Raw genomic sequence first — 230,686 nt, forward strand, 5'->3', positions numbered from 1 at the left:
ATAAAATAACCATACTCCGCATACCCTGCTGACAGCTCATCTTTTATATAAGGAAGATTTGTAACCAGCGTTACCCCTACCCCAAATTGCACGAAAGTAAGAAAGACACCGAGCCAAACGATAACTGGTTTTGTGAAAAAATATGTAAAACCGTGAAGAAACTGTTCTAGCCATGTTTTCCGAATGGATTGTGTTGTTCTCTTTTCTTTTATATAAAGTAAGAAAGCACCACTAACAAATAGACAAATACATACGAAAGATAGTGTAAGTTCTACTCCAATCAAATGAATGACTACTCCACCTAATACGGGCCCAAGAAACATCATAAGTCGAGTCATTCCATCAATATACGCATTTGCTTTTTGAAGTTGTTCTTCACTTACAATGCTCGGTGTAATTGCTTGACTTGCAGGTGTATACAGCGGCGTAATAAGCCCAATTATTATTTGTACGATATACACATGCCAAACTTCTATACTACTAGTAAGTAACATGATTAACGGTAGTAAGAAAACCGAAGCTCGCACCCATTGTGAAAAAATCATAATCCACTTCCGGCTCCATTTATCAATAAATGGGCCGCTTATTAGTTGTAGTATGAGCGATGGAATAAAGTATAGTAACCACATACTACTTAATGCTGTTTTTGACCCTGTTAATTCGTAAACAAGAATTGAATTACATAACGTTCCGAAAGCCCCGCCCAATTCTGAAATCGCGCTACCAATCCACATAAAAAAAAACGAACGATTTTTCAACACATTTTTCAATTCCATACACCAACTTTTCTCTTAAATTCCTCCCTTTATGTACATTCTCGTTGTTAATTATCTATTCAAAAACAGATCTAATTCTTTCGCTAAAGACTGTACTGCTTTCTTTCTTAATACATATTTCCCGTCATGTATATCCACTAACTTCGCTGCACGTAACAATTTCAAATGATGGTGTACAGTCGATTTACCAAGTTGCAGCCTCTCCGTTATTTCCTGCAATGTTCGTTCTTTTTCAAACAACATTTTTACAATACGTAATCTCGCTTCGTCCCCGAGTGCTTTATGTTTTTGGACTAAAAAATAATTCGGTTCATACGGATCTTCAGGATGGATGCTTTCGTTTGCTACTGGGTAATGAAATACTTTCGTATCTTCAATATCCGCCTCAATATTCCACGGTCTGTATGTCATTTGTGGGATAAGAAGTACGTTGTGAACACTTGGTTCTGGCATATAGTTCACACCGCCAGTCGCCCACTCGACAAACTCTTCTGGTTTCATCTTTTTATTCATTTCATTTTTCGCTTCATAATCTCGTTTTAATATTGTTAGTATTTGCTCTTCCTCTCTCTGAATAACACTCTCATACCACCCTGTCATAACAGCGATTAAATGAGATTTCAGCAATTGTACATGAACATCACATATAAAACGAATATACGCGGAGAAAAACGGATGATCATGTGTCAGTTCCATTAGTTCATGTATTGCAATTACGTCTCCACTTGCTGCTAAATGTCTTTTCTCTTCATACTTCTCGCCTAAAAATGGTAAACATATATACTTCAAATCTTCTTCTGAAATCGAATCGATTTTAGCATGAAACTGTGATAAATCCTGAAATTCTCCTTCATACAATAACTGAAGCAATGCTTTCCACGTATTATGCTCTTCAACAAACTGTAAGTGCTCTCTCATTTCTTCTGTTAATGATTGTCTAATTTCTTCCCATTCACTTTGAGACTTTTCAAGAGTATCGATTAATCTCTTATGAGTAATTGCTGCAATGCCTAGTGAACATTCGAAAAGTATCGAATACTTTATTTGAACGTTGTACGTTTCCCTCTTTCTACTCGTTACGTGAAAGACTTCCATTCCATCCCCTCCTTGTTTGTTATAAATTAAATTCTATTTTTATCGAATTATCCCTTCTAATTTTTTAGAATTCATAAAAATATAAATTGAAATACACTCATTCTAAATTAGGAAGAATAGGAGCTTTTTTATATACAAATAATAACTCTCAAGGAGTTGTTGAGATGCATTTCATATTAAATATGTTAGGGATTTTCGTTGTCATATTAATCGTTTTTCTATGTTCGCCTAATAAAAAACATATAAAATGGAGACCGATCGTTATTCTAATCATATTGGAACTCTTTATTACATGGTTTATGTTAGGCACGAAGCTCGGCAGTATTATCATTAATAAAATTGCGTCATTTTTCAGTTGGCTACTGGCATGTGCGAATGAAGGAATTCGATTTGCATTTCCTTCAGCTATGGACAGTCCACACATTGATTTCTTCTTTAGTGCATTACTTCCTATCATTTTTGTTATTACTTTTTTCGATATTTTATCTTATTTCGGAATCTTAACTTGGATTATTGATAAAGTAGGTGCAGTTATTTCAAAGATTTCTCGTTTGCCAAAGTTAGAAAGCTTCTTTTCCATTCAAATGATGTTTTTAGGAAATACGGAAGCACTTGCAGTTGTTCGTGATCAATTATCTGTTTTAAAAGAAAATCGTTTGCTGACTTTCGGAATTATGAGTATGAGTAGCGTCAGCGGATCCATTCTCGGTGCTTATTTATCAATGGTGCCGGCAACATATATTTTCAGCGCAATTCCATTAAACTGTATTAACGCATTAATTTTAGCCAATGTATTAAATCCTGTGGAAGTTTCGAAAGAAGAAGATGTCGTATATACACCTTCAAAACATGAAAAAAAGGATTTCTTTTCTACTATTTCAAACAGTATGTTAGTCGGGATGAATATGGTTATCGTTATTTTAGCTATGGTAATTGGATATGTAGCTTTAACAGCATGTTTAAATGGGATTTTAGGATTTTTTATAACAGGTTTAACAATTCAAAAAATCTTCTCCATTATCTTTAGTCCTTTCGCTTTTTTACTCGGTTTATCGGGCAGTGATGCTATGTATGTAGCTGAACTAATGGGGATTAAAATAACGACGAATGAATTTGTTGCAATGATGGATTTAAAATCGAACCTAAAATCTTTACAACCACATACGATTGCGGTTGCGACGACATTTCTAGCTTCTTTTGCTAACTTTAGTACAGTAGGTATGATTTACGGAACTTACAATTCATTATTTGGCGGAGAAAAATCATCCATAATCGGTAAAAATGTTTGGAAGCTTCTTGTTAGCGGAATGGCAGTTTCCTTATTAAGCGCTATGCTCGTTGGGCTTTTTGTATGGTAAATACTCTTTAAAACAAAAGACACCCAAGCAAATTGAGTGTCTTTTATTATTATCGAATCTGACCATTTCCACGAATCACATATTTTGTAGAAGTTAATGCAGGAAGTCCCATTGGTCCCCTTACGTGTAGTTTTTGTGTACTGATGCCAATTTCTGCGCCGAATCCGAATTCAGATCCATCAGTAAAACGAGTTGATGCATTATGATACAGTGCAGCCGCATCAACAGATGTGAAGAACTTATTGACGTTTTCCTCATCCTCTGTAATAATCGCTTCAGAATGCATAGATCCATACGTATTTATGTGATGAATTGCTTCTTCTATAGAAGAAACTACTTTAACTGCCAGCGTGAGTGATAAAAATTCTGTTTCCCAGTCTTCTTCTGAAGCAAGTACAATTGAAGAATCAATTGCCAGTGCTTTCTGATCACCACGTAATTCCACGCCTCTTTCCTTCAAAGAAGAAAACAGCTCGCTACCATATTGCTGCGCCCACTTCTCATGAAGCACAATCGTTTCAATCGCATTACATACAGATGGACGCTGCGTTTTTGCATTAATAATAATATCAATTGCCATTTGTTTATTCGCTGTTTCATCAATGAAAATATGACAATTTCCTGCACCTGTTTCAAGTACCGGAACAGACGCTTCTCTCACTACCGTATCAATTAATTGTTTGCCTCCTCTTGGAATAAGAACGTCTAGATAATCATTCATTGTAAACAACTGCTTTGCACTATCCCGCGTTGTATCTTCTATAAGCTGTACACTTTCTGGAGGCAAGCTTGTTTCTTTGAGCGCTCGGTGAATAACGGCAACGATGGCTTTGTTAGAATTGATAGCAGAAGAACTACCACGTAAAATGACTGCGTTTCCTGTTTTCAAACAAATTGTAGCAGCATCTACTGTTACATTCGGCCTTGCCTCGTAAATCATTCCAACAACACCAAGTGGTACACGCATCTCCTGAATAGATAGTCCATTTGGTCGTTCCCATGCACTTACACATTCTCCGACAGGATCACGTAAAGCAATTAGCTGCTTAATCCCCTCTGTCATATCAATGATACGCTGTTCAGTCAGCATAAGACGATCAAGAAGAGAATCGGAAAATCCTCTTGCCTTACCTTCTTCAATATCCCGTTTGTTTTCCTCTAAAATATAAGCTGTTTCTACTATTAGCCTTTCAGCAAGTGCAGCAAGTGCTTCGTTTTTTTGACTTGTAGATTTTAGTACAAGTTCTCTAGCAATTTCTTTCGCTTTTTTTCCCTTTGCCAACACTTCATTCATTTTTATTTCCTCCTTTTTGATCTCTATTCTTAAAATGAAACCCAATAATCCCTATGGATGACTTCATAACTATGCCTTTCGCCTCTTGCTTGAATATCTTGGCTTTGCATACCTTTTAAATCTCTTAGTTCCTCTGCGCTATATGTGCATTGGCCTTTCCCTATTACGCGTCCTTGTTGCGTCATTACTTCTACGACTTCGCCAACTTTGAAAAATCCTGCCACATTCGTAACGCCAGCAGGAAGAAGACTCTTACCATGCTGAATGATAGCAGTAGCTGCTCCTGCGTCTATTTCAATTTGTCCGCTAACAAGTGAATGTAAGGCGATCCATTGCTTGTTCATCTTCATTTCTTTTTGAGGAGCATTACCGATATACGTTCCATCACCTTTGCCCTTCAAAACATCTACAAACTTCTCTTGTCCACGTCCTGTTCCAATAAATACACTCACACCAAGAGAAAGTGCCGTCTTCGCAGCATCGATTTTTGATTTCATACCGCCAGTCCCAAGTTTTGAACCAGCATCTCCAGCAAGTGAAACGATTTCTTCTGTAACTTCAGGAAGGAAATAATATTTTTTCGCATCCTCATTTTTCTGAGGATTTTTGTCATATAAACCATTCACATCCGTAAAAATCATAAGCATATCCGCCGAAACAAGCCCACTTACTAAAGCTGAAAGCATATCATTATCACCAAACGTTAGCTCCTCTAAAGAGATGGAATCATTTTCATTAATGATTGGAAGAGCAGAACGGTTTAGTAACTCTCCTAAAGTAGCGTAAGCGTTACTATATTGTTCTTTTCTAGAAAAATCACTTCTCGTCAGCAATAGTTGCGCAGTAACGATACCATATTTACGGAATTCTTCCGTGTACGCCTGCATTAACAAACTTTGTCCGACAGCCGCAGCTGCCTGTTTCCCTTTAATTGTTACAGGTCTACTAGGATACCCTAGAGCACAAAAACCTGCAGCGACGGCCCCAGATGTAATTAACAAAACTTCATGCCCTTCTTCTTTCAGTCGAGCCAATGCGGCAACGTGATCTGAAAGCTGTTCTTTAGAAATGCCTCCGTGACTATCTGCCAAGGAACTGCTCCCAATCTTTACAACAATGCGTTGTTTTTTCACTTTTATATCCCCCAAGTCTAAAATCAAAGTTTTTTATAAATTACACTTCTATTCTCATCAGTGCTGTACCTAGCCTATTTAAGGGCAAAATAAAAATGACCGCTTCGCCCTTAATAAAATAAAAAGGACGAAACGGTCATTGTTCCGCGGTACCACCTTAATTGATATACATAGATATCCACTTGGCGCCTATAACGCAGGCGAACGCCTAAACTTTCATTTAAGACTCAGGGATAGGTTCGATATATTCTATACGAGGAATCTTTCAGCCGGTGAATTCCACTCTCTTTCGCAAGAAGACATATGTACTATTTCCCTTCAACGATTTTCGATCTGATTTTTTTATATTATGCGATATAGTTCAATTTGGTGTCAAGTGGTATTTTTAAAAATAAATAGAGCCGCAAGTTATTTGTATGAAATTATTGTCCTAATGAATGAAAATACAAATCGATATAAGTCTAACACATATACTTAAATATAAAACCTCAAATTAAAGTGTATATATTTACATAATATCGAATATAATTGATTTTTATCTTTTACTGTTGCAAAAAGGAATATATTCTCTTAGAATGTTTCTTTATATTACATAAAGATGTTATTGTTATTTTAAGATAGCAATTTCAAAATGATATAATTTATTATAAAAGGAGCAAGATTAAGTTATTATGGATAAACAAATTGGATTTATCGGTTGCGGGAATATGGGAATGGCTATCATTGGCGGGATGCTAAACAAAAAGATAGTGTCTGCAAATAATATTATTTGTTCGGATTTAAACACTACGAATTTAAAACATGCTAACGAAAAATATAGGCTAACTACAACTACTGACAACAATGAAGTAGCTAAAAATGCTGATATTTTAATTTTATCAATTAAACCAGACTTATACGCATCAGTAATTAACGAAATAAAAGATGTGATAAAAAATGACGTTATTGTCGTAACGATCGCTGCTGGAAAAAACATCAAAAGTACAGAGGATTCTTTTGATAAAAAGTTAAAAGTTGTACGAGTAATGCCTAATACCCCTGCTCTCGTTGGAGAAGGTATGTCTGCTTTATGCCCTAATGAAATGGTGACAGAAAAAGACTTAGAAGATGTGCTAAACATTTTCACTAGCTTTGGTCAAGCAGAAATCGTAAGCGAAAAATTAATGGACGTTGTAACATCTGTAAGTGGTTCGTCGCCAGCATACGTATATATGATTATAGAAGCGATGGCAGATGCAGCTGTATTAGATGGTATGCCTAGAAATCAAGCATATAAATTCGCTGCTCAAGCTGTGTTAGGCTCTGCAAAAATGGTACTAGAAACAGGCATTCATCCAGGTGAATTGAAAGATATGGTTTGTTCTCCTGGTGGAACAACGATAGAAGCTGTAGCAACATTAGAGGAAAAAGGATTACGAACTGCAATTATTTCAGCAATGCAGCGCTGTACGCAAAAGTCTGTTGAACTGTCTGGTCAAACGAAAAAGTAAAACGATAAAAGAGGTTACGTTAGCTATAAATTCACATGAGTTCAACTAGAAAATAGTGGATTACATACTCTCCGGTGTTCACTAAATAATAAATGGACAAACTCATAGATACTTGAGTTTGTCCGTTCTTTTGATTATATTACAATAATTTTATTTATATCTTCTTTTGAGATTTTAGTTTTATCCCTTCCTTATTCCCTACTATGATTGTGTAATTTTATTAGAAACTAATAATTTTTCAATGCATTTCGGTAACATATCTAATAGCGTTTCAAATGCGTAATTTACATCTAAACGTTCTGTCCATTGATGTGCATCTTTTCCTACCGGCCCCATATTTAATACCGGAACGTCAAACTCTTCTAGATCCTGAAGTGGAATCGAATAACCTTTATCCCATAATGGCATATTGTCTACAAGTGAACTCATTGAATCTAGTGGATTCTGTAAGCCCACATAGCTCAAATCTGAAATTCCTCCAAAATAGTTTTGGTTTTCAAATGTAATATTATGATTGTAGTGAGCATACTTTTCCATTTCTGCAACTACTTCTTTAATTAACGAGTTGTTGCGTGAACTTACTGCTGGATAATATGGCGGAGCAAAGAAAAGTACAATCATCGGAGCCTTTTCTTTACATAAAATAGCTAGTTTATCCACTAAATCAATTGTTACCGCACGATCATCTTTATCTTCTCTATTTTTGATTATACTAGATTGAATATCATCTATTTTCTCTTGCCCATGTTGTTCAATTGCATAAGCGATAAGCTCTTCATACGTTAATATATTTACTTTCATATTAGGCGGTATAAACGGATTATATTTAGAAAAACGATATGCTTGCTTCTCGTATGATTCTTCTATTTTCTCTGCTACTTTCGTTACTTTTTGACGTAACAATGAAACGACATCTGTCATCGTTTTTTCCAGTAAAAACAAATTGAATAATGTGACTGCACGATGCGGAATTTGTACAGAATAATCCTCCTTTAAATCACGTTGAAGTAAGTTAGTTGGGGGAGGACTTGCTTCTCCTTCTACAACATCACAAAGGTCCGTATTCAATTCTAATTCAGCCGTTAATAAAGCAGCCATATAACTCCCATTTAAGCCTGCAAATGGTTCACCCACATGTGTTTCTTTACCATAGCAAAGAAATCCAGGTAACACTTTACCAATAGAACCAGTATAAATATACTTATTTTGGTCACCAGGATGTCGTGAAAACATAGGCTCTGAATTTAATACCGTTTTATAATCCAAGTTATGTTCTCCTGCTAACTCTAGTAGTCTTGGAACAGCAGCCCTCATCCCTACAGAATTTACTTCTTCATCTGGAACGGCTAATAAAAGAACATTCCCGTCAAACCTTCCTTCACAGGCTTGCTCAATCATTGCCATTTGTAATGCGAGGCCGCATTTCATATCCATTGTTCCTCTGCCAAACAGCCAATCTCCTTGTTCTATATCTTCACGTACTTGATCTGGTAATTCATCTTTATGAGAATAAAACATAGACGTTAACTTTTTAGGATTGAATGCATCTTCTTTCCACACTCCGTAATCTTGTACATCTACAACATCAAAGTGACTAACTAGAATTACTGTATTTTTCGTACTATCGCTTTTCTTTACTAGGGCTGTAACAAAAAATCGTCCGTCCCCCGTCGGATTTTTTTGCAAATGATGCGGGTTTTCTTTGAAGTACTGTAAATCAGATAATTGTTCCACAACAAAGTCTGGCAATATCACTTCAGCTTCTGTACCTGTAATACTAGGAATTTCAACAAGACTGCTTAATAATTGAATCAATTGTTTTTTTGATTGCCACTTTGACATATAAATCCCCCTATTTTTCCGCATTATGAAATTGAATTCCAGTATATGAATAAAAAATGACGACAGTTATCAAAATTATAGTTCTGATGTACTGCCGATTTTTATTGATATTTCATGAGCTGCTTGTTTTACCTTACTAATAAGAAAAGATAGTCGATCATCATTTATACGATGACTAATTAACCCAACACTTAATGCTCCTACTACTTTATGATTAAATCCGATAATAGGTGCAGCTACTGAAGCTGTCCCTTCTGTTTTTTCACCATAACTTACCGCATATCCTTCAGTTTTTATTTGCTTTATTTGATCTAAAAGAATGTGCTTTTGTTCTGGTAATGAAGAAAGTAAATGTTCTACAATATGTTCCATTTCATTCGTTTTCATATTGGCCAGCATCGTTTTATTTGCGGCACCAATTGAAAGTGGAATTTGTTCCCCTAAGTTATCAATAACTCGAATTTTTAAAGGGCTATCCATTCTTTCAATGATAATAGAATGTGTTCCATTTGGAATGTTCAAATAAACACTTTCTTTCACTTCAGAGGCTAACCGCTTCATCACTTCTCTTGCAACTGATCTGTAGTCTACTTTCTCCAGTTGACGTAATCCTATTTCCATCCACATTGGCCCAATTTTGTACTGTTTCGTTTCTGAAATTTGCATGACTAACCCATGCTCGATTAAAGAGTTAAGCAACCTATGTACTGTACTAACTGGGAGATGTGTTCTATCCGCAATATCAGAAATAGCCCAATACTCTTTTTCATTTGTAGAATTTAACAACTTTATAATACTTATCGCTCTATCAATGGACTGTACCATAACTCACCTCAACTTGACTTGTAATATGCTAGTTCGCTCAATTACCTATCAATTTAACAAAAATTTGAAATGAAATCAATCTGTTTATTCAATTTTCTAAAAATAAAAATATACCACTGATAATAATTTGTAAGCGCGAACAAAAAAATATTGACTTTTCTTTTTTAATTACCTGAAAATTAAACTATGGCTGTAATTAAACTCCACTTAGGATTTGAACTCCCCTCATAAAAACTATTATTTAAATAAAAACTCTCCTTAAATAAAAAGAATTAAGGAGAGTCTTTTATAAACGATAAAATTATAGTTCAGATTTCACCCGAACAGAAACATTATTTTTAATTATATTTTTGACTTCTTTAAAGCTAACAAAATTGTTACTTTTCTCATCCCAAAGACGGAAGCGAAGTGAACGTAAGCTTGTAAAATGAAGTGGCTCCTGCCTTTCTAAAGAAATTCTCCTCACGAGGAATCCCTTTAAACGCTTTAATTATGACGATCGCTATTTCTGCTTTTTCTCTTTTGACGAGCGTTGTAACTGCCGAAACAGTTTACTTATGGTTAATTTCCATTTCTGGCGTCATAACTATCATTGTTTGGATGTCAATTTGTGTTTCTCAATTCTTTTTCCGTAAACATTATTTAGCCGAAGGTGGAAAATTACAAGACTTAACATTCAAAACTCCACTTTATCCTCTTGTACCTATTCTTGGCTTTGGATTGTATGGCATTATATTAATTAGTCTTATCTTTATCCCTGAACAACGACTTGGAATCTATTGCACTGTACCGTTTATCATCTTTTGCTACACCTACAATCACTTTAAAGTGAAGAAAAGAATTGCTACTAACACTCGTAGTGAAACTAAAATTATCGAGACTATGTAATACTATACTTATATAAAAGATCGCACATGGCTTTCATTTCATATGCGGTCTTTTATCATAGTCATTTGTTTTATTCCCTTTTCATTCATTACCTCATACGAGTCAGTATTACTATATACCTTTACTTGGATTGCAAGTTCTTTGAAAAGTGATACCGATTTCCATAATGCGGTAAATACTACAATACTAGTAATTGGAATTTCCCACTTTTTATACGTTATTGATTTTCCTTACTGTTACTGTTTTGATATATTGAATATATATTGCTTAAAATTTTAAAAAGACAGGAGTTATCTACAATGATAAAAGGTTTCGGGGGAATATTTTGGAGGACTAACAATCTTGATGTTATAAAAAAATGGTACAGTGAAGTGTTGAAAATTGAAATAGAAAATTGGAATGGGACTGTGATTAAACCCCAATTAGGAAATGAGACTATTTTTTCTTTCTTTACCGAAAATGATAATTATTTTCCAATAGAACAGCAAGTGATGTTAAATTTTGAAGTACATAATTTAAATGAGACTATTCAGCATCTTGAACATATTGGTGTACCTCTTGAAAAGAAAGAAGAAATTAGTGAGTTCGGAAAGTTTATTTGGATTAAAGATCCTGAAGGTCGATTGATCGAGCTTTGGGAGAAATAATGGGTTGTAATCATTTGCTATTAAGGTAACGGTTGCTTTCATTCAACAAAATAAATAAAAAAGTCGATTTCTTTACTCCACTGAAAATCGACTTTTTTCTATCCCATCCGCCATAAAATGAAACTACTTCCCTAGATTAGATTGCTTCCAAACAAAAGATACGAAAAATAATTTTTCTGGCTGCTTATTTCTCCCTTCTAATTCGCTTTAAAATTATATAATGGCTTAATAATGTGCTTTATATCTATTGTTTCTTTTGTATTTTCGATAATTTCATCCATTGGCTTGTATGCCATTGGTGCCTCATCAATTGTGCTCTCTACTACCGATGTAGTCCAAACCTCTTTCATCGTATTTTGGAAGTCCTCTAGACTCAATAATTCTTTAGCCTTCTTACGACTCATGATACGCCCTGCCCCATGCGGACCAGAAAAGTTCCAGTCTGGATTACCTTTACCAAATGCAATAATTGAACCATCTCGCATGTTAATTGGAATAATTACTCGTTCATCTTTCTGAGCTGAAATAGCCCCTTTTCGTAGAATCATATTTTCCATGTCAATATAGTTATGTATTGTAGTAAATTGATCAGTTACTTTCCAATCCATTTTCGTAACAATTTCATCAATCATTGCTTTACGATTGAACTCAGCATACTTTTGGGCTATATTCATGTCATTCATATAATCTTTGAATCCTTTTCCTTCTAAATAAGCTAATTCTTTACGAATCTGTGGCTTCTTAATTCCACGTAAAGTTTCTTGTATTTCTTTTTCTCTCCCCTCTTTAGTTAATCTCTTAATAATCTCATCTTTCATTGATGTAACATGAATGAGTTGTTCATACGCGAAGTTCTGGTAATACTCTGCTATTTGTTTACCTAAATTACGAGAACCACTATGAATGACAATATATACATTTCCTTTATCATCTTCATTTAATTCAATGAAATGATTTCCTCCTCCAAGAGTACCTATACTTTTTTGGGCTCGTTGTAATGTATATGGGGCCTTCACACCATCAAAATCAATCATTTTTGAGAATCGATGTTCTTTATCTCGGATACGAAAACCACTTGGAACAAATTTACGAATCGTTTCGTCTAAGTAATCGAAATTAATTTCTTCTTTTTTCTTATCAATCACAACAACTTCCATACCACAACCAATGTCTACCCCTACAAGATTAGGAACAATTTTATCTTGTATTGTCATTGTTGTCCCAATCGTACAACCTGCTCCTGCATGTGTATCTGGCATAATACGAATTTGACTATCCTTTACGAATTCTTGGTTACAAAGATCAATAATCTGCCCAGTTGCAGTCTCATCAACGTTATTCGTAAATACTTTTGCTTCATTGTATTTCCCTTGTAATTTCAACATCTTTCATGTCCCCTTCCTTTTGAAAAAATTATTTTATTACGTTGTATGTGTTTATAATTACTATCATCCACTTCCTGCTTTCCATTATATATGCACTATATCCTTCACTATAATAAAAAATTAAAATGATTCATTTTGTTTACATAACATAATTACTGTCTCTTTATATTTATACCTACACATAAGCATTCCCCCCCTCCTCAATATCGGTCATATAATAATTAAACAAAAACTCCCCTTAAATCGAAAATGATTAAGGAGAGTTTTTTATATACGATGAAATTATAGTTCAGATTTCACTCGAACAGAAACATTGTTTTTAATTATTTTTTTGAATTCTTTAAAGCTAACAAAATTGTTACTTTTCTCATCCCAAAGACGGAAACGAAGTGATTGTAAGCTTGTAGCAAGTGTAATCGTTGGTACATTTTTTAACGGAAGCGTATTATTGTGTGCTTCTTCTAGCTTATAATTAGGTACTCTTGGGCTTAAATGGTGAACATGATGGAATCCAATATTACCAGTTAGGAATTGCAAGATTTTTGGAAGTTTATAAAATGAACTTCCTTCCACTGCCGCTTTCACATATTCCCAATCTTTATCCTCTTCAAAATAAGAATCCTCGAATGTGTGCTGTACGTAAAACAGCCAAATTCCTACTGAACCTGCTATTAAGAATATCGTACCATGCACTAACAGAAACGATTGCCACCCAATTGCCCAGCAAAGTATAGCTATTAAAGCAACGATTATAATATTCGTCAAATAAGTATTCATACGTTCTTTCTGTCTAGCACCTTTTCGGTTAAATCTATTTTTAAGCAAGAAAACATAAATTGGACCTAATCCAAACATAACAAATGGATTGCGATATAAACGATATGCTAAACGAAGTCTAAATGGCGCAGCTACATATTCATCCACTGTAAGCGTCCAAATATCTCCTGTACCTCGTTTATCCAAATTACCACTTGTAGCGTGATGAATAGAATGCTCATGTCCCCATTGATCAAACGGGAATAATGTTAACACACCCATACATGTCCCTACTATTCTATTTGCAGGTCGACTTTTAAAGAATGAATAATGGGTACAATCATGAAAAATAATGAAAATCCGTGTCATAAAACCAGCGGCTAACAGAGATGGAACTAATGATAACCAATAAGAAACGGACAAACTTTTATAAGCAAGGTACCATAAAATAATAAAAGGTACGATTGTGTTAATAAGTTGCCACACACTTTTTTTAATCGTTGATTTTTCATAAGGAGCAACTTGTTTTTTTAAATTTTTAGTATTTTCTAATGTCATTGGTCTAATTCCTTTCCTTTATGTTGCTAATTCACATTATAGCATACTATTAGTATCAGGTGTTAAAAGTAGATGTAATAAATATTATATAATATAAAAATCTCTTTTTTCTTACTCATTAGTTACAAATTACTTACGTCCAAAATAGCCTATATAATCGGACAAATGGAACATTTCATTTATAAAAGAAACTTCTATTTTTCCCAATAAATACATAAAAAACAGAGAGCTTTTTCACAAGAAAAAAAAAGAGCTGCCACAAGTCAAGTTTCACCGACTTATGACAGCTCCTTTTCATTTTATTTTAGCGATGGATCCAAACTGCACCTGCAGACTTGTCTTCTGCTTGACCTACTACTTCAAACTTTAATCCTAGTTTCGGTAACTTACGTCCTGCATCTGGAATCATGCTATTGATGTACTGCTTAGAATCATCAAATTTCGCAACACCTGGTAATCCTTTATAGTCAAAGATACCGCGAGTTGGCGAATCTACTCTCCATGCTGGCGTTTGATCGAATGAGAATGCAGCATCAGCAATTTGATAACGCGTACTGCTCTTCACAGTCGGTTGTCCGTTTAATGTCCCTACGATTGCCTCTGGATGAGAATCTACTACTCCTAAGAATCCTTCACCTGGATGAACCCCTACCCAGTTATCTGTAAAGCTTTGATCCGCATACCATACAACCATTCCTGTATTAAATACTGGACCACGCGCATGTTGTAACGCCGTGTCAGAACCAGCGTAATTTCTCCACTCTACATAGTAGTTATGTTTCTTCTGTTCAAATCCGTTAGACACCGTAAACCCTTTTAATGTCATTGCTGGTTGGCCTTCTGCATCATCTGAGAAAACAACTTTGCCATTTACAGTTAATGCAGCATTATCTAATGCAAATCCTTTATAAGCTACTGCAATATCTGTTACATACTCAAATTGCAGTTTTACTTTTTTCCCTTTGAATTGGCTTAAATCGTATGATTTATCAACCCACTTACCATCCGTTGTATCCACGCCGCCTTTTACATCTTTTTCGCCCATTCTATCAATGCGTGTCTTCGTTCCATCTTCTGCAATCGCATATACGTCAAGGAAATCATACTTCGCTTCCAGTTCGTAGAATGCTTTATAATCGAACTTAGCATCCGTTGCATTTGTTAAGTCAAATACTGGTGTCTCAAGTGTTGTATGAATGTCATTTCCTTTTGTGCTGTAGTAAAACTTCTTACCAAATGCCGATTCGATATTTTTAATATCTTTGTCTGGCAAGTTAACACGAACGATTCCTGGTCGTTTTGATTTTGTAACACTTTGATCTAAATATGTTGCAGTACCGATTCCTGTGCGAAGTTTATCATAATCCACCTCAACGATATTCGCCCAGTTCCCCTTCATATTCTTTTGGAAAAACTCTTTATTTTGTGGTGAGAAACTTGTTGGCTCTGTGCCTGCAATTTTTCCAGCCCAGCTACCGCCGCTCATAATAGACCATGATTCAACAGGTTCACCTTGTCCAGAGTACTTTGTATCATATTCATCTGGTAATCCTAAATCATGACCGTACTCATGCGCAAACACACCAACTGCTCCATCTTCAGGCTCAATTGTATAATCATATGCAGCCATCTTTCCGCCCCAGTTTGATACAGAAGATTTCGTACCATCAATCGCATATGGCTTTGATCCTAGTTTTGAACGATGAGACCAAATCGCATCATCTTTCAATTTACCGCCACCAGCTTCTTGACCTACGCCAGCATGTACAACCATTAAGTGGTCAATAATTCCATCTGGCTCGTTTTTATTTCCATCACCATTTTGATCGTATTGATCGAATTGGTCATAATCTGCTAAATTTATCCCTTTTGCTACCGCTGCTTTTAATGCTTCTTTTACAAGATCACGTGGCCCTAAAGGACCTTTGTTATCATGACCAGTTCCCGCATCCGCACCATAATCTGACGCTTTTCCTGGAACAGTAAGCCATTCTGTTACAGTTCCATCAACTGTGTAGCTACCACCAGATTGTTCTTCATAATACTGTTTAAATGTATTAATCTTCGATCCATCAAATAACGTAAATGGCTCATCGCCAAATAACATTTTTTGATAATGTTCACGATTAAAGTCCTTAGAATACATGTAACCCGGTTCTTGATCAATATTATTATGCTTAAAATCGCTAAATTCTACGAGTAAAACAAGTACTTTATCTTTTCGAACAGCTCCATTGTACTCAGCTTGCTTCGCTGGTGTAGTCGGTACTTTTCCATTTAATTTTCCAGGGTTCAATCCTGCACCTTGTCCAGCTACCGGTCCTACTTCGGGTTGCTGCGCCTGTTCATTTTCCTTCATTTTTGCATCTTTTACTTTTTTCAAAAAATCTGAAGCTTCTTGCGTAAGATTATCCCCTGTCATGATTTCTTTTCCAGGGTTTTCCCCTTTCTTTTTCTCAACATATTTTTCGACAGCCTTTGATGTCTCGGCTTGTGATGCAGATTGATCAATTACTCCCCGTTGTTTCAGCGCTTCTGCCAAACGCTCCTCAGGTATTAAATGCTCATCTATTGGTAGAGATGGTGGCGTATCAGCATACGCTGCATGACTTCCAAAAGCAAACGTACTACTTAGCACTGCCGCTGTTGCTAAAACTGATAATGGTTTTAACTTCTTATTCTTTTTCAATGCTCTTCCTCCCCAGTGGTTGCAAATTATCGTTTTTTTTGCCGATAGGAACATAATATTCGTTATAATACGAATATTCAATCTTTTTAAAGGTCTAAAATGTTGAGAAATATTTTTTGAAGGGTGAAAAACATAAAATAGGTACATTTACAGAAAGTCCATTCTAGAAATTATGATTCTCTTTCCTTTTTTTCGAGTGAAATCTCACCTACACAAAAAAGCCAATCCCTAAGTATTAGCTAAGGAATTGGCTTTTTCTAACGAGAATACTTTATGAATAAACGGCTTGCTTCTTCTGGTACATAGAACTTACCATCGCTTTCTACAACAACACTTCCTAATTCATAATCTTTATTCTTAATACGAATTATATTTTTGTTAACAAATAATTGAGCTTTTATATTATTACGTTTTACTATGAGCACCGGGTTTGCTGTATCAGTATTATCTATAGTGACTGTTGCACCGTTTTGTTTAAAAGCTGATTCACTCTCTACAAATAATTTGTTTGTTACTTCTTCAAGGTTAAAGCCCATTGCTTTCGCCATCGTTTTCGCAACGTCCGTGTTTTGGATTAAACCGGATGGCTTTTGAGGTCCGTATGAATATAAGAATACATCCTCACCTGTATGCCCGCCTGTTGTGAAGCCTATGTTCGCACGATTGGCCAATAATGTAGTAAGTATTGGACCAATATCCGATTTCTTTTGTACAACTTTTAATTTTTCCTTTTCAACTTCAGTTAAGTTATTTAAACCGTAAAGAGCAGCAACTTCTACTATATTCGATAAATCATTATTTATTTTTTCAGTTACCCCTTCAAGTGTCATTTTCGCTTTTTTTAATGGCTCTATGTAAGCATTTACTGGTGTTATATTATACCCCTTTGTCGTATTCATATTTCCAATAGAAATCCCACTATTACCATGGTCAGTTAAGGCGATGAGCAGTGTGTTCCCATCATTTTTTGCAAATTGTAATGCTTTTGCTACCGCTTCATCAAATGCCAATACATCGCTAATCATCCCAATTGGATCATTCACATGAGCTGCCCAGTCTGGCTTACTTCCCTCTACAAATAAAAAGAAGCCATCTTTATCTTTTGATAACGTTTGAATTGCTTTTTCCGTCATTTGCGAAAGTGTTGGTTGCTCCGGATTTGTTGCTTCACGATCCATATCAAACGCTAAAGCATTATGTGAAAAAGAGCCCCAAATTTTATTAGATTTAGAGTTCAATAATGCACCTTTCGTTTCAACAAAGTCGTATCCTTTATCTTGAATCACCTTTACTAAATCTTCACCATCTTTTCTTTTTATAGGCAGGAGTGCCGCTTTTCCCCCGCCTAGTACGACATCTATATTTTGATACACTTGCTGCTCCGCAATTACGTCAAAATATTTGCGGTTGACATGATGAGCAGAGAACCCGGCCGGAGTAGCATGCTGAATTTCAGCTGTAGCAATAATTCCAGTTGCACGACCAGTACGTTTGGCACCTTCTAAAACATTGGCAACTGGCCGTAACTTGTCCTCTTCTTTTATTGGTTTTACGCCGGGTGAACTTACAATAGAAGGTAATACGCCTACATATCCTGAATTCGATTTATTCCCCGTCGCTAAAGCTGTAGCTGCTGGTGCTGAATCTGTTATAGCTGATTCAGCCGAATATGTACGAACTCCTCCTGTTACCATTTCATCTAATGCAAGTGGTTTCCCTTTATACAAGCGTGATAATGTCGTTGCTGAAGAACTCGTTCCGTCCATAACCATTATGATTATATTTTTCGGTTGACGTTCTACTTTTTTCACTTTCGCTTCCACCGAATAATAATTCATCATGCTTTCCGTACATAACATACTTAGTGTGATTGTTCCTACTAACAGTAACTTCTTCATCAGTAAACCCAATTTCGACATTGTTGTTCCTCCGTATGTTTTACATTCATTTATATATGTTTTATTAGTCCCCAATTTTCATGAAGCTAACAATCATTATCTTCATTTTCTTTTATTAGTAAAGTAACCGTACATATCATAGCTTTTCATTTTCAAATAACTAGAGGCCACATCTATTTTATTAATACGTCTTGTCATTCTCTTCACTAAAATTTATTTATCAATAAAAGTTCGATTGAAATAAATAATAATTTATTGTTAAACGATAAATTTCATGTTAAATTAAAAAGATAATTTAAAAATGAGGTGCTTTATATGAAACAAGGATCAACACTCTTTTTAAAGACAGCTATTATCCTTATCGGTATGCCTGTTTTTGCTTTGTGTATATTTTTAATTCCTAATATCGGGAATTACGCAGCAGAATTGTACCCGGATATTGCATATATAAAATATCTTGTTTTAATCAATCTTTATGCAACCGTGATACCTTTTTATTTTGCTCTATATCAAGCCTTTAAACTTGTAAGCTACATTGACAAGGGGAACGCCTTCTCGAAATTATCTGTTAGAGCTTTAAAAAAGATAAAACAATGTGCTATTACAATTTGTGTATTATATGTAGTAGGTATGCCACTTTTCTATCTTGTAGCAGAGAGAGATGATGCACCAGGTATTATAATAATTGGCATGATCCTTATCTTTGCTTCAATGGTTATCGCAGTCTTTGCTGCCGTTCTCCAAAGACTTTTAAAAGATGCGATAGATATAAAATCAGAAAACGATTTAACGGTCTGAGGTGAATAACATGGCAATAATAATTAATATTGATGTAATGTTAGCGAAACGAAAAATGAGTGTAACTGAACTTTCAGAGAAGGTTGGAATTACAATGGCTAACCTTTCTATATTAAAAAATGGAAAAGCAAAAGCAATTAGAATTACAACTTTAGATGCTATTTGTAAAGCGTTAGAATGCCAACCAGGGGATATTTTAGAATATCAACCAGAAGATACCGAATAAAAAGAGTCCTTCATACGAGAAGGACTCTTTTTATTCGGTGTTACGGTGCAAAACTCACTCGACCAGTCAAAACTAAAATAATCGCGATAATCCAAAATATAAAAAATGATGAGGACAATATTAATGAAAGAATAGCAATCCCCTTCTTCTCTGTTTTTTTCGTCATCGTAATGACAGAAAGTATGATTCCTGCAACTGTGAGGGCGACTGTAATATAATCTCCCACTATATTACCTGCATTGGCTATCCTTGTCGGTGTTATAAAAACGAAAAGAAAACATAAAATGCCGATGAGTAAAGATATATAACTGATTATACTGTATTTCTTTTTAGGAACTATTTCAGTTTTCATACTATCCCCCTCTTCTCTATAGCTATGAGTTCATATTAGCACAAATAACCATAATTTGGTTAACATAAAAAACAGATACAGTGAGAACTTCCACTGTATCTGTTTTTTAGTTAATATATAAACCTGCTATTTCTTCTTTATCATTATAAGTTATAATGAATGTCCGTTGTTCTTTACTATATTTCGCTACAAGAATAACAGTATATGAACCATCTTTTTCTTCAATCGATTTTTTCTCAATTTTTTCGAACGTACCGGCTTTCTCAATTACAGGTGTCAGATCTTTCATTTTTTCTTCTGGCAATCCAGCTTTCATTTTACTATCAAATTTTTCATGTACTTCTTTATACTTCGCTTTTTGAATATTAGTAATAATGTTTTCACTTTTACTAGTTACCTCAATAAAATCAAAAGGCAACATATATTTCGCACAAATCTCCTCAACTAGCCGCTTCATTTGCTGTGCTTGTATGACATCATCTTCTAAAATAAAAATACTCATGTGATCACTCGCTTTATTGAAATCTTTTCATCTATCTATTTATCTATAACTATATGATTCAAATTGTTATACTAATCTCCTTCTAAAGAATTGAAATAATTAATTTGCTATTACATAGGAAAACCTCAACTTTTCAGGCAAAAAGTTGAGGTTTTCTTCAAATTACTTATAAAGAAATTTTCTATCATTCACTACCTTAAAAAATTCCGAGTAATGCGCTAAAGAATAATCCGCTACATCACAATTCCCTTGAAACATGCATGTTGAAATACCTAACTCTTTTGCAGGTAATAAATCTAATTCTCTATCCCCAATAGCTAAATCAATATTGTGCTTTTTATGTAGATGATCATAAGCTAAAGAGTTCGGTTTTCGGGGAAAGCCATCGTCAATTGTAACCATGTCTACGAAGTATTTGCCCCAGCCGTAATGGTCTAAAATAGATAATACCCCTGCCCTATGTTTATGGGTCATAATCACATTTTTATCGGTAAACTTTAAAACCTCTTCTACTTTTTCAAATGGTTTTATATCTTCTATAATAATCCGACTCTCTAATACATCAATTTCACTTAATTGGTTTTTAGATATTTTGTAATAATCGATTGCGTGAGAAAATGAAACTTTTAAATTTGTATAGATTTCTTCTTCACTTATCTCCTCTCCTAAAACTTGAGAAAGAATTTTTGTATAAACTGGATACGTATCAAATAACGTCCCATCAAAATCCCATAAAATATTCATTGTATTCACCTTTCTATTTTCTAATCATTGTATAAGTAAGTTCGCTCTTTTCTGTGGTGTTTCACTTTCTAAATAGTAATCCTCGGCTTTCCAATACCTATTCTCAAACTTTGAAAGGTTTTTCTGCGTTTCTTCACTCTCACGTAGAAACCTTGTCTCTCTTGGACAATCCAAGTACACCATATAATGAAAGAAATCTCTCCATTCTTTTCGTTGTAGAAAAACACCTTCAATTACAATTACGCCTACTATAGGGATCTGTACTTTTTTCATTTCACATAAGTCTGTCTCATCATAATAGAACGGCAATTTCAGTTTTGTTTCAGTTTGTAGCTTTTGAAAAAACTTCTGCCGAATCCACTCAACATCCCATTGTAAATAATAGTACTCATACCATTCTTCATATCCAGTATGATATCGTTTATTACGCTCTACTATATGATTATCAATATGAAAAATATGAAACGGGATACCTTCTTGTTTCATATTTTCTTTTAAATTTGCCACGAATGTCGTTTTACCAGATCGACTTAAACCATCTATACCTAGAATAAACCTATTTTCTTTATGTTTCTTCATTATATTTATAAGCTCATTTGTACTCATTACTTCTTCCACTCTTCTTTTAATAAAGAATATAAAATCGTATCATGAGCAACTTCATTTTGAATCATATGTTTTCGAAGTAATCCTTCTTCTTGAAATCCTGCTTTACTTAATAATTTTTGAGAAGCTTTATTTTCTACATATACAACAGCTGCAATTCTTATCAGTTGCAGCGTTTCAAATCCGTAAGTTAAAATTGCCTGTAACGCTTCCGTTGCATACCCTTTGCCCCAATATGTATCGTCTAATTCATAACCAATTTCAGCTCGCTTATGATGCTTGTTTATTAAGTGAAATCCGCACGTTCCGATTAATTGGCCCGTGCCTTTTTTCTCAATTCCCCAGCGAAATACTGTTCCCTCTTCATAACGATTTTTAAACGTTTGAATTGTTGTTTTCGCTTGCTCAATATTTTCAAAAGAATCCATTCCGAAATAACGTATAACAGATTCTTTTGAAAAATAACGGAACATCGTTTCTGCATCTAACAGTGTTAATTCTCTTAATTGTAAACGTTCTGTTTCTAGTTTCGGAAACCCCATCTCTTTTTCTCCTTCTATTCTAATGAACTGCAAATTTCAATATAATTCCCATCTGGATCGGCAATGTATGCAATTGTTTGTCCCCACGGTTTCACAATTGGTTCAACTAAAATTTTAATACCTTGCTCTCTAAATTGTTCGATTGTTTCTTGTACATGATCAACAACGAATCCCAATTCAAAATGAGAAGATTGTAACTCACCTTCTGTAAGTGATAGTCCTGTTAATTCTTTCACATCTTGCCTCGTGTTCATCGCTAAAATTGTAGAACCAGTATTAAACTCAATATATGTACCATGCTCTGCTTTTATAGGTAACTGTAAAATATCTCTATAAAACCTTAAACATTCTTCAAACTTTTCTACATATAAAATAATGTACTTCATTTTTAAATTCATTTTATATCCCCCTTTATATCCATCCCTAAAATTTCGACAAAAGTCTCATAAAAACCTTGTTTCCTATAGTAATGAGCACAAAAAAATGAGGCCGATTTCTCGGCCCCCCAGCTTATTGGCATAAAACAGGAGATTTGGTTTGGACATAACCAGTTCGTACCCTTATTATATTTTATTTTTTCTGAATTTTGAATACTTTAAACACCCATTTATATTGAGAAAGTTTTTTTGCTTGCATAAAATTAAAGAGTTTAAGAAATGCTACAAATGGAGGTGTATACATATGGAACCAATGCTATGTCCAAGCTGTAAAACGAACCGTACTCGATTTAATATTCTTGAGCAACAAGTAAAACCAGTTAAATTAAATCCACAAACTGGCCAAGTAGAAGAGGAATACACAGATGAAACGATGAATGCTTTTCATATGGCCTATCAAGGACCGACTTACCGCGTCCAATGCGCTGTCTGCGGGCTTGTTGAAAACCCGGAGCAATTTATTAAACCTGCTCAAAATCAATCTTTTTCATAATATTGTTACCACCCTTTATAGAAATAGGTTTTTCTATAAGGGGTTTTTCTGTTTATACGTCAATAAAAAACGTATTTCTTCCTTATTATAAGTTACACCTCACACCTGTTAGCTATCTTTTATTTTTGGATCTTCAATTGGAAGAAAATAATGACTCCTTCCATTCTAGCAATATGGATTGTTTCTACTGTTTGCAGTCTTTTACTTTGTTACTATTTTAAATATAAAAATTCAAATAAAATTAATTGGTAGTTCATTATTATGAATCGTTACTTATTTATTATCTTCCAGGTATTGTCCTCGTTTATCATTCTACCACTTAAATATACAGTCTTTTATTATATAAAAAAGAGTTAACAAAATAAACATACATAGAACTTAAAAAAGATGTTCCCCATATAATCTTCAATATAATCTTCTTTAAGAATTCTGCTCTTTGTTACAATATTTCCTTTTTTAACTTTTTAATTTTCCAAAATAAATTAATGAATATATATAAATATAAACAAACAAAAAAACCTACCATACCTTGATATAATCTAGATTCTTCCATTCTAAAGAAACATAAGTAAATCGCTGGAATTAACGTCGCAAACATAATTGCAATGAACTGTAACACCTCAGTAAGTTTTTGTATCTTCGTTTCCTTATCTGAATATATATCAGGTAACTCATTTTCCTCTTCTACTTCTTTACAAAAATAATTCCATTTCGCAAAACTCGTTACATGTTTCCAACCACACATTTCATATATTTCAATATACTCTTTTTGTTTTTCTTTTGTATCTTTATAATCTAACCTAAAATCCGCTTTATATATTACATCTTTCGGCTCGGTTCTATTAAACGTATACATTATATTATACTTTTGCAGTGCCCAGCCCTGTTGATGCATTTTTCTTAAAAAGGCTTCCTCTTTTTCCAAACTCCATCCAGCGAAAAATTTAAATATCTTCTTTGTCTCCATCACCCATTCACTCCCCTAATATACTGTTTCCATTTCTTACAGATCTCTGCAACCTGTTATACTCTAGCTCTAACACTTCTCTCCCAAACGTTGTTAACTCATAGCACTTCTTTCTGTCTGTAGAGGCAACTTCAACTATTAACTTCTCTTTTAATAATTTCGTCGTATTCCCGTATAAAGTACCAGGGCCGAGCTTTACTTCCCCATTTGTCATCTCTTCTACCATTTGCATAATTCCATAACCGTGCATTGGCTTCACTAGTGACAACAGAATGTAATATGTCGCCTCTGTTAACGGAATATACTTTTGTACTTTCTCATTCATTATAACTACCTCCGATACATCGTTTCCTGATATATCGACTAACGATACATCGTATATCGATATTGTATAATCACATTCCAAAATATGCAAGTATAATTTAATAATTAAATATTTATTTCTTTGGATTGAAAAATCATACCAATTTTCTGAATAATTTGTTAAAATATAGAAATATCCGTTTATATTTTGAAAGGAATGATACATATGATACATAAATTAAAAGAAAATATAGGATCAGTTTTTGTAGGTAAAGAACATGTTATAGATCTATTAATCGTTTCCTTGCTTGCTGACGGTCATGTGCTTCTTGAAGATGTGCCTGGTACTGGGAAAACACTCCTCGCAAAAACACTTTCTAAAAGTATTGGTGGTAATTTTTCTCGCGTCCAATTTACACCGGATGTACTTCCAAGTGATGTAACAGGTATTGAATATTTCAATCCGAAAACGAGTGAATTCGAGTTAAGACTTGGACCAGTTATGACCAATATTTTGCTTGCGGATGAAATTAACCGCGCTATGCCTAGAACACAGTCTAGTTTATTAGAATCGATGGAAGAACGACAAGTAACGCTTGAAAAGCAATCTACTCCTCTTCCGAAACCGTTCTTTGTTATTGCGACGCAAAATCCAATTGAATCACAAGGAACTTTCCCTCTACCAGATGCACAGCTTGATCGTTTTTTAATGACAATTTCAATTGGTTATCCATCTCCAGAAGATGAACTACAAATGATGCGACGTTTTCGTAGGGATATACCACTAGAAAGCGTCAAATCTGTTATTTCTTTAGAAAATATTTTAGAAGCACAGAAACGAGTAAAAGAAATTTTTGTATCAGAACCGTTAGAACATTACATTATTAAACTTGCTCATGCTACAAGGAATCATGATTACATCGCTAACGGTGTAAGTCCACGTGCCACACTTGCTTTAGTGCGTGCAGTTCAAGCTTTAGCCTTTTTACGCGGGAGAGAATATTGTACACCTGAAGATATACAATTTTTAGTTCCTTCTGTTTGGAATCACCGTATCGTCTTATCAATGGAAGGCGCATTACGTACGACAAAAAATGAAATTATGCAAAGAATTTTAAAAGAAGTTGACGTACCAGTGGAGATTGAGCAAGCATGAATGGACAGCGCGTTGTAACTGTACCTTTATTTTTCCAACTTCATATTATTCAACTAACTGTCCCAGGCGCTATACTATTTACGTTTTTTATGCCGCAACGAATCATAATGTTTCTCTTTTTCTTCTATTATTTATTTGCGATTTTTATTTATAAATATGTCGCTTACATAGAGAAAACATTTGAAGTGGTAAATGAGAAACAAACAACTCGGCTATTCCCTAATGAATCTGGACAATTTTTTATTCATTTGAAAAACGGTGCAAACATACCACTCGTTAATGGTGTTTGTTATTTTCATTTAGATCCGTCACTACTACCACAAAAAGATCAAGGAATTGATCAAATATCGAAAACGTTATTTTCTTTTCCGTTTTCACAACCTGCTCATTCGGCGCAAAAATGGGATTTAACATTAACCGCTACGAAGCGTGGTGTATTTCAAATTGAACAGTTCGAATGTGTCTTAAAAGATCCTTTTCATCTTTTAACTGTACATTTACCCATTTTTGATAAATTACGGACTGAAATTATTGTGTACCCTTCTCCTAAAGAAGTAGCAGGTTTGCAAGAACTACAGCAACTTTTAACGGGATCTTATCGAACGAATTTTTCTTTTTACAATGATGAAACATCTATTATCGGCGTTAAACGATATGAACGGGAGTCTTTCCGTTCTATTCATTGGAAAGCATCTGCTAAAATGCAGGCATTACAGGCAAAGCAATATGAACCTGTAAAAAATTATAGTTGGACGATCTGTCTTTCTTTAGCTGCTGATCGTGGATTTGGTTGGAAGGATAATATAGAAGATCTTATATCATTTGCAACATACATTTGCCAATACGCAACGAAGCATCAAATACCATTTGAATTATTTATTAGTGTATTAGCTGAAGGTGGTCCTCTGCACTTACCATTAAATGAAGGGCAAACACACTACGGAGTATCTTTAGAGGAATTAGCGCGTATTTCAGATGACAGTACGTTGCTTCCGAAACAAGGATTCCTTCATTATGTAGCGAGAAAAAGGGAACGATCGTCTACAATGATATACATTGGTTTACAGAGAAATGAACTCCCTCTTCTCTCTCAGCCTACGTTTCTCATTAATAACGAAGGGATGGTGGAAAAGCTTGAAGACTTGGCTCTATCACGTTCATGACTTTATTCTGCTGCTCCTCCTTTCGTTATTAACGGAAAGAGATGAACTCATCGGTATTACTATATTTTTAGCAACAGGCTATACTGGATTATTTCTTATCCATAAACTAATGAAGAAAAAAACGACAGGTTTTGTCATTCTGTTAATGACTCAAATAATCGGTTGTTCTATCTTTCTCTCTTTCTCTCTGTTTGGCACAATTATGTTACCGCTTTTCTTCTTTATCGTACATGTAGTTGGGCCTGGATATCCAGTTCAAAAGTCATTAGGTGGTATTGTCTGGTTTGGTATTTCAGCTATATTTTATACGCCCTTTCCACCTTTGTGGAAACTATTACTTTTAGTTTTACACATTATGATTACTTTTTGGTTAACTGGTGCAAATCGTAATCAACAGTTATTACGTTTCGCTTCTCTTATCACGATTGGAATAATTAGTGCTTTCCTTATTCCTATTTTCCCATACATTCGGCTTCTTTTTTCTTATGTCGTACAAGTAGTTGCTTTAGGATTTGGATACGCCATTAATCCGTTATTTTCGGCAGCTGAATCAAAAGAAACTGACGATTTTTGGTCTAATAAAGGGAATTTAAAGGATCCTCAAATTAAAGATGAATTGGGGCAACACTCTTTTGATCCAACACTCATAAATAGCATTACAATAATAGCCTGTGCATCTATCGCTATTTACGTCGTTTGGAAAATAATAAAAAAACGAAAATATTTAAGTTTACCAAATATGCCTGTCTTCGAATCTACTATCATCACTGATAAAGAAGGAATGAATCAAAAACGTTTGAAACGAAACATACCGCCACATAACGAAATTCGAAAAGAAATTTTTAAGCTTGAAAGTAAGTTAATTCCTCCTTTAAATAGAAAACGAGGAGAAACTGTTGAAGCATGGCTAGGAAGAATAAATCGTGAAGAAGATGTAAATATTGAGAGTCATATTGTTATAGATGCTTATAATACAGTGCGTTATTCAAATGGTGAGGATATGATGCTACTTCAGGAATTTAAGGAAGAGGTTCATAAGCTTTATGTGTATCAGAAGAGTTTAAAGAAAAGAAAGAAATAACACAACAAAAAGACTCCTATTTTCATAGGAGTCTTTCTATACTTCTACGTTATTTTTTAAATTGAAGCGTTTTTCCCTGCTTCTATTTCTAATGACTCTTCATGCCACCAAAGTGTTTCTTCAGGGTCTTCTTTAGCAATCTGGTGTGCTTCTTTTTTCGTTTCTACTGTAGGATATGAACCTTTTAGTGCGCGTCCTGAAGTTGTAACGAATAATACACTAAATACGACTAACCCAATAATACTTACACCTGCTAAATAAAATGCCGGTGCTAGCGGGTTACCGGTTGCATGAACTAAGTATGAACATACGAGCGGTGTTGTACCACCGAATATCGATACAGAAATATTAAATGAGATCGAAAGTGCTCGATAACGTACATCGGTGAAAAATAGTGATGGTAATAATGAAGGTAATGTTCCTTCATATACGCTTAGGAAGAATCCTAAAACGAAAATACCTGCAAATATAGCTGCAATATGTCCGTTACCTATTAGTAAAAATGCTGGAATTGCAAATATTGTTAAACCAAGTAAACCAATTTGCACGACGCGTTTATTACCAATTTTATCACTTAATTTACCGAAATAAAGTGCTAGCGGAATCATAAGTGCCATCGTAATAGAAATAATTAATAAGCCAGTTGTTTCTTTGACTTTAAGTACTTGAGTTAGATAAGAAGGAATATACGAAAGGATCATATAGTTTGTAATGTTAAAGAAGGCAACAATTACTGTGCTTAATAAGAAGTCTTTTTTGTGATATTTTAATATGTCCATAAATGAAAATTGTTCGTTGTCTTCAGATTCCTCTTGTGCTTTTTCCATCTCTTCAAAGATGGGAGATTCATCTAAATGACGGCGTAAATATAAACCGACCAAACCAATTGGTGCAGCTATTAAGAAAGGAATACGCCAGCCCCAGCTGAGCATTTGCTCATCTGTTAACAATAACGTCAAAATGGTAACAATTACCGATGCAGCAATGTAACCTGAGAGTGTTCCAATTTCAAGACCACTACCGAGTATACCACGCTTTTTATCTGGAGAAGATTCTGCGATATAAACCATTGCACCTGAATATTCGCCGCCTGTAGAGAAGCCTTGAATCATTCGGGCAACTAAAAGTAGTATTGGTGCCCATACACCAATTTGTTCATAGGTTGGTAGTAATGCGATGAATAATGTAGAAAGTGCCATTAAAATAATAGTAGTACTTAACACGATTTTTCGGCCGTACTTATCTCCTATTCTACCAAAGAATACACCTCCGATTGGTCGAACGAGAAAGGCCACTGCAAAAGTAGCAAATGTAAGTACAAGTTGCAATCCACTATTATCAACACCTGAGAAGAATAATTGACTTAAGATAACCGCTAAATACGCGTATAATCCGAAGTCAAACCACTCCATTGCATTTCCTATACCAGTAGCAACAACTGCTTTCCTGGCTTGTTTAGGATTGACAATATTAACGTCTTGAGGTTCAAAATTTAAATCATTATTTTGTTGCATATAATAAAACAGCTCCTTATTTAATTTAACTTCTTTAAGCACACCTTCTCTTATTGAATAAAATTAATTCGAAGCACTTAAGGAAAATTAATGTCTCCTTATCTGTTATTATTGTTTCACATAATTAATTATTTGTCCAATGAGATGCTCTTTAGGTTAAGTAATTTACTATTTTAAAAAAGCTGAAGAAGGCGCTATACGAGTACCTTTTTCAGCTTTTTATTTTAATATGCAAATTTATTTTTCCCACCCCTATTTTCCTCCTATTTGAGTTGTAAATAAGGTGTTTTTTTATAACGGTTTTTAAACTCTTGTAGCTGCTACATTATGAATACAGGAAATAAACTCATAGACAAATGTATCAATCTCCTCTTTCGTAATAATATACGGCGGAAGTAATCGAATAATATTCCCTTGTGTAACGTCAACTAACATCCCTTTCTCCATTAATTCTGCCTGTAATTTCTTCACATTTTCATTCGTATCATTCAAACTAATTCCAAACATCATACCAGCATGACGTACTTCCTGCATATAATAAGAATTTTCTTTCTGAATTTCTTGCAATTTATCATTTAAATATAGCGACGTTTCATACGCATCTTGCATTAAACCCTCGTCAATCAATGTTTGTAATACCGTTAAACCTAAAGCCGTTCCCATGGATGAATGAGCAAATGTTGTGCCATGATCTCCCGGTGAAAATACATCACATAACTTTTCACCTACAATAATTCCACCTAGTGGTATCCCGCCTCCTGCTCCCTTACCAATTTGAATAATATCTGGTGTAATATTGAAATTTTGATAAGCAAATAGTTTACCAGTTCTCCCCATACCACTTTGAACTTCATCAACGATAAGAAGTACATTATATTTCTCACATAAGTTTTGAACACCATGTAAATATTCACCTGATAAAGGGTAGATACCACCACTTCCTAATACAGGCTCTAGCATAATCGCAATTGGATTTTCTTTAACAATTGTTTCTTCTAATTGCTCTATATTCTCGCGCTCTACTTCATATACAGGAATCGATGTTTTAGGGAAATTTTGATATACACTTTCTTGTCTCGTGAAATGAAGTGCCCCTAACGTCCGCCCGTGGAAACTATTCTTCAGCACTACGATTCCTTCACGTTTTTCATGCGTAGTAGCTCTATATTTATCAATTAATTTCAACGTTGTTTCTGTCGCTTCCGTACCAGAGTTTGTAAAAAAGACTTTTCCATTTTCTAAAGAGCACTCAACTAATTTCTTTGCATACTCAATCGCAACTGGATTTAAAAAATGAAACGGTAGATGCAACGATTTCGTAACTTGATCCATTGTTGTTTGCACGATTTTCGGGTGATTGTATCCTAATACGTTCACTCCGACACCAGAAAATAAATCTACATACTCTTTACCATCCACATCATACAGTTTACAACCTTCTCCTCTTTCTATCGCAACCTTCGTACGACAATACGTAGGCATCATATATTCTTTATCTAATTGAAACCAATCCGACATGTTAAATTCCTCCTAGTTATTTTCCCTGTTTATTTCTATTCATTCTCTATAAAGTCATGTATAAATTCATTTTTAAGATTGAAATTTTAATTGTAATTTTCTTCCCGATATTCATTTTTCCATAATTTCTTCTATTTCAACAGGTCCACTACATACGCGTTTTTTTCATCTAGCGGTCTGTTACTAGTTTGAACTTTGCGTGTCATACATAATCAACGCTATAAAATCATATTTAGTAACAATGGACAAAAAAGATTTGGAGGCTATATCGATGGATGAAAACTATGATAAACAGAGGCAACCTTTACTAGGGAAAGACTTTAACGAAGATGGAGAACGTAATGAACAAGCTATTCTTCACTCTCAAACAGTTGGTTCACGTGGACCTGTTCTAGAGCAAGATAGTGTGCTTCACGAGTCGTTACAAGAATTTATTCACGAAAAAATTTTAGAAAGACCTGTTCATGTAAAAGGATTTGGTGCGTTCGGTTATTTTCAAACGATCTATCCAATGTCTGAACATACTAGACTACATTTTTTACAACATTCTAATGAGAAAGTTCCTGTTATGGTGCGGTTTTCATTAGCTGTCAGTACGAAAGGAACACCTGATACTTCTAGAAATGTACGCGGTTTCGCTACAAAATTTTATACAAATGAAGGCATTTTCGATCTTTTATGTAATCACATTCCTGTCTTTTCTGTTCGTGATCCGATGCGTTTCCCAGAAACGATTCAAGCATTGTTACCTTCACCTAAAAATAACTTAATAGACCCTAATCGATTTTGGAGCTTTGTCGCTAGAGCACCCGAATCCATTCATTTCGTTGTCCATTTATACTCTGATGCTGGTACAGCCAAAAGTCTTCGCCACATTCCAGGGCATAGTGTAAATACATATGTTTGGAGAAATGCTGAAGGTAATCGAAAGTATGTAAAGTATCATTGGTACCCATTTGAAGGTGTACAATTCATTACTAGTGAGGAAGCAAATAAACTCGCTGCCGAAAATCCTGATTATAGCGGGAAAGATTTATATGATGCAATTGCAAATGGTAAACCAGTGGAATATGGTTTATATGTCCAGCTCATGGACCCGAAAGATGAAGAGCATCTTTCTTATGACCCATTAGATGATACAAAAGTATGGGATGAAAAAGCGTATCCTCTTATACCAGTCGGCAAAATGGTATTAAATAAAAATCCTGAAAATTATATGGAGCAAGTAGAAAAAGTCGCCTTCTCCCCTTCTAATTTACTGGACGGCGCCGAATTATCAGATGATAAAATGTTGCAAGGACGTGCGAACATTTATAGTGATTCACAAAGAAGAAGAATTGGATCTGAATTCCGTAAATTGCCGGTTAACCAACAGCAAAATTGGACACCTGCTAATCAAATTACGAGCGGTGACGGAAGATACGTTGAAGGTAAACTTGAAAGAACTTCTATTACGAAACAGGATGACTTTACGCAGCCTGGTGAATTTTATGCGCAGTTACAACCGATTGAAAAAGAACATCTTGCTAAAAACTTAGCTAGTGATTTGGAAGTTATCTCCAAAGATATTAAAAAGGTCGTTTTAGGGTATTTTCATAAAGTGTCAGCTGATTTGGTGAAGAGGATTGAAAGTGCGATGCAAAAGCTTTAAGTATATAAAAAAACGTCATTTTTAAAATAAAAAATGACGTTTTTTATGGCGAAATTACTAGGAATTTCTACCGCTTCATTTACAATTATTAACGAAATTTTTCTCCTTCAAAATTTCCGTTATTTCATTTTAGATTATGGTACTCATTTCTCTTTTTCAAATAATCTTTTTCACATTGTAACGGCTTGAATTTCACTTTTTTCCCTTTCTTCTTTTTCGTTTCTATAACGATCCATTCCCCTTTTTCACCATCTAGCTTTAAGTGTTTCATTACATTGATATTATCTTTTTCTTTATAAAGAAAAAATGCTTCTTGCACTGCCACAAATAAACTAGGCTGCTCTCTAAATCCACCACTATCATAAATTTTAGTTAACGAATTATAATAAGAATCATTTTCTCTTCCGCCATACATTAAATGTGCAGCATCCAGGTCTCTTTGGCTAACTTCCCAAAAACTGTGTTCATCAATATTTAAATCAAACGTAGATTGAATGTCCCTCATAATGTGTTTCACATACTTCTCATCACGAATTTTCCTTTTTTCAAGACAATCAGAAGATAATTCTGGCGCATCCGTTTGAGAATGTACAACGTGTTGAATAGATACACATAATACAAATACGCTTAAAATGTACAATATTTTTTTCATACTTACGTTTCACCTCAAATAATTTATATACTATATTATTTGAGGTTTACAATATTCTTATGCTAACAATGTGAAAGGCCCTATAAATTGGACTTTTATAGGGCCTTTCACATTAAAATTGCTTTATCAAATTCACCGGTGAAGCAATTACCTTACTACTTTTCACATCAAATAGTCCTATTGGCGTTACCCGTATAAATGGCAAGTGCGTTGCAGAAAAGAATAAAATGGTAAATGCCGGATCGTCATACGCATAACCACGCTCTTGCAATAATTTCACCATCTGTTTCTCTTCCTGTATTAATTCACTCATTTTTAACTTAGACATAATCCCGAGCAATGGTAATGCGATTTCGTGTAATACTTCATTCTTTTCAGTTATTACCATTCCCCCGCCAATTTCTTTTACTCTATGAAAAGCTGTAAGCATATCTTCTTTGTTCTTCCCAATTAGAATGATGTCTCCGGTACCAGAATAAGAGCTAGCAAGACCTCCTAATTTATTTGCAAAACCTTTTACAACTGTATTCACTCGCCACGTACCGTCACGAGCAATCATCATTAAAAAACACTCATCATGATCTAGTGAAAGTTCATCACGGTTTAAATCAATTTCAGTCGTGTATGGTTTTGTTATAACATTATTCAATAATTGTATACCCATTTTATGCGGGAAAATCATATCCTCTTTTTCTATGGACCAGTCTAATAATAATGGAGTTACTTTGAATTTACTCCAGTCTATTTGTACTGATTCATTTTTATTTACTCCGTCGTGCTTCACCCATTTCCCCTTTGCAATTACACTTATTGGAACCGGGTTTTCTTTACTTTCTAAAATATTAATATTAGCAATTCTACCTGTCGCAATTGAACCATGTAGATGCTCCATATTATAATAACGGGCGATATTATAGCTTGCCATATGATAAGCATCTATAACTGGCACTCCTTGTTTTATCGCGGTAGATATCATTACGTTTGTCATTCCATTTTCATAAAATGAAGGATGTGAGCCGTCTGTAGTAAGAATGAATCTATCAAACTGTTTTACTCCTAGTTCCAACAATTCTTTCAGTAACACTTCTAAATCTGGGCGGATTGAAGAATTTCTTAAGGAAACCGTGTAACCGTGCATAAGACGAGAAAAAGCTTCCTGCCCTGTCATCGCTTCATGATCACAATCTGTACCTAACAGTTTTAACTTCGCTAAAGTCGTTTCAGATGCTCCTGGAAAATGCCCTTCTACTTTTTTATGTAATCGTTTCGTTTCCTGCACCCAATGTAACATTTCATCATCGCCATGTAATAACTTTGGCCACGCTGTTAGCTCGCCGCCTTGAAGAACTTCTTCGTGCTTAAGCCACTCTATTATTTCCTGACGATTAAATAAAGATTCCTCGTTTTGCAATGCAGTTTGTCCATCAAAACGACACCACCAATACATACTTGCTGGAACCTTTTCAAATTCATCTAATAAACGAAATGCTTCTTCACGTTGTAATGTGAAAAATAAAGTTAAATTATCATTAATAAAAGTCGTCGTCCCAAATTGCATCGCATGATTCGCTAACATCTCTGGATTATATAATTGATATGGATGTGCATGCGGTTCTATGTAACTAGGAACTACATAATTTCCATCACAATCAATGATTTCACATTCATGTAATTGCTCTGGCAGCTTTTCTCCTACATATATAATACGGTCATCATAGATCCAAATATTCGCTTGCATCCATTCACGTATATAGGAATTTAAGTATGTTACATTCTTTAATAATTTGTGTGGGCTTCTTGTGCCGTCTATTATTTCAACATGCTCTCGTAATTGCTTGTTACTCCATCTAAACTGATTTTCTCCCAATGAATTTCACTCCAAATCAATTTACTTTTATTTATTAAAATAAAAACAATTAACAAACTAAAGTATTCACCATTCATAACTCCCCTGTATAACCCCTATACCTTTCATTATATGGAATGATTGTAAAAATAACAATTTTCAAAATCCAAAACAAACCTCTTTGATTCTCAATAAAAAAGGATGTCATGTAACCGACATCCTTTTTATACTAAACTATATGATTGAATTACAATTGATGTCATACTATGAATGCTAATACTGTCCTTTAAAACAGGAGCCTATTCACATTCTATTCAATTATTTCTGAAATTCAATTTGCATCATTTTATTAAACTGTGTAAGAATATCAATCGGACCTAAAGAGTTAACATTGACAGCAAATGTATGCTTACCTCCAATTACTCCACCTGCAAAAGTCATAAACCCAGGGATTGCTCCTCCGTGACCCCAAACTGAAACACCGTTTGGAAGTTTAGTCTCATAGATTCCAAGGCCATATGCATCACCAACACCTTCTCCCTCTGTAGGAACTGTAGTAAGCATTTCTTTTAGCTCACGTTCCTTCAGTAACTTACCACCAAGTAATGATGAAAAGAACTTATTTAAATCGTCCGCATTAGAAATCATATCTCCAGCTGAACTACCTATACTCGGATTATAATACGTTACATCTTTCAACTCACTCGTTCCGTCAATTTTCAAATACCCTCGAGCATGATTATTGCCTGGAATAACGGTTGAATTCCCTGGTAAAAATGTGTTTGCCAAGTCCAAAGGTTCAATAATTCTCTTTTCAATTTCTTCCGCATAACTATTTCCAGTTATTTTTTCAATAAGCATTCCTAGTATTACGTATCCTGTATTTGAATATGACCATCCCTTGCCTGGTGAAAAATCTTGCGGATAAGAAAGTCCAATTTTCACTAGTTCTTCAGCTGTATACGATTTTCTTGTATTCGTAAAGTCCGCGTCTTTTGACTTTAAATATTCAGCTATACCACTCGTATGATTCAAAAGTTGACGTATCGTAATTTGATTGCCATCATACCCATTTCCTTGTACGAGACCCGGTAACCATTTTTCAATTGAATCGTCAAGTTGCACGCGATTTTCTCCTACTAATTGAAGAACAGTCGTAGCAGTAAAAGTCTTCGTCACACTAGCAATCCGAAAGCGATAATCTGATTTCATCGATTTCTTTGTACTTAAATCCGCGACGCCAGCATTATAACTACTAATTTTTCCGTTATTATACGTCTTAACTAATACCCCTGGCGCTCCAACTTGGATTGTTTCTTGCATGACTCGTTTCCAGCCATTCCGACTCTTTTGATCATGTGCTTCTGACGAACTAGAAATATTTTGAGTAGACTCTGCTTTCACAGTAAAACCTGGTGTGAATAAAGTAGTACCCGCTAATAAGACTGCCAAACTCGCTAACTTAATTGAAGAACATTTTTTCATAAGGCTTTCTCTCCTCTATTCATATCGTATTGATTCAAGCTATACTTTCATCCTATATGATAAACCTCTCTTTTTTCTTATCCATTCCTTACGAAATACTTACTTTCAAAATTAGACGACCAGATGGGGAAAAATAATGTATGAAAATAAAAAAAGAACGTGTTTTCAATTTATCAAAACACGTTCTCTTACATACTTAAAACCCTATATCAACTTTTTAGTTCATTCACTTTTACCATCCTGCACTAGCGTTCATGCCATTCCCGATAATAGTAAGAAGTAATGGCCACAGCACTGGCGCTAACATAAGAAATAGATTAAACAGTATAAGTATTCTATATCTCCCAGGGATATTATAATTTTTACGATTAACAAATACTACAAAAACTAATAATATTATGGTCGTTACAAATAAAAGTAACACTAACAACCAATACCAAACCATTAAACTGAGACTCCATGGCTGTAATAGTTCGTGTACAATACCAAATGTAATTCCTAATACTGCAAAACTAAAGGTAGTAATTGTTGCTTTGATAAACAATTTACTTAATTTTTTATCGTATGTATACTTACAATATAAATCTATTAACGTGTATAAAGATAAAAAGGCCATTATTACACCTATCCAAGACAATAACCAGTCTCCGCCTCCTCTAACTAACATAAACAGAAACCAACACATCCCTGCTGTAGAAAAAATAAAGGAAAGGAGTATGTTTTTCAATACCGGTTTCATTCTATTTTCACACCCTTACAAAAATTTAAATATAAATTATATTTTTTATTTACATGATACCCGTAATTGATTCATCTCTTTTTCATTCTATATTGATGAAGTGAAGATAACCTCAAAAAAAATTCAACGAGCAATACTCTACTAAGGCTACCTTTTTCCATTGGTAGAGATATAAAGTGAAACTTTAATCAGTGGGGGTTTTCTCCATCCCCCACTGATTATTAGTTGAACCAATCGGACTTTTATGGGCAGTTGATCCCCCACCTAAATTCTTTGCTTTCGCTGCATTTTGAGGTGGGGGTCTTACTGCCCATTAAAGCGGGATAAAAAAGTAAGTATACATTACCATGTAATTAAATATAAGTAAATGAAATTAATTTACAGTTCATTTCATTTACTTATATTAATGTCACGCTTTCCCGTCTCGCTCTATCCATCGTACAGTCTTCTCTACATCTAACTCCGTATACGTCTTTTCTCCATATCGGACAGACTCATATATCGGAATAATATCCCCCGTTCTACAAATTCTGCTTAACCATTGTTGCATCGTTTCATAGGACCTTCTCTGTTCATGAAATGGTAAAGTTCTTTCCCATTCAACTAACGTTTTCCTTATCGTATCTTTAGGTAACGGCTGTTCAAACTGATGCATCACTTTCTTGTTCTTTTCGGTTCTATCCGTATTTTCTTTTGTTATCGATTGTTTATCCTGTTCTATTTCTGATTTCGTTACCTTTTTCCTCATTAATTTATAAAAAGCATATAGAATGATCACTGCAATAATTACATAAAAAATGATACTAATCCATGCATTTGAAAGAACAGAAAACACGTCATTCCATGAATTCCCCTGTTTGAAAAGCGGGATTTTCCTATCTATTTTCGTTCTGGTGTCTACAACTCCTGTTTCTTCATCTATAATTCTTTCAGGCTCATCAAACTGTTCGTTTATACTAGTAAAATCATAATTTCTTTCCGATATTATCTTAGTCTTACTGGAAAAACGTTCTTTTATTATTTCTTGCACATGCACAACACCTTGTGATAACGTTATCGCACTAACCGTAAAGAAAAGTATGATGAAAACTCTAATACTCCAAGTTTTCACTTTCATATGTCGCTCTTTATTAGCCATGTCGTAAACCCCTTCTTATTCTTTAATTACGACCCATTTATTCGTTCTGCTGTTTTTCCTTGGTGAAGTACCAAGAATTAAAGGAACTGCATCCAGTTCCTTACGACGAAAGCCTGCTGTGTAAAAATAAGAAGAAGATACAGGCGTATCCTGATCCGATATTGAGGCAAGTACCTTTAATACATTTTGCAAATGTTTCCGGTTATCCCCATTTTTTATATGAAGCAAACCGTTATCTTTTACACTATTGATCCATACTTCAAATGAACAGTTTTGCATGAGCAGCTGTTTACATATGCCTGCCGTTAATTCGATTAGTTCCTCTGTATCATTTCGCAAAGAAACACCACTTTTGTTTTGCAGGTTGAGATAAATCGCGTATTTATCTAATTGCGTTCGCTCATACTTTTTCGCAGTTATCGTCCCTGTTTTCGCTGTTGCACTCCAGTGGATAGAACGAAAATCTTCATTTTCATACGACTTCACTCCCATTACTTTCGTTTCATCATATAGCGGTGAAGACATCGCTTTTCGAAATCCCCGTGACCATTCTTGTAATTCAGGCACTTGTATTTTCGGCACAGCTGGTAAAACTAAATAGGAGGGCGTATCAACTTGTTTATATGTTATATGGTTCGTTATGAATCCAAAGAGATCAGTAATGACAATTTCAACTTCTTCCCATTTCGCAATTCCTCTTTTTAACGCTACAGCTTGCAAATTAAATGAAATTGACTCTCTTCCTTTTAAATTAAAATTCATATAATAATTTGAACCTGTATTATGATTTTTGTTTATTTCATCATGATTCCAAGTTAGCTTATTTTCACATTTAAATCGAAATACGATATTAAGAATAGGAAATATCGACTTGTTTGAAACTTTCATTTTGCACATATTCGTTTCACCTATAAAAACATTTGCATTCCCTTGACTGTATTCCCATTCAACACGAGATACTTTACGAATGTATACATGCATCGCACCTATTAAAATTACATACAAAAATACGAGAGATAAAAACAGTAGATTACTTGAAAATACACATAAAATAACGGCTACAGCTGACATAACTCCCATTACGAAAGGCTCCGCTAAAGGTGTATACACAAGTTGTTGATTCATCGTACATTCTCCACTGGCACACTAATCGCACCAAGAATTTCTTTCATGATTTGTTCTTTCGTCGTTTTCATCTCCCCCTCAATCGTTAACGTTAAACGATGAGCGCAAACAGATGCAGCAAGCGTCTTAATATCATCTGGCGTACAATAATCTCTTTCATTTAATATTGCCCGTGCTTGAATCGCTCTCATAAATGCCAACGTCCCCCGCGGGCTTACACCAATTTCAATTAACTCATGTTTACGCGTTGCCTCAATAATTTCAAGTATATAATCTTGCACATCATTCCCTACTAACACTTCTCTTGCACGTTTCTGCACTGTAATAATTTCTTCAGCTGAAATAATTGAATGTAACGTTTCTAACGGATCATTCGTTTGAAAACGATTCATCATCTCCTTTTCTGCTTCTCTCGTAGGATAACCTTGACGTATAGTTAGTAAAAAACGGTCTAGTTGAGCATCAGGTAAAGGAAATGTACCAGCCGATTCAAGCGGATTTTGCGTTGCAATAACTAAAAAAGGCTCTGGTAATGAATGTGTCTGTTTCGCAATTGTAACAGTACGTTCTTCCATCACTTCCAGTAGCGAAGATTGTGTTCTCGGTACAGCACGATTAATTTCATCCACTACTACTATATTTGCAAAAATAGGACCTAACCTCGTTTTAAATTCCGATTCCTTCACATCAAAATATTCAAGACCAATAACATCTCCAGGCAAAGTATCCGCTGTGAATTGAATTCTTTGAAATTTAGCGTCTACACTTTTAGCCAAACTTTTCGCTAATGTTGTTTTCCCAGTCCCAGGTACATCCTCTAATAAAATATGCCCTCTTGCTATAAGAGCTATAGCTGCAAGTTCAATCGCTTCATCTTTTCCTATAATAACCTTTGAAATATTGTTCGTAATTTTCTTTAATGTACTCATATATGTATCTCCCACCTTTATTTATTCTGAAAATTAAGAATTATTCATTTCCAAATTATAACACATCGTAGTAGAAGTAAATATATTCCTATCAAAATAAAAAAAGATACCCCTAGCAAACGCTTAGGATATCTTTTTCACCATATTATTTTACTAACTCTCCATTATAAGCTTTTATATCTAGAGGAGCGGTTAAAAACTGTTTTACTTTACTGACGAAAGATGTGAAGTGTTCACTCGTATTATGACTCGCAACTGCTGCTTCATCTTTCCAAACTTCTATCATCGTATAAACATTTTCATGTTCTGTATCTTTGTAAAAGTCATAGGATACATTTCCACTTTCTTCTCTTGAACCATGAAGTAGTGGCTGAATTTCTTCTAAAAATGATTGTTGTTTCGCTGGATCTACTTGAAATATTGCGTGAATTATAATCATGGTGTTTCCCCTCTCATATCTCACTTATTTCTGTCTTGTTATAAAATTACTTCCACTCAGCAACTTTTTCAATTGGAAGGCGTACTGATTGGTAACCACTGTCAGCAGCTTTTCCGATTGAAATTAACATTACTGGTACGTGACGTTCTTTGTCTAGTCCGAAAGCTTCTGCGATTTGATCTTTCTCAAAACCACCAATTGGACAAGTGTCATAGCCGTGAGCACGAGCTGCTAGCATAAATTGCATCGCTACAAGACCACCGTCAATAAGTACTGTGTCTTTCATTACTTCTGGTGTAACCATTGAGAAGTAAGCTGAAAGTTTTTTCATTTGATCTTCTTTTACTTCAGCTGGCATAAGTCCGCGCTCTACTGCTGTACCGTAAATTTCTTCTGCGTTATCAAAGTTGTTTAAGTCACCAAATACAGCAATCATTGCTGAAGATGTTTCTACTTGAGATTGATTGAATTTCGCAAGTGGCGCAAGTGTTGCTTTTGCTTCGTCACTTTCAATCACAAGGAATCTCCATGGTTGCATGTTTACAGATGATGGTGCAAGCGTTGCTTCTGTAAGAATTTCTGTCATTTCTTCTTTGCTAATTTTCACTGCAGGATCGTACTTACGAATTGAACGGCGTCCTGTTAAAATTTCGTTAAAATCATTTGTTTTTACTGAGTTAGTCATAGTTGTATTCTCCCTTTTTTAAAGTTCTTTTATATTTTCTTGAATGTGATTTAACATATTTAAAAGATTGTCGCGTTCTTCCTCACTTAATCCTTTAAATGCAGATGCTGCAAAACGTTCTTTTTCCTCTTGAAACGCTTGAATTTTATTTCGTCCCTCTTCAGTAAGAGAAACTAACGTAATTCTGTTATCGTCTGGATTTTTACGTCTTGTAATCATTCCGTTTGCTTCCAGTTGCTTTAAATGCCTTGTAATCGCAGCATTATCAATATTCACTTCTTGTTGAAGTGCTTTTTGACTAATTTCACCTACTTCATATAACTGAAGTATAAGCTCTAATCGAGACTGGCTCATACCCGTACATCCTTCAAACTTCGAACTTACTTCTTTATTTAGAAAGTGTAATTTATATAAAATAATCGCTTCTTTTGAGCATGAACTTGTCAAATTACCCCTCCTTTACATCCAACCCAAAAATGTTTGATGTATCAATAGTTGATATGTCAATTAATATAATCTATATCGATTTAGAATGCAAGCTTTTTGTTTTCATTTATATTTTTCCAAATTAAGGCGCTTTGTCACGTTACAAAAAATGTAAATTACATTATAATAGTAATAATTTAAATGACTGGAGAGTGATTGTAATGCGGCAATACACAAATAGAAATGAGGAAATGAAAATGGAAAATGAAATGAGGATATTTATATATGACAACAATAAATATAGGGATTGTCGCGCACGTAGACGCTGGCAAGACGAGTTTGACTGAGCGTATTCTTTATGAAACAAATGTGATTAAAGAAGTTGGCCGAGTTGATAGTGGAAGCACGCAAACTGACTCAATGGAATTAGAAAGACAACGCGGAATTACGATTAAAGCATCTGTCGTTTCTTTCTTTATTGATGATGTAAAAGTAAATGTCATTGATACACCTGGACACGCTGATTTTATCGCTGAAGTGGAGCGATCATTCAGCGTTTTAGACGGTGCAATCTTAGTGATTTCTGCCGTTGAAGGTGTGCAAGCACAAACAAAAATTTTAATGCGAACATTACAGAAACTAAACATACCGACTATTTTATTTGTTAATAAAATTGATCGTAGTGGCGCAAATAGTGAAAAAGTTGTAAAGCAAATAAAAACGATTCTTTCAAATGAAGCATTCCCCTTCTACTCTGTCCAAAACGAAGGAACAAAGGAAGCTCGTATTATTGAATATAAATCATATGACGATTGTATTGAACGATTAGCACCTTATAATGAATCATTACTTGAGTCATATGTAAATAACGAAATCGTAACGGACGCACTATTAAGAAAAGAACTAGAAAAACAAATACAGCAAGCAAATGTGTATCCTATCTTTTTCGGTTCAGCAATGACAGGTATAGGAGTAACTGAATTGCTTAAAAATATTTCAGCCTTATTTCCAGCTAATAAATCGGCAGAAAATGAAATATTATCCGGTGTTGTTTTTAAAATTGAACGTGAATCTTCCGGAGAAAAGATTGCTTATGTAAGACTTTTTTCAGGTAGTTTACACGTCAGAAAATATGTGGATATACAGCGTGGAGAGTCTCTACCGCATAAGGAAAAGATTAAAAAAATGTGCCTATTTCATAATGGAGATGCCGTTCAAACTTCTACCGTTCCAAGCGGTGATTTTTGTAAAGTGTGGGGACTGAGTGATATTAAAATTGGTGATATTATTGGTGAACGGACGGATTATATAAAAGATATTCACTTTGCCGAACCACAAATGGAAGCTGCTATTGATGCAGTACCTACGGAACGAATTCATGATTTATACGCTGCACTTATGGAACTATGTGAAGAAGATCCACTCATTCAAGTGTGGAAAGATGATGTTCATAATGAACTATATATTCGCCTTTTCGGTGAAGTACAAAAAGAAGTAATTGAAACGACTCTTTTTGAGAAATATAATTTGCAGGTTACTTTTTCAGATACGCGAGTTGTATGTATTGAGACACCAATTGGCGTAGGTAATAACGTTGAAGTAATGGGTGAAAAAGAGAATCCATTTTACGCAACTATTGGTTTTAAAATTGAACGTGGTGAACTTAACTCTGGCATAACGTATAACTTAGGTGTTGAGCTTGGATCACTACCTTTAGCATTTCATAAAGCAATTGAAGATACAGTATTTCAAACGTTAAAACAAGGTTTATACGGATGGGAAGTTACGGACATTTCCGTCACACTTACACATACCGGTTATGCTAGTCCTGTTACAACAGCGAGTGACTTTAGAAACTTAACACCGCTCGTTTTAATGGATGCTTTAAAACAAGCTGAAACATATGTATATGAACCAGTTAATGAGTTTGAATTAACTGTACCGGAGCAGGCAATTAGTACCGCAATGTATAAGCTTGCTGCTATTCCAGCAACTTTTGCAGAGCCTATATTATATAATGATTCTTACCAATTAACAGGAGCGTTACCTATTGCAAAAACAGAGAATTTTAAAAGAATGCTCCATTCATTTACAGAAGGAGAAGGCATCTTTACAACAAAACCAGGTGGTTTTACAAAACTAAAGGAGCCCTTTCCTACTCGTAAACGTGTTGATTATAATCCACTGAATCGTAAGGAGTATTTGCTTTATGTGTTGAAGGCTTATTAAAGTAAAACGCGCTGGGTTCTCCTCAGCGTGTTTTACTATTAAAAATAGTTTGATTAAATGACTGAATTTTCTGAATTATTTTGAGAAATTTTTAAATTCCGTATTTACAATTTATTTTCGCCAACATATTTATTACAATAATTGGTATATAGAATATAAATGAAAGAAGGGGTTTGAAATGAGCATCCAGCTACAGGGCTACGAACAAGTAACTCATCTTTTACATACTTGGTACCATGAAATACGCGCTCAACACATATCGACAGCTACCAAAATTAAACATGAAATTGAAGAAATGATTGACACAATTGAAAAGGATCAAAATTTATTACTCTATTATTATCTTCTTGATTTTCGCTTTAAGGTTTTAAATGATAACTTAAGCATCACTCCAAATAGTTTTGACAAAATTGAAACGTTATATCCTGAAACAGATAAAACACTATCTTACTATTTTCACCTTTTCAAAGCAATTCATTCTACAATTCTCTCAAATAACACTGTAGCAAAAGAGCAGTACGAAAAAGCGGAAAATTCTATAAACTCATCGTTAGACGAACTAGAGAAAGCAGAGTTTAGCTACCGTTTTGCTAACTTTTATTTACATACATATCAGCCACTATTAGCTATTCAATATGTAAGTAAAGCAAAAGAGATTTTTTCTAAACATGTCGGACACGAAAATAATGTAGCCGGATGCGATAATATATTTGGCGCAGCTTGTATTGATATAAAACAATTTCCACAAGCTGAAGAAAGCTTTAATTCTGCAATAAACATTTACAATAAACAACATGAAGAAACACTTCTTTTAAGAGTACGTAATAATTTAGGATTCCTATATGCAAGTCAAAATTTATCTGAATTAGCTATACGTCAATTGACTGATGTTACGAACAAACTTCCAAATCATTTCAAAGCAATTTTTCTTAAAGCAAGAGAGCACTTTAAACTAGAAGAATTGCATGTTGCTGAAGAACTAATTACTCGTGGATTAACTATTTGTAAAAACATAGATAATCAAGAATACTTGTACCATTTTACAATTTTAGACCTGATAGTGAAAGGAAGTCCTGCAGAAGTTCTCGAAGAATGTATTATCAATGCTATTAAGTTCTTCAATAACGAGCAATTGTTTAATTACACTCAAGAATATACTGAAAAATTAGCACTTGCATTCCATGCGGAAGACAATCACTCTAAAGCAAGCGAATATTTTTATTTGAGTCATCAAACGAAAGAAAAAACTTTTGAAAAGGGAGCGTTAAAATAATGAAAAAACTTACTGGAATTTTAATGGGGTTATCTCTTTCAGCTATCTTATCTTTTGGATTCACATTCTCTGCACAATCAGAAAATGTGAAAGATTCAAAGTCAAATGCACCGGTTATTCAGTATAGTCATGCTGATACTTGGTAAAAACAATTTGTAATAATAGAAAAAGGTTACGGTATATAATCGTAACCTTTTTTATTCCGTTGAGAAATCCTTTAGGTTCCCCTGATTTCTAACAATTCTTCAAGTTTTTCTATTACTCTTGATAAAGCTAAAATTGAATTCTCTGTTTCCAATCCCCCAACATTTACAGAATGATTTGCATTTTTAACAACATCGATCATTAAATTCGTTTTATGTAACTGATCAATTTGAGCTGCATTGTATTGGTGATCTTTATCCCCAATAACTAAAAGCCCTTCGTGTCGACTATGTAAGATAGAATCAAAAATTGTATCAAACGTCAGTAAAGGTGTAAGTAGTATCATTTTTGACTGCGCGAATTCGTCTCTCTTCATTAAATCATTTGCAATCGGAATTGTTCCGAGTGACTTCCCTAAAAACATCGTATGAATGTATTGCTCACCTTCTAATACTTCCTTCATTAAAGGATTAATATCATCCATCATTATTTTCGTTACTTCTTCCATTGGTTGATTCATTAATTGTCCATCATAAGAATAATGGATATGTACAACATCAATTTTATGTTCAAGCATTAACATCGTTGCAAAATAAAATAACGGTTTATCGTAATTGTATCCTGAACCTGAGAACATAAAACAAACTGTACTAGAACCTTTTTCTATATGTGTATAATAAATTACTTTGTCATTTATATGTATCTCTTTTTTAGTCCCCTTCACCGTTTTCCCCTCCGAATACATTTAATCTTGTAAGACGATATGTTCTGTATGAACTGCTATATCCTTTACTTTCTCTTTTATAAACGGTGGCTGTAAGTTATATGCATGTAGCTCTTCTACCGGCACCCACTTAAACAAATACGTTCTGCCCTCTTCTTCCAAAATATATTGATCCGCTCCATTCGCAGGCAATTCATGTAGCTCTACTTCATAATAAAAACTAATTTCATGAAACTTTCGCTCAGAAAGTGTAAAGAAATTTTCTACTGACCATATTAATCTCTTCCCATTAATAGGAACACCTATTTCTTCTGCCAGCTCCCGTTTTAACGCATCTTCACTATTTTCTAGCATTTTCACTCGTCCACCTGGTACATACCAAAAATCTTCACCGTTACCTTGCAGAATGAGTATTTTATTATCGTGTTTACAAATTGCTCCGACTCGGTAATTAAAACATGTTTCCTCAACTTTAAACGTAAGATCCACACCCATTCCCCCTTACATATTTTTTAAATATCGAACCATTACAAAACTAATATGTATGTACTGTACAAATAAGATTACTAAATTTCTCTAGTTCGCCCAATAATTTTCGAACTTTCCAAAAACAATACACATCATTTGTCATCACAAGTATAAATACATATGTCACAATTACTGCGCACACTTTGGAAGCATTATGGGGGACGAATGCATCTCTATCAATATACAAAACTGAAAAATCAAATATTTTTCAAGAAATCATTATAAAAGATAAAGTGAAACATCAATAAGTGGAGTTTTTATCTTTTTCCTGTTGTTTTTAAATATAGTTAAGACATTATTAAAAAGACGCAAGGTCAACTTATGTGCTAATTAATTCTTTTTCTAGAAAAAGCGTCTTTTATTGCACTTGTTACTACATTTAGGAATAATAAAATAGCCATAACTGCCGTTAGTACATTAAATTGCTTTGTTTTATAAGGAGCGAACCATTCCGTAAAGAACTCTGAATTAACGAGACGATCCCCAACTCCTCCTTCCTTGAAGTTCGGTATCCACGAATTCATATCAAAGATGATAAAAATTAGTTGCATAACGAAAAATGCTCCAATAGTTCTCAGCCAATTTCGTATTCGACTAGGACGCTCTTTTTTTGATGTCATTTAAACCGTCCTCCTTTTAGAACTTGCTATTAAAGAGCCTTGTTCTGATAGATACGAATAGATAATATCCATGAAACCCCATAGCATCCCACTGCTATGACAGCAACTAAAAGAAATAATTTCAAATCTGAAATCTCTTTTAAAAAGGTCAGTACGCCATTAGCATATTTATTTAATAAATATGGAGTATTTCGCATTAAATATATAACTCCAATAGATAAAAATATAAAAACTGGTACAAGTGTTTTCACTTTAAATGCAACAAAAAATGGGATGTAAAATGCTGTTATCAGCATGACTGCCAAGAAGCCTAGTATGTAACTTTCTAAGGAAAGTTGAAATTCCATGCTGTCTAAAATAAAATATTTTCCAACTAAACAAAATGGGATGATTCCTATTGTAAAAAGTAAGGTTCCAACGTATTTTGAACTTATAATTTCCTTCCTAGTATACGGTAATGAGTTTACTAAAATATTAGCATTATCTTTATCATCAGATTGATATGTGTTAATTACAAAAACGGCACTACAAATGATTATGACATATGCTACATCCATGCCGGCCCACAAATAGGTAACTAGAAATAAGAGATAAGCAGGCAAGAAAGTTTTTTGTAAAATCAAATCCTTTTTAATTAAATTAAGCATCTTGAATCCCCCTTTTTCATGAAATACATAATATCCTCTAAACTTGGCTTTTCAATCACCACATCCTTATCAAATAAGTTTTCGATAGAATGTGTATTTTCAATCAATCCCTCGAAACCTGTATTTGCCTTACGTACAGAAATAAATTCACGCTCAGTATCAAACTTTAACAAATCTAGTGGTCCTTTGACTAAAACATAATCCTCTGCAATGGCATAAATATCTTTTGTGAAAATATGCTTCCCATTTTGAATAAATGTAATATAATCGGCAATGCGGTCTAAATCCGTTGTAATATGTGATGAGAAAAAGATAGTTTTCTCTCCATCCTGCATAATATTTTGTAGAACATCCAATAATTCTCTTCTGAATACAGGATCAAGTCCAGATGTAGGTTCATCCATAATAATTAGTTCAGCATGATGTGAAAGGGCAATTGCGAGAGAGGCTTTCATTTTCATTCCTTTGGAGAATGTTTTCATTTTTTTATTTAATGGTAATTCGAACAGATCTTTATAATATGTAAATTGGTTAAAATCCCATTTTTTATAAGCAGGCGCAATAATTTTAGTAATTTCCTTTAATGTGAGTTCATCATAAAACACATTATCGTCATAAACGAAGCCAATTCTTTCTTTAATTCGTTTCGCATCAGTCGAATAGTTCATGCCAAATAAGGAGACGTTTCCACTATCCGGGTTTATTAGATTCATAATCATTTTAATCGTTGTAGATTTACCTGATCCATTTCCTCCAATAAAACCCGTAACAAATCCTTTTTTTACTTCCATCGAAAAATTGTTTATTTGAAACCCTTTAAAAGATTTACTGACATTTTGAAGTTCTATTACGTTTTCCAAGAGTTTTCCTCCTCGTATAAAATTGTAAGCATTTCTTTTAGCTCATTTAAAGAAACATCCATTTGCTTAGCATTTTGAATCGCTTCACATAACTTTTCTTCAACTGTTTTTAATTTTTCTTCTTTCATAGTTTCAATGTTTTGTTCTGCTACAAAGGACCCTCTTCCGACAATTGAATTAATAAAACCGTCTTTTTCCAGTTCTTCATATGCTCTTTTCGTTGTAATAATACTTACTCGTAAATCTTTTGCTAACTGACACATTGAAGGAAGGGCATCTCCTTGTTTTAAATCACCTAGTAAAATAAGTTTTTTTATTTGGAGTCCAATTTGTTCGTAAATGGGTTCCTTTGAAGTGTTCTTAATAATGATTTGCATGCAAATACCTCTTTTAAAAAATATTGTATATATACTTTATATACAATATTTACTATCGCATATTTTAAATCAACAGAAAATTTCCAAAATATAGTTACAAACACAATCTAATAATGTAATTAATACAACTTATTTATACGGGCCTTCCTTGTATTAGCTGGATTTTGAGGTGGAGGTCTTGCTACTAGCTAATACACGATAAAGACTTCGTTGTGTTTTACAGAAAAATCGGCACAACTGATAGTGTGAAAGAGAAGGAGTTTGAAATAGAAGAAAAATTTAAGGACGTTGATATCAAGTTAGACTAGGTTGAGGATGAGGATGACGAAGAAGAACTGAAAAATATGTTTTCTAAGCTGTGGGAAATGTACGGGGAAGAACCAATTGAGTTATAAATTTACATACGAAAAACACCTAGTTTCTTTAGTAACAAGGCGTTTTTCTTCATACTATGTTTAAATTGTTATCTTTCCACTCTCCCACCACTCCATAAAAGTCTTTAAAGAAGGAGCAACCCACGTTCTACTATCATTTTCATGATTCCATACATATATATCATCTCTTTGCACTTTTCCATTCAAAATGGAATAGCCAAACAAATCACCATTTCCGCCATCAGCAAAAAATAATAAACAGTCAAAAGGCATATATAAATCCTTAAAATCAACTATATTTCTCATATTCACATTTTCAGTATTAATTTTTGAAGCAGCCCATATAAAGTCTCCGTATTCACCTGCTATACCGTTTGTTTCCTGTAATAATTGATATAAATCATTCGGTAACTCCACCTGCAAATTTTTTTGAACTTCAGCGAGTGCATCCTTTGTAGCTGGATTTTTCAAGCTTAAGTTTGATGAGATACTGTGAATGGTGTCTTTCCACATCACCTTTCCTCCTCCTTATGTGCAATCAAGTATATTCAAAGGGCCCATTTAATTTATTGATACCACTTTTCTAACAATTCCTTCTCCCTTTCCCCTGAAATCCCTGCTTTTAATTCCCATTTCTCCATACTCTCCATCCACTTATACACATCTGTAACTGTATCTTCTAACCTTCTAAAAATAAGCCCTGCTTTAATAGCACTATCGATACGAATAGAAAACCCACCTTTCCATGGCTTCGTTTCCCCTTCTAATGGAAAAATTTCCGGAAGCCATAAAGGCATTTCCGTCCAAGGCTGCACTTTATGTTCCTTCATAAATGCTTCATCTACCCAAACAAATTCAGCATCGCTATTCGTAACCTTTTTACACGTATTTAGTAGTTCTTCCATCGTTAATTCATAATTTGGACCTGTAACATTGAATATACCTGCTTTATTGTTTTCTGCCATGTTTAGTCCCCAGTTTGCAACGTCTTTTATATCAACTATCTGCACTGGACGGTCTTTTCTTCCTGGAACTAACACTTTACCTCCTTTTGCTACACGCTGAATCCAGTATGGAAGTCGATCAGTATAATCAAACATTCCTGAAAGAAGTCCTGCTCTTACGTGTAAAACACGCCCCGGCCAATACTTCTCTGCTTCTTTTTCACATAATACTTTCAGCGCACCATAATGCTCATACGGAGATATTTCACCATTCTCTACAGCCTTTATTTGATCCTCCGTTGGTTCAGGTTGTAATATATAGTCTTCTTTTATGTCATGCGGAATCCAATCTTTATATACGGAAAGGCTTGAGATGAATATATAATGTTTTGTATTATCTTTTAAGACATCTCCAATATTCCGAATGTGATGCGGAGAAAAACCACATGTATCCACGACAACATCCCATTTTCGATTTTCTAAACTTGATACATCACCATTTCTGTCACCGATTAAATGTTCCACTTCTGGAAAAATTTCATTGTTTGTTCCGCGGTTAAATAATGTAACTTCATGCCCTCTGTTCAAAGCCTCTTCTACAAAAGCTCTTCCTAAAAATCGTGTACCACCTAGTATTAAAATTTTCATGGTTCTCCCCCATTCATCATTAAAAATCCTTTCTTTTGTTAAACGAATTTCTATCATAAAAAGTTACGGGGAATTTGTTGTTTTACTTTAATTCTACAAATAAAAAGAATCCATTTTGAAAAATTAATCAATACGGATTCTTAAATTAGATATAATTTGCAATATATTTGTTGAATTACTAACTCCCCACAACTTCCCCATCAACTAACTCAATAATTCTATTACACTTATTCGCTACTTCAATATCATGCGTTACAATAATAATCGTTCGTCCTTCTTCATTCAGTTGTAATAGTAAATCCATAATTTCTTCTCCTGTTTTTCTATCTAAATTCCCTGTCGGTTCATCAGCCAAAATTATTTCTGGTTCACCTACTAACGCTCTAGCAATTGCGACGCGCTGCTGTTGTCCACCTGATAGCTCGTCCGGTGTTTTATGCATATGTTCTTTTAACCCTACTTTTTCTAAATTGAACTTCGCCTTATTTTCTCTTTCTCGTTGCTTTAACTTTCTATATGTGAGTGGTAGTGCTACATTATCTAGTACAGTATGTTCTTTTAACAATGCAAAGTATTGAAAAATAAATCCTATCATTTCATTTCTTGTTTTATGAACTTTATTTGCTCTAATTTCAGTTAATGATTTTCCATTTAACGTATATTCACCCTCATTTGGCAAATCAATTAACCCTATAACATTTAATAGCGTACTTTTCCCTGAACCTGATCGACCCATTATCGCTATAATTTCGCCCTTATTTATCGTTAAGTTTATACCGTTTAACGCGAACGTATTATGGTTCTTGTTACTATACACCTTCTTAATGTCTTTCAATACAATTAAACTCATTATTCCATCCCACCTATTAATGTTTTCGGTTCAAGCTTTCTAATAAATAAGAAGACAATTACATTCGAGACAATGATAATCAATAATAAGAAAAGAAATACTAAAAACAATATAGGCATATCCAATTTAAAGTCTAATACCGTTGCTTCCTTTAAATCCTTCGACATTTGTAATAGAACCCCATACCTCCATGAAAAGTAAGCTATTGACATTCCTAAGCCAGTTATTGCTACAATAATGTTCTCTAAAACAATTTGAATAAACATACCAAATTTACTTTCGCCAAAAGCTATTTTTATACCAAATTCCCGCTTTCTCATCAAGATAGAAACAATGGTCGTTACTACAATTCCGACGATCGAGAATACAATGAATAAGATTCCTACTATAAGTTGAGGTATTTCAGAATAGCCGTTAAGAGTAACATCTTCATTTATTTCATCACCTAAACTTTTTAAATGAAACGTACCGCCGTTTCCTTTAAGTTGAATTGATTCTTCTAGTTTCTTTACATCTGCACCTTTTTGTAAATATAAAACTGTACTTTGATGTAGTCTTAAAAACATTGCTTCATATTTTTCAAATTTATCAAATGACATAGGCATTATCATTGCGTAATCCAACTTCAAATATGTGTTCGTCGTATTATTATTTACGATAAATTTATTTTCTGGCAAAAATCCTGTAATTGTATATTGATTATTAATTGTATCCCCAACTTGAAAATATTTCTTAAAGTAAGAACCCATTAAAACTTTTGTTTTTTCTTCACTATTTTTTTGAAAGTCATCATGCGAGAAACCTTCTTCAGGTTTTAAAGGTAAATGTAACATTTTATAGTAATTTTCATCTACAAAAATTGTTTTAATGGTAGGTCTTTCATCGTGAAACGTTTTATGTTTCAAATCAGTAATCATACTATTTTGAAATGGTCTATTACTTGACTCTATTTCAATAACTCGCTCCTCGTATGTACCATACGAAATCACATCTTTATTTTGATGAATTGTATTATAAACCGCTTGAATTTTCTCTTTATTAAATTGATTGCTTTGTAATCTATCTGTCGTCATTTCAAAAGTAACTAAATATGTTTTATCCACATTTAATATCGAGCTGGATTTATCGTTTAGATGGTGTAAATTATAAAATACATTAATTGAACTCGTTATAGTTGCTAATCCAAATGTAATCTGTATTAGAAGAAGTACTGAAAATAGAAATCTCTTTTTTAATGCTAGGAACGCACTTTTTATTCTCATCATTTTTACTCCTTTAATGCTTTAGCAGGTTCACTTTTAAGCACATATACAAATGGTATTACAGAGAGGATGAAAGCTATAGTAAGTGAAAGAAATACACACATTACAATATGAGTAGACTGTAAACTAATACTATAACTTGTAAACTCTATAATATTTTCACTCAAAATACTAAAAATCCATTGTATGCATATTGCACAGGCTGATGCAGTGATTGCACATAAAAATAATTGACTAAATATAAAAATAAAAAGATTTACATTACTTGCTCCCAAAGCTTTCCTTAACGACAAACTTTTTTTCTTCGTATAAATCCAATAATAACTTACTATTATACTGGTAATTAAAGCTATACATAAAAGCCTATATGGAAAACTGAGTAACTCTTCTACGGCTTCACTTGAGTTTTTTTCCTTCTCATAGTTCTCTTTTTCACTAATCACTTTGGCATTTATATCTTTATTGTTCTGTTTCATATGCTGTATGAAAGTTTCTATTTCCTTGATAGGGTTTTCGTTAGAACGAACAATCATTTGGAATGTATTATCTTTTTGTATCATCTGTTTCACTTCATCTGGCATGTCATTTAGAGAGACGTAAATTTTAATATTATACTCATATCCAGTATTTTCTCCAGCTACGCCTTTAACTGTATATTCTTTATTAAATAATTTTATTGTTTCCATATCCTTATAAATTTTCTTCCCCACTATTACACTGTTTTTTTCATCTTGTCCTATCTGAGAACCTTTTAGCAAAGGTGGAGACCAATTTTTATTAAGGAGACCATTCATTATTACGTGGCCGATATCCGGAATAGTAATACGAATATCATTTGTAATAACACTAGCGTTTTTAAAATCAGATTCTACTAACGTCTGAAATTGTTCGAAATTGATTGCCCCCATATTAGTAAGTTGAACAGAGTAGTAATAATTAAAATAACCATTTTTACTATCATAAAATTTCTCATCATAATAATCTCGCGTCGACATTGCGATCAGGATTGGCCATATTGTCAATACAAATCCAATAAATAACATAATGAATATTGTTTTGTTCACCGCTATTTCTTTTAATATTAGATTCATATATCCTCCTCATTTTAAAAACCGTGAAAAAGGTATTTATCCTTTTTCACGGTTTTTGTTGATATTTATTTAATTACCATTTCCTTAGAAGTGTACGCACTATCCCCTACCATTATCCATTCATGACCCGAATAACCTCTGGTCACCGGTCCTTTGGATGCAACGCTAACGTTTATACGATCTGAAATTTTAGCATCATACAATGCTAACTCTTTAGAAGTCCCATCATCAAAGCTAGCTCTTACAGTCATCTTGTAAAAATGAGGTTCGTTCTTTTTCGCAGTATAGGCAGTTGCCTTAGCTTTTGCTCCGCTTCCTGTCCACGTTGCATTATTATCCCAACTAATCGAAGCAAATGAAACGGAAGAAACCATACCTAATAAAGAAGCAGTTAATCCTGTAACAGCTAAAGTTTTTTGAAGTAAGCTTTTCATATATCCTTAATCTCCCTTTTTAAAATATTCACTTAAATATTTAAGTATTTTTAGGCCTTGTCCTCATTATACATAAAAAAATACTTTTTATATCAAAAAACCCTAATATTTACATTTTTAACAAAACCCTTACATTCCCATGAACTTTACGTCATAAAACAAAAAGATTGTATAAAACCCAAATTTACCCCATCTTTTTGCTACCATTATTTATTTGACTGTATACCAGGAAGAATATATTTCACAATCAATTCCCATCTATCCCGTGCATTCGGTATAATTTCAGAAGCAATTACTACAACCAAATCCAGCTTCGGAATACAACAAATCACATTCCCACCATCGCCCATTGCACAGTATGAAAAGATTCCAGCCTCTTCTCGTAACCACCATAAGTAACCATATTGATTTTGGTTCATTTCTGTCGATTCTTTTATCCATGATTTTGATAGTATTTGCTTTCCATTATGAATACCTTCATTCAAATACAGCTGTCCAAACTTAGCCATATCTTTAACTGTTAACGTTAGTCCCCAGCCACCCGTCGAAATACCATTTGGATCATGAACCCATCCCTTTACATCTTTTCCGAATAAGTCATCGAATCCAAATTCCTTCATATTGTAGTTTGGAATTTCTCTCATACCGAGTAGTTGAAATAAGTACTCATTCGCAAATTCACGCGCGCTTTTTCCTGTTGCGTTCGATATGATCGCTGATAGTAAATGAGCTCCTGCAGATGAATATTTAAAAGATCCAATTTCTCCGCCGTTACCTATTCTATTAAGTGTATATTTTACCCAATCCTCTTGTGTACATAATTCTTCTAACGATTCCTGCCAGTCTACGAAAGGATGTGGAGCTGTCATCATAAGAAGATGCCCTACTGTTATTTCAGTTGAATGAACGTTATATTCCGGGAAAAATTCTATTACTTTTTGATTAACACTTTTTATATAGCCCTTATCTATACATATCCCAATTAACGCAGAAACAATCGTTTTTGTGACTGACGCTATATGAAATGCATCATTTGGACTGTGACCGTTATAATAGTTTTCAAAAATAACATTACCTTTTTGTACTACTAACATCCCATTAATATTTTTGTATTCTTCTTTTATAATTAGATCTAACTTTTCAGCAGTTTTCATTATTCATTCCCCTTTAACCCATGATTAAAAAGGTTCGATAGGTACATATATATCAACTATATGTTTATTTTCTGGGTGCTGCCTTGGGTCATTTTTATACATTTCAAAAGGATACGAATCTCTCGGTTTATGTCCGCTATTTGGAAGCCACTCACCGTATAAGAAATCCCATGCTCCTTTATATTCATCTTGGAATATTTCAAAATGACCTACCGCATACTTTCCAGAAGGTATTACCATTATTCCAATGTCGCTCGTTTCTACTGCAGACCCATCCGGAATTGTTATACATAAACTAGTTCTTAAATGATTGTCCTCAGTAAATTCATGATGATCGTGGTAAATGGTTAATACTTTCGTATCCTCAAATACATGATAGTTTTCCTCCGCTGCGTAATGAAATAATTTCTTTATCATTTTTGGAAAAGCTATCGTTAACTCTTCATATGTACCGATATGTCTTATGTATGCGACCTTTATATCGTCCGCTGTTACAATTTCAACATTTCCTCGAACCTTCTTACATTCATTGTATTGAGGAATTCCCCTTACGTCTTTGCAATTCTTGCTATTATCGTTACGATAGTGAGATGGACTTACTCCGTAATAATTTTTAAATGTACGGGAGAAAACGGCTGAATCTGTGAAACCAAAATGGTAAGCGATATCCGTAATCGTCATATCTGTGCGATATGTAAGTAGATGTGTTGCCCTTTCTAACTTCAATCGGTTTACATACCGTGATAATGGCTCGTCTACTATCCCCTTAAAAATCCGATGAAAATGAAACTTTGAAAATCCTGCTACATCTGCTAACTCTTCAATTGCAAGTGGATTATCTATGTTTGATTCTATATAATCTTGTACTTTATAAATGCGTCTTAAGTACTCATCTTTACTTTGAACACTCTCCATATACTTTCCTCCCCACACCAAAAAGGCTAACTTCACGCTAGCCTACTTTTACACATTTTTCAAAAACAAAACTCTACTACCGCCATTCCCGTCATAATTAGTATGTACCGATACACCCTCTACCTCATCATCCCCAGCCTCAATTCGAAAACCGATTTCTTGATGAAACTGTATCGACTTTTTATTAGTTGGTGACGTAATTGCTTTTACAACTTTACGATTATTTGCACGAGCAACATCAAAGAAATAAGAATACAATGTCGATGCGATTCCTCTTCTTCTATACTTCGGATTTACACCGATAAAATGAACGTATGCTTCATCTTTATATGTTTGTGAAAAAAATCCACATAAGAAACCTAACGTTTCGCCATCTTCTTCAATGATAAAACTCGTTTCTTGAAAGTGAACGAAAAACAGTTTTGGCAACATGGCAGCCATGTCTCTTCCGCCCCACCAATCATTTAAAACAGAATGAATCTTTACATAATCTTCCCCTTGGATGTTTCTTACTCGCATATGTTTCTCCCTCTCACTCACTTCATTTTTTCATAAATTTTAATGACTGTTTCTACTAATAAGATGAATACCCATATCCCGCAAAATACAAGAACAGACTGGAATAAAGAACCTAGCATAACAATACTTATTAGACCTAATTCTGGACCTGAAATGGACATTTCATCAAATCCTATATTATGTATAAATGGACCGGTTGAAAAAGCCATAAAAATAGATGCTATTAAATAAATCACACTCATTATTTTTAATATTTTTATAGAAAGATAAGAAGTTTGTTCTTGCTCCACTTGTGATAATTCGATTTCTCCGTTCGCAATTCCTTTTTGCAGACAATCTTCACATAAAAATTCTTCCTTTATTTTTTTCCCCCCATGTATTGTACCCGTTATTTCTTTACATCTTGAACATTTTCGATTTATCATGTTGTTACCACTCCAATCTATTAGGATTATACTTATATAATTCTATATTTACCTTAATATCCCTTTTATGTATTTTATAGAGAAAGGTCGTGTTTTATGATTTCAAAACTCACGTTTGGCTCGAAAAAACGTACCGTTCACTATGTATTAAGACCTAGTTGTTATGCGATTATTTTCCATTCGTCTTCTTCAATGATTGCTGTTATCCAAAAAGGAGACCGTTACTTTTTACCTGGTGGCCGTATGGAAGGTAATGAAACAAAAGAAGAATGTTTGCACCGTGAACTACTAGAGGAATTGGGATGGGCAATTGAAATTGATCAGTATATCGGTAATGCAGCACGATATTTTTATGCAGACAAGGAAGATACATATTATTTAAACGATGGGTTCTTTTATATTGCGAACATGGTGCAGAAACAAACTGAAAATTGTGAGGAGGATCATGTTTTACGATGGATGTCTCCTTTACTTGCTGTCGAGCTTCTCCTTCACGATCATCAAAAATGGGCTGTTGAACAAGCGCTTTTATTACAAAGCCAAAAAGGATCTCCTTCTATATGAAAGAGATCCTTTTTACTGTTAGCTTACTTTTTTCAAATTGAGAGCAGGCTTTTTGATTCCGCCTTTTTTTACAACATATAAACCGATGAAGATAATAAATCCGCCAACGAGTTGCATCATATTAATTTTCTCTCCGATGGTTACTGCCGCGAAGATAACTGCGAACAATGGTACGAGATACATATAAACCATTACTTTCGTTGAGCCTATTTTACTAATACCGACATACCACATTGCAAGTCCGAAGATGGTCGCAAAGACGATTGAATATGCTAGTGAGCCCCAGCTTGGCGTATCTACTGGCCATGTTAAAGAATTTATGTTGAATAAACAGTATATAACTAGCGGTACAATTCCAATTAAAGTAGACCATGATGTGACTCTCATTGCGGAGTATTTTGTAATAAGAGGTTGCGCTAATATTGGGTACCATCCCCACGCAATTGCTGCTACTAATCCAATTACATTTCCGAGCCAAGCATGTTCGTAAGTAGCTCCTCCTGTATGCCCTGTTAATAAAACGAATGCTGCACCAATAAACGCTACTATTGAGCCTATTTGTACTTTCATCGAAAAACGTTCTTGTTTGTGCAATACTGCTAATATCCCTGTAAAAATAGGTGACATCGCAATTAATAATGAGGCGTTCGTTGCTGAAGTATATTTCACAGATAACATAAACATCGTTTGATACATTGTCGTTCCAACGATGCCGACTGCTAGTAATCGTAACCAATCTTTTCTTTCAATACGTAATGAGCGTTCCATTAAAAATGTAATAAGTAATAATACCGGTGATGCTACTAAAAATCGTAAACTATTAAATTGAATGGATGACATATATGCCACACCATACTTTCCTATTGTATAATTTGCTCCCCATACTAATGCTACTGATACTAGGAGCCATTCCATTTGCCATCGTTTCATCCGAATCTCCCCTTCCCTATTTAGCATAGTAAAATTGGCTGGATATAACACCGTCCAATTGGCTGTTTTTTTACCCAGCCAATTTGCTATACTTGATGTATATAAGAGATACGGAGGCGTTTTTTATGGAATGGAAGCTAGATAACGACAGTAAAATCCCTATTTATCAGCAAGTTGTTGACTTTATTGAAAAACGTATTACATACGGAGAACTTCCTCCAGGTAGCTTCCTTCCTTCCGAACGGAAATTAGCTACACAGTTAAATGTAAACAGAAGTACAGTAACGACTGCTTATAATGAACTACGTGCTATGGGAATTGTAGAAAGCACGACCGGTAAAGGTACACGTGTAAGTACACATATGTGGGGCGTTTCTCCAACATTAACGCCGAACTGGAGAAATTTCGTAGAAGGTGGCACGTTTTTACCAAACTTACCGTTACTTCGCCATATTCGTGCGGAAGTACAACAAAATGAAAATATTATAGATTTTGCAAATGGAGAGCTCGGTTGCAACCTCTATCCTCACGATCAATTACAATCAATTTTACGAGAACAACCGTTAACGCAATCATTAAGTTACGATCACCCGCAAGGCTATCTCCCGCTAAGACAAGCGGTCGTAAAGTATATGAAGGAATATTTAAAAGTTGAAGCAACTGAACAATCCATTATGATTACATCTGGCGCACAACAAGCACTTCATCTTATCGTACAATGTTTATTAAATCCAGGTGATGCCGTCGCTTTCGAAAGTCCTTCACACTGTTATTCCTTACCGTTATTCCAATCAGCAGGTATTCGTATTTTCCCGTTACCTGTCGATGAACACGGTATTAATCCAGACGATGTGCAAGAACTATATAGAAAGCATCGTATTAAAATGATCTTTTTAAATCCAAACTTCCAAAATCCTACGGGCACAATGCTTCATCCAAACCGTAGAAAAAAATTATTATCACTTTGCGCAGACTTACGAATTGCAATCGTTGAAGATGACCCGTCCAGTTTACTTACGCTAGAAAAAAAACAACCTTGTCCTACGTTGAAATCAATAGATGAAAATGGAACTGTCATTTATGTACATTCCTTATCTAAAATGATTGCACCAGGTTTACGAGTCGGCTGGCTTGTCGCCCCTCAGTCTGTAGTAGAAAGGTTATCTGACGCAAGGCACCAAATGGAATTAGGAATGAGCATATTCCCGCAGTGGCTTATGCAACAATTTTTTGAAACTGTACCATTTCAGTCTCATATCGTACCGTTACGAAAACAATTAGCAGAAAAAAGAGACGTTATCGTTCGTGCCCTAAACGAGCAACTTCACGATAAAATCTCTTTTTCAAACCCGACCGGTGGTATATACATATGGGGAAAATTAAACGAACCGATAAACGAAAAACAACTTATTATGCAAAGTTTAAAACAAGAAATCGCATTTATGCCGGGTAGTATTTTCGGTGCGAAAGATGGTTATATTCGTTTATCTTATGGAAAAGTGAATATTGATCAAATTGAGGAAGGTATTTCTCGTTTGCGTAAGGCTATTTTAGTTTGTGAAAAATAACATTATATAAAGCTTTCTCGTTTGACAAAACCTAAATCTACCATTATTATCAACTCGAACCTATTTATAGGAGTGATAAAATGAAGATTTACGTTGATGCAGATGCTTGTCCTGTAAAAGATGTGATTATTTTTGAGGCTACGAATGTGGAAATTCCTGTTACCCTCGTTACTAGTTTTTCACATTATTCTAATGCAGAGCAGCCAAAAGGTGTCGAAACAATTTATGTTGATTCTGGAGCAGATGCTGCAGATTACCGAATTATGCAGTTAGCAAAAAAAGAAGATTTAATCGTAACACAAGATTACGGTCTTGCTTCGCTCGCTTTAGCAAAAGGCTGTATCGTTCTTCATCATAAAGGTTACAAGTATACGAATGATAACATTGAACAATTGTTACAAACACGATATTTAAGTGCAATGGTTCGAAAAAGTGGTAAACGTACAAAGGGACCGAAACCATTTACAGCAGAAGATAAAGAGAAATTTAGAGTGCTCTTTAAAAGTATGATTGCACTTCAGAAATAAACCTTCTATTTGTAGAGAAAGAAAAGAAGAGAATATCCAAATGAACATTCTCTTCTTGAGGTTTACCCTTTTAAAATGAAGGTAAATTATCTAAGTTATTTTCCTTTATACCATCCGGTTCACTACGTATAATATCTCTACCATACTTATGAAATACATCCACATGAGCTAACTTCCCTGATTTCACTTCACTAAGAGCAGTCATATAATCTAACTCTCTCCCGCTACTTGTCTTAAAAGCAATTAAATCTCCATCATCATTTTTACGAACGGCAACAATTTGTTCTGCTCCTGAATTGACTTCATGAGCTACTTCAACTTGAGCTTGCTCTTCTCCTTGATGTAAGTAATCATTATAAACTTTTTCAAAGTCTTTTTTGTCCATAAAATGCACCTCCAACACATTTTATTAGTATGGTTGGGAGGTAGTGGTTTTATGTACCTTTTTATTACCTTAACGAGTCTTTAGTACTCCAAATAAAGAATACAGGCCATTTTTTGTAGCCTAATACAAATCTATTTATAGTTCCTTACCTTCTTAATTTAAGCTAAATTTAAGTGTTAATATTTTCCTGACAACTTTATAATTGATTATATCGAAACGAAATTTGAAATGGAGAATGGCAAAGATGAATATAGATATTAATCGTTTAACTGATATTTGTTTAGAGTATCAGCAATCTAGATTTTATGTTACTAGACTCCCTAAAGATTTCTTATCAATTGCCCAAAAACGTTTTTCTATACCGACGGATGACCAAGTTATTGCTTTTTTAAGTTGTAATTTATTTAGATCAGGAAAATATGGTATTTACTTTACGAGTTCGGGTTTATACTGGAAAAATTGGTTATTAGGTAAAGGAAGTTTGAAATGGGATCAATTAATTGAAGTGCAACAAATTGAAATTGATAAAGATGGTTTCTTATCTTTTGATGCACAAAAAAGCTTCAATATTAACGGGAGTGATTATCCCCCACTGTTATTTAAAGAATTACTTATAGCTCTTAAGAATTCATTCCAAAATTCTAAACAACATGATATACATCCAGTTATAAAAAATAATGAGATAAAATCAATTTGCTCATTATTTGAAACGTACAATGAATTATTAGAACCCGATAACGGATTATTTGTAGACACTCATATTTCAGACAAAAAGTTAAAAGCAATTGAGGCACGATTTATCGTTCCAAAAGAAGAACAAATCATTGCTTTTTTAGATACATCTGTCCTTGGCAATATGGGGAAAGGATCTGATGGAGTATTAATTTGTGAATCAGGTATATATTTTAGAGAAACCTTTGTACACTTATATTTCCCATGGCATGTCTTTAAAAATATCCCTATTACTTTAACTTCAGATGAATTTGAAATTGGGAAAGGAAACATGTTTCATCTTCAACATGCTAGAATGGCTAGTCAAGATATTTTATTGTTCATTAAGAATTTAAAACAGTATATGAATAGTTTATATGAAGAAAATCCACAATTACATATTTAATACATTTCTTATTACATACAAGCACATGTATAGTTAAGTCTAAAATTTCAATTCAACTAAAAAACCGATTATTTTTGTAGAGAGCCTACATGTATAATCGGTTTTTACGCTTATTCTTTTCTTATATTTCTCTTTTTTAATACCTTCGCAAACCCTTCAAAGTCTCCAATATATCATCTGTAAAGGCTGTACTACCTTCTGTCTCTAAAACTCTGAAATAAAAACTTCTTAGGAAAGTTCTAATATTTTGTACTAAAATAGCATGCTGCGGATGCCGGATGTCTTCAACAGTTGCTATGCTATGTAGCCAATTGCTCCACTCTTCTTCAATTAAAATATTTTGGTGTCGTAACGACATAATTGGCGCTACTAATCTTTCATCCTCAAAGTGTACATATACGTAATCACTCAAGCGAACCTTCTGACGAACAGCTGCAAGGATCGCATATGAAAACTCACGATTTTGTATTGTACGTGCTAAAGCATCAAGTGCATCCGCTGCATGCGCCGTAGAGTGTGCCCATCCTTTTCCTTCTACGTAGCCTCTTACATCTTCTTCTAAATATACATATTCCAGCACTTGTTCTGCCACACTGTACAGTTGTTCTTCAGATAACAGTGGTTCTCTTTCATGAACAGATAAAATAAGTGGTGGAATTAATACGGAGAATGCACGTTTAAAAACAGAGTCTGTTCCCTTTTCACCAATTTTATAAAATAAATAATCAGGGCTAATTGCTTGCAGCATTAATCCTCGTAACTCTTTTTGTCTAAACACATCATTTGTAATCCATTTGTGAAGCGTACTATAAATTAAATCATCACGTAATTCAGCATCAGGTGATCCGATATAATCTAGCATCCACTGCGCATATGGATATGCATCTACGTCTTCTGGTACAGCATAATTGTTACTTTTAATTTGTAGTAGTTCTTCTTTTAGTTCTAGTACTTCATTCATTATATTTCTTATCCCCTTTTTACCTTTTTTAACTTATTTTCCCTTGTCCCCTATGATTTTTTCATAAAATCAATTCGAGTTTTAATATAGGTTAAGTACCTATCCTTATATGAACTTGATTCAATTATATAAAATTTATCCTAATAAATAAAAGTAAATACATATAAAATAAGTATTGGCATTGCACTAATACTTTGAACAACCTAAATATCCCACTTTATTTACATGCAGTTTATATATGTTTAGGTTATAAAATAAAATATAGTTTTTTTATCTGTATTCAAACGCAGTTACAATCAAAATTCCCATCATTTTAGAACTTGTTTAATAAATTCCGTTTTAGCTTTTGTATACGCTTCTCTATCTTGTTTAAACTTTTCAGCTAACTCTTGCTTAAGAATTGAATAATCATAAACTAATTGTGGATTTTCTCGTAAACGGTTACGAAATAAAAGTTGATGCTCCCATCGCTCAGTTCCTTTAACCATCAAATGCAGGTGCGCTACACGTCTATTATTCTTAACTTTCACAAAGAACCTTCTCCACGGTCTTTCATCTAATTCTGGGCTTACATAATGCCAATTATATATGGCCAATTTCGCTGAAATATGTAGTACTCTATCAAATGAGTCTATTTCAGCCATTAGATCAATGATAGGTTTTGCAGGTAAACCAGGTATGGATGTACTTCCTATATGTATTACTTTGCTTATACCGAGAGGAGCAAGCAGTTCATATAGTTGCTGCTCTTCACATCGGCCTTTATCTTGCCAATCAGGATTTGCATTCACTATCTCTACTGACTCATTCGCCCATACAGGCCAATCGTTTGGATTATCTTTTTTATCCATCCAAAACATCTCCTTTCACGAATTTTTTGCTGTATAAACAATATTAAATTTCTTTAAACACAACTACTGGATCATCAAAGTTATTATTCCGAAATATAACATCCGCACAACTTTTCGGATTATGCTCATCTATATACATCTTACAGGCCGCATGATATCTGTTTAAAAACATTTTCTCTGCTTCTTCATAACTTCCAAAAGTCTCAGTCTCTCGCTTTGCACCACGTTTTCTCGCCATCTCAAAATCTGTATCTACAAAGATTTTGTAATCAAATAAATGCTCAACATCTTTTTTCAATAGAAACGTTCCATCTACTATTAATATCATATTTTGCTTGGCCACTTGTGGCTTATTATGTACAGGCATATCCGTTATTAAGTTATGAGAAATCGTTTCATACTGTAAATTCCCGTTAAGCTCTAAAGGCTTTAATAATCTTTCTTTAAAAGCTTTATAATCGTGTGCATCTTCGTAATACCCTCTTGCAGATTCTTTTCCTTTTGCATAGCGAACCGCTCTCGGATTATGAAAATCATCAATGCTGGCGCGTGTTACTGGTAATCCTCGTTTTTTTATTTCTTCAGCTATTTCGTTTGCAAATGTTGTTTTTCCTGAAGCTGTAATACCACTTACTCCAACTCTTGTTGGATGGGTTAAGTTTAAGTTTAATTTTAAAATATGATCTACAATTTCTTTCATGCGTTGTATTCGGTTCATGATATTTCCTCCTACAATTAGTTTACATAACATAATTACAGGTAACAATTTGTGTCATTATTTGTCGGTAAGTCGATATATTGAAAGTTACGATAGAGATATTTTTATTGATTTATATTTTCCTTATTTCCCCTTAAACCCTCGATACAAAGCAGTACGTAATTCTTGTTTGTATTCTTCAATTTCTGGCATATCAAGTTCTTCTGCTAGTCTGATAGCTAATTCAATATCATACGGTACTCGTACGAGTTGAATAGAAAAGCTTGCTGCTTCTTTTTCATTGTAAGTTCCTTCAAATATTAAATAGGAAGCTTGCGTTATTTCAAGTGGATTGCCTACACTACCTGCATTACATAACGTTTTCCCTCTGAAATTTTGAACAACTGCTTGGTGAACGTCACCGTAACAAACGACATCTGGTTTTCTTTCCCCTTCTATATTCTCTGTGAGATCACTATTTTCGAACATACTAACACGCTCTTCTCTTGAAGCGTGTGGCTGAATTCTTTCATATAAACTTCTTGGTGAAGCGTGGAACATACGAATGAGTTTGCCGCTCATAAAAAATTCGATTGAAAATGGTAAACTTCTTAAATAATCATTTTGTTCTTCCGTTAATTGTTTTTGATGCCATTTTAACGCTTCAAATTCAGTCGGTTTTGTAATAAAATCATCCCAGTTTCCCATTACGACTACTTCACATTCTTTACGAATGATTTCAATCACTTCACTAGAATGAGGTCCTTTTCCGACTAAATCTCCAAGACAAATGATGCGCTTGATTCCTCTCAATTTAATATCTTGTAGTACAGATTCTAGAGCCGGAATATTACCATGTATATCTGAAATTACTGCTATTTTTTCCATATAAATTCCTCCGTTATTTATTAAATTCACTTGAATGGTACCATTTTGGAATATAGGATGAAAAATGATTATGATCTTCTAAAATTCCGTTCAATCTTTCCTTCATATCATCTACTAAATGCGGTGTGCTTCGGTTTGTCCATACGATATCAGCTGGGAATGTCATTGCTGCATATAATGTGTACAATTTCCAAAAATGAAGCGATGGTTCTCCCTCGCAATAACCGTGAACTTGTCCAACCGCAAATGGTTTGCTTATCCTTGTAGTAAAAATCGCTACGTTATAAAAATCGTGTATTGGATCGCCAAAATCATATCCACCAAAATCAATAACGATAAATTCCTTATTATGAATCATACTATTTGCTGGATGGAAGTCATCGTGTAAAAATGTGATTGGACGATTTTTTAATAAGTCTTTATGATTTTCTACAAAGGTTAATACTGACTTCAAATCTAGAAAATTCACTTCGTAATCTGCTAATGCCTCTATGTATCTTTCGTATTTATTCCATCTAGATGTTTCCCATTTACTACTTGCGCTTTCTTTTTCTATCGAATGAATCCCCTTTAATATTTCTCCTGCTTTCCTTCCTGCATGATACTGTTCTTCCACCGATAGCTTCCCTAAGCCTTCTTCACCATTTACACCTTGAGCCCATTCAAATACTTGAACACATTTATTTAATTCCTCAAGTTTTATGAAATAAATTAACTTGGGCGTTGGAATATGTAATAACTCTAATTGTTTCATATACGTATATTCTTCTTGTTTACGTTCAAAATGAACAGCATCACATACTTTTACAAAATATGTTACTCCGTTTTCTAATTCAATTTTATATTTCTCTTCATGTGAAAAACCTTTTGAAATAGCTGTACACTTTACAATACGAGGCCATTCTAATTTTTTCTCTATCTCTTTAAGCATTTCCTTCACAACGTTCACCTCTATTAATATATGTACAAACTACCTAACACTTCATACTCTCGTTTATTTTTCCCTTTAAACTCGACTGCAAATGGATATTCACCATGATTCTTCAAACGTTCTAGCACTAATCCTTCTCCAATTGGTTCACAAAACTGTACATGAATGTCACCAAATGATACACTTTGACACTCCGCATTCCATTCTTCATTTTTTACGACTGAACTTACAGTTAGCCCCATTACTTCTTCCCATTTCCGCACTGTTTCTCGAACGTCTTTCACTGCGTAATGAATTGTATCAAGTTGTTTTACTTTGTTTTTATGTTCCGTGATTGTTCCTATATTACGTAAATCGTTTCTTCTTTCTTCATCCGTTTCATTCCACTGTATAAAGAAAGGTAATTTCGGTCCGTTCTCTTCTTGCTTAACAAATAACATTTTCCATTCTAAAAGTCGGCCATCTTTTCTCATGCGTTTCCCTTCAAATGGCCCTATCGTATGTAAACCGTACTTATTAAAGTTAACTGCTAGCTCCTCAATTGCATCTGTTCGGATTGCGATTTGTAGCATTCCTTCTCCATTTTGTAGTTTCACCACTGTTTCTTGTACTAATGGATTTTCTGCTTCTTTCGCTTTTTCTTCATGTTGAACTGCCAGAAATTCTATATATGATAAGTCAAAATAGCTTAAACTATTCCAAGTACCCCAAGTAGTATGCTCTCCGCCTAATACAGTATGAAATCCAAGTTCCAGCATTTGTTTTGCCGCTTCCTTCGGTGTACCATGAACTGCGTGAACGAGATGATCAAATCGTAACATGTCTTTCTCCCCTTTCTCTCCATCCTTTTATTGTATATTTTATTTTTCTTTCATTCAATTCAAAAACTTTAAAACCTAGTTGATTTATACGATTAATATGTATTATAATGAAACAAATTTAATTATTGCTGATTGGAAAAACCAAAGGCACTTTTCTCATACGGGAAAAGTGTCTTTTTCATTTATTATTACAGGGGGATTATTTATGCAGAAATTAATTGTCTTTGCTATTATTGGATTTTTCGCTCAATTGATCGATGGAGCACTTGGAATGGCGTATGGGGTAACGTCTACTTCACTATTATTAATGTTTGGTATTGCACCGGCTGTAGCTTCCGCATCGGTTCATTTAGCTGAAGTCGTTACAACTGCCGCTTCTGGCGCATCTCACATCAAATTTGGAAACGTTGATAAATATACAGTTTCCAGGCTTACATTACCTGGGGCAATCGGCGCATTTGTTGGGGCATGTTTTTTAAGTAATTTACCTGGCGATGTAATTAAACCGTACATTTCCATATTTTTATTTACTTTAGGGGTTTATATTTTATTACGATTCCTCATTCAAAAACAAATTGTCACTTCAAATAAGCGTATGTCTGCAAAACAACTGGTGCCGCTTGGTTTATTTGCTGGATTCGTTGATTCAACTGGTGGCGGTGGTTGGGGACCGATTACTACACCCGTTCTTCTAGCAAGAGGAAATGAAGCTAGAAAAGTTATTGGATCTGTAGATACGAGTGAATTTCCTGTTTCACTTGCTGCAACAATTGGCTTCTTCATCTCACTTGGCTGGGAACAAGTAAGCTGGGTTTGGGTATTTTCGTTAATGCTTGGTGGTATCGTTGCGGCACCAATCGCTGCATGGCTAGTACGCATCGTTCCTTCTCATTTACTTGGCGTATTAGTTGGTGGCCTCATTATCTTTACAAATATTCGTACACTGCTTACTACATTTAAAGTGGATCCAACTATTATTTCGCTTTCTTACGTGGCAGTTGGTCTTGTCGTTATTATTTCTATTTTCATTGCGGTACGTAATCATTCCAAGCGTTCTAACGCATCGACAGCCGGATACCCGAATGATCAAAAACAAATGCTACCATAACGATAAAAATACCGCCCAATATACTTCGAGCGGTATTTTTTATTTTTCTATTTTCCAATTAATTATCGTTTCTGTAGTGCCAATTTTCTTCATATGTAATATCTCTAATACACGAATCGAACTACTATTTTCAGGGAGTGTCTCTGCAATAATCGTTTCTACCTCTCCTGTTTGAAAAGCCCAATTTAATAATTCTCTTACAGCTTCTGTCGCATACCCTTTATTCCAATATTTCTCAATAAATCCGTAACCAATTTCTACTGTATGTTCCTCATTTGGTTTCCCTTTAAATCCTATATCACCTAGAACGATGTCATCTTCTTTTCGAATGACATACCACGCTCCCCAAGGTAATAAAGCCTCATCTTGTTTTACAGTTTCTACATGCCCTACAATATGTGGACCACTATTATATCCTTGCTCGCTAGCAACGTGCACCCTTTCTTCTGTACACGGTACTATATAGAGTCTTTCTGTTTCTAATTTCATATTGATTTCCCCTTTTCAATTAAACAACACTTTAATTTTATCAGAAATAAAAAGAATATTCATTCTATTTATCGGATTTATACTTATTCTTTGAAACGAATTTAAAGAATAATTCTCTTTTGATAGTTATGTCGAATTATATTTTCTGAATTTTCTTTTAATTTTAAAGGGTTTTTCAATATTTTTTGCGAAACATTTGTATAACAATTTTTTCTTTGCTTATTGCTACATAATAGTAGGTTCGGGTGGAGTTGTGCAAGCGTTTCCTATACAATAACCGATATTTTTTGACTTTTCCTAACAAAATATCTTGCAATATATTCAGAAAGTCATTACAATTGCCATATATTAAAAATCTTAGTAATATATCAAATCCTCATCAATCCGATGAGGTAGAGGTTGCAACTTTTAAGAGTAGAACGGCCGAGACACAGAGAATGTCACCGACTCCGTTTAAAAGGAAAAGTTGCCGAAGTTTCTATTTCTTCTCTGGAAATATGAGCTGGGGCTGTCTCCGAAAGGAACAGAACTGTCACGTTTACAAAATTACCGTGTAAACGTGGGGTGCTATCTTAACGGAAGGGTATGATGGGGTGGTTATTTGTGAAACGTTCCGCCAAATTCCTTTGGCGGTTTTTTGTATTTTTCTCCCCCGCTCCTTCCTATCTTACAAGAAAAGGAGTGTTGAACATGAATAGCGCAACGAATCAAACTACCTCTGAAACAGAAACTACAAAAGGAAAAGGTGAACTAAAACGTAGTTTAAAATCAAGACACCTTACGATGATTTCTCTCGGTGGTACAATTGGTACCGGACTATTTCTTGCCAGTGGTAGTGTCATCCATTCAGCTGGACCTGGTGGTGCATTAGTTGCATACGCCGCAATTGGAATTATGGTTTACTTTTTAATGACGAGCTTAGCTGAACTCGCTGCTTACATGCCTGTTACTGGATCTTTTAGCACCTACGCAACAAAATTTGTTGATCCATCACTTGGCTTTGCACTTGGATGGAACTATTGGTATAACTGGGCAATTACGATTGCTGCTGAACTAGCGGCTGTAACATTAATTATGAAATTTTGGTTCCCAGATACCCCTTCTCTTATTTGGAGTGGATTATGTTTAGCTATTATTTTCCTTTTAAACTATTTATCTGTTAAAGGGTTTGGTGAATCTGAATATTGGTTCGCACTTATTAAAGTAGTTACTATTATTATCTTTTTAATTGTCGGCTTCATGATGATATTTGGAATTATGGGCGGCGAATCTGTTGGCTTTAAAAACTTCACTGTTGCAGATGCACCATTTAATGGCGGCATTATGGCAATTATCGGTGTATTTATGGCTGCTGGTTTCTCCTTCCAAGGAACTGAATTATTAGGAGTAGCCGCTGGTGAAACTGCTGATCCAGAGCGTAACATTCCAAAAGCAATTCGTTCTATATTTTGGCGTATTCTTTTATTCTATATCCTTGCGATTCTCGTTATCGGTTTATTAATTCCTTATACAACTGAAAGCCTTGCCGCAAGCGATGTAACAGTAAGTCCATTTACACTTATTTTTGAAAAAGCGGGCGTTGCCTTTGCTGCTTCTGTTATGAATGCTGTTATTTTAACGGCCGTACTATCTGCTGGTAACTCTGGTATGTATGCTTCAACTCGTATGCTTTGGGATTTAGCACGCCAAGGAAAAGCACCAAAGTTTCTTGGTAAATTAGATAGCCGAGGTGTACCTGTTAACGCATTAATCGTAACATCGATTGTCGGTAGTATCGCTTTCATTGCTTCTTTATTCGGTGACGGTGTTGTATACATTTGGTTATTAAACGCATCTGGAATGTCTGGCTTTATCGCATGGGTCGGAATTGCAATTAGTCATTACCGTTTCCGTAAAGCATATATCGCACAAGGTAAAGATTTAAAAGACTTACCATATAGAGCGAAATGGTTCCCATTCGGTCCAATCTTCGCATTTGCACTTTGTGTCATCGTCATTTTAGGTCAAAACTACGGCGCATTTATGGGCGAAGCAATCGATTGGAACGGCGTACTCGTTTCTTATATCGGTTTACCACTCTTCTTAGTACTATGGTTAGGATATAAATTTACGAAGAAAACGAAAGTAATCCCTCTTGATAAATGTGAATTGAAATAAAGTGAAACGAGCAAACAAATTTGTTTGCTCGTTTTTTTATTTCGATGCTTCTCCCTTTCCTATTGCTCCTGTTTTTGCAATAATAAAGGAAATATACATAAAGGTTGGGATATCATGAACATTCGCATTACTGATGAAACAAAAGCAGCTATACATAGATTAGAGCGCGAAGACAAAAAGATCATTCGCATTAGAGGGACAATGACAAACTCTTGTAGTATTTTCGTTGATGTGGATTTAATTTGGGATACATATAATGCAGATGACGTTGTATATGAAGATGCTAATTTTATCGTACAAATGGATTCATTTACGAAAGACTACACTGGTGATACGGTGAAACTTGATTATAAGACGACTGGTTTTAGCATTACGACTCCAAGTGAGACTTTAGTTTATGGGTTGTCGATTAAAAAATAAAAATTTTTTCAACTGACAATTGGGGTGAAAAAATGGGTAAATATGTTCCGTTAAAATTTTTATTTAATGAAGAATTAGCCGAAAAAATGGCTGATTCTATTTGTAAACACGATCCTACTTTCTCTAAAAGCATCTTTGTAGATTCTGTAACATGTAAAGTTGAAAGTTTAGAATTAAAGCAACGTATTGAAGTAATGGCAGATGAATTACACAATGCTTTACAAAAAGATTTTAATGCAGCTATACATATATTACTGAAAACATTGGGACCAGAAAATACAACAGAAGTAGGCACATTTACAAACGGATATATGTACATGCCTATCGCAAAATACGTTGAAAAATATGGGCTTAACGATTTTGAATCCTCTTTCAACGCCATGTATGAAATAACAAAAAGAAATACTGCTGAATATGCCATTCGGCCTTTTCTTGAAACATACCATGAAGACACACTAGACATATTACAACAGTGGATTCATGACGAAAACAGCCACATTAGGAGATTAGTTTCCGAAGGTACAAGACCAAGACTTCCTTGGGCTAAAAAAATGGGAGCTCTGAAAGGTGACTTTAAGAATAATTTACAGCTTCTTGAACCATTAATGAATGATACTTCTAAATATGTCCAAAAATCTGTAGCCAATCATATTAACGATATTACGAAAGAAGATAAAGAACTCGTTTTTCAATGGTTACAGCAATTACGTGATAAACAACATCCTGTTAACCCTTGGATTATAAAACATGGGTTACGAACGGTTATTAAAAATGATACTTTACCACAAGATTTTTCTTTTTGAGTATTTTAAACAAAAACGCTATCCTTTCCTATGATTCTAGAAAAAGAATAGCGTTTTTTTACTCGTCCAGTACTTAGTAGGTATAACTTTTTATATTTCAAAAGACTTTTCTCTCTAAAAATATTTTTCATACAAATTTTCAGATTCTAAAAAATCTATAAATTTCTTATAATGTGTCACTGTTCTTTCTAAAGCAATCATTAAAACAAAAATAAAATAAATTGCTTGGATTCCATTCATATAATTAAAGAGTGATTCAAATATATATACAATACTTGCAATCATAGAACAAAACCATAAATAAAATTTCATTTTCAGCTTTTTAATTTTTTGCTTAGTTGTCTTACAATACTGGCCATGAACTCTTATAAACAAATAAATTGCTGTATGTAAAATAATAATTGAAAATTGGAAACTTCGATTGTCTTCCGAACTAAATTCAGAAAAATCTATTTCTAATGAATGTAATACTATCCAAATAGAAAATAAAGATAGCAGAAATACATATAAAAAACCAAATAATAATTCAAAAATAAATAGCCAAGGTTTATTTATTATTGAGTAAAATGGATTTAGATATTTTATGGTTAATAAAAATTTTCTCACTAAATCAGTAATAATAATTGATGTATTAGTTATATTCATATAGAAAAGTAATGTTATTGGAACTAATAACATTATAGTGATGCCCCAAACAGTAATCTTAATGCCTGACAAAAAGAAAACAGCTCCATAAATTATAACTGAAAAAATAAAAGTTGATACTGGAACAAACATTAAAAATATAAAAGTTCTTATTAAGATTAAATCTCCTAAAAAATCTTTTATTATGGAAACGTGTATTTTTTCCTCCTTGTATTTTTTCACAGTATCAACTATTTCTTTCTCAGATAAAAGAAAACACTTCAATCTATTAAACATAAAAAAACCCCTTTATATTAAAAAGATTAAAATATATACCAAACTGTTATTAAAATTTCATAAAAATAATTGTAAATTTTGTATAAGCATTTTTTTCACTTTCAACTGTAATTAAGGCGTGATGTGCCTCTATAATAGCTTTGACAAGTGCCAATCCAATTCCGGTCGAGCCGTGCTTTTTAGAACTACTTGATTTATAGAATCGTTCAAAAATATGAGGTAATTCTTCAGCTGAAATTCCCTCTCCAAAGTCTTGGATTACTAGTTCTGTATAGATTGGAGAATTTTTGGCCTGAATCATTATTTTACCACCGGGTTTAGAATGTTCGATTGCATTCTTCAACAGGTTTAACAAGGCTTCCTGCATCCATAATTTGTCGTGAATAACGACTATTTCTCTTGGTGCATTCCAATCAATCAAAATATTTTTATCACTTATCATGCTTTGCAAGCGATTTAGTACTTCCTCAGTCGTATCTACTAAATTCCCTGGCTCTTTATCAAACGAAATCGCTTTTGCATCAATTTTTGCTACTTTTAACAAATTCTGAATTAAGACATTCATTCTAGAAATCTGAGTATCATTATTTTGTAGTAATTGAGCTTGTTGCTCTCGGGATAGTTTCTCATTTAACAACATTTCATTATAGATAGAAATAGTTGAAAGCGGCGTTTTTAACTGATGAGATATATCCTGCAACATTTCTCCTAAAAACCGCTTCTCTTCAAGCAAATCATGCATATTTTTTCTAATGATATCCCTCATTGAACGAAATGAAATCGCCAGTTTCGCGAAATCCCCTTCTTTATTTTCATTGATGACAACCGAGTAATCTCCCTCGATTATCTTTTTTGCAGCTCTAGTAAGCTGGCTAATCTTATTGAAAATATTTTTTTGTTGCATGTAGTTTGCAACAAAAAGTAAAAATCCAAAAGCAATCAATCCCCACATCATAAATTGATTGTGATTAATAATTAGATTATTTAAGTGAGGAAAAAATTTTGATTCCAAGTCTTCATATAATCCATACTGCTTTAGGATCTCTGTCCCTTTTTCCTGATATTCACTTAAGTGAGACGAATGACTTGATAAGACTTTCATAATTTCCGCTTCATTTTCTGGATTCTGCTCTACCAACCTAGCTGTAATTTCACCCCATGTTGCAATAGAGTCTCTTTTCAAATGATCATAAAATAATTGTTGAATAATAAATTGGTAAATCACAAATATAGATAAAAGGACGGCCAGTATCGTCATATAGCTTTTTAACTCGGTATTTTTCATTATCTTGCTCACCCAATCACATCCTTGCTCCAACGATAACCATATCCTCTTTCGGTAACGATAAACTGTGGTTTTTGAGGATTGTCTTCAACTTTAGCTCTTAAACGCTTTATGTATACAGATAACGTGTTTTCATCAAAAAAAACATTATCTCCTTCTGTTATTTGTTGTAGGAGTTCATCTCTTTTTAATGCTTTGTGAGAATTCTTCATGAAATTCAATAGCAGTTTGTATTCTAAATTCGTCAATGTAATACTTTCACAATTTTTATAAACCTTGACTAGGTTCGTATCGATTCTTATATTCTCAGATTTTAAAATTTGAGATGGTGTTTCTAGCGACGCTTGTTTACGCAATTGTACTTTCACTCTGGCCATGAGTTCCCTAACCCGAAAAGGTTTGGTTATATAATCATCACCGCCTATATCCAGCCCCATTACCACATTTGCTTCTTCATCTAGTGCAGTTAAGAAAATAATAATCGAATTCTCATTTTGCTTTTTAAAATACAAACATAAGTCATAACCATTACCATCTGGTAGGCCGATATCAAGGATGGACAAATCAAATGTATTGTGAACAAACTGGTGTTTAGCTTCTTTTACACTGGACGCTCTAATCACCTCATAACCTTCATTCCTCAATGAAAATTCGATGGCTAGCCCAAGAGCTTCATCATCTTCAACTAGTAATATTTTTTTATTCAAGTATGTCCTCTCCTTTTTCTTCCCCTAGCTTATTCTCCAATCAGAATAGCCTGACTATAATCTAGCCAGGCCTATAATATTACTCTTCTCTGATAGTATCAATGATATTATCTTGTTGAATTTTTTTCAATGGATTTAAGACTGATAAATAACTAATTATTAAAGCTAAAACAAACGTAATAATACAAGCTTCATAGGGAATCGTCCATGCCATTTTCAACATATCAGATATAGCTAAATATATAATATAAGACAATATACAACCAAAAAAGATTCCTTGTAAACTTCCAGAAAAACCGTAAATCAGAGCTTCATAGGTAATCATTTTTTTCAAATCCTTTTGTGACATACCAATGGATTTCAACGCGGCCAGTTCTTTTCGTCTAGTCATAATGCTTATAGTTATAGTATTAAAAATATTAACACTACTAATTAAAGAAATGACTGTAATAAAACCATATGCAAGCACTTGTAAAGTAAGTTTTTCTTCTTTTTTTGTTTTATTTTCTTGATAATTATTTACGATTGTAATGGCATGATTTTTTCCAATCGTATTTTTTATTTCCAAAACTGTCGCGGTAGATTGAGTTACATCCTTTAATTTAGTTTCAATTTTATTGCCCTTCTTTTCGTATGCATCAGATATATTTCCAAGTGATTTTAACTGATTCAAAACTTGTGTAATTTCAGCTAAATGATCTGGATTCTTATCTTCTATCTTAATTGTAATATCCGATTTAACAGATAATTCATTGAAAGACTTAGATGCAAATGCAACATTCATTAAATAAGAGAAAGTAATAAATAACACACTACTTATAATAATTGATAAGATTGTAATGGTATAGCGATTTTTATTTCGCTTCACATTTTTCATAGCCATGCTCAAAGGAAAAGATAAAGGTTTTTTCAACATGGAATTCTTTTTCTTTTTGATTTGTTCCTTTTTAATTGACAACCTGCTGCTGATTGCTAATAATGGGGAGATTTTGCCTGCAAAATAAGCTGGGTACAAACTTGACGCTATTATAGAAAGGAAGGTAATAATCGAACTGATTAATAAAATCTTCCAATCAACATGGAATATCGAGACCTCTTTACTATTTTCCATTAAAAGTGAAAAAATAAACTGAAGAGAGGCAAGCCCTATTAGGCTGCATATAATTCCAATGGGTATAGCGATAGCAGCCAGAAAAGTAGCTTCTCTCAGCACAATTTGTCTAATTTGCTTTCGTGTTGCACCAATGCTTCTCAACAAACCAAACTGCCTCGTTCGTTCCACGACACTGATTTGAAAAGCGTTGTAAATCACAACAACTGTCGCTATCACAACAATGCTGATTGTAATAATTAGCGTAGCCATAATCGAATCATTATAACCTAGTTTCTCTAATTGAATTAATTCATTACTTATTTCAATATTATTTTGTCCGGCAATGGTCTTAATTCCCTCTAAAACCTCATTAAAATTTGCTTTTGAGTTAATTCCAACTAATATTTTTCCTTCTCCAGCGCTAAACTCGCGCTTATAAGTTAGTACCCGTCCCACTTTATTTTCCTGTGTATATGCACTATCACTTAGAAAACCAACCAGTTTGTATTTTTTTTCATTCAATTCAAATGAATCACCTATTTGGATATTTTCTTTTATAAAAGGTAATACCCAGGGATCCACAGCAGCTTCTCGATCATTAGACGGCACTCTCCCCTTAATAATACTGTATTTTAAAAACTCCAAGGCGTTATCATCAGCAAAATTCATTTGTACAGCAGCCTCTCCGACTTGAACTGTTTCTCCCTGTGACATTAAACCAAATGATTCAATTTGCGGGTTATATTTAATTTTCTTTAATGTCAATTCATCGTAATTAAATACAACAGCATGAAAAGAATACCCTTGATTCTTTTTCGTATTCTCGATTTGAGAAATCTGAGTGCCGTTCATAAATAGGCCGATTGTAGAAATTAAAGATACAGAGAGTATAATTCCGATCAAAGTGAAAATTGTTCGTTTCATATTCCCCTTTAAGTATCTCCTGCTTAATTGTTTATAATGACCAATCAAAATTAATTTCCTCCCGTCTTAGACTTATTCGTGGATAGCCACTGATCGGAAACGATTTGGCCATCTTCAATTGTAATAATACGGTCAGAAGTTGATGCAATATTTAAATCGTGGGTAATCAATACAATAGTTTGATTATATTTCTTTGCTGTCAATCTTAATAAATCCATGACTTCTTTTGTATTTTGAGTATCCAGATTTCCTGTAGGCTCATCAGCTAAAATCAAATGTGGGCGATTTATAAGTGCTCTCCCAATCGAAACCCGTTGTTGCTGACCTCCTGATAATTCAGATGGTAAATGATTTTTTCTTTCATGAAGTCCCAGAATTTCAATAATTTCGTCCATATAAGGATTATCTACAGGTTCATTATCCAGTAAAGTAGGTAAAGCTATATTCTCCTGCACGTTCAATACAGGAATTAAATTGAAGAACTGAAATATAAAACCAACTTTTCTTCTTCTAAATATCGAAAGTTCATTATCTGTATAATCATAAATATTATTCTCTCCAATAAACACGCTTCCTGAGCTTGGGCAGTCCAACCCTCCTAAAATATGCAGTAATGTACTTTTACCTGATCCAGAAGCTCCTACGATTGAGACAAATTCCCCTTGCTGTATAGAAAGATTTATGCCCTTCAAAGCATCTACCCTACTATTTCCTTCACCATAACTTTTGACTACATTCTCTATTCTTACGATTTCCATTTATATCACCTTCTTATCATTTTAAGTTAGTCTTGTACCTCTACAAAGTTTATTTTATGCTGATTATTCGATGAGACCTTATCAATCTCTTGTAAAACTTTATCTACTTCTTGTTTGTTTTTATAATCAAAATCACGTTTTTTAAATTGAATTAATTTCATTATTGACTCTGATTCAGAAATTGCATTATAGTCTTGGTCTTTTAGAATAACAAGGTCCATTGGGGCATACCCAATCCAAATTTGCTGTTTCACATACTGGGCAGATACCGTCTTACCGTTCAAATTCAACTGGTTATTTTCAAAATTATCAACCATAGAATCCTTAGCCGCAAAAGAAAATAATAGATTCTGATCACTAGATACTTTATTTTTATCTTTCACCATCTCAGAAATAGTAGTCGTTGAATTTGGATCTTTTCTAGCTCTTAGAAGTCCCTTATTAAATAATTTTACAGCGGTCGAACTATTAATAACCGTATATTCTGTAGTATTGATTTCAAATTCTTCATTTGTATCATTTTGTTTCTTATCTTCTTCTGATAATGGGATCCTTTTTGTTGTTGTGACATACTTTACTTTATAGTCTATCGATTGTTTAGTATCATCTTTAAATTCTTGTTTGACTTTTTCTACATCAGCTGCAGTACCACTAACTAGAATCCCATCGACTGGTTGTCCTGGACCTTGTACAAAACGTTTTACTCCTAGTCCTATTCCTATAAAAATAGCAATAACTACCGCATAACTTATAATTCTTTTCATTAGAATACTCCTTTAATAAATGGTTTATATCTGAATTATAGATGAGATTTTTTCATAAGTTAATGACTCCTATCTAACTATGTCAGAAGACTCCCTCCTTAATTTGTTTGATGGTTGGGTAGCGCTAGGAAATAGATGGGAGATACTGTCGAAAAAAGATAAAAATGACTCGATTATTTTTCGTGGATTTTATGCAAACTTTTATGTAAAATGTTTATATATAACCAAACAAAATCAAAATTCATCTAGTAACTTACACAAATCCCAAATGAAAGTGATGAATATTATGAATACCAATAACAACATGAATCAGTACAGAAAACATACTTTCATAATTGAACTACTAAAAAATTGAATAGAAAACATTATGAATCCTTGAAAAAGTCACAACCCTATAAAAAACAAGATTGTAACAAAAAATAACCTGAAAAGAGGGAGAAAATTATGGAACAAAGGAAATATTCAGTAACACCTCAAGATCGAATGAATTATATACTAGGTCTTTATTCCGCAAACCAACAAATTAATGCCGTTCTTTATTTTCCTATAGGTATATCAAAAAAGGTACTTGAACAATCAGTAAGAATAACGTTACAATTACAGCCCGTTTTAAACAGCCGTTTTGTAGAAAGTGATATGCCTTACTGGGAGGAACATTCATCTAATTCTAACTCACCAATTTGTTTTTTTGCAGAAGGAAATGATCAAAATCTTGAAATGATGGCAATAGATTTTATAAAGAAATCTGGAGATCCTATTCAGGGGCCTATGGTTCAGACAAAATTATTTCAAGGTACTTCAATAAATATGTTAGTTGTGAAATTATCTCATCTTTGTTCAGATGGCGCTGGAGTCAAGGCATATATTCATTTGCTGGGAGCAATTTATACTCAACTTTCTATGGGACAGTCTAAGGATGAAATTATAATGAGATATAATGCAGAAAATGAGGGTTTTCGCGATCAATCACCTGTTTTCAAATATACTGGAATAACAGACATAAAAAGTGCGTATCGTCCCAGCCAAGAACAACAAGCTGCGTTATGGGCTTTTCCATCTCAACCTAACAAAAATGCTCATCCAGAAATGGCCGTGCAACGGTTAAGCCGTGAGCAAACTCTACGTTTAATCCAGCGGACAAAGGCACAACAAGCTGCCTTAAATGATGCAATCCTGACTGCATACTTCCGCTCTTTATCACATTTCGCTGTGTATGCAGAACCTCGTACCGCAAAAAAAATGGTTGGTTTAACAATTGATTTACGCCGATATCTCCCTAATCATACAACTGGTTCAATTTGCAACTTATCCGGGATGGAAATGCCAGTGATTAAAATGGAAAATGATGATTCATTTAATCAAACTCTAGTTCGAGTCAAAGAATCAATGGATATAATAAAATCTCAAAATCCAGGTCTTTCTTCAGCCGCAGGAATGGAGTTACTGGCAAGTAAAAAGCTATCTGAAGTGAAGGAAATGTATAAACAGCAATACGAACGGGCTTTACAAATGGGCATGGCTTTACCGTTACTTACTAATTTCGGATCGATAGCAGATGAACCTATTAAGTTTGGTGAAGTTCAGGCTCAAGACGGGTATATGACATCACCTATTATGTATGCACCATTCTTTACAATGGGAGCAAGCTCTTATAATGGAAGACTTACATTTACGATTGGGTATCATTCGCCAGATACAACAAAAGAAAAGGTATCGCAATTTTTAGATAGCGTGGTCAATCAACTATCGTGTTTGTAAGAGGAGTATGCCCCATGCTCAACAAGCTAAATTTATATAATAATAATCTTATACATTATTATTCTCTTTTTTATAGAAACAGGTCGAATCACAGGCAATAACACAACCTATAATGATTAATGTTACAGATAATAACTTAAGGCCCGTCTTATATATAATCTAAATCTTTAAAGTAAACAAAGGATATTACTAACTATCCCTAGCATCAAACCCTTATACTTTTGTATAAACATCTTATTCCTCTTTTCGTACAAATAAATTATTCCATATATAACAATACTAAATTATAGAATGTTTTCAAAGAATTAAAACGTTTTTATATTCAGTTTATATGTCTACTTCTTTACTTATCCCATAGATAAGTAAATCCAAAGAGATACAACAACGTCACTTCTTTTATAAACAGTACGACTTTATTGTTACTTAATAGTAGTGAGAAATATCACATATCTCATAAAAGGGCTGGGCGAAAATTTAAGTTTACTAAATACCTTTTCTAAAGTTTGAGTGCACCCTTTTTCTGTACACTCCATCCAATCTTTCATTAAATAACTATCTTCCCCCATAATTTCAAAGGATTTCCACTCGGTTATCCCGAATATATAAATTACCATTCTCACAAGGAGCGAATTTATATGCATCTATTCGAACACGAAACGTAAAACCGTTCCCCTTTCATAAGAGGTCCTCCTTTTTTCTTTTCTCACCATATCATTTACTTACAAAATAGGAGGATACCATTATGAAACGTGATCCATTATTTTTAACTTTATTAGAAAATGCTAATACAAATTTTAGCGGTTGGGATTTTTCTTTTATTTCAGAAACGGGTCGAATGAAGAGCGAGCCTTTATCGTGGTCATATGGCAGTACAGCTTTCCAGCTTATGCAGCATGCAGAATCAACGCTCGATATGGGGACTGGCGGCGGAGAGTTTTTATCTAAGTTACAACCGTTCCCGTCAACTATTTATGCTACTGAGGGCTACGCTCCAAACGTGCCAATTGCTCGAAAGAAATTAGAGCCTTTAGGGATTACTGTTGTAGAGGTGAGCGATGATACTGCATTGCCATTTCAAGATGGTCAGTTTAATCTAATCCTAAATCAACATGAATCATATGCTGCTTCTGAAGTAAAAAGAATCCTTTCTCCTAATGGAACCTTTCTGACACAACAAGTTGGCGGTCTTGATTGCGCTGAACTTAATGAGCAGTTTGGCTCACCGCTAAATAGCGAATTTGCAAGTTGGTCGCTTGAAGCGGCATGTAGTGAGTTAGAGGAAAATGGATTTACTATTTTAGAAGAAAAAGAAGAGTTCCCTTTTCAACGCTTTTATGACATTGGCGCTATCATCTATTACTTAAAAGCAATTCCGTGGCAAATTCCTGATTTTACTGTCGAGGGTTACTATGAGGAATTATATCGTATACATGAGATCATTTTGCAAAAGGGATATTTTGATGTGAAGCAACATCGATTTATGATTAAGGCGATTCGAAAATAAAAAAGAGATGGATATACCATCTCTTTTTTATTTTCACTCAATATTTTCTATATTTAAACACTTTGTTTCACAGTAATAGCCTTTGCCACCAACATAAACTTTTTCTATTTTATTCTCGCTATCGGTTGCTAATTTAACTAATATTTCGGAAGGCGAGTGTAAAGAATAACCTTGTTCAAATACATAGACTTCTTTTTGTAAGTAGTGCTGTTCATAAAGATAGCAAGCTAATGCACCATTTGAAGTTCCAGTCGCTGCTTCTTCATTAATGTCGTATAGTGGAGCAAAGTTTCTGCATATAATTCGATTGTCATTAAAAGTATATAGATGCATCCCGACAACATTATAATACTTGCTGATTTCTTTAATTTTTTCAAAATTAGGTTGCAGTGTATGTAATTGTGTTTCGCTTTTTATAGGAACTAAAATATCTTTTAAGCCCGTGGAGACAATTTGAATTGGGTATGTATTGTCTATATCTTCAATGTCAAAGCAGTCGATAAACTCATTTGGAGATATAACATCATAGAATATCGGTTCGTTTTGTTCCATGAATATAATATCATCTTTTATGGTAATAGTAAGAACACCGCTGTTCGTTTCAATCGTATAGCGATTCTTGAAAAGTTTATTTACATGCATCAGTATCGCGAAAGAGCCAATTGTGGCATGACCACATAAATCAACTTCCTCTTTTGGTGTAAAATACTCAATTTTATAATCAGCAACTTCAGATTCTGATATAAATGCGGTTTCCGCATAGCCCAGTTGTTTGGCTATTGCCATTTTTTGAGTAGTAGTCAATGTATTCTCCATAAATACCACTCCTGCTTTATTTCCGCCTTTATGATCCTTGCTAAATGCACTTGCAACATAAACAGATATTTTCATAAGACACCTTCCTTCCTCACTTATAGTAAATTGTAGCATAGAACGTACTACGTATATATATTGTTGGATAAATTCGCCATACAGCAAGAGACAAACTATTTTTTAGCATCTGAACTCTCCAAAAATAGTTTATCTACAGCCTGAGAGTTGGGTCTACCATCACTTTTTCCCGTTTATTTAACAAAAGTTTGTGGTGCCTTCTAGATTGTTAAGTAAGTTCACGCCTTGCAATCGCATCAGCTAATGTAATAAGTTGCTTGTGCGTTATCTTTCCTGTTACCTTCGCTTTAATAATTTTTTCCATTTCTTTTGTAATAATCATACTCTCTATTGCTAGACTTGCTTTAGCTTCTTGGATAGCTTCATTTAGTTATTCCTCACTATTGAATGCCATAATTTAAGTTATCTCCTTCACATCATTTTATTTACTCTTTCAATACGAGAAAAGTAATATCATCCCATTTTTCATCTAATTTTAAAGTAGTCTTTTCAATACTAGCTCCAGTTAACACATCATATCCTTCAATCTCAGCTACCAATTGTTTCGTTTTACTCTTTGGATTCATATCTTTGTATAAGATATACACCTTATTACCATGTACTTGTATATCTGAAATCCCTTTATCCTCTCTATTGATTTTTGTATTTTTGTCACTTTGTAATGAATATGTGCGTATGATGTTCAAATTCTCATCTAATTCTTTCATTTTCTCATCATTATTTAAAACATACACCTTATTATCAATTATCTGCACTAGAACAGGTATGAATTGCTTTTCGTCTAATATCGTTTCTTTTTCTACTACTCTAGTCTTCGTATTTACCATAATTAATTTAGGTGGTAACTTTTGATTCACATTATCACTTAATACGAGTAATAATTTATCTTTATACTTTTGAAAAATTACTTTTTGAGCAGTTGGTGCAAAATACACATTTTCATTAGGAATTTCAAATTCGTTTATCTTTTTATTTGTCGCCAAATCTATTTCTGAAATATATACTTTATCTAACGTTTGTGAAAATGCGTACATGTTATTCTGAATAATATGCGCCCCTTGAATCGTTCCTTTTAGTTCTACACTTTCTTGCTTTTTATCACTCTCTTTCCAATATACAAGTTCACTTGTATATCCCTTCTTTTCGTCCACCAATCCAATATTTACATCATAATATACATACCCTTGCTCTGCATGGATGAAATATGCCCCTGCGTTTACATCTTGTAATTCTTTAGGTCTATTTATCTCTTGTATCTTGCCTATCTTATCAATAGCATAATGATTGTTATTTCTATTTGATGAGAAATAGTACCCCTTTTCATCTTTTGCATTACTCATCATACTTTGTCCATCTATCTCTATTTTACTAATCTCATTTCCTTTCTTATCATATCCATATATGTAACCACCGTCTTTCATTGCATTTGAATAGGAAACAAGATAATCTGCTTTTTGAATATTTTTAAGTTCTTTATTGTCATTAATATTTTTAGAACAACCTACAAAAAGAAACATTGTACATATTATAACTTTAGCTATTAAAATATATTTCTTTAGCATGTAATCACCCCACATATATAGTGAAAGCAATCGACAATTAAATGCCGATTGCTCTATAAAATATTGTTTATCAATTAGAATAGAAAATAGTAGTATTTGATGATTTTACTAATTCCATTGGTGTAACAACAGTGTCCCAAGTAACATTATCAATATCAATACCTTGATTTTTCCAAGAACGCCATGCCAATTGAGAACAATAAAACTTATCCGTTCTATTTTTATCGAAGAATGACCAATTATAACCTTTTCCAATTTGTCCCTGAGCATATGAAGCTGCATTTAAATATTTTGTATTGTTAGCTCCCTTCACCCATAGACCATAAACTTTAGAACGTCCTTTCCATGTATTAGGGTAATATTGGACTCCATCTTTTCCAGTTGGACTCCAACTTTTTGCAAATGATTCTATTGTACGACTACTATCTTTTGATACGATCGCTGTGTGTCCTACACCGATAGAAGAACTTCCAGAATTAATTTCATAACTGACTAAAACATCCCCTTTTGTACCTAAAGCAGATCCTGCTAACGCAACAAGACCATTTAATTCATTTTGACTATATGCAGGATCATCAATTTTAGAATACAATTCTTTCGCTTCTTCTGGATGTGTTGTTTTTAACTCATCAATCTCTTTCAAATCGTTTTCCGCTTTAATTTTCGCATCTTTTTCGAAAAACTCTTTTCCTTCTTTAGAAATTTCAACAAATTGTTTTACCTGTTCCAACGTCATGCCACTATCTTTCATCATCTGAATCTCATACTCTACTGACTTTGGCTGAAAAACTTCCGTTTCAGCTCCATACGCAGTTTCAGCTACAATACCTCCCCCAGCAAGTATTCCACCTACTAATAACAACGGTACTATTTTTTTCTTTGCGACTTTCATCATAACAACTCCCATCCCTTGTGATAAGCGCATTTCCCTATATTTGTAAGCGTTTCTTCATATTACAACAAGAAATGGTAAAAATACACATTTTATTTTTTCTCAAGAGTTATCAGGAAAACCGAACAATTTAATAATTTTCATATAAAAATGCAAATTTCATATTTTATTGTAAAACAACACTATACTATTAAAAAAATTATATAGAATAAAATTTTCCCCTTGCAAAAAGCCCAATCCTATAAGGCATTCGGCTTTTTATTTCTATTCAATAAGAGTATTTCATTTCCTTTTCTAATGAAGCAAATTGTGTACTTATACATACGTCCATTACCTTTCTTTACACATGAGTTATTTAGTTTATTTTTAAGTAAAAACACTCGCCTTACAATTCCTTACTACATAATATATAGTACAACTTTCATACGTAAACACTTTACGTAAAGCGAAAGAATCCTTTTTAGAAAGGAGAATTAACATCGATACTATAAGCAATGAATTTCTAAAACTTTATTACGACAGCAATGTTTGGTTACATGATACACATTGGCTCGGGGTCCCCATTCTCAAGCTTCCCTCTGATCTTTTTTTGTATCAAGAAATTATTTACGAATTAAAACCCGATTTAATTATTGAATGCGGCACTTGTTATGGTGGTAGCGCATTGTATTTAGCTTCTATATTAGATTTAATCGGGAAGGGTCACGTTGTTACTATTGATATATTCCCTCAACCAAATCGTCCATCCCATGACCGAATTACGTATGTAACAGCTTCTTCTGTTTCTGTACAGGCCGTTCAAACTATATTAAATATGCGCAAACCTGCTGATGTAATTTTAGTTATTTTAGATTCAGACCATAGTAAAGAGCATGTAGCAAAAGAACTTTTACTTTATCAATCTATCGTTACGACTGGCAGTTATATTATTGTAGAGGATACATCTATTAACGGAAATCCTGTTTATCCTGATTGGGGTCCTGGTCCAATGGAAGCTGTTGAAGAGTTTTTAGCTACAAATAAAAATTTCATAATCGATGAATCTAAACATAAGTTTTTCATATCATTTAATCCAAAAGGTTTTTTAAAGAAAATAAAGTGAAACGTTAAGAAGTGGGGTTTTGTTCATCCCCACTTATTCTATGATCTTCATCTTTGAAAAAGGATAATATACAAACTCCACTTTGCCTATTATGTTATCTTCTTCAATATATCCTAGGCCATTTCGACTATCTCTACTAAGTTCACGATTATCTCCCATTACAAATAACTTATTTGGCGGGATTTTTGTCTTTTGAAAGTTGTAAAACACCTGCGTATTATTGAATAAATCTTTATTTGTATACGGTTCTTCTTGCTTTTTATCATTCACATATACTGATCCATTCGTTATGCTAATTACGTCACCTGGAAGTCCTATTACTCGTTTCACATAATATTTCGACTCATCCTCTTCCTTTATAATGACAATTTCTCCGTGCTCTAAATTAGAAAAATGTACTGCTGCTTTATTTACAAATACGTAATCTTCTTCATATAAAGTTGGTTGCATCGATTTCCCTTCCACTTTACATAAAGTAAAAGAATGATAGGCTACTACCAAAACAAACACGAAGAGTATGTATTTCCCCCAGCCTCTTTTAATTTCCTGTTTCATATCCATTCCCACCTTATTTAAACGCTTTTTAACTCAAAAAATAGATCACTGCACAATATATCTCCATGCAGTGATACTATTTTTACTGGGCCTTGTTCGGTTGTTCTACTGGGACTGGATTTCCACCCGTTCTTTTCGCTTTCAATTCAAAATACGCATCCAAAATCTCTTTACCAATCGCGGAATTAATTCCTGATTTGTCATCATTCACCCATGGTACAACAACTGAGAAAGCTACTTCCGGATCAGCATCATATGGTGCATAACCGGCAAGAGTTAAATTATAACATTTTTTTCTGTTATTGTTTTCATCTCTTCCAATATCACTTTCCCCACCATATACGGTTTCAGCTGTTCCTGTTTTTCCAGCTGGTTTATACGGTAATCCTTTAAACGTTGCAGTACCTGTCCCGTCAGTCTCTTGAAATACTCTTCTAAACCCTTCTTTTACATGATTAATATATGAAGTGTCCATATCCACTCGATTTAAAATAACTGGTTCTATAGACCGAACAACTTTTCCAACATCCTCTGGTCTATGTGGTTGCTCTCTCACTTCTTGTACAATTTGTGGTTTCATTCGGTAACCGCCGTTTGCAATTGTTGAAATATACTGAGCAAGTTGCAGCGGCGTATATGTATCGTACTGTCCAATCGCATAATCAAGTAAAAAACCAGGTATGTTATCTGTTCTACCCATTTGACCAATCGATTCATTCGGCAAGTCAATTCCAGTCGGTACACCTAATCCGAACTGTCTAAAATAGTAGCGCATTTTATTAAATGTCTCTTTTTTAATATCTAGCGGATTGTTTGGTACATAATTTACACCTGCCATTTTTAATGCTGTATTAAACATATAAACGTTTGATGAAACTTGTAAAGCTCTTAAATCATCAATATCACCAAAATCTTTCCACGATTTCTTTGGCTTGACACTTCCTTTAAAATACATCGGTGCATCAAAGAAATGCGTATACGGCTTAATTGTTTCAGTTTGATATCCGGCTAATAACGTAGCGCCTTTCACAGTTGACCCTAACTCATAAGAACTTGTCATCGTTCCTAAAGCAAAGTCTTCTATCTGCATTCCACCATCTTTATTTACAATTTTCTTGCCACCCATTGATAAAATTTGACCGTTTTTCGGGTTCATCATTACAACGAACGCACGATCCATCATTGGCTCTGCAGAATGAAATGCTCGTAAATTCTTTTCAAGACTTTCCTCTACTTTTTTCTGTAACTCCATATCAACAGTTAACATTAAATTATTTCCGCTTTTTCCTTCAGTCACTTTTTCCGTCCGAATAATATTCCCTGCTTTATCCGTAATATTTTTAGACTGTTCTTTCGTTCCATGTAATGCATCTTCGTATTGTTTTTCGATGTAGCTCTTACCAATGCGATCATTTCGGTTATAATCACGCACTAAATAATAATCTAACTGCTCTCTTGGCAAACCCTCATTTTCAGTAGAAACGCTACCAAGAATAGAACGAAGTATTTTATCATTTGGGTATTCACGTTCCCAATCCACTGTCGTATCCACTCCTGGTAAACTTGCCAACCTTTCACTTACGATTGCATATTCGTTTTGACTTACATCTTTTTTAACAATTTGCGGCGTCATTTTATATCCCGCATTCATCCTACTTTTAATTGCTAGTACTTCTAGATCCTCTTTTGATAGTTCGCTTAATTCTTCTTGCGTAATTCTTTCACGGCGCAACTCTTCAACTTTTTTATCTAATTCTTTCCCCTCTATCTCTTGCTTCCTAAATGCACTCTCATCTTCTTTCGTTACTTTTTCTGCTGCTCGTTTTTCATTTAACTGCATCCAAAAATCTTTTTTATCTGTTTCTGTCAACTTATTTATATCTTCTGGCGACATTTCAATTAGCTGGGCTAAATTTTTTGCTACTTGTAAAACTTCTTTCGAATCTGCTCCTTTCATTTTCGTATATGTTACGGTTCGTAGCGGTTTATTATTTACAATAACTTGACCTACCCGATCAAACATTTTCCCTCTAGGAACAGGAGTGCTTACCGTTACATCTTCCTTTTTGTTTACTTCATTTCTATACGTTTCTCCATCAATGATTTGTACTTTACCTAATTGAATTATAATAGCTGAAAATAAAAGAAAGACGATAAAAAATAGTACATTTAATCGAAATGGAATATGAGTCTTTTTCTTTTTCGATTGTTTCTTCTGCTCCTTTTTCTGTCTCATTTCGCTCCCTCGCTTCATTCTATTAACATTTCTACATAGAATCATTATGTATCAAATTTATTTATATGATATATATAGAATTTTATATTAATTACTAAAGAAATAAAAGATTTAATTTTCAGTTTTTTAATTTTACATCCTATTTATTACCATTCCCTTATTAAAGAATAACATGAATGTTATTCAAACAAAAAACTGAGGTGTTCTCTATACACCTCAGTTTTTCATAAAAATAATAACTTATTTAACCGACGATACCCCGTCAATAAAATCACCAATCTTATTTTGAAAAACAAAATCAAAGTTATATTCTTGCCCTGTTAACTCTTCATTTACTAAAATGGTCGTTGCTCCTATTTCCCTCTTTGCGATTTGCGGGAATGAAGCGACAGGTTGCACTTTTAATGACGTTCCCATAACGATAAGTACATCTGTTTCATATAAACGTTTTATCGCATTTTGATATTGCGGCAATGTATCTCCGTATAAAACAACGTCTGGATTTAAAATGAAATTACACTTCTCGCAGCGCGGCACTTCATGATCAATCATGTACTGCAAATCATATCCCGCTTTACACTTCGGACAATGTGCTGTTTGAAGCGTTCCGTGTAGATCAATGACATGTTTACTACCACCTACTTGATGCAAACCGTCAATATTTTGCGTTAAAATCGTAATATCTTTCCCATGTTCTTCTAATTCAGCTAAAAAGCGATGACCACGATTTGGTTTATATTGATGAAACGTATTAATTTGAAAGATTTCTTTATAATGCTTCCAAAATTCTTTCGGGCTTCTATTATAATATCCCCTTGATAAATACATCTCCACATTCGCATCAGCATACAATCCATTTGCTGAACGAAAATCTGGAATACCACTTTCCGTACTTGCACCAGCACCTGTTAATACTGTAATTTTCTTTGCTTTTTCTAAAATTGAACGTACTTCTTCAAATTGTTGCACAAAAATCACCTCTATGTATATTGCTATACTTATTATACCAGTTGTTTACAGGAGGTGTTGTCTTTGTATAACGAACTCTTTAAACTTCCTTATTTTATATAGTTTTTCTTAATGATATCTTTTGCATTTTTGTAAAGAAATACAAAGAAGATAACTGCTAGGATACCGTTTACCCAGTAATATGTATTTCCAGAGGCAAACCTATTATAAAAGGATTGAGCATTATAATATAATAGGCCCGCTGAAAGCACGGTAGCGATTACTAACATACCAAAACTTTTCAAGATACCCACCTCAATTTTAAAAATTCAGATTTTTAAAATAATTATACATGAAAATGGGAGAATTTGAAATGTGCAATGTATCCTATCATTATCAAGCTAACGATACATCCTTCCTCCAAACAAAAATAACAACTACATACGCACTTCGGTACTACCTAAGAATCTTACTTAATGTGTCGTACCCCCAACTTCTACAATATCTACCTCAACTGTCGTCATTACCTCAACTGCCAACTCTATCCCCTTACTAATAGTAGAAAGTGACATACTCGGTTGACCTGGATAGTTACTCGCTTGTTCTGGTAAAAACGGAATATGAATAAATCCGCCTTTTATTTTCTTATCATGCTTTTCTAGTTCATGCATGAGACCGTAGAATATATGATTACAAACGAATGTACCTGCTGATTGTGAAACGGAAGCTGGTATGCCCTCTGCTTGTAGTCTTTTTACAATTGCTTTCATCGGAAGCGTAGACCAATAGGCAGCCGGTCCTTCTTCTACAACTGGTACATCTACTGGCTGATTCCCTTCATTATCAGCAATCCTTGCATCATCAATATTAATTGCGACACGCTCTATCGTAATATCTGGTCTGCCCCCTGCTTGCCCAATGCATATAATCATTTCAGGATTTAGTTCTTCTATATATTCTTTTAAAACTTGTATTGATTTATGAAATACAGTTGGTACCTGTTTACTAATAATCTTGTACTCTCCGATTGTTTTTTCATGTAAACTTTTTGCGACTTCCCAAGCTGGGTTAATACTTTCTCCGCCGAACGGATCGAATCCTGTTAATAATACTGTTTTCATAGTTTTCCCCTCCTAATTAGAAACGATATACTAGGCCGTACATAATAAACATATTGATAATGAAAATGGAAAGAGCAATTGGTACTTGAGCCTTAATAACGGCATTTTTATCTTTCAATTCTAAAAGCATTGCTGGAACGATATTAAAGTTTGCTGCCATTGGTGTAAGCAGCGTTCCGCAATATCCAGCAAACATACCGAGAGCTGCCATAATTGCTGGGTTCCCGCCGTGCATTTGTACAATTAGAGGTAAGCCAATTCCGCCAGTAATTACGGCAAACGCTGCGAAAGCATTTCCCATCACGACTGTAAATAGCATCATTCCTAAACAATATGCCATAACAGCAACGAACGGATATTCTGTCGGTAACACTTGTCCAACTAAATCAGAAACGACTTGTCCAACGCCAGATTTCGCGAAAATCCCGCCAAGTGCAGCTAACATTTGTGGTAAAATTACAGCCCAGCCGACAGCTTGTAATAGTCTGCTTCCTTCTTGAACAGGCGTTGTTATTTTCGACTTTGTAATACGCATCGCCGCAACGAACGCAAGTAATGCTCCTAGTGCTAATGCTACTAGCGTTACTTTATCTGGATCAACAAGTGAGACATTTCCCCATTTGATTTTCCCTAACGTTAATGTACCGATAATCGTAAAAATAGGAATTAATAGTGCAGGCATAAAAATTTTATTTTTCAATTTCTCAGCATGTTTCACACGTTCTTGTACTGGAACTTCTTTCTCCTCTGATTTTGTTACTTTGTTTACTGAAGCTAACACGACCATAGCGAGTACGATACAACCAACGTAAAACGAAGGGATTACATTTCCAAATAAAAATGTAACTGCAAATAACGCCCAAAATAAGCTAGAACCAAATCGATTTGGATGTTCACGATCAAATGCAATACGAACAGCGATAAAGGCAACGATTATACCTAATACGTAATAAATTGTATCCATTGTGATAATGTTCATTTTATATTGCCTCCTTCTCTTCTTTTTCTTTTGATTCCATTGTTTTCGCTATATATTTATCAAATCTTCTAAATCTGATCCAGCTTACAATAAGTGCAGATATTGCGGTTGGAATACCCCAGAGCGCCATATCCCACACACCGACATGCATACCTACTGAATCAAAGAATCCTTTCATTAATAAAATCGCACCAGTTGCGATAAAAATATCTTCTCCGAAAAACCAAGCTGTATTTTCCGCAGCTGCTGCGTTTGCTTTAATCTTTTCTCTTAACTTTTCAGGGAGCTTACCGTATTTGCCTTGCGCAGCCCCTTCTGCCATCGGTGCAACGAGCGGTCTTACTGTTTGTGCATGACCACCAATATTCAGTCCAAGTGCTGCTGATGATTCTCTTATCGTAAAATACGACATTAATACTCTTCCAGTTGTTGCGCCTTTTGATTTCGTTATAAGTGCTTCTGCTCTTTCTTTTAAACCGTAACGCTCTAAAATTCCGATTACCGGTAAAGTTAATATAATCGGCATAGACATATATCTGTTTTCTATGAAAAATTTACCGAACATACTGATCACATCATAAAAACTTAATCCTGAAACCATACCAGTAACAATACCAGCGACCATAACGACTAACAGTGTATTTAGCCTAAATAAAAAACCCACTGCAACAAGTAATATCCCGATTAATTTAATCATTTCTAGCACTTCCCCTCATTTTTCATTTCGGTGCACAAATAGAAATACCATTAATTTCGAATGTTCTGTATATTTTTTTCGCAAATTGGACTGCTTTCTCTCCATCACCATGTAAACAAATCGTCTGTGCGTGAACTGCTACTTTCTCTCCGCTCACCGCTCTTACATAGCCTTCTTTCACCATTTGAAGCACTTGCTTTATCGCTTCGTCTTCATTTTTTATAAGTGCATTCTCTTCTGTCCGGCTCGTTAATGTTCCACCTTGCTTATACGTACGATCTGCAAAAGCTTCTTGTACGAGAGTTATATTGTATTTTTCTGCAGCCTGTATAAATGCCTCGCTATTTGCTAATCCGTAAAGTAATAGACTTGGATTAATACGATACATTGCCTTTGCGATTGCATCTGCAATTTCCAGATTAGTCGCCGCCATATTATATAGAGCACCGTGCGGCTTTACATGTTGCATTTTCCCGCCTGCCGCTTTCACAAATGCGTCTAATGCGCCAATTTGATACAATACATAATCGTATACTTCACTCGCTGACACATTCATATTTCTTCTTCCAAATCCAATTAAATCTGGAAAACCAGGATGTGCGCCTATTGCTACATTGTGCTGCAGAGCTTTTCCAACCGTTTGCCTCATTACAACCGGATCACCCGCATGAAAACCGCAAGCAACATTTATAGAGGAAACGAACGGAAGAATTTCATCATCATTCCCCATTTTATAAGCTCCAAAACTTTCTCCCAAATCACAGTTTAAATCGATTGTCGTCACGATATTTCCCTCCTAGTGTCAGCTTCGTAAAGCGATGAATTTCTTTAATAGATTCATATTTACTTCTTGTTCTATGTACAATTGTTCCGCTTCTCCAAGCGTAATTTTCTCAAAAGAAACATATTCCCCCGGTTTTAACTGAGCAAGAAGTGGTAAATCTACTGAAATAATATTCCCCATTCTCGGATAGCCACCTGTCGTTTGCCTATCTGCCATTAATATAATCGGCTGTCCTCCATTAGGAACTTGAATGGTCCCAAACGTAACGGGACTCGATAAAATCTCTTTTTCTTCCACTCTATTTAAAACTTCTCCTTCAACTCTATAGCCCATGCGGTCAGCGTGATTAGATACTTTATACTCTTTCATAAAAAATGCCTGTATACTTTCTTCTGTAAATTGATCATATTCAAAATCAGTTATGACGCGAAGCTTAGGGTATTTCTTATACTTTGGCAGTATGCTGCTGCTAATTGCCCATTTCGTTTTGATTCGCTCATCCTTTTGTAAGTCTTGAATGAAACGACTCGCTATTTCTGAGTGGGTACCTATTTGAAAATAATCTCCTTTTTTCAGCATTCTTCCTTCAATACCACCAATCGCAGCACGTATGTAAGTACTTTTGCTTCCCATCGTACGATCAATATGTATACCACCTGCAAATGTTACATACGTTCTGCAACCACTTTTCACTTTCCCAAAACAAAGCATGCTACCTTCTTCCGCTAAAATGGGACGCCATAACGGGATACGTTCTCCATTCAATAACGGTTCCATATCCGCACCGCCAATCGCAAGTAACGTCGTTTTCTTTATTAACAATTTAGGCCCCATGATCGTCATTTCGAGTCCCGCTTCATTCTCGTCATTACCAACTAACATATTGATTATCCGAAGTGCACTTTGATCCATAGCCCCGCCAACAGGTACACCGTATTGCTGATAATGAGATCGCCCTAAATCTTGGACTGTTGTAAACATACCTGCATGCAAAACCTCTACATCCATCCTTTAGCCCCCTCAAGTGATACGTACTCTTCCTTCGTTATTGGGATAAATCGTAAATACATACCGCTTTGGATATACGTTGGTGTTTCTTCTTCCGGATTAAATAAGGAGATTGGTGTTCGACCAATAATATTCCATCCACCCGGTGTTTCAAGCGGATAAATACCTGTTTGATTTCCGCCAATACCTACTGAACCAGGAGAGATTTGTAACCGCGGTATTTCTTTTCTAGGTGTTTCTAGTTCTTTTGATAGTCCTCCTAAATACGGGAACCCTGGTGTAAAACCTAACATATACACAAAATATGTTGTTTCACTATGTATGCGAATGACATCTTCTACTTGCAAACCGTGATAATGTGCGAGCTCTTCTAAATCAGGTCCATATTCTCCTCCGTAACAAACTGGTATAGAAATATGTTTCACATCTCGTTTCAACTCCTCCTTATACGTATCGAACATTCCTGTTATGTATTCGCATACGTAATCATACGGTCTTATCTTTCTATCATTTCCTTTCCATACTTCATATAAATTGTAGTAAACGGCTAATGAAGTAAACGACGGAACGCATTCAATCATTCCTGCAAATGGATGTTGCTGCAACGCTTGAAATAGTCGTTGTACTTTTCCGTATACATCCATCCCGATTTCTTCACCAAATGTAACAATAATTGCTTGATCCCCTAACGCAGAAAATTTCATCCCACTCCCTCTTTCTATGCCAAAAAGCCGAGTTCTTTCGAAATGCGATTCGCTGTTTCTTTCACCTTCGCGATAAAATATGAAATATTACTTTCGCTGTACTCAATTGCTAATCCCGAAATACTAATACCCGCTACAACCGTTCCATCGCTTGTGAAAATGGGTGCTGCTATAGCCGCTGTATGATTTTCTAACTCCGAGTAGCTAATTGTATGTCCTTCCTTTTTCGCCAATTGCAACACTTCTAGCAATTGTTCCTTATCCACAATTGTTCCATCTGCAAACTGTTTTAAATCTGTTTCCTCTATGTATTTCCGTTTCTCTTCCTCAGAGAAATATGATAGTAAAATTCTCGGACATGCACCCGCATAAAGTGGTGCTCTTCTTCCAACTGCCGTATACACGCGTACAGGCTGAACGCCTTCCATCTTTTCCGCATAAATCGCGTCATTACCATCTTGAATAATTAAATTAACTGCCTGGCCTAAACTATCTCTAAGCCCTTTCATATATGGAATCGCAATATTCCTTACTGATAATCTTTGTGAAACAAGTTGACCGAACCGTAAAAATATGACCCCTAAACGATATTTCCCCTTCTCGTTTTTTTGTAAGAACTCCATTTCTTCTAACGAGCCAATTAAACGATAAACAGATGTTTTCGGCATACTCGTAAGCTGAACCATCTCTGTTAAACTTAGCTCTTCATACTCATAAAACAACTCTAAAATATCCATTGTCTTAACTGCCGTTTTATTTATACTCATTCTATCTCCCTCTCGTTCCGAAATGCGGAACTTGAATTCCGTTTTTCGAAACAAACATATAATTTAAAATTATAAAATATTCTTTCAATTCTATCAATATTTTTTTCAAGCACATAATCCGATATATTTTGTCAGTAATTTAAAATAAGCATAAATAATTACATACATCTGTAAATTTTTATATTAGACTATAATCCTTTCGAACCATTTGATTTATTATGGTATATGTACAATAAAATGTGAGGAGTGTTTCTTTTGAAAAAACTGCTAGTGATTCCTGCCATTATGTTATCTTTTTGTATAGGTTATAATGTGATTTTTGCGACAAATGAAGATACTCATTCAACCGCTAAAGTTGCACAACATCATAAAATAGCGAACGAAGAAATTCATTTTTTCGGATCAAGTATTTCTGGCTTTAACTACTCTCATGGGGATGACTTAAGCGTTCTTGTAAAAAATATAGGCGATTCTCCTCTTCGTTACACTTTATATAACGCTAAAGATTCTTGGATGATTGATGGAACTTTAAAACCTTGGGAACAAGCAATAAGTGAATTTAGTATAAATTGGAGTGATTGGCTTCCTGAGGGTGAATACAAGATCAATTTTAAAAATAATGATGGTTCTCTTTCAAAAGTTCAAGTTATAGCCAAGCCAAACATTTAAATAAATAAGACAAAAAAGTATGGAAGAATATTTCTCCCATACTTTTTCTTTATAACGCTCTTACTTGTTTCAACGGCCAAAAAACAGCTTGTCCTTTTCCGACAATCTCATCTTCTGAAATAAATCCGAACATACGACCGTCTTTAGAAACTTCACGATTATCTCCTAAAACAAACACTTGGCCTTCTGGCACTTTCGTTTTTCCTGTGATTTGTTCTAACGTAAAGTCTGGAGTTAATACACGACCTGCTGCTTTTTCTTTAAACTCTTTTAAATATGGTTCTTCCATCGCTTTTCCGTTTACATATAACACATCGTTTTTATACTCAACTGTATCGCCTGGTAAACCAATTACTCTTTTTACTAAATCGTATCCTTCTTTTCCGTGGAAGACGATAATATCAAAGCGTTCTAATCCACTTATACTATAACCAATCTTATTCACAAGAACTCGTTCGTTATTTTCTAAAGTGGGCATCATCGATTCACCTTGTACTAACGACGGTGTAAATAAGACACCGCGAATAATAGCGATTAATACAAGGGTAAATCCTATCGTTTTAGCCCATGAGAATAATTCTTTCTTCGTATTTTCCTTCATCGTTTCTCCTCTTTCTTACGTGTTTATTGTATGATTTGAACTAATTCCTGTACTAAATTAGGATCAATTTCAGCAAAACATGATTTCCCTTCTCTTACCGCTGTACCGACATGAGCTTGCGAAATTCCAGTTTCATCTAGCAATCGCTTTATATTTTCTTTCGTCACGCCAGCTCCAGCTACAAGTTGAATTTGACCATCGCTTACCTTTTGCATTTCTGTAAGCATCGGAATATTATCAACTATATTTCCTTGCCCACCTGAAGTTAAGACGTGAGTCACTTTATGAAACTTCTTTAAAGTTCTCATCGCTTCTACTGGACTTTCTGTGTCGTCTATTGCTCGGTGATATGTGACATTTATCCCCTCTACCACAGATAATAAATCCGCTAGTTTCTCTTCATCCACTTCATTTCGTTCATTTAATACACCTAATACCACACCAGCTACTCCTAATTTCTGAGCAACTACAATATCTTCTTTCATCATTTCAATTTCTTCTTCCGTATATGTAAAAGACTTCGCATGCGGACGAATCATAACGTGAATCGGTATATGTACTGCTTCTACCGCTTTTTTAATAAATGCATAACTCGGCGTTAAACCGCCTTCTGTATAAGATGAAATTAATTCAATTCGCTTCCCGCCAGCTCGTTCAATTCGTTTTACATCTTCTAAACATGTTGCAATAACCTCTAGCATGAGATGACCTCTTTTCGTGCTTTTTTCTTATTATAACATTAGTAAAAATAAGAAACCTAGCTTTCTCCTTTAAAACTATAAAAAGAAGAATGAAAAGAAAGATTTTTTAAATTGATAATTCTATAAAAAAGAGTAACCTCCTAGAACTTCAGACTAGGTGTTACTCCTTTTTATTTTACAAAAACACTAGGTTTCCCCTATATATTTAGTTATTTTTCTTAGTTACTTCATTATAATAGTGGCTAAATGCTTCTACTAACGCGTCAACGGAAGCATATAATTCTTCTGGTGTATTATCTACCCCTCCCATTTCAATAAGTAATGCATTTGGAGATAGATCTTGATTATATACTCCGTTACCGCTTTTACGATCTTTAATAAAAATCCCTCGGCTTAAACCGTAATACTTCTCGTCTAAATATGAATTTATTGCTGTTACTATTTTTTTATTTTTTTCATAGTTAGGATTTTCTCGTCCTAAAATAAAATAGAGCCGAGCATAATTCTTTCCGTTAATATTTTTTGTTGTAGTATTTTTTCGCGCATCGTCCCTATGAAGGTCCATTGGAAACATAATATTTTTATCTTGTGTTAATTTATCTTGTAATATTTGACGGGACCCTTTGTAAGATTGGGCCCAATTTAAATTTTTATTTCGCAGAAAATCCCTCATATTTGTCGTATCATGTGAAACACCGATTCCTTTTTCTTCTAACTTTTGTTTTAAATAATTTCCAACAAACGTAATATTTACTTCATTATTTGTACTAGAAGCATCATCGGGTATAGCGGCACCTGGAATTAGAGGAATAAACGACTCCCAACTATGTGTATGATAAATAAAAACCTTATTTTCACCGTTATTTTGTGTATTTGAATTTTCACCAGTAGAATTGTTTTCTTTCCCACTCTTTGGGCGTTCAATAGCAGATCCTTTATCTTTAATATTCTCTAAAGGAATACTGGATTCTTCAGGAATGTTCGTATAATCTGTTCCTTCCCCAGCAATCAATATTTCCGAATAAAATTGATTCATATTAGGAAGTTCTCGAGTTAATAAACTTCGGAGATCATTTACATTAATGTTTGTAGAAAGTGAAAGTAAAAAAGATTCCAGAGACGCTCGTCCTTTTTCTTTATGAAATTCTTCTGCAAAATAACGATTTTCACTTCCTATCATGTACATAAGACCTTTAGTAGAATTCGTTCCCAATAACTGATTAATATAATACGATTTAAATACGTTTGAATTACTAGAAATGAAGAATGAAGTGAGGATACATATAATCGTGAATAAAATACATATCACTACATATCTTACATTTAATACTTTCAGCTTCACTTTATTCATTTTATATCTCCCTTCATTTACTATATTCTTACGCATAATTTCCAATGAATATGATTACTAATTTAATAGAGTTGCTTCTACTACTTTGTTTTCATTTAGCGTCTTTCCGTAAAGCGAATGAGGCTAAAGTTGCCGTGCGCAAATATCATCAAAGACTTTTAAACAATTTAAATAACCTGAGTCTATATAAATATAGAACTCAGGTTATTTCATACTGTTTACTCGACAGGAGGCACTGCATTTTGATGGACTTTTTTATTTTCCATGTCAATGCCTAATTGGTCTTTCAATAACTTCATACCTTTTTTTGTAAGATGGACGGCTCGAGTTTTATCCGTTTTTGTAATCCATTCTTGTTCAAAAAACAGTTTTGCTATCGCAGATCCTAACCAACCAGAAATATGGTAGCGTCGTTCACTCCAATCAAGACAAGGTTTTGCAAATATCCTCCTCTTTATATTTGCCGTTTCAACATTTATCCCAAAATTCAGAAACCATTGTTTACCTTGTTCCGTTACAATGTATTCTCCTTCCTTTAAAATTATAAATTCCTTATGTAGTAATTTTTCAGTTATCTCTACACCGAGTCTGCCTGCAAGATGATCATAGCAAGTCCGAGCATAACGAATTTGTTTTAGTTGATCCGATTGTTTTAAAGACCGAACTTGGACTGTGGGTGCAATTGTTCCTAACTTTTCAAGAACTTCTGCTACCTCTTGATTAGCAAGTCGATAGTAACGATGTCTACCATGTTGTTCAACTGTAAGTAGATTCCCCTCTACTAATTTAGAAAGATGAGAACTAATCGTTGGATGTGACACTTTTGCCATATAAGCCAATTCACTGGCAGGTAGTGCCTGATTATTCATTAAACAATCTAAGATGATTGCTCTTGTAGGTTCAGCAATTAGTTTAGCTATATATGAGATATTCGGATATACATTCATATTTCGATGATACCCTAACTGTTAAATTGATACAATTATTTTAAGTTAAATAGTAAAGGAGAATGTATTATGAATACAATTGATCTTAGTATATTAAATTTGAAAGAAACCCGAAGGCGCTCAGAAAAATTATGGAATTCTCTTCCCGATAAATTTCTTAATTGGAAGCCTGATAATGAAGCGATGTCCTTTGGTGAGATGATTCGTCATGTATGGAGCTCAACTTTTTATTATCATATGATTTTAAAAAACAACGGCTCAATAAACGACATACACATCCCGTATAATGACGAGCCAATTACTTGTGTAAAAAAAGAGATTGAGTTGGCACAATCATACTTTACTGACTTCATAGAATATGTTCAATCCATAAGTATAACTGAGCTAGATTCAACCCTTATTGATCGAAGCGATGTTGGCTATCAAAGATATTTAGGTGATATGCTATTACGAATTGCCTATCATGATGCGGTCCATGCAGGGCAATTTTTACAATATTTACGAATGGTTAACTTGGAAAGACCTTTAATTTGGGATTAGATACGACAAATGTTTACAACGCTTCTATACTGGCATTATAATAATACGCAACCAATTATCTAACTAGTCAAAATCCTTTTCGTTAGTTAAAAAGAGCAGTTTAGTTTTTGTACAATAATTAATATATGGGGCTGATCACGTGAAAAAGCATTCTGAATTAAAAAAGCATTTATGTGAACTAGAGGAAAAGCTATTAGAACCTAAAACTCGTACAGCACCAGAAGAACTAGACAAATTACTTGCAGACGATTTTTTTGAATTTGGTAGTTCGGGGAATGTTTGGTATAAGAAAGATTTTGTTGGTGGAAGTGGACTTAGCGTGAGAGAAATGACTCTTTCTAATTTTGAAATATACTCTTTATCAGAAGGTACCGTGTTGGCGACATATCGTGTAAGAGATGAAACTAGAATGCAGAATACTTTGCGAAGCTCCATTTGGAAACTGATAGATGGAAAATGGCAAATGTTTTTCCATCAAGGAACACTTACAAAATCATAATGATTATTTATATTAAAACGCTGCATTTTAAACTAGTATATCAAGCGAATAAAAAGCACGGATTTGATTACTAATCAAATCCGTGCTTTCAAAACAACTATATTGTCCATAAACAAAAAAATGTAAGCTTTAAAAATTACGATTGAAACGCCGCATCCGCTAATATAGATAATGTTGCATCATCCATCGGCGGATTGTGTAGTCCTGCTCTGACGTTTAAGTAGTAGCGATGCAGCGGATTTTTTTCTGATAAACTTTTTGCTCCTACGATGCGCATTGATTTATCAACTATGGATATCGCCGCATTTGTTACGGCGTATTTCACTGCTGCTAGCTCTGCCTGTAGTGAAAGCTTATCTTCTGCTTCATCGTACTTTTTCGCAATTTGATATAAAAAGACGCGAGCTTGCATAAGCTCGAGTTCTAATTCTCCAACTAATCTTCTAACATTCGGTAATAAACTAATAGAATGATTTAAACTATTTGGCTTGTATGATCCCGCAAACTGAACTGCATAATTTCTTGCTGATTGTGCAATTCCTAAATAACATGCTGGTATATGTAGCAACCAGCCAATACCCTTTTGTTTCACTTTTCCGCCCTTCACATCCGTAAAAAAGCGGTTTTCTATCTCTACATTTTGTAAGACAAGGTCGTGACTAGCAGTCCCTCTCATCGCGACGCTATCCCATGTTTCTTCAATGGATACACCGAGCGTATTTCTCGGAATGATAAACTCACCAACTTCTTCCCGGCCTTCAATACTCGCTGAAATAATAAAATAATCAAGTATTGGCGCCATCGTTGTAAAAGTTTTCCTTCCATTTACAACCCACTTCTCGCCTTGTTGAACCGCTATTGTTTCTGGTTTACCACCACGCGTCGGACTCCCTGTTTTCGGCTCTGTTGCTGCCCGGTTAAAGAGCGCACCATTACGCACTTCTTCGCAAAACCATTTGAACATCTCATCATTCCAAGAGCGATTTTCCGCTAGCTCTTTCACAATACCAAGATGCCAGCCAATCGATAATGCAGTAGCTCCGCAGCCTTCCGCGATTTTCTCTTGAAATAAAACGAAGTCATATAAAGAAATTGCACTACCACCAAACTCCTTCGGTAACGTTAATTTCGTATATCCGATATCTTTCAAATCATTCATATTTTCATACGGAAATGATCCTAATTCACTTAATTGATGCTCTCTTTCCATGAACTTCGGAATCAATTTATTTATTTGTTCAATAATGAAAGATTGTTCTTCTGTTTCAACAAATGAGAGTGCCATACTATAATCTCCTTTATGTTCGATTCATCAACCGCTCACTTTTTCATTATGATTATATGAAGCTACCTCTCTATTGTTTCACTATTCCGATAAAAATACAATGTTTTTGACTAATAAGAAAAGTTCCTATTTTAAGATAGGTTCTTTTCTTATGTTAGTCTCCCTTCAATGCCTTTAATGGCAAAGAGGTTACATATCCAATGTACGAGAATAATTCTTTAAAGAAGAATGGAATTTCTGTATCTAACGTTTTATATGCTGATGTCGGCGTTGGTGAAGCATACGCTTCAATATTAATATGTTTTGCAATTCTCATTGCGCGTTTCATATGAAGTGGATCACTTACAATCGTGTATGTGCGTATTCCGTTCTCTATTCCAACTTCCTTCGCATTTTTTAAATTTTCTTCAGTGAAAAGGGACTTTGTTTCAATTAAAATATCTTCCTCTTTTACACCTTGTTTCATTGCATATACTCTTGCAGTACGCGCTTCCTCAAGCTCTGCCTCGAACTTTGTACCACCTGTAAAAATAATCTTTTTAATATTTCCGTTCTTATATAAAGAAATCGCATGATTAATTCTTTCTTTAAATACAGGAGATGGTTTTCCGTTCCAAGAAGCTGCTCCTAGTACGATACCAGCATCCGTTTTCACGCTATCATCTGTTTTAAAACGATAACTCCAAATATCGTAAGCTGCATAACTTACATATAAAATAGCAGAACAAATCATTAGTAAAAATACTTGAAAGATTCGTCTTTTCTTACTCTTCTTATATTCTTTCATTTGTAATTGCCTCCGTACATCATCCATACTTCTATAAAAAAACATTTATATCAAATCATTTTGTTTGAGTTTATTTAAAAGAAGGAACTTTACTTGTTATTTATGTATAAAAGGGTTTTCATTTAAAATTGAGGATTATCAATTCATTTTCATTTGCGGTTTTCATTACATTTTTTAAATTCATAAGTTTATTACCATACAACTACATTGTAACGAATTTTTTCTCAGAAGGGAACGATGAAACAAAAGGAATTAAAATAAAGTAGCATTTTGTAAGAAAAAAGGTATATTTTTCATGCATCACGAACAATATACCTTTCAAAACACGAATTATAGCTTTTCTTTATACAACTCTAATTTTTCTAACAATTGTTCTTTTACGCCTGGCCATTCACTTGAGATAATACTGTACACAACTGCATCTCTCACATAACCATTCGGTAACTTTCTTTCATTTCTAAGCACACCCTCTTTTACTGCGCCTAACCTTTCAATTGCTCGCTGTGCTTTTTCATTTCTTGCATCCGTCTTAATTTGCACCCTCAGCATATGCAGTTTTTCAAAAGCATACTGGAGAAGCATATACTTACACTCTGTATTTATACTCGTACGTTGCACACTTGGATGATACCACGTTTGCCCTAACTCGACTGTTTTATCTTCCACTGAAATATTATATAGACGTGTACTTCCTACAATCATATTCGTCTGTTGATCCACTACAACGAAAGGCATTTGCATTCCCTTTCCATAACCTTGTATCGCTTTTTGAACATATTGCTGCATCTCTTGAACACTATCCATTTTAGAGATTAAATACGCCCAAATATCCCGATTTCCTTCTACAATCGAAAACAAAGTTTCGACATCATCACTATCCATTAATCGTAACTTTGCTCTTTCGTGAATCATTTCCATTTGTAAGCCCCCTCTTTGTTATTACTATATCATATGAAATAAAAATTAATTATAAGAATAAATGAATATAATTAAAAGAATCCCTTCTATAAAAAGCGACTCTCATGTCATTTTATCTTTACTTAGCCTAAATCAATTTCACTCAACATCTCTTCCTTAGAACCAAACATATGAATTCTTCTTCGAATATAAACATCCCATATAGGGTAGGATGGCTCATTGATAATCATTAATATCGCATCTACAAAAAGAAAATTCTGGAAATACCTAATAAATACTATATAATAATAAACGGGAGGGGATAAAAATGCTAGATCAAATTACTTGGGGAACGCCAGGCAGCTTATTATGCTTAGGATTCTTTTTTGCAGGATTAGGAATCTTTTTAAGAAGCGTTACGTCATATACGAAAGATAAATAAAAGTATCCAAAAACATGAAAGTTGTACATTTTCACGTTTGGGATATTTGATTTTCTTAGCGTACCCTGCTTTTAAACAAAAGAATCCTTCCTTTTACAGAAGGATTCTTTTGTTATAGCTTTATCTTTTTAACACTTTAAAGCAACAAATAAGCAATCGGCGTAATAATAAGTAACGTTAAGATCGTTCTTTGTACATACAGAATAATAAGTTCCGATACTTTTAACGGAATATCTGTCGATAATATACAAGGAATGGAAGCTGAGAAAAACAATATTGATGAGACCGAAACAACCGCAATAACAAACTTTGTCACGAGCGGTGCACTTACTACTAATAATGATGGCAAAAACATTTCAGCAATACCAACGGATGCCGCTTTAGCAGCTAGTTCTGCTTCTGGAAGCTGTAAAGCCCATGTAAAAGGATAAAAAATATAACTGATCCAATCAAATATTGGCGTAAACTTCGCCAATACGATACCGAGTAACCCTACTGACATAATCGATGGTAAAATTCCCATCGTCATAATGAAACCGTCTTTTAAGTTCACTGCGATATTTTTCATAACGCTCGGTGCAGTTTTTGATACTTCTAATGCATCTTCCCAAGCACGTTCTAACATTTTCTCCTTATAAACAGGCTCTGGAAACCCTTCTTCCGTTACGTATGTATCTGGTTTTCTACTAAGTGGCGGGATTCTTACGGTGATAGCGGTTACGATGAATGTTACAACAAGAGTAGTCCAAAAATAAACATTCCATAAATGCATAATATCTAATGTTTTTGCGATGATGATCATAAATGTTGCGGATACTGTAGAAAACCCTGTAGCGATAATGGCTGCTTCTTTTGTCGTATACTTTCCTTCTTTATAAACTCGGTTAGTAATGAGAAGCGCTAGCGAATAACTTCCAACGAAAGAAGCAACCGCATCAATTGCTGATCGTCCAGGTGTTTTCCATAACGGTCTCATAATCGGACGGCAAAACGTACCGATAAATTCAAGTAATCCGTACCCGACTAATAATGCTAAAAAAGCCGAGCCAATTGGAACGAGTAAACTTACCGATATGACTAGTTTTTCATACAAAAAGGGCCCTACATCTGGTGCAAAGAACCAAGCTGGTCCTACTTTCAAACAATATAATACACCAAAGACAACACCAACTACTTTTAAAATAGAAAAACAAATATCTACGATAGATGCATTCCATTTTTTCGTATAAAACGGATAAATCGCCCCCACTACCATAACGAGTAGAGCGTAATAAGGTACTATGCTCGGAACAGAAGTCCTAATCCATGATACGATATGATCAATCATAATGGAAGAAGCACCGTTTATCGTAACTGGTACGAAAAACATAAACACCCCAACTAGACTAGTGAGTATAAAACGAAAAATGATCCCCTTCTCACTCCCTGTCTTAATTACATTCCTTTTTAATTCAATTTCACTCAAAATTCGACACCTCCTATTATCTAAATATTCTGTATAATTACATTAGATTCCTTCTTTCCATTTCTAATATTTCATCATATAAAAACAGCCTATTTTAAAATAGGCTGTTTCTACTACCTCTCATAATCATCCACAATCACTTGAATCACACGATACGATTCCTCTGCCACTATTTTATTACTAGTCTTATTCGCATCATATGTAATTAACGCCTTCCAAAGCGCCCATCCTCTCGCTCGATTCCACGTTTCTTCATCTATGCGCAATATTTCTTTAAATACGTTTCTACTATTTTCATCAAAAAATGTCCAAGCCATCGCTGCATCACAAGCCGGATCTCCTACTCCTAAAATACCAAAATCAATGACGGCACAAAGCTTTCCGTCCTTAACGAGTAAATTCCCCGGGGCAACATCCCCATGAATCCAAACTGGCTTACGCTCCCACGTTGACTGAAGTGCTACATCCCAAAGATGCTTTAATACTGTTTCATCAAAAACATCCTTATTATTTTCGATAGCAGCTCTCGCCTCTTCATCATATACGGACATAAGCCCACCTCGGTAAAAATTATGTGCTCCGGCTATCGGCCCATTACTCGCATCAATAAATTGCAATTCTACTAGAAATGATCCTAAATTCGCCGCAAATTCATTTAAGTCACGTACATTTCCTTTCGTAACTGTCTCTCCTTCTATCCACTTATTAATAGACCAAGGCCACGGATATTCTGCAGAAGGATTCCCTTTCGCAATTGGAGAAGAAATTGGTAAAGAAAGTTCCTTGCTTAATAGCGGAAGCCATTTGTTTTCTTTCTCTACTTGTGGTGCATATGCTACATCACTTGGTAATCTTATACTCATCTCATCCCCTAAGTGAAACGTTCTGTTATCATGCCCACTAAACTTTACAGGTTTCACTTCTAAATGTGCCCATTCAGGAAACTGTTCCTGTATTAACTTTTCAACTAAACTTACGTTAATTGGATGCATTCACATTCTCCTTCTCTTTTGAAACTTACTAACTCCTTCTGTACTCCCAACATATTCAAAACCATTTTTCTTATAAAAATCATTCAACGTACGATTATGTCCCACACAATCTAGCTTCAAAAACTCTTTGTCATGTTGTACATTCTCTTCTATCCACCGTAAAATCCATTTTCCAATTCCATTCCCCTTATACTTCTGGTTCACCGCAAATCTATGAATATATAATGAATTAGAAACTTCCTCTTTACCAAAAATACGTTCATCCCATTCATTTTGTTTAGGAGATACCGTAACCGTACCAACAATTTCCTCTTCTTTCATTACAACATACGTATATTTCTCTTTTATGCCTTCTAATATTTCAGCCGTAGCCTCTCCGCCTAACAGATACTGCCACTGATCTACTTCTTTATATTGTAGCCACTGTGCTACTTCTTTTAATAGCGTAATAATACTATCGCTTTCCTCTTCAGTAGCAGTTCGAATTGTATATTCTTGAACTGTAGTTCTCTCCATATTGCCGTTCTCCTTTCATATACTTACTTCTTTTACTAATTTTCGTTTTATACATTATATACCAAAATTAACCACTACACTTTCAAGATATATATTTTACAGCTTGTATTCCACAAAAAACCGTCTCACTACTAGTGAAACGGTTTTAATTCCTTAAACATTTACTTCGTCTTCACAAAATAATATAAAAACCACACCGCATGATTTTGTTCATCAGCAGCTATTCTGCGTAATAACTCTTTCATATGCGCATCCGATGTCTCATCTGAAATTTCCAAATAAAAATCCACTGTCTTCTGTTCATCTTGTATTGCAAATTCTAATCCTTGTAAGTACGTATTCGGGCATTCTTCCGTAATTTGTGGTTTAGGCTGCTGACCTGTTAAATTTGTATAGATTTGTACAAAATGATGAAAATGCTTTATTTCATCATTACGAATTTCAAGAATTTGATTTCGTTCTGCCGCATTTGGAGCCATGTTAGCTAATTTCGCATAGCAATTTATAGCACTAAACTCTCCATTTATCGCTTTCTCAATATCACGAATCAGCTTATCATTTTGCCTATACCAATCATAATAATTTGAATTATCCATCGTATCCCCTCCATTATTTCGCATAACATTTTATGCAATTTAAAATAGTAGGAGCATGTATACAAAATGAACCACAAATGCGAACTCTTCATTTTCCTATAGACTAATAATCATTTCACCACAAAAAATAACGCTTCACTACGAGTGAAACGTTATTTTGTCTAAGCGTTTAATTCTGTTGTATGTTCCTTTATTATACTACGTTTGAAAGCAGTCATTAAAATAATAACCATACTTACCGCACCAATCCAAACGAGCGCAGTAACAGGTGTACTCCAGCTTAACCCTTTTCCAAAGAAGAATATTTCTCTAAGTCCTTCAATCATAAATCGCATCGGCAACCATGTATACACCCAGTCTTGGTAAAATGGCGACAACATTTCCGGTGCTAATGATAATAACGGTGCCCCAAAGAATAGTAAGAGAGCGAATAAACCGATCCCATTTAGTCCAACTAATGAAAGCACTGCAGAAATCATTAAGAAGAAACTAAAGGATGTAATAGATAAAAACAGTGCCGTATCTGTGAAATTCGAAATGTTTAGTCCTACCATTCCGTCCGCAATCCATGTTAGTCCAAATCCGATTACAAGTGCCGCAATAGCCCCTGTTACGATTTGTTTTACTTTCAATATAAAGTTTTCTTTTCGTGAGCCAACTGGTATTTTACGAATTGCAATAAAGATGATTGCTGCGCTCGCTAAACTTGCAATCCATAACGGCTGGAATAAAGAAATTGGTGAGTTACCATTTGCACTATTTTTGCCGGTTTCATTCACATTTGTTACTTTCTTCGTAATCGGTGTTACTACATTTGAAACTTGGTCTGCTGTTAAAGTAGCTCCTTTTGCTTTCAACCCTTCTAATAGTTGCGCGCGAACAGTATTGTTCACATTATCAACGATCGCATTTAACATTTGTCCTGCCATAGTTGAAGCTGCTGTATTCATTCCTTGATTTATAAATATTTCTACCTCTGGCGAAGATGGCTGTTGTGTTCGTAACGATGCCTGCTTCGTACTAAAGTCTTTCGGAATGACTAACGCCGCGTAATACTCTTGATTATTTAAGCCTTTTTGCACGGATTCCTTATTTTTTACTTCTATCCACTTTACCGCAGGTTCTTCCTCTGCTTTTGATGTCTTTTTCATATTATCAACAATCGTTTGCCCCATATTCATTTTCGGTTGATTCGGAATTTCTACCCCTTGGTCCTCATTTACAATTGCGATTGGCAAGTTTTTCGGTTTAGGTTGAACAGTTGGAAATAATGTTAATGAAAAAATAAAAACTACAAGTAGTGCAATAACCGGTGATAACAATAAAAGTTTATTTTTAAACATTTTCTTTTCTCCTCCTTTAATTTGATTTATAATAACCAACAACGTGTTGTATATCTATATTTTGAATTATATGTTCGAGTTGAACCTTATACAATAATCAAAAATCGTGAATGTGTCGGTTATAAGACACATTTTTAAAATGTGTTGACTAACATTAAGGAGGGATCTACTTTGCGTGATAGTAATTTAGATTTACGTGTTGTTCGTACGAAAACTGCCATACGAAATGCATTGGTGGAACTAATTGAAGAAAAAGGTTTTGACGCCATTACAGTGAAAGATATTACAACGAAAGCAAACATTAATCGCGGTACTTTCTATGCGCACTATCAAGATAAATTTGATTTAATGACGAAATGCCAAGAAGATATTATGTACGAGTTTTCTAAAATTGCCAAAAAGAAATTCCCGGAAGTCATTGCTGACCTTGGATCAAACCCTTCTCCAACAATGCCATTTATACTTATCACTTCTATTCTTGAATTTCTAAATGAAAATAGTGCTTTTATTAAAGCTGTACTTAGCCCGAAAGGAGACTTGTCTTTCCAAACAAAATTGAAGGATTTTATGTGGAAAACACTATTTGAAGATACGAATGGTGCTCTCATTAATAAAGAAAATTTACTTGTCCCAAGCCAATACTTAACTTCTTATATGGCATCAGCTCATATAGGTGTCATCCAGCAATGGTTAAATAGTGGCCAAAAAGAAACACCTGAGGAAATTGCTCGTATTTTATCTACAATCGCAGTTCATGGGCCTTTTTATGCGGCTGGTTTAAAGAAATGAGCCCATATGCCTGGAAACATGTTTTGATCAATCTGAACATCAACAAATTTCCATATGAAAAAAGCTGTTGAAAGGTATTCCCTTCAACAGCTTCTCCATTATTAACGATATAAACGAACTGCACCTGCAGAATTATCGTCTGCTTGTCCAACTACTTCAAATTTCAGTCCCAGCTTCGGTAATTTACGTCCTGCATCTGAGATTAAATCATTCATATACGATTTAGAATCATCAAACTTCGTTACACCTGGTAATCCTTTATAATCATATGTTCCGCGTGTTGGAGATACAACTTTCCATGCTGGCGCTTGATTAAAGGAGAACGCAGCATCTGCAATTTGGAATCGTGTACTATTTTGAACAGTTGGTTTACCATTTAGTGTGCCAACAATTGCCTCTGGGTGAGAGTCAACAACTCCTAAGAAACCTTCTCCTGGATGCAGACCAACCCAATTATCTGTAAAGCTAGAGTCTGCATACCATACGACAAGACCTGTATTATATGGTACACCACTACTATATTTTAACGCTTGATCCGCACCAGCGTAGTTTCTCCACTCTAAATAGTAGTTATGTTTCTTCTTATCAAAACCGTTTGATACAACGAAACCATTTAATTTTAATTTCGCTTCGCCTTCTGCATCATCAGAGAACACAACATTTCCATCTACTGTTAACGTAGCGTTATCAAGTGTAAAACCGTTCGGTGCTAAACCACCATCTGTAATGTATTCGAATGCTAGTTTTATTTTTTGACCTTTAAATGTGCTTAAGTCATATGACTTATCTACCCATTTACCATCCGTTGTATCTAGACCATTTTTCACATTCTTTTCACCAATGCGATCCACTAACGTTTTCTTACCATCTTCTGTCACTGCATGTACTTCAAGGAAGTCATACTCCGTTTCAATTTCATACAATGTTTTGTAATCAAATTTCGCCTGTGTTGCATTTGTTAAATCAAATACTGGCGTTTCTAATGTTGTATGAAGGTTATCGCCTTTTGTACTATAGTAATATTTCTTACCGAATGCAGGCTGAATACCTTTTACATCTTTATCAGGTAAGTTAACGCGAATTAAACCAGGACGAGCTGATTTCGTTACACTTTGATCTAAGTACGTCGCCAGACCGATACCGCGATTTAATTTATCATAGTCAACCTCTACAATATTTGCCCAGTTCCCACCCATGTTCTTTTGAAAATACTCTTTGTTTTGCGGAGAGAAACTCGGTGGCGTTGTACCTGCAATTTTGCCAGCCCAACTGCCGCCGCTCATAACTGACCAAGAGTTAATTGGCTCACCTGCTCCTGAGTACTTCGTATCATATTCATCTGGAAGGCCTAAATCATGACCAAATTCATGTGCGAATACACCAACTGCTCCATCTTCTGGTTCAATTGTGTAGTCGTATGCTGCCATTTTACCGCCCCAATTGTCAACCTTTGCTTTTGTTCCTTCAATTGGATATGGTGTTCCAAGGTTCCAGCGATGTGACCAAATTGCGTCATCACCTAGTCTACCACCGCCTCCATCTTGTCCAACTCCCGCGTGAATAACCATTAAATGATCAATTAGACCATCTGGCTCGTTTTTATTGCCATCGCCATTATTGTCATATTGATCGTATTGGTCAAATTCAGATAAATCAATTCCACTTTCTACAGCTGCATTTAATGCCTCTTTCACAAAATCACGTGGTCCTTTTGGGCCTTTATTATCATGACCACCATCTCCTGCATCTGCCCCATAATCCGCTGCATTACCAGGAACTGTTAACCACTTTGTTACTGTCCCATCGACTGTATAACTACCACCAGATTGCTCTTCATAATATTGTTTAAATGTTGGGACTTTTGAGCCATCAAAGAGTGTAAATGGCTCATCGCCAAATAACATTTTTTGATAATGTTCTGGATTAAAATCATTTGAATACATATAACCTGGTACTTGATCAATATTGTTATGCTTAAAATCAGCAAACTCTACTAGCAATACTAGAACTTTATCTTTACGAACATCACCATTATATTGTTTTTGCTTCGCTGAAGTAGTTGGTACTTTGCCGTTTAATCCCCCTTTAACCGGCGCTTCACCTACTACTGGACCACCAGCAGGCTGGTCAACTTTCTCTTTCGCATCTGCTTTTGCATCTTTAACTTTTTTCAAAAAGTCAAAAGCTTCTCTTGAGACACTATCCCCTGCTGCTGGTTCTTTTCCAGCATTTTCACCTTTTTTCTTCTCTACGTATTTTTCAACAGCTTTTAATGTGTCCTCTTTCGACGTAGATTCACTAATTACACCGCGTTTCTTGAGTGCATCTGCTAAACGATCCTCTTGAATTAAATTTTCATCAATTGGACTTACAGTTCCTGTATGAGACGGCGTTGCCGCATAAACAGATTGACTACTAAATCCAAATGTGCAACTAAGCACAGCTGTCGCCGCAAGCGTAGACAGCACCTTAAAAGGTTTTTTCTTCATCCCTATTCCTCCCCAATATTAAATACGTTATAACGTTTATATAATAATGAAAATTCAGATAACTTACAAGATGTTGTCTGAATTTGTAATATTTTTGAAAAGATTCTTTAGTTCGAATTGGTATACATTCTGATTCATCAATGTTCCAGGTGGTAATTGCTAGCTAAAAAAATAAAGAGATTAGTCACTAATTATAGTGATTAATCTCTTTATTATCTAAGCACAACTACAACACTTCAATATACCCTTCTGTTCCATGTACCCGAATTCGCTGTCCATCTTTTATTAATTTCGTAGCATTCTCTACCCCAACGACTGCCGGTAAGCCATATTCACGTGCGATAACTGCTCCGTGCGTCATGAGTCCGCCGACTTCAGTGACTAATCCTTTTATAGACACAAATAACGGTGTCCAGCCTGGGTCAGTAAAAGCAGTAACTAATATATCTCCTTCTTCTAAATCCGCTTCTTCCATGTTTAAAATAACGCGTGCTCTCCCCTCAACTACACCTGAAGAAACAGGCAAACCTATGATAGCCTCGACTGGAAGATTTCCACGTTTATACTTACCTGTAATGATTTCTCCATCAGACGTCATTACACGCGGAGGCGTTAGTTTTTCATATAATTTATAATCATTTTTTTGTTTATGAATAAGCTCGTAATCTAATTTATTCGTACGAACAACTTCGTGAAGCTCTTCAAAAGTTAGATAGTATATATCATCAACTTCATGAATGACACCGCTCTGCACAAGTTGCTCAGCTTCTTTCAGTAACGCCTGCTTATATACAAAATAGCGATTAATCATGCCGTATTTCGGGTATTCACGATAACCGATGAAATTCCGGATGTTACGAATCATATGCTTCGTCTCTTCTACTTTTTGTTTACCATCCGGCAAATGCTGCAATCGCTCTACTAACTCTTCTTCTTTTTTCAAAGCTTCTTGCAATCCTTCTTCAAATTTCCGTTTACTCGCACCATATTCAAAGTCTCTAATGTTATTTAAAATCATCGGGATAATAGTAGTTGGCTTTTCAATCCAGCGTATTTTCGTAATATCTATTTCTCCGCTGCATCTCATTCCGTATTTATTTAGAAAAGCAGAGATGGCATCTCGAGCTTTCTCCCCACCTTTTAACTGAACTAGTTCGTCTAAAAAGCTATCATCTTTTACATGTTGTAAATACGCAATAACTTCTGGATACGGCCGAATCACATCAGCAACATCCATTAATGCTAAACCCATTTCTGACGTAATATTGGTTTGTACCGATTGAGAAAGCGTATCTGCTGCATTCTTTTCGCCTAGCCATTGCTCCATATTTTCATTAATCCATGTTGAAGCATTCATACCCGCCATAATGGCAGCGATACTTTGCGGATTAAATAATACTTTCTTTAATTGCTGAATATCTTCCACAATAAAATCAAGTACATCCACCCCTGATTTCGTTTGCATGTTTCGTTTTAACTCTTCGATTGATGCCTCACTATTCTTTATTAAATTCGTAACAATTGCCGGATCATTTTCAACTTCGGGTTGTGAGCTTGCAGGTGACACACTTTTACCAGCACTCTTTCCTATTTTATCATCCGGTAACAATGTAATAAAATCATCTCGCTCGACTACAGTCGTTAATGCATCTCTTATGAGTGGATCCGATTTCCCTAAAGTATTTATTAAGTAATCCCTGCTAGCAGGTGAAGCTAATCTTTGTGTAGCATCCACAAATAGCCTTCCTCCCGCTTTACGCATAGGGGCATTAGTCGTTAACAAGAAAAAAGATAATCCTAGTGGTTTCATCGCATCGGTCATCATTTGTTGATGACCAACTGATATATACACATGATTTTCCCCATCATTTTCTTCAGGAATTGGATATAAAGTCGTGATTGGTCGACTTTGAACTATATAAAATGTATCATCCACTAAACACCATTCAATATCTTGTGGACAGCCAAAATAAGCTTCAATCTGTCTTCCGCTGTGTGCCAGTTGTAATATTTGTTGCTCTGATAATGTTTGAAGCTTTTGCTGAGCCGGATCAATGTGTTTTTTCTCCGTTCCGCCCTCTTTTAAGGCATAGATAGCTACTTTTTTAGTTGAAATCACCTTATCGACGATTTCGCCTTCTTTTACTTTATAATTATCAGCAGAGACAAGTCCTGATACTAACGCTTCACCCAGTCCAAAACTGGCATCGATTGATAATACCTTTCGGTTAGAAGTAATCGGATCAGCCGTAAATAAAATGCCCGAAGCCCGTGGGAAGACCATTTTTTGAACGACAACGCATATAGAAACTTGATTCTGCTCAAAACTATTTTGCATGCGGTACATAACTGCTCGCTCTGTAAATAAAGAAGCCCAGCACTTTCTTATATGCTGCAAAATCGCTTCTTTTCCGGTAATATTTAAATACGTATCTTGTTGACCAGCAAACGAGGCATACGGTAAATCTTCAGCCGTAGCACTAGAACGCACAGCATACGCATGTTCATTTCCAAAACGTGAGAGATATTGAAATACCGATTCCACTACATCGGAAGGGATTTCTACTCCCATAATGACTTCTCTAATCTTCTTACTCATTTCACCAATTTGAGCTCGCTCTTCCTTTTTCAGTTTTGTTAGCTGCTGCAATAAAGTTTGAAGCTCTTCATTTTGCTCGATAGCCTTTTCATATCCTATCGTTGTAACACAAAAACCTTCTGGCACTTGTATCCCTTGCATGTTGGATAACTCCCCTAAATTCAATCCTTTTCCACCAACGAGCGAAAGCTGTGTTTTTTCTATTTCCTGAAAATCGAGAACGAAAGAACTCATGTAACATCTCTCCTTATTTTGCATGTGCTCTTGATTGTAGCAGTAGTAAATACGAATAAACAGTCTATTTCGAACTTGATTTACGTGATATAATTAAGTTAGGAAGAGATATTTCTTTTTACTTACTAAAACAGAATGGTTCAGAATTCAACTAATGTTATGTACTTATAAATAAGATTCTATATACGATACGGGTATATAAACCCAGGCAGTATAAAAAAATACACCTTCATTTATTGAAGGTGTATTTTTTTATTTTTATCACTTTTAAATGGGTTATTACATTCGTTAATTTGATTCATAAATAATACATATTAAAATCTCTTTCGAGACTTGTATAAAGATTAAAATAGTAACCTTAAATTCATTTAATTAATGCCTAGTCCTGCACTTGCATAACCCGTAATAGTATTAACAAGTGAAAGACCAGAAGCTGTAGCGGAAAAAACAAGCAAGAGTCTTGTTGCTGGAGTTACCGGAATATTCAATCCCGTTATTATCCCAGATGATATAGTTCCTAGAGCTAATGCACCCGTTAAAGAAGGTGCTAAAGTAACTGTTGCCCCTGGGATCGGGCTAAAAGTATTATCCGGCGTAGTTGACTGATACAATTGCGCATTTAATGTCACCGTCGTACCAACCAAGCTTAATGCGACAGTAACACTAAAATATGCTGCTAACGAAGTAATGGTACCACTACGCGGCATTGAAAATGCAAAATTTATAATAGGGCCTAATGCCGTACCGGTCAAATCAATATTGCCTCCAACAACCGTTATACCTGTCGCCGAACTCCCAAATCCAACTAAACTTGTTGTTCCTACTAATCCACCTGCAATTGTAGTCAAAATAACCGGGCCGCCAGAAGCAAATGGTACAATTGCTCCACTTCCGGTTGCTCCCGTTCCTCCGGTTGAACCTGTACTTCCTGTCGCTCCCGTTTCTCCGGTTGAACCTGTATTTCCGGTCGGTCCCGTTCCTCCGGTTGGACCCGTATTTCCAGTTGTTCCCGTTCCTCCGGTTGGACCCGTATTTCCAGTTGTTCCCGTTCCTCCGGTTGGACCCGTACTTCCAGTTGCTCCCGTTCCTCCGGTTGGACCTGTACTTCCAGTTGCTCCCGTTCCTCCGGTTGGACCCGTACTTCCAGTTGCTCCCGTTCCTCCGGTTGCCCCTGTATTTCCAGTCGGGCCTGTATCTCCGGTTGAGCCTGTATTTCCGGTCGGCCCTGTGTTTCCAGTTACTCCCGTACTTCCGGTCGGCCCTGTGTTTCCAGTTACTCCCGTACTTCCGGTCGGCCCTGTGTTTCCAGTTGCTCCCGTACTTCCGGTCGGCCCTGTACTTCCGGTTGCTCCCGTGTCTCCGGTCGGGCCCGTATTTCCGGTTGAACCTGTATTTCCAGTTGCTCCCGTACTTCCGGTCGGCCCTGTATCTCCGGTTGAACCTGTGTTTCCAGTTGCTCCCGTACTTCCGGTCGGCCCTGTATCTCCGGTCGAACCTGTATTTCCAGTTGCTCCCGTACTTCCGGTCGGCCCTGTATCTCCGGTTGAACCTGTGTTTCCAGTTGCTCCCGTACTTCCGGTCGGCCCTGTATCTCCGGTTGCCCCCGTACTTCCGGTCGGCCCTGTATCTCCGGTTGCCCCCGTACTTCCGGTTGCTCCCGTATTTCCTGTCGGCCCCGTAGGAAATGTTATTGATGGAATTGGCGGAAAAGTAGGTCCAATTAAATCAGGATCTATTGCATGAGCTTGAAGCAATTCATATATTTTTTGCATTTCATTTTTATCAGCCACATCATCAACTCCTATAATACGACTGCATTATATTGATACGCGAAATTATATTACCCTTCATTTGTCTTTATATAATATGTGTTCCCGCTACTATTATGCTTCTTATACCAAAGCTAACTTTTTAAGTACTATTAAATTAATTTATTAAAATCACATCAAATGTCATATCAACAATACGTATATCTTTTCACTGATATTTATTGGCGCATTATACAAATCCGACATCTCTAGTTCAATCTTGTAAAGTATTTAAAGGTAAAAAACGCCATTCTTTCCTATTAGAAATCGGCTATTAAATTTCAACTTACATCCGTCATCAATTCAATATTCATTGAAAGTTATGTACTAAATAAATTGTTCCGATACAGCTATCCGTAAAAATAGGTAGCCCTTCACCTATATCAATCTAGGATAGCAATTACACCCTATGAAGAAAAGACACCCACGTGAGTGTCTACTTCAACCTTCTTGTAGATTTTGTATGAAATGATTTTATATTGATTCGTTATCGGTCTTTTTAGTTACTAGTGGTTTTTTATTCTTTTTGGCTTTTCACAATTTGATAATGCCAGCAGAGTACGTCCACTTACATGTGCGCCCCTTTTTGTTTTCAATTAACGCATTCGTATACAATTATTTAGATACCTTTATTGTTATTTCATATATAAATACTTCCTCCATATATTATAAAGAACCATCAAAATATAAAGGGAGGCAAAAAAATGCCTATCACAAATATTTATGATTTTATATCCAAGTATGGGCGTCCCCCTCATTTTCACAAAGACTTTCCCCTAATCTTATTTTGGAGCCAAAAAAGCGGCTGCACTTCACTTGTATATTGGTTCTTTTATCACATTAATTTATTTAAAGAAGCGGTTAAATATAATCCATTTGTTCATCACTATGAATTTGATATTTATAAAAACTCCATACCTTATTTCACTGATTTAGCCAATGCATTACAAAAAAAAGAAAAAGACACCTATAAATTAGTAAGAAATCCCTTCAAAAGGGCCGTAAGCTCCTTTATTTCTCTGATTCCTGCTCCGTATTACGAATCCACTGAATGGAAGCCCGTCCGTCGTTATCTTTATGGTGATGAATCCTGTAATAAAAAAATTTCCTTTAAACTTTACTTGTACTATTTAAAAGCACATGCACCGGATTTTGAGGGCGTAAATCCACACTTCACACCACAGTATATACAAGGAGAAGAAGAGTTTGTAACAAATTATATTTACCTGGAGAATCTCTCTACGGAACTTTCTAATTTAGAAGACAAATACGGATTAAAAAAATCTCCTCTAAATGGATTGATTAACTCGTGGCACCACCAAAACAAATTAGCAGTTTACAAGGGGATATATGCAGATGGGGATATTACTGATCCTTTATTCCCAAGACATCCCACCTACGATAGTTTTTATGATGAAGAAACAATTCAATTGGTCAAAGATATTTTCAAAGATGATTTCAAGACATATGAATACTCATTAAATCTAATTTAAAAAGATAATAGATCATTAGAAACCTTTTCATATATGATAAAGAAACTTAAATCCAGCTAATTAAATTTCCTCATACAGCTCTTATAATAATTTAGGACACTGTGTAACAGTGTTCTTTTTTATGAAATTCTAATTTCGTCATTCATTAAAATCACTATATTTTTATAATACGTTTTATTTAATAACACTTTTATCTCTACTATTTATATATCATTAAATTGAAAATATCCAATTTTTTTGCTTTGCGACATAATATTTATTGATGCTGGAAAATCACCTAGCTTTTTATTATAAGAGCATTTTAATTAAACGTACAACCACTTTCTTATTTATAGCTTTTCTATACCTTTATTTTTATATTATTAAACCCTGTAACTTATTTTCACTTTAATTATTAAACATGCATATATTATTTATAATAATTTTTTAAGAACATAACCCTTTCCTTATTAATTTTTATTTAACAATCAACTACATTTACCCTTTAATGGAATTTACTCATAGAAATCACTGGGTTTTAAATGAAATACATTAGTTAGTTTATTCAATAGAGGATGATTATATTGGAATTCAAAGAGTTACATGGATTATACGATGATGTTATTAGTTTAGGTGAAAACTGTTATACTGCCATCAATTTACAAAAATACAAGCTAAGGAAACATTCTGGTCCTCTAGATTGGTTTACGTCGCCAGATCTCTCTTCCATAAATGGTTTATTAAAAAATGATTTCATAGATTTTATGGATTTAAATAATATGTATGCAATGGTAGATAAAAATATTGTTTTTAATGATGGAGTGATACAACCTGTATCCTCCCATATTGTAAAAGATATAAAATATAACATAACATCCTATCATGATTTCCCTGTTATCTCCAATAAAGAATGGTCTACCACATATCCTGAATTTAAGCAAAAATTAGATCGAAGAATTAATAATTTTTATAAAATAATGGAAAAATCCCAATCTATTTTATTTGTTAGATGGGGTGGTAATCTCATTGAGACACTAGAATTACAGTCTATGTTATCAAGGATTGTTAGAAATAACTTTAAGATACTTCTACTCTCTCCAACAGGAGCAGAAAATGAAATCACCACATTAGAATGGGGTATCGATCACGTTTGTACACTTCAAGTTTCAAAGAATTATTTGAATAAAAGAACATGGTATATATTATTAAAAGATATACACCTAAATTCAAAAATATAAACATATAATCTCATTGAATGTGAACTACATTAGCTTTCTCCTCTTCGCTACTCACATACAATTCATCCCTAATCCAACTACACGTTCTACTTCTTTCTGCGTGATTTCTTTTTCATATTTAGTCAAAATAGACACGTAATTGGCATAGAAATCGTACACGATTTGATGTGGTATATTTTGCATTATCTCCCACCTACCGCTAGACTATCGTCTTTCACACGCTTGAACTTCCTTCGGATAATACATTAAAAAGTCCGGTTTCAAGTAAAGATAACAAAAAACCCCAAATTGAATAAATAAAATGTTTTCGGCCTATTATCTTTCATGTCATTCCTCTCATGTAAATTTATTCTTTGTTAAAAATACTGCTTGATACTCTGGATTTAAGCGAAGGTCTTGCGTATGCTCTGCAGTTCCTATAAATTTCTCCTCCAGTTCTTCTAAACTTGTTCCATAAAAAGATGTTAAAGCACTCCAACGTTTAGATAAGGTTGGAGCAATTTGTAACCTTCGCCTTTTCATTTGATCGTTCCATGGACTAAAATAGAATTTCAAAACAAAAGCCGGTGAAGGATACAACTGGAATGAATACGCTGATGAATGTCTCCCTGGCGTATATTCCCCGCTTTTATAATCGTGGATCAACCTCCAACTTTTTCCGGGATGTGGATTGTGTGGAAAATAACCATGAGATCTTTGTTCTACCAATGGAATAGAGTATCTTGGATTACGATATTCATAATTTAAAGGATCGACCATTAAGATCATTCGAATTGCATACATCCTCTTTTTTAATTCATCTAGCGAATTAAAAAATTCAGTTTTATTTGGATAACAAAGAAATTCGGTAGTATTTAAAGTCATTTTCCACCCCGTCACTTCACTTTCAATATCCATAACTTCATTATCCACTTGTTCCGCGTCGAACTCTGGTACTCTTGAATTCCTCACTTCCCAGTTCGGTGCGAATATTCTACACATCTCCACTGATCGATCTGTAGAACCCCTATTTATTAAAATACCATGATCAAAAATTTGTTTATGATGCATTAACCACCAAGGTAGTAAATATTCTTCATTATAAAAGTGCGAGATTAATGTAGTGATAATCAACACCCCTTAGTTGTTTTAATATCCCACGCTACTCCCTATCCTCATATCATTTATAAGCATTTTTTATGTCCACTATGAAACAATATTAGACATAAAAATAATTATTTTTTAGTTATAAAAATGGTAATAACACCATACGGTATTATTGCAGATTATTTTCCAAAGGATGTCATACAACTTCCTTTTTTGGGTAACCATATTTGGTTCCTTTTTTCTTTGTACATTATTATTTAGTTTATTACATTACGATTGTCTAATATTTTTATGCAACGTTAGAGAACGTCTATTATCAAATATTTTTACTTCAATAATGGTTCTTAGATTTTATATAAAAATGGTAAAGAAAAACATCTAAAGATTCACTGTAATTATAATACTCTCATTTCATGGTCTTATATCTGTGCAGCAGGCTTTAATCAATCTCAATTACATCACCAAACTTAAACATTCTTTGATTATGAAAAGCATCGGTACAAATAATTGTCTCATTTAATGGATTTATATCATGTACTGTTATGTAATTTTTATATAGATAGCCGTCTTTATAATATGTAAGTAAAACCTCTTCCTCACCTAAATATGAAAGTAACAGCTTATTTTCAATCCTCTCTTTTGCATCTTGCGTTAAGGTTGGACGAGGAACTTTTGTTTGCTCCTGCATCATTTCTTTAATACAGGCGAACTGCTCCGGCATACTAGCAAACGGTTGCCACTTTACCATTCCTCTTCCTTTTGGCATATTCGCATTCCTCACGATTTGTGTCCTCCTAATAATGTGTTTCTATATCTTGCTGTTGCGACGCTTGTGTAGGAAATTCCACGTAAAATACTGTTCTTACCAAATCGTGTTCGAATTTCGTCCATAACCTTCGTTAATCGCATTTCTTTTTCCCTTTGTATAATGTTATCGAAAAGTGAAATTTGCTCTTCTCCTTCATGTATTAAATTAGTTAGCGAAACACTTATCGATCGAATCGGTTCTCCTGTATGTCTCTCGTATAAAAAATAGGTACAAACATTATAAATATCCATCGTTAAATTTGTTGCTCTATTTAACGTATGTGCTTTTTTTATTCCTCCTCCGTATTCCTTACTATATCCAACTGAAAAGTGAATCGTTTGCGCGTATTTCTTTTCTCGTCTCAACCTATAACAAACTTCTTCTACATGCTCTAATAAAATAACGATGAATTCTTCTATCGAATAATCACGAAATAATATTTGGCTTTTTGCTATAGATGTTGTCGCTGGAACATATTTCTCTGCTATTCTGCTAAAATCAATCCCATTACTATGTAAATGTAATTCTTCTCCTATTACACCAAAGGATTGCTTTAAATACTTCAATGGGTACTGCGCTAAATCCCCAATCGTATGTATACCTTTTCGATTTAATTTCATTTCCGTTTTATACGATATACCCCAAAATTTACTGAGCGGTCTAATGCTCCATAACTTCTCGGGTATATCGTCATACGTCCAATACGATATTCCATTTTTATTCTTTTTCGCTTCCACATCCATCGCTACTTTACTTAATAATAAATTCGGACCAATACCAATCGTACTTTCAATCCGTGTACGTTCATATATTTCTCGTTTGAACTTTAATGCGAACTCGTGCGGATTACTCGCAAACAAATGAATACTTGCGGTCATATCCATGAAAAATTCATCAATACTATATTGATGAAAATCTTCCGGCGCAACATACTTTAAAGCTAAGCCTGTTATATAAGTTGAACATTTCATATACGTATGCATAATTGGATTCACAATAATAATATCTGGCCGCTTCGGTATTTCGTACAACCGTGCCATCTTCTTAATTCCTAGCGCTTTTAATGGCGGGGTTGTTGCTAATACGATTGATCCACTGCGGTTTACATCTCCTACGACAGCCAATTTTGTATATCGTGGATCAAGTCCCTTTTTAATACATGATACGCTTGCATAAAAGCTACGAAGATCTACACAAAGAATAATACGATTCGGTAAAAGAAAATAATCATACAAGGTAATCACTCCTAAACAAAGAACGTTTGTTCTTATTATACACGAACTCTTGTTCTTTTTGAAGGTATTTCTATGAAAATTTCGGTTAAAATAACCGTTATTAAAACCTTTTTAAGAAAATCTTAAAGAATTTCCCTCTGTATTCATAGGAATTGTTTTCTATACAAAAAAATATAGATAGATACAGGGAGCAACAACTAAATTCTTCGTGAATAGGTACGGTATTTTAGAACTCATTTTTTAGTAGTGTTTTTTTATAGAAAATAAAATAGTATTGGTTATTTTCTCAACGTTGTTTTTCTAGTTTTATCATTCAAATTTACATACATATTTATTTAATCTACATAAACTAAAAATATATAAGTGCATACTTTATGAATTTTTTATAATAACATCTCGAACAGACTATCATAAGTCGTAAGTTTAATAACTCGGATACATTAATCACCTCCACTAAAGTTCTGAATAGCCAAGTACTATAGCTTGTATTTCTTTTAAAATAAACATTCAAATCTCTAATTATATAATTTTGTACGAGAAAGGGATTGAATTTATGCACAATCTTAATTTCATTTGTGAACAATTTGCTACAATACTTAAAGGAAAAAGTAAAATAAGTCAAGGTGGTTGTTCGGTGTCTTTTCACCGCGATTTTAGCGTGCTTGTTCAAGGAAAACGGAGTACCAATGTAGTACCCGTCGGAGTAAGTTTTGAATCGTTGGATCAAAATGGTAATGCATTAAATTTAGGCGAAATCGCTGTTCTACAAGAAGAGATTCCTGCATTTATGCAATCAATTATACAACAAGGAATTATTGTCAGTGCTTTACATAATCACTGGCTGTACATGAATCCCTTAATTATGTATATTCATATCCAATCGGTAGAACCCCCATTACATTTTGCACAAAAGTTGGCGAATTCTTTTTTATCCTTAAGTAGCTATCCTATTGCTAATAATGAGGGACAATGATTGGTGTTTGGAATAATTACATTTTCTATATGTGTAAACGTAATAAAATCATTTCACTTTGTGCCAAAAAGTAAAAAAACTGCCTATCAAATTTTTAGATAGGCAGTTTTTGAATCTATTAAAATAAAGTACCCTACTATTTTATAAAATAGTATTCCCTAAACAAAAAATACAGATTTTCAATTCACTGTGGCTTTCTTATCTCATATATTCCTCTAAAGTTAGTTTTTCCTTATATATTTTTTAGCAATATCTCCTACATAGCGAATATGCCAAGACTCATGCGCATAACCAGTCACATTTCTCTATTCTTTTGGGTAACAAATGATATATCCTGCACGATGCATATTTTCTTTCGACCAATTCCCTTCCTTCGTCTTAGCACACCATAACGCTAATTCATTATTTGTATCTTTAACATCCATCGTTAAGCCTATTTGATGTTCACTATGCCCCGTTTTTTCAAAAAAGCCCCCCTGTAGGTTCAGGATATCGACTTTTGTTTACTTCACTTTTTTTCGGCACTCTGCATCTAGATGGTATATCCATTAACCACGGTAAGATTTATTTCAAATCCACAAAAACTAGATTACCTGCACACTAAAAAGTATAGCGCACAGGTAATCTAGTTGTTTTTGAGATTAATAAAAAACTAATTTATTTTTTGAATTCTTCCATCAATAACTGACTGAATTGGTTCTTTTGATTTTTTTATATAATCTACTAATGCTTCAAAATCAGTTGGTCCTGTTTCAGCATCTTTACCGTTTTTAAAGGATACAAATCCATCTCCACCTGAAGCTAGAAATGCGTTAGCAACGACGCTGTAAGTTTTAGAAGGAATAATTTCTTCTCCATTTGTTAAGCGAATACTTGTTACTTTTTCTCCATTAGGCTTGTTCACATCCCAAGTGTATTGGATCCCTGAAATTTGAAGCATTCTTGTTATGTCTTTTTGCCATTGTTGATTTAAAATATCACGAATGTCTTGACCTGTTAAATTTACTTTTATTAATTGATTTCCGAATGGTTGAATACCATAGATCTCTCCCCATGTAATATCACCAGCATCTAAGTCATTACGAATACCACCAGGATTCATAAGTGCAATTTGAGATTGCATTGTTGTACGCTGGGCATCAGCAACTAAATTTCCAAGAGTAGATTCACCAGCCGTATTTAGTTTGCGATCTAGTGGAGCAATAGACTTACCTACAACTTCATTAACAAGAGGTGCGATTTTTGCTTGATATTTCTCCATCTTCTTCTTTATTTTTTTATCAGGCTCCATGCCTTCATGGTAAGTTGTAACAATTTCTGCTTTTTTCTCAACAATATCTTGTGTTTTACGATCAATCTTTACATCAACATCAGCAAAAGCCATACCATAAGAATTTGCTTGTACGACAAGTTTATTATTAACAGTTCCATTTACATAAGTGTGGCTATGCCCACCAAAAATAACATCGACTTCTGGATCAGTCTCATTTGCTAATCGAACGATATCACCATTTGTTACGCCATTTCCATCTGTTGTCCCCCCGTTATGCGCAAGAACAACGATAGATTTAACGCCTAGTTTTTTTAATTGCTTTACGGATTTGTTAATAGCTTCAACTTCATCTGTAATTTCTACATTCTTTAGCATAGTAGGCATAACAAGGTTAGGAACATCCGTTGTTACGACTCCGATAAATCCAACAGGAACTCCTTGTACCTTTTTTATAGTGAATGGTGGTAAAAATAAACGCCCGGTGGATTTATTATAGAGATTTGCAGCAACATATGGGAATTTTGCTCCTTTAAAATTTCCTGTTTTCTCATGGTATCCACCATAAATAAGGCGGTTCATTTCTTCAACACCTTCATCAAATTCATGATTTCCTATAGTTCCAACATCGAATTTCAAATCATTTAGAAATTCAATCGTAGGTTCGTCTTGTAATAATGCTGAAACAGGAGTACTCGCCCCAACAACATCGCCAGCATGTACCTTTAATGTATTTGGATTTTGTTTTTCACGATCACGTAAATAAGCCCCTAAGTACTCAATTCCCCCTGCATCTTTATTGTTAATTTTTTTTACAGTGTCTAGTTGCCCATGAAAATCGTTAATACCGAGCATTTGTACATCTATGTAGCGGTTTGATTCTGTACTTGCTTGGATTGAAGGCGCAGCAAATACACTAGTAAAAGTAACTGTACTTAATGCTAAAGCAACTGGAATGATTTTTTTCAACATAAAATTTCTCTCCCCTAATTAAAATCTTACATAATACAATGTTATTTTAATATATTAAGAGAATTATTTCTATAAAAATTCTACTAATTATAAAAATTAATAAGATTTTATCATTTCCCAACAAAACACTCCTTCTTCAAAAATTTGAAGATGTAAAACAACAATTTCAAGAGGAAGATGATTATTTGTAGGCTGTAGTCTACACTTTTAGATTAGGATATAAAGGCCCCCTCTCAACTTAAGAAACTTCACTACACAAACAAGAAAATGTACATTTCTTTGTTTTGAGAATTATTCAAAATATTATCTTGATAGTAATATAGCAATCTATCTAAAAGACCTAAAAAAAACTCTAATCAATAAGTTTTTGCTGTTAAGAAGAATATTCAATTCGAAACTAATGAAGATTTATCAACCTAACATATCAATACCACCATTTAAAAATGAATAGAAATTTCGTTATAGAAGATTGCTATTCTTTGAATTGATGACGGTGGTGCACTACTCCGCATTTAAAAAAGATGCTCCTGGATTTATCCAAGAGCATCTTTTTTTAAGATTTATTTTTACTTGTTTACAATTTATCAATTAACAATTATATAGTTGTAATCAGTCCTTTAAAAATAACAGGAGTGCGTCATTAAATTCTTTGGCATGCGTTGCATTTAGCCCATGTGGACCACCCTTTATTAATGCTACTTTAGAATTAGGAATTGCTTCGTGTGTTAATTTCCCACTATATTCATATGGTACAGTTGCATCTGAATCCCCATGAATAACAAGGATAGGTATATTAATCTTGGCTAAATCGCCTCTGAAGTCTGTTTTGCTGAAAGCAGCGATACAATCTAGTGTTCCTTTAGGTGATGCACCCGCAGCGATATCCCTATTGTAAAGTCGAAATGGTTCACTAACTAAGTCAGTTCGATCTCCAGCAGCAAAAAATCCTTTCGTAAACTCATCAAGGAATGCTAGGCGATCACTTTTTACTCCATTTTCAAATTCTTGAATTGCTACATCATCTAATACACCCTCAGGATGATCTGCTGACTTGTAAAGGAATGGTGGTACAGCTCCTGCAAATACAGCCTTCTCTACTCTATTGGTTCCATATTTCCCAATATACCGGGCTACCTCGCCTCCACCCATAGAAAAACCAACAAGTGTGACATTTTGAAGCTCTAACTGTTCTAATAGTTGATGTAAATCAGAAGTAAAGGTATCATATTCATACCCTTCCCACGGCTGAGATGATTGTCCAAAACCTCGACGATCATATGTTATAACTCTGTATCCAGCCTCAACAAGAGCGGGAACTTGGTATTCCCAAGATCGACCGCTTAACGGCCAACCATGAATGAGTACAACTGGTTTTCCTGTGCCATGATCCTCATAATATATCTCAATTGGTGCTTGATTTTCGGTTCCTACAGTAATTTTTGCCATTCTCCTACCTCCTTTAATATGTATCCTTTTCTTCAATAACCCGGATGAATCTCATAACCTATTTATGCACATTTATATTGTGGACTCTATGTATGAAACTCTATTGTTCCAATGATTCCATTTTCTCTTCATGGAACAATTCTCCATCTTATACCTTTTTCATCACGAAGTATTTGCTGAACATTCCTCCTATTCAATTCTAATAACAAAAATAGGTGACTATCAATATCATTCTATCTATAGAATGTATAGGTAAAATCAATCCATTTTATAGTGAAAATAACTATAGTTACCACCTATACAACTTATAGATAATTTAGAATTGATTAACCAATTAGTTTTCAAATACTATAAATTTGTATAGCGCTTCATGTTCCGTGAATGCTGCTATAACTAATATTAACGGTCAGTTTATTTATAAACTAACCGTAACAAACGAAGAATTTCGGGGTAATATTCCACTGTTTAAACTTTCTTCGATTACTTAATTTTTAGGAGGAATACATAATGACTGATCTCTATTCTCGTATTAACAAAGATGATGCTGTCGTTCTTTTAGTAGATCATCAAACTGGTCTTATGTCCGGACTAGTACGTGACTATGGTGTTGATGAATTCAAGAACAATGTTTTAGCTCTTGCTCACACTGCTAAATTTTTTGATTTACCAGTTATTTTAACAACAAGCTTTGAAAACGGACCTAACGGACCTTTAATGCAAGAATTGGTTGATCTTTTTCCTCACGCACAAAAAATAGCTCGACCTGGACAAATTAATGCATGGGATAATGATGATTTTGTAAAAGCAATCGAAGAAACTGGAAAAAAACAACTTATCATTGCGGGCGTGGTTACGGACGTTTGTGTTGCTTTTCCGGCACTTTCCGCTATAAAAGCTGGATATGAAGTATTTGCTGTTACTGATGCTTCAGGAACTTTCAGTAAACAAGTTGCAGATGCTGCCAATACGCGTATGGCACATAATGGCGTACAACTTATGAACTGGTTTAGCGTAGCTTGCGAATTACAACGCGATTGGCGAAACGATGTTGAAGGTTTTGGCAATTTACTTGCTAGTAATCTTCCAGGCTATCAAAATATAATTGGAAGCTATATGGGCGCGCAGCGAGATCTTAGTAAACAAAATGCATAAATGTATTTCAAAGAAATGACTTTAAATCACTTTCAAAAAAAATGGATAGTATACATTTAGTGCTGATTAAATCAGCACTCCCTTTTAAATTAAAAGGTATAGAAAAAATTTTATTTTTACGATTACAGTTTTAATTAACAGAAAATATATTATTTTCGATAATTAAAAAGGAGCGTTTTATTATGAGTAATTTAGAATTGTTAAATCCAGAGAACAGTGCCTTAATTTTGATTGATTTTCAACCTCAAATGACTTTTGGAGTTGCAAGTATTGATAGACAAACATTGATTAATAACGTTATGCTGCTTGCTAAATCAGCAAAAACTTTTAACGTACCTACTATTCTTACTACAGTTGAGACACGCAGCTTTTCTGGTTATTTTTGGCCACAAATTCTTGACATATTCCCAAACCATGAAATTATAGAACGCAGTTCAATGAACTCTTGGGAAGATCAAAAATTTGTTGAAGCGGTTAAAGCAACCGGTAGAAAAAAATTAATATTTGCAGCACTTTGGACTGAAGTTTGCCTTGCATTCCCTGTGCTTGAAGCAATTAAAGCTGGCTATGAGGTGTATGCAGTTGATGATGCTTCAGGTGGTACTAGTTTGACAGCACATAACGCTGCTATGCGTCGTGTAGAACAAGCTGGTGCAATTCCAGTAACAGCAATTCAAGTTTTACTTGAATACCAACGTGACTGGGCACACAAAGACACTTATGATGCTGTAATGGAGATTGTAAAGGAACACACTGGTGCTTATGGTCAAGGTGTAGAATACGCATATACTATGGTGCATGGCGCGCTTCCAAGCAGGAAAATATGAAACAAGAAGGAGTAGCTGTCGAAGAGACTTATACAGGGAACACGATGGATACTGCTGATCCAGTAACAACGATTGTTACATGGGAAATTCAACAAGGTAAAGAAAAACAGTTTGAAACATGGAGACATGAAATCGAAGCTGCCGCTACTAAATTCCCAGGGCATCTAGGCGTAAATCTAATAGTCCCAAATAACGAATTCAGAGAGTATACTGTTATTTTTCGCTTTGATACGTATGAGCATCTACGCGCTTGGCAAGAATCAGATGTTCGCCGAGATTTGTTAAAAACGGCAAAACAATTTCAAGTTACTAATCCAACTTACAAAACTGAAAGTAGTTTGGCTTATTGGTTTGTTACTCCGAAAACGCCAGTTCCACCGCCAAAATGGAAAATGTCTATCGTTACCCTTCTGGGTGTATGGCCTCTTAGCATGTTAGTTCCTAAATTGATAGGACCTATTATAAAACATATGAATCCTATTATGTCCGCTTTTTTTGTTTCTGTATGTATAGTGTCCTTGCTATCATGGGTAGTTATGCCGATTTTCGGTAAATTATTTCATCCATGGTTACAAAATAATAGGAAGTAGACGAGGTGTGAATATGAATTTACCGGATATGATCTTATATAACGGAAAAATTACTACCCTTGATCCCTCTCAACCTGAGGTATCTGCTATCGCCATAACTGATGGTTTAATAACTGCAGTAGGTGGAGATGAGCTTCTTGATAGTGCCACAGAAAAAACAAAAAAAATAGACCTTAAAAGAAAAAGAGCTATTCCAGGCCTGAATGACTCTCATATACACGTTATTCGTGGCGGTCTTCATTATAATATGGAATTACGATGGGAAGGTGTGCCTTCAATTACCATTGCTCTCGAAATGCTCAAAGAACAGGCAAGGCGTACACCTGCTCCTCAGTGGGTAAGAGTAGTTGGAGGTTGGTCTGAATTTCAATTTAAAGAGAGACGGCTGCCAACTTTAGAAGAGATTAATGCTGTTTCTGAAGACACACCTGTCTTTGTGCTACATCTTTACGATAGAGCACTTGTAAATCGTGCAGGGCTGCGTGCACTGGGATACACAAAAGATACCCCAGACCCTCCAGGTTGTTTAATTGAGCGGGATAAACGAGGTAATCCAACGGGCCTTTTAATTGCCAATCCTAACGCTTCTATTCTTTATTCAAGTTTGGGTAAAGCTCCAATACTTAATTTTGACGACCAGATTAACTCAACTCGCCATTTTATGCGCGAATTAAATAGATTAGGTATTACAAGTGCCATTGACGCAGGTGGCGGTTTCCAAAATTATCCTGACGACTACAAAGTTGTTGAATATTTAGCCGAGAAGGAACAATTAAATTTGCGTATTGCTTATAATCTATTTACGCAAAATCCAAATCATGAATATGAAGACTTTGCTTCATGGGCAAAAATTGTTTCTCCAGGTCAAGGAAATGATAAGTATAAAATGAATGGTGCCGGAGAAATGTTAGTATTCTCAGCAGCCGATTTTGAAAAATTTCAAATGCCACAGCCCGAACTAGCTACGATGATGGAAGCTGACTTAAAGAAAGTAATTTCTCTCTTGGTAGAAAACCGTTGGCCATTCCGTTTACATGCAACTTATGACGAGTCAATCACACGATTCTTAAATGTATTTGAGGAAGTCAACAAAGAAATTCCTTTTAATGGTCTACGATGGTGGTTTGATCATGCAGAAACAATCTCAGATCGTAGTATGGAACGTGTTAAGGCTTTAAATGGTGGTATTGCCATCCAAGACCGCATGGCTTTTCAAGGTGAATACTTTGTTGATTTATACGGAAAGGAAGCTGCAAAGCGCACTCCCCCGATTTATCGTATGTTAGACCTAGGTATACCTGTTGGCGCAGGTAGTGATGCAACTAGGGTTTCCAGCTATAACCCTTGGGTCGCTCTTTACTGGATGGTTGCCGGAAAAACCATTGGTGGTCTTTCGATATACGATGAAAAAAATAAACTTGATAGAAAAGTAGCCCTGGAATTATATTCAAAAGGAAGTGCGTGGTTCTCTGGTGATGAAGGTAAAAAGGGAACCCTTGCAGTAGGTCAGTTTGCTGATATTGCTGTATTGTCTGCTGACTACTTTACTGTGCCAGAAGAAGAAATCAAGAACCTTGAATCATTACTCACCATTATGGGTGGGCAGGTTGTTTATGGAAATGATGAATTTAAAAATTTATCACCTGGATTGCCGCCAGCATCACCTGATTGGTCACCGACGGGAGTTTATGGTTATGGTGGTGCTAACCTAGCCCACACTATACTTTCTCACGATGCCCATGATCACAAGTTACATAGTTGCAGTAACCCTCTCCATCAACACACTCATACCGTAATAGGAAAAGATGGAACTAAATGGGGTATTGGTTGTACTTGCTTTGCTTTCTAAATCAAAACCACCGGTATAATGCCGGTGGTTTTCTTTATGCAACAAGGATATGTAGAAAGAAATAGCAGTATATCCCTAATGGAATCTATTACTATGCGATAAGACCGAAGAAATTATTGATTTACTTGACTTGTTTTTAACAGCCTTCTCTCCTTGCAAAGTCTGCCCTTTTTCCCTTAAGTAAAAGTCCATGATATTCCCTTTTGAAGCGACTACACCACACATATAAAGTGAAACTTTAATCAGTGGGGGTTTTGTTCATCCCCCACTGATTATTAGTTGAACCAATCGGACTTTTACGGACAGTTGATCCCCCACCTAACTTCTTTGCTTCCGCTGAATTTTGAGGTGGGGGTCTTACTGCCCGTTAAAGCGGGATAAATTTACTTGCCCTTTGACTGTAATTTAGGTCTTCTCCCAAGAATTATGTATCATTTTTAATTCTCACACTATAATCATTATTATTTTTATTATACTAATACTTTTTCAGGATTATTTAACTTCTGCATAAAGATACGTGCTGCAAAACTTAAAAATTTATCATCAAAGTGAATAAGATTAATATCTTGACTTGGTGTTGGGTCAATTATACGAACTATGCTCAAAGTATCATTATTAACAAAGTTAACCAGTGAAAGAGGTATTATGGCAACCCCATGTCCATTGTATACAAGGCTCAATAGAGAAATAGAAGATTTTGTTTCTATATTTGCTTCAGATAAAGATAACCCTAAACTCTCACAATATATTTTAATAGATTCACGACAACTACATGAAACCATTATTCTACTCAGTCCTACTAATTCTCGAAAAGAAACAAATGATGTTTCATTCAAAGGATGATTTTTTGGAATGACAAGGACAAGCTCTTCGCTATACAAAAGGGTGCTTGTTAATGTGTCTGGAATTTGAGCACTACGCGTGATGCCTATATCAATATTTTTATCAACGATTTGATTTACAGCAACTTCAGATTCTATAATCTTTACTACAATGTTAGGATAATGTTGTTGAAACTTCATAATATAAGGTGTTAAATAAGTGAGATCCTCTAATAAACCTCCTATAGTAATTACACCTCTTTTTACCCCCTTTAATTCAAAAATTTCATTATAAACGTCATCAAATTGTTGCATGATAAATTTCCCTTTATCAAATAGCAGCTTACCCGCTTCTGTCATTTTGATACCTCTTCCAACTCGATGAAACAAGGGTGTATCAAGTTCACCTTCTAACACACGGATTTGTTGACTTAAAGTCGGCTGTGAAATACCTAGAACTTCCGCAGCTTTAGTAAAACTATTATTATTACAAACTTGAATAAAATACTCTAAATGACGTAATTCCATTCTTGATACCCACTCTCCGCTTTATGAAAGATTTATAATGAAAAGGACGATATGTATACGTTAACATAACAACTTTATTTCATACTATACCAATCGAAATTACACGTTTTATTCATTTTGTATTACAATAAGTTTACTACCATTTATTAATTTTTCCTCCTATTTATTTAAATTATATTTAATTAGGACGTTACTAATTAGAGATATATTTCTAAAAATTTATAGTTCTAGTGCATAATACCCTAATTTTTTCAACTTTTCGATTATCATTTTTTTCTCAATATAGTCCAAACTACCAAATATTTGCCGAATCCCCTCTTTATGCTGAGGAAAAATTAGTGTCACCAATTCAATACCTTCTGAAGTAATTGATGCATACGTGACACGGCGGTCTTTAGGACATGGTTTTCACCTCTTCTTTTCCAACCTATCCACTACATACGTGATACTTCTACTTGCAAGTAATATTTTGGTCTCCAAGTTTTTGTATAGGCTGGTCGCCTTTACTGTATAGTAGCTTAAGCACTGCAAATTCAGTTGGATTAAGTCCATAAATTTTTATATCCTTTTCAATACGTTTAGTGATTGACTGTAATTCCCTTGATAATATAACAAATAACTTTAAAGATAAGCTCTCATCGTTAATCACGCTCATAATTACCAATCCTTTACAACTTATCTTGAATTCGAGATTCATTATATTATCGTCAAAATATTATGTCAATAATTCATTTTAGCTTTATCAAGCCACTTATAATTTATTTCTCAACATAAGGCATATGGAATTAGAAGAAAACAATTGTTAATATATAAGTATCTCAATTACGTTATTTCTTTTAAAGAGAGCTTGTTTTCTAACGCAAGTTCTCTTTTGTCATATTCTAAATAGTATTTGGACAAATCTTACATGGTGAGTCTACACATGTATGATATAGTTTTTAAACAAAGATTCACCATTTTTATCATTGCGGGGACATCAAAACTTTAACTTGATGGGGATATAATACTACCTCAATTAATAAATATTACTAACCATATATCTATGGTTAATATCTATCACATTTTTTATAAACAAGATTAATTGGATTTAAAAAAAGATTTCTTTTTCTTTACTCATAATAAATCACCTGTCCATCCTTTAAATCGCATATACATACCTCCTGTTGTGAAAATAATAAATAAGAGAGCAATTAAATAGCTATATTTTTATTCTAGTTCAGGCATATATTTAAAATTCATCCCCCACAATGCTCCTAAGGCCGTCAAAGGCGTACTTACAGCAGTTAATACAGTAAGAGCTTTCATAATTTCATTCCCACGATGAGAAGAAACAACTTCTTGTAAATGAATCATCGTGTCCAATTCTTCTTGGTACTCTTTAACAAATTGTAATCCACGCTCTAATTTTACGTATGTTTGTTTATAACAAAGGGTGTTTGCTAAGTTTTCTAACCAAGCTTCTTTCAGGCCTTGTAACACTTCTTGTATTAGGCGAAACACATGTGTGTTCATAAATAGTTCATGACGAATATGATAAATTCTTTCTAAAACTGCTATGGTATTATGATGATAAAAATCCCATAATACATTTCTAAAATTGTTTTCGAAATAGTCAACCTTTCGCAAATAGTGAGATATAAACATTGATAAGATAGCACATAATCCTTCAGCGGAACTATTACAATTTTTTGCACTAGAAGAGGCATTATGTATTAATTTCTGAAAGTCCTCTTCCTCTTTTTCCTGAAACGTTATCAGTATTCCATGAGCTACGAAATAATGAAGAAAATTTTGAATTTTGGCGTCCTTTTATTTTGATCATATAAAAACGAACCATATACACAAGTCTGACTTGGTGATAACGTATAAACATATAATCCATTTTCACAAGGAGAACTTATTTTCTTTACAAATTGAGAGAAATAAAATGTTACATCACGAGGGATTGTAGAAGAAAGTCTTTCAAGCTCACTAGTTCTCACATGATACCAACTCCATTTCGGCATTTTTATGCATTCCATATTATTCTTCCTTTCTGAATAGTTTTATTTTTGATCGAATAATATCCGTAATATGTAATTTGCATGTAGGTATTCATGTCTTTGAGGAAAAGTTTTTAGAGCAACTAAATTACAAAATAAATAGCATAGGAGGTCTTATTCTGTTAAAAGGAAGACCTCCTATATACTAGCTATTTTTAATTTTAAACATTTCCTCTATACAAGCATTTTTTATCCTTTCTTATAAAGAATTTATTATATGGGGAAAAGAAGCTACATAATTTGGCACATCTATTCAACGAACTCCATTTCGGTCGTTATTATAATTTAGATTCATATTCAGATTGATTGGTGATGTCGTCAAATACTTGGCTTCCAATTTAAAGATGTTAAACCTAAATTTCCGAAAAATTTCACACAATAGGTTATTAATGTTTTTGAATATTAAAGAGATGTCACGAGCACTTTCCTTTGATAGCAGTGTTACAAATAACAATTTATTTAAAAGGAAAGCCCCTTATTTTATAGAAAAATTCTATTTAGAAAAAGTTACAAAAGGAGTACAAGATACTTTTTTCGGTAATTAAATCAAAAGAAAAATAAAAAAACACTCCTTTTCAAAGAGTGCTTTTAAAAAACATATAACCTAATAAAAATGTTTCTATTTTGATTACAGAAAGAAAGTCTTTATTAAAACATATGGTTGCTAATTTAATTGCAATCTTCCTTGCACCCAAGCAGCAATATCATTTATAACATACTCAGGGATATTAGCAGAATTATAATATTCATCCGGTTTACTTATTTCTCCATGTCCTTCTATAAATAAGAGATTTAACTTTGAATATAGTCGATAATCAATGTTATCTCGTTCTTCTAGTTGTTCTTTCCAAAGAGGGATTTCGATTTTCGATTGAACTTGATAGTCTCTTTCTCCTTAAATAATAAAAAGCTGTGTCTTTTGTTCTTTTGACATTTCCACTGCTTTAATTTTACAGATAGAATCCTTACTTCACAGGTTTTTTTTGCTGTTTTCACTATATCCTTACTATACAAATGAAAATATACAAACTTTGCATAAAAGAATGATTTTATAGTATCTTTTTAATATCCATGTCCGCCTTGCCAACCACCGTGTCCACCTTGCCAACCACCGTGTCCGCCCGGCCAACCACCGTGTCCACCTTGCCAACCACCGTGTCCACCTTGCCAACCACCGTGTCCACCTGGCCAACCACCGTGTCCGCCTTGCCACCAGCCTGTATAGCCTTGTCTCTGTGAGTTCATTCCTTCGCATCCCTTCTTATTAAAAATTCAAATACTGTAACTGGGTATTCTCTAAATATAATTATGTATCCCAAAAATAAATGTATCCGCAAACATCTCGATTATTGGTAACGTAATTATCTAATAAAAAAACATTTATTATTGCAAATCTAAGCTCTATTATCTTTTTACTCCCTCAATTCCCATTACTTTCTCTATAAATAAAATTGCACAATCTATATTTTTCCACAACGAACTGAATACTAATCAAGAACAATCTTGCAATTAATTCACTTTGAACTTATAATGCTAAACCTAAATCAACAAATTTTACAGTATCAATAACTTTATCTTCCATCCATAGTTTGTAAAGTTCATCTTTACCTTCAAATACTTTTATTTCTCTTTCAATTATAGAAATTATGTATTTATACTCGTTAAATAACATTTTAGTTGGGCTCTATCTGACATATATAACTCCTTTCAACCTTACCTAGTGTAAATTCAATTTTTTAAAATGTTATACAAGGAATGAGACACCACCTAGAATTAGTTCAATCATTATACATGAAAAAAGCGAAAGCTTCCTCGATAAAATCGAGGAAGCTTTCGCTTTTTAAACTATAAGAACTTTTTCAGTGCCCTAGACATAACTAAGGACCTTTTTAATTAAATTTAACTACCAACTAACAATTCAGGGAATAAATAATGTAGTACATACATAGTTAAACGTCTAGACTTTCCTTTATACGGATATATATGCATGTACATTGATGGATTAAAGTTTGCCTCAATAATTCCATAAGCGTTTTTATTTGCTGCAGGGATTTCTGTGTTTTCAATAATCAAATCTATACCGCTAATATTAGCTCCAAGTGCAGCTACCGCATCTATAGCTAGTTTCTTATAATCATCGGGAATTTGATCTGTCACATCGATTGAATCTCCACCTGTACTGACATTAGAATTTTCTCGCAGAAATACAATTTCGCCACTTATTGGAATTGAATTTTTTCGGTACCCTTGAGCTTTAAGCATTAAGAGCTCCAATTCACCTAATTGTATACTTTCTAAAGGTGTCCTATGGTCCATTCCTCTTAATGAATCCAAGTTTTTTTGAAGAACCAATTCTTCAATCGTATGTGTACCGTCCCCTACAACATTAGCAGGAATTCGTAATAAAACAGCATGAACCTTGTCATCTAGAACAAAAAATCGATATTCTGTTCCATAAACAAATTCTTCTATTAATACGGATGAGTCTTCTTTAAATGCTAATGTGAGTGCTTTTTGATAGTCTTCGTAACTTGTTCCGTCTTCTTTAAAGATAGATATTCCTAATCCATAATTTGTTGTTTTTGGTTTTACAACAAAAGGCTTTCTTGCAAATAAATCATAGGAACGTAAAGCTTTTTCTATATCGTTAAATTCCTCGCCTATCGGCACACGAAATCCATGTTGTTGAAGAATTTTCTTTGTTACTGTTTTATTTTCCATAATTAATGGTGATATATAACTATCTTTACTAGTCATATTCCCATTCTTCACATATTCAACATGACTTCCTAGCTTTAGTCTTAAAAATTGATCTTGTCGATCTAAAACGTCTACTTGTATTCCTTGTTGAATAGCATCAAACATTAAAATTTGTGTAGATAACTCCATGTCAGTAAATCCTGATAGCTGATACGGTTTATCCCATGATTTTTTATAATTTTCTTTAGCAATACGGGAAGCTACCTGTCTTTGACTACTTTTTATAATCTCTTTATAAAGTCGTCCAGCTAAAGTCTTACTTGGATCTGTTAGCATTTCTCTTAAGTTAACAAATAATGTATTCGAAACCGTTATGTCTAACAACTCTGTTACATGTTCCATCTCATCAACAATACGCTCAGCATCTGTTTTAAATTGCGTATGTTCTAAAGGATGTTCAAGAGCCACTAAATTATTTTGAATATCACCGATTTTTACCCATTCATCATTATGATCATCTTGGTCAATCCAGAGTAAATAGATGAGGAAAAGGTGCAGAAATTCTGCTTGTTCATGGCTAATTCCATATGTTTCAAAAGGATTTAAATCTAGGTTTCTTAATTCCATATAACGAATACCCTGATTATTTAAATCTGAGACTTTTGGGCCGCCCCTTAAACGGACAGATGCATAAAATTCTTTTTCCTCTAATAAAACCCCTTTACGCACTAACGAAGAAAGATCAGATATATAGTTTTGTAAACTACTATAGGATACTTGAACATCGTTTTCATTGCTATAACCATATTTACTATTTCTAATGCTTCTTACGGCGCCATTTAAAGGATTTTTTTCAAAGAAATTCTTTTCACTACTAGGAGAAGCACCGAAGAAATACGTTATTAGCCATCGATAGTGTAAATAATTCCTTGTGACTTTCAAATAAATTTCTGTTTTAAATTGATGATAATCTTTTATTTCTGATTGTAATTCAAATAATACCTGAATTAAATCATCGCTAAATTCAAAATTGAAATGAATACCACTAATCATTTGTTTTCGTCGACCATAAGAATTAGATAAATATCGGCGATATAAAACATTTTCATGATTATTAAGTTTCGCAATCATAATATCTTCTTCTTTTTCGGGCAACTGTGGTGGCATACTTAATGGCCAAAGCATTTCGGTAACGCCCATAGAACGATAGGCAACATCATGAATAGCTGCTAAATAATTAAATAAATCTTCTAGTGTCTCGGTAACTGGTGTGATTAGTTCCATCTGTGTTTCAGAGAAATCCCGCTGAATATAAGGATGGTCATCTCTTACTGAAATACTATTGGGATGTTCTGTTTTAGCTAAACTTCCTGATAGATCCACTCGTTGACTTTCTTTTTCAACGCCAAAACGTGCTTTTAATACATATGGTTTAATACGGTCATTGTTTAACATTTTTTTCATTTCCATATAAACGGTACCCCCCATCAACTCAAATATTTGATATAGAAATCGCCAAAGTTATAGCTATTTTTTACATTCAGCATTTGGATATTAATGGCCAAAGCATTTTATTCTTATCCACAGAAAGAGAAGGGATTTCGTGGATAGCTGCTAAGTTATTAATCATGTCTTCTACTGTTTTAGCATTAAACTGAATATATGAAATGGATTTAGACGTTTCAGTCAAACTCTCAACTAAGTCAACTTGGCGATTTTCCTTTTCAATTCCATAACGAGCTTTTAATAAGGATCGTTTAACACCGTAATTAAATAGTATTTTTTTCATACACATAAACTCTTCCCCCTCATTTAATTGTTTTACAGACGATAAAACACGACAAAATATAACAATCAAAAGTACCCACACCCCTACATGCGGATACTTTTGTTACTATATTTTGCTTGTAAATATGAATCATCTTAAATATTTCATATGGAAAGAGAAATGCTCATGTAAGAAAGTAGCAATAAAGAAGTAGCTATGATCATAGCCCTCCATTTTTTTATAAGTTACCATTTGACTATTTTTTTGAGCATTCTCTAAGAAAATATGCTCTGCCAATTGTTTTGGATAAAACTCGTCTTGACTACCTTGCAGAATAAGAATAGGTGGAATCGTATCTTCTTTAATTAATTCTGAAGCATCCCATTGTTTCCAAGAATCTTTGTCTTCACCTAAATAAGAGGTGAAAGCATGTATTCCCCATGGGACTTGACTAGGGGTTAGGATTGGCGAGAAAGCAGAAATCGCTTTGAATCTCTTAGCATTTTTCAAACCAATCACTAACGCCCCATGTCCTCCCATTGAATGCCCCATTATGCTTTCTTCACCTGAAAAATTAGGTACGATAGTCAATGCAATGGATGTTAATTCATCTACTATATAGGAATACATTTTATAATGATTTGCCCAAGGTTCCTCGGTAGCATTTACATAAAAACCTGCTCCTTGTCCAAGATCCCATGCTGCAACATCTGAAACGTGTTCTCCACGCGGTGAAGTATCTGGCATGATTACTGCAACTTGATGCTTTTCAGCCAAACGTTGGAATCCACTTTTTTGACTAAAATTATCATCTGTACAAGTTAAACCAGATAACCACCATATAAGCGGGATTTTTTTCTTTTCTTTATTTGATGGTAAGTAGATACTAAATTTCATATCACATTGCAAAACTTCTGAATAATGACTATATTTACGTTGCTCTCCGCCGAAAGAACGATGTTGTTCAATACATGTAAGACTCATTCTCTCACTCTCCATAAGTTAAAATCGTACGAATGGATTCACCTTTGTGTAATAAATCAAATGCCTCATTGATATCTTTAAATTCTAAATGATGAGTAATAAATGAATCTAAATCAATATCACCCTGCATATAATTTGCAACCATTTCTGGAAGCTCTGATCTTCCTTTAACTCCACCAAAGGCTGATCCACGCCATACTCGGCCCGTTACTAATTGGAATGGACGAGTATGAATCTCTTTACCAGCACCAGCTACACCAATAATAATACTTTCGCCCCAACCTTTATGACATGCTTCAAGAGCTGACTTCATTACTTCAACATTACCAATACATTCAAAACTATAATCCACGCCTCCATCTGTCATTTCGACTATAACTTCTTGAATTGGGCGATCATAATCTGCAGGGTTCACAAAATCAGTCGCTCCCATTTTTTTAGCTAGTTCCCATTTTTGAGGATTTAGATCAACTGCAATAATTCGGCTTGCTTTCGCTTGAACTAGTCCTTGAATAGCAGCTAATCCAATCGCTCCTAAACCAAATACAGCTGTCACAGCTCCTTCTTCAACTTTTGCAGTGTTGTGTACAGCACCAATACCTGTCGTTACACCACACCCTAATAAGGCAACTTTATCTAACGGAGCGTTTTCGTCGATTTTCGCTAAGTTAATTTCATTCACAACTGTATATTCACTGAATGTACTAGTTCCCATGTAATGATATAGTGGTTCTCCGTTATAAGAGAATCGAGTTGTTCCATCAGGCATTAAGCCTTTACCTTGTGTTTCTCGTACAGCACTACATAAGTTTGTTTTACCAGAACGACAGAATTTACATTCTCCGCATTCAGGTGTATATAGTGGAATAACATGATCACCAGGTTTTACTGAAGTAACTTCATCACCTACTGAAACGACAACACCGGCACCTTCATGACCTAGTACAGCAGGAAATACTCCTTCTGGATCGTCACCTGATAATGTAAAAGCATCTGTATGACAGACGGAAGTATATAGTATTTTAACTAATACCTCCTTTGCTTTTGGCTCTTCTACATCGATTTCTACGATTTGAAGTGGTTCTCCTGACTTAAATGCAACAGCAGCTCTACTTTTCAACTGAATCCCTACTTTCTTTTTCTATTGTTTACACCACTAAGATTACACTTTATAATTTTAATTACAATACTGACAAATTTGTCACTATAAACATTTTTTACGAAAGGAAGGTCAAAAATTTTGGTTATTCATTATAAGGACAAGGAATTTTTCACTGGAAAAGATTTAGCTTTATCTGTAATAGGAGGGCGTTGGAAAATAGCAATTATATGGTGTTTGTTACAACGTTCACCTTTAAGATTAAGTGAAATACAAAAAAAACTTCCTGATGTGAATCAGCGCATGTTAATCAGACAATTAAGGGAGTTAGAAGAAGATAAAATAATTACTAGATGTGTATATCCTATAGTCCCCCCAAAGGTTGAGTATGAACTTAGTGAAGTAGGTCGTCGCCTAGAACGCGTAGTAACTGCCATCTGTGATTGGGGAGATGAATTTAGTGAATTTGTAGAAATGGACGCTAATCAAGCGCCGGCTGAATAAAGCTTAATGTAATTTCAAGTAAGTCTGTAAAAGTTAGGGGACAATGTATAAAAATATGTACATGAATAGTTCAAAAAAACCACGAAACGCTGGTATGAAGACGTTTCGTGGCTTTTAAATGTCACCAAATTTATAATTTCAATTCAATCGAGTAATGATCCGATACTATCTTTATGAATGTTAGTTTAAATTTCCCTATTGAACCTGTAGCTACTGTTAGCCAATTCATACAAGAACGGATTTTCCTCTCCTTTATCCAATCTCTAAAAAAACAAATTTCTTTTTTTGAGGGAAATTAAAATGACCTGTGATATGGTTATGAATTAAAATTTAGCTCTAAAAAACATCAATATAACGTCTTGCCATCTTCTTAATCCATAACGCTTTCAATGGCAGTATTGCTGCTAATATTACATCCCCTACGCCAGCTAATTTTGTATATCGTGGATCAAGTCCCTTTTTTAATACATGATATGCTTGCATAAAAGCTACGAAAATCTACACAAAGAATAATACGATTCGGTAAAAAAAAATAATCATACAAGGCTATAACTCCTAACGAGAGAACGTTTGTTCTTTTTAAAGGTATTTTTATGAAAATTCCATTTAAAATAACCGTACTTTTAAATGTTTAAGAAACCTTAAGGGATTGTCCTTATTATTCAAATGCTAAAGTTAATCTCACCATTAACATTGCGCAACACATATTTATCCGTAAAAATCTTATTAAAACGTATCCCACAATAAAAACTGTTATAGATGAGTAAAAAATAAGTAATCAAAAGTTGTGTAATATAGACTAGAAGAATTTGTATCAAATGAAAAATCACTATAAATATCCGGACATTACGACATAAAAAGGAGTGAGCTAAAATACAGCTCACTCTTTTTTACTAGTTACATATATAGATATCACTTAACTGAAAAGTTTTATACAGGTGTTTTAACCTCTCTTTATTAAAGACCAAGCATAGGAAAATGCTTTCATGTATGATAAGTGAGCGCCACTACAATGCACTGTTGTATTTTCAATTACGTTCATATTGTTCATTCCTTTTTTTTATAACAAACTAGTCAACTAATATTTTTAGGTACCCAATTTTACAGATTTATTTTTTAACAAATGACTATAGACAATCCAAAAAAACTTTACACTTTTAATAAACTTTTGTATTATCATCTATACTTTCAATCTTAATACATTCAAACTCTGCTTCATACCCATCTCCTTGTGGACTGCAAGCATAAATGCCAACTTTCATATAATCTTTTTCCTCAAAAAGATGCGCCATTCTTATTTGTTTCCATACTGTCCCGTCTAATGAATAATCAACATAATAATTATTCCCCCTTCTTGTTATGCGATAATAAAGAGAATTTAAATCTCCTAAAAACTCTTGACTAGACCAATCAGAATATCCATTCTTTGTTACAACAACACCTAGTTTACTATTGTCATCAGGTATATACTCAACAGACGCCTTTAACCAATTATCTTTTGAAAATCGAACCATTAAACCAGCTTGATCATATCTATTTGCTGGTTTAGATTTTACTTTCGTAATCAATCTAAAGTCTCCATTTAGTTCATAGTATAAAAAATGGCCATTATCTGCTTGAAATTCATAGTGTGTTTTTTGCCAGAAATCTGTCTCTTTATCCGTTTTGATTATTAACTTCGATTTATTACTATTAACCTCCCAATCTTTAGGTGGAGAAAGCCATTTTAAACTTTTATCAAATTCCGCATTATTAAATTCTTCTATTAATTTATATTGATTGTTCATTAACAATATCTCCTTACTCTTTTATATTTATTATGAAAAAATACTCACACAGTAAAATCATTTAATCTTGATATATACTCATCTAAAAAAAGCTTTCTCAATTTTCATCTAATTAAATAATTCTTTATTCCTTAAAATCTTTTCTCAAATCAATGTCTTTCTTATTTTATAACTTCTATTCCTTTCATATATGAACGCAATACTTCCGGGATTATAACTGAACCGTCTTCTTGTTGGTAATTCTCTAAAATAGCCGCTACTGTACGACCTATGGCTAATCCAGAACCATTTAATGTGTGCACCAGTTCCGGTTTTGCACCTTGTGTACGACGGAAACGTATACTTGCACGGCGCGCCTGGAAATCTTCACAGTTTGAGCAAGAAGAAATTTCACGATATACGCCATAACTTGGTAACCAAACTTCAATGTCATATGTTTTTGCAGCTGGAAATGCCATATCCGCAGTACATAATACAATCACCCGATAAGGTAATTGTAACAATTGCAGTACCCTTTCGGCATTTGCTATTAACTTTTCTAACTCATCGTATGAATCTTCAGGTTTTGTATATTTAACCATTTCAACTTTACTAAATTGGTGCTGACGAATTAACCCTCTCGTATCACGTCCTGCACTACCAGCTTCAGAACGAAAACATGGAGTATGCGCTGTAAAATTAATAGGTAAATCTTCACCATTTAAAATTTCATCACGATAATAGTTTGCTAACGGTACTTCTGCCGTTGGAATTAAAGAGTAATCGGTGTCCTCTAATGTGAATACATCTTCTTTAAATTTCGGGAATTGTCCCGTCCCTAATAAACTATCACTATTTACGATAAATGGTGGAATCACTTCTGTATATCCATGTTCTTCAACATGTAAATCTAACATAAAATTAGCTACCGCTCGCTCCAAACGTGCCCCTAACCCATTGTAATAGACGAAGCGGCTTCCCGTTACTTTCGCTGCACGCTCAAAATCTAGTAATCCTAACTTTTCAGCAACTTCCCAATGTGGTTTTGCTTCAAATGAAAATTCATTTATTTCTCCCCACTTGCGTATTTCGACATTATCATCTTCTGATGCTCCAACAGGCACTGCCTCATTAGGTAGATTAGGTAATGCTAGCAATATTGTATTTAACTCTTCTTCTACATAACGTAACTCATCATCTAACGTTTTAATATTTTCTCCTACTTCACGCATTTCATTAATAAGTTCATTAGCATCTTGTTTTTCACGCTTTAAATTCGCAATATGTTCAGATACTTCATTACGTCTATTTTTTAACTCTTCTACCCCCACTAACAGTTCACGACGCTTTTGATCTAATTCCTCGAATTTATCTAATTCCAAAAACTCTCCACCACGATAAAGTAATTTTTTCTTTGTTTCTTCCAAATTTGTACGTAATACTTTTACATCTAACATGTTTCATTTCCCCCTTAATTAAGTAACTAATTTTTTTAAAACTAGGAATTTAACTAGATAAAATACAAAAAACTCCCGTCCCTATAAAAGGGACGAGAGTTAACCCGCGTTGCCACCCTAGTTGAAAACGCAAAAATATACGCCCTCCACTTAAATTATTAACGGCTTTTAGCCGGAAACGATTACTAACTTCGCATTGAAGTGTTCCACATTTCGCTCAAGGACGGATTCACAAGTTCTTTCTATCGGTTTACACCATCCACCGACTCTCTAAAAGAAAGAATATTTGTTACTATTTCCTTTCATCGCTTTCAAACAATATACATTTTAATTATCACCACTTTACAATAATTCTGTGTATTTATCAAGAGATGTTTTCGAAAATAAAATATATTCATAATTAATTCACAAAATCATATTTCAAAATATATCTATAAAGAAAGATATCATAATTTATCCAGAAATGGTTCGCTTTTCATAAAACCCACGAAAATATACATAAAAAATAATACGATTTACCCGAGAGAATAACCATACAATGTTATCCCTCCTTCAAAAACCTATTTAAGAAAAACTTAAGAAATTTACTTCTAAATTCATAAGAATTTTTCCCTATACTTAAAGATAATTAATTCAACAAAAGGAGAAACACTCATGAAGAAATTTGTAATTTGCATAATAGGCATAGGTCTTCCTATATACTTACTACCCTTCATATTACGCGGGGATTTAGACAAATTTAATCCGATTGCTGAAGAAAAAAATGTATACGCCGTTGCGAAGGGTTATGGTATTACAGATTATCAGTATAAAGACCGGTCTATTTACTCACTAAAAGGTGTTGATGAATTAAGGAATGAGAAAGAATATATAGTAGGAACGAACACTCCTAATGATTTTATAAGAAAAACTTACTTGAGAATTCATGTAAAAGGAAAGTATGTGTATTCTTACGATATTATTTCTGAAGAGGATATTCCGGAGAAAGTAAGAGGTCAATTGAACATAGTGAATAACTAAAAAATAAACCGATTTAATTCAGCTTATTTTTTTCATATTAAACTCCTTCAATTTTTTAATATTTATACCCAAATAAGGTTATTTCATGTGAATTGATCCATTCAAGATCTGGATATACATAAAAAATGATAGCAATTATATAAAAAGGACTCTTAATATATAAGAGTCCTTTTTCACTAAACTAGCAATGCCCTTGGAGAATAAAGAAATAATAATAACGGTTATATGCATACTTAATAGGGATTTTTCTTTCCCGCCCTCTTAAAATTTGGTCTTTATTTATTGAAATGTTGAATACCGTGCAATAACACTTCAAGTCCCCAGTGAAAACGCTCCATAGACTTCATATCTCCGGAGAACATCTCATCTCCTAGACTGAAAAGAATCGGAAAGAGAGCCGGGTCCACATTTTGGAATGTTTCTTTTATATCAGATATTTGCATAGTCCCATGCTTTTTCCTAGAAGTATGTTCATATGCTACTGAAGAAACGTATAGTAATAAAAGATCTACTCCCCATGCTGCAGATTTAGAATGAATTCCACCCTCCTGCAGTGTTGCAAGAATGTACTCTGTCAACTTAAGAATGTTTGTCCCCTTCGGAATAGATGAGAAAGTAAGTTCAGCGATACCAGGTTCCTCGTATAGTAATAAAAAATATGCACTTAGCGCCCCAATTAAATTTTCCTTCCATGAGTCTTGCTTTTGTTCAGGTAATACCAATTGACCAAGGCCATAATCCAATACCAATGAACTTAATTCTTGAAAATTTTTAACATAAACATACAATGAAGATGGACCAGTATCCAGTTCTTTTGCCACCTTACGCATGCTCATACCTGCAATACCCTGCTCTTTAAGAAGTTCATAAGCAGTTTTTACGATGAGTTCATGACTTAGCGGCTCTTTAGCTGGTCGATCTCTGCGACTAATTATTTTTCGATTTGAATTTTCCATAATTACTTTATATCATGGCCGAATATATTAGTAAATATATTATCAATTTGCAAAATCAGTATTGTATTTCTCATGGAATGAATTCATTAAGTCTGCAAGTTTAGCAGCTGCATCATCAGAGAAACTTAATTCCAAATTATCATATGACTCCTGTGCTTTTTCAGATGAATAAGCATACATTTTTTCTTCGTATTCTTCAATTGCACTAGCAAAATCTTTATTTCGGATGATTGCAAGAGCTAGATTCAATGCATCAAACATTGCTAAGTTAACGCCTTCACCTGCAAATGGTGACATTACATGAGCTGCATCTCCAATTAGAGTAACACTCGGATTACGTTTCCACTTGAAATGAATTGGGAGCATATAAATTCGTCTTTGTATAATTGAATCTTCAGCATAATGGATGTATTTCTTTAATTTTTCATCCCAATCATGAAATAACTCTAATAATTTAGCTTTCGCTTCTATAGGTTTATCTGTACAAATATCATTTTTTTCCGTCCAGTCTTTTTCAACTTTTAGACTAGCATATACTTTAATGCGACCGTCCCCATTTAGTTGAGCAAGAATTCCCTTATTATCACCTAAAGCGAATACTTTACCACGTCTGTTGAATTCGGATAAGTCTGGATGATTCTCAGCCACATTTCGTATATTAAGTTCAAAGAAAGTTAGACCTGTATACTCAATATCGGTATTCGTTAGCAAAGGACGAACACGTGAAAATGCCCCGTCTGCCCCAACAAGACCATGAACTGTATCGACAAATCCATTTTCAAAATGAAGTTGTGTCATACCGTTTTCAAGTGAAACAGCTTTTTCTAACTTATATCCGTATTTAATACAGCTTTTATCAAGAGCATTTAGCAAAAGGTCACAAAGCACACCGCGATCTATCTCAGGTCGCTCCCCTTTTTCATCAGGGGCAGTTATTTCATCGATAAAACTCTTTCCGTTTTTATCTAGAAGACGGAAATCCTCACCTTCATAGCGGGCAATTTCCTGAAACTTCTCGTAAAGACCAGCTTCTTTAAGTGCCATTTGTCCGGATTCTTCGTGAATATCCAGAGAACCGCCTCTTTGACTGTTCATATCAAGTAGTTCTCTTTCATAGATAACAGGTTCTATACCATTTTGTTGTAAAAGTAGAGCAAGCATTAATCCTCCTGGACCTCCACCAATAATAGCAATACGTTTTTGCCCTTTAGATAAAGTTGACATAATAAACACTCCTTAAATTTATTAATTTATAATCTATTCTTAAGATTTTCAATGCACCACTGTATGGTGTACCATAATCACGCATGATATTAACGTACTATCTAAAATTATTAAAAACATACCGAGTGTAACTGATCCTAATATTGAAAGAATCTTTTTTAACGAAAAATTAGTTTGTTGCGTTCTTGCTGGATTATCAAATCTCAATCCTTCTTTTCAATTTTACTTTTACACTTATGGTTTGTTCTCAATTGCACATTAACTTTAACATAACGAACACTGTTCGTAAAGTACAGCGTTCGTAAAATATACATTATATATTCGCCCTTCATATTAAAATGGCAAAAACTTTTTAAATATGCCTATAAAAATTCATGTAAAAGAAAGACACGTTGACTCTTATACAGTTATTTCTGAAAAGATTAAAGGATAATTGGAAATGCAAGATAAATAAAAGAAGCAACTCGTATGAGTTGCTTCTTTTATTTATACTCTCTTTCGATTACTTTATTAAACTTGTTATCATTGTTTTAATAACCATTGTTCCATTACTTTCACTGTTTCATCTCGTTGTGCTTTTGCCGTAATTAAACTCGCATTATCACCCTTTTGCTCACCATACATGCCAAAATTAGCATGGTTTCCCCCTTTTATCATGTGCATAGTTGTATTCTTTGACATGAACTTTTTACTGTTCTCTATTTTTTCTACAGTTGCTAAAGCATCTACTTCTCCATAAATAGATAGCATCGGAATCGATTTGGTAGAGAAATCCTCTGCGGGATAAGAACCTAAGAAAATAATCCCTTCTACCTTTTCTTCATGTTGAAAGGCATACTTAGAAATCATGGCTCCTCCCATTGAATGCCCCGCAACATACCATTTTTGAACTTCAGGATACTTTTCAATTACACTGTCTACCTCATTTATTCCAAGTATCGCTAAGTTTAATGGTAACTTAGGCATTACTACAAAATGTCCGTCTTTTGCAAGAGCTTCTCCTAAGTAACTATAAGCCTCAACTTCTACTTTAGCTCCTTGATAAAAAATAACCCCTATTTTAGTCTCTTTCTCTCCAAAGACGATATTATCTTCATCTTTTTTATCATCCACTAACGACAAGGCCTCTTTCGTTGGTTTATAAGTAAACTGAGACCAAACAAAAAAAGTAATACTTCCCATAAGTAAAATACCTAATAAAGAGTACAGAACAATTTTCATCCACTTCTTCACATATATGCCCTCCCTAAGATGTGTATATTCTATACTTTAATTATTATTAATATGATTGTCGAATAATCTTAACTAATATGTTTAGAAAAAATAATACGAGCCCTCAAATACCGTTTTACAATAAAATTTTATAAAGAAAAAGCCGATTTCTTTATCGTATAGAAAATCGACTTTAGTTTAGTTGTTAATTTAGTAATAGAAACCTTCTTTTCAAGATAATTCTGTTTATACTATAGACGTTGATCTTTCTGGAAATTTAGACGAAAATGATCCTCATCATTATATACCCCAAATTCATACCCTTGCTCTTTATAAAATTTTATAATTTCAGGAAGAGCTTGTAATGTTTGTGCCTTTTCATGCATTAGAACTACTTCCACATCTTCTGTTGTTGTACGCTTTACATTCTCTATAATTTGCTGTGGGTTTCCTTTTAATTTCCAATCATTTGAGTCTATTGTCCAATCCCAAACTTTTATTGCTGCTTCTACAATTTGATTACGAATTTCCTCACCCTTTAATCCTGGTGCAGATCCATATGGCGGACGAACTAGTTTAGGAGTTGTACCCGTAATATTATGGATAAGAGCTAACGTTTCTTTCATTTCCGGTACGAATTGTCCTTTTTTGTATAGCTTATCACTATTATGTGTCATACTATGAGCACCAATATAATGTCCTTCTTTTACCGCTCGTTTTACGTTTTCCTGAAAACCTGTATTTTGTAAATTGCTACCTTGCATAAAAAATGTCGAGGCAACATTTTGCTCTTTTAGTACATCTAAAAATTCCCCAGTTAATTCGCTAGGACCATCATCGAATGTTAAATAAACAACTTTTCCTACCGGTTTTCCATCAGGTCTTTTCTGTTTTGCCGGTGGTGTTTCCTTTTTCTTTTCTTGTTGTTGCGTATTAACTTGTTTACTACTTTCATTAGCTACTCCCTTCACTGGGATAGAGTTCCATTTCCCAATTAAAAAGAATGTGAAAAAGGTCGTTGCTAAAACAACTCCTAAAGATATGATTGCCTTCGTTACTACACTTGTTTTTTTCTTACTTTGCGATTCTTTCATTATTTTTCGATCCTTTCCCTATTAATTTTCATATTCATTATTTATAAGGCTGAGCCTTTATTCGACTGAATCATTAGTTTCAACCGGTGTTTACAATAAATAGATTAATAGAGATGGATAAAGATAAAATGCAGATAATGTCGATTTTGTTTAAAAATGATAAAAACCCCAATTTCTCTATATTAAAATCGAGAAATTGGGGTTTAGTCACTTAACAATAGTTTTTATTTAAAACAGATAACTAATTAATAATCCTGCCGATAATAAGAAGCCGAAAATCGTATTTGTCATCGCTGTTGATTTCATTGCGATGCGCATATATCCGGGATCCTTTGCTCCTTTTTGGAAACTTTGAATGGCAGAGATTGGCTTTCTCAAACCTAGGAACATAACTAATGCCCAAGGGCTTATATAACCCATCAATACAATTACAGCAATCCATAAATAAGCAATGAAAAAGGCTACAGCTAGTGTTACTATTGCTTTTTCTCTCCCAAGGAGGATTACTAATGTCTTTCTTCCACCTTTAATATCTTCTTCAATATCTCGGATGTTATTTGACATGTTAATTGCACCGACTAAAATTCCAATTGGAATGGAAATCAATACACTTTCAGTCGTTATCGTATTCGTTTGAATAAAGAAAGCAATGAGTACAAAACATGTCCCCATTAACAAGCCAGAAACTAATTCTCCAAACGGAGTGTACGCAATTGGTAATGGACCACCTGTGTATAAATACCCAACTGCCATCCCAATTAAACCGATGACGACTAACCACCAGCTACTATTCATGCAAATATAAATGCCAATAAGTGCAGCTAGTACATACAATAAAAGCGCAACTGTTAACACATTTTTTGGTTTCAATCCATGACGGACAATTCCGCCGCCAATTCCAACAGACTCAGCTGTATCTAATCCACGTTTGAAATCATAGTACTCATTAAATAAATTCGTTGCGATTTGCAATGCTAAACATGCAACCATCATCGCAATAAATAAAAGCCAATGAATTTCTGTAACATACAGTGATGCTACTGTTCCTAAAATTACAGGAGAAAACGTCGCCGTTAATGTATGCGGGCGCGTCATCTTCCATATTAATTTAGCGGAACTAATTTCTTTTTCATTCCCCATAACACTGTTCAATCTCCCTACATTTTAAGTATAAATTACTAGCAGTATCTTTCTATCTATTTCCTGCTTCATATCTATTATATCAAAAAAAGAATTGGTGATAGAACTGTAATGCTCTTGCTTGCACCATAAATTTGCATCAAAATATCGTTTTTCTAATATGGGGTACAGCCGAGATGCATGAATATTAGGCTTACAACCTTTCGAACTTATAGCTAGGTTTTATTTTGTCTATTTACAAAGAACTGGCTATGACAACTACATTAAATTTTTCAAAAGAAAATCCGTTGCTCACATTCGAACAACGGACCTTCTTTATATGAACCCATTTAAAATATCCTCAGCAATCTCTTCTGGTCTATCCCAATGCATTAAATGCCCTGTATCTGTATAAAGCTTAGTCGTAATATCAATATGTTTCTTAAATGCCGCAATCTGTAATTCTCTTATTTCTAAATAATTATCTGGAAGATCGCAATACAATAATAAAATATCGTTTTTAATTTTATGCGATTTCAACGTTTTATACACCGTATATTGAAACTTAATTACACCTCTAGCGGTATCGCCAGTAGCATGCCATTTTACTTTACTATCTTCTTCTCGCATTAAGTCATAAACCGCTCGTTCTATTAATGGTGACCACCTACTGTAAGCCAGTTTTTCTGATTGAATGAACGCTTCTTTGCTATCAAAAATATATTCATCAAAATCTTTTTCGTAATGAGTGATTTCTTCTTCTAATGATCGCGGTGGACACTCTCCTTCTTTCGCATCTTTATATAGCTTCGCAAAATAGTCTGCATTCATTTTCCCATGATGATAGCCACCATCTAACAACACCATTTTATTCACTTTTTCTGGACGCTCTGCTGCATAGTGAAGCGCAACACTTGCTCCCCATGAATGTGCTACTATATGAAATGTTTCGTTTCCTATGTGCTCAAGTAATGCCACTACCCAATTTGTTAAATGGGATGCACCGAAATCTTCATCCTTCTCAAAACTTGGTGTTTTCCCATGTCCAGGTAGATCAAACGATACAATATGATAGTTATCTTTTAAAAGTTCCGCTATTTCTATAAAACTTAATTTTGTACTTCCTAAACCATAAAAACAAATGATTTGAGGATTACTGTTATCTCCCCATTCACAAACACTTGCTTTATATTCCCCAAATTCTACAAAAAAGTGATTCATTTTTAATCTCCTCTAATTATTAGATGTAAATTAGTTTGTATGCAAAATCATTTTTTCAGAATAAATAAATTCAACAAAATTATCCAAATCCCTTTTTCGTAAATGATTTTTATAGAATACGAGGGTTAACTCTCTTTGAAAACACCCAACACTTATCATTTCAGTTAATGGTTAGACTACATCTTCACGCTCATGAAATTAATATAGTTTAATAATTGTAATACACGTCTATCATATGTGTGATGTTTCAAAGTTCTATCCAGCCCATTTTTTGCTATTTGTTTTCTTTCTTGTACATGTTCCAAATAATACTCCGCTTTTTGTATAAACTCCGGTGCATTATTAAAAGTTTCTATTTCAACGCCTGGTATGTAATGCTTTGATATATCTGGACGTATATCAGTTAATTGAAAAGAACCTACGGCATTAATTTCAAACGTCCTATTATTTACTGAATATGCTTGGATATTTGCAGCGTTACAATTCAATTCCTGATCACTTGGTGAACGATGTAAATTTATATTGATTTTAGTAGATACGTAAAACTGTAACGCATCTTCATACTTTGCAAGTGGCAAGAGTTGTATTTTACCCTTTAATCTTTCATAATTCTTTAACTTCTCCCAACCAAACCCTACAATTTTTATGTTCTTTTCTACTAAATACTCTGCAATCGAATCAACAAAATTAATTCGATTTTCAAATGCGGTGCCTATAAAACTAAGATCATACTTATATGTATCTTCTTTAAGAGAAGATTTAAGCGCATCTTGATTTGCTGCTAAAGGGAGATGAAACACATTCTTACATCCTATCCCCCTATAAAACTTGATACAATTTAAATCTTGCGTAAATATGTAATCATAATACGGAACGAGATTTCGTGTTACATCCGTATAATACGGATCATCTGTCAACCAAAGTCCAGTAATAAAACCTGCATTCTTTAGAACTGGCATAACACTATTAAATTCTCCGCTTAAACCACTTAGTACCAAAATAAAATCTGGTTTCACTTTTAACGCTGTTTTTATAGCTTCTTCTGGATTCACCATAATTGTATTGCTGTTTATCTTTTGTAAACTATTCAAAATTGCTTCTTCAATCATTGGGTAATAAAAAGGAATTCCTGATTGAATAAATAAAATTTTCTTAGGAGTATTGTCTTTCATGTCATGCCCCCTATTTCTCCATAATCAAAGTTCAGGAAAATTAGCAGTCTTTATTCATTTTTATGACATCTTACTTTACATGTATAAGCAACGTTTATGTCCATTATGTTGAACTCCCCTCATTTCACGGACTAATGAGATTTTTGAAGGTGCTGCTTCTTGTAATATTGTTTCATCTTCTTTAGAATCTGTTACGAAACGAATATAACTAAGGTATATTCAGCCAAATTATTAATAAAACATAATACATAAAAGAAAGAGCCAATTCACATGAGTTGGCTCTTTCTTACCTTATAAAACTTCAATAGTTACACTAGCTAGATTTTATTTTTGTAACCCATTAATAATTGTATCTATATTCCATTTCATCATTTTCAAATAAGTATCTCCATCCTCACCTGATTTACCTAGTGAGTCTGTAAAAATTGTACCTGCAATCGGCACGTTTGTTTCTTTTGAAACAGTTTCCATGCTACGTCGATCTACACTTGTTTCCACAAATAAAGCTGGCACTTTGTTTGTTTGAATTACACTTACAACATCTCTAATTTGATCTGGAGTACCTTGATTTTCTGAGTTAATTTCCCAAATGTATCCCGTCTTAATGTCATACGCTTTTCCAAAGTATTTAAAAGCACCTTCACTAGAGATTAAGAAACGTTTTCCCTCATGTATTTGATGAATTCTATTCACTGTCTCATCATGTAACTTTTGAAGTTCCGCTACATACTTGTCAGCATTTTTAGTATAGAACTCTTTATTTTTAGGATCTTCTTTTATTAATGCCTTCTTCACATTTTCAGCGTATATAATACCATTTTTAATATTCATCCATGCATGTGGATCTGGCTCTTTTTCTAATCCTTTTGTTTCTAAATAAATAGCCTCGACACCTTCACTTACTTTATAAACAGGTGCGTCTTTTTCTGATTTATTTGCCGTTTTTAGTAACTTTTTAAACCATGCTCCACCTTCTTCAAGGTTTAACCCATTGTAAAACACCATATCCGCATCTGTCATTTTCATAACATCTTTTGGTAGTGGATCATATTCATGCGGGTTAGCTCCAATCGGAACAAGACTATGAATCTCGACTTTATCCCCGCCAATTTGCTTCACCATATCATATATAATGGAGTATGTAGTTACAACTTTTAATTTCCCATTTTTCTCTTCTTTTCCATTTGTGTTACTAGAACACGCTGTTAATGCAAATACGAAAATACAAAGTATTGAAAGTATAACATTTTTAAATTTCATTTTTATCCTCCAATCAATTATGACAACTCTGCTCTATTTTTTCTAATTTTGATAGCTCTCCAAAACAAACCTTGTGACGGCGAGAAAAAGAATGCCAATGCGAACAAGAATGTTGCAGCAAGAACAATTGTCGCACCTGAAGCAAGATTATAAGAGAAACTAAAGTATAGCCCTACTACAGATGAAAGTGCACCAATGCCTGCAGCTAAATAAATCATGACCCATAAACGATTTGTTAATAAATACGCTGTAGCCGCTGGTGTAATAAGCATCGCGACAACTAGAATAATCCCTACAGTTTGAAGTGAAGCGACTGTAACCATTGTAAGAAGAATCATTAAGCCATAATGAATCCATTTGTTCGGTAATCCGTAACTTTGCGCCATCGTTGGATCAAAAGTGGATACGAGTAATTCTTTGTAAAACAACATTACAAGCCCGATAATGACCACTCCGATAATAAGTGTCATCCACATATCAGAAGAACGAACTGATAGAACATTCCCGAATAAAATATGATACAAATCTGAACTACTCTTCATAAAAGTAATTAAAATAATCCCTACAGCAAATACAGATGTGAACATAATCCCTATCGCCATATCATGTTTGATTCGACTGTTCTGACTTACAAACCCAATTCCAACCGCAGTAATAACACCAGTTAAAACAGCTCCTATAAAATAGTTCATACCAATCATATAGGAAAGCGCTACTCCAGGAAGAACGGCATGTGAAATCGCATCACCCATTAATGCCATACCTCGTAAAATAATAAAACATCCAATGACACCACAAATAATTCCTACCATAACGGAAGTTAATAACGCCTTCTGCAGAAAACTGTACTGCGTTAATGCATCTATAAATTCTACAACCTTCATGATGAATGTACCCCCGCTGCATGATTAAACAATATTCCTTGATTTACATATGCCTTTGACATAACAGTTGGTTCTAATACTTGTCGTACTTCTCCGTAATGAATTAAGCTTTTATTTAGTAATAGTAATTTATCAAAATACGATTCTGCTTTACTTAAATCATGATGAACAACGACAATCGTTTTTCCTTCTTTACGTAACTCCCTAAGAATTTTAATAATGGTTTCTTCACTTGTTACATCTATTCCAACAAACGGTTCATCTAAGAAGAATATTTCCGCCTTTTGCGCTAAAGCTCTCGCCAAAAAGACACGTTGCTGTTGTCCGCCTGAAAGCTCACCAATTTGACGATTTTTAAACTCTTCCATTCCGACTTTCTTTAGACATTCAAATGCCCAATCCCGCTCCCCTTTCTTCGGTCTTTTCATCATCCCTAAAGATGGATATGTTCCAATTAACACGACATCTAAAACTGTAATCGGGAAATCCCAATCTATATCACTTCTTTGTGGTACATATGCGACACTCTTTCTAACGCTTCGAATACCCTCTCCAAGAATTTGAACATATCCCTTATCGTTCGGAATTAAATCTAATACAGCTTTCATTAAAGTAGATTTCCCCGCTCCATTTGGACCAATAATTCCAACGAGTTTTCCTTTTTCAATTTCAAATGAAACATTTTGAACTACTTGATTTCCTTGATAGGATACAAACAAATCTTTGACAATTATAGCCTTATCCATTTTTTGTGTATTCCCCCTTCTTTTTTTCGTTTATGTAATTTTTTTGCCTAAAGGCAACTTTTAAACAAAAAATATAATGTGAATTTAATTCACGAAAAAGTTTCCCTTGGTAAACTTTTTTATATGAGTCAAATTATATAAGCTAGATGCAAATTTGTAAACTAATTCTTACGAATTTATGAATATATAATAAAAATCATTATCATTATGAAACAAAATACATGATCCATTCTATGACCTTTCAAAAAGGATGTTACTGTAAAAAATTAGTAATATAGTATATAAACGAAAGAACCTACTCGTATGAGTTAGCTCTTTCTCTTTTCCGATATCTAATACGCTCTACGGCAAAAATATGATTACGGTTAAATTACTTCCAAATAACACCCCGCCGCTCATATTCCATTCTATATTCAACAGCAGCTGCAATTTTAGAACTTGCGAACTTTTCCGTAATCCAAAGTCCCAAATCAACTCCTGAAGTGACTCCTCTTGCAGTGATAACATCCCCTTGATCTACAATTCTGTAATATAGAATCTCCGCCTCATATTCACTCATTTCATTCTGTGCCAAATGGTGCATCGTCGCTTTTTTACCATTCAATATACCAGAAGCAGCTAGTAGCATACCCCCTGTACAAACTCCAGCAACAATCGTTCCTTCATTGTGCATCTCTCTAATCATTTTGGTCAAAGTACCTATCTCTGCTTGCTTTCGTGCCCCGTGTTCAGCTTTATGATTCCAGCCACCACCAGGTACAATTAACAAATCTGGGCGATTATCCATTCGTAAAAAATCATGTAGTGTAACCGTCACTCCAAAAGAAGTAGTAACCTCTTGTTTTGGTTCACTTGATACGAGTTCAACTGTAAATGGAGCTCCTTCGTCTATCGCTCTTTTCAGTACTTCAAAAGGTGCAAAGGAAACAAGTTCTCCAAAACCGTCAAACAATACAATTTGTATTTTCATTTTTTGAACACCTCATATGGTTTCTTTTTGAATCCCAAATTAGGAGAATACATGTTATGTACAAATTAATAATGAAGATAGTCTTTCTCCTCTTACTCTATAAACTTCCAAATGTTCTTCTAATTCCCTCTCTTCACTTATTACACTTAGCGTTTTCTTCACAAAATTCCAATTCAAACTACCGGATAGCCATAGTAATGAGGACAGTCTTTTATAATCATTTGAAGTTACAATATTACTAGCCTTATACCCTTCTAAAAATGCACTAGCAACACTTGGACTGACTTCATGTGATTGTATTCCTTCTGTTCGAGAATACCACTTTAGTAAAAAGGCTAGCCCCTCAATACGATCGACATATCCAATCGATTCAAAATCTACAATTCCTTTTACCTGTTGACTTGAGTCCCATAAAACATTCAAAGGATTTAAGTCTGTTTGTACAATAAACTCCAAATCACTCGTATGTGCGCATTCTATATGATACTTAGCTAGATCCATATACCCTCGCAATTCCTTGCATGTACCACCTTTATTTTCTAATAGTCTTATAAACTCACCATATCCATCTAAATGAGATTTCTTTTGAAAAGTCGAGCTTTGAAACATACTAGAAATATCATGTATCTTTCTTGCTTCCTTTCCAAAGGCTTTTGCGATAGCTTCTGTACAATGTGTAATATGTTCTCCCTCGATCCAATTAGACAATACAAATCGGTATTGTTCATCATTCCAAGTGACAATCGTAAATGAATCTCCTGCCCTATTCTTGTTCATTTGCATAAAAGGAATTCCGCGCTCGCGTAAATAATACGTATACCGTACTTGCTCTTTCAATTGTTCGTTTGATAACGTCCCAAAGGCCGGATTGATTGTTCGATCGCTATTTATAAACCGTGCGGAATATCGCTTTCCATTCACCATAATTTTATAGTGTACATCTGTATTCCAACTATTATTATGTAATTCTTCTTCAACTACTAATGTATGAATTTCTTTAAAATAATTTATTAATATGTCTTTTATTACGTGTTTCATCCTATTCTCCTTTCATGTAAAAACCCTCGATGATAGGTTTGTAACATACACTTAATTTACTCAAAAGGAAAATAATAACCTACATAATTAAACACATTTATAAAAATCAGTCTTGTTTAATTCAAAAATCATATGTTATTCCCCTTGAAACTGCTCTATTCTAACTTTACCATTATGACAGAATATTCTCTATTCCTTTTAATAGTTGTTTTAAACCAATGAAATATATAATAAAAAAAGAGCCAATCTCCAACACAATAGAAGATTGACTCTTTTCTTTATTTACTCCCCAGTTTCAGAAAATCGCTTTATACGTTCACCAATTTCATCACGAACACGTTGAAATTCAGACCACTCTTTTCCTGCTGGATCATCAAACCCCCAGTGAACACGATTCACATGCGGCGGAGTAGATGGACAAACAGAATCCGCATGACTACAAAGCGTAACAACTAAGTCAGCACTATTTAAAATGTTTGCATCAATTATATCTGATGTTTGATTTGTTATGTCGATATTTACTTCATTCATTGCTTTAATAGCATTTGGATTCACTCCATGTGCTTCAATACCTGCAGAATATACATTCCACTTATCGCCTACATATTGTTTGCCCCATGCTTCTGCCATTTGGCTGCGGCATGAATTTCCTGTGCATAAAAAGTAGATTGTCTTTTTGTTTTCCAAGTTGTTTTCCACCTTTGTTTTTAAGTTGATTGATCATTAAAATATTTACGTTTAAACCAAAAAGCGACATTTACAAGTGCAATCATGACAGGTACTTCGACTAACGGTCCAATGACAGCTGCGAATGCTGCGCCCGAATGAATACCAAACACACCAACCGCTACCGCAATCGCTAATTCGAAGTTATTACTACCTGCTGTAAATGCTAACGTTGTTGTTACTGGATAACTTGCACCAATTTTTCTTCCCATAAAGAAAGAAACGAAAAACATCACGATAAAATAAATGAATAACGGAATTGCTATTCTTACTACATCGAGTGGTACACTCACAATCATTTCCCCTTTTAAAGAGAACATAACGATGATCGTAAATAGTAATGCAAGTAATGTAAGTGGACTAATCTTAGGTATAAACACCTTTTCATACCATAGTCTGCCTTTTAACTTCACGAATACAAATCGTGTCAACATACCTGCTATAAAAGGAATTCCTAAATAGATAAATACTGATTTCGCCACTTCTGCCATTGTAATACTAACGATAGCTCCTTCAATTCCTAACCATTCCGGGATTACTGTTACAAACACGTATGCATAAACGGAGAAAAATAACATTTGGAATACCGAGTTAAAAGCAACTAAACCTGCTGCATATTCTTTATCACCATCAGCTAGATCGTTCCAAACAATTACCATTGCAATGCAGCGAGCTAACCCAATCATAATGAGTCCGACCATATATTCTGGTTTATCAGGAAGAAAAATAATTGCTAAAACAAACATAAGTACCGGCCCAATAATCCAGTTTTGTACTAAAGATAGCACTAACACTTTTACATCTTTAAATACTCGGCCCATTTCCTCATAGCGAACTTTCGCTAATGGTGGATACATCATTACAATTAAACCAACAGCGAGAGGAATAGACGTCGTACCAACTTGTAATGCATTTAGTCCATCTACTACACTAGGGAATACAAACCCTAAACCAATCCCAACAGCCATCGCTAGAAAAATCCATAGTGTTAAATATCGGTCTAGAAATGATAAACGTTTCATTTTATTTTCCATCTCCTATTAACAACAAGAATTTTTAGCTGCCTCATTTGAAGTCGTACAACAAGATGACTCTTCTATTTTGTGAACATTACTATCTGCTTTCGTATAAAAGAACTCCCACTCGTTACCATCAGGATCCGTTACCCAAAACTTATCTTGCACCGCATAACAACAAGTCGTATCCATCTCATCACGCGCAAAGAATCCCTCTTTTTCTAATCTTTCTTTATGTAATGTAATTTCTTCAGCTGTATCCACTTGGAAACCAAAATGATTTACTTGATTTCCCTTCACTTCATCTCGCACGTTCAACGTGAAATTAAGACCTGGGTTTTCTAATAAAAATTTTGCATAATCCGTTTTCACCTTAACTGGTGATACACCGAATACCTTTTCATAAAATTCAATAGAATTCTCTAAATTCGTAACGTTTATACCGACGTGAACATATCTCATACCTTATTCCTCCTCTTTATATATCATTAATCAATTTTTTTTGATTAATAGCTCAAAATTTTAACAACAACTACCTTTTCCTGTTTTTCTAAAGATACAGCACAATTCTTCTGATAATAAATTATTCACTTCCGCGTCATTTAAATCATAATAACTCCACGTACCTTTTGTTTCTTTTACAATTAAACCGGCCTCTAATAAAACCTTCAAGTGATAGGATAACTTAGATTGTGTCATCTCAAAAATCTCTGTTAAATCACATACACAAGTCTGGCCTCGCTGACAAAGTTCATACATAATCTCTAAACGCTTTTGATCCGCCAACGCTTTAAATTTTTTCTCATATAACTGAAAATCCTGTGCCATTGTAGTTCACTCTCCTTTCATCAATTTTTTTTGATGTTTATAGTATATATGCTGTTTAGTTCTTTATGCAACTGATTCATCAATTTTTTTTGATTTATAAAAACCCTCCTCGCATCATATCTTTTTACAACTTAATAGTTAAAATATTTCCGAGGAATGGAGTCTCTATAACTGTTTTAAATTTTAATTTGACCATTATAGAGTAGTGCCCCATCAACATCAAGCTAAGAAAAATAAATACCCCCAAATGAAAAAAATCGATATAACTCTTCGGCAAATAAAGATAACTCTTGTTTTTGGTGCATATTCATAAAAAGCACGTCACCATTTCTCATTAACATAAAAGAATAGTAACGTGCTTTTAATTTCAAAAATAGTCTAAATCCTTAAGTTGATGGTTCTGGGGCGGGACCTCAATAAGAACGGTATCTGAGGTTGTATGAGAGGTGTTAGTTCCATTCCAAAGGCCTCAGCCGACGATTAACTCAAGTACCGATTTCGGATAACCCCCATGTGATGAAGTTCGTGTCCTGCGATGCCGTACGCGAGGGCGCGCGCCGTAATGCTTAGGTTGTTGGCTGTGCCCTTGCGGGTCCACGCCTCCGCCGGTAGCCCGCGCAGCAATGTGATCGTTGATTGCCGTACGGCCCGGTAGTCTTCGGCCAATTGCGCGGTTGTCCAGCTTTCGAAAGGAGGTATGAATAATTCCTGATCGAAACCGGTCAGAGGCGTCTGGTCCCCTCTTGCGAACCGGAGCAGGCGGTAGGTCATGACGCGTTCCGCATCTGCGATGTGGCCCAAGACTTCTTTCAGCGTCCATTTTCCTTCCGCATACCGATACGCGGCCAGGCTTTCGGTCAACGATGCCAGGAACTCGGTCATTTGCTTTTCCTGGGCGAGCAGAATGTCGATGATGTTACCGTCCGGCACCAAACGGATATATTCGCCAGAGCTCCCGGCGTATTCTTCTTCTGACGGTCTTTGATCCATGCGTAGTCACCTCTTTATGGAGATATAGAAAATTATAGCACTCGTCTATGTCTAATAAATTCACGAAATGATAGAACTTTCCTTCTAATAATTGAGGATAAAACAACTATTTAGTTGGTCGGTCGCCACACTATCCTGATTCATTAGCACAATAAGCAATGCTAACCAATCATGCATAAAAATTATCTGTTATACAATATTTCGAAGGTATTAATATATAAAGGGAACACCTTCTTTTTTTAATTTAAAGATGAATTTTCAATTATATTTTGAAATGAACCGGAGTAAAACACACTAATCTAACTACTTTTTTTACACAAGATTTTATGCAAAAAAGAATAGCGAAGATCCCTAAAATCCCCGCTATATCAACGATGTATAAAATTTTGTATAAGTGATAGATAGACATATAGACAAAAAATTTAGTAAACACAAGGATTCTATGAAAAACTTGCTACCGATAATGAGACATTATGTTAATCTCACATGTATAGAATATACAACCAAAACCAAACAACATATCATTTCTCTTAAATGGTAAAATAGGAAAAAAAAAGGGGGTGAAAAACTAATGGAAGACTCTATGTTTGCGTTTCGAGTTGTTTTCAATGCACTAACATCATTCTTTTCCAACGGGGTCTGGGTCGTTTTGTTCTTCTTCTTGTTAAATAAAACGTATGAAAACAAAACTTTCAGAACAGCATCGAGTATTATTACTGTTGTTGTCTTAGTATTTTATTTGTTTTATTGCATTCGGAATAGCATGTAATGCCTTTCTTTGAATAAGAGAGGTTTACTTTACTTCCAATAACGAGAATTATGTAAATAAGCTGTCCATGTGGACAGCTTATTGTTTTTTTGCTTAGCGTGCAAAATTCGCGTCTTGTTGGCGGTACCCCATTGCCTTCAACCTAAGCTTTTGAGATACCCCCATACCGAATTTTTCACCTTTTTACAGTTATTTATGAGAATTCAGCTCATTTTTTCGTTTTGGGGAACAATCAATTTCTTAAGTTGATGGGTATGTGATAATACTGCCATTTGAACAAATTTTCCTTTTCCATACCGATCACACATCTTTTGTAGAGTAATAGTATCAGCATATCCCAGTTTAAGAGGTTACTTACAAAATATTTAGAATTTTTTTGCGAGAATCCTCCGAAATGTAATACGGACTTTAAATGTTTTCATTTATAATTCTCTATTTGTCTATACTTTTCATATCGCTGTTGTATAAGCTCTTCCGAGGATAATAGTATCAATTTTTTTAGAGATGATTCGATTACAGATTCAATCATTTTTGCCTGTGATTTTATATCATTTTGTGCTCCACCTTTAATCTCAGGAATGATTTCATTAATAATTCCTAAATGTTTTAAATCTTTTGCTGAAATTTTCATATGTTCAGCAGCTTCCGGAGCATACTTAGCGTCCTTCCATAGGATAGATGCTGCTCCTTCTGGCGAAATTACCGAGTACCATGAATACTCTAACATATGGATATGGTTACCGACACTAATGCCAAGAGCTCCACCACTTGATGCCTCTCCAATTACAATACAAACAATTGGCACTTTAAGTGTAGTCATTTCAAATAGATTTCGAGCTATCGCTTCAGAAATCCCACGTTCTTCAGACCCTATCCCTGGATAGGCGCCTATTGTATCAATAAATGTAATAATAGGGCGATTAAATTTATCAGCTTGTTTCATAAGTCTTAGCGCTTTTCTATAACCTTCTGGATGTGCCATTCCAAAATTTCTTTCTATACTTTCCTTTGTATTTCTACCTCTTTGATGACCAATAACTGTAACGGGCATTCCTTTAAATTTTGCAATACCACCTTTCATTGCTTTATCATCACCATATAATCGATCACCATGAAGTTCGAGAAAGTTTGTAAACAATAAAGGTATATAGTCCAATGTCGTAGGTCGGTTACGTAGCCTTGCAATTTGAACTCGTTGAAAAGGTGTAATATTAGAATAAATTTTATCTTGCATTTTATTTAAACGTTTTTCTAATTCATGAATTTCTGACGATAAATCTACATTATTTTCTTTCATAATTTTCTTTAATTCATCAAATTTCTCTTTTAATTCAATAATAGGCCGTTCAAAATGCAAACTCATTTTATCCTCCAAATGTTATGACTTACCTCACTCTAATCAAAAGGCTTAGAAATAGAATCAATAAATAATTCAAAACCATCCACAACTATTTTTTGTTCTGATTCTGATAAATTATTGAGAATACTTTGATAAAACGTAATGGATTGCTCTCTTAAGTAATTAACAGTTATGTGACCTTTTTCTGTGAGGTGCAAAAAAAGTTCTCTTCTATTTTTTTCATTTACTTCACGATAAATAAGCCCCTTTTTTACTAACTTATCTACCAATCTACTTACAGTTGAAGTCTCTAATCTAAGTTTATTGGATAGTTGCCAAACAGTTAGTTTTTCCACCTCTAGTTCCTCTAACGCCATCATTTGAGAAGTTGGTAAAGGTTTTTCAAATGGTCCATTGGGCAAATTTTGAGATTCAAAAACCCCAGTTATTATAATCATTTTCTTAATATCTGTTCTTAGTTTTAAGGCATCTTCTCTTTTCAAAAAGGTCACCCTCCTACAACTAATGTATCATACATCAATTGTATTATACATGAATATGATTTTTTCACAAGCTTAACGTAAGCCAATATTACAACATGGACGAGATATTTCTTCTTGTTAAAATGGTATAAGTGGATTGTTTTCTACAAATGGCAGAACATCAATTATGTATCAGGGGTCTTTATGAGGTACCGCTCATCGAAATCAAGCTAACAAAATTTCGTTTTTGTGGGGAATTCTAAATCCTTAAGTTGATGGATGTGTGGCGGTACCCCATATAAAGAAATTTTAAACATCTTAATCTGCCTTTCCTTTATGTAAATATAGAAACAACGAAATCACCCCAAGGATAGCTAAACAAGCTCCAATCCATAGCGGAGATACAAAACCATATCCTTTACTGATCCCAAGACCACCTAATGACGAACCAATAAAAATACCTAGCGTAATAAAAGAACTATGAACGGTATTTATCATTATTCCATTACTAGCTGATTTCATCACCCTCGCAACCATAGCTGAATTCAATGCTACACCAGCTAAACCAATAAAAATCGTAGAAATAACTGCAATGTATTTATTCTCTGCACTTAAAGCAAATAAAGACAACGCTATGATTAATATAATTAATCCACCCATAAGTATTTTCATTGTAAATTTATCAGCGAACTTGCCCATTATTATATTCCCAATTACCGTCGCGCTACCATAGAGAGCAAGTAAATATGGAATGCTTGTGCTTGAAAATCCTGTAACATTTGTAAAGGTTGGAGTGAAATAACTAAATGCTGCAAACGTACCACCAATAATGAACATACTTGTTACGTACGCTGCCCAAAGATGAATATTCTTAAATCGCAGAAGTTCGTCTTTCCAATTTAATTGCTCTTTATTTGAAGATGATGGTAACAACCGTTAAACCATAATCCCTGATACTAGCACAAGAACAGAAACAGCCCCCCTATTCAAGTTTCCTAGCGAAAAAATCACGTTTTAATAGACTTCTTTAACATGCCTACCTTTCTATAAATTACCAGATATGAAACAAGGATCGTTTCATAACTAGTAATTTACTTGATTATCTTGATGGGTATGGAGAATACCCCTATAAACAAAACCCACCAGAAACATCTAAAACCTGCCCTGTTACCCAGCGGCTATCAGGAGAAGCAAGGAATGCTACTGCATCTGCAATATCTTCAACTTGCCCTATTCGTCCGAACACAGATGAATTCGTAGCAAAATTTCGTATTTCTGGATTATCTAGCAATTTCGCATTCATATCTGTCTTCGTATATCCAGGCATAATTGTATTCACTGTTATACCTCTTTCTCCGAGATGTTTAGCTAGAGGAAGTGTCATCGTATTTAGTGCACCTTTACTTAAACCGTATGCAATGGAGCCTGTAAAACCAAGTCGTACTTCAGCTGATGAAATGTTAATAACGCGCCCCTCTGCTCGTAGTAATGGTAATGTTTGCTGAATTAAGAAGAATGGTGCTTTAATATTTACAGACATAATTTCATCAAAAACTTCTTCTGTCGTATTTTCAATCGTTCCTTGTGTACCTATCCCTGCATTGTTTACTAAAATATCAATCTCTGATGTACCAACTCTTATTTGTAATTCATTCTTTAACTGTTCTACTAACTTTTTGACACCATCAATTGAATTGAGATCAGCTTCAATTAAGAATGCCTTTCCTCCATTAGATTCAATCTCACTAATTGTTTCATCTGCAGCTGTTTTATTTCGGCCGTAGTGAATTGCAACTAATGCTCCATCTTTCGCCAATCTCATCGCAATCGCACGGCCAATTCCGCGACTTGCCCCTGTTACTAACGCTACTTTTCCATCAAGATTCTTCATATATTTCTTCCATCCTTCCTAAATTTCCGTTTGATAAAGTGAAACTTTAATCAGTGGGGGTTTTCTTCATCCCTCACTGATTATTAACCCTCACCAATTGGGCTTTTACGGCCAGTTAATCTCTCACCCAACCACTTTGCTCCAGCTGAATTTTGAGGTGGGAGTTTTACTGCCCGTTAATGCGGGGTAAATCCTATACTTATATTTTCATGCAAATACCAATCATTTTAAATATAGATTTATAGGTAATTTAGTTCCTTCACTTATGATATTATAGTTATAAGTTGCAATTTACTTTAGAAAATAAAACAAGGGAGATAGCCCCATGCAAAACGCAGTAAAACTGGATGAAATCGATCATAAAATTATGAACGTGTTATATGAAAATGCGAGAATTTCCGTTTCAGAAATAGGACGAATTATATCCATGACGCAGCCTGCTGTAAAAGAGCGTATTAATAAACTTGAAGATCAAGGAGTTATAGCGGCTTACCGAACGAAATTTGAGCCTTCCAAAATTAATAAAAACATTCAAGCATTCATTATGTTTAAAACGAGCCAATGCTCTGATTTTATCCAATATTGTAATTCCGCTCCTGAAGTAACAGATTTATATCGAATTAGCGGGGAGTTTAATTATATGATGAAGGTCATGAGCGATTCGATGGATTCTCTCGCTACATTTTTAGACTCTTTAATGCAGTTTGGCTTATCATCTCCTTTAATTGTATTAAAGAGTGAGTTTGAGGAGAAATTGTCGTTCTGATAAAGGAATACGTAACAGTAAAAGTTTCTCTTTCTTGAAAAAAACCAACAAAATCAATGATTAGTAAATAAAAAAGAACATTGATATTTCAATGTTCTTTTTTATATCTCTACTTATTAATTAGATTGCTCTTCGAAAAGAGCACCTTAATCCCCTTATCCCTGATTCCTCTGTTCCTCTCTAAACTCCTCCTTCACCTTCTCTAACAACCCTTCTTCCGTAATTAATCGATACGCTGTATTCGCTAATGCTTTTGCGGATGTAATTAATGCTTTGTCTCCTAGTTCTGAACATGCTGCTTCTCTAAATTCATTCGTATGTGCAATTAAGTCGTCTGGGCCGATTTTAATGTACGGGTGAATGGTCGGCACGACTTGACTTACGTTCCCTGCGTCTGTTGAACCAATGCCAAATCTTTCTTTACGGTTTACATCTTCACCTTGTAATTCTAGTTCTTCAGCTACAACGTCATTAAATGTTTTTGTTACGAGTAGTTCATCGATTTCATTTTGGAATTGATGAATTTTCACTTTCGTACCTGTTGCTAATGCTGCTCCCTCTGCGATGTTTCTTACTTTCTCTGTTACTTCCGCACATCTTTTTCTCGTTGCTGCACGGATGAAGAATCTTGCTGCGGCGTAGTCAGGAATAATATTAGGTGCTTTTCCGCCTTCTGTAATAACACCATGAATCTTCACATCTGACGGAAGTTGTTGGCGAAGTGCGTTAATACTGTTGTACAGCTGAATCACCGCATCTAATGCGTTAATTCCTTCTTCAGGTGAAGCTGCAGCATGAGCTGTCTTTCCGTAAAAATGAAAATCAAGTGGATCGACTGCAAGTGAAGGACTCGTTGTCGCTGTTTTTCCGCTCGGATGAATCATAAGCGCCGCATCAACATCTTTAAATAAACCTGCTTTTACATAACTCGATTTCGCGCTACCGTTTGGCCCGCCTTCTTCTGCTGGTGTTCCGAACACGACAACTTCTCCGCCAATTTCTTCAAGCGTTTCTGATAATGCGATTGCTGCCGCGACACTAATTGTGCCAATTAAATTATGACCACACGCATGACCTAGTCCTGGCAGAGCATCATACTCAGCTAAAAATGCGATAACTGGCCCTTGTTTTCCTGAACTTTTCCGCGCGATAAAACCTGTTTCATGCCCCGCTATATTGTGCTGTAACTGAAATCCTGCACTACCTAGTAATAAACTTAACGTTCTTGATGCGTAAAACTCTTGATTACCAATCTCCGGATTCACATGAATATTATGACTTGTTTCTATGTACTTTTCCTTATTTCTTTCGATACTCTCTTCAATTGTTTTTCTTTGTGACGTTACTCCTGTCGCTCCCATTTTTCTTCCCCCTTTTATTTTCACGTAAAAAAGCCTCTTTCTAAAAGATAGAAAGAGGCTTCTGTATATACAGTCAAAATGAGCTTCTTTCTTATCTTTCAAGTTACCTTGCTGGAATTGGCACAGTATTCATATAGAATCCGCTGCCGAGGTATCGTAGGGCCAGTCCCTCCACCTCTCGTGATAAGAATTTTCATAAAATTATATTAAATTATTTTTTATTCTAAGTTTATTCCGACTAAAAGTCAAGGAATTCCTATCCGAATTTACCGAATATCTAAAAACCCTTTTAATACACCGATTGTTTCCGGTGCTTGTAGTCTTGCACATATGTACGGAAATTCCGTACTACCTTCAAACATCATTTGAGATGTAAGGGGTGCCCCTGCCCAAAAGATTTCATCATCAATTACGATAAACGGGAACGCTTTATTTTGCCTTTGTAACTTTACATTTTTCAGTGGAACTGGTCCATCACTATAAACTGTTACTTGGGCAGTTGTACGCATTAACGCTTGCCATACTCGTTTATCCACTTGTCTTGTACTTGGAAGTGAAATGATAATTTTTCGTTTTGCGGCTACAATATCTTTTAATAACCCTTTTGGCTCTTCAAGATTCATTTCCATAAACCAGCGTAAACGTTTCGAAATTTTTCGTTCCCACAATTGTCTTGATGTCGTGCGATCATACACATCTCCGTGACGTTCTATATGAGCTGTTAATTGTGACAAAGCTTGTTTTCTCGAAAGGTTTTTACGCATATAATGGCAATCTGATAATTGAATGAACTTCCCTCTCGCTCTCGTTACTGCTACATTGATGAGGCGATGGTTTTTATGATCAAAGAATAACACGCCAGGTCGTTCTTGCGGATAACTATCAACCGTATCAAATATCATCATATCTCGTTCAGAACCTTGAAACTTATGAACTGTTGCCGCTAATACTGGTATGTTTTGATATTTCGTTCTCTGCAACATTTCTCTAATACACGTTGATAAAAAGCGAGACTGCGCCCTATAAGGCGTAACAACCCCAATTGATTGAACACCGTCTAACAGTCCGATTAACATCATTTGCATCGCCACTAAACCAGACATAATGTTAAAACGAGAACCTGAAGCAGCGTCTTTTAACGAAAAGGCGCCCATTAAGCTCGTATCAAATAAAACACTCGCCTCATTTGCGAATGGTTGCAATTGCGCAAGTTCTTTACGTTCTGAAACAGACGGATGATCATATACTCTATTTTTATAAATAAATGAATTTGTAAACTTAGATATATCCGCATGCATACGTCTTTGTTCCTGCAACATAAAGAGATTCGGATGTGCTTCTGATTTATTGACAGACTCAACAATCCCGGCATGGTAAAACATATCTTCCCCAAGCCATTTTCGAACGAGTTCATGGTTCGCCATCGCAATTGGAGGTAATTGTAAAAAGTCACCACATACGACGATGCGTTTCCCAAGAGAAGCAGCTAATGCGATTTGTGGAACATATGCCATACTCACTTCATCTACGACAACTAAATCAAATGTGCGCTCATAAATAAGCGCATCAATTGCACATTTCGATAAAGTCGCACCGATTACTTTCGCATTTTCAATGTATTCTTTTTCTACTTCTTTAATTTTCGCTTTTTGCTTTCGAAGATCACTTTCAATCTCTTGTATACGCTTCTTATCAGCAGAAGTCGCTTTATATGATAAAATCTTTTCACGAAGATCTTGTCGTGTTTCCTCTAAATAGAGTCTTTCTTCTCCCCATGATCCGTTCGTCGTTTCAACTAACTTCGACGCAAGCAACGTTTCATGATTTCGTATATGTTCATGTTGACTATAACCGTAACGAACAATTTCGCCAGGCGTCCATTTCTTTTTCTTCTCAATTTGCTTCGTTACTTCACTCATTAATACGTCCACTGCTGCGTTACTATGAGCTAACACAAGTACCGATTTTCCTTTTTGATAATGAGCCGAAATAATACGTGATAAATTGTAAGACTTCCCTGTGCCCGGAGGTCCCCATACGTACGTTGTCGGATTGTAAAATGAACGATATGCCAATTCATTTTTCGGATTTTTCATCTTCTCAATATGCTTCGGACTGCTCGTCCCATCAACAAGACGCTTTATACGATTACGTTTCAGCTTATCTTTATGTGCCTCTTTCAATCGCTCTTGTAGTTGCTCTAACAATTGCCACGGTTCACTGTATAAAATAGCTTCTCGTATTTCACCTTGTATATAATCGTTTAATTTCAGTTCTATTTCTAATCCGTGTACAGATAATACTTCCCCTGTCGCTTCCTCACCATCAAATTCAATTCGAATTGGTGAACCTTCAGGTAAGCTTACTTCCGAAATAAGCTGAAATACGTATACTGTACTTTCATAATCTGTATATAAAAAACGACCGTTTATGATAGAAATTTTACTACCACCTATCGTTTTCCAATGTTTAATTTCATACGCTAATGCATAATGCCACTCTTTCATCGTTGCCGATAATGAAGGAGTTTGAGTAGGTGTATTCATCGTATAATCTCCTTCCGTCTCCCCAAACATACTTTCTCACTATACCATATAACACGCTAAAATTTGTAAGGTTTTTATCTTGCTTATTTTCTTAATTTTCAATAATATATTGTATATAATTTTCAGAAAGAAGGAATCTACATGCCAGTTAGAAGAATCGAACACGTTGGACTGATGGTTGCAAACTTAGAAACATCTATTTCATTTTATGAAGAAGTAGTCGGCTTACAGCTCATTAAACGTATGGGGCACCCGAATCCAGACTTACAACTCGCTTTTTTAGGTGTAGAAGAATCGAAGGAAACGATACTGGAACTCATTGAAGGTTACAACTCTTCTCTTCCGGCAGAAGGAAAAATACATCATATTTGCTTTAAAGTGGATTCATTAGAAGAGGAAATCGAAAGACTAAAGAAACACGAAATAACTTTTTTACTGGGAGAAGAAATTGAAATATTACCAGATGGAACACGTTACATATTCTTCGCTGGTCCTGATGGAGAATGGATTGAGTTTTTTGAAACGGAGAGATAAAGTGAAACTTTAATCCGTGAGGGTTTTCTTCATCCCCCACTGATTATTAGCCCTCACCAATCGGGCATTTACAGGCAGTTGATCCCCCACCTAACTTCTTTTCTTTCGCTGAATTTTGAAGTGGGGTCTTACTGCCCGGCAAATAGCAGGGTAAAGTGAAGCTTTAATCAACCCACAAATAGCAGGATAATAACTTTATAATCCACATAAGGAGTAGAAACTGATGAATACAGTTTTTATTATCGTTTTTTGGGTACTTATACTATTTCCACTTCTTTATATAATCCTGATAAAGAAGTGGAATATAAAAGTAGCTGCTTTATTTGTTGGAAGAATTCTATTAAGCATTATCTATTTCATAAATGGAATAGTGTTAGGAATGCAACGAAATTGGTCAGAGCCTCCCTATGAAACAGAATGGGATTTCTTTATAAAGTCTTTGCAACACTGGAAAACTGACGCACTTATAGAAGTATTACTTCTAATTATTATCATTACTTTAGATTTAGCAGTTATATTTTATTATAGAAATAAAAAGAAATAGGATATTCTCTCCTATTTCTTTTCTTAATGGGATGCTACCCTATTATGTAAATATGCTATCTATTAGGCGTTTCAAACCTTTTGCCATACCTTTAAATGCCCATAACAGTTTAAGGAAAACTTTGAAAATAGAATCCCATATGACTTCGCTAAAAATAAAGTCTAAAGATTTTCGTAAACAGTCTTTAGGGGATTTACACTTACTCCATCCTTGTTTCAACATACCCCCCTCCTTTCTTATTTAAATCAAATGTTATTTTATTGATTTTTCCTAAACAATTCTCTAAATAAAAATACTAATCCAATTAAAGTTAAAACAGTAATAATAGTTCCTGGAATTCCAAAACCATTTAACATATTAAATCTCTTTTTTCAGCTTGGATTTACTGTGAAAATACTATTTGAATGTTTAACAATAACTCCACGCCATATAGACCTCTAATATATTATAACGATTTTTCATTATATTCTAAATATACGAATTGGATTTTGTTTTTGAAAATCATTAAATACATTAAGTCCCTACTGCTAATAACGATAATTATGTAAGGAAGCTGTCCATATGGGTAGCTTCCTTTATTTTTTGCTTAGCGTGTTTTTTTCATCTCTTCTTATTAATCTAGGCAGGATAATATTTATAACAATAATATGTAGTAGGTACTCTTAGGTTGATGGCGATGTGGCGGTCTCCCTGGCACTACCACCCCTAATACGGTACAACTTTTTTATAAGCGGTTGTAAGGTTCTACGTTTTTGGCCATTCTGTACATCGATAACGTTGGTTTATTTATTTCACCTGTAATCTGATAGCCTCTCCTCTGATACAATTTAATGGCAAGTTTGTTTTCTTTCTTTACCGTCAGAGAACATTTGGCAAAGCCTTGCAGGGTAGCCTGTTCCTCAGCAAACTCAAGTAGTCTGGTACCTATCCCCAGTCCTCGACTTTCGGGCAATAAAGCGATTGTTCCGATGTGAAACTCGTCCTCTTCTCCCTCCTTCGAGGTAACCATGGAATAAAGCATTTTGATATTCAGAATGTTATAAAAAACAAAACCCAACTTGCGGAATGAAAGCAGCTGTTTAAAAGTGGGCCAGGCAAGACGATTTAAAACGGGGATGGGATAGCAAGTAATCATCCCTAAAGTTTTCCCGTCCATTTGAGCTTCATAAGCGTATTGATGACTAAAACGGTTGTTCTCCTGCCGCCATAGCTTACAAAATGTCTCTTCGACTGTGTTCTTCTCCTCAGATCCTGCAAGTGGAAACGCCATGTATTCCAATGCCATTACATTTAGCTTGGCACCGACCATGGATTGATGATCAGCCTTTACAATAGAGATTTGATTCATCCGCCATTACTCCTTTTCGCTTTTTATAATTATTGATGTTAATTATCATGAATTTGTATCAGTTCACTCCTTTCTCAACTCATCCTTAGCTTTGAAACCATAATAAAATGTATTTAAAACAAGCTCTGCAGCAGATTTTTTAGCCACATTTCCTTCATGTACCTGTTCCCAGGTATGGAAAAGCAGGGCATACAGCGTATTCAAAATCCATTCGCTGCTAACCGTTTGCTGAAAAAAACTCTTTGTTGTAACAGCTCAATAACGTGTCGTACGTTAAGAAAATTGACTTTAAAATTTCATTATAAAGAGGTTCCTTCATTAAAACTTTCTTTAATAATTATTTCTTATTTGGAATTTTACCCCAATAAGTGAAGTACCGTAACAACAATTCAACAGGTCCCATATTAAAAGACCTTAACCACATTATGCTAAAAACAATTAGAATAGTATGGATAATGAAGCAGATAATTAATGAATTAATAGGTACACTACCAATGATGAGACTAAAAACAATTAGTAAGACACTTTGTGCCAGATAATTTGTTAAAGACATTTGTCCATAATATTTTATTGGAGAAAATATTACTTTAGCTTTATCCCATTGTAAAATAATTAGAAGAAAGCTAATAATCATTGAAGAAACTATATAATCTTCTAATATTTCATGGCCTGCAGGAGTAATGACAATTAACTTTTGAATATAAAATAGAGATAGATAAGCAAAAATAGTAACTATTAAGAAAATCGAAATATACTTTAATTTCCCATAGATATTTTCAAAAAATTTAAATTGCCCCATCGTAAACCCTAGCATCATCAATGATAACCAATTACTTATGTTTGAGAGTAATTCTAGCCATACTATCCTTTCACCATAAACAGGTTGACAAAATGCTGTAACTATAGATAAAACAATTAGTGTAATCGTTACAATTAAGTTATTCCATTTTTTACATTTAAAAAACATAGCAATAAATAGGCCAAGTACAGCATACACCATTAACACATCGTTAATCCCAGATGGTGCATAAAATATATGGATAAGTCCTAGTACAAATAAAAATCCTATTCTTCGTAAAAATAAAAGGTATCTATTTTTTGTTTTTTGTTTGGATCGATTCATAAAAAGATAACTACCAAATCCAAATAAGAAGAATAGGATAGGGTAAAATTTTCTGTTAAAAATTGAATATAATTCATCATGGAATTCATTATTAACACCTACATTATTCATAACCTGATAACTATTCACAAGAAGGACTCCCAACAAGGCAAATCCTCGTAAGTAATCCATTGTATCTATTCTTATATACGCATTTAATTTATTCATTTGGAATCTCCTAATACACTTAAAGGTTATTTTACAAAAATAAAAATGTGCCTCTGTAAATTTAAATATCCCTACCAATAAAAGATTTATTAACTATTAGAAACAGACTTAATGTTTTTATTTTTATCAGCTCCTTTTTTTATTTTCCACACTGAGCTTTAGCACGCTGAAAGCAACTGCATTGTAGGGAACATGGTCTAAAACAACCTAATTCAAGTAGCTTCACTTTTAGCCGTTTTCAATCAGAATTACTTGTGAATGGTTTAATCCACCTACAAAAAAACTACATGCTTCAGTGTATAGGCGTTTAACATCTTAAAGATATACGTTATTTATGTTTAATTACATGACTGTCCCCTTACAAATTGGAAAATAATCTTACTAAATTGTAATAATACGTGTCATGACCCATCGTTTAACCGACAATCAAATACAAATACGTTTGAAAAATTAAGCAATGCGTAAGAAAGCCGATTTTCTGTATACTAAAGAACAAAAAACCGGCTTTCTTTCTTACTTTTATTTACATTTAAGTGGAGATATACGCTAAATCAATTTTGTAGAACTTTATACAATTAGAAGGCAAAGAAAAAGTCGAGTTTCTAAGAATCGACTTTTTTATATAGCATATTACAGGCTTAATTTGTTCTTTCTAATGTACTCTTCCATAGCTTCATAGGAAAGGATAGCGATGAGATATTCCTTTTATTTGTCCCGTATCGATACGCGAGAAACAACATTATTTATTATTCTCCAAAAGAATAACAAAAACGAACCTATTTCAGGTCTTTTCTTGTATTTTCTCTGTTATAATCCTTTAAAAACAGCTTAGGCCATACAATCTGCACTCCCACTAGTTACTAAATGATAGATTTGTTCATATTTTTGTAACATATATAGACAGGTATATATGCTACAATAAACTTAGCAAATTACAAATAAATTTGCATTTCCTGTGCCCCTTACCTCCCAGTAAGGGGCGTACCCATTTACAAGTCACTATTTCAATACAATTTTTTAAAAGTACTTTCACATCAATTTCACAAATTCAAAAACTCTCAAATGTTACACTTCATACATCCTTTTTCAAGGACTATATGCCGATACGTGAATCTCTATCTATATAGGGATTTTTTTGTGCGAAATCCCCCTCACCTTCAATTTAAGAATTCAAAAAAGAAGGGGATTATCCCCCTTCTTTTTAAGCTTGCTCCGACTGTCGGAATTATTTAATATACCCACGATTCAGTTCTGTTAACTTTTCATTAATGTTAAAAATTCTTACTCTAATCTCTTTAACACCTGCTGCTTCAAGTCTGTTCTTGTGCATTTCAGCGTATTTTTCAGCATCTTGTTTTTCCTCAAATACATAAATGCCTCCAGCTTCTTTCGTTTCTTGATTCTCTGTCCATATTTTCCAGTGGAATCCTTCTTCTTCGTTAATACTTTTTGCTAAATTCCAAAATCCTTTTTCCATTTCTTCACCAAATGGACCTTCAAAAGGAAAATCAACCTGTAATAAATATGCCATCTTTACTCACTCCTATTTTCAATATAAAGTTCACCCGGAATTCCTTTGTATAAAAAACTCTTCCCATTCTTTTACTAATTATGATTTGAATAATAGTAATGTCTAAGTTCCTATTGCTAATATTATTCAAGCACTAGTTTGAGACTTTCCCTATTCTTTATTGTATTTAAAAATTAAAGAGTTCTATTTAGACTTGAGATTCTTGCCTATATTGAACAATTTTTCTATACTCTGTCGATATTGAACGACCAAATGGAATTGTTTGTCTCTGCTAATATAGTAATGGTCCATTTTTCTCCACATGAAAGTAAGCAGGTGTTTATCTAGTGAAATCTGGAACGACAAGTTATTTTCCAATGACACATTCCTTAAGAATTGTTCGGTTTATTATTTTTCACCTAAATACATTCATACTACTAATTAATAAGCCACGCTATGAGTAGTGCCGACACACTCAAAATGCACGTTAAGGTACGCGTGTGATTCAGCAACGTCCAACGGGATTCAAATTCGACTCTGAGTTCATCCCATCCAGAATCTCTTACAGGTAGTTCAGCTGAGAGAATCGCTCTATTCATCGGAAGATTTCCTGTGAAAGTGATTAGTAGAGTGGCAACATAACTAATCACTGCGATTAATCCTAAAATGACTTTATCAAATTGCTGTAGGTAAACGGCTAATACAACAAAACCGATCTGCGCTATAAGAGCTCCGTTTGAAATAAAGAGAAAAATCGGATTAGCCACTGATGAGGTAAAGTGTCTAACCGAAAGAACGAAAGTACGATCATCCGAATTACGCAGACCAGGCATGACAGAATTAGAGTATGCAAAAACGGTTCCAGCAACAATACTTGTTGTCAATATAGCAAGAAACGCTAAGACTTTGAAAAATAATAACTCATTCATACGTTTTCACACTCCCTATCTATAAAATAATTACAAAACGATATCACCTTGAACGCATAAAGTTTAACAGTTTTCAGTTATGTTAAAAAAATATGATACAAACTGATCCCTAAACTAAGGACAAACAAAACAAGTGCAGGTATCGCTTTCTTAAAGGGATCTTTCGCTAATACAATAAGAGTTAATGCAGCTGCAAGCATCGTGCCGCCTAACAACAATCCTGCCCATAAAGCCGCCATTGGGAACCAAATTCCTATCAACATTCCAATCGCTCCTACAATCTCAAAAGCCCCAGTTAAGGAATTAAAAAACGAAGGTAAACCAAATCGTTTGAACTCATCTGCCATTTTCCCAGATATAATTTTCGTACCTGTCATTATAAAGAACAGAAACAATACAACTTTTACTACATTGATTAATATTAAAATAGCAATCACATCTTTCTTATTTATTTGATAAATTTATATGCTGCAGCATATATAATACAAAAATTTGACTGGTACTAGGCAAAAAAAGTAATCCTGAATCAGATAACATACAAAATAAAGCTATCTCCACCATTCCTCGAAACAAACAAAATTACATGCTATAGCATATATAATACCTAAAACAAAGTTTGTTCCTTATAAATAGCATAGCATCAATAAGGAACAACTATTAATAACGTGTATCATACAATTTGTTTAATAACGATTGTAATACTTTAATCTCTTCCTCGCTCAAATTACTCGTAACGAAATGGTGAGCGTCTGTCACTACAGGCAAGATTGTTTTCTTTAACTCGTCACCTTTTTCAGTTAAAAAAAGGTTGTGTGAACGCCTATCTTGGTCATTCAAAGCCTTCTTTACAATCCCTTTTCTCTCCATTGACTGTATCATTCTTACGACAGTAGTTTGATCTTTATCAATAGCTTCTGCTAACTCTTTTTGAGTAGTGGCCCTTTGGCTACAAAGAACACTAATAATCCCCCACTGCTCTGGCGTAACTCCAAAAGGCTTTAATTTCTTCGTAAAATAATTGGTCATTTTCACATCCGTACGATGAACAAGATAGCCTATTAAATCATGTAAGTTCATATATCACCTCTATAAATTAAGATATAAAAGGATATAGCATACCAGTCAATTCTTCACAGTGAATTTGTTTGTTTCACTATATATATGCTATGACATATATATTAAATTAGGTCATTTTAATTGTCAAATGAATTACTTATTATTTTTCTACAGTATCAGTCCAGCTTATTAAAAATAAGGAAATCCCGTATTTAATAAAAATACGGGATTTTTATAAATGAGTTATTCACTTATTCGAAAGAAGTTCATTCGTTACATATTGCTTATCTAATTAAGAAAAATTCATATACCAGCCCAAACATCTTTTCCATATCGCCCTTCATCTTGCACATGTTCCAACCAATTCCTTGCTTCTTGTTCACTAACTTCATGAATTTCTTGATATGCTTGACAAAGGGTATCTTCTACGTCAGGAGCCATTTTACTTCCATCACCACATATATAAAGATGAGCCCCATTATCTAATAACGAAATTAAATTCATTCTATCTTGTTTTATTAAATGCTGTACATATGTTTTAGGATGTCCTTCTAAGCGAGAAAAAGCTGTGTGTAAAGAGATTAATCCATCTCTTTCATCATTTTCTAGTTCTGTACGATAGAGATAATCCTTTTCAGGATGACGACACCCAAAGTATAGATGTGCTTGTCCTAAGTTCATACCTTTTTGCTTTTGAACGCGACGCGCTTGTAAGAATCCACGGAATGGTGCAATTCCAGTACCTGGTCCAACCATGATAATTGGTGTTTCTGGATTTTCAGGTAATTGAAAGTTTGATTGTGGCGTTCGAATGAAACAAATAATCTCATCTTTATTATGACGCTGAGCTAAATAATTAGAAGCGACTCCTTCATATGTCCCTTCCCCACTCCATGCAGGCGCATGAACAACACCAACCGTAATACTCAGACGATCCTGTGCAACGAGTGGAGAGCTTGAAATAGAATAGTAACGCGGTTTGAGCGCCGGAAGAAGTTCTAAAAAGCGTTCAAATCGAATTTCACAAGCCTCATACTTTTCAAGAAGATCCAACATTGAAACACGTTTCTTTAATATTTGTTCATGATAAACTCCGTCTTCCAATAATGATTCCAATTCCTTTTTATGAGGAGGGCATGCTGTGAATATCACCATTTCTCGTATTTGTGCTCGAGTGGCTGCTTCTTGAACTTCAACACTATAACTAAGAAGGTTATATAAACTAACAGGACTGTCTAAAGGTATGTGATTTACACTGCGTCCACTTGCACTCAGTATGACTTGATCCTTCCCATTTAATCCAAAGCGTTTTAAAATTCGGTTGACATTTTTCTCACTATTAATTGGCAGCACCCCAAGGTGGTCACCTTCTTGATACGTAGCGCCTTCTGGCAAAGATATCTCAATATGTCGCGTGCTTCTTTCACTGCTAGATGATTGAAGTTCACGATTTTCTAATATAGATGCATAAACTGCTTCATATGTTCGCGCAAGAGGAGATCCTCCAACACGGCTGACAAATTGCAGACTCAAAGTACTGCGCTCTTTCTCAATGTTTTTGTTAAATTCCAATCCAAATGCCTTCATCGCATCAGACCACATACTTTGTTTCCATTGCTCGAGCTGTTCCTCGAAATCACCACTTGCATCCGCTTCTCCACGTGTAGAAAATCTTGTTGCTCCTTTTTGAGCCATTTGCTCATCAATGTATCTTGGAATTCGCTGATAAGTACTAGCCCAATTATGATCTCCACAACCAAAAACTGCGTATTGAACACCTTTTAGCTCATCCGGTTTTAATTCCTCCAACCACTGCACAAACTGTCCTGCATTACTTGGCGGCTTTCCATTATAAGAAGAAGTTACAATAAGAACCGCCCCTTCTTTTGGCAGACTTCCAATTCGATCGTTAAGAGCTACCACTTCCGTTTGAACACCTTCTAAACTAGCTGTATCTGCTAGTTCTCTTGCAATACCTTCTGCTACCCCGGTATCCGAGCCATACAGAACAAGCAGCGAAAGATTATCTGCCCCAATAATAGAAGGAGTCTTCTGAACTTGCTGCTTGATTTCATGGTTTTTCAGTTTCTCCTCTGTAGGCGCAAGAACAGTAGTATGACTGATAGTTTGATTTCGGGGTAGAATCCTAATTTTAAAATCACCAGGCTTTAGCGTTAATGTTTGTTTTACGTCCAGCTGATAGTCTTCATAATCAATGAATTCAAAATGTTGAAGAAGCATTCCCATTACGAGTGTGGCTTCATGAAGTGCAAACTGCATACCGATACATGCTCTCTGACCATTTCCAAATGGCTTATAAGCATGATGAGGAACCTTATCCATCTCTTCAAATCGTTCAGGTTGGAATTCTTCCACATTGTCTCCCCACGCATCTTTATCCCTATGTAGCTGAGGAATAAGAACAGAAATACGATCTTCTCCTTTCTTAATTGGGTATTTACCACCAATTACTGTATCTTCTTTTGCATAGAGACTGAATGCTGGAGCAGTAGGCCATAGACGTAGCGATTCATTTAAAACCATCCGTATATACTTTAGTTTCATAACTTGTTGGTATGTTGGAGTGGGATCTGTTAAAACCCGATCCACTTCTTCATAGGCTTTTTTCAATTTATCTGGATTCTTTAATAAAAAATAGATTGCAAAAGATAACAATCCACTTGTTGTCTCATGCCCAGCTATTAAAAAGGTAATAATTTGAAAACGAATATTTTCATCATCTAATTTTTCACCAGTTTCCGGATCCTGCACATTTAACATACGGGAAAGTAAATCATTTTCTTCCTGATTCCCATTACTTTTACGTTCAGCAATAATATTATCTACTAAAGAAAACATAGATTGAATATCATGCTGAAATTGACGTTTCGTTCTCCACATAAGTTTGTCTTCTATATCCAGCCGCTGCAATTGGTGCATCGCCTCATCTAGAGCACGGCTCATGCTAGTAATAAAAGGATGAGGGGTCTCACGATAAAAGCTATTAAATCGGTAATTAAAACCACACAGACCAATTGTATCTAATGTAAGGCGAGTCATATCCTCCGGAACATCTACGTTTTCATTCGGATTAAGCCGTGCCCATTTTTGAACGAGTTGTACAGCAATATCGACCATCATGGCATGATAGTCTTTCATTGCCCGTTGGCTAAATGTAGGCATCAAAATATTATGAGCTTTTTTCCAGTTCGGCTCGTGAGTCTCGCTTGTAAATAATCCGTCACCAGCAAAGGCACGAACCTTTGCTAAAGCACCCTCTATACTTTTATCGAACCGTGTTTCGTCACAGACTTCTGCTACCAGTTCATGTCCAGAAACGACAATGATGGTATCACTTAAAGTTTGAATTTGAAAAATGGGACCATACTCTTCCGCCAGCTTAATAAACGATAGAGTCGGTTTATCTTTATTGATTAATGGGAGATTACCCAGCGGTCCATATGTTTTCGGCTGAGGAATGGCAGATACTTTTTTATCCATTAAAAACACCCTTTCAAAAAAGCATGAAATAAAATATCCCATTCAATAAAAAGAAGATAGCAATGAATCGCCTGGGATAAAGATATGTAATTGATTACCTTATTTTATCTTTTCCCTAACTATTCACGATTATGATATTGCTTATAAGGTTGGTAATCTAAGTTGTTGGTTGATATTGGATTTATAACTTGCAGAAAAAAATACTAAATTAAAATGAAGCGTATTATTATAATGTTTATCAAAAATTAAGAGCTAAAAATTGTAGTATTGGGAAAACCAGTAGTTTCTAATGTCAATCCAAACAAATACGATAAGCAAATATACTGTGTCGTTAATGAAAAAGGATCTGATATGAATATCAGATCCTTTTTACTATATAATTATTTCACTGTTTCTTTTCCAGCTTTAAATACTAGCGCCTTAGCAGTAGAAATTTGCATTTCTTCACAGTCTAACTAAACAGCAAAAAACTTGTAGAAATCATTATCTAAAGTTATGTTTCATTCTACCGATTTAACCTCTCAATAGCTTCCGCGCTTGTATCTACACGTTTAACGAAAAAAACTAACAGTAGTGCAACAATATTCATGCCAAGCGCTACATAGAATGAATATTGAATTCCGGATAATAAAGCCTTCTGCGTTAATATTGCCTTCGTAGCTTCTGTGAAGGTTGCTGGATCTACATCAGCCATTAGACTTTCAGCTTTTGTTTTTGTTACAGAATTCATAATCGTAACAAGAATAGCAGTACCAATCGAACCGGACACTTGTTGAGCCGTATTATTAACAGCTGTACCGTGCGGATTTAAGCGAGTTGGCAATTGATTAAGGCCATTTGTCATAAGTGGCATCATCACCATCGCCATCCCAAACATCCGCAGCGTATAAATAAGAATAATATGTGTGTGACTAGAGTCGATTTGCAGGTTTGCCAGCATATAAGTTGAAACAGCTGTAATGGAAAGTCCTACTATACCAAGAATTCGAGGACCATATTTATCAAATAGTTTACCTGTAATGGGTGACATAACTCCCATTATTACCGCACCTGGAAGCATCATCAGCCCAGAGCTTAGCGGTGAAATACCACGGACATTTTGTACATAAGCTGGTGTTAAAATCATACCCGAAAACATGGCCACTGCGTTGACAATTGCAATTACAGACGCAAGTGCAAACATTGGGTACTTGTAAACACGTAAATCCAATAATGGTTCATTCATTTTTAATTGACGGATAATGAAAGCAATTAGGGCAATAGCGCCTATGGTTAAGGTTGTTAAGACAACTTTATTCGTCCAGCCATCGGAGCTTGCAGAACTGAATCCATATAACAAACCGCCAAAACCGACAGAAGATAATAGTAATGAGAGATAATCAAGTTTTGCATTTTTGTTTTGTCTCATGACATTCTCCGATTTCCAAATCCCCAGCAGTAAGCTAATGATTGCTAACGGTAAAATCATTTCAAAAAGCAAACGCCAGTCATAATACTCTACAATATAACCTGATAGTGTCGGTCCAATTGCAGGAGCTGTAATCATAACTAATCCAAAAATCCCCATTGCTGTTCCCCTTTTTTCTCTTGGAAAGCTTACCAGCATAATATTCATTAACAAAGGCCCCATGACTGAAGAACCTGCTGCTTGGATCATCCGGCCAGTAAGTAATAAACCAAAGTTCGGTGCTACAGCCGCTAAGGCCGTACCAAGAATAAAAATCACCATAGATGTAATAAATAAGCTCCTATTGGAGAAACGGGTTATTAAAAATGCTGATGCTGGAATTAATATACCACTTACAAGCATATACCCTGTAGAAAGCCACTGGATTGTTGAAAAATCTTTAATATCTAAATCCTTCATTATTGATGGCAAGGCTACATTTAAAAGCGAGTTATTTAGAAATGAAACAAATGCGCCAATAAAAAGGATTACAAGCATTAAATATGGTGGTTTTCTTTTATGTAATGTCTCACTCATATATTTATTTGCCCCTTCATTATAAATTCCATTGATTCGTTTAAATCATTTGCATATCTGCACAAAAATACACTGTTCTTGCAGTATTTTGCCAAACTCTTCGAATGGATATTCTCTTTTTAGCAATTCTACTTGCTCAACATAACATTTTAAAATTTTTTTATTGATTAAACCTTTATAAACATTTAAATACGGGCTTGTAAATCTAGTTATGTAACCATCCATAAAAAGGAATATTACATAGGCTAAGTCTAACATTACATTTTTAAAGTGGGGGGAATAAGCTTATGCACCAATATTGGTATTTGAATTTAGAGGGAAACGGGGAGCAATATAATAACCAAATTTCAATGTCATCATTATATTCACAGCCTCAAACAACTAAAGCGGAGGGAATGGATGGTCTGAAGATTCCTGAGAATTGGAGTTGTCGAGTCTATCCATTTGGTTGGGATTCACCAGCCAATTATACGGGTTTCAATCCCGAGCCCCCTCCCTTCTCTTGGGAGCAGCCCATCCATTATGCAGCGATGATGCCCCAAGGTCATCCTGCTCATTGGGCTCCATTACCAGGCCATGCAGGCTTTAATTTTCAAAAACCTGTATGGCCCCAACCATTCAATCATGCAGGGATGTTCCCACAAGGTCATCTTGCCGCTTTACTATCGCCGCCAGTCAAGCCTTTTAATTTTAATGCCAATAACTGGGGTGCTTTCGGAAACCCTCCAGGGTGGGGAGGACAGGTAAATCCCATGGGATGGGGGAATAACGGAGGAATCGGTCAGCCAGGTATGCTTGGAAACTTACTTTCAGTAGGAAAAAGCAGCATGAATGGAATAGGAATGATTAGTAGTCTAATCGGTATGGGGAAGTTCTTCTTTTAGTTCATTAGAACGGGAAGATAGGTCCATGGCCCCGGCTTAAAAAACATTTCCTTTTCCTTTGATTTCATCTTCTCAAACATGCTTCCAATACTCCCTCCAAGTTCGTTTCCTCGGCTTTCAAATTATAAAAACATCTATTACCCTATATCGGATAACTTGATAGAGGTGTGGCTCCACCAACAAAACGCAAATTTCGTACGCTAAGCAAAACGTTACAAAAAAAACGGTTCCTTTACGAAAGAACCGTTTTTTTGTAGTTTTTATTTATTTGAAAAGTAGTCAAATCTTTTTTCACTAGTTAACACTTTGAACACGGCCAATTTGTCCATCTTGTAATCGAACTTTAATACCGTATGTATGTGTTTCACTATGTGTTAAAATGTCTTTCACAACACCACTTACAGTTTTACTATAGTCATTATCTAATTGAATAACTACATGTGAACCAACTGAAATTTGTGATCTTGTTGGTTTCCCACCTGTTGCTTGTGTTGTTTTTTCTTGTTTTTGTGTTCTCTCTTGTTGTATAGACTGTTGTTGCTGAGTCTTCTGCTCTTGTTGTTTACGTTTTTCTTCTACTCTTTGCTGCTCTTCTTGCTTACGCTTCTCTTCTTCTACTCTTTGCTGCTCTTCTTGTTTACGCTTCTCTTCTTCTGCTCTTTGCTGCTCTTCTTGTTTACGCTTCTCTTCTTCTGCTCTTTGTTGCTCTTCTTGTTTACGCTTCTCTTCTTCTGCTCTTTGCTGCTCTTCTTGTTTACGCTTCTCTTCTTCTACTCTTTGTTGCTCTTCTTGCTTACGTTTTTCTTCCTCTGCTACTTTTTTATCTTCATCTATTTTTTGCTCTTCCTCTGCTACTTTTAATTTTTCTTCATCACCTTTACAAGCACTTAAAGCCATTACACACAAGCTCATAAGTACAAATAATAACAATTTCTTTAACATTAAAAAATCCTCCTATATATACATTACAAATCAATAACTTTCATAGCATAACAAAAATGCATGTATTTCTTTGTCAAAATTTGTCGTATAAATTTAATTTCCACTAAAAGACTGACAGTACAATAAAAGCGGAAATTATTATATCGATTCGTGCACAGGAATTACGTTCGTTTGCTAATCAAGTAAACTTAATTAATGAAATACAAGGAAAAACCTTCATCTTATGTATAAAAGGATCTTTCAATTAAAGATCCTTTTATATCGCTCATTTAACTAAATAGATTGGTTAATTACATAACGCTTTTCTAACTTTCCTTGCGAAGCTTAGCGGATCATCAACGTCTTCGATATTAACGTAAATTAAATTTGGCTCATCACATAACCACTCATTGTGTATAGACGAAACGATTATTCCTTGTTTAATAATTGTAGCAACAAACCCATTAACTTCTCTTTGCAATAGCGCTATCCGGCCTAAACATAATGCTCGTCCAGTTTTATTATCACGTGATTCGAATGAGAAGGAACTTGTTACTCTAAAACGTTTTCCTAAGATAGTTGCTTGTATTTCATCCCGATTTATTGTTGCCACACATTTTCCACCGGCGAACCCTTCTTGGCCACCTATAATTCTTGCAAACTGTTGACAAATTAATTCATCATTACACGCCATACCTTGAATCATCCCCCTTTTTACTGTTAGGTTATGAATGAATACTTAGGTCTGAAACGGTAATGAATCTATTCTATTATAAAAAAGATTATCAGAATCTAACGAAATCTATTATATGGTAAGACATTTTTAGGGAACATAAAAAAAACACCCTAAGGTGCGATCCTCCGACTTAAAAATCGTATCTATGTATGGAGAAATTTAGAAAAGAGAAGCTTCTAACTATAATTTATAAAGCTATTATGCCATGAATCACTTACATATTTCCTTATTTACTGGGAGCAGAATCCCCATTATATTACTTTCTGATCAGTCTCGTTAAAGCCATCCCAATAAATCCAGCCCCCATCCCTATTAGCCACCCAGCATGCGTATCGCCTAATATAGATCCCACTCCTCCGCCAAGAAACATGCAGCCAACAAATACTAATCCTCCAATTCCCCAATTCGGCTTTTCCATAATTCAATCACATCCTTTCAATAAAACATATGCGATTAACTAGCCCAACTTTCTTGCATAAGATATGTTAATTATTTTGCTTATGCACTTTCAGGGCATTCAAAAGATGCAATGATTGGCCAATTTGAATGAATTGCAGAAGGAGAATTTCATTTTTCATATTATAATAACTTAAGAGTTGTGGAAGAAATTCTTCTTTAACTAACGGGTTAATAGAAGTATGGAGATTTCCCACAATTTATGACTCACCCTATCGCTATCAAGCTAAGAAAAGCAAATCCCAAAAAACGAAAATTATATGCCTCGTTGACTACTGTTAATGAGACGTTATGTCATACAATGGAGTTAATATTAGAAAACTGTGAGGATGATTACGTTGATAAAATTTGTAATTAGTTATGCTGCAAGTCTGTTTGCTTTTATTTTTGGATGGTTCTTAATTTCATATATTTCTCATCCTAGCTTTATTCACCCGAACGTTGTATTAGGATTCATTAAAACGATCGTCACTTATGGTAGTATACCGGCTCTTGTAGCTTGTCTAATTGGGGAAGTGTTATACAGGAAAATCAAACGATGTAGAGAATTTCAATTTGGAATTCCTGTATTTATAGGACTAGCAGTTCTCTATACACTTATACCATTTCTTTTTCTTTTTCCTTTTAATTTTTCCCATTTCTTTGATTTCGTTGCACCTGTTATTATCGGGGCCTTATCTTTTTATTTAGTACGTAGAAAAATATAATTAACTTCAAGAGTGTGACAGAAAGAAGCCGGAGTGAATAAAACCATACTGTATAACCATACAGTGCTCAAAAAACGCATCAATTCCTTGCAAAATCAACAATAAAAAGGATTTGTGGACCCTAGGATTAGATGAAACGAGAACAATCAAAATGCCGTCATTGCTTTACTTAAAAGAAGAATTGAAAAATTAGAGAAAAAGAATACAAGGTTTGAGGAAGAAAATAAGTAATTGCGCGAAAAAGAAAATGTAAAGCTTACTGATTACTTCATAAAGTTATAAAATTAGGACCGTACATATTAGACAGTTCTAAAATGTACGGTCCTTTTGTTTACTAGTGGTTCACTTATCTAACCTAAAGATAAGTATGTGGTCCTTTTACAATTTGAATTTCTTTTTAAGCTTCTTATATTTTCTATACGAACGTCTAACAATGTTTAATATAAAATACGGTATTTTAATAGGGAAAGGAAATTTATAAATGACAGGTAAATAAAATCTAAAATATGCCTTTTCTAGGTCTCTCCACTTAGTATCTTCTTTTGTTTTTAAGAAATCAGATACATCGACTACATATCCCCTTCCGTTTTCCATCATCACATTTTTTCCGTGAACATCACAAGGAGTTAATCCTTGTTCCCTTGCATACTCTAAAGCTTCATTGATATCAAGGATCACCTGCTTAGGAATTTTAATCCCCTTATGAACAGCATCGTATAAGGTAATTTCTTTTAAACGTTTCAATACTATGAAATTTTCTCCTTTATATATAAGCTTCGAATAAGAAGGATGATTTCCGATTTTTCGGTATACTTCTGACTCTTTTTCAATTCCTTCTCCTTCTCGTGCGTAAATTTTCACTACCCAATCTTTGTATTCTTTGTGCATAAATACTGCGGCATAATTACCCATCCCTAAACACTTCCAAAGTCTAGGAATATCTTTAACTACTACAGGCTCGAAGTCATCCTCACTTCTTATGCTTACCTCTTTTAATAATTCGTCCTTTATCAATCCCACAAAACTGTTTATACTCATCATTTCCACTCCGGTTTTGCTAAAAGGGGGTCCACCCACATTTTAACGAAAATATACACTAAGAGAATTTTAGCATAAAACGAGTCATCTTTTTTCTTAAAATAAAAAGATGACTCGTTTTATTTGAACTGTTGAATACTTAATATTTATTCCACTATCCATAGCCAAAAACCGTACAACATAAAAATTTTTTCAACTATTTACGTATTTTCATTTTTTCAAAAGCAACTGTATAAGGGCTTTTCTTAGTGCAAGTTCTCTTGATTCATTGGCCATACCAAATCCATGTTTGTTCATCGCATAGGCATAACCTAACTTTTCATCTGGATCGGTAAAACAGAATGATCCTCCTGGACCTAGGTGCTGTACAAAACACAAAATTATCGTTTTTGGGGTGGTATGAGCTTTTAACTTGATGGGTATAGGGTACCGCCACATCGCTATCAAGCTAAGCCCATACAACGTTAATTATAGTAGAGGTTGTTTCTTTTTTTAAAAGCTACGTGTAGGGAATTTAAAGATTTGCATACGGAATAAATCCTAATGGGTTTCAATTTTTTGATTTAAGCCGCTTGATTATCAAACATGGTACAATTGTAAATGACACCTAATATATCAAAGACTGTTTTCTTCTCATATCGATGAGATTTTCTCCCGTTTTGCTGTAGGAGATTGAACAGGCGAAGTAACACCTTTGATAGCTCTTGGGTGTCTTTTTGTATCGATTGGAAAAGAAGAAAAAAGTAATCTTTAATCATATATATGGCCTTATATTCACTCAGTTCTCGTTTCTTTTTCATAAGAAGTAATTGCCGCATTTGAAACATGATAGAAGAACAAAGTAGAATGGCGATCAGTTGCCCATACAAATGGCATTCCAATCGTTCTTTGTCATTTTGGACATTCTCCGATTCCAATTTTCCTTTTATTATACAAGAAATAGCCAATAGAATAGACTTTTTTCAAGTGTCTATTCTATTGGCTATATTTTAAAATGGATGTCTTCTTTTTTAGTAATAGGAAAGTATTTCTTTACGTTACGAAATAAATCCAATAAACATTATTTCATTATTATATAATGATTTAAAAATAAAATTCAGCCAATAAGACTTATTTATAACTTGCTGAGCCATCAGTCATAGATACCCAGATACCTAATCTATCTTTCAAACTATCACCAGTATGCATTCTTAAGTAAATTGTTTTAGCAGACATATTTTTATAGTTTGTATATTTAAAGTATAAGCTTGATTTTGCTGTAATCTTCTGTGAACGATTTTCAGTCTTACGACTAATTGCAAGTTTATCATCACTGAATGTACCAGCTATAGTGTGAATATTTTTACCATATACTTTATCGATGTAATTGTTTCCATTATGAGTGTTTAAATATACTCTAGCACTATATGACGCATTACTAAGCGCATTTTTACCTGTAACTTTAATTGTTTTGAAGCTTCCAGAACTATAAGGAGTAGCAGCTTCTTCATCATTTTCAATATCTAATTCAACAATGTTATATGAACCGTCAGGGTAACGATTAACTTTTTTCGGGTTTTCCGCTGTAGCTGCAAATGGATTATTAGCCATTTCTAATTCAGTATAATTAAATAATACTTCTTCGCCTGATGTTTTCTCTGAATCCAGAGGCTCATCATTTTGTAATTTCGTAATTACGCTTGAAATATCAGATTCCGAAGCACCATCTTGTCTCATTTTTTCTGCAATTTCATTATAATCTCCAAACGTTTTTTCATCGGCTGAGGCTGCCTTTCCTCCAATAAATAGTGTGAAAACAAAAAGAATACTAAGTAACGATTTTTTCATTTTGTAAATCCTCCTCTATTGATTTCTTTTCTAAAATAACTTAGAATATTGGAAATGTTGAATAATATCTTAAAAAAGGGAGTTTTTGTAAATGTTTGAATTTATGCTATATGGAACACCAATTCTTATTTCTTTTTTAGCAGGATTTTTAACACATAAATTGTTTAACAAATTATATGTTGGTCTAGCAATTTCTATCGTAATAGCATACGGTATGTCTTTTATGTTTTCAGAGCAAAAAGTATTTTTTGCTGGAATCATAGGAACCTTACTTTACTTTGCGACAGCGACCTTACTGGAAAAAAAGAAATAAAATTAATGACTCGTTTTTGCCAAAGATAGTTTCATTGTCTTTGGCAATATTTTTTTGTATAGCAAACTCACAAAAAACTTTCATCAATCCTCCTTTTCCCTATACCACATTAATTTGTTGCTCTTCAAAACTAGATTCAATGTATGAAATCTGATCTTATGTAAGTACATAGCATGCTCATTTAGGTGGAGATTGTAGATACAGTCGTTTAGACGCATGTTACATATCCAGTTTTTGTACCTAATTCTCTCAAGACATTTCTTAAGTTTAAAAAATAAAATATAAAATACTAATTAATACCTAATTTTGGTTCGCTTTTCCAAAATAGGAACTCTATGTATAAGTTTAAAGATAGATTGATTAAAAAACAAGGCTAGTTATCTATACAACTGTTTGTTATAATTCTAATAAGAAATATATTATATTACACCTAGTGTACATTTCAGAAAAAACATAAATTATTAAATTTATTCCATGTAGACTAAAAGTTTTAGTCTGTGCTTATTGCTGGATTTTTAGGTCTAGCACCCCAAAAACGAAAAAAACAAGCGAAATTTTCATAAATAACTGTAAAAAAGTAAAATTCTCGTTATGAGGGTGTCTTAAAATCTTAGGAGTTTTGTTTTTTGTTAAACATAATATATATCCCCCTGTTATATAAAAATGTAGAAAGTAAGGATTCTTTGTCCATTTCTTGGGCTGTTTTCTTTCCTTAACAACAAACAAGACGCCACCCAGATCACGGTAGCGCCTACGATAATTGCTATAAATTTATTTATCCTCACATTACTTATTTCTTTGCTTCCATACCCCATTCTCTTTACGATAAGTATTCTTGCCATTCATGAAGTCAGCTGTATTACCAGGAATGCTATATTTCTTATTCTTTTTCTTAGCCTTCTTCTTCAGCCTTTTCTCTTCTTGAATAGCTTGTAAATCCGCCTTCCATTGTTTCACCAAATCCTTTTCACGTCGCATCGAATTTGTACCCCTTGGTTTAAATGTGAATCAAATAATTAGATTCTTCCTATTTATATACTCGTTTAAACCAAATGTCTATTTTATTTAAAATAAAAGAGCGCCTGTAATGGACGCTCTTTCGAATTATTAGAGTATCGTTGACTCTTTTGCCTACTCTCACCTTATTGTATGTGAAAACATTTTCGATATGAATACGATAATTTTAAAAGAGCATCCAATGACTGGGTGTTCTTAATGTGATAAGGGATTTTCTATGAGTATTGAAATAGGATACAAGCGAGTGAACTTGTCCTACACTTCAATATATGCTTGTCCTTATCATAATGTGCAATAAAAAAAGCACCCTCGCCCAGGCGCCAAAAGATACATATACTTTGAGGTAACTAACATGTTAGAAAAGACCCTTCCCTATCATTGTATGATTATCTTTATACCTAGATGACTTATTAAATATTTTTAATGTGTAATGTCTATATAACAAAGAAAAAAGCACCCTTATTGGATGCTTAATTGCACTTATATTTTATTTTTATATGTTTTTACAACTTCTTTAGCAAATTTCGAAATTTCATTATTTAAAAAGGATATCTCCTCCACGCTATCAGCCAATGACATATTACCTATATAAGTAAAAGTAGCATTAAATGGTTCTGTATAGGTGAAAAGTTCGGCTCGATCACTATTCCTGATAATATCTGTTTTAAAATATTTCCTCATTAAATCGGTACTTTGTATTTCCCACTCATATTCAATATCTTCAACAGTTGCTATAGGAACTAATATATCATCATCTCTAATTAATCCATCTTTAACTAAAACCTCATGAGCTACACGATTTATAGTTTGAAATATGCAAACCTTATATCGATTTCTACATTTTCCCTTCTTACTTTCTAGGACTCCATGGAGACCAAACTCTTCTTTTGTCCCCTTCAAGGTAATACTTATATATTCCCCGATAGTTTTTTTAATCTTGTGGCTGACATAGGTATCGGTGCTTTCATCCCACTCTCTCCCCTATAACCGTAATAATTTAATTATACAGAAAAAAACCGCCACAATTAAGCAACGGCTTTTTTACAGCTTATAAAAATATTACAAGGGATGGAGAAACATTCACGAAAGGGGAATATCGCAATCATTTCAAGGCTGAGTACTCTCAACCTTCTCCAAGCCACCGCATCAACTAGTATGGCTACACACCCTGTGTTCGGTGACTGGGAGAAGAGTAAGAGTTTTAATAACTCTTGTTGCAATTCTTCTCGTTTATACTCCGTAGAGATTGTCCTGTGATTTTAGGGCATCACATGTCGAATGAGAGCTATAGTGTAACTCTCTTATAAAGAATTTTTAATTTATATCAAGACGTATGTGTTTCTTTCAACGCCTTGTTTGAACCAATACACTAGAGGGACGGAAGGGGAATGTTTCCGCTGTATTGGCTTAAACAAAGAGTGGAACTCTTTGCCCTAGTTTTGGTCATTAATAAGAATCGTGAGTAATCAACTGGCGCGCGTTCTGTCTGTTCTACTAAGTATCCATAAATATCAAAGTCTGCTCTTGGAATTGATTTCTTACCTTTTGGCTGTTGCGACATCCTTACGTAAGAATGAATGACTGATAGTGGTACCACGAATACTGACTTGTCCACGCTAAACTCAATAAGGAAAAAACAAATTGCCCCCATCTTTTCTGCTTTCTCCAGGTAATCCAATTGATGCTGCGCAATATTCTTTAAATCAAATCATGTAGCATTCTCTGTAGACTTTGCTTCAATTGCAATAGCTCGTCCTTTATACACGCCATCATAGTCCACTGTACTTTTAGCTTCATAGAATCCATTTAGCACACGTCCACCTTTACTTTTTAACACCTTCACAGGAGTCGGACGCTTGTTTATAAGCGCCACTCCACCTCTTTGATACATTTCGTTCGCTAGGTTGATAAGCATTTCAAATGCCATTCCACGGTTTCCTTGTCCCATTGTTATTCCTCTCTTTCTATTCAAAGGATTATTTTGTTTAAATTTTGCTTAATTCTCACCAATAATTATCTAAAAATTTAAAAATCATTATATAATGAATTTAAATTAAGATTAGGAGTGGTTAAAATGCCAGATACAATAAGACTCGTTCTTTTCATTCTTATAGCAATTAGTGCTGTTTTCTCTTTAATAAAAGAATTTAAAAAACCTGAGAAAAAAGCACTTTGGATTTCAATAGAATTTTTAGTTCTTTTCTGGGCGATATGGGTAATAGCAAATATCATAATCTAATTTATAGATTATAAGTCCCTTTTGATAAAACTCAATATTCCGTCAATATTATAGACAACCCATTAAGCTACTTTCTCCTTGTTCCCCCTTGGAGAACCGAGCAGTTAGCTTTTGCTAGCTGCTCTTTTGTGATTCATCGTCACATTATGATGAAATGGTCATATATTATCTCGAAGTAAAAAACCCTAATTTACTTTTTAATATCTCACTTTTCCCTTAAAGAGCACTTTTTAAAGGTGCTCTTTTTAGGTTCGGTAGAATAAAACTTAATATTTTGTCAATAATACAGATAGGCGATGGCCATAACTCATTTAATGAAGTCCCTAACCTTTCTCCTTTCCCCCTTTTGGAGAACCAGCCGAGCAGTTAGTTTTGGCTAACTGCTCCTTTATTTATAACAATGATAAAATTCTTTAAAATAATTCTTCTTTATTTCTCAATATAAGCAGCCTTGGATTTTTATTAACACTTCTCTGTAGTATATAAACAAAGAGTAAGGTAAGAGGTACTCTTTGCCATTTTAGAAGAGGGTCTGTTGGAGACAACAGGGCCTTTTTTCATATAGAGATAGCTTTGTTTAATTTTTCACCATTACCCACAAAAAATCTTATAATCGTTATATACTAAATTAAACTAAAGGATTAGGAGTAGATCAAATGCCAGTTACACTAGAACTTTTTCTTTTCATTCTTCTAGCAATTTGTGCTGTTGGCTATTTAGTAAAAGAATTTCAAAAAACTAGGAAAAGAACACTTGGAATTTTACTAGAATTCATGGTTCTTTTCTGGTCAATATGGAGAATATCGACTATCATAATCTAATTTATAAAACATACATTCCTTCGAATAAAACCCAATATTATGTCCATAATGTTGATAGGCTGTATGCCAAAATCAATTTAGTTTTCTCTGTATCTCCTTGTATGGAGCAGTTAGCTTTTGCTAGCTGCTCTTTTATATGTAACCCCGTTAGACAAGTTTTCATATAATATAGTCATTCCTTTCTTATGAATTAAGCTCGTCACTTGAATTATAAAAATTGGATTATATCCTATAACCTTTTCAGAAATCATTCATATCTTATTTCTGAAAAAGTTGCTCTGTTTTTTAAAAAGGTGGTTGCGGAAATAACTGCCTTTTTATTTATGACAAAATGAAAGTTTTACCATGAAGATAATTATTAAATATTTTACGCCCATACATTATAATTGAAGAGTTATTGTATATTGGCATTAAGAGAAGCGACCTGATTAAGGACTTCTCTTTTTTTATAAAATAGCAGCTCTAAATAAATTAGATACATTTACCAGTATGTTTACCACAACATTCATGTTAAAATCCGTTGTGAGTACGACATAACTCTACCTTATGAAGCTCTGCATCCCTTATGCAGGGCTCTTTTTTTATTTAAATTAACTATCCTATTAATATCGTTATTTCCTGATTTAAAGATTCGCATTAAACTAACCTCATATCGTTCTTTTTACTTTCACTTTAAAGATGATACTTCAATCTTAGTCCTAGTCCTCTAGGGCTTTTTTCATTTTAAATAAGGATTTTGTTAGAAAATGACATGTACATGTTTTTCGTTATATAATTAAGTTATCGATATATTAGGAGTGTTAATTATGTCAGTAACAATAATGATTTTGTTATATATTTGTTTCGGAATGAGTGCAGTTTTTAGTTTGATAAAGGAATTGAAAAAGCCACAGAAAAACCAGTTCTTGATTTTAGTTGATTCTCTAATTTTGCTAGGAGCCTTAATCCTAGTAGGTAGTATCTTCATCTAAATTACATAACTAGAACTCCAGTTGGGAGTGGAGCAGTTAGCGAAAGCTAACTGCTTTTTACAAATTAACTATTTTGTTTAAATTTACCTTAATTCACACCAAGTTTTCTTAACATTCAAATTAATAACTGTATAATGTAATTAAACTATTTGTATGAGAGGTGAGTTTTATGAAATGGAAACAAAAATACAATCCAAGGTATCTCTTTTACCGCATGTATAGTTATATTTATAAAGCCCTTGATGATATATCATGGTCCTTAAAATAATTTAGATTGTTATGAGTACACATTTGCTGTGTGCTCTTTTCACATTGCTATAAAATAACGCTTTTGTTTGACTGTATTTCTTACATAAAACTAACTAGACACTAACATTTTTCTGTAGTACAATTCCTATCAGAAAAGTGTTAGGAGATATATTTATGACTTTTGAAGATAATCGTAAATTAGGCATTCAACAAGGATGTATTGTAATTACAGATCAATCACAATATCTTGTTGTAAAAAAAAATGAAAATTATTCTTTATTAAACATCTCAACTGCGGAATGCATAAACTATGAAGTTTCACTTGAGCATCTTGAAGAAATGGTCCACGTAGATTTAAAAGAAAAAATTCAAGATATCATTCCACCAGAGAATATTAAAATCGTAGCTCAAAACAGAATATAAACTAGATTTTCTAAGAGCACTTTCGATAGTGCTCTTTTTTCATGAACAGTTTCAAATTACTATTTTATAAAATTTTATTCTTTTCACAATTTTATACATACATTAGTTATACGTAATATATAAATTATGTTATAATACATTTATGAAACATCACGTGTTTCAAATACAACATCTTTTGGATGACCTCTTATCTTTCCGTAAGAGGTCTTTTTTTTTAGATAACGCTTTTATAAGACTATCAGAATCATCAAATAATTACCTAGATTTAGCCGATTTGACCACCCGTCATAGCGTTATGTCTCCTGATCTAAATTCATAATCTCTGCTAAGGTTCTATCCGAAATATAAGTAGTAATGATTTGTATCTTTCCGTATTTCTTTTTAGCCATTTCTATAGCTTCCCTCTCGGACTTCGCTTCAAACCAACGAAGCTTCCATTTCTCGTCTTTGTCATAAAACTCTATTGAGTACGTCATAACGCTATTACGCTTCAAGAACTTTTCCGCTGTATTTGTTGCCGTATAATTAAAACTTCCGATTACATCCTCCAGTGTTAGTTGTTTCATGCCTCTAACCCCATTGGACGAGATTTAATTTTATTCTTATCGGCCTGATCCATAATCAATGCTGCAATTTCTAATTGGTGTCTTCCTTTCACATTTCTTTTAATCGAATTACTTCGCTTTCATCAAACACCAGATCCAATTCTTCTAGAGCGATATATAAGTTATGACGCGATTTCTTCATGTACTTTCTCTGCTGCAACGCCATTGTGTAATTTTCCTTCTCCAAATCCGTTCCAAGTCTTGGCATCCCATTTCCCCTCCAGTTGTAATTGATGAATTTCTCTTAGTTCCGCCATAACAGCATGACGCTTTCTATCCACTTCTTCAGGTGTTTGATTTGCTGCTTTACAAACGCATGTCCCAAACTGATACATACCCGTTCCATTACATGCACACATTTCGATTTCCCCCTTTTAACATGGCAATGCCTTTCTTCTGTAATCCTTTGTTTCTTTGAAAGTGATCGTTCTAAAAATTATTTAAAATCCGAGATACAATCCGTTCATCGTATACCTCGTCTAAACGCTTTCCTGTTAGGTTTGTCGTGAAAATAGTAGATTTAACCTTACCCTACCATCGAAAACATCGAATAACACCCTATTAATGAAGTTTGTTGCTTTTGTATTGGCATCTAATGCGCCTAACTCCGCTCCTAAATCATCAACTATTAATACTTCCGCCCTTACTAATCCTCTTATAATTGCACCTTCAGTTAATGTAGAGTCTTTACTGAACGTACTTTTGATTTTCCGTAGCAACTCACCCACTGTGACGAAAACAACTGACTTCCCTGCCCCTGCAAGCTGATCTGCGATAGCATAAGCGAGATGTGTTTTCCCTCCCCCGCAATTCCGGGCTATAATTGTGTTAAAAATCCCCCCATGGTACGATTTGAATAACCATCCTTTTTCATCTCAATTACTTTCCACTTTATTTCTTCTGGGTAATGTACTCTTTCTTTCAAATGAAAAACACCTCCGTTGAATTTGCATACTTAGTATGCGAATTCAGGAGGTGTTTTTTTCATGTACCACTATTCGGGTTCACTTCAATTTTACTTAGCGTGGTTTTTTCTGAAATACTGGCGGTACCAAAATATTACTTAACATGGTAAAATAATATTTGGATGGGATTCCAATACATATTATTAAAATTAAAGTGGTTTAAGTCGGAGAAAGGCACCTTAGGATGTCTTTTTTTTATGGAGAATCAATTTGAAAACCAAAAATAAAAGAACCTCAATAAACGAGGTTCAAAAAATCTACTATTTTAAATTACCTTCGTAAAAAGCAACTCCATTTTGAACATGTTTTAAATACCACGTAATCGTCCCGCCACAAACATTTTCATTAAAACTATTAGCATATACTCCATTTGAGTAATAAAGAGTTCTTTTGAATTTACCATTAGAATACTCATAAGGAATTGAACATGTTGCTTGCTTCGGAGAGCTCACAGCTTTTTGCGTATCAGCTGAAGCTGCCCCAATTCCTCCTGTTAATGCAATACCAGTTGCTAATACTCCTACTACTAATTTCTTGAACATAATAAATCCCCCTTTAATAGTTTTTATAGCTTACAATTCAACTGTATCATTTTTGTAAATTATGTAAATGTTTTGAATATGTAGAAATATTTATTTAATTTTTGGTAATATTATGATTATATTTTATCAAACGAAAAATAGAGGGGGGAAAAGAATATGTAACAATGCATAATAAATCCATCAGATATTATGATATACTCACAAAGAGCTGATACAAAATTTCTTTAGATTGGAAAACTAAATCTTATCTACCTAAAAGGACGGCGCCTTATGGCGTCTTTTTTTATGAAAAAATCCCCACACATTGTGAAGGGATTTTCATGCTACGAATATAGAAAACTAATTATTTAATATATAACGAAGTGCGCCACGTATCTCTTGGATAGTTTATTGAAGTCTTTTGATATTCAAAAGTCCCTTCTTGATGATTTGATGCGTCCCATTTATATTCCCAACCTACAATAGGATTACCACCAATTATTTGTGAACCAATATTCTTCACATCAAATCCATTCATTTTGGCAAAAGGAAACTGTCCATACCCTATTTCTTTTGTGTAAACATATAAGTAACTTCCCCCATGATCTTTAGTTGTACTAAAACTATTAGGGGTAATGTATTCAACTCCACCCAATTGTGATTCCACTTTTACTACACTTAAAGAAGTTAGAGGTGCTGCTGGCCCTGCTGATGCCTCCGATGCCATTCCTAACCCAACTACCGTTGCCACCGCTAATGATGATATCCCCAATGTAACTTTTTTTAACATATAAACATCCCCTTGTTTTATAATAAGTACAAGTTTGATATTAACAGAAATTTATAAGAATATTCCTTATTTTGAAAACGTTAACAAATTCTACTTTTTTAGATATGCAATTTAGCATATTGATTGACATGCAGGATAATTAATCCTCTACTTTCGATATAAAAACTATTTTCAAAAGGACCTGCTCAATTAATCCATAAAAACATAAAGTAATTTGAATCCATTAAAATACATGAGTGACCTCATTTTTTCGCCTCTTACTAAAAGGAGAGATTAATATGAGTTACGGTGGTAGCTGCGGTAGTTGCGGCGGCGGTTTTGCTGGAGGCTTCGCTTTATTAGTTGTATTATTTATTTTATTAATCATCGTTGGAGCTTCTTGCTTCTGCTAAAAAACTATTGGAAAAGGCACCTTTGGGTGTCTTTTCTTTTTTCTCAATATAAGAACACCAAGAATATGCTATTATGTTAATACAAATTCCCTTTTGTGCAATGAGATAGTCATAAAAATAAGGCTCACCTATAACCGTAGGTGAGCTTTATTTTTATGACACAATACCAAATTATACTCTCGTTTTTTCAAAACTTTATGCAATTATACATAGTTACATAAAATACACCAAATAAATATTAAATGTAGTAAAATATAAATTGTGGATACATTCTATAAAGCAGATTCTTTTGAAAGGCGTAACATATCAATCATTACAGAAGATGTGGCGTCACTCTAATACTGATCTCAAATCTCTTGTATTTTGTAAACTAACAATCTGATGTATATAGACGATTCTGTTTTATAGGATGTGTTTACACTAAATGAACGTGGTTCAAGTCGGAGGAAGGCACCTTAGGGTGTCTTTTCTTTATGAAAAGTAAATGAGCCTGTTAATCCAACTAGCATAGGACCAATTACTATAGAAATAGATTCCGAAAGTGCTAGTTGAGCATTTCCTTTTTTTAAGTTGTCTTTATCTGTTACTATTTCCGGTAAGAAAGAAGGAATAGCGATGTTGTAAAACGTGGTGAATATTCCATTTAAAAACATGATAAATACCAATAAGGGGAACGTTATAATATTTGTTACAGTCAGTATGGATACTGATAAAAACAATACTCCTTGACATATACTACAAATTAGCAAGACATTTTTCCTATGAAAAATGTCTATTAAAGCACCGGCTACTAATCCGAAAATTAGGTACGGGACGAATATAACACCACGAAGCATAGCAGCATTTGCTTCACTTGTTTGTAACACCTCTAATGCAAAAAGTGGCAAAGCTACTATTGTAAACTGAGTACCTAACAAACTTATAGACTGCCCTAGCCAAAGCTTATGAAAATTAAAATGTTTGCTGTCTTTCATAATATCCCCCCGTTAAATCCATTTTTATAAATTATCAAGTTTTTGATATAAACAAGAACAGGCAAAACCTATCTTTCAACTAATGTCTGTACCACATAAAATTCGAAATCTAATATAAAAGCGATTTTAGTTTCAAAATGAAGAATTGATGTTTACTATTAGGACTCAAAAGCTTTCTGGCTAATGAAAAGATCAACTTCCGAAAAATACTGCGCATTCGTTTATAAACCAATCGTATGTCACTTTGAATCACCTCCAGCGTCAGTATAACCTTGAAAGCACGCTGTTGTACGCATTTTGGAATGTAACAGCAAGATATCAAAGTTACAATGACAAGTTGTTATGTAATTATACGTAATCAAATTTGCACGATTGGAGAAAAAGAAAAATCACTGAATCTAAGGTCAAATTTGAATTCAACTCGTCACAAATATACACTTGGATTGGACCGATACTTTCCTATGATTATTCAGAAAGAATAGCGTATTGGTGGTATTTTGTTAGCTTGATGGTGATATAACGGTCCTCCTTTTAAAATAGTAGCGTATAAACATGAAAAAACTCCTAACAAATTTTGTTAGGAGTTTTTTCAAATATGCGATATTTTTTAATCTTCATGATTGATTTCTATTGTACCTGTTCTAGCACTAACCTTTAAAATATTTAACAGATTATCAGGCGTCTTGATTTCCACTTCATATTCAAATTTTGATTGTGCTAAGTTGTCATCTTCTAATTCGAATTCTTTTTTCACATTAATAATTTCTCCATTTGTATGAGCTAAAGAAATTTCACGAACTTGTTTCTCTGTGTAGTTTTCATTCTTTTTCGCATAATTGTAACCCATACCATAATATCCACCAACAATAGCAATACCACTTACTAAAATAGCAATTACACTTATAATTATTTTCTTTTTATGTTTTAACATTTTCATCCACTCCTTCATGATTAATCATCTATTCCAAATCTTGCTTCAAGTGCATTTTCTGCTTGCTCTAATTGATCTTCCAGTATATCGTGTTCTCTTTCTTGCATTTCATATTGTTCAACAGTTATCGTTCCAGCGTGATAATCTGCTTCTAGCTGGTTATCAGATAGATCTATCTTGTCATCTAATTGATCAATTTCTTTTTTTGCTGCTAAGTACGTATTTAAGTTTTCTTCTTTTGCTCCAACTGGTTTCGTGTTATTTGCCTTTTCAACGATAAATGTGACTTCGTTTTTGAAATCTTGCATTTGCTTCGTATCATTCGTAGCAGGCCCTGTTTTGTGTGGTTCTTGTTGTAGTTGAGCACTTTCTTTTTGCAATGTATCATTTTCCACTTTCAGTTGTTGTACTTCTGTATTGTTATCAGCTTGAGTAGAACAAGCTGTTAAGAATAGACAAGACATTGCTCCAATCAACATCCACTTTCTCATTCTGTTTTCCTCCCTCTACATGTGCACCTTATCCTTGCCTTTATATTACTGAACAAACATTAAAGGAAGATTAATGTACAAAAAAATAAAATGATATAATTAAATCGTTTCTAATCTTTCTTTAATGTTTTGGAATTATAGTGATACATATAAATAAGGAAAAAAGGAGAATGTTAATGCGAGTTCTTATTGTCGAAGATGAACAAGACTTACAAAATATATTGGTAAAACGATTAAATACAGAACATTATAGTGTCGATGCATGTGGGAATGGAGAAGATGCCTTGAATTATATAAACATGGCTACCTACGATTTGATTGTGCTTGACATTATGATTCCCGGAATAGATGGTTTACAAGTATTACAAAGATTACGCGCGGACAATAATACAACTCCTGTCTTGCTTCTTACAGCTAAAGATACAATTGATGATCGTGTAACAGGACTCGACTTAGGTGCGGACGATTATTTAGTAAAGCCATTTGCTTTTGACGAACTGTTAGCAAGAATGCGAGTGTTAATGCGAAGAAAATCAGGAAACACATCTAATGTGTTTGAAATCGCTGACCTAGTGGTAGATTGTAATATGCATAAGGTAACAAGAGGAGATCAGGTTATCACTCTTTCCAGTAAAGAATTTGCTATTTTAGAATATATGATTCGTAATAAGGAAGTTGTGTTGACACGAGATAAAATTGAGCAACATGCGTGGAATTACGACTATGAAGGTGGCTCGAATATTATTGATGTTTATATCCGCTATCTTCGTAAAAAAATTGATAGCCAGTTTGAAACGAAGTTAATTCATACAGTACGAGGAACTGGTTACGTATTGCGAGTGGAATCATGAAAAGACTATCCATCAAAATGAGAGTAACCCTGTGGTATACAGGGCTAATTGTAATTATTATGGCACTCGTGTTAGCTTTTATTTTAACTTCTTCAGATAAAGTTTTGCTTTTTAATATGAAAGTTCAATTAAAGAACACAGTAAAAGAAAGCATGGAAGATATCGAATATAAGCATGGACAATTAAAAATGGACGATGATTTTAAAACCTTAGAAGATGGAGTAAATATCATCATTTATAATAAACAAGGTGAGCTGCTGGCAGGAAATAGTCCAACAAGCTTTAATAAAAAGATATCGCTTAAATCCGATGAAATACAAACCATTACAGACGATAATAAAGAATGGATTGTATATGATTTTCTCCATAATGCAGGCGGCGATGAGCAAGTCTGGATTCGTGGAATAATGACGATGAGCCAATTATCCTCAACGATGAATACGTTTATTGTCGTAACACTTATCTCATTCCCATTACTTATTCTCATTGCCGCAGTGGGAGGATATTTTATTACGCAAAGAGCGTTTCGACCTGTGCAACAAATGAGTGATTCAGCCAGTAAAATTGGTGATGGTAAAGACCTTTCCAAGAGAATTAATTTACACGGTTCACCAAAAGACGAAATGTATCATTTAGCACAAACCTTTGACAAAATGTTTGAGCGATTGGAAACATCATTTGAAAGTGAAAAACAATTTACATCTGACGCATCTCATGAATTAAGAACACCAACATCTGTTATTATTTCGCAATGCGAATACGCTTTATTGCAGAGAAATAATCCGAAAGAAATGGAAGAATCGTTAGAAGTAATTTTAAAGCAATCACGTAAAATGTCCGCGCTAATCTCACAACTCTTATTATTAGCAAGAGCTGATCAAGGAAAGCATAATACTCTTCAGTTTGAATGTATCAATATGAGTGAATTAACGGAAATCGTTGTAGAAGAGCTTTCATTAATGGTTCAAGAAGCTTCGATTGATATAACAACTAATATAGAGGAAGACCTGTTTATGAAAGCAGATCAAACATTGATGATGCGTTTATTAATGAATTTACTAACGAATGCGATTGCTTATAGTAAAGCGAACGGAACTGTACATGTGCAATTGTTCGGAGATGAAACCAACATAATAGGTAAAGTCTCCGATAATGGCATAGGCATCAGCGAGCAACATATTACTAAAATATGGGACCGATTCTATCGAGTTGACGCAGCACGAACATCTTCAAACATCGGAAACACAGGTTTAGGATTGTCGATGGTAAAATGGATTGTCGAACTACACGGAGGAGAAATTACCGTTGAAAGTGAACTAGGAGAAGGCAGTACTTTTACATTTAAACTACCAATTGAAAAACGGAAATAATTTATGAGTGTCTGTAGCTTCAGAATAAAGATTGATTCAAAAGCTCTCTTCAATCCTTATATAAAAGTAACCGACGCATTATAAACAGCATCGATTTTATCATTTTGGACAACCTGTTCTGTTAAGTTGATATGCCTATGGAAAAAAATATCGAAATAAAACCCCAGAAATCGAAAGGTCTCTGGGGCTTCATTATATATTTAGCTCTTTTTGCTTTTTGTTTTGTTTATGTCTATGCAGCAATTTTCGACTTATGAGAGAAATCAGTAATAAAATCAGTATTAGTACGAGAATCTGCATAAATGACAAATCAAAATATTTAGCACCTGTAACGATTAAAAGTGTAGAAATTGTACCTTTTACAATGAAAAAAATAATAATCCATAATCCGCCTTTTTTCCAGTTCATTTTTATATTACCCTTTCCTACTTTTAAATTCTTAAATGAGACACCTTAATAAAAATCTATTATATTAGTAAACTTTCCCATGAAAATCATATACAATTACATGCGACGATTCCATAATAAATGAAAATGATATTCAGTGTCAATTTTATTGACTATTTGAATACCTATCATCTCAATCTCTTTCCACTTTATTTCTTATAAACAATGAACCCTTGTCTTCAAACAAAAAAACACCTCCATTAAATTTACATACTTCGTATGCGAATTCAAGAGGTGTTTTTTCATGTACCATCAAATAAAATTCCCTGCTTTATTTATTTCTCAATACGTACCTATTTTCTAGTACACAATAACTGGATCATTCGTGTTCAAACTATCATATACAGTTTTTGCAACGTTAGGAAGAAGGTTCACACACCCGCCTGATCCCCCTGTTAAATAAGCATTATTTGCCCAATCTTTTCGCCAGCCAGCATCGTGGAATCCTTGACCGCTATTTGTGAATGGAACCCAGTAATCTACTTTAACTGCATAATCAGCTTTACCTACTGCGCTGCCTCTCAGCGTGTATGGAGTTCGTTTGTATAGAACGTACCATACACCTGGAGATGTATCTTCAGCCGTGCTATGTTTACCCGTTACTACATTTGTTGTGACGACTAATTTTCCATCTTTATAAATCCAAATTTGTTGATCTGCAATGGAAACTTCCGCATATGTATCTCCGATGCCATTATTCGATGTTGTTTCATAGCCGATACCTTCCTTCTCCCAACCATTTCCGTGAATATTAGAAGCAGAAAGCGATTTTTCACCTTTCTCAAAGGCTTCTTGAACTTGTTTTGTTTCTTTTTCAATATCTAGTGCCCAGCCGTATCCTTGTCCTTTTACTGATATGACCGAACCAGAATGTGTTTTAAATGCGAAGTCTTTATGTAATGTAGATTTAGCCTTATTAATTTCAACAATCTTATTCTTAATATCGCTCGCATCGATTGTCACTTTCATATCCTTTGACATAGAGGCATTTTGAATGAAATCTTTCGCTTTTAATGAATAGACTTCATTTTGCACTTTATAATCAACAGACTGCCCAAGAAGATTCTGTAATGCTTTCTCTTCTTTTTTGATAATCGGATCGTCTTCTTTAATAGGCTGTATGTATGCAGACTTTAGATGAATTTCGCTTTTATGCTTCTGTTTGTCGTAATCTTTTAGTAGACTCGTAACGTCATATTGTTTTCCATCAACGCTCTTCGAAATAACAACTTTTCCTTGTTCAAGCTTCGCCATAGCATCTTGAGGCGCCTTTAATTTTTCATTCATAGAGACAAGCTTTTCTTCTACAAGTTTTTTCATCGTTTCACTACGATACTGTTCTGCCTTTTCTGGTAGCAATGAGTAATCTTTTTCCTTTGAAGAAGGGAAAAATGTCCACTGGCTTTTTAATAGTTTCTTAACTTGTGGCAAATCTTTTTCCGTCAGTTCCGTCTTTGTCTCTTGTTCATCTAAAATTTGCTGTTGATCAATATAGACTTTGTTTGCTAATCCAGATGTTTTTAATTTCTGTATTGCCTGATCAGCGCTCAAACCACCGACTTTTGTATCATTAATCGTAACATTTGAATTGAAGTGAGTTGCCTGATAATAACTCATTCCCCCAATAAGAAGTGCAATTACACCGCCACCCGCTGCGATAAGTTTCCAATTTGTAAAACGCTTTTTTGATCTTACCCGTTTTTTCTCAACTTCTTCAACTGATTCATTTACAGTATTGTTATTCATCAATCTTTCCCCCGTATACATTAACGTCAATCGATTTTAAACCAAAACCATTGAATAGTGTACCTTATTTTCCCTAAAATTTCATTCTTTTTAACCAGTTTTTATCTCATTTAATCGATTAAAGTCAGATTTTTTAATAGTAAGATATATAAAGATGATAGATAAAGTGAAAAAGGATCACAACAATCGAGCTATTACGTGCCCCTCGTATTCGCCAAATTTTGAAGAACGATACTACTTAACTTGATAAAATACTTTTCGGATAGTTCAAATCAGAGAAAGGCACCATAGGGTGTTTATTATTTATGAAAAATATCCACAAAAAAAGGACTACATGTAGACTCTTTTTTGTGAATATTTTAATGTCGCATATTATATACATTTAAATGCAAATCATGCTCCCTGCTTTCCACCATGTTTCACAACATTTACTATCGGCCTAACTAATTTCACCTTATAATCTTTATCATCAACAATTTCAAGATTCTTTAAACTATTATATATGTTTGTACCACGCTTTATTGATCCGTTCAATCTTTACAGGTGTTGAAGTTTTAGACTCATCCTTTGTTATAATCCTATTATTAGAACATCCTGCAATGGTGAGGCAGCATGTAGCCAATAAAACTAATAATATTAACTTCTTCAAATAGCCACTCCTATATAAGGGAAATATTATATTAAGAAAATTAAACATAACATCGAATCTTTGTAAAAACAATATATTTCCTAATTTTATTATTCATTGGCAGATTCATGCACACCTTAAGGTCCATGAATCCGCTTATAAGCGTAGAACCTCATGCTCATCGATTCAATGTCCAATTTCCATTTTATCCGATTCTCAATATTTATTCCAATATAAAAAGATAACTATGTTTGTTGAAAACTAAGTATCTCTCAAAATGCAAAATACGAACTGAATTCCTATAACTCTATATATGTTTATTCAGCTAAACTCTCCCCTGTAACGATCTGAAACAAAGTGGCTGCATGTTTTCCCTCTAATTGAGCGTACCGATTATCCCCCGCCTTAATTTCCAATTTCTCCTTATTCGTGCTTACCCAAATTTGATACAACACAGCTTTCGCCTCTATTTTCGGATTTTTAAATTGAAAAATAAAGTGATAATCCGCTGGACGAGACATTTCCACTTTTTTATTCTCAAAAGTAGTATCCTTTAATATTTTCTTTACTTGCAACACTTCATTATTATCTGTCACTACCTTAAAATCTTCATATTCATCATCAGCAGTATAATTTTGTACTTCGATTCTTTGATCTTCATTTCCTAGTCTATTTGAACAGCCGGTTATTATGAATATACAGATACTAATAATAACTAGAGACCAATTTCTAAATTTCATATTAATACCCTCTTTTCAATACAAAATATTTTAATTTGTAAAATAAAGGTAATTAATTTAAACTTAAAAATATAAATAATAAAGAGAAAGGAGTATCGTTCCATGCAGTTACAAACATACACTTGGAAAAGTTATACGTTTCTCATTGTAAGTATATTCGTTACTATTAATCTCTTTCTCTTCACACCTATTTTAGACCGAGTTGGAGTAGCATATGTCGTGCCTTTCGCCTACTTCATATTAGCTTCCGCTTTTATAGCAATCCTATTAGCGGTCATCTCTTTTTGTAGCCGATCTGAGAAGAAAATTTTAGCCATTATCGGTTTATGTTTTACTCTATTTAACACTGCAATTATTTTATTTTTCCTTTGGTTTGGTTATTATTTCACTTAATTGAAATATAAATAAACTCCATAAGCTACAAATAAAATTAGTAAAATAGAAATGCTGAGTATCGTGTATATAATCCATTTTACATTTAAACTCATATACTTCCCCCTCTCACCCTTATTAGTTCCAGTATATAACAAAAAAGCATTGGATACCCAATGCTTTTTTACACTTACGCAAATAAAGATGTATTCGCATATAAAGCTGGTGAACCACCTGAATGTACGAATAAAATGTTGTCTTCTTTATTAAATGTACCTTTTTTAATTAAGTCGATTAGCCCCGCTACTGCTTTACCTGTATACACTGGATCCAGTAAAATACCTTCTGTTTTCGCAAGTAATTGAACTGCTTCCACCATTTCTGGCGTTGGTAACGCGTAACCTGGTCCTACATATTCATCAAAGCATGTCACAGCTTCGCGCGAGATAAAATTCGGAATACCAACGTGAGCTGACGTTTCCTCTACAAGTTTTGCTACTTTCTCTTCTTGCTCTGCTTTTCCTCTACTTACGTTGATTCCGATTACAGGGATATTACTTTGTGTTCCAGCAAAGCCAGTAATTAAACCAGCGTGCATACCTGCGCTACCACTTACGCAAACAACTGAGCTGAAATCAATTCCTTGATCGAATGATTGTGCCATAATTTCTTGCGCACAAGCAACGTATCCCATTGCACCAGTAGGATTTGATCCACCAACTGGTATTACATATGGTGTATTACCTTTCTCACTTACTTCTTTCGCAACTTTATGCATCTCTTCCATAAGATCTGCTCCGTTTGGTACGACAATTACATTTTCAGCACCTAGTAAATGATATAAGAAATAGTTTCCGTTAAAGTCTCGCTTCTCTTCTGGCTCAAGTCCTTCTTCTAACACAAGGATACACTTCATTTTTTCTTTTACCGCAGCTGCAAGTGTTAAGCGGCAATGATTGGACTGAATACCACCAGCTGTAATTAACGTATCTGCACCTTTTTCCTGTGCATCCGCAACTAGAAACTCTAACTTTCTCGTCTTATTGCCACCAGCTGTTAAACCAAGTAAATCATCTCGTTTAAAATAAATAGTTGGCCCACCAATTACTTCAGAAAAATTGTTTAATTTTTCAATCGGTGTATATGATTCTGTATATTTTTTTCTCGGGAATTTAGCTAAATTCATAAATAACGCTCCTTTTGTACTTCTTTCACAATGTATGTAACGATACTATTATTGCATGTAAAAATGATGAAGTCATCTTTCTGGGGTAAAAATGTATTGGAATTTAGTACATGAAATTGCATTTACGCTTTTATCACTTCAATTCGGTACATGAAATTTATACGAGCGATTTTTCAAATATATCGACTTACCGGCAAAACCGAAAAGGACCACTTATTAAAAAGTTGGCCCTTTCCAATTACTTATTTACCGAAAAACGAAGTAGCTGCGTTAATCCCGGCTGTAAATTCATTTCGCCTTTATGGCGTACGTATACAATTTTGTCCCCATCAAATTTCGGAGGATTCCCTGGATTATACGTATGCCACTCATTCGTTCCTTCTATAGAATACTCCATGTATTCTGTTGCACCGACGATTACGTTTTTACTGTCATCTGCTGTAACATTTGGTGCCATTTGTGCAACTTTCGAATCGCTAATTAATAATTTTTTAATATCTTTATCACGTTTATAATCGTAAGCTGTTACGATTACATCGTTACCGTATGCTTTTATTTGTAGTCCTTGTTTAAATGAATATCCATCCGGAGCAGTTTTCTCTCCGCCATTTGGTCCAGCTGACATCCAGCCCGTTTCAATTCCGCCCGTATTTACAACTGTAAATCCTTTTTCATCTCCACCTGCAATCTTCTTTTTACCAGCCCAGTCCGGTAAGTTTAAATCCCAATGCGTATGACTCGTAAAGAAAACGACCTGCGGATAGTCTTTTAATATATCGTACAATTTATCAACGTTTAAATAGTCTTGTAAATATGGTGATTGTCTTGATCCAGACACAGTATCAGGTAAAATGTGATGAGAGAAAATGAAAATTGGTTTATTTTTATCTTTTTGGCTGTACTCTTCTAAATTTTGTTTTAACCAACCTAGTTGCTCATCACTCATATATACTTCGTCCCACATTTTTGAATCGTGGTATTTCATATATTTTTCAGTTCCTAAAAATAGAAGCGGATAACCGTCTAATTCTTTTTTATGATATACCTTTTCTTGTCCACTAAATTTCAGATAGCGGTTAAATAAAGTTTCCTCAGTTACACCATTTGGCCATGTATTTTGAGAAAGTTTCCCATCAGCCGTCCATTTACCAGCATAAAATTCATGATTTCCAACTGTTGACCATACATTTTCCGGGACCTTATTTTTGTTTAATACACGCTTAACATCATCATATTGTGACTGCTGTCCAGTTGATGTTATATCCCCATTCAAAATAAGCGCTCTAGAAAGTGGCATCACTTTGTTCATATCTTTTAACACATGATCAAAATCCCCTAAATCCCCTTGAATATCACTAATAACATTAAAAGTTGTAGCTGACTTTCGGACTTGCTCTTTCCCTTCCGCATGTGCTGAAAATGTCGGTAATAACGCCGCCATAAAAGCTAATGAAGCAACTACCTTTTTCATACAAATTCTCCCCCTAATCATAAAATGTACAAACTGACATATTCTGCTTTCTCTTAGGTGCTTGTCCAATTCATATTATAGGGAGTGATTGTAAAGATTGATGGAGTAAAAAATTAAGTGTTTTTTAAGAGATTTTGTTGTTTTTTGCACTCCCCAATTAGCGATTCACGCCAATCTAGCTTTCTAGCTTTTAACATTACATAATTGTAAATTTTGATGTTAAATCTCTTAGTTTCATACGTTGTTTTTTATTACTTTTAATTTTCGGGAAAAATCCACTAATTAATAGCGTTATAATCCATGCCATTATTAGAATAAAATTTATTGTATTACCAGAATTCAAACTAAACACTCTCCACAAATAGGCAGCACAAAAAACGAGAATAGCAGTAATAATAAGTAAAAATGTCCTAACTACTAATCCGATGTAAGATTTCTTCTCTTGCTTAAAAATGAAAGTTCTTCTACCTTTGTACACTCTAAAAACAAACAGCAGCAAGTACATACTAAGTGCGGCTCCAATCACAATTGATGTAATGGAGTTATTTTTTCTCTGCTCAGCTAGAGCGAAGTAACTTTCAGGTAATTTTCCCATTTCATATTCAATCCATGCGTGGTAAATATCTTGTCGTAAGTCTATACCACCTTCACCATTTGTAAGAATTACCAATCCATCCTTTGTATTAGGAATGAAACCATAAAAAGAATGCCAACCTCGGTTGTCACCAGAATGATAAAGTAATTTCCATTGATTAGATAGTTTTTTTTCAAATATACCTAAACCATTCTCCCCTAATATCGGCTTTTGCATTTCCTCAACACGTTCACTTTTGATAACACCATTCCCTTTAGTATTTGCATCCATGCTTGCAAGTATCAATGTCATCATATCGGTAACATTTGTCTTGAAACCTGCAGCAGCCTGTTCGGTAAATTGGTAACTAGGGAGCTCCTCTCCAAAATATCCATAGACTTTCGAAAGATTAAGATTTTCAGGACGTTGCGAGAATGAGCTTGATTTCATTCCTAAAGGTTTCATAATTTGTTCTTCCATATAACGATTAAACGGTATTCCGGTAACCTCTTCAATTACAAGTTGTAAAATTGTATATCCGCCACCAGAGTAAATTGTTTCTGAACCTGGTTTATTGGTAACCTCCACTGCTTCATTAAGCCATCCTTTTCCAGACAAAGACTCCTCGATAGAATCAAGATGTTTTCCTGGTACAACTCCAAGGTATCCTTTATGTGCAGACAGCCCTGCTGTATGACTTAACAGTCTTCTTATCGTGACTTCATTATTATTAAACTCTGAATTAGGTAATTTCCATTTGGTCAGATATTTTCCAACGGGATCATCTAGTAATAAACGCCCTTCATCTACAAGATGCAAGATTCCCCATGCTGTAAGACTTTTAGATATGGAACCAGCCTGAAACAAAGTATCATCACTCACCGCTTTTTTTGTCTTTTTATCTACATAACCATAGTTAAGTGTATAAGCAATACGCCCCTCATGTACAATTCCTATTGCAACCCCTGGTACCTCATATTTCCCCTGCCATTTTGGTACCTGTTTATCCATCTTTTTTTTGAAATCCTCTATACTTCTATCAGTAAACGTGCCCGATTCTGCTCTCACCACTTTCATAAACCGCACTTCATTTGTAATCAATATACAAATAATTAAACATAAAATACTTTTGCATATTATCGATGCTTTTTGTCTATTCTTCATTTGTCCTACCCCTTTTTTCAGAATATTCTACCCATCAATCAGAGTATCCCATTCCAATATCCCGTTCTATCGATTTTCATTACTTAACCTTACAAAATTGTAATAAAAACCAAAGTATTACATACTTAAAGGGTTTACTAATTTTTTATCCGAGGACAATGAAATTCATCAACAAGATAGACATGAAGTTATATTTATGGTTTCAGTTAATCCCCCTAAAATACTAGTTCGGTTAATCAATTGGATATATTCCACACTACAAATATTCATTTTATAAAAAGAAGAACCCACACATTTTGATTAAAATGTGTGGGTTCTTTTGGCTTCCTTAAATTTTCATGAAAAAGATTGATTATTTTATGTAGCTTACTAAAAAAAATTTTGTTCAATTAACTAACAGAACAAGATTAAACACTTAACTCGTATTAGTAATTTTTACTGTTTCTGTTGATAAATATAAAAATACTGCCTAACACACTTAATGAAAGTGCAAAATATAACAACAAATCAGGTAGAAATTTCAAAGGAATAATATCAATTAATTGTAAAACAATAATGGCAAGGATACCTAAATATAGAATATTGTACAAAGCATTATTTGTTTTATATAGAATTTCTCTTCCTCTTTCGTCATTTGCTTCATCACTTGATTGAAATTTTATTACATACATCTTACTTATCACTATTAAACCAAATAACAAAATTTTTAACAAAAACATATGTATCACTCCTCTAGATAATCAAATACGTCGGTTAACGGCTTTTCAAATACATTTGCGATTTTAAAGGCAAGAATTAGAGAAGGGTTATATTTATTCTTTTCAAGAGTAGCGATAGTTTGACGACTAACTCCCACTCTTGTTGCCAGTTCTTCTTGGGTCCAACCTTTTTCTGCTCGACAAACTACAATTTTATTATGCAACAATAGCAACACCTCTTTAGATAATTGTAATTTATTTTTTACAAATTGTAAATTATTTCTTACAATTAAAAATCCATATAAAGTTAAACTTTAATCAGTGGAGGTTTTGTTCATCCTCCACTGACTATCAGTTGAACCAATCGGGCTTTTACGGGCAGTTGATCCCCCACCTAACTTCTTTGCTTCCGTTGAATTTTGAGATGGGGGTCTTACTGCCCGTTAATGCGGGATAAAAAAAAGACATATAGATTTCTCCCTATGCCTACTAATCTAATCCTCTACTTCTTCACTGTATGTGCATCATGTGCTTTTTCAAAAACTTCTAATTCAGTGCTAATGTCATTGTTTGTGATTCACTGATGACATAACAAATCGTTTCGTTATTAAAGATATCGATAATCTTTGATAAATAATAGAGAAGTCACCGATGAGGAGCTACCACTTATTCTGGATATCTATTTTTCCTTTTTTAATAAATCACTTTTTGTCATCATATCCTGATAAGTCGCTTCTTCGCTTCCAATCTTTACATCGGTAATGAAAACCTTCCGTTCTTTTACAAGACCAGGTTTTGGTTCGCCATACTTCGGTTTCCACTGCGGGTGGTAAAGCCCTACCTTGAGGTAAGGCGTACGCGCACGTGTAGCATAGGCATTAGGACCTTGCACTTCCCATACAATTTTTCCATCTTTCCATATTCGTAGTAATCCGTCACTTCCTGCTGACCACTTTGCATAGATTACCCAAGAAGACCAAACTCCTTTTTGCACCAGTTCATCCAATGTCTTAAAATCGCGCCCTATATTCGCAGGAGAACCAAATGCTCGTTGCATATTCCATCTGTCACCTTCCACCGCAATAGCCAATTCCGGAAAATCCCGATCCACTCGCTCACCGCCGAGTACGGCGTGCCATTGCATAACGATATCGTTGCCACTGCTCTTGTCCAACACCCAGTCCCGCGGGATATAAATCCGTGCTGTATACCAACGTTCGTGGAATCCTTCTTCGTATGGTTGTGCAATTTCTGAACGGAATTGTCCTTGAGAATGCGGAACAACGAACTGCACTGCTTTGTAATTACCCGTCATGCCAGGCGCATCTACTATATGTACACGCCGCGAGATTGTATCAGTATCTAGGTTCATACGGCTTTCCGGGTCGTTGATCGCTATCTTCCATTTTTCTAGTCCAGATTGAAAGTTGTCTTCTAAAATAATAGGATTGTTGATTTCCTTAAGCGTAGAATTTTTTTCCTTTTTGGAGACATCCGACTGCGTCACCGTCTTTTTTATATCCACAAATACGATACCAACTACAAGTAAACTGACAAATAGGATACATATAGCAAGAATTTTTTTCACCTTTCACCATACTCCATCTAATTTATTCTTTTAGTAACTTCATCTTATAACGTTGTAAACGTCGAATCGTATTTAGAAGCCTAATGCCGATAAACTGAAGTCTTCAATACAAAAGATCCCTGCATCCATTTTAGAGAATTATTAGACACAATTTCATCTTGAATTGTCATTGTTACCTCGGTCCTACAGCTTGTGTATCTGGTATAAAATGATAGTTTTGTTTCCACAAAACAGTAATTAAATTACTATACTCCATGAAACTTTCCATTAATAATGTCTGTATTTTCCCTTCCATACAGAACTTTCTTTGGATTTATAACAATGAGAAAAACTGCTACTACTAAATAAAAAATCGCATTATACATGATTAGATCGATTAAGTTTCCGTTTATAATACCAATAAAGAAATTAAAAAATTGATGGATGATGATTGGGATCATTAAATTCTGATTTAAGTTGTAAAATGCAGTCATGACGATTTTTATAGATATGATAGAGATCATAAAAAATAGAATATATTTAATTAGGTCTATCCCAACAAATCCTGTAGTAAACCAAATAGGTAGGTGCCACATCCCCCACCAAAATCCAATGATTATTGAAGCTTTTAATGGCGAATGCTTCTTTTGGAGCTCAATTTGAGCGAAACCTCTCCACCCTAATTCTTCTCCTAATGGCCCTGCAAGAAAATTTTTAACAAAGAAATAGATTAGCAACTTGTCCAATTGTGTACATTATATTCTCCTTAATCATTGCTACTTAATCTTTTATATTCATACTACATATTCTTTAAACCATCGAATTCCCCTTCCAATAACGATATACTTACTACTTCCCAGCACTACATCTCATTTCCTTATTTCCCCTAAAAAAAGAGACACAGAGATTTCTCCCCATGCCTACTTATAGCTTTAAAAATTAACTACTGCATATTTTTATTGCGCTCTAATTGGTTTTGAATTCCTGACCTATCAATTTGAATCCAATACTCTGCAATTTTTCCATCTTCTACTCTGTATACTGCACTTGCTATTTGAATGATTGGAAGTCCTGTAGGTTCATATCCATCGATTTCTCCTACATGCATACCTACTTGTTTCCAACGTACATATACTTTACTTCCTTTTACTAAAAATTCTTGAATTTCTAAAGAAAAATTACCGTATACTTCAATCATCTCTCTTACATGTTCAGCATAATCTTCAGGTGTTCTACAAACTGTTTGTTCTTCTTCAGATACAATTTGATGTGCCAATACTTTTTCTGCCATAAATTGATTTGAGTAGTCAGGATTATTCCCTGAACGTACTTCTTCAAAAAAATTTCTAACAATTTGTTCTGGCGTCATTTAAAAACCCCCTTATTAAGAAATCCAATGCTAATCATATCATAGTTTATTTGAATCTACCTATTAAAGTAAACTGATTCGTGTATACAATAAAAAGACAAAATCTCTTCTTTCTTAAGAACTCCCAATTGTTTCCCTTGAAAATTCACTATGCTAATTATCTACTTCTTCACCGCATGCATATACTGCACCGTCTCAAAAGCTTCCAAATAATCATTTCTTCCTTCAAAATATAATGTATTTATGTCCTCTGGTGATAAATGCTCATAAATGAGTAAACCCGACTTCTCTAACAATGCTTCCATTTCGCGATAAGAATAACATGACTTCATCGGTTCTCCGCCTACCGCTGCCATTTTTACCATATTTTCAACTCGGTTAGACAACCCTTTTTCCGTAAATAAGTTTTCATCCGGATAATCAAAAACGATAGAACTCCCATCTGGAACCATCTCGAATAAACATTCTATTAAACTAGCAAGTTCCTCTTTCGTTAAATAGTACGAAACACCTAACAGACTAAAGAACGTCTTTTTATTTTCAAATCCTTCATTTACTAATTTTTGCTTCGAGAAATCTTTAGTGAAATCCATCGAAACAAAATGAAGGTTGCTTGGAACCTCATACTCTGCTTCTTTCACTCTTTGTATTTTAAATGCTTGCGTAGAAGGATGATCCACTTCAAATACTTCTATTTTATTTTCTAATTCTCGGTGTCTAAAACTGAACGTATCTAAGCCCGCACCGAGTATGACGTATTGTTTTGCGCCTAATGTAATTTCATGTAGTAATACTCTTTCACAATATGCCGCACGTGCTAAAGGTGTTGGTGCTAATTGCACTTGTGTAATCCATTTTAATATTTCTTGTGGATTGTCTTGAAACTGCTGTGCGATGTCTGTATTGAAAAAGTGGATTCCTTGGACCATATTCGTTTCAATATCATTACGTTCTTTTTGTGGAATAAAATCTTTAGCTACATAATCATCAAAGATTTTAGGCTGATCAAATTCACTATGATATGCCCTGCTGAAAGCTGATACTAACGACGTTACACTTGATTCACCTTTTTTCACGCACATACACTCCTTCATTTTCACAACAAAAATAGGGTTCCCCTGGCCAGGAGAACCCTATTATACACATTATTTTTATATTGGTAAATTATAGCATAAATAAGTTTTTTTGTCAACTTATACGTCTTTTAAATCATCTAAAATCGAAACCGCGCGGATATGCACATCAGGGTATTGCTGACGGATTTGACTTTTCGCATTATCAAAACTCGTTGCTACAACTTTTTTATAAAATACAACTTCAGCCATTTCGTACTCTACAGAATAAACACTCTTCGTTTCATTATCCATATTTCTGCACTCCTTATGACTGGCGTACCAGTATTTTATCAATCAATCCATAATTCAGCGCATTCTCAGCGGTCATAAAGTTGTCACGCTCTGTATCACGTTGCAGTGATTCCACAGTCTGCCCTGTTCGTTCTGATAATATTTGATTCAGACGTTCTCTCATATGCAAAATTCGTTTTGCACTAATTTCAATATCAGTCGCTTGCCCTCTTGCTCCGCCAAGAGGTTGATGAATCATCACTTCCGCATTCGGCAAAGCAAAACGTTTCCCCTTTTCTCCTCCAGCGAGTAAAAATGCTCCCATAGAAGCTGCCATTCCAACGCATAATGTACTAACATCAGCTTTTATAAGTTGCATCGTATCAAATATCGCCATCCCAGCTGTAATAGATCCCCCAGGAGAATTTATATAAATGCTAATATCTCTCTCCGGATCATCTGCATCTAAAAATAGTAGCTGTGCAACGACACCGTTTGCCAATTCATCTGTAATTTCACCGGTAAGCATTATAATGCGGTCCTTTAATAATCGAGAGTAAATATCATACGAACGTTCCCCTCGATTGGTTTGTTCAACGACATAAGGAATCAAATTCATGTTTATTTCCTCCACTTCATATTAAAAATCAATTCGATATTTCTTTTCTAGCTCAGAGAATTGATTATTTATTTGTTGTATTTTCGGCCGAATGTTAACAAATCCGTTATCTTCACCTTCTTCAGCCACTATTTCTCCTATCAGAAACCTTTTCACAAGATCAGTTACCTCTTTATTAACAACTAACTCATCCATCTCGTCTTCTCGAGCAATTAACAACAGGATAAACTCATTTATACACGTATCTTGGCCTTCTTTATCTTTATAAATTACATTCACAGCGATCATTTCTTTTCCGCATGACACTGGTTCTTCAGTGAAAAATTCAATTAAAAGTTGTAGTTTTCCAGAAATATTATCAATAAAAATCGTGCCAAATTCATCTTCATAAAATCCATTCACATTTTTAGATCGAGATAAACCACTCGGTAGAGAAATAGCAATTTCAGCTGAAACGTAAGACAAAGAATCCGGAATTTCAATTAATACATGGTTCGTTCCTTCTTCATTTTCAATCATCGACTTCGCTAATTTGATTTCCATCACTTTTCTCCTTTTAAAATTTGTGAAACAGAGTTAATGACTTGTTGCTTCAATTCATCTGAAACATTCGTACTTAAAGTAATGAACACATCATCATTCACTTTATGTGTTTCATGCTGAAGAATTTTATCCGACTGATAAAAAGTCATTCGTTCCCCAATTTTTATAATTTCTTCAAGAGACATTTCTTTCAACTTTTCCTGAATAGAAGCAAGTGTTTCTCCTGTTTTTGATAGTGTGATGATCGCCCGAAAATAATGTAAATGTTTCTCTGTATAAGCCCTTTTATTCCCTACTAACTCTAAAGGAGGCACAATTTCAATTTGCGTATAATACCGCACAGTTCTTAAATTTATATTCGTCCCTTCCTTTTGAAGAATTTCTGTAATCTGCTTTGCAGTAAAAGTTTCCATACCAACCATCCTTTTCAGTTCACTGTATCCTTTACACCATACTGTAACTAGTTGTTTACAGTATAGTGTAAAGGTCAACCGTCTGTCAAACAATTACAAAACACTTTTACCCGCACATATCGAGTCATTTCTCCTCACTCCGACAAATTACTTATTTTCTAGCAGGAAGATTTCAATTCACACGGAATATTTCAACTTATAACAATATAAATGGAGGCCAATATGAAACGATTCGTCATTATTACTGTAGGAAAAACACACAGCGGAAAAACTACATTTGCAAGAGCATTAGAAAAAGAGTTACCCCACTCTTTCGTTATGGATCAAGATAACCAAGCAGAATTTATTAACACGCACTATGAAAAATTACAGCCGGCTAAGGGCCCTAATACATTTAAGCATGGTCTTTCAAAATTCATTGTTGATTATGCAAAAGAACATACAAATTTACACCTTATTATTTGCAACTCAAATAGAAGCCGCAACGGACGAATGTATTTGCTAAATGAATTATTTCAGAAAGAGGAATATGTACGTGTACTCGTTCATTTTGATATTCCAGATGATGTACTTTATGAAAGAGTGGCTCGAAGCACGCGAAGTACGAATATTTTTAGAGGTGGATATTCTAGTTTCAAAGAAGTACTTGATCGACAACAAACTGAATCCCTTCACGATGATGTGGTAGATCCTGTAGAAAACGAGGCTGATTATTTGTTTGTTATTCGTAATAGTAAAGATCTACAGTTTACTATAGAAGAAATTGTTCATCTAACTAAAGAGTTGTCCCCTACTCCAAAATAAGAGACTATAAGAATTACATAATCATAGATTATTATGCAAATCCTTCCTCTAAGCGCCTAACATGGTATATAATGATAAAATAATCTACTTCTATATGCTCAATTTTACACAAAACAGCTCATGCATATGAAAGAAAAGAGGTACAAAAATATGAAAACAAAACAAACAATTGCTGCGTCTACACTAGCTTTAGCAATGATTGCTGGCGCAAACTCTGCTCATGCGGAAGTAACTGATGCTACTCCTCAGCAAAGCACGGGAGATCGATTAGCTGAAATTAAGCAACATAGACAAGAGTTAGATGCGAAATTGCAGCAGCACAAAGAAAACGTGGATCAAACATTGAATGAACTTAACCAAGTTAAGGAAAATGTTGATACGAAGGTTAACGAACTACATGAGCGTAAACAAGTTGCTGATGAAAAAATTAACGAGATGAAACAACGTAAACAAGAGTTAGATGCAAAACTTCAGCAAGACAAGCAAATCGCCGAAGATAAAATCGCTGAGATTAAAGAGCATAAAAAGCAAGTAGAAGATAAAGTTGCTGAAGTAAAAGAACATAAGCAAAATATCGATAACAAAGTGAATGAGATTAAAGAACATAAACAAACTGTCGATGAAAAAGTGAATGAAATGAAGCAACATAAAGAGAACATTGATCAAAAGGTTAATGAACTTAAGGACGTTAAAAAACAAGTAGATGAAAAATTAGCTGAGTTAAAGAAAGCAAAACAAACTGCCGAGGACAAACTTGCTGAGTTAAAAGAAAATAAGCCGAATACTGGGAACACGCTAGAGGAACTAAAAAAAATTAAAGGCAATTTAGATAGTCTTTCCGCTAACTTAGAACTTGCTAAGCAAGATGTAAAAAACAAACTAGCTGAATTACAAACAGCTAGACAAGAGTTACTAAATAAAATTAACGAAATAAAACAATCGAAACAAACTGTTTCAGATGATTTAACAAAGAAAAAACAAGACTTAGATATTAAAATCAACGACTTTAAACATACTGAGAAAAAAATTGATGACAAATTAGCTGAGGTACATACAACGAAGCAAAATGTTGATAACAAAATTAATGAAGTATCTCAATCGAAACAAACAGAAACAAAAACTGGTACTACAAATACAAACAACAATGCTAGAGAACTTCCTAACGCTGGTAGTGAAGAATCAAATAATATGGCTTTAGGCATGTTATCTGTACTAGGCGGCGTTTTATTACTTGCACGCAATAAAATTAAAAGTTTTTTATAAGACAGTTATAATTTAAATTATATAATCTACGGTCTCTGCCTTAAGAACCATTGCATCGGCTTCTTAAGGCAAAGACCAAATATAGGTCAGTTTATGAACTAACTATTCCTCTAAAATAGAATTCTCTCTATTCACATATCATTTTTGTAATAGTAAACCTTTTACTTTTTCACTCTGATACTACCCCAGAAAACAAATACATTGATCAAATTTCAAACTCATATTCATTCCTTATGCTTTAACCAAACTAGAAGCCTTTCACTCATATTGTAATTCTCCAAAGTCATGCTGATAGGAAAATGTACAATTCTTTAACATTGTTAACTCTCAATTCATACACTACTAATAGAACTTGTGTAGCAATAAAGCTTTTCAAATCCTCTAAACCACCATATATTCAGCCTCTATTAGTACCTACATGATATGTTCATCCTACCTCCCATAAAGTTCTTATTCTTCTAATTACTACATGACCATTTTCCACCGCTACATTAGAACGACATCTATAAATATTTCTAAGGAGTGAAATGCATGGGTTCAACAAAACTCACAGGACGAGTCATATACAAAGGAGACCCCGGTTATATAGAAGCTATTAAGAATTGGAATCCTTACGTTGATGTCTTCCCCCTCGTCTTCGTTTTTGCACAAAGTTCATATGATGTCAGTAACGCCATTAAATGGGCTCGCGAAAATCATGTTCCGTTACGTGTCAGAAGCGGTCGACATGCGCTAGATAAAAACCTTTCTGTAGTAAATGGCGGCATTGTTATCGATGTAAGTGATATGAACAAAGTAAGTTTAGATAAAAAGAATGGTATAGCAACCGTTCAAACTGGAATCCACGTCGGCCCACTTGTAAAAGGACTAGCTAGAGAGGGTTTTATGTCACCGTTTGGAGATAGTCCAACAGTTGGAATCGGCGGCATTACAATGGGAGGAGGATTTGGAGTCGTTTCACGAACAATCGGTCTAATAAGTGATAACCTTATAGCTTTAGAAACGGTCGATGCGAAAGGCCGAATCATTCAAGCGGATCCATGTTGCAATAAAGATTTATTGTGGGCCTCTAGAGGAGGTGGCGGCGGAAACTTCGGATACAATACTGAATACACATTGAAACTTCATCGCGCCCCAAATACTGCCACTGTTTTTAATATCATTTGGCCATGGGATCAGTTAGAAACTGTTTTCAAAGTCTGGCAAGAATGGGCTCCTTTTGTAGACTCACGATTAGGGTGCCTACTTGAAATTTACAGCAAAATAAATGGACTTTGTCATGCAGAAGGTATTTTTTTAGGTTCCAAAAGTGAACTCATAGAACTGTTAGAACCTTTAACAAGTGCTGGAACTCCAACACAAATTGTTATAGAAGAATTACCTTACCCAGCCGCTATCGATTTCTTAGATCCTGATGAGCCAATCCCTGGTCGATCTGATCAAAGCGTTAAGTTTTCTTCGGCTTGGGCACTGAACCTTTGGCCGGAAGAGCCTATTTCAATTATGAAACAATTTTTAGAAGAAGCTACTGGAACAGAAGCTAATTTCTTTTTTATTAATTGGGGCGGTGCTATAAGTAAAGTACCTAGCAGTAAAACAGCTTTCTTTTGGCGTAGCCCATTATTTTATACGGAATGGACTGCTAGCTGGAAAGACAAATCCGAAGAAGCTGCTAATCTAGCATCAGTTGAAAGAGTACGCCAACTAATAAAACCTTATGTAACTGGTTCTTATGTGAATGTTCCAGACCAAAACATCGAAAATTTCGGACAAGAATATTACGGAGCAAACTTCGATAAGCTACGGAAAATAAAAGCAAAATATGATCCCGAAAATTTATTCCGGTTTCCACAAAGTATCCCTCCCTCTTCCTCTTGTTAATGGATGACAAAATAAAAAAAGGAACTCTTACAATCGTAAGAGTTCTTTTTTCATCATACCAATTTCCCATCTCTAAGCGTCAATATACGATCACATACATCAAGCATTCTTTCATCATGTGTAATCATAATTGCTGCTTTTTGACTTTCTTTCACTTCACGTTTCATCATTTCAACGACTTCACGTGCACGTTTTGAGTCTAAGCTTGCCGTTGGTTCATCTGCTAGTATTAAATCTGGATTGTTCATGAACGCACGAGCAATTGCAACCCTCTGCTTTTCTCCACCAGATAATTGATTTGGATAATGATTTTTTCTTTCGCCTAATCCAAATGCTGCTAATAAATGATCCGCACGTTTTTCAGATTCTTGTTTACTTTCTTTTTTTAGCTTTGCAATGTAAAGCAACTGTTCCTTCACATTTAAATATGGAACAAGATTTGCGAATTGGAAAATGAAGCCGATTTTTTTCAAACGAATGTCTGTCATTTCCTTTTCCGATAGCTGCGTAATATTTTGCTCACGAATGTAAATATCCCCTTTTGATGGTGATAGTAATGCACCCGCGATTGATAATAACGTACTTTTCCCTGATCCAGAAGGACCGACGATTCCAATAAACTCTCCAGCTTTCACATCAAGCGACATCGGATGAAGGGCTGTTACTTCCGTATTCCCTTCTCCGTACACTTTACTTACTTTGTCTAATTTTAATAATGAAGTCATTACATCCCGCCTCCAATTGCTTCTAATGCATCAACTTTTAATACTTGGTATAACGAAATAAGTGTTCCTAAAATACTAATGACGATAAAGATTGCTGCATATTGTGCAATCATCGGTGTTGTTAATAAGAACGGCATACCTGCTGGTAAAATTTGTTCTAACCCTTGTACAAGAACAATACTGATTATCATCGCCACAACTGATAAGAATAACGCCTGTATGACTAAGCTATTTGCTAAATAAGAATTTTTCGTACCGATTGCTTTTAATACACCTAATTGCTGTGTTTTTTGTAATGTAATTACGTAGAAGAATACACCAATTAGTAACGCTGCGATAACAAGTAAGAACGCAATAATCATCGTTAATGTTCCTTGTTCTTCTTTAAATCCTGGAATGCTTTGCAATACTTCTTTTTTGTCGATAACATGTGCATTTTTAATGTCTTTATCTGTATTAAGCGCAATTGCACTATAATCTTTTTGATTTGGTTGAGAGATAGAACCCCATACGTCTTCATTTACATAAACGACTGGTGTATGGCTAAACATTTGATCTTTCGTAAATCCAACGATTTTAAATTCTTTCTTTGAAACAGGATCAATAATTGTATCTCCAATATCGATTCCTTTTTCTTTAATTGATTCATCAGCAACCATTTCGTTGTTTGCTGTACCTAATTTCTCACCTTTTACAATTTTCGGTTCTAAAAATGAATCGCGTTCACTTGAGAAAATAGCAACATCCACTTTTTTTGAACTATCTTTCTTTTCATAAGTTGAAATTTTCACACGAAACGGAACGGCCTCTTTCTCGCCTACTTGATTTACTACGTTATCTACATCATCTTGCTTAATTTGTGAACGAAGTAATTTATTTTCCGCATCATCTGCTAATACAAACTTATTTGCCTCCATATTTTGAATCGATGAAGCATTATCATATGATAATCCATTTGCTAATCCTGAAATCACAAGGACTAAAAATGATAATAACACCATAATCAGTCCGATTAATCCGTATCTTAATTTTGATTGTTTTAATTCACGCAGAGCTAAAAACATTTCGCTCGCCCCTTCCTCTTTCTTTCTATGCACTAATCATAAAAAAGAAATATGAACGGAATATGAACAGAAGATTACAGAGGGGTAGATTAAATTTTCAGAAATTATTGAAAAAAATTCGAATCCTTGATACAATTCAGTCAAATAATATTGACCGAGTAATTTTATTTGAGGAGTTGATCATGTTGAAGCCCATGTTAACACTAACTACTTATAGCCAACTAAAAGCAATAAGCGATCCACTACGTGTCGAAATGATGATGCGTCTATGCGAACGTCCTTATACAGGACAATTACTATCTGAAAAATTCGGCATTCCAAGGGCGAAAATTCATTATCATTTAAAAGAATTAGAAAAGAATGGTTTTATAGAAATTGTTTATACAGAAGAAAAGAATGGCATCGTTCAAAAGTTTTATCAATCTGTCGCTAGAGGCTTTACCCCTGCTGCTGAACTATTACCTCATTTAGAAATATTAAGTGAATCAGGTCGCCAAATCTTTTTACAAATGACAGAAAGAACGAAAAGCCATATTCTCGCCGCACCAGAAGAAGCTTTTACATTACGAAAAGTAAGCGAAGATCCAGCTGAGTGGAACTATGTTTCGTCCTGCTGGGAGTTTGATGCAACGCCAGAACAATTTCAAGTATGGGTGAAAAAGTTTCATGAATTAATGGCTGAATTAAATGAGATCGCAAAAGACGCAGATAAAGATCCAAATAGTAAATCTTATTATATTTCTACTACTGCACTACAAATCGATGAACGAGCGATGCAGCGCTTTGTGAAAAAAGAAGAAAAATCGTAATACGATTTTTTTTACGTAAACGGTCAATTTTATTTTACCGAATAAATTTTTTATAAAGGAGTAGATTAAATGGACATATTGAAAAACCGGAATTTCCTCTTATTATTTTTAGGAAGAATTTTTACAAACATAGGAGATAGTTTGTATTATGTAGCCGCAATGTGGCTCGTATATAAATTAAGTGGCAGTCCTTTCTATTCTGGATTAGCTGGTTTCCTTACATTATTACCTTCTGCACTTCAATTTCTTACTGGGCCATTCGTCGATAGATGGTCAATCAAAAACACACTCGTCATTACACAAGTTCTGCAATGCATTCTTATTTTAATCATTCCTATTACACACTACTTCGATCTACTAACCGTTCAACTACTACTTATCATCATGCCCATCGTAGCTTTTATCGAACAATTCGCCTATCCTGCACAGTCAAAAGCTTTACCACTTCTACTGCATAAAACACAACTATTAAAAGGAAATTCACTCTTTTCATTTGCGTATCAAGGCATTGATTTAATTTGCACGACTCTTTCTGGCATATTAGTAGCACTGTTTGGCGCAATTACCTTATATGTAATCGACTCCTTTACATTCGCGATTACTGCCCTTTTGTTCTTTTCATTAAAAATGCCAAAGCAAACAGAAACCAATACATCGCTATCAACTAAACAATATTTCACTGATTTAAAAGAAGGTTTTTCGATTGTCTTCCGTTCATTAATGGGCGTATTCTTAATCGGTTCAGTTGTTGCTAATTTTTCAATTGGTATGACGATGGCGATACTCCCTTCTTTCGCTGATTCTTTAGGAGGCGTGAAATCATATGGCTTCTTTTTAGCTGCTATATCAGCAGGTAGTCTCATTGGTGCATTATTCAGTTCATGGGTTGGTAAACGTAATGTTGGTCGTGTCTCTATTATTGGCTTTGCGACTGGCGCTATCTTTTGGTTTCTCTCTACAATCGTACCGTTTCAATGGCTATCTATTTTTTTATTCGGCCTAGCTTGGATTCCAATTGGTGCAACCAACATATTATTTGCGACAATTAGTCAAATTGTAATTCCAAATCAATATATCGGACGCATCAACTCAGTCACGCGAAGCATAGGTACAATCGCTATGCCGCTTGGTTCTTTAATTGGCGGATACACTGCGAATGTATTTAGTAGCCAACTCATTTTCGCACTCGCTAGCATCGGGATTTTATTTATTTCTCTCGTATGGCTACTTCATCCGAAATTAAGGGCTTTGCCGAAAGCTGATGAAATTACAGCGGATACTTTTGGGGTTCGATTTAAAGTAGAGCGCGGGAAAGGTACGGCTTTATAGCAGAACAAACATAACCCCGTTCTAAATTGGGGACGGGGTTAAACATATAGTTATTTAATTTTGGATGTAAAATACTTCACTAAAAATATAACAATAAAGTCGTTTGAATATCTAAATTTTATTCAACAATAGCACCAACTAAATCGTTTAGTTAACGCTTTGATGGCCATGCCCCCTGCATTTTCCTTAATTGAATAATTTGGCCTGTATGATAAGCATCGTGAAGCATAATGTCCAGTAATTTCCCCTCAAGTGAATTTTGCTCAAGCTCTTGTTCGGAAATTACACTCAATACCTGTCTTAAATTACGTTGAGCATTTTCAGAACGGTCAACGACGTCCTTCCATTCCGTATCATCATTAGATTGCTTAGTAAGATAAAAGGTGTCATTACCGTCAAGATTATGTGTCCATTCACGTCCTTCCAAGTTTGCAGCAAGTCTTTCTTTGTAATAAATGAGATGATTAACGTTCTCCCAAATGGTATTCGTTGTCTCTCCAGCTGGTTTCCAAATAGCCTGTTCAGCTGTAAGTCCTTCTATAGCCTGTTTAAACGGTGCATACCAACTCTCTTTATCGAATGTTGAA

The 230,686-nt window shown here is 34.4% G+C and carries 222 protein-coding genes, 16 pseudogenes, 2 riboswitches and 2 other annotated features (2 of these 242 cut by a window edge); of the genes and pseudogenes, 57 read left to right on the forward strand and 181 right to left on the reverse strand.

The window, feature by feature from the left end; translation table 11 throughout:
* Both KZZ19_RS14485 and KZZ19_RS14490 read right to left on the reverse strand, forming a co-directional pair.
* Positions 1-776, reverse strand: the 5' portion of a protein-coding gene (locus KZZ19_RS14485; RefSeq protein ID WP_237980122.1) for an MFS transporter. 445 nt of this gene lie to the left of the window's left edge; 776 of the gene's 1,221 nt are visible here — the first part of the coding sequence; the start codon lies at positions 774-776; the stop codon falls past the left edge of the window.
* Positions 777-827: 51 nt separating this feature from the next.
* Positions 828-1,871 (reverse strand): ArsR/SmtB family transcription factor, encoded by a 1,044-nt coding sequence (locus tag KZZ19_RS14490; protein ID WP_237980121.1) that lies wholly within the window; start codon positions 1,869-1,871, stop codon positions 828-830.
* Between the two features lie 164 nt (positions 1,872-2,035).
* On the opposite strand from KZZ19_RS14490, the gene KZZ19_RS14495 reads away from it, so the two are divergent.
* Positions 2,036-3,229, forward strand: coding sequence for a NupC/NupG family nucleoside CNT transporter (locus KZZ19_RS14495; RefSeq protein WP_237980119.1), 1,194 nt, complete (start codon positions 2,036-2,038; stop codon positions 3,227-3,229).
* A gap of 49 nt (positions 3,230-3,278) precedes the next feature.
* Here KZZ19_RS14495 and KZZ19_RS14500 read toward each other — a convergent pair whose 3' ends face one another.
* Together KZZ19_RS14500 and proB are read right to left on the reverse strand one after the other, a co-directional pair.
* On the reverse strand, positions 3,279-4,523 hold the full coding sequence (locus tag KZZ19_RS14500; protein ID WP_088096781.1) for a glutamate-5-semialdehyde dehydrogenase: 1,245 nt from the start codon (positions 4,521-4,523) through the stop codon (positions 3,279-3,281).
* A 29-nt stretch (positions 4,524-4,552) separates the two neighbouring features.
* Positions 4,553-5,656 (reverse strand): glutamate 5-kinase, encoded by a 1,104-nt coding sequence (proB, locus tag KZZ19_RS14505; protein WP_098341705.1) that lies wholly within the window; start codon positions 5,654-5,656, stop codon positions 4,553-4,555.
* A 120-nt stretch (positions 5,657-5,776) separates the two neighbouring features.
* Positions 5,777-5,987, reverse strand: a binding site (T-box leader).
* A gap of 340 nt (positions 5,988-6,327) precedes the next feature.
* Between proB and proC the strand changes: the two genes are divergently transcribed.
* Positions 6,328-7,146, forward strand: a complete 819-nt coding sequence (gene proC / locus KZZ19_RS14510; RefSeq protein WP_088096783.1) for a pyrroline-5-carboxylate reductase — start codon at positions 6,328-6,330, stop codon at positions 7,144-7,146.
* Between the two features lie 201 nt (positions 7,147-7,347).
* On the opposite strand, the gene KZZ19_RS14515 is transcribed toward proC, so the two are convergent.
* The 3 genes and pseudogenes from KZZ19_RS14515 to KZZ19_RS14525 all read right to left on the reverse strand — a co-directional run.
* A complete protein-coding gene (locus KZZ19_RS14515; protein WP_237980118.1) occupies positions 7,348-9,012 on the reverse strand; it encodes a M20/M25/M40 family metallo-hydrolase in 1,665 nt (554 codons plus the stop codon).
* A gap of 51 nt (positions 9,013-9,063) precedes the next feature.
* Positions 9,064-9,813: an IclR family transcriptional regulator gene (locus KZZ19_RS14520; RefSeq protein ID WP_237980116.1), complete on the reverse strand. Its 750-nt coding sequence runs from the start codon at positions 9,811-9,813 to the stop codon at positions 9,064-9,066.
* A 301-nt stretch (positions 9,814-10,114) separates the two neighbouring features.
* Positions 10,115-10,237, reverse strand: a pseudogene (locus KZZ19_RS14525) (fatty acid desaturase); the annotation flags it as partial.
* 2 nt (positions 10,238-10,239) lie between these two features.
* On the opposite strand from KZZ19_RS14525, the pseudogene KZZ19_RS14530 reads away from it, so the two are divergent.
* Positions 10,240-10,701, forward strand: a pseudogene (locus KZZ19_RS14530) (amino acid permease); the annotation flags it as partial.
* 299 nt (positions 10,702-11,000) lie between these two features.
* Complete coding sequence (locus tag KZZ19_RS14535) at positions 11,001-11,348, forward strand: VOC family protein (protein ID WP_087981015.1); 348 nt, start codon at positions 11,001-11,003, stop codon at positions 11,346-11,348.
* Positions 11,349-11,545: 197 nt separating this feature from the next.
* On the opposite strand, the gene KZZ19_RS14540 is transcribed toward KZZ19_RS14535, so the two are convergent.
* The 4 genes from KZZ19_RS14540 to KZZ19_RS14555 all read right to left on the reverse strand — a co-directional run bounded on the left by KZZ19_RS14540 (position 11,546) and on the right by KZZ19_RS14555 (position 18,655).
* Positions 11,546-12,733 (reverse strand): RtcB family protein, encoded by a 1,188-nt coding sequence (locus KZZ19_RS14540; protein WP_237980115.1) that lies wholly within the window; start codon positions 12,731-12,733, stop codon positions 11,546-11,548.
* 282 nt (positions 12,734-13,015) lie between these two features.
* The gene (locus KZZ19_RS14545) at positions 13,016-14,047 is read right to left on the reverse strand and encodes a fatty acid desaturase (RefSeq protein WP_140392480.1); all 1,032 of its coding nucleotides are present in this window, start codon (positions 14,045-14,047) and stop codon (positions 13,016-13,018) included.
* Positions 14,048-14,351: 304 nt separating this feature from the next.
* Positions 14,352-16,736 (reverse strand): immune inhibitor A domain-containing protein, encoded by a 2,385-nt coding sequence (locus tag KZZ19_RS14550; RefSeq protein WP_237980114.1) that lies wholly within the window; start codon positions 16,734-16,736, stop codon positions 14,352-14,354.
* A 257-nt stretch (positions 16,737-16,993) separates the two neighbouring features.
* The gene (locus tag KZZ19_RS14555; protein WP_237980113.1) at positions 16,994-18,655 is read right to left on the reverse strand and encodes an alkaline phosphatase; all 1,662 of its coding nucleotides are present in this window, start codon (positions 18,653-18,655) and stop codon (positions 16,994-16,996) included.
* Between the two features lie 294 nt (positions 18,656-18,949).
* On the opposite strand from KZZ19_RS14555, the gene KZZ19_RS14560 reads away from it, so the two are divergent.
* Positions 18,950-19,432, forward strand: a complete 483-nt coding sequence (locus KZZ19_RS14560; RefSeq protein WP_237980112.1) for a DUF2975 domain-containing protein — start codon at positions 18,950-18,952, stop codon at positions 19,430-19,432.
* Positions 19,433-19,442: 10 nt separating this feature from the next.
* Complete coding sequence (locus KZZ19_RS14565; RefSeq protein WP_000974615.1) at positions 19,443-19,658, forward strand: helix-turn-helix domain-containing protein; 216 nt, start codon at positions 19,443-19,445, stop codon at positions 19,656-19,658.
* A gap of 40 nt (positions 19,659-19,698) precedes the next feature.
* On the opposite strand, the gene KZZ19_RS14570 is transcribed toward KZZ19_RS14565, so the two are convergent.
* The 6 genes from KZZ19_RS14570 to KZZ19_RS14595 form a co-directional block, all read right to left on the reverse strand.
* Positions 19,699-20,010 (reverse strand): hypothetical protein, encoded by a 312-nt coding sequence (locus KZZ19_RS14570; protein WP_076538462.1) that lies wholly within the window; start codon positions 20,008-20,010, stop codon positions 19,699-19,701.
* A 106-nt stretch (positions 20,011-20,116) separates the two neighbouring features.
* Entirely contained in the window at positions 20,117-20,467 is a 351-nt protein-coding gene (locus tag KZZ19_RS14575; protein WP_432442729.1) for a DUF3887 domain-containing protein, read from the reverse strand.
* Between the two features lie 207 nt (positions 20,468-20,674).
* A complete protein-coding gene (locus KZZ19_RS14580; RefSeq protein ID WP_237980111.1) occupies positions 20,675-21,256 on the reverse strand; it encodes an HAD-IA family hydrolase in 582 nt (193 codons plus the stop codon).
* Between the two features lie 24 nt (positions 21,257-21,280).
* The gene (locus KZZ19_RS14585; protein ID WP_237980110.1) at positions 21,281-21,862 is read right to left on the reverse strand and encodes a kinase; all 582 of its coding nucleotides are present in this window, start codon (positions 21,860-21,862) and stop codon (positions 21,281-21,283) included.
* Positions 21,862-22,404, reverse strand: a complete 543-nt coding sequence (locus KZZ19_RS14590) for a GNAT family N-acetyltransferase (RefSeq protein ID WP_237980109.1) — start codon at positions 22,402-22,404, stop codon at positions 21,862-21,864. Before KZZ19_RS14590 ends, KZZ19_RS14585 begins: the two co-directional genes overlap by 1 nt.
* A 14-nt stretch (positions 22,405-22,418) precedes the next feature.
* Complete coding sequence (locus tag KZZ19_RS14595; RefSeq protein ID WP_237980108.1) at positions 22,419-22,802, reverse strand: VOC family protein; 384 nt, start codon at positions 22,800-22,802, stop codon at positions 22,419-22,421.
* Between the two features lie 283 nt (positions 22,803-23,085).
* Here KZZ19_RS14595 and KZZ19_RS14600 point away from each other — a divergent pair, with 283 nt between their 5' ends.
* Positions 23,086-23,334, forward strand: coding sequence for a DNA alkylation repair protein (locus tag KZZ19_RS14600; RefSeq protein WP_237980107.1), 249 nt, complete (start codon positions 23,086-23,088; stop codon positions 23,332-23,334).
* A gap of 439 nt (positions 23,335-23,773) precedes the next feature.
* Here KZZ19_RS14600 and KZZ19_RS14610 read toward each other — a convergent pair whose 3' ends face one another.
* Entirely contained in the window at positions 23,774-24,301 is a 528-nt protein-coding gene (locus KZZ19_RS14610) for a DUF2812 domain-containing protein (protein ID WP_237980106.1), read from the reverse strand.
* A gap of 7 nt (positions 24,302-24,308) precedes the next feature.
* Positions 24,309-24,626 carry a PadR family transcriptional regulator gene (locus KZZ19_RS14615; protein ID WP_088096799.1) on the reverse strand — a complete coding sequence of 106 codons (318 nt, stop codon included), beginning with the start codon at positions 24,624-24,626 and terminating at the stop codon, positions 24,309-24,311.
* Between the two features lie 204 nt (positions 24,627-24,830).
* Here KZZ19_RS14615 and KZZ19_RS14620 point away from each other — a divergent pair, with 204 nt between their 5' ends.
* The 3 genes from KZZ19_RS14620 to KZZ19_RS14630 are packed head-to-tail and all read left to right on the forward strand — an operon-like array spanning position 24,831 to position 28,004.
* Positions 24,831-25,760, forward strand: coding sequence for an AAA family ATPase (locus KZZ19_RS14620; protein ID WP_237980103.1), 930 nt, complete (start codon positions 24,831-24,833; stop codon positions 25,758-25,760).
* A complete protein-coding gene (locus tag KZZ19_RS14625; protein ID WP_237980102.1) occupies positions 25,757-26,923 on the forward strand; it encodes a DUF58 domain-containing protein in 1,167 nt (388 codons plus the stop codon). Before KZZ19_RS14620 ends, KZZ19_RS14625 begins: the two co-directional genes overlap by 4 nt.
* Positions 26,895-28,004 carry a DUF4018 domain-containing protein gene (locus tag KZZ19_RS14630; protein WP_237980101.1) on the forward strand — a complete coding sequence of 370 codons (1,110 nt, stop codon included), beginning with the start codon at positions 26,895-26,897 and terminating at the stop codon, positions 28,002-28,004. The genes KZZ19_RS14625 and KZZ19_RS14630 overlap by 29 nt, the downstream gene beginning before the upstream one ends.
* A gap of 56 nt (positions 28,005-28,060) precedes the next feature.
* Here KZZ19_RS14630 and KZZ19_RS14635 read toward each other — a convergent pair whose 3' ends face one another.
* Positions 28,061-29,518, reverse strand: a complete 1,458-nt coding sequence (locus KZZ19_RS14635) for an MFS transporter (protein WP_237980100.1) — start codon at positions 29,516-29,518, stop codon at positions 28,061-28,063.
* Between the two features lie 303 nt (positions 29,519-29,821).
* Positions 29,822-31,036 (reverse strand): aspartate aminotransferase family protein, encoded by a 1,215-nt coding sequence (locus KZZ19_RS14640; protein WP_237980099.1) that lies wholly within the window; start codon positions 31,034-31,036, stop codon positions 29,822-29,824.
* 271 nt (positions 31,037-31,307) lie between these two features.
* On the opposite strand from KZZ19_RS14640, the gene KZZ19_RS14645 reads away from it, so the two are divergent.
* On the forward strand, positions 31,308-32,687 hold the full coding sequence (locus KZZ19_RS14645; RefSeq protein WP_237980098.1) for a catalase: 1,380 nt from the start codon (positions 31,308-31,310) through the stop codon (positions 32,685-32,687).
* Between the two features lie 124 nt (positions 32,688-32,811).
* Here the strand turns inward: KZZ19_RS14645 and KZZ19_RS14650 are convergent, their stop codons facing one another.
* From KZZ19_RS14650 to KZZ19_RS14695, 10 genes are all read right to left on the reverse strand, one after another.
* Positions 32,812-33,339, reverse strand: a complete 528-nt coding sequence (locus KZZ19_RS14650; protein ID WP_237980097.1) for a hypothetical protein — start codon at positions 33,337-33,339, stop codon at positions 32,812-32,814.
* A 112-nt stretch (positions 33,340-33,451) separates the two neighbouring features.
* A complete protein-coding gene (locus KZZ19_RS14655) occupies positions 33,452-35,206 on the reverse strand; it encodes an adenine deaminase C-terminal domain-containing protein (protein ID WP_237980096.1) in 1,755 nt (584 codons plus the stop codon).
* 297 nt (positions 35,207-35,503) lie between these two features.
* Positions 35,504-36,670, reverse strand: coding sequence for a serine hydrolase domain-containing protein (locus KZZ19_RS14660; RefSeq protein ID WP_237980095.1), 1,167 nt, complete (start codon positions 36,668-36,670; stop codon positions 35,504-35,506).
* A 232-nt stretch (positions 36,671-36,902) separates the two neighbouring features.
* Positions 36,903-37,409, reverse strand: coding sequence for a DUF3902 family protein (locus KZZ19_RS14665; protein ID WP_237980094.1), 507 nt, complete (start codon positions 37,407-37,409; stop codon positions 36,903-36,905).
* A gap of 409 nt (positions 37,410-37,818) precedes the next feature.
* Entirely contained in the window at positions 37,819-38,547 is a 729-nt protein-coding gene (locus tag KZZ19_RS14670; protein ID WP_237980093.1) for a signal peptidase II, read from the reverse strand.
* A gap of 15 nt (positions 38,548-38,562) precedes the next feature.
* Complete coding sequence (locus tag KZZ19_RS14675; protein WP_237980092.1) at positions 38,563-39,672, reverse strand: DUF58 domain-containing protein; 1,110 nt, start codon at positions 39,670-39,672, stop codon at positions 38,563-38,565.
* Positions 39,669-40,601, reverse strand: a complete 933-nt coding sequence (locus KZZ19_RS14680) for an AAA family ATPase (protein WP_237980091.1) — start codon at positions 40,599-40,601, stop codon at positions 39,669-39,671. The genes KZZ19_RS14675 and KZZ19_RS14680 overlap by 4 nt, the downstream gene beginning before the upstream one ends.
* Positions 40,602-40,746: 145 nt before the next feature.
* Positions 40,747-41,040, reverse strand: coding sequence for a putative quinol monooxygenase (locus tag KZZ19_RS14685; RefSeq protein WP_237980090.1), 294 nt, complete (start codon positions 41,038-41,040; stop codon positions 40,747-40,749).
* A 46-nt stretch (positions 41,041-41,086) separates the two neighbouring features.
* On the reverse strand, positions 41,087-41,725 hold the full coding sequence (locus tag KZZ19_RS14690) for a nitroreductase family protein (RefSeq protein ID WP_237980089.1): 639 nt from the start codon (positions 41,723-41,725) through the stop codon (positions 41,087-41,089).
* A gap of 18 nt (positions 41,726-41,743) precedes the next feature.
* Complete coding sequence (locus KZZ19_RS14695) at positions 41,744-42,172, reverse strand: MarR family winged helix-turn-helix transcriptional regulator (RefSeq protein WP_050844104.1); 429 nt, start codon at positions 42,170-42,172, stop codon at positions 41,744-41,746.
* A gap of 264 nt (positions 42,173-42,436) precedes the next feature.
* On the opposite strand from KZZ19_RS14695, the gene KZZ19_RS14700 reads away from it, so the two are divergent.
* The 3 genes from KZZ19_RS14700 to KZZ19_RS14710 all read left to right on the forward strand — a co-directional run bounded on the left by KZZ19_RS14700 (position 42,437) and on the right by KZZ19_RS14710 (position 45,799).
* Positions 42,437-44,380 (forward strand): elongation factor G, encoded by a 1,944-nt coding sequence (locus KZZ19_RS14700; RefSeq protein WP_237980088.1) that lies wholly within the window; start codon positions 42,437-42,439, stop codon positions 44,378-44,380.
* A gap of 178 nt (positions 44,381-44,558) precedes the next feature.
* On the forward strand, positions 44,559-45,653 hold the full coding sequence (locus KZZ19_RS14705) for a hypothetical protein (RefSeq protein WP_237980087.1): 1,095 nt from the start codon (positions 44,559-44,561) through the stop codon (positions 45,651-45,653).
* On the forward strand, positions 45,653-45,799 hold the full coding sequence (locus KZZ19_RS14710) for a Phr family secreted Rap phosphatase inhibitor (RefSeq protein ID WP_237980086.1): 147 nt from the start codon (positions 45,653-45,655) through the stop codon (positions 45,797-45,799). The genes KZZ19_RS14705 and KZZ19_RS14710 overlap by 1 nt, the downstream gene beginning before the upstream one ends.
* Positions 45,800-45,870: 71 nt before the next feature.
* On the opposite strand, the gene KZZ19_RS14715 is transcribed toward KZZ19_RS14710, so the two are convergent.
* The 16 genes from KZZ19_RS14715 to KZZ19_RS14790 all read right to left on the reverse strand — a co-directional run bounded on the left by KZZ19_RS14715 (position 45,871) and on the right by KZZ19_RS14790 (position 58,169).
* Entirely contained in the window at positions 45,871-46,542 is a 672-nt protein-coding gene (locus KZZ19_RS14715) for an alpha/beta hydrolase (protein ID WP_237980085.1), read from the reverse strand.
* Complete coding sequence (locus tag KZZ19_RS14720) at positions 46,543-47,010, reverse strand: NUDIX hydrolase (protein ID WP_237980084.1); 468 nt, start codon at positions 47,008-47,010, stop codon at positions 46,543-46,545.
* A 365-nt stretch (positions 47,011-47,375) separates the two neighbouring features.
* Complete coding sequence (locus KZZ19_RS14725; protein ID WP_237980083.1) at positions 47,376-47,669, reverse strand: YfzA family protein; 294 nt, start codon at positions 47,667-47,669, stop codon at positions 47,376-47,378.
* 29 nt (positions 47,670-47,698) lie between these two features.
* Positions 47,699-48,316 carry an ABC-2 transporter permease gene (locus tag KZZ19_RS14730; protein WP_237980082.1) on the reverse strand — a complete coding sequence of 206 codons (618 nt, stop codon included), beginning with the start codon at positions 48,314-48,316 and terminating at the stop codon, positions 47,699-47,701.
* Entirely contained in the window at positions 48,304-49,176 is an 873-nt protein-coding gene (locus KZZ19_RS14735) for an ABC transporter ATP-binding protein (protein ID WP_098874534.1), read from the reverse strand. The genes KZZ19_RS14730 and KZZ19_RS14735 overlap by 13 nt, the downstream gene beginning before the upstream one ends.
* Entirely contained in the window at positions 49,164-49,553 is a 390-nt protein-coding gene (locus KZZ19_RS14740) for a GntR family transcriptional regulator (RefSeq protein ID WP_237980081.1), read from the reverse strand. Before KZZ19_RS14740 ends, KZZ19_RS14735 begins: the two co-directional genes overlap by 13 nt.
* A gap of 455 nt (positions 49,554-50,008) precedes the next feature.
* Entirely contained in the window at positions 50,009-50,440 is a 432-nt protein-coding gene (locus tag KZZ19_RS14745) for an SMI1/KNR4 family protein (RefSeq protein ID WP_237980490.1), read from the reverse strand.
* A 53-nt stretch (positions 50,441-50,493) separates the two neighbouring features.
* The gene (locus KZZ19_RS14750) at positions 50,494-51,519 is read right to left on the reverse strand and encodes an SDR family oxidoreductase (protein WP_237980080.1); all 1,026 of its coding nucleotides are present in this window, start codon (positions 51,517-51,519) and stop codon (positions 50,494-50,496) included.
* A gap of 178 nt (positions 51,520-51,697) precedes the next feature.
* Positions 51,698-52,369 (reverse strand): ABC transporter ATP-binding protein, encoded by a 672-nt coding sequence (locus KZZ19_RS14755; protein ID WP_237980079.1) that lies wholly within the window; start codon positions 52,367-52,369, stop codon positions 51,698-51,700.
* The gene (locus KZZ19_RS14760) at positions 52,369-53,634 is read right to left on the reverse strand and encodes an ABC transporter permease (protein WP_237980078.1); all 1,266 of its coding nucleotides are present in this window, start codon (positions 53,632-53,634) and stop codon (positions 52,369-52,371) included. The genes KZZ19_RS14755 and KZZ19_RS14760 overlap by 1 nt, the downstream gene beginning before the upstream one ends.
* Positions 53,635-53,636: 2 nt before the next feature.
* Positions 53,637-54,722, reverse strand: a complete 1,086-nt coding sequence (locus KZZ19_RS14765) for an FtsX-like permease family protein (RefSeq protein ID WP_237980076.1) — start codon at positions 54,720-54,722, stop codon at positions 53,637-53,639.
* A 65-nt stretch (positions 54,723-54,787) separates the two neighbouring features.
* Positions 54,788-55,156, reverse strand: a complete 369-nt coding sequence (locus KZZ19_RS14770; RefSeq protein ID WP_023522327.1) for a hypothetical protein — start codon at positions 55,154-55,156, stop codon at positions 54,788-54,790.
* 206 nt (positions 55,157-55,362) lie between these two features.
* On the reverse strand, positions 55,363-56,310 hold the full coding sequence (locus KZZ19_RS14775; RefSeq protein ID WP_237980075.1) for a serine hydrolase domain-containing protein: 948 nt from the start codon (positions 56,308-56,310) through the stop codon (positions 55,363-55,365).
* A gap of 24 nt (positions 56,311-56,334) precedes the next feature.
* Positions 56,335-57,225: an AraC family transcriptional regulator gene (locus KZZ19_RS14780; protein WP_237980074.1), complete on the reverse strand. Its 891-nt coding sequence runs from the start codon at positions 57,223-57,225 to the stop codon at positions 56,335-56,337.
* Positions 57,226-57,273: 48 nt separating this feature from the next.
* Positions 57,274-57,744 carry a GNAT family N-acetyltransferase gene (locus KZZ19_RS14785; RefSeq protein ID WP_098341672.1) on the reverse strand — a complete coding sequence of 157 codons (471 nt, stop codon included), beginning with the start codon at positions 57,742-57,744 and terminating at the stop codon, positions 57,274-57,276.
* A gap of 17 nt (positions 57,745-57,761) precedes the next feature.
* On the reverse strand, positions 57,762-58,169 hold the full coding sequence (locus KZZ19_RS14790; protein ID WP_237980073.1) for a DUF3980 domain-containing protein: 408 nt from the start codon (positions 58,167-58,169) through the stop codon (positions 57,762-57,764).
* 96 nt (positions 58,170-58,265) lie between these two features.
* Here KZZ19_RS14790 and KZZ19_RS14795 point away from each other — a divergent pair, with 96 nt between their 5' ends.
* On the forward strand, positions 58,266-58,733 hold the full coding sequence (locus KZZ19_RS14795; RefSeq protein WP_237980072.1) for an NUDIX hydrolase: 468 nt from the start codon (positions 58,266-58,268) through the stop codon (positions 58,731-58,733).
* Between the two features lie 18 nt (positions 58,734-58,751).
* Here the strand turns inward: KZZ19_RS14795 and KZZ19_RS14800 are convergent, their stop codons facing one another.
* Positions 58,752-59,663, reverse strand: coding sequence for a DMT family transporter (locus tag KZZ19_RS14800; protein WP_237980071.1), 912 nt, complete (start codon positions 59,661-59,663; stop codon positions 58,752-58,754).
* Positions 59,664-59,788: 125 nt separating this feature from the next.
* On the opposite strand from KZZ19_RS14800, the gene KZZ19_RS14805 reads away from it, so the two are divergent.
* Together KZZ19_RS14805 and KZZ19_RS14810 are read left to right on the forward strand one after the other, a co-directional pair.
* Positions 59,789-61,231, forward strand: a complete 1,443-nt coding sequence (locus KZZ19_RS14805; protein ID WP_237980070.1) for a PLP-dependent aminotransferase family protein — start codon at positions 59,789-59,791, stop codon at positions 61,229-61,231.
* Positions 61,232-61,311: 80 nt separating this feature from the next.
* The gene (locus KZZ19_RS14810) at positions 61,312-61,758 is read left to right on the forward strand and encodes a YaiI/YqxD family protein (protein ID WP_000708773.1); all 447 of its coding nucleotides are present in this window, start codon (positions 61,312-61,314) and stop codon (positions 61,756-61,758) included.
* Positions 61,759-61,828: 70 nt separating this feature from the next.
* Here the strand turns inward: KZZ19_RS14810 and KZZ19_RS14815 are convergent, their stop codons facing one another.
* Positions 61,829-62,143: a DUF3892 domain-containing protein gene (locus tag KZZ19_RS14815; protein ID WP_237980069.1), complete on the reverse strand. Its 315-nt coding sequence runs from the start codon at positions 62,141-62,143 to the stop codon at positions 61,829-61,831.
* A gap of 244 nt (positions 62,144-62,387) precedes the next feature.
* Here KZZ19_RS14815 and KZZ19_RS14820 point away from each other — a divergent pair, with 244 nt between their 5' ends.
* Positions 62,388-63,260, forward strand: coding sequence for a hypothetical protein (locus tag KZZ19_RS14820; RefSeq protein WP_237980068.1), 873 nt, complete (start codon positions 62,388-62,390; stop codon positions 63,258-63,260).
* A 136-nt stretch (positions 63,261-63,396) separates the two neighbouring features.
* On the opposite strand, the gene KZZ19_RS14825 is transcribed toward KZZ19_RS14820, so the two are convergent.
* From KZZ19_RS14825 to KZZ19_RS14850, 6 genes are all read right to left on the reverse strand, one after another.
* Positions 63,397-64,221 carry a DUF2785 domain-containing protein gene (locus tag KZZ19_RS14825; protein ID WP_237980066.1) on the reverse strand — a complete coding sequence of 275 codons (825 nt, stop codon included), beginning with the start codon at positions 64,219-64,221 and terminating at the stop codon, positions 63,397-63,399.
* Between the two features lie 308 nt (positions 64,222-64,529).
* Positions 64,530-65,072: a GrpB family protein gene (locus KZZ19_RS14830; RefSeq protein WP_088096847.1), complete on the reverse strand. Its 543-nt coding sequence runs from the start codon at positions 65,070-65,072 to the stop codon at positions 64,530-64,532.
* A 43-nt stretch (positions 65,073-65,115) separates the two neighbouring features.
* The gene (locus KZZ19_RS14835) at positions 65,116-65,790 is read right to left on the reverse strand and encodes a uridine kinase (protein WP_088096848.1); all 675 of its coding nucleotides are present in this window, start codon (positions 65,788-65,790) and stop codon (positions 65,116-65,118) included.
* Between the two features lie 123 nt (positions 65,791-65,913).
* Positions 65,914-66,657: a metallophosphoesterase family protein gene (locus KZZ19_RS14840; RefSeq protein ID WP_237980064.1), complete on the reverse strand. Its 744-nt coding sequence runs from the start codon at positions 66,655-66,657 to the stop codon at positions 65,914-65,916.
* 13 nt (positions 66,658-66,670) lie between these two features.
* On the reverse strand, positions 66,671-67,597 hold the full coding sequence (locus KZZ19_RS14845; protein ID WP_237980063.1) for an aminoglycoside phosphotransferase family protein: 927 nt from the start codon (positions 67,595-67,597) through the stop codon (positions 66,671-66,673).
* A gap of 14 nt (positions 67,598-67,611) precedes the next feature.
* Positions 67,612-68,409 carry a VOC family protein gene (locus KZZ19_RS14850; RefSeq protein WP_237980062.1) on the reverse strand — a complete coding sequence of 266 codons (798 nt, stop codon included), beginning with the start codon at positions 68,407-68,409 and terminating at the stop codon, positions 67,612-67,614.
* Positions 68,410-68,506: 97 nt separating this feature from the next.
* Here KZZ19_RS14850 and KZZ19_RS14855 point away from each other — a divergent pair, with 97 nt between their 5' ends.
* Positions 68,507-69,517: a sulfite exporter TauE/SafE family protein gene (locus tag KZZ19_RS14855; RefSeq protein ID WP_237980061.1), complete on the forward strand. Its 1,011-nt coding sequence runs from the start codon at positions 68,507-68,509 to the stop codon at positions 69,515-69,517.
* A 39-nt stretch (positions 69,518-69,556) separates the two neighbouring features.
* Here KZZ19_RS14855 and KZZ19_RS14860 read toward each other — a convergent pair whose 3' ends face one another.
* Positions 69,557-70,006, reverse strand: a complete 450-nt coding sequence (locus KZZ19_RS14860) for a GNAT family N-acetyltransferase (protein ID WP_237980060.1) — start codon at positions 70,004-70,006, stop codon at positions 69,557-69,559.
* Positions 70,007-70,391: 385 nt separating this feature from the next.
* A riboswitch (Lysine riboswitch) is annotated at positions 70,392-70,584 on the forward strand.
* 112 nt (positions 70,585-70,696) lie between these two features.
* Between KZZ19_RS14860 and KZZ19_RS14865 the strand changes: the two genes are divergently transcribed.
* From KZZ19_RS14865 to KZZ19_RS14875, 3 genes are all read left to right on the forward strand, one after another.
* On the forward strand, positions 70,697-72,163 hold the full coding sequence (locus tag KZZ19_RS14865) for an amino acid permease (RefSeq protein ID WP_237980059.1): 1,467 nt from the start codon (positions 70,697-70,699) through the stop codon (positions 72,161-72,163).
* Positions 72,164-72,277: 114 nt separating this feature from the next.
* Positions 72,278-72,583, forward strand: a complete 306-nt coding sequence (locus KZZ19_RS14870; protein ID WP_237980058.1) for an iron-sulfur cluster biosynthesis family protein — start codon at positions 72,278-72,280, stop codon at positions 72,581-72,583.
* Positions 72,584-72,615: 32 nt separating this feature from the next.
* Entirely contained in the window at positions 72,616-73,386 is a 771-nt protein-coding gene (locus KZZ19_RS14875) for a DNA alkylation repair protein (protein ID WP_237980057.1), read from the forward strand.
* 114 nt (positions 73,387-73,500) lie between these two features.
* Here KZZ19_RS14875 and KZZ19_RS14880 read toward each other — a convergent pair whose 3' ends face one another.
* From KZZ19_RS14880 to KZZ19_RS14905, 6 genes are all read right to left on the reverse strand, one after another.
* Positions 73,501-74,307: a hypothetical protein gene (locus tag KZZ19_RS14880; RefSeq protein ID WP_237980056.1), complete on the reverse strand. Its 807-nt coding sequence runs from the start codon at positions 74,305-74,307 to the stop codon at positions 73,501-73,503.
* Positions 74,308-74,356: 49 nt separating this feature from the next.
* A complete protein-coding gene (locus KZZ19_RS14885) occupies positions 74,357-75,592 on the reverse strand; it encodes a HAMP domain-containing sensor histidine kinase (protein WP_237980488.1) in 1,236 nt (411 codons plus the stop codon).
* 8 nt (positions 75,593-75,600) lie between these two features.
* Positions 75,601-76,299, reverse strand: coding sequence for a response regulator transcription factor (locus tag KZZ19_RS14890; RefSeq protein ID WP_088096857.1), 699 nt, complete (start codon positions 76,297-76,299; stop codon positions 75,601-75,603).
* 79 nt (positions 76,300-76,378) lie between these two features.
* Positions 76,379-78,364, reverse strand: a complete 1,986-nt coding sequence (locus tag KZZ19_RS14895; protein ID WP_237980055.1) for an ABC transporter permease — start codon at positions 78,362-78,364, stop codon at positions 76,379-76,381.
* Between the two features lie 2 nt (positions 78,365-78,366).
* A complete protein-coding gene (locus KZZ19_RS14900; RefSeq protein WP_237980054.1) occupies positions 78,367-79,074 on the reverse strand; it encodes an ABC transporter ATP-binding protein in 708 nt (235 codons plus the stop codon).
* A 26-nt stretch (positions 79,075-79,100) separates the two neighbouring features.
* Positions 79,101-79,838 (reverse strand): lipoprotein BA_5634 family protein, encoded by a 738-nt coding sequence (locus KZZ19_RS14905; protein ID WP_237980052.1) that lies wholly within the window; start codon positions 79,836-79,838, stop codon positions 79,101-79,103.
* Positions 79,839-80,282: 444 nt separating this feature from the next.
* Between KZZ19_RS14905 and KZZ19_RS14910 the strand changes: the two genes are divergently transcribed.
* Both KZZ19_RS14910 and KZZ19_RS14920 read left to right on the forward strand, forming a co-directional pair.
* Positions 80,283-81,596 (forward strand): condensation protein, encoded by a 1,314-nt coding sequence (locus KZZ19_RS14910; RefSeq protein WP_237980050.1) that lies wholly within the window; start codon positions 80,283-80,285, stop codon positions 81,594-81,596.
* Positions 81,597-82,338: 742 nt separating this feature from the next.
* Positions 82,339-83,100 carry a class I SAM-dependent methyltransferase gene (locus tag KZZ19_RS14920; RefSeq protein ID WP_088096864.1) on the forward strand — a complete coding sequence of 254 codons (762 nt, stop codon included), beginning with the start codon at positions 82,339-82,341 and terminating at the stop codon, positions 83,098-83,100.
* A gap of 33 nt (positions 83,101-83,133) precedes the next feature.
* Here KZZ19_RS14920 and KZZ19_RS14925 read toward each other — a convergent pair whose 3' ends face one another.
* The 4 genes and pseudogenes from KZZ19_RS14925 to KZZ19_RS14940 all read right to left on the reverse strand — a co-directional run.
* Entirely contained in the window at positions 83,134-83,991 is an 858-nt protein-coding gene (locus tag KZZ19_RS14925; RefSeq protein WP_088096865.1) for a PhzF family phenazine biosynthesis protein, read from the reverse strand.
* A 425-nt stretch (positions 83,992-84,416) separates the two neighbouring features.
* A complete protein-coding gene (locus tag KZZ19_RS14930; protein ID WP_140392482.1) occupies positions 84,417-85,553 on the reverse strand; it encodes a hypothetical protein in 1,137 nt (378 codons plus the stop codon).
* A 70-nt stretch (positions 85,554-85,623) separates the two neighbouring features.
* A complete protein-coding gene (locus tag KZZ19_RS14935; protein ID WP_073515520.1) occupies positions 85,624-86,445 on the reverse strand; it encodes a YiiX/YebB-like N1pC/P60 family cysteine hydrolase in 822 nt (273 codons plus the stop codon).
* A 248-nt stretch (positions 86,446-86,693) separates the two neighbouring features.
* Positions 86,694-86,768: pseudogene (locus KZZ19_RS14940) on the reverse strand (DNA mismatch repair protein MutT); the annotation flags it as partial.
* Positions 86,769-86,923: 155 nt separating this feature from the next.
* Between KZZ19_RS14940 and KZZ19_RS14945 the strand changes: the two are divergent.
* Positions 86,924-87,547: a CmcI family methyltransferase gene (locus tag KZZ19_RS14945; RefSeq protein ID WP_140392483.1), complete on the forward strand. Its 624-nt coding sequence runs from the start codon at positions 86,924-86,926 to the stop codon at positions 87,545-87,547.
* A 33-nt stretch (positions 87,548-87,580) separates the two neighbouring features.
* Here KZZ19_RS14945 and lepB (KZZ19_RS14950) read toward each other — a convergent pair whose 3' ends face one another.
* From lepB (KZZ19_RS14950) to KZZ19_RS15000, 11 genes are all read right to left on the reverse strand, one after another.
* On the reverse strand, positions 87,581-88,102 hold the full coding sequence (lepB, locus tag KZZ19_RS14950; protein WP_046954250.1) for a signal peptidase I: 522 nt from the start codon (positions 88,100-88,102) through the stop codon (positions 87,581-87,583).
* Between the two features lie 82 nt (positions 88,103-88,184).
* Positions 88,185-90,338 (reverse strand): peptidoglycan D,D-transpeptidase FtsI family protein, encoded by a 2,154-nt coding sequence (locus KZZ19_RS14955; RefSeq protein WP_237980048.1) that lies wholly within the window; start codon positions 90,336-90,338, stop codon positions 88,185-88,187.
* A 240-nt stretch (positions 90,339-90,578) separates the two neighbouring features.
* Positions 90,579-91,307 carry an NAD-dependent protein deacylase gene (locus KZZ19_RS14960; RefSeq protein ID WP_237980045.1) on the reverse strand — a complete coding sequence of 243 codons (729 nt, stop codon included), beginning with the start codon at positions 91,305-91,307 and terminating at the stop codon, positions 90,579-90,581.
* Between the two features lie 89 nt (positions 91,308-91,396).
* Positions 91,397-91,591, reverse strand: a complete 195-nt coding sequence (locus KZZ19_RS14965; protein ID WP_088096869.1) for a hypothetical protein — start codon at positions 91,589-91,591, stop codon at positions 91,397-91,399.
* A 168-nt stretch (positions 91,592-91,759) separates the two neighbouring features.
* Complete coding sequence (pcp, locus tag KZZ19_RS14970) at positions 91,760-92,407, reverse strand: pyroglutamyl-peptidase I (RefSeq protein WP_088096870.1); 648 nt, start codon at positions 92,405-92,407, stop codon at positions 91,760-91,762.
* 16 nt (positions 92,408-92,423) lie between these two features.
* Positions 92,424-93,386 carry a DUF979 domain-containing protein gene (locus KZZ19_RS14975; protein ID WP_237980043.1) on the reverse strand — a complete coding sequence of 321 codons (963 nt, stop codon included), beginning with the start codon at positions 93,384-93,386 and terminating at the stop codon, positions 92,424-92,426.
* A 1-nt stretch (position 93,387) separates the two neighbouring features.
* Positions 93,388-94,083 carry a DUF969 domain-containing protein gene (locus KZZ19_RS14980; RefSeq protein ID WP_060631398.1) on the reverse strand — a complete coding sequence of 232 codons (696 nt, stop codon included), beginning with the start codon at positions 94,081-94,083 and terminating at the stop codon, positions 93,388-93,390.
* Between the two features lie 22 nt (positions 94,084-94,105).
* Positions 94,106-94,867, reverse strand: a complete 762-nt coding sequence (pxpA, locus tag KZZ19_RS14985; RefSeq protein ID WP_237980042.1) for a 5-oxoprolinase subunit PxpA — start codon at positions 94,865-94,867, stop codon at positions 94,106-94,108.
* 18 nt (positions 94,868-94,885) lie between these two features.
* Complete coding sequence (locus KZZ19_RS14990) at positions 94,886-95,875, reverse strand: biotin-dependent carboxyltransferase family protein (protein ID WP_237980040.1); 990 nt, start codon at positions 95,873-95,875, stop codon at positions 94,886-94,888.
* On the reverse strand, positions 95,866-96,579 hold the full coding sequence (pxpB, locus tag KZZ19_RS14995; protein WP_237980038.1) for a 5-oxoprolinase subunit PxpB: 714 nt from the start codon (positions 96,577-96,579) through the stop codon (positions 95,866-95,868). The genes KZZ19_RS14990 and pxpB overlap by 10 nt, the downstream gene beginning before the upstream one ends.
* Before the next feature lie 14 nt (positions 96,580-96,593).
* A complete protein-coding gene (locus KZZ19_RS15000; protein ID WP_237980037.1) occupies positions 96,594-97,346 on the reverse strand; it encodes an IclR family transcriptional regulator in 753 nt (250 codons plus the stop codon).
* Between the two features lie 255 nt (positions 97,347-97,601).
* Between KZZ19_RS15000 and KZZ19_RS15005 the strand changes: the two genes are divergently transcribed.
* The gene (locus KZZ19_RS15005) at positions 97,602-98,015 is read left to right on the forward strand and encodes a hypothetical protein (RefSeq protein WP_237980036.1); all 414 of its coding nucleotides are present in this window, start codon (positions 97,602-97,604) and stop codon (positions 98,013-98,015) included.
* Positions 98,016-98,064: 49 nt separating this feature from the next.
* Here KZZ19_RS15005 and lepB (KZZ19_RS15010) read toward each other — a convergent pair whose 3' ends face one another.
* The 4 genes from lepB (KZZ19_RS15010) to KZZ19_RS15025 form a co-directional block, all read right to left on the reverse strand.
* Entirely contained in the window at positions 98,065-98,616 is a 552-nt protein-coding gene (gene lepB / locus KZZ19_RS15010; RefSeq protein ID WP_000662493.1) for a signal peptidase I, read from the reverse strand.
* Between the two features lie 23 nt (positions 98,617-98,639).
* Positions 98,640-99,317: a copper homeostasis protein CutC gene (locus KZZ19_RS15015; RefSeq protein WP_088096877.1), complete on the reverse strand. Its 678-nt coding sequence runs from the start codon at positions 99,315-99,317 to the stop codon at positions 98,640-98,642.
* Between the two features lie 205 nt (positions 99,318-99,522).
* Positions 99,523-100,668 (reverse strand): stage II sporulation protein P, encoded by a 1,146-nt coding sequence (locus tag KZZ19_RS15020; RefSeq protein WP_237980035.1) that lies wholly within the window; start codon positions 100,666-100,668, stop codon positions 99,523-99,525.
* Between the two features lie 218 nt (positions 100,669-100,886).
* Complete coding sequence (locus KZZ19_RS15025; protein WP_237980034.1) at positions 100,887-101,615, reverse strand: ArsR/SmtB family transcription factor; 729 nt, start codon at positions 101,613-101,615, stop codon at positions 100,887-100,889.
* A 69-nt stretch (positions 101,616-101,684) separates the two neighbouring features.
* Between KZZ19_RS15025 and KZZ19_RS15030 the strand changes: the two genes are divergently transcribed.
* Positions 101,685-102,155, forward strand: coding sequence for a DinB family protein (locus tag KZZ19_RS15030; protein ID WP_226545226.1), 471 nt, complete (start codon positions 101,685-101,687; stop codon positions 102,153-102,155).
* Between the two features lie 139 nt (positions 102,156-102,294).
* On the forward strand, positions 102,295-102,654 hold the full coding sequence (locus tag KZZ19_RS15035) for a DUF4440 domain-containing protein (RefSeq protein ID WP_237980033.1): 360 nt from the start codon (positions 102,295-102,297) through the stop codon (positions 102,652-102,654).
* Positions 102,655-102,790: 136 nt separating this feature from the next.
* On the opposite strand, the gene KZZ19_RS15040 is transcribed toward KZZ19_RS15035, so the two are convergent.
* The 8 genes from KZZ19_RS15040 to KZZ19_RS15075 all read right to left on the reverse strand — a co-directional run bounded on the left by KZZ19_RS15040 (position 102,791) and on the right by KZZ19_RS15075 (position 111,016).
* The gene (locus tag KZZ19_RS15040) at positions 102,791-103,939 is read right to left on the reverse strand and encodes an acyl-CoA dehydrogenase family protein (protein WP_237980032.1); all 1,149 of its coding nucleotides are present in this window, start codon (positions 103,937-103,939) and stop codon (positions 102,791-102,793) included.
* A 154-nt stretch (positions 103,940-104,093) separates the two neighbouring features.
* Positions 104,094-104,726 (reverse strand): YdcF family protein, encoded by a 633-nt coding sequence (locus tag KZZ19_RS15045; protein WP_237980031.1) that lies wholly within the window; start codon positions 104,724-104,726, stop codon positions 104,094-104,096.
* A gap of 330 nt (positions 104,727-105,056) precedes the next feature.
* Positions 105,057-105,644: a GNAT family N-acetyltransferase gene (locus KZZ19_RS15050; RefSeq protein ID WP_237980030.1), complete on the reverse strand. Its 588-nt coding sequence runs from the start codon at positions 105,642-105,644 to the stop codon at positions 105,057-105,059.
* Positions 105,645-106,201: 557 nt separating this feature from the next.
* Positions 106,202-107,530, reverse strand: a complete 1,329-nt coding sequence (locus KZZ19_RS15055) for a YjiH family protein (protein WP_237980029.1) — start codon at positions 107,528-107,530, stop codon at positions 106,202-106,204.
* A 113-nt stretch (positions 107,531-107,643) separates the two neighbouring features.
* Positions 107,644-108,522, reverse strand: coding sequence for an aminoglycoside phosphotransferase family protein (locus KZZ19_RS15060; RefSeq protein WP_237980028.1), 879 nt, complete (start codon positions 108,520-108,522; stop codon positions 107,644-107,646).
* Positions 108,523-109,038, reverse strand: a complete 516-nt coding sequence (locus tag KZZ19_RS15065; RefSeq protein ID WP_237980026.1) for a GNAT family N-acetyltransferase — start codon at positions 109,036-109,038, stop codon at positions 108,523-108,525. It lies immediately after the preceding gene.
* 161 nt (positions 109,039-109,199) lie between these two features.
* The gene (locus KZZ19_RS15070; RefSeq protein WP_088096888.1) at positions 109,200-109,634 is read right to left on the reverse strand and encodes a ferritin-like domain-containing protein; all 435 of its coding nucleotides are present in this window, start codon (positions 109,632-109,634) and stop codon (positions 109,200-109,202) included.
* Between the two features lie 161 nt (positions 109,635-109,795).
* The gene (locus tag KZZ19_RS15075; protein WP_098342219.1) at positions 109,796-111,016 is read right to left on the reverse strand and encodes a YhgE/Pip domain-containing protein; all 1,221 of its coding nucleotides are present in this window, start codon (positions 111,014-111,016) and stop codon (positions 109,796-109,798) included.
* 132 nt (positions 111,017-111,148) lie between these two features.
* On the opposite strand from KZZ19_RS15075, the gene KZZ19_RS15080 reads away from it, so the two are divergent.
* Positions 111,149-111,766 (forward strand): TetR/AcrR family transcriptional regulator, encoded by a 618-nt coding sequence (locus KZZ19_RS15080; protein ID WP_265413018.1) that lies wholly within the window; start codon positions 111,149-111,151, stop codon positions 111,764-111,766.
* A 101-nt stretch (positions 111,767-111,867) separates the two neighbouring features.
* Here KZZ19_RS15080 and KZZ19_RS15085 read toward each other — a convergent pair whose 3' ends face one another.
* The 3 genes from KZZ19_RS15085 to KZZ19_RS15095 form a co-directional block, all read right to left on the reverse strand.
* The gene (locus KZZ19_RS15085; RefSeq protein ID WP_237980022.1) at positions 111,868-114,255 is read right to left on the reverse strand and encodes an immune inhibitor A domain-containing protein; all 2,388 of its coding nucleotides are present in this window, start codon (positions 114,253-114,255) and stop codon (positions 111,868-111,870) included.
* Between the two features lie 226 nt (positions 114,256-114,481).
* The gene (gene ppsA / locus KZZ19_RS15090) at positions 114,482-117,088 is read right to left on the reverse strand and encodes a phosphoenolpyruvate synthase (protein WP_237980020.1); all 2,607 of its coding nucleotides are present in this window, start codon (positions 117,086-117,088) and stop codon (positions 114,482-114,484) included.
* A gap of 368 nt (positions 117,089-117,456) precedes the next feature.
* Positions 117,457-118,860 (reverse strand): exosporium glycoprotein BclB-related protein, encoded by a 1,404-nt coding sequence (locus KZZ19_RS15095; protein WP_348638043.1) that lies wholly within the window; start codon positions 118,858-118,860, stop codon positions 117,457-117,459.
* A 740-nt stretch (positions 118,861-119,600) separates the two neighbouring features.
* Between KZZ19_RS15095 and KZZ19_RS15100 the strand changes: the two genes are divergently transcribed.
* Both KZZ19_RS15100 and KZZ19_RS15105 read left to right on the forward strand, forming a co-directional pair.
* Positions 119,601-120,389, forward strand: coding sequence for a sulfotransferase family 2 domain-containing protein (locus KZZ19_RS15100; protein ID WP_237982191.1), 789 nt, complete (start codon positions 119,601-119,603; stop codon positions 120,387-120,389).
* Between the two features lie 554 nt (positions 120,390-120,943).
* A complete protein-coding gene (locus KZZ19_RS15105) occupies positions 120,944-121,606 on the forward strand; it encodes a DUF1796 family putative cysteine peptidase (protein WP_237982192.1) in 663 nt (220 codons plus the stop codon).
* Positions 121,607-121,657: 51 nt separating this feature from the next.
* Here KZZ19_RS15105 and KZZ19_RS15110 read toward each other — a convergent pair whose 3' ends face one another.
* The 4 genes from KZZ19_RS15110 to KZZ19_RS15125 all read right to left on the reverse strand — a co-directional run bounded on the left by KZZ19_RS15110 (position 121,658) and on the right by KZZ19_RS15125 (position 124,735).
* Positions 121,658-121,789, reverse strand: coding sequence for a hypothetical protein (locus KZZ19_RS15110; protein ID WP_348638045.1), 132 nt, complete (start codon positions 121,787-121,789; stop codon positions 121,658-121,660).
* A gap of 153 nt (positions 121,790-121,942) precedes the next feature.
* On the reverse strand, positions 121,943-122,716 hold the full coding sequence (locus KZZ19_RS15115; RefSeq protein ID WP_237982237.1) for a glycosyltransferase family 2 protein: 774 nt from the start codon (positions 122,714-122,716) through the stop codon (positions 121,943-121,945).
* Between the two features lie 415 nt (positions 122,717-123,131).
* Positions 123,132-123,473: a YolD-like family protein gene (locus KZZ19_RS15120; protein ID WP_237982193.1), complete on the reverse strand. Its 342-nt coding sequence runs from the start codon at positions 123,471-123,473 to the stop codon at positions 123,132-123,134.
* A complete protein-coding gene (locus KZZ19_RS15125) occupies positions 123,470-124,735 on the reverse strand; it encodes a Y-family DNA polymerase (protein ID WP_237982194.1) in 1,266 nt (421 codons plus the stop codon). Before KZZ19_RS15125 ends, KZZ19_RS15120 begins: the two co-directional genes overlap by 4 nt.
* A gap of 553 nt (positions 124,736-125,288) precedes the next feature.
* Here KZZ19_RS15125 and KZZ19_RS15130 point away from each other — a divergent pair.
* A complete protein-coding gene (locus tag KZZ19_RS15130; RefSeq protein WP_156575142.1) occupies positions 125,289-125,708 on the forward strand; it encodes a DUF1259 domain-containing protein in 420 nt (139 codons plus the stop codon).
* A gap of 198 nt (positions 125,709-125,906) precedes the next feature.
* Here KZZ19_RS15130 and KZZ19_RS15135 read toward each other — a convergent pair.
* The 3 genes and pseudogenes from KZZ19_RS15135 to KZZ19_RS15145 form a co-directional block, all read right to left on the reverse strand.
* Positions 125,907-126,178, reverse strand: a pseudogene (locus tag KZZ19_RS15135) (M15 family metallopeptidase); the annotation flags it as partial.
* A gap of 182 nt (positions 126,179-126,360) precedes the next feature.
* Complete coding sequence (locus KZZ19_RS15140; protein ID WP_237982195.1) at positions 126,361-127,950, reverse strand: bifunctional metallophosphatase/5'-nucleotidase; 1,590 nt, start codon at positions 127,948-127,950, stop codon at positions 126,361-126,363.
* Between the two features lie 609 nt (positions 127,951-128,559).
* A complete protein-coding gene (locus tag KZZ19_RS15145; protein ID WP_237982196.1) occupies positions 128,560-129,396 on the reverse strand; it encodes an alpha/beta fold hydrolase in 837 nt (278 codons plus the stop codon).
* Positions 129,397-129,903: 507 nt separating this feature from the next.
* Here KZZ19_RS15145 and ycaC point away from each other — a divergent pair.
* The 4 genes from ycaC to KZZ19_RS15165 all read left to right on the forward strand — a co-directional run bounded on the left by ycaC (position 129,904) and on the right by KZZ19_RS15165 (position 133,814).
* A complete protein-coding gene (ycaC, locus tag KZZ19_RS15150; RefSeq protein WP_000131220.1) occupies positions 129,904-130,548 on the forward strand; it encodes an isochorismate family cysteine hydrolase YcaC in 645 nt (214 codons plus the stop codon).
* A gap of 182 nt (positions 130,549-130,730) precedes the next feature.
* Entirely contained in the window at positions 130,731-131,375 is a 645-nt protein-coding gene (locus KZZ19_RS15155) for a hydrolase (RefSeq protein ID WP_000067164.1), read from the forward strand.
* Positions 131,372-131,965, forward strand: coding sequence for an antibiotic biosynthesis monooxygenase (locus KZZ19_RS15160; protein ID WP_237982197.1), 594 nt, complete (start codon positions 131,372-131,374; stop codon positions 131,963-131,965). The genes KZZ19_RS15155 and KZZ19_RS15160 overlap by 4 nt, the downstream gene beginning before the upstream one ends.
* A gap of 13 nt (positions 131,966-131,978) precedes the next feature.
* Positions 131,979-133,814 carry an amidohydrolase gene (locus KZZ19_RS15165; protein ID WP_237982198.1) on the forward strand — a complete coding sequence of 612 codons (1,836 nt, stop codon included), beginning with the start codon at positions 131,979-131,981 and terminating at the stop codon, positions 133,812-133,814.
* A 470-nt stretch (positions 133,815-134,284) separates the two neighbouring features.
* Here the strand turns inward: KZZ19_RS15165 and KZZ19_RS15170 are convergent, their stop codons facing one another.
* The 3 genes and pseudogenes from KZZ19_RS15170 to KZZ19_RS15180 all read right to left on the reverse strand — a co-directional run bounded on the left by KZZ19_RS15170 (position 134,285) and on the right by KZZ19_RS15180 (position 137,184).
* A complete protein-coding gene (locus tag KZZ19_RS15170) occupies positions 134,285-135,163 on the reverse strand; it encodes a LysR family transcriptional regulator (RefSeq protein ID WP_063224972.1) in 879 nt (292 codons plus the stop codon).
* A gap of 219 nt (positions 135,164-135,382) precedes the next feature.
* Positions 135,383-135,818 (reverse strand): annotated as a pseudogene (locus tag KZZ19_RS15175) (MarR family winged helix-turn-helix transcriptional regulator).
* 458 nt (positions 135,819-136,276) lie between these two features.
* Positions 136,277-137,184: pseudogene (locus KZZ19_RS15180) on the reverse strand (magnesium transporter CorA family protein).
* Between the two features lie 410 nt (positions 137,185-137,594).
* Between KZZ19_RS15180 and KZZ19_RS15185 the strand changes: the two are divergent.
* Positions 137,595-137,750: an acyl dehydratase gene (locus tag KZZ19_RS15185; protein WP_237982199.1), complete on the forward strand. Its 156-nt coding sequence runs from the start codon at positions 137,595-137,597 to the stop codon at positions 137,748-137,750.
* A 119-nt stretch (positions 137,751-137,869) separates the two neighbouring features.
* Here the strand turns inward: KZZ19_RS15185 and KZZ19_RS15190 are convergent.
* From KZZ19_RS15190 to KZZ19_RS15215, 6 genes and pseudogenes are all read right to left on the reverse strand, one after another.
* Positions 137,870-138,169 (reverse strand): annotated as a pseudogene (locus tag KZZ19_RS15190) (alpha/beta hydrolase); the annotation flags it as partial.
* Between the two features lie 98 nt (positions 138,170-138,267).
* Entirely contained in the window at positions 138,268-138,450 is a 183-nt protein-coding gene (locus KZZ19_RS15195; RefSeq protein WP_348637996.1) for a hypothetical protein, read from the reverse strand.
* A gap of 654 nt (positions 138,451-139,104) precedes the next feature.
* Positions 139,105-141,375 carry a bifunctional glutamate--cysteine ligase GshA/glutathione synthetase GshB gene (gshAB, locus tag KZZ19_RS15200; RefSeq protein WP_237982201.1) on the reverse strand — a complete coding sequence of 757 codons (2,271 nt, stop codon included), beginning with the start codon at positions 141,373-141,375 and terminating at the stop codon, positions 139,105-139,107.
* 70 nt (positions 141,376-141,445) lie between these two features.
* Positions 141,446-141,700, reverse strand: coding sequence for a UDP-N-acetylmuramoylalanyl-D-glutamate--2,6-diaminopimelate ligase (locus KZZ19_RS15205; RefSeq protein ID WP_237982202.1), 255 nt, complete (start codon positions 141,698-141,700; stop codon positions 141,446-141,448).
* A 123-nt stretch (positions 141,701-141,823) separates the two neighbouring features.
* Positions 141,824-142,657, reverse strand: coding sequence for an S-formylglutathione hydrolase (fghA, locus tag KZZ19_RS15210; RefSeq protein ID WP_237982203.1), 834 nt, complete (start codon positions 142,655-142,657; stop codon positions 141,824-141,826).
* Positions 142,658-142,661: 4 nt separating this feature from the next.
* Entirely contained in the window at positions 142,662-143,777 is a 1,116-nt protein-coding gene (locus KZZ19_RS15215) for an S-(hydroxymethyl)glutathione dehydrogenase/class III alcohol dehydrogenase (protein ID WP_088096898.1), read from the reverse strand.
* A 120-nt stretch (positions 143,778-143,897) separates the two neighbouring features.
* On the opposite strand from KZZ19_RS15215, the gene KZZ19_RS15220 reads away from it, so the two are divergent.
* Complete coding sequence (locus KZZ19_RS15220) at positions 143,898-144,260, forward strand: winged helix-turn-helix transcriptional regulator (RefSeq protein WP_088096899.1); 363 nt, start codon at positions 143,898-143,900, stop codon at positions 144,258-144,260.
* 351 nt (positions 144,261-144,611) lie between these two features.
* Here KZZ19_RS15220 and KZZ19_RS15225 read toward each other — a convergent pair.
* The 3 genes and pseudogenes from KZZ19_RS15225 to serS form a co-directional block, all read right to left on the reverse strand.
* Positions 144,612-144,804, reverse strand: a pseudogene (locus tag KZZ19_RS15225) (DNA repair protein); the annotation flags it as partial.
* Positions 144,805-145,417: 613 nt separating this feature from the next.
* Complete coding sequence (locus tag KZZ19_RS15230) at positions 145,418-146,047, reverse strand: DUF1349 domain-containing protein (RefSeq protein ID WP_237982204.1); 630 nt, start codon at positions 146,045-146,047, stop codon at positions 145,418-145,420.
* 161 nt (positions 146,048-146,208) lie between these two features.
* Positions 146,209-147,483: a serine--tRNA ligase gene (gene serS / locus KZZ19_RS15235; protein ID WP_237982205.1), complete on the reverse strand. Its 1,275-nt coding sequence runs from the start codon at positions 147,481-147,483 to the stop codon at positions 146,209-146,211.
* Positions 147,484-147,568: 85 nt separating this feature from the next.
* Positions 147,569-147,798: a binding site (T-box leader), on the reverse strand.
* A gap of 339 nt (positions 147,799-148,137) precedes the next feature.
* Here serS and KZZ19_RS15240 point away from each other — a divergent pair.
* Positions 148,138-148,503 (forward strand): YxeA family protein, encoded by a 366-nt coding sequence (locus KZZ19_RS15240; protein WP_237982206.1) that lies wholly within the window; start codon positions 148,138-148,140, stop codon positions 148,501-148,503.
* A 275-nt stretch (positions 148,504-148,778) separates the two neighbouring features.
* On the opposite strand, the gene KZZ19_RS15245 is transcribed toward KZZ19_RS15240, so the two are convergent.
* The 17 genes from KZZ19_RS15245 to KZZ19_RS15325 form a co-directional block, all read right to left on the reverse strand.
* A complete protein-coding gene (locus KZZ19_RS15245; protein WP_176535838.1) occupies positions 148,779-149,459 on the reverse strand; it encodes a TetR/AcrR family transcriptional regulator in 681 nt (226 codons plus the stop codon).
* A gap of 42 nt (positions 149,460-149,501) precedes the next feature.
* Positions 149,502-150,683 carry an FAD-dependent oxidoreductase gene (locus KZZ19_RS15250; protein ID WP_226545218.1) on the reverse strand — a complete coding sequence of 394 codons (1,182 nt, stop codon included), beginning with the start codon at positions 150,681-150,683 and terminating at the stop codon, positions 149,502-149,504.
* Positions 150,684-151,205: 522 nt separating this feature from the next.
* On the reverse strand, positions 151,206-151,916 hold the full coding sequence (locus tag KZZ19_RS15255; protein ID WP_226545217.1) for an alpha/beta hydrolase: 711 nt from the start codon (positions 151,914-151,916) through the stop codon (positions 151,206-151,208).
* 230 nt (positions 151,917-152,146) lie between these two features.
* The gene (locus KZZ19_RS15260) at positions 152,147-152,989 is read right to left on the reverse strand and encodes a polysaccharide deacetylase family protein (RefSeq protein ID WP_226545216.1); all 843 of its coding nucleotides are present in this window, start codon (positions 152,987-152,989) and stop codon (positions 152,147-152,149) included.
* Positions 152,990-153,217: 228 nt separating this feature from the next.
* Positions 153,218-154,129, reverse strand: coding sequence for a 1,4-dihydroxy-2-naphthoate polyprenyltransferase (menA, locus tag KZZ19_RS15265; RefSeq protein ID WP_237982207.1), 912 nt, complete (start codon positions 154,127-154,129; stop codon positions 153,218-153,220).
* A gap of 315 nt (positions 154,130-154,444) precedes the next feature.
* Entirely contained in the window at positions 154,445-155,329 is an 885-nt protein-coding gene (locus tag KZZ19_RS15270) for an alpha/beta fold hydrolase (RefSeq protein ID WP_237982208.1), read from the reverse strand.
* Positions 155,330-155,505: 176 nt separating this feature from the next.
* Positions 155,506-156,501: a CgeB family protein gene (locus KZZ19_RS15275; RefSeq protein WP_237982209.1), complete on the reverse strand. Its 996-nt coding sequence runs from the start codon at positions 156,499-156,501 to the stop codon at positions 155,506-155,508.
* Between the two features lie 324 nt (positions 156,502-156,825).
* On the reverse strand, positions 156,826-157,761 hold the full coding sequence (gene mntA, locus KZZ19_RS15280; RefSeq protein WP_237982210.1) for a manganese ABC transporter substrate-binding protein/adhesin MntA: 936 nt from the start codon (positions 157,759-157,761) through the stop codon (positions 156,826-156,828).
* Between the two features lie 17 nt (positions 157,762-157,778).
* Positions 157,779-158,645 (reverse strand): metal ABC transporter permease, encoded by an 867-nt coding sequence (locus KZZ19_RS15285; protein WP_237982211.1) that lies wholly within the window; start codon positions 158,643-158,645, stop codon positions 157,779-157,781.
* The gene (locus KZZ19_RS15290; RefSeq protein WP_237982212.1) at positions 158,642-159,391 is read right to left on the reverse strand and encodes a metal ABC transporter ATP-binding protein; all 750 of its coding nucleotides are present in this window, start codon (positions 159,389-159,391) and stop codon (positions 158,642-158,644) included. The genes KZZ19_RS15285 and KZZ19_RS15290 overlap by 4 nt, the downstream gene beginning before the upstream one ends.
* A gap of 370 nt (positions 159,392-159,761) precedes the next feature.
* Positions 159,762-160,361 (reverse strand): DJ-1/PfpI family protein, encoded by a 600-nt coding sequence (locus KZZ19_RS15295; protein WP_237982213.1) that lies wholly within the window; start codon positions 160,359-160,361, stop codon positions 159,762-159,764.
* 54 nt (positions 160,362-160,415) lie between these two features.
* Entirely contained in the window at positions 160,416-161,399 is a 984-nt protein-coding gene (locus KZZ19_RS15300; RefSeq protein WP_237982214.1) for a phosphotransferase, read from the reverse strand.
* 282 nt (positions 161,400-161,681) lie between these two features.
* Positions 161,682-162,086, reverse strand: coding sequence for an arsenate reductase (thioredoxin) (gene arsC, locus KZZ19_RS15305; protein ID WP_098585829.1), 405 nt, complete (start codon positions 162,084-162,086; stop codon positions 161,682-161,684).
* Positions 162,087-162,106: 20 nt separating this feature from the next.
* On the reverse strand, positions 162,107-163,147 hold the full coding sequence (arsB, locus tag KZZ19_RS15310; RefSeq protein ID WP_237982215.1) for an ACR3 family arsenite efflux transporter: 1,041 nt from the start codon (positions 163,145-163,147) through the stop codon (positions 162,107-162,109).
* Between the two features lie 18 nt (positions 163,148-163,165).
* Positions 163,166-163,603 carry an ArsI/CadI family heavy metal resistance metalloenzyme gene (locus KZZ19_RS15315; protein WP_237982216.1) on the reverse strand — a complete coding sequence of 146 codons (438 nt, stop codon included), beginning with the start codon at positions 163,601-163,603 and terminating at the stop codon, positions 163,166-163,168.
* Between the two features lie 60 nt (positions 163,604-163,663).
* A complete protein-coding gene (gene arsR, locus KZZ19_RS15320) occupies positions 163,664-163,969 on the reverse strand; it encodes an arsenical resistance operon transcriptional regulator ArsR (protein ID WP_237982217.1) in 306 nt (101 codons plus the stop codon).
* Positions 163,970-164,449: 480 nt separating this feature from the next.
* Positions 164,450-164,959, reverse strand: a complete 510-nt coding sequence (locus KZZ19_RS15325; protein WP_237982218.1) for a DinB family protein — start codon at positions 164,957-164,959, stop codon at positions 164,450-164,452.
* A 571-nt stretch (positions 164,960-165,530) separates the two neighbouring features.
* Between KZZ19_RS15325 and KZZ19_RS31185 the strand changes: the two genes are divergently transcribed.
* Complete coding sequence (locus tag KZZ19_RS31185; protein ID WP_002170404.1) at positions 165,531-165,728, forward strand: hypothetical protein; 198 nt, start codon at positions 165,531-165,533, stop codon at positions 165,726-165,728.
* Between the two features lie 418 nt (positions 165,729-166,146).
* Here KZZ19_RS31185 and KZZ19_RS15330 read toward each other — a convergent pair whose 3' ends face one another.
* The 4 genes and pseudogenes from KZZ19_RS15330 to KZZ19_RS15345 all read right to left on the reverse strand — a co-directional run bounded on the left by KZZ19_RS15330 (position 166,147) and on the right by KZZ19_RS15345 (position 169,440).
* Complete coding sequence (locus KZZ19_RS15330) at positions 166,147-167,091, reverse strand: acetyl-CoA carboxylase carboxyltransferase subunit alpha (RefSeq protein ID WP_237982219.1); 945 nt, start codon at positions 167,089-167,091, stop codon at positions 166,147-166,149.
* Positions 167,092-167,123: 32 nt separating this feature from the next.
* Entirely contained in the window at positions 167,124-167,570 is a 447-nt protein-coding gene (locus KZZ19_RS15335; protein WP_061689405.1) for a MarR family winged helix-turn-helix transcriptional regulator, read from the reverse strand.
* 297 nt (positions 167,571-167,867) lie between these two features.
* Positions 167,868-168,530 (reverse strand): annotated as a pseudogene (locus KZZ19_RS15340) (MFS transporter); the annotation flags it as partial.
* A gap of 145 nt (positions 168,531-168,675) precedes the next feature.
* Positions 168,676-169,440, reverse strand: a complete 765-nt coding sequence (locus tag KZZ19_RS15345; RefSeq protein ID WP_237982220.1) for an SDR family oxidoreductase — start codon at positions 169,438-169,440, stop codon at positions 168,676-168,678.
* Positions 169,441-169,765: 325 nt separating this feature from the next.
* Between KZZ19_RS15345 and KZZ19_RS15350 the strand changes: the two genes are divergently transcribed.
* On the forward strand, positions 169,766-170,206 hold the full coding sequence (locus KZZ19_RS15350; protein WP_237982221.1) for an Lrp/AsnC family transcriptional regulator: 441 nt from the start codon (positions 169,766-169,768) through the stop codon (positions 170,204-170,206).
* Positions 170,207-170,361: 155 nt separating this feature from the next.
* Here the strand turns inward: KZZ19_RS15350 and KZZ19_RS15355 are convergent, their stop codons facing one another.
* Both KZZ19_RS15355 and KZZ19_RS15360 read right to left on the reverse strand, forming a co-directional pair.
* The gene (locus KZZ19_RS15355) at positions 170,362-171,567 is read right to left on the reverse strand and encodes a M20 family metallopeptidase (protein ID WP_237982222.1); all 1,206 of its coding nucleotides are present in this window, start codon (positions 171,565-171,567) and stop codon (positions 170,362-170,364) included.
* An 88-nt stretch (positions 171,568-171,655) separates the two neighbouring features.
* A riboswitch (SAM riboswitch) is annotated at positions 171,656-171,757 on the reverse strand.
* Between the two features lie 76 nt (positions 171,758-171,833).
* Complete coding sequence (locus tag KZZ19_RS15360; protein ID WP_237982223.1) at positions 171,834-174,143, reverse strand: AAA domain-containing protein; 2,310 nt, start codon at positions 174,141-174,143, stop codon at positions 171,834-171,836.
* A gap of 111 nt (positions 174,144-174,254) precedes the next feature.
* On the opposite strand from KZZ19_RS15360, the gene KZZ19_RS15365 reads away from it, so the two are divergent.
* Both KZZ19_RS15365 and KZZ19_RS15370 read left to right on the forward strand, forming a co-directional pair.
* A complete protein-coding gene (locus KZZ19_RS15365) occupies positions 174,255-174,647 on the forward strand; it encodes a VOC family protein (protein WP_237982224.1) in 393 nt (130 codons plus the stop codon).
* Positions 174,648-174,870: 223 nt separating this feature from the next.
* Entirely contained in the window at positions 174,871-175,191 is a 321-nt protein-coding gene (locus tag KZZ19_RS15370) for a hypothetical protein (RefSeq protein WP_237982225.1), read from the forward strand.
* A 42-nt stretch (positions 175,192-175,233) separates the two neighbouring features.
* On the opposite strand, the gene KZZ19_RS15375 is transcribed toward KZZ19_RS15370, so the two are convergent.
* The 10 genes and pseudogenes from KZZ19_RS15375 to KZZ19_RS15420 form a co-directional block, all read right to left on the reverse strand.
* Positions 175,234-175,413: a hypothetical protein gene (locus KZZ19_RS15375; RefSeq protein ID WP_237982226.1), complete on the reverse strand. Its 180-nt coding sequence runs from the start codon at positions 175,411-175,413 to the stop codon at positions 175,234-175,236.
* Between the two features lie 502 nt (positions 175,414-175,915).
* Positions 175,916-176,539 (reverse strand): GNAT family N-acetyltransferase, encoded by a 624-nt coding sequence (locus tag KZZ19_RS15380; RefSeq protein ID WP_237982227.1) that lies wholly within the window; start codon positions 176,537-176,539, stop codon positions 175,916-175,918.
* Positions 176,540-176,602: 63 nt separating this feature from the next.
* A pseudogene (locus KZZ19_RS15385) lies at positions 176,603-176,811 on the reverse strand (TetR/AcrR family transcriptional regulator); the annotation flags it as partial.
* Between the two features lie 65 nt (positions 176,812-176,876).
* Entirely contained in the window at positions 176,877-177,869 is a 993-nt protein-coding gene (locus tag KZZ19_RS15390) for a DUF418 domain-containing protein (RefSeq protein ID WP_237982228.1), read from the reverse strand.
* Between the two features lie 1,225 nt (positions 177,870-179,094).
* The gene (locus KZZ19_RS15395) at positions 179,095-179,400 is read right to left on the reverse strand and encodes a monooxygenase (protein ID WP_237982229.1); all 306 of its coding nucleotides are present in this window, start codon (positions 179,398-179,400) and stop codon (positions 179,095-179,097) included.
* A gap of 416 nt (positions 179,401-179,816) precedes the next feature.
* The gene (locus KZZ19_RS15400) at positions 179,817-180,308 is read right to left on the reverse strand and encodes a DUF1772 domain-containing protein (protein ID WP_237982230.1); all 492 of its coding nucleotides are present in this window, start codon (positions 180,306-180,308) and stop codon (positions 179,817-179,819) included.
* Between the two features lie 77 nt (positions 180,309-180,385).
* Positions 180,386-180,742, reverse strand: coding sequence for a DoxX family protein (locus KZZ19_RS15405; protein WP_237982238.1), 357 nt, complete (start codon positions 180,740-180,742; stop codon positions 180,386-180,388).
* A 223-nt stretch (positions 180,743-180,965) separates the two neighbouring features.
* Positions 180,966-181,385 (reverse strand): MarR family winged helix-turn-helix transcriptional regulator, encoded by a 420-nt coding sequence (locus KZZ19_RS15410; protein ID WP_001048550.1) that lies wholly within the window; start codon positions 181,383-181,385, stop codon positions 180,966-180,968.
* 282 nt (positions 181,386-181,667) lie between these two features.
* Entirely contained in the window at positions 181,668-184,865 is a 3,198-nt protein-coding gene (gene cypD / locus KZZ19_RS15415; protein ID WP_088096929.1) for a bifunctional P-450/NADPH--P450 reductase, read from the reverse strand.
* A gap of 505 nt (positions 184,866-185,370) precedes the next feature.
* Entirely contained in the window at positions 185,371-186,849 is a 1,479-nt protein-coding gene (locus tag KZZ19_RS15420) for a DHA2 family efflux MFS transporter permease subunit (RefSeq protein ID WP_088096930.1), read from the reverse strand.
* A 287-nt stretch (positions 186,850-187,136) separates the two neighbouring features.
* Here KZZ19_RS15420 and KZZ19_RS15425 point away from each other — a divergent pair, with 287 nt between their 5' ends.
* Positions 187,137-187,733, forward strand: a complete 597-nt coding sequence (locus KZZ19_RS15425; protein WP_098342242.1) for a hypothetical protein — start codon at positions 187,137-187,139, stop codon at positions 187,731-187,733.
* A gap of 294 nt (positions 187,734-188,027) precedes the next feature.
* On the opposite strand, the gene KZZ19_RS15430 is transcribed toward KZZ19_RS15425, so the two are convergent.
* The 3 genes from KZZ19_RS15430 to KZZ19_RS15440 form a co-directional block, all read right to left on the reverse strand.
* Entirely contained in the window at positions 188,028-188,675 is a 648-nt protein-coding gene (locus KZZ19_RS15430) for a YwbE family protein (RefSeq protein ID WP_348637997.1), read from the reverse strand.
* Between the two features lie 286 nt (positions 188,676-188,961).
* Positions 188,962-189,348 (reverse strand): DUF1259 domain-containing protein, encoded by a 387-nt coding sequence (locus KZZ19_RS15435; RefSeq protein ID WP_098342248.1) that lies wholly within the window; start codon positions 189,346-189,348, stop codon positions 188,962-188,964.
* Positions 189,349-189,646: 298 nt separating this feature from the next.
* Positions 189,647-189,808 carry a hypothetical protein gene (locus KZZ19_RS15440; RefSeq protein ID WP_170930143.1) on the reverse strand — a complete coding sequence of 54 codons (162 nt, stop codon included), beginning with the start codon at positions 189,806-189,808 and terminating at the stop codon, positions 189,647-189,649.
* A gap of 367 nt (positions 189,809-190,175) precedes the next feature.
* On the opposite strand from KZZ19_RS15440, the gene KZZ19_RS15445 reads away from it, so the two are divergent.
* Positions 190,176-190,553: a hypothetical protein gene (locus KZZ19_RS15445; protein WP_098342243.1), complete on the forward strand. Its 378-nt coding sequence runs from the start codon at positions 190,176-190,178 to the stop codon at positions 190,551-190,553.
* 378 nt (positions 190,554-190,931) lie between these two features.
* Here KZZ19_RS15445 and KZZ19_RS15450 read toward each other — a convergent pair whose 3' ends face one another.
* The 3 genes and pseudogenes from KZZ19_RS15450 to KZZ19_RS15460 all read right to left on the reverse strand — a co-directional run bounded on the left by KZZ19_RS15450 (position 190,932) and on the right by KZZ19_RS15460 (position 193,418).
* Complete coding sequence (locus KZZ19_RS15450) at positions 190,932-191,591, reverse strand: serine/threonine protein kinase (protein WP_141532572.1); 660 nt, start codon at positions 191,589-191,591, stop codon at positions 190,932-190,934.
* Positions 191,592-192,154: 563 nt separating this feature from the next.
* A pseudogene (locus KZZ19_RS15455) lies at positions 192,155-192,481 on the reverse strand (IS4 family transposase); the annotation flags it as partial.
* A gap of 220 nt (positions 192,482-192,701) precedes the next feature.
* Positions 192,702-193,418 carry a hypothetical protein gene (locus KZZ19_RS15460; RefSeq protein ID WP_237982232.1) on the reverse strand — a complete coding sequence of 239 codons (717 nt, stop codon included), beginning with the start codon at positions 193,416-193,418 and terminating at the stop codon, positions 192,702-192,704.
* A 91-nt stretch (positions 193,419-193,509) separates the two neighbouring features.
* Here KZZ19_RS15460 and KZZ19_RS15465 point away from each other — a divergent pair, with 91 nt between their 5' ends.
* On the forward strand, positions 193,510-193,731 hold the full coding sequence (locus tag KZZ19_RS15465; RefSeq protein ID WP_237982233.1) for a hypothetical protein: 222 nt from the start codon (positions 193,510-193,512) through the stop codon (positions 193,729-193,731).
* 786 nt (positions 193,732-194,517) lie between these two features.
* On the opposite strand, the gene KZZ19_RS15470 is transcribed toward KZZ19_RS15465, so the two are convergent.
* From KZZ19_RS15470 to KZZ19_RS15480, 3 genes and pseudogenes are all read right to left on the reverse strand, one after another.
* On the reverse strand, positions 194,518-194,709 hold the full coding sequence (locus KZZ19_RS15470) for a hypothetical protein (protein WP_348637998.1): 192 nt from the start codon (positions 194,707-194,709) through the stop codon (positions 194,518-194,520).
* A 519-nt stretch (positions 194,710-195,228) separates the two neighbouring features.
* Positions 195,229-195,648, reverse strand: a complete 420-nt coding sequence (locus KZZ19_RS15475; RefSeq protein ID WP_237982235.1) for a hypothetical protein — start codon at positions 195,646-195,648, stop codon at positions 195,229-195,231.
* Positions 195,649-196,198: 550 nt separating this feature from the next.
* Positions 196,199-196,696: pseudogene (locus tag KZZ19_RS15480) on the reverse strand (Holliday junction resolvase RecU); the annotation flags it as partial.
* Positions 196,697-196,822: 126 nt separating this feature from the next.
* Between KZZ19_RS15480 and KZZ19_RS15485 the strand changes: the two are divergent.
* Together KZZ19_RS15485 and KZZ19_RS15490 are read left to right on the forward strand one after the other, a co-directional pair.
* Positions 196,823-196,987 (forward strand): hypothetical protein, encoded by a 165-nt coding sequence (locus tag KZZ19_RS15485; RefSeq protein WP_076542666.1) that lies wholly within the window; start codon positions 196,823-196,825, stop codon positions 196,985-196,987.
* Positions 196,988-199,202: 2,215 nt separating this feature from the next.
* Complete coding sequence (locus tag KZZ19_RS15490; protein WP_088096958.1) at positions 199,203-199,451, forward strand: hypothetical protein; 249 nt, start codon at positions 199,203-199,205, stop codon at positions 199,449-199,451.
* A gap of 293 nt (positions 199,452-199,744) precedes the next feature.
* On the opposite strand, the gene KZZ19_RS15495 is transcribed toward KZZ19_RS15490, so the two are convergent.
* From KZZ19_RS15495 to KZZ19_RS15520, 6 genes and pseudogenes are all read right to left on the reverse strand, one after another.
* Complete coding sequence (locus KZZ19_RS15495) at positions 199,745-200,017, reverse strand: hypothetical protein (RefSeq protein WP_088096959.1); 273 nt, start codon at positions 200,015-200,017, stop codon at positions 199,745-199,747.
* A pseudogene (locus KZZ19_RS15500) lies at positions 200,014-200,264 on the reverse strand (helix-turn-helix domain-containing protein). The gene KZZ19_RS15495 and the pseudogene KZZ19_RS15500 overlap by 4 nt, the downstream one beginning before the upstream one ends.
* Positions 200,179-200,415 (reverse strand): hypothetical protein, encoded by a 237-nt coding sequence (locus tag KZZ19_RS15505; RefSeq protein ID WP_088096960.1) that lies wholly within the window; start codon positions 200,413-200,415, stop codon positions 200,179-200,181. The pseudogene KZZ19_RS15500 and the gene KZZ19_RS15505 overlap by 86 nt, the downstream one beginning before the upstream one ends.
* 15 nt (positions 200,416-200,430) lie before the next feature.
* A pseudogene (locus KZZ19_RS15510) lies at positions 200,431-200,892 on the reverse strand (ATP-binding protein); the annotation flags it as partial.
* 389 nt (positions 200,893-201,281) lie between these two features.
* Positions 201,282-201,563: an LCI fold-containing protein gene (locus tag KZZ19_RS15515; RefSeq protein ID WP_060629797.1), complete on the reverse strand. Its 282-nt coding sequence runs from the start codon at positions 201,561-201,563 to the stop codon at positions 201,282-201,284.
* Between the two features lie 343 nt (positions 201,564-201,906).
* Complete coding sequence (locus tag KZZ19_RS15520; protein WP_237980900.1) at positions 201,907-202,332, reverse strand: DUF4879 domain-containing protein; 426 nt, start codon at positions 202,330-202,332, stop codon at positions 201,907-201,909.
* Between the two features lie 278 nt (positions 202,333-202,610).
* Between KZZ19_RS15520 and KZZ19_RS15525 the strand changes: the two genes are divergently transcribed.
* On the forward strand, positions 202,611-202,724 hold the full coding sequence (locus tag KZZ19_RS15525; RefSeq protein WP_237980899.1) for a YjcZ family sporulation protein: 114 nt from the start codon (positions 202,611-202,613) through the stop codon (positions 202,722-202,724).
* Between the two features lie 479 nt (positions 202,725-203,203).
* On the opposite strand, the pseudogene KZZ19_RS15530 reads toward KZZ19_RS15525, so the two are convergent.
* The 3 genes and pseudogenes from KZZ19_RS15530 to KZZ19_RS15540 form a co-directional block, all read right to left on the reverse strand.
* Positions 203,204-203,698: pseudogene (locus tag KZZ19_RS15530) on the reverse strand (MFS transporter); the annotation flags it as partial.
* 607 nt (positions 203,699-204,305) lie between these two features.
* Positions 204,306-204,629 carry a PepSY domain-containing protein gene (locus tag KZZ19_RS15535; protein WP_088096963.1) on the reverse strand — a complete coding sequence of 108 codons (324 nt, stop codon included), beginning with the start codon at positions 204,627-204,629 and terminating at the stop codon, positions 204,306-204,308.
* A gap of 20 nt (positions 204,630-204,649) precedes the next feature.
* Entirely contained in the window at positions 204,650-205,120 is a 471-nt protein-coding gene (locus tag KZZ19_RS15540; RefSeq protein ID WP_088096964.1) for a hypothetical protein, read from the reverse strand.
* Between the two features lie 176 nt (positions 205,121-205,296).
* Between KZZ19_RS15540 and KZZ19_RS15545 the strand changes: the two genes are divergently transcribed.
* Both KZZ19_RS15545 and KZZ19_RS15550 read left to right on the forward strand, forming a co-directional pair.
* Complete coding sequence (locus KZZ19_RS15545) at positions 205,297-205,971, forward strand: response regulator transcription factor (protein ID WP_088096965.1); 675 nt, start codon at positions 205,297-205,299, stop codon at positions 205,969-205,971.
* Positions 205,968-207,341, forward strand: coding sequence for a sensor histidine kinase (locus KZZ19_RS15550; protein WP_088096966.1), 1,374 nt, complete (start codon positions 205,968-205,970; stop codon positions 207,339-207,341). The genes KZZ19_RS15545 and KZZ19_RS15550 overlap by 4 nt, the downstream gene beginning before the upstream one ends.
* A 192-nt stretch (positions 207,342-207,533) precedes the next feature.
* On the opposite strand, the gene KZZ19_RS15555 is transcribed toward KZZ19_RS15550, so the two are convergent.
* The 3 genes from KZZ19_RS15555 to KZZ19_RS15565 all read right to left on the reverse strand — a co-directional run bounded on the left by KZZ19_RS15555 (position 207,534) and on the right by KZZ19_RS15565 (position 210,902).
* Positions 207,534-207,749, reverse strand: a complete 216-nt coding sequence (locus KZZ19_RS15555) for a hypothetical protein (protein WP_088096967.1) — start codon at positions 207,747-207,749, stop codon at positions 207,534-207,536.
* A gap of 339 nt (positions 207,750-208,088) precedes the next feature.
* Positions 208,089-209,534: a L,D-transpeptidase family protein gene (locus tag KZZ19_RS15560; protein WP_088096968.1), complete on the reverse strand. Its 1,446-nt coding sequence runs from the start codon at positions 209,532-209,534 to the stop codon at positions 208,089-208,091.
* Positions 209,535-210,479: 945 nt separating this feature from the next.
* On the reverse strand, positions 210,480-210,902 hold the full coding sequence (locus KZZ19_RS15565; protein ID WP_237980898.1) for a hypothetical protein: 423 nt from the start codon (positions 210,900-210,902) through the stop codon (positions 210,480-210,482).
* Positions 210,903-211,004: 102 nt separating this feature from the next.
* Between KZZ19_RS15565 and KZZ19_RS15570 the strand changes: the two genes are divergently transcribed.
* Complete coding sequence (locus tag KZZ19_RS15570) at positions 211,005-211,295, forward strand: hypothetical protein (RefSeq protein WP_237980897.1); 291 nt, start codon at positions 211,005-211,007, stop codon at positions 211,293-211,295.
* A gap of 169 nt (positions 211,296-211,464) precedes the next feature.
* On the opposite strand, the gene KZZ19_RS15575 is transcribed toward KZZ19_RS15570, so the two are convergent.
* The 13 genes and pseudogenes from KZZ19_RS15575 to KZZ19_RS15635 form a co-directional block, all read right to left on the reverse strand.
* On the reverse strand, positions 211,465-212,460 hold the full coding sequence (locus tag KZZ19_RS15575; RefSeq protein WP_237980896.1) for a D-cysteine desulfhydrase: 996 nt from the start codon (positions 212,458-212,460) through the stop codon (positions 211,465-211,467).
* Positions 212,461-212,698: 238 nt separating this feature from the next.
* Positions 212,699-213,931, reverse strand: coding sequence for a DUF4073 domain-containing protein (locus KZZ19_RS15580; RefSeq protein WP_237980895.1), 1,233 nt, complete (start codon positions 213,929-213,931; stop codon positions 212,699-212,701).
* 196 nt (positions 213,932-214,127) lie between these two features.
* Entirely contained in the window at positions 214,128-215,669 is a 1,542-nt protein-coding gene (locus tag KZZ19_RS15585) for a serine hydrolase domain-containing protein (RefSeq protein WP_237980894.1), read from the reverse strand.
* A gap of 425 nt (positions 215,670-216,094) precedes the next feature.
* Entirely contained in the window at positions 216,095-216,388 is a 294-nt protein-coding gene (locus tag KZZ19_RS15590; RefSeq protein WP_088096974.1) for a hypothetical protein, read from the reverse strand.
* A 5-nt stretch (positions 216,389-216,393) separates the two neighbouring features.
* Positions 216,394-216,594 (reverse strand): helix-turn-helix transcriptional regulator, encoded by a 201-nt coding sequence (locus KZZ19_RS15595; protein WP_000903049.1) that lies wholly within the window; start codon positions 216,592-216,594, stop codon positions 216,394-216,396.
* Between the two features lie 452 nt (positions 216,595-217,046).
* Positions 217,047-217,955, reverse strand: a complete 909-nt coding sequence (locus KZZ19_RS15600; protein ID WP_237980893.1) for a polysaccharide lyase — start codon at positions 217,953-217,955, stop codon at positions 217,047-217,049.
* A 245-nt stretch (positions 217,956-218,200) separates the two neighbouring features.
* Positions 218,201-218,671, reverse strand: a pseudogene (locus KZZ19_RS15605) (CPBP family intramembrane glutamic endopeptidase); the annotation flags it as partial.
* A gap of 206 nt (positions 218,672-218,877) precedes the next feature.
* A complete protein-coding gene (locus tag KZZ19_RS15610) occupies positions 218,878-219,303 on the reverse strand; it encodes an ester cyclase (RefSeq protein ID WP_237980892.1) in 426 nt (141 codons plus the stop codon).
* Between the two features lie 161 nt (positions 219,304-219,464).
* On the reverse strand, positions 219,465-220,385 hold the full coding sequence (locus tag KZZ19_RS15615; protein ID WP_237980891.1) for a class I SAM-dependent methyltransferase: 921 nt from the start codon (positions 220,383-220,385) through the stop codon (positions 219,465-219,467).
* A gap of 111 nt (positions 220,386-220,496) precedes the next feature.
* Positions 220,497-220,670 (reverse strand): hypothetical protein, encoded by a 174-nt coding sequence (locus KZZ19_RS15620; protein WP_170930145.1) that lies wholly within the window; start codon positions 220,668-220,670, stop codon positions 220,497-220,499.
* Between the two features lie 13 nt (positions 220,671-220,683).
* Complete coding sequence (gene clpP / locus KZZ19_RS15625) at positions 220,684-221,268, reverse strand: ATP-dependent Clp endopeptidase proteolytic subunit ClpP (protein ID WP_237980890.1); 585 nt, start codon at positions 221,266-221,268, stop codon at positions 220,684-220,686.
* A 21-nt stretch (positions 221,269-221,289) separates the two neighbouring features.
* Complete coding sequence (locus KZZ19_RS15630) at positions 221,290-221,811, reverse strand: hypothetical protein (RefSeq protein WP_237980889.1); 522 nt, start codon at positions 221,809-221,811, stop codon at positions 221,290-221,292.
* A complete protein-coding gene (locus KZZ19_RS15635; RefSeq protein ID WP_088096982.1) occupies positions 221,811-222,224 on the reverse strand; it encodes a MerR family transcriptional regulator in 414 nt (137 codons plus the stop codon). Before KZZ19_RS15635 ends, KZZ19_RS15630 begins: the two co-directional genes overlap by 1 nt.
* 210 nt (positions 222,225-222,434) lie before the next feature.
* Here KZZ19_RS15635 and KZZ19_RS15640 point away from each other — a divergent pair, with 210 nt between their 5' ends.
* The 3 genes from KZZ19_RS15640 (at position 222,435) to KZZ19_RS15650 (ending at position 226,172) form a co-directional block, all read left to right on the forward strand.
* The gene (locus KZZ19_RS15640) at positions 222,435-223,028 is read left to right on the forward strand and encodes an ATP-binding protein (protein WP_226545200.1); all 594 of its coding nucleotides are present in this window, start codon (positions 222,435-222,437) and stop codon (positions 223,026-223,028) included.
* A gap of 150 nt (positions 223,029-223,178) precedes the next feature.
* On the forward strand, positions 223,179-224,291 hold the full coding sequence (locus KZZ19_RS15645) for an LPXTG cell wall anchor domain-containing protein (protein ID WP_088096984.1): 1,113 nt from the start codon (positions 223,179-223,181) through the stop codon (positions 224,289-224,291).
* A 531-nt stretch (positions 224,292-224,822) separates the two neighbouring features.
* Positions 224,823-226,172 (forward strand): FAD-binding oxidoreductase, encoded by a 1,350-nt coding sequence (locus tag KZZ19_RS15650; RefSeq protein ID WP_088096985.1) that lies wholly within the window; start codon positions 224,823-224,825, stop codon positions 226,170-226,172.
* A 53-nt stretch (positions 226,173-226,225) separates the two neighbouring features.
* Here the strand turns inward: KZZ19_RS15650 and KZZ19_RS15655 are convergent, their stop codons facing one another.
* Both KZZ19_RS15655 and KZZ19_RS15660 read right to left on the reverse strand, forming a co-directional pair.
* Positions 226,226-226,897, reverse strand: a complete 672-nt coding sequence (locus KZZ19_RS15655) for an ABC transporter ATP-binding protein (protein WP_029442791.1) — start codon at positions 226,895-226,897, stop codon at positions 226,226-226,228.
* Positions 226,897-227,961 carry an ABC transporter permease gene (locus tag KZZ19_RS15660; RefSeq protein WP_128280547.1) on the reverse strand — a complete coding sequence of 355 codons (1,065 nt, stop codon included), beginning with the start codon at positions 227,959-227,961 and terminating at the stop codon, positions 226,897-226,899. Before KZZ19_RS15660 ends, KZZ19_RS15655 begins: the two co-directional genes overlap by 1 nt.
* A gap of 182 nt (positions 227,962-228,143) precedes the next feature.
* Here KZZ19_RS15660 and KZZ19_RS15665 point away from each other — a divergent pair, with 182 nt between their 5' ends.
* Together KZZ19_RS15665 and KZZ19_RS15670 are read left to right on the forward strand one after the other, a co-directional pair.
* Positions 228,144-228,770 carry an ArsR/SmtB family transcription factor gene (locus KZZ19_RS15665; protein WP_237980888.1) on the forward strand — a complete coding sequence of 209 codons (627 nt, stop codon included), beginning with the start codon at positions 228,144-228,146 and terminating at the stop codon, positions 228,768-228,770.
* A 69-nt stretch (positions 228,771-228,839) separates the two neighbouring features.
* Complete coding sequence (locus tag KZZ19_RS15670) at positions 228,840-230,099, forward strand: MFS transporter (RefSeq protein WP_237980887.1); 1,260 nt, start codon at positions 228,840-228,842, stop codon at positions 230,097-230,099.
* 151 nt (positions 230,100-230,250) lie between these two features.
* On the opposite strand, the gene KZZ19_RS15675 is transcribed toward KZZ19_RS15670, so the two are convergent.
* Positions 230,251-230,686: the 3' portion of a DinB family protein gene (locus tag KZZ19_RS15675; RefSeq protein ID WP_237980886.1), read on the reverse strand. Its footprint extends 35 nt past the window's final position; only the last 436 of its 471 coding nucleotides appear in the window; its start codon lies off the right edge, out of view; the stop codon is at positions 230,251-230,253.

Source organism: Bacillus thuringiensis, from assembly GCF_022095615.2.
Classification (GTDB): domain Bacteria; phylum Bacillota; class Bacilli; order Bacillales; family Bacillaceae_G; genus Bacillus_A; species Bacillus_A cereus_AG.

Excerpts from the sequence above, each read along its gene's own strand:
- KZZ19_RS14795 (WP_237980072.1), top strand. The coding sequence starts at position 58,266 with ATGATTTCAAAACTCACGTTTGGCTCGAAAAAACGTACCGTTCACTAT.
- mntA (WP_237982210.1), bottom strand. The coding sequence starts at position 157,761 with ATGAAATTTAAAAATGTTATACTTTCAATACTTTGTATTTTCGTATTT.
- KZZ19_RS14910 (WP_237980050.1), top strand. The coding sequence starts at position 80,283 with ATGGAACAAAGGAAATATTCAGTAACACCTCAAGATCGAATGAATTAT.
- KZZ19_RS15250 (WP_226545218.1), bottom strand. The coding sequence starts at position 150,683 with ATGTCAACTTTATCTAAAGGGCAAAAACGTATTGCTATTATTGGTGGA.
- KZZ19_RS15185 (WP_237982199.1), top strand. The coding sequence starts at position 137,595 with ATGTTTTTGAATATTAAAGAGATGTCACGAGCACTTTCCTTTGATAGC.
- KZZ19_RS15050 (WP_237980030.1), bottom strand. The coding sequence starts at position 105,644 with ATGGAAATGATTCACGAAAGAGCAAAGTTACGATTAATGGATAGTGAT.
- KZZ19_RS14755 (WP_237980079.1), bottom strand. The coding sequence starts at position 52,369 with ATGAGTTTAATTGTATTGAAAGACATTAAGAAGGTGTATAGTAACAAG.
- KZZ19_RS15435 (WP_098342248.1), bottom strand. The coding sequence starts at position 189,348 with ATGGCGTGTAATGATGAATTAATTTGTCAACAGTTTGCAAGAATTATA.
- cypD (WP_088096929.1), bottom strand. The coding sequence starts at position 184,865 with ATGGATAAAAAAGTATCTGCCATTCCTCAGCCGAAAACATATGGACCG.
- KZZ19_RS15105 (WP_237982192.1), top strand. The coding sequence starts at position 120,944 with ATGATTATATTGGAATTCAAAGAGTTACATGGATTATACGATGATGTT.
- KZZ19_RS14580 (WP_237980111.1), bottom strand. The coding sequence starts at position 21,256 with ATGAATATTTTATGGGATTTTGATGGGACGTTATTTGATACGTATCCA.
- KZZ19_RS15410 (WP_001048550.1), bottom strand. The coding sequence starts at position 181,385 with ATGAACTTACATGATTTAATAGGCTATCTTGTTCATCGTACGGATGTG.
- KZZ19_RS14645 (WP_237980098.1), top strand. The coding sequence starts at position 31,308 with ATGGATGAAAACTATGATAAACAGAGGCAACCTTTACTAGGGAAAGAC.
- KZZ19_RS14800 (WP_237980071.1), bottom strand. The coding sequence starts at position 59,663 with ATGAAACGATGGCAAATGGAATGGCTCCTAGTATCAGTAGCATTAGTA.
- KZZ19_RS15245 (WP_176535838.1), bottom strand. The coding sequence starts at position 149,459 with ATGGAAAATTCAAATCGAAAAATAATTAGTCGCAGAGATCGACCAGCT.
- menA (WP_237982207.1), bottom strand. The coding sequence starts at position 154,129 with ATGGGGAATGAAAAAGAAATTAGTTCCGCTAAATTAATATGGAAGATG.
- KZZ19_RS15550 (WP_088096966.1), top strand. The coding sequence starts at position 205,968 with ATGAAAAGACTATCCATCAAAATGAGAGTAACCCTGTGGTATACAGGG.
- KZZ19_RS14790 (WP_237980073.1), bottom strand. The coding sequence starts at position 58,169 with ATGATAAATCGAAAATGTTCAAGATGTAAAGAAATAACGGGTACAATA.
- KZZ19_RS15355 (WP_237982222.1), bottom strand. The coding sequence starts at position 171,567 with ATGGGAGCGACAGGAGTAACGTCACAAAGAAAAACAATTGAAGAGAGT.
- KZZ19_RS15400 (WP_237982230.1), bottom strand. The coding sequence starts at position 180,308 with ATGAATGAGTTATTATTTTTCAAAGTCTTAGCGTTTCTTGCTATATTG.
- KZZ19_RS14535 (WP_087981015.1), top strand. The coding sequence starts at position 11,001 with ATGATAAAAGGTTTCGGGGGAATATTTTGGAGGACTAACAATCTTGAT.
- KZZ19_RS15365 (WP_237982224.1), top strand. The coding sequence starts at position 174,255 with ATGCCAGTTAGAAGAATCGAACACGTTGGACTGATGGTTGCAAACTTA.
- KZZ19_RS15060 (WP_237980028.1), bottom strand. The coding sequence starts at position 108,522 with ATGCATCCAATTAACGTAAGTTTAGTTGAAAAGTTAATACAGGAACAG.
- proC (WP_088096783.1), top strand. The coding sequence starts at position 6,328 with ATGGATAAACAAATTGGATTTATCGGTTGCGGGAATATGGGAATGGCT.
- KZZ19_RS15205 (WP_237982202.1), bottom strand. The coding sequence starts at position 141,700 with ATGTGTATGAAAAAAATACTATTTAATTACGGTGTTAAACGATCCTTA.
- KZZ19_RS14955 (WP_237980048.1), bottom strand. The coding sequence starts at position 90,338 with ATGAGACAGAAAAAGGAGCAGAAGAAACAATCGAAAAAGAAAAAGACT.
- KZZ19_RS14540 (WP_237980115.1), bottom strand. The coding sequence starts at position 12,733 with ATGTTGAAATTACAAGGGAAATACAATGAAGCAAAAGTATTTACGAAT.
- KZZ19_RS14920 (WP_088096864.1), top strand. The coding sequence starts at position 82,339 with ATGAAACGTGATCCATTATTTTTAACTTTATTAGAAAATGCTAATACA.
- KZZ19_RS15070 (WP_088096888.1), bottom strand. The coding sequence starts at position 109,634 with ATGGATAATTCAAATTATTATGATTGGTATAGGCAAAATGATAAGCTG.
- KZZ19_RS14880 (WP_237980056.1), bottom strand. The coding sequence starts at position 74,307 with ATGTTTAATAGATTGAAGTGTTTTCTTTTATCTGAGAAAGAAATAGTT.
- KZZ19_RS15395 (WP_237982229.1), bottom strand. The coding sequence starts at position 179,400 with ATGGCATATTTATTACAGGTTGATTTTCCTTTTGAAGGTCCATTTGGT.
- KZZ19_RS14640 (WP_237980099.1), bottom strand. The coding sequence starts at position 31,036 with ATGTCGGATTGGTTTCAATTAGATAAAGAATATATGATGCCTACGTAT.
- KZZ19_RS15445 (WP_098342243.1), top strand. The coding sequence starts at position 190,176 with ATGATTACGTTGATAAAATTTGTAATTAGTTATGCTGCAAGTCTGTTT.
- KZZ19_RS15430 (WP_348637997.1), bottom strand. The coding sequence starts at position 188,675 with ATGTTAAAGAAATTGTTATTATTTGTACTTATGAGCTTGTGTGTAATG.
- KZZ19_RS14600 (WP_237980107.1), top strand. The coding sequence starts at position 23,086 with ATGGAACCAATGCTATGTCCAAGCTGTAAAACGAACCGTACTCGATTT.
- KZZ19_RS15345 (WP_237982220.1), bottom strand. The coding sequence starts at position 169,440 with ATGAAGAATCTTGATGGAAAAGTAGCGTTAGTAACAGGGGCAAGTCGC.
- KZZ19_RS15160 (WP_237982197.1), top strand. The coding sequence starts at position 131,372 with ATGAAACAAGAAGGAGTAGCTGTCGAAGAGACTTATACAGGGAACACG.
- KZZ19_RS15465 (WP_237982233.1), top strand. The coding sequence starts at position 193,510 with ATGTTTGAATTTATGCTATATGGAACACCAATTCTTATTTCTTTTTTA.
- KZZ19_RS14665 (WP_237980094.1), bottom strand. The coding sequence starts at position 37,409 with ATGAAACCGGTATTGAAAAACATACTCCTTTCCTTTATTTTTTCTACA.
- KZZ19_RS14745 (WP_237980490.1), bottom strand. The coding sequence starts at position 50,440 with ATGTGGAAAGACACCATTCACAGTATCTCATCAAACTTAAGCTTGAAA.
- KZZ19_RS14730 (WP_237980082.1), bottom strand. The coding sequence starts at position 48,316 with ATGCTTAATTTAATTAAAAAGGATTTGATTTTACAAAAAACTTTCTTG.
- pxpB (WP_237980038.1), bottom strand. The coding sequence starts at position 96,579 with ATGAAATTTTCTGCGTTAGGGGATCAAGCAATTATTGTTACATTTGGT.
- KZZ19_RS15260 (WP_226545216.1), bottom strand. The coding sequence starts at position 152,989 with ATGAAAGAATCGCAAAGTAAGAAAAAAACAAGTGTAGTAACGAAGGCA.
- KZZ19_RS14780 (WP_237980074.1), bottom strand. The coding sequence starts at position 57,225 with ATGGAGAGTGTTCAAAGTAAAGATGAGTACTTAAGACGCATTTATAAA.
- KZZ19_RS15140 (WP_237982195.1), bottom strand. The coding sequence starts at position 127,950 with ATGTTGAAAAAAATCATTCCAGTTGCTTTAGCATTAAGTACAGTTACT.
- KZZ19_RS15040 (WP_237980032.1), bottom strand. The coding sequence starts at position 103,939 with ATGGCACTCTCATTTGTTGAAACAGAAGAACAATCTTTCATTATTGAA.
- KZZ19_RS15270 (WP_237982208.1), bottom strand. The coding sequence starts at position 155,329 with ATGAATCACTTTTTTGTAGAATTTGGGGAATATAAAGCAAGTGTTTGT.
- KZZ19_RS15285 (WP_237982211.1), bottom strand. The coding sequence starts at position 158,645 with ATGAAGGTTGTAGAATTTATAGATGCATTAACGCAGTACAGTTTTCTG.
- KZZ19_RS14635 (WP_237980100.1), bottom strand. The coding sequence starts at position 29,518 with ATGCAACAAAATAATGATTTAAATTTTGAACCTCAAGACGTTAATATT.
- KZZ19_RS14625 (WP_237980102.1), top strand. The coding sequence starts at position 25,757 with ATGAATGGACAGCGCGTTGTAACTGTACCTTTATTTTTCCAACTTCAT.
- KZZ19_RS15045 (WP_237980031.1), bottom strand. The coding sequence starts at position 104,726 with ATGAAAGAATATAAGAAGAGTAAGAAAAGACGAATCTTTCAAGTATTT.
- KZZ19_RS14490 (WP_237980121.1), bottom strand. The coding sequence starts at position 1,871 with ATGGAAGTCTTTCACGTAACGAGTAGAAAGAGGGAAACGTACAACGTT.
- KZZ19_RS15360 (WP_237982223.1), bottom strand. The coding sequence starts at position 174,143 with ATGTTTGGGGAGACGGAAGGAGATTATACGATGAATACACCTACTCAA.
- KZZ19_RS14575 (WP_432442729.1), bottom strand. The coding sequence starts at position 20,467 with ATGAAGCGGCTAGTTGAGGAGATTTGTGCGAAATATATGTTGCCTTTT.
- KZZ19_RS15545 (WP_088096965.1), top strand. The coding sequence starts at position 205,297 with ATGCGAGTTCTTATTGTCGAAGATGAACAAGACTTACAAAATATATTG.
- KZZ19_RS15505 (WP_088096960.1), bottom strand. The coding sequence starts at position 200,415 with ATGTGTGCATGTAATGGAACGGGTATGTATCAGTTTGGGACATGCGTT.
- KZZ19_RS14705 (WP_237980087.1), top strand. The coding sequence starts at position 44,559 with ATGAGCATCCAGCTACAGGGCTACGAACAAGTAACTCATCTTTTACAT.
- KZZ19_RS15030 (WP_226545226.1), top strand. The coding sequence starts at position 101,685 with ATGAATACAATTGATCTTAGTATATTAAATTTGAAAGAAACCCGAAGG.
- KZZ19_RS14750 (WP_237980080.1), bottom strand. The coding sequence starts at position 51,519 with ATGAAAATTTTAATACTAGGTGGTACACGATTTTTAGGAAGAGCTTTT.
- KZZ19_RS14760 (WP_237980078.1), bottom strand. The coding sequence starts at position 53,634 with ATGATGAGAATAAAAAGTGCGTTCCTAGCATTAAAAAAGAGATTTCTA.
- lepB (WP_046954250.1), bottom strand. The coding sequence starts at position 88,102 with ATGAAACAGGAAATTAAAAGAGGCTGGGGGAAATACATACTCTTCGTG.
- KZZ19_RS15640 (WP_226545200.1), top strand. The coding sequence starts at position 222,435 with ATGGAGGCCAATATGAAACGATTCGTCATTATTACTGTAGGAAAAACA.
- KZZ19_RS14860 (WP_237980060.1), bottom strand. The coding sequence starts at position 70,006 with ATGAAATTAGAAACAGAAAGACTCTATATAGTACCGTGTACAGAAGAA.
- KZZ19_RS14770 (WP_023522327.1), bottom strand. The coding sequence starts at position 55,156 with ATGAAAAGCTTACTTCAAAAAACTTTAGCTGTTACAGGATTAACTGCT.
- ppsA (WP_237980020.1), bottom strand. The coding sequence starts at position 117,088 with ATGAGTTCTTTCGTTCTCGATTTTCAGGAAATAGAAAAAACACAGCTT.
- KZZ19_RS14670 (WP_237980093.1), bottom strand. The coding sequence starts at position 38,547 with ATGGCTAATAAAGAGCGACATATGAAAGTGAAAACTTGGAGTATTAGA.
- KZZ19_RS14935 (WP_073515520.1), bottom strand. The coding sequence starts at position 86,445 with ATGAAAGTCGCAAAGAAAAAAATAGTACCGTTGTTATTAGTAGGTGGA.
- KZZ19_RS15350 (WP_237982221.1), top strand. The coding sequence starts at position 169,766 with ATGCAAAACGCAGTAAAACTGGATGAAATCGATCATAAAATTATGAAC.
- KZZ19_RS14710 (WP_237980086.1), top strand. The coding sequence starts at position 45,653 with ATGAAAAAACTTACTGGAATTTTAATGGGGTTATCTCTTTCAGCTATC.
- KZZ19_RS14650 (WP_237980097.1), bottom strand. The coding sequence starts at position 33,339 with ATGAAAAAAATATTGTACATTTTAAGCGTATTTGTATTATGTGTATCT.
- KZZ19_RS15290 (WP_237982212.1), bottom strand. The coding sequence starts at position 159,391 with ATGGATAAGGCTATAATTGTCAAAGATTTGTTTGTATCCTATCAAGGA.
- fghA (WP_237982203.1), bottom strand. The coding sequence starts at position 142,657 with ATGAGTCTTACATGTATTGAACAACATCGTTCTTTCGGCGGAGAGCAA.
- KZZ19_RS15620 (WP_170930145.1), bottom strand. The coding sequence starts at position 220,670 with ATGGATAATGAAACGAAGAGTGTTTATTCTGTAGAGTACGAAATGGCT.
- KZZ19_RS15165 (WP_237982198.1), top strand. The coding sequence starts at position 131,979 with ATGAATTTACCGGATATGATCTTATATAACGGAAAAATTACTACCCTT.
- KZZ19_RS15485 (WP_076542666.1), top strand. The coding sequence starts at position 196,823 with ATGCCAGATACAATAAGACTCGTTCTTTTCATTCTTATAGCAATTAGT.
- KZZ19_RS14815 (WP_237980069.1), bottom strand. The coding sequence starts at position 62,143 with ATGGACAAAAAAGACTTTGAAAAAGTTTATAATGATTACTTACATCAA.
- KZZ19_RS15515 (WP_060629797.1), bottom strand. The coding sequence starts at position 201,563 with ATGTTCAAGAAATTAGTAGTAGGAGTATTAGCAACTGGTATTGCATTA.
- KZZ19_RS15170 (WP_063224972.1), bottom strand. The coding sequence starts at position 135,163 with ATGGAATTACGTCATTTAGAGTATTTTATTCAAGTTTGTAATAATAAT.
- KZZ19_RS15630 (WP_237980889.1), bottom strand. The coding sequence starts at position 221,811 with ATGGAAATCAAATTAGCGAAGTCGATGATTGAAAATGAAGAAGGAACG.
- KZZ19_RS15390 (WP_237982228.1), bottom strand. The coding sequence starts at position 177,869 with ATGAATAAATTAAATGCGTATATAAGAATAGATACAATGGATTACTTA.
- KZZ19_RS14520 (WP_237980116.1), bottom strand. The coding sequence starts at position 9,813 with ATGGTACAGTCCATTGATAGAGCGATAAGTATTATAAAGTTGTTAAAT.
- KZZ19_RS15560 (WP_088096968.1), bottom strand. The coding sequence starts at position 209,534 with ATGAATAACAATACTGTAAATGAATCAGTTGAAGAAGTTGAGAAAAAA.
- KZZ19_RS15370 (WP_237982225.1), top strand. The coding sequence starts at position 174,871 with ATGAATACAGTTTTTATTATCGTTTTTTGGGTACTTATACTATTTCCA.
- KZZ19_RS14595 (WP_237980108.1), bottom strand. The coding sequence starts at position 22,802 with ATGAATTTAAAAATGAAGTACATTATTTTATATGTAGAAAAGTTTGAA.
- KZZ19_RS15375 (WP_237982226.1), bottom strand. The coding sequence starts at position 175,413 with ATGTTGAAACAAGGATGGAGTAAGTGTAAATCCCCTAAAGACTGTTTA.
- KZZ19_RS14810 (WP_000708773.1), top strand. The coding sequence starts at position 61,312 with ATGAAGATTTACGTTGATGCAGATGCTTGTCCTGTAAAAGATGTGATT.
- KZZ19_RS15520 (WP_237980900.1), bottom strand. The coding sequence starts at position 202,332 with ATGTTAAAAAAAGTTACATTGGGGATATCATCATTAGCGGTGGCAACG.
- KZZ19_RS15450 (WP_141532572.1), bottom strand. The coding sequence starts at position 191,591 with ATGAGTATAAACAGTTTTGTGGGATTGATAAAGGACGAATTATTAAAA.
- KZZ19_RS15660 (WP_128280547.1), bottom strand. The coding sequence starts at position 227,961 with ATGTTTTTAGCTCTGCGTGAATTAAAACAATCAAAATTAAGATACGGA.
- KZZ19_RS15575 (WP_237980896.1), bottom strand. The coding sequence starts at position 212,460 with ATGAATTTAGCTAAATTCCCGAGAAAAAAATATACAGAATCATATACA.
- KZZ19_RS15570 (WP_237980897.1), top strand. The coding sequence starts at position 211,005 with ATGCAGTTACAAACATACACTTGGAAAAGTTATACGTTTCTCATTGTA.
- KZZ19_RS14855 (WP_237980061.1), top strand. The coding sequence starts at position 68,507 with ATGTATTATAATGAAACAAATTTAATTATTGCTGATTGGAAAAACCAA.
- KZZ19_RS15025 (WP_237980034.1), bottom strand. The coding sequence starts at position 101,615 with ATGAATGTATATCCGAATATCTCATATATAGCTAAACTAATTGCTGAA.
- KZZ19_RS14830 (WP_088096847.1), bottom strand. The coding sequence starts at position 65,072 with ATGGATAAAAAAGATAATCCAAACGATTGGCCTGTATGGGCGAATGAG.
- KZZ19_RS15155 (WP_000067164.1), top strand. The coding sequence starts at position 130,731 with ATGAGTAATTTAGAATTGTTAAATCCAGAGAACAGTGCCTTAATTTTG.
- KZZ19_RS14690 (WP_237980089.1), bottom strand. The coding sequence starts at position 41,725 with ATGACTAACTCAGTAAAAACAAATGATTTTAACGAAATTTTAACAGGA.
- KZZ19_RS15535 (WP_088096963.1), bottom strand. The coding sequence starts at position 204,629 with ATGTTAAAACATAAAAAGAAAATAATTATAAGTGTAATTGCTATTTTA.
- KZZ19_RS15330 (WP_237982219.1), bottom strand. The coding sequence starts at position 167,091 with ATGAGTTTGCATTTTGAACGGCCTATTATTGAATTAAAAGAGAAATTT.
- KZZ19_RS15610 (WP_237980892.1), bottom strand. The coding sequence starts at position 219,303 with ATGACGCCAGAACAAATTGTTAGAAATTTTTTTGAAGAAGTACGTTCA.
- KZZ19_RS15275 (WP_237982209.1), bottom strand. The coding sequence starts at position 156,501 with ATGAAAGACAATACTCCTAAGAAAATTTTATTTATTCAATCAGGAATT.
- KZZ19_RS14545 (WP_140392480.1), bottom strand. The coding sequence starts at position 14,047 with ATGACATTAGAAAATACTAAAAATTTAAAAAAACAAGTTGCTCCTTAT.
- KZZ19_RS15525 (WP_237980899.1), top strand. The coding sequence starts at position 202,611 with ATGAGTTACGGTGGTAGCTGCGGTAGTTGCGGCGGCGGTTTTGCTGGA.
- KZZ19_RS15580 (WP_237980895.1), bottom strand. The coding sequence starts at position 213,931 with ATGAAAAAGGTAGTTGCTTCATTAGCTTTTATGGCGGCGTTATTACCG.
- KZZ19_RS15460 (WP_237982232.1), bottom strand. The coding sequence starts at position 193,418 with ATGAAAAAATCGTTACTTAGTATTCTTTTTGTTTTCACACTATTTATT.
- KZZ19_RS14825 (WP_237980066.1), bottom strand. The coding sequence starts at position 64,221 with ATGAATGAAGTACTAGAACTAAAAGAAGAACTACTACAAATTAAAAGT.
- KZZ19_RS14805 (WP_237980070.1), top strand. The coding sequence starts at position 59,789 with ATGGAATGGAAGCTAGATAACGACAGTAAAATCCCTATTTATCAGCAA.
- KZZ19_RS14980 (WP_060631398.1), bottom strand. The coding sequence starts at position 94,083 with ATGATTAAATTAATCGGGATATTACTTGTTGCAGTGGGTTTTTTATTT.
- KZZ19_RS14500 (WP_088096781.1), bottom strand. The coding sequence starts at position 4,523 with ATGAATGAAGTGTTGGCAAAGGGAAAAAAAGCGAAAGAAATTGCTAGA.
- KZZ19_RS14555 (WP_237980113.1), bottom strand. The coding sequence starts at position 18,655 with ATGTCGAAATTGGGTTTACTGATGAAGAAGTTACTGTTAGTAGGAACA.
- KZZ19_RS14885 (WP_237980488.1), bottom strand. The coding sequence starts at position 75,592 with ATGAAAAATACCGAGTTAAAAAGCTATATGACGATACTGGCCGTCCTT.
- KZZ19_RS31185 (WP_002170404.1), top strand. The coding sequence starts at position 165,531 with ATGGAAGACTCTATGTTTGCGTTTCGAGTTGTTTTCAATGCACTAACA.
- KZZ19_RS14715 (WP_237980085.1), bottom strand. The coding sequence starts at position 46,542 with ATGTATTCGGAGGGGAAAACGGTGAAGGGGACTAAAAAAGAGATACAT.
- KZZ19_RS15555 (WP_088096967.1), bottom strand. The coding sequence starts at position 207,749 with ATGAACTGGAAAAAAGGCGGATTATGGATTATTATTTTTTTCATTGTA.
- KZZ19_RS15670 (WP_237980887.1), top strand. The coding sequence starts at position 228,840 with ATGGACATATTGAAAAACCGGAATTTCCTCTTATTATTTTTAGGAAGA.
- KZZ19_RS15420 (WP_088096930.1), bottom strand. The coding sequence starts at position 186,849 with ATGAGTGAGACATTACATAAAAGAAAACCACCATATTTAATGCTTGTA.
- KZZ19_RS14905 (WP_237980052.1), bottom strand. The coding sequence starts at position 79,838 with ATGAAAAGAATTATAAGTTATGCGGTAGTTATTGCTATTTTTATAGGA.
- KZZ19_RS15655 (WP_029442791.1), bottom strand. The coding sequence starts at position 226,897 with ATGACTTCATTATTAAAATTAGACAAAGTAAGTAAAGTGTACGGAGAA.
- KZZ19_RS14495 (WP_237980119.1), top strand. The coding sequence starts at position 2,036 with ATGCATTTCATATTAAATATGTTAGGGATTTTCGTTGTCATATTAATC.
- gshAB (WP_237982201.1), bottom strand. The coding sequence starts at position 141,375 with ATGGAAATGAAAAAAATGTTAAACAATGACCGTATTAAACCATATGTA.
- KZZ19_RS15065 (WP_237980026.1), bottom strand. The coding sequence starts at position 109,038 with ATGGAGAGAACTACAGTTCAAGAATATACAATTCGAACTGCTACTGAA.
- KZZ19_RS14820 (WP_237980068.1), top strand. The coding sequence starts at position 62,388 with ATGAATATAGATATTAATCGTTTAACTGATATTTGTTTAGAGTATCAG.
- KZZ19_RS14565 (WP_000974615.1), top strand. The coding sequence starts at position 19,443 with ATGGCAATAATAATTAATATTGATGTAATGTTAGCGAAACGAAAAATG.
- KZZ19_RS15085 (WP_237980022.1), bottom strand. The coding sequence starts at position 114,255 with ATGAAGAAAAAACCTTTTAAGGTGCTGTCTACGCTTGCGGCGACAGCT.
- KZZ19_RS15015 (WP_088096877.1), bottom strand. The coding sequence starts at position 99,317 with ATGCTAGAGGTTATTGCAACATGTTTAGAAGATGTAAAACGAATTGAA.
- KZZ19_RS15380 (WP_237982227.1), bottom strand. The coding sequence starts at position 176,539 with ATGAATCAAATCTCTATTGTAAAGGCTGATCATCAATCCATGGTCGGT.
- KZZ19_RS14725 (WP_237980083.1), bottom strand. The coding sequence starts at position 47,669 with ATGACATCAAAAAAAGAGCGTCCTAGTCGAATACGAAATTGGCTGAGA.
- KZZ19_RS15615 (WP_237980891.1), bottom strand. The coding sequence starts at position 220,385 with ATGTGCGTGAAAAAAGGTGAATCAAGTGTAACGTCGTTAGTATCAGCT.
- KZZ19_RS14590 (WP_237980109.1), bottom strand. The coding sequence starts at position 22,404 with ATGGGGTTTCCGAAACTAGAAACAGAACGTTTACAATTAAGAGAATTA.
- KZZ19_RS14785 (WP_098341672.1), bottom strand. The coding sequence starts at position 57,744 with ATGCGAGTAAGAAACATCCAAGGGGAAGATTATGTAAAGATTCATTCT.
- KZZ19_RS14840 (WP_237980064.1), bottom strand. The coding sequence starts at position 66,657 with ATGGAAAAAATAGCAGTAATTTCAGATATACATGGTAATATTCCGGCT.
- KZZ19_RS14850 (WP_237980062.1), bottom strand. The coding sequence starts at position 68,409 with ATGTTACGATTTGATCATCTCGTTCACGCAGTTCATGGTACACCGAAG.
- KZZ19_RS14900 (WP_237980054.1), bottom strand. The coding sequence starts at position 79,074 with ATGGAAATCGTAAGAATAGAGAATGTAGTCAAAAGTTATGGTGAAGGA.
- KZZ19_RS15230 (WP_237982204.1), bottom strand. The coding sequence starts at position 146,047 with ATGAACAATCAATATAAATTAATAGAAGAATTTAATAATGCGGAATTT.
- KZZ19_RS14615 (WP_088096799.1), bottom strand. The coding sequence starts at position 24,626 with ATGAATGAGAAAGTACAAAAGTATATTCCGTTAACAGAGGCGACATAT.
- KZZ19_RS15495 (WP_088096959.1), bottom strand. The coding sequence starts at position 200,017 with ATGAAACAACTAACACTGGAGGATGTAATCGGAAGTTTTAATTATACG.
- KZZ19_RS15295 (WP_237982213.1), bottom strand. The coding sequence starts at position 160,361 with ATGAAAATACAAATTGTATTGTTTGACGGTTTTGGAGAACTTGTTTCC.
- KZZ19_RS15470 (WP_348637998.1), bottom strand. The coding sequence starts at position 194,709 with ATGCGACGTGAAAAGGATTTGGTGAAACAATGGAAGGCGGATTTACAA.
- KZZ19_RS15490 (WP_088096958.1), top strand. The coding sequence starts at position 199,203 with ATGACTTTTGAAGATAATCGTAAATTAGGCATTCAACAAGGATGTATT.
- KZZ19_RS14835 (WP_088096848.1), bottom strand. The coding sequence starts at position 65,790 with ATGAACCGAATACAACGCATGAAAGAAATTGTAGATCATATTTTAAAA.
- KZZ19_RS15540 (WP_088096964.1), bottom strand. The coding sequence starts at position 205,120 with ATGAGAAAGTGGATGTTGATTGGAGCAATGTCTTGTCTATTCTTAACA.
- serS (WP_237982205.1), bottom strand. The coding sequence starts at position 147,483 with ATGTTAGATGTAAAAGTATTACGTACAAATTTGGAAGAAACAAAGAAA.
- KZZ19_RS15645 (WP_088096984.1), top strand. The coding sequence starts at position 223,179 with ATGAAAACAAAACAAACAATTGCTGCGTCTACACTAGCTTTAGCAATG.
- KZZ19_RS14875 (WP_237980057.1), top strand. The coding sequence starts at position 72,616 with ATGGGTAAATATGTTCCGTTAAAATTTTTATTTAATGAAGAATTAGCC.
- KZZ19_RS15565 (WP_237980898.1), bottom strand. The coding sequence starts at position 210,902 with ATGAAATTTAGAAATTGGTCTCTAGTTATTATTAGTATCTGTATATTC.
- KZZ19_RS14775 (WP_237980075.1), bottom strand. The coding sequence starts at position 56,310 with ATGAAAACTGCTGAAAAGTTAGATCTAATTATAAAAGAAGAATACAAA.
- KZZ19_RS15590 (WP_088096974.1), bottom strand. The coding sequence starts at position 216,388 with ATGTTTTTGTTAAAAATTTTGTTATTTGGTTTAATAGTGATAAGTAAG.
- KZZ19_RS15325 (WP_237982218.1), bottom strand. The coding sequence starts at position 164,959 with ATGGATCAAAGACCGTCAGAAGAAGAATACGCCGGGAGCTCTGGCGAA.
- KZZ19_RS14570 (WP_076538462.1), bottom strand. The coding sequence starts at position 20,010 with ATGAAAACTGAAATAGTTCCTAAAAAGAAATACAGTATAATCAGTTAT.
- KZZ19_RS15300 (WP_237982214.1), bottom strand. The coding sequence starts at position 161,399 with ATGAAACACGTAATAAAAGACATATTAATAAATTATTTTAAAGAAATT.
- clpP (WP_237980890.1), bottom strand. The coding sequence starts at position 221,268 with ATGAATTTGATTCCTTATGTCGTTGAACAAACCAATCGAGGGGAACGT.
- KZZ19_RS15585 (WP_237980894.1), bottom strand. The coding sequence starts at position 215,669 with ATGAAGAATAGACAAAAAGCATCGATAATATGCAAAAGTATTTTATGT.
- KZZ19_RS15440 (WP_170930143.1), bottom strand. The coding sequence starts at position 189,808 with ATGGAAAAGCCGAATTGGGGAATTGGAGGATTAGTATTTGTTGGCTGC.
- KZZ19_RS15110 (WP_348638045.1), bottom strand. The coding sequence starts at position 121,789 with ATGCAAAATATACCACATCAAATCGTGTACGATTTCTATGCCAATTAC.
- KZZ19_RS14975 (WP_237980043.1), bottom strand. The coding sequence starts at position 93,386 with ATGAACATTATCACAATGGATACAATTTATTACGTATTAGGTATAATC.
- KZZ19_RS15020 (WP_237980035.1), bottom strand. The coding sequence starts at position 100,668 with ATGAATAAAGTGAAGCTGAAAGTATTAAATGTAAGATATGTAGTGATA.
- KZZ19_RS14560 (WP_237980112.1), top strand. The coding sequence starts at position 18,950 with ATGAAACAAGGATCAACACTCTTTTTAAAGACAGCTATTATCCTTATC.
- KZZ19_RS14610 (WP_237980106.1), bottom strand. The coding sequence starts at position 24,301 with ATGGAGACAAAGAAGATATTTAAATTTTTCGCTGGATGGAGTTTGGAA.
- lepB (WP_000662493.1), bottom strand. The coding sequence starts at position 98,616 with ATGAAGGAAAATACGAAGAAAGAATTATTCTCATGGGCTAAAACGATA.
- KZZ19_RS14765 (WP_237980076.1), bottom strand. The coding sequence starts at position 54,722 with ATGAATCTAATATTAAAAGAAATAGCGGTGAACAAAACAATATTCATT.
- KZZ19_RS15000 (WP_237980037.1), bottom strand. The coding sequence starts at position 97,346 with ATGAGTATAAATAAAACGGCAGTTAAGACAATGGATATTTTAGAGTTG.
- KZZ19_RS15635 (WP_088096982.1), bottom strand. The coding sequence starts at position 222,224 with ATGGAAACTTTTACTGCAAAGCAGATTACAGAAATTCTTCAAAAGGAA.
- KZZ19_RS14585 (WP_237980110.1), bottom strand. The coding sequence starts at position 21,862 with ATGAGTACAAATGAGCTTATAAATATAATGAAGAAACATAAAGAAAAT.
- KZZ19_RS15315 (WP_237982216.1), bottom strand. The coding sequence starts at position 163,603 with ATGAGATATGTTCACGTCGGTATAAACGTTACGAATTTAGAGAATTCT.
- pcp (WP_088096870.1), bottom strand. The coding sequence starts at position 92,407 with ATGAAAACAGTATTATTAACAGGATTCGATCCGTTCGGCGGAGAAAGT.
- KZZ19_RS15095 (WP_348638043.1), bottom strand. The coding sequence starts at position 118,860 with ATGCAAAAAATATATGAATTGCTTCAAGCTCATGCAATAGATCCTGAT.
- KZZ19_RS15665 (WP_237980888.1), top strand. The coding sequence starts at position 228,144 with ATGTTGAAGCCCATGTTAACACTAACTACTTATAGCCAACTAAAAGCA.
- arsR (WP_237982217.1), bottom strand. The coding sequence starts at position 163,969 with ATGGCACAGGATTTTCAGTTATATGAGAAAAAATTTAAAGCGTTGGCG.
- KZZ19_RS14515 (WP_237980118.1), bottom strand. The coding sequence starts at position 9,012 with ATGCGGAAAAATAGGGGGATTTATATGTCAAAGTGGCAATCAAAAAAA.
- arsB (WP_237982215.1), bottom strand. The coding sequence starts at position 163,147 with ATGAAACGTTTATCATTTCTAGACCGATATTTAACACTATGGATTTTT.
- KZZ19_RS15145 (WP_237982196.1), bottom strand. The coding sequence starts at position 129,396 with ATGGCAAAAATTACTGTAGGAACCGAAAATCAAGCACCAATTGAGATA.
- KZZ19_RS15650 (WP_088096985.1), top strand. The coding sequence starts at position 224,823 with ATGGGTTCAACAAAACTCACAGGACGAGTCATATACAAAGGAGACCCC.
- KZZ19_RS14870 (WP_237980058.1), top strand. The coding sequence starts at position 72,278 with ATGAACATTCGCATTACTGATGAAACAAAAGCAGCTATACATAGATTA.
- KZZ19_RS14660 (WP_237980095.1), bottom strand. The coding sequence starts at position 36,670 with ATGAAAAAATGTTCTTCAATTAAGTTAGCGAGTTTGGCAGTCTTATTA.
- KZZ19_RS14700 (WP_237980088.1), top strand. The coding sequence starts at position 42,437 with ATGACAACAATAAATATAGGGATTGTCGCGCACGTAGACGCTGGCAAG.
- KZZ19_RS14740 (WP_237980081.1), bottom strand. The coding sequence starts at position 49,553 with ATGCAAATCATTATTAAGAACACTTCAAAGGAACCCATTTACGAACAA.
- KZZ19_RS14930 (WP_140392482.1), bottom strand. The coding sequence starts at position 85,553 with ATGCTAAAGAAATATATTTTAATAGCTAAAGTTATAATATGTACAATG.
- KZZ19_RS14675 (WP_237980092.1), bottom strand. The coding sequence starts at position 39,672 with ATGAATCAACAACTTGTGTATACACCTTTAGCGGAGCCTTTCGTAATG.
- KZZ19_RS14620 (WP_237980103.1), top strand. The coding sequence starts at position 24,831 with ATGATACATAAATTAAAAGAAAATATAGGATCAGTTTTTGTAGGTAAA.
- KZZ19_RS15100 (WP_237982191.1), top strand. The coding sequence starts at position 119,601 with ATGCCTATCACAAATATTTATGATTTTATATCCAAGTATGGGCGTCCC.
- KZZ19_RS14680 (WP_237980091.1), bottom strand. The coding sequence starts at position 40,601 with ATGAGTACATTAAAGAAAATTACGAACAATATTTCAAAGGTTATTATA.
- KZZ19_RS15195 (WP_348637996.1), bottom strand. The coding sequence starts at position 138,450 with ATGAACTCACAGAGACAAGGCTATACAGGCTGGTGGCAAGGCGGACAC.
- ycaC (WP_000131220.1), top strand. The coding sequence starts at position 129,904 with ATGACTGATCTCTATTCTCGTATTAACAAAGATGATGCTGTCGTTCTT.
- KZZ19_RS15130 (WP_156575142.1), top strand. The coding sequence starts at position 125,289 with ATGCACAATCTTAATTTCATTTGTGAACAATTTGCTACAATACTTAAA.
- KZZ19_RS14925 (WP_088096865.1), bottom strand. The coding sequence starts at position 83,991 with ATGAAAATATCTGTTTATGTTGCAAGTGCATTTAGCAAGGATCATAAA.
- KZZ19_RS15240 (WP_237982206.1), top strand. The coding sequence starts at position 148,138 with ATGAAGAAATTTGTAATTTGCATAATAGGCATAGGTCTTCCTATATAC.
- KZZ19_RS14990 (WP_237980040.1), bottom strand. The coding sequence starts at position 95,875 with ATGGATGTAGAGGTTTTGCATGCAGGTATGTTTACAACAGTCCAAGAT.
- KZZ19_RS15425 (WP_098342242.1), top strand. The coding sequence starts at position 187,137 with ATGCACCAATATTGGTATTTGAATTTAGAGGGAAACGGGGAGCAATAT.
- KZZ19_RS14865 (WP_237980059.1), top strand. The coding sequence starts at position 70,697 with ATGAATAGCGCAACGAATCAAACTACCTCTGAAACAGAAACTACAAAA.
- KZZ19_RS14685 (WP_237980090.1), bottom strand. The coding sequence starts at position 41,040 with ATGATTATAATTCACGCAATATTTCAAGTAGATCCAGCGAAACAACAA.